Origin of the sequence: Humitalea rosea, from assembly GCF_003253705.1 — a bacterium.
Taxonomy (GTDB): domain Bacteria; phylum Pseudomonadota; class Alphaproteobacteria; order Acetobacterales; family Acetobacteraceae; genus Humitalea; species Humitalea rosea.
In genome coordinates, this window is the sequence record NZ_QKYU01000009.1 from 1 (window position 1) to 176,964 (window position 176,964).

Consider the following 176,964-nt stretch of genomic DNA (forward strand, 5'->3'; position numbering starts at 1 on the left):
ACGAAGACGGGCTATGCCTGGGCGATCGCGCGCGATGACCGGAGCTGGGGCGGCAGCGACCCGCCTGCGGTGGTGTTCCGCTACGCGCCGGGCCGCGGGAAGGAGCACGCGAAGAAACTGCTCGGCGACTATGCTGGGCTGCTGCAGTGCGATGGCTACGCCGGGTACAAGAGCCTGTCCTGCGGCGAAGCCAATGGACCGACACTGGCATTCTGCTGGGCGCATGTCCGACGCCAGTTCTACGATCTGGCCAAGAGCGGCGCGGCGCCGATTGCGACCGAGGCGTTGCGGCGGATCGCGGAACTCTATGCCATCGAGGCGCAGCTGCGCGGCAAATCGCCCGAGGTCCGCCGCGCGGCGCGTCAGGCCAAGAGCAAGCCGCTGGTCACGGCGTTGTTCACCTGGTTCGAGATGCAGCTTGCGCGCCTGCCGGGACGCGCGCCGACGGCGGAGAAGATCCGCTACGCGCTGAACCATCGCGAGGGCCTCGAGCGGTTCCTCGGCGACGGCCGGCTCGACATGGACACCAACGTGGTGGAGCGGGCCATCCGTCCGGTCTGCCTCAGCCGGAAGAACGCGCTGTTCGCCTCGGGCGATGACGGCGGCGAGCGCTGGGCCTGGATCGCCTCGCTGGTGGAGACGTGCAAGTTGAACGGCGTCGATTCGCAGCGCTACTTCACCGACGTGCTGACGCGCCTGGTGAATGGCTGGCTCGAGAGCCGCATCGACGAGCTCATGCCCTGGCACTGGGCGCCCGCGAAAAACAGCTGAGCGTCAAGCCGCAGCGACAAGGGCCCGGAACCACCGCTTACCAACCATGGACATTTACATCGGCTTTGATTCCGCGTGGACGGATAATCTGAAAGCTCCCGGAGCCATCTGCGCCGTCGGCATCGAGAACGGGCATCCCGCACGTTTCCATGCCCCGCAACTGGTATCCTTCGACCAGGCACTCACTTTCATCCAGAAAGTTCGCTCCGACAGCGGCGCCACGCTTGTCGCGCTGGACCAGCCGACGGTGGTTCCTAATTTGACCAGCATGCGGCCGGTAGAACGTGTGGCCGCTTCCCTCGTTAGCTGGCTTGGCGGGGGTGTACAGCCCTCCAATCGCGGAAGGGAGGGCATGTTCTGTAACGCTTCGCCAATCTGGCGTTTTCTGATGGCGCTGAGCGCTGAGGAGCGCCCTGAGCAGGCTCGGTTAGCACCCGACGGCCTCTATTTGATGGAGGTCTTTCCGGCTCTCGCGCTGGCGTCATTGGGCGACGGATTCTTCGGGCGGCTGAGTGCGCCCAAATACAATCCGGATCGCAGGAAGACCTTTCGCTTGGCCGACTGGGTCCGTGTGGCGGAAAGCGCTGCGCAACAGGCTCACCTGCTGGGTTGCGAGGAATTGGCGGAATGGTGCCGCGTTGCCGGAAAAACTGCCCGGCCGCAGAAGGTGCATCAGGATAAGTTGGACTCTGCGTTATGCGTGTTAATCGCACTCCATTGGCGGCTACGGCCTCGTGAAGCGTCTTTGCTCCTCGGCGACTTGGCTACCGGATACATGGTTCTGCCAGCGAGCCCGGAGGTGCGCGGATATCTGACCAAGCCGGCTCGAAAATTTTCGGTGGCGATAGACGGAGTAGTTCCGCCCTCGTGACCCCGCCCTCAATTCGCTGATCGATGCAATGTTGTCCGCAGCGTAAGCAGCTCAATCGCGGCGGCAGCCGTCATCGGATAGCGCCGCGCGCTCCAGCGTAAGGTGGCGGACCCGAAAGGATTCGAACCTTCGGCCTCTGCCTTCGGAGGGCAGCGCTCTATCCAGCTGAGCTACGGGTCCCGCGTCCTGTCCTCTAGCCCAGGCGCGCTCGCGACGAAAGCCCCATCACGCCGCGAAGTCCGGTGCCAGCAAGCCACCGGCCGCCCGGAACCGCACCCCGTAGAGCACGCCCAGCCGTTCCGCCGACAGCATATCCCCGGGCCGCCCCTCCGCTTCCAGCCGTCCCTCCCGCAGCAACGCCACACGATCGGCCACAAAACCCGCCTGATTGAGGTCGTGCAGCACCACCAGCACCATCGCCCCGCGCTCGCGGGCCAGCGCGCGCAGACACCGTAGCAAGGCTGCCGCATGGCCGGGGTCGAGGCTGGCCGTGGGCTCATCCAGAAATAGCGCGACCGGCGCCGGCGCGCCCTCGATCTGCGCCAGGGCCCGGGCCAGCTGGATGCGCTGCTGCTCGCCGCCGGACAGCGTATCGTAATGGCGGTGCCAAAGCGCCTCCGGCACCCCGGCCCGGGCCAATGCGGCGGCCACCAGCCCCGCCTGGCGCGCAGGCGCCCCCTGCGGCGTGCCGTGCCATGGCAGGCGGCCAAGCGCCACGATCTCAGCGGCCGTCATGGGAAAGGCGATGCGCGCCTGCTGGCTGACCACCGCCCGCCCTCGCGCCAGCGCCAAAGGCGTGCAGGCCCCAAGGCTCCGCCCGGCCCAGGTGACCGCCCCCGCATTGGGGGTCAGTTCGCCCGTCATCACCCGCAGCAGGGTTGATTTCCCGGCGCCATTGGGGCCGACCAGCGCCACCACCTCCCCCGGCCGCACGGCCAGGGAGACGGCATCCAGCAACTGCCGCCCGCCGCGCCGCAAGGTGATGTCATGGGCCGCGATCATGCGATGTGCCGCCGCAGCATCCACAGGAAGAAGGGCGCGCCGAGCAGCGCGGTGACGATGCCGATCGGCACCTCGGCCGGGGCCGCCAGGCTGCGGGCCGCCAGATCCGCCGCCACCAGCAGCGCGCCGCCCAGGCTCGCCGCCACCGGCAGCACCAGCCGGTGATCGGACCCGCCAACCGCCAGCCGCACCAGATGGGGCACCACCAGCCCGATGAAGCCGATCAACCCGGTGAAGGCCACCCCCGCCGAAACCGCGATCGCCGCCAGCGCCACCGCCACCCGTTTGACCCGCTCGACGCGGATGCCGAGGTGGAAGGCCTCGGCCTCGCCCAGCACCAGCGCATTCAGCGGGCGTGCCAATGCCAGCAACCCCAGCACCGGCAGCCCGACCAGCACCAGCGCCACCGGCACCTGCGCCCAGCGCGCCCCGGCCAGGCTGCCGAAGGTCCAGAAGGTGATGTCGCGCACCTGGCGGTCATCCGCCATGAAGATCAGCAGCCCCGTCAGCGCGGCACAAAGCGCATTCACCGCCACGCCCGCCAGCAGCAGCGTGCCCACAGCCGTCGCCCCACCCCGCCGCGCCAGCCGCGCGATCGCCAGCGTCGCGCCGAGCCCGCCGATGAAGGCCGCGACCGGCAGCAGCCAGAGCCCCATCATCCCGGCCGCGGCCCCCACCAGCGGCCCCGCCAGGACGATCGCGCCCACCGCCGCCAAGGCGGCGCCGGCGGAAACGCCGATCAACCCAGGATCGGCCAAGGGATTGCGAAACAACCCCTGCATGGCCGTGCCGGCCGCCGCCAGCCCAGCCCCGACCAGCGCGCCGAGGACCACGCGAGGCCCGCGAATGACGCCGAGCACCACGGCATCACGGCGAAACTCGGCCGGCAGAGGGGCCAGGCCCAGAGCATCCGCCAGAACCGCCCAGAACCCGGCCGGCGAGACCCGCGCCGGACCCAGCAGCAGCGCCATCAGCATCACCCAGGCCAGCACCAACAGGGCCAGCACCGGCAGCCATCGTTTCAAGCGCGAAGCCACGGCCGCTCCGGCAGGGTGGGAAGCGCCAGCCCCGGGTGCAGCATCGCCGCGAGATCGCGCCGCGCATGGGCCGCGCGTGGCCCGAAGCCGAGCGCGTAGGACCCATCCACCACCACCAGCCGCCCCGCCATGCCGGCCGGCGTCACCGCCAAGGCCGGCGCCCGCAAGACCTCGGCGACGCCCCCGGCTTCCTCGACCACATGGGCCATCATCACGATCACCTCCGGCGCCGCGGCAATGGCCGCCTCGGCCGAGAGCGGCCGGTAGCCGCTGAAGCCCGCGGCGATGTTCCGCGCCCCGGCCGCCATCAGCATCGCATCCGCATGCGTCGCGCGTCCCGCCACCAGCGGCGCCCCCCGCGCGACCGAGAGCACGAACAGGGCGGCAACGGGCGGCACTTCAGCCATGCCATCCAGCGCCGCCCAATCCGCGGCCACGGCCTCCGCCAGCGGCGTTCCATTGACCCCGAGCCCAGCGGCGACGGCGTGGATCTTGCGGGACAGGGCTGCGCCCCCGGCGCCGTCGGGGATCATCGCCAGCGGCAGCCCGGCCTCGCGCAGCACCTGGATCACGCCGGGGGGGCCCGCCTCATCGGAGACCAGCAGCAGGTTGGGCGACAGGGCGATGAGGCCTTCGGGCGGCAGCGCCCGCAGATACCCGATACGGGGCAGGACCGCCGCCGCCGCTGGGAAGCCGCTGGTGGTATCCACCGCCACAACGCCCGGCCCGGCACCCAGTGCGAAGGTGATCTCGGTAACGGCGCTGCCGATCGCGACAATCCGCCGCCCCTCGGCACGCAGGCCGGCCGCGTGCAGCAGCAGCGGCGCGGCCAGCAGGCTGCGGCGGGCGATCGTCATGCCGGCAACAGCGCGTGCTCGCCCGCCACCGCATCGACGATCGCGCGCCAGCCGGTCAACTCCGCCTGGCCCGGCTTCCGCGCGCCGAAGAACTGCCCGATCACCGATCCGGCCGTGTCCAGCAGCTCGATGCTGGTCACCGGCCCGTCATCGGTCGGCTTCACCACGCGCCAGGCTTCGGCGATGCCGGTTTCGCGCAGATGCAGGTTGAACGCCGGGTCCAGCACATTGAACCAACCACCGGGCGAGGGCCGCAGCCGCTGCACCGGACCGGTATGGATCTGGATCGCGCTGCGATTGCCGACGAAGATCATCACCGGCAGCCCAACCCCGGCCGCGGCCCGCAAGGCGGCGCTGGCGGCATCCGGCGCGAGCCGAAGCGCCAGATCATCCCCCCCGAGCGCCAGCGCCTGGCGCCGCGTCGCCTTATGGCGCCGCAGGAGCGTTACGAAATCATGGGTGTCGCGCAGGGCGCGCCAGTCGTCCCGCAGGGCCGTGGCATCGACCAGCCCTTCTTCCGCCGGCGGTATCAGGCTCGGCACCGTTTCGGGGGGGGCCGCGATGACGGGCATGGCGAATTCGGCGACCAGCGCCGCCCAGGCGTCGCGGTCGGTGGCCTCGACCGCGAAGATCTTGTGCACCGCCTCGCCGTCGCGATCGAAGATCTGGATGGAGGGCCGCTCCCCGCCCAGCGCGAAGCCGTAGGCCCAGCGGCCGGGGAAGAGCCGCAGGTCGATATCCGGCCCCAGCACCAGGATGTGCCCCGGTCCGGAGCTGACATCGATGAACCGGCCATGACGCTCATGCACCGCGTGATCGTTGCGGGTCAGCGCCATGATCTGCCCGACGCGCGGCATGGCCCCGATCAGCGCCGCCCAGTCCGGCCGCAGCGAGATCGCGCCGGGGTCGAGGGCGACCAGCGCCGCCTCGGTGGTGCCGAGCCGGGCTGCGGCATCGCGGATGCGCAGCTTGGGCTCGGCATTTCTCAGTTCGGCATGGCGTTCGTTGAGGGTCATGGCAGGCTCCTTGGCGGTCAGCGCAGACGGAAATGGACGGGGACTTCGACCCAGGCCTCGATGCGGCGGTTGTCCTGGGCGGCCGGCTCGAAGGCCCAGCGCCGCACGGCGGCCAGGGCGGCGGCATCCAGCAGCGCATGGCCGGAGGAACGCCAGACCAGGGTCTCCCTGGTATCGCCGTCGGGGGCGACCAGGGCGCGGATGATGACGACGCCGATCTGGTTCAGCTCGACGGAGCGCTGCGGATACTGCGGCGGCGCCGGCGGGCGACGGAAGCGGGGGTTGGTGTTGACCGGCGCCGATGCGGGCGCCGCGGGGGCGGCCTCCGCGGCGGGAGGTGCTGCCGGGGCCGTCGCCATGGTGGCGACCCGCGCGGGTGCTGCATGGGCAGGGCGCGGAGCAGGCGCCGCTGCCCGCCGGGGCGCGGGCGCTGCCTCGGCCTGTGCCAGCTCGGCGGGCGGCGGCGGGGGCGGCATCGGCAAGGGTTCGGCGGGCGGCGGCGCGGCCTCGGCCATGAGGGGCGCCGGCATCGGCTCGGCCTGCATCGGCTCGGCCGGCAGCGGCGGCGGCGCGATGGCCATCGGCGGCGCCGGGGCCGGGTCGGGCTGGCTCGCCACCGGGGGGGGCGGTGGCGCCAGCGGTGCGATCGGCGCCAGCGGCAATGGCGCCGCCTCGGCCTGCATCGGGACAGGCATAGGCGGCGGCGCGGGGGGCGCGATGCCGGGCGGAGCGGCGGGGACCGCCATCGACGGCGAGGGCGGCACCGCCAGGGCAAGCGGCGCCGGAGGCGGCGGCTCCGGGTTTGAGAGGGGCCGTTCGGCCGGCGCGGGGGCCGCCGGAAGCTCCGGGATCGCGGGCATGGGCGGCGCCGGAACCTCTTTCGGCCACGGATCGGCAAGGCCCGCCGGCACCGCCAGCGCCATGGGATCGGGCGCTGCCGGTGCGGGCACGAACTCCACCGCCATTTCCCGCATCGCGCCCGGGTCACGATCCTGTTGACCCCATGGCAAGGCGACGGCAACCAGCACGCCGACGTGCAGCACCGCCGAAAGCACCGGGGCCGCCCGGAATCGCCGTGCCTGACCCTGGCGGCGCGATGGCACCGCCTGGGGATCGGACATCAGCGAAAAGGCGGCCGTGGCACTCACCAGCGATAGGTCACATTGACCGCCGCATAGCGGCCGGGCTGCGCGTAAAGGTCGCGCTGCTGGCTGTTCGCGGCGAGGCCGATCACATCCTGCGAATTGAAGTATTTCGCGTCGGTGACGTTGAACAGCCCGGCATTGACCGTCAGGTTCGGCCCGTAATCATAGGACACGGCAAGGTCCAGCACCGTGTAGCTCGGCGCATGGAAGGCGGTGTCGCTGCTGGTGCGGTTGTTCCGCAGCGAGTGGGTGACGTTCGCTTCGGCGCGGACGCCGCTTTCATGCTGCCAGGCGACGCCGCCGACAAAGCGCCAGGGATCGACGCTGTCGATCGGCAGCTTGGTGTCATTGTCCTCGCCATGGGCATAGGCGGTGCTGGCGCGCAGCGACCACTGCGGGGTCATGCGGTATTCGCCCCGCGCCTCGGCGCCATAGATCGTGACCGAGGAGAGGTTGCGGTACTGGTATTGCGTCAGCCCGCCGGCGTTGCCGACCACCGCCGTCTCGATGAAGTCGGAATAGTGGTTGTAGAAGCCGGCGACCTGGAAGTTGCTTCCGCCCGCGGTGCGTCCGCGCAGGCCGATCTCGACGCCGTCGCTGGTTTCGGGCTGCAAATCGCCCGAGGGCAGGATCTCATAGCCAAAGACGCGATTGGTGAAGCCGAAGTTCACATTGTCATAGGCGGGCGCACGAAAGCCGTGGGCGTATTGGCCGTAGAGCGAGAACACCTCATCCAGCCGCAGCACCGCGCCGAGCTTGGGCGAGAGCGCCAGCTCGTCCATGTTCTGCACCTGCTGCGCGGCGGCGGATTGCGCCGAACGGCTGAAGGCCGCGTCCACATCGGGGCGGAGATTGTAGTAGTCCAGCCGCAGGCCCGGGGTGATGGTCAGGCGCCCGGCCGTCATCTCATCCTGCAGGTAAAGCCCGCCCTGCACCGTCGCCGTATCCGGGAAATTCTTGTTCGGATAGGTTTCGCCGGAGATGGTCCGGGTGGTGACCCCGGTGTCGAGGTTGGTCTCGGTGCGGTCGCGGGGGCGGGTGCTGGTGGTGCGCTCGACGGTGACGCCATAGGTCAGCCGGTGCTCGAAGCCGCCGCCCGTGAGGCGGTTGCCGAATTGCACCTCGCCGCCGACGATCTCCTGCTCGAACTCGAAGTCCGAGACACGCAGCCGCGTCGGAACCAGCGGCCCGGTGGTGTTGGTGCTGCGCGTCTGCACGGTGTTTTCGGTGCGGTCGAGGCGGGTGTACCAGGCGCGTGCCTCCAGCCGGTCGAAGATGCCGATCGGAGATTCGCGCGTGTAATCGACGGTGAAGCGCCCGCGCTGGGTGCGGTCATCGCCCTGGCTGTCGAGCACCGCAGCGCCACGGGTCGCGGTGCGTTCGCTGCGGATGTCGGTGTCGGTATCGCGCTGGAAGAACTCGCCGGTCAGGCGCAGCGCATCGGCCTCACGGCCATGGATGACGATGCGGCCCAGCACGTTGTTGACGGTGTAATCCTGCGGATTGGCGCTGAGGTTGCCATTGGGCCGCACCTCATGCCCGTCCCGCCGGGTATAGAGCAGCATCGCGTCGATGTTGTCGGCACGCATGGCGCCGGTGAGCGTCTCGGTGAAGCTGTTGTCGGCGCCATTGTAGCCGAAGCGCGTGCTGAAATAGGTGTTGCTGTCGCGCCCGGCCAGATAGTCGGCCGGATCCTTCAGGATATAGGCGACCACCCCGCCGATGGCATCCGAGCCATACAGGGCCGAGGCCGGGCCGCGCACGATCTCGATCCGCCGCACCGATTCCAGATCGACGAAGTCGCGCGTGTAGGTGCCGGCGCCTACGTTCGAACCTGGGAAATCCGGCAGGCGCACGCCATCGACCTGCACCCGCACACGATTGTCGCCGATGCCGCGGATGGTGAAGTTGGTGCCGCCGGCACGGGCCGGCTGGTTGCCGAAGGAAACCCCCGGCTCATAGCGGATCGCATCCTGCGGCCGCACGGCGTTCTGGCGGTCGAGTTGGTCGGCGGTGATGACGCTGACCGTCGCCGGCACGGCATCGATCGATTGCTCGCCGCGCGTCGCGGTCACCGCGACCGGGGCCAGGACGGTCGCATCCGGGGCGGTTTGTGCCCCGGCCAATGGTGCAGATAGCACCAGACAGGTCGTGGCGAGCAGCAGTCGCCGCAGGGAAGGCGCGTAGGCCATGCCGGTTCTCTTCTCGATCGGAAGGGGCCTGGCTGGCGACGTGCTGGCTTGGCGAAAGGGGTGGGGATTACTTGGTCAGGATCAGCTTGTTGCTGCTGGTCAGGCGGAGACGGTAATCCTCGTCACGATGGCGGATAACGATCTCTCGTTGCTCGCCAAACAGGTCGGAGCTTCGGACCACCCGCAATGGGGCACCGGCGGTGCTGCTCGCCTGAGATGAGTCGTTACGCGTCGATTCGGCCTCGGTCGGCACGTGCATCCCCTGATCCTGCCGGTCATCGGATACACGGCATGACACTCAGTTGCAAGTGACTCGCAATAGCGTTTTCGGCATGGCCGTTTCCGGGCGTCAGGCCGGCTTGCGGCGGAGCATCCCCCTCAGGCGCCCGGGCAGCCCCGGCACGGCATAGAGCGTGGCAAGAAGCGTCAGGGCGAACAGGAACGCGCTGATCGGGCGGGTGAAGAAGGGCGAGATATCCCCCCCCGACAGCACCAGCCCACGCAGCAGGTTCTTGTCCAGCAGCTCGCCCAGCACGACGCCCAGCACCAGCGGCGCCATGGGGAACTTCAGCTCCCGCAGGATAAAGCCGACCAGCCCCGCGCCCAGCATCACATAGACGTCGAACAGCCGGGAGGTGATCGCATAGGCCCCGATGGTGCACAGCACGAAGACGATTGGCATCAGCCGCGACCGCGGGATCAGCAGCACCCAGAGCAGCGGCCGCACGAGGATCAACCCGTAGATCAGCTTCACCATATCGGCGATGATCAGCATGGCGACGATCTGATAGATGAACTCGGGCGTGCTGATCGCGAGCATCGGCCCCGGGTTCAGCCCATGGATCATCATCGCGGCCATCAGCACGGCGGCCGGCGCCGATCCCGGCACGCCCAGGGTCAGCACGGGGATGATGGCGCCGGGCACACAGGCGCTTTCGCCGGTCTCGGCGGCCATCAGCCCCTCGACGCTGCCCTTGCCGAACAAATGGCGCTCCTTGCTCGTCCGCTTGGCGGCGGCATAGGAGGTCCAGGCGGCGATATCCTCGCCGAGGCCGGGCATGGCGCCAATAAAGGTGCCGAGCCCGCCGGAGCGAAGAATGGTGCGCCAGTATTTCGTCACATCGCTGATGCGCGGGATGACGCTGTCGATCTTGGAGGAGACCGCCTGCACCGTCGCGCCGCGCATCGCGCCCATCACCTCGGACACGCCGAACACGCCGACGAGCACCGGCAGCAGCCCCAGCCCGCCCGCCAGATCGGAATTGCCGAAGGCGAAGCGGGCATAGGCGTGGTTGCTCTCCTGCCCGACGGTCGCGACGAAAAGCCCGATGAACCCGGCCAGATAGCCCTTCAGCGAATCGCCGCCCGAAAGCGAACCGGCGATGATGATCCCGAACAGCGCCACCCAGAACATCTCATAGGAGCCGAAGGACAGCGCGAAATCGCCGAGCGTGGGCGCGAAGATCGCGAGCATCAGCGTGCCGAACAGCGTCCCCAGCCAGGAGCCGAGCGTCGAGATGCCCATCGCCCGCCCGGCCTGCCCCTGCATCGCAAGCGGGTAGCCATCGAGCGTGCTGGCCGCGCTGGCCGGCGTGCCGGGGATGTTCAGCAGGATGGCGCTGCGCGAGCCGCCATAGATCGCGCCGACATAGACGCAGACCAGCACCAGCATCGCGACCTGCGGCCCCATGCTGAAGGTCAGCGTCGTGAGCAAGGCGACGCCCATGGTCGCGGTCAGCCCCGGCAGGGCACCGACCACGATGCCGAGCAAGGTCGCCCAAAGCGCATGGAAGATCGCGCCGCCGCCCAGCACATAGGAAAAGCCGCCGGCCAGCATGGTAAAGGGATCGTTCACGGCAGGCGCACCAGGAAAATCCGTTCAAAGACATAGGTGACGGCGCCGCCGGTGAGCAGGCCAAGCACCGCGGCCTCGGCCAATCGGCGGACCCGGCGCCCGGCGGAGGCGCGCCATTCGAAGCAGGCGGTGAAGGAAAACACAAAAAGCGCGGCGGCGAGCCAGAAGGGCAGGCGCCCGATCAGCCCGACCGCATAGATCAGCCCGAGCGCCGCAGTCAGCGCGACGCTGCCCACATCCGTGGCCGGTGCCCCCTTCGTCCCCGCCTGGCGCAGCGAGCGCAGCCCGAGCAGGCCCGCGAGGAGGACGATCATCGCGCCGTGGAACCCGGGCACGATGCCGGGGGCCGTCAGCCCTGTGCCCGATTGCACGACGAACCGGGGCATGCCCCAGGATTCGACGATGATCGCGATGCCCAGGGCCAGCAGCACAGCCGCCGTCGCCAGATCCGCTCGCGCCGAAACCGGCGCGTCATCGGCGCCGGAGCTCAAAGCCGGGCGATGCCCAGCGTGTCGGGGCTCACCCGTGCCTTGCCGCCATCGAAGTAGAGCCAGGCGGTCTGACGCACCATCTTCCAGGCCTCGTTGTAGGCGCGCTCACCGGAGAGCGGCGCGAAGAGCGCGGCGCGGCTGTCGGAGTAATCCTTCAGCCGCTGGCTGGTCGCGATCTTCTCGGCCCAGACCGAGTTCATCGTGTCGGTCACCATTTGCGGCACACCCTTGGGCGACCAGATGCCGAAGTAGTTCAGCGGCGCCGGCACATTCGGTATCCAGCGCAGGATCGAGGGGATCTCGCCGAAGCCGCGCAGGGTCACGGGCTGCTCGCTCTGCACCGCCAGCGGGACCAGACGGCGGGCGCGGATCATCTCGGCCGCCTCCACCAGCAGCACCGCGCTGACCTGGGTTTCACCCGCGACCGCGGCCACCGTGGCCGGCGCGCCGCCATCATAGGTGGCGTGGCGATAGCTGATGCCGCTCGCCTGACGGATCGCCTCCATCATATTGTGCCCGGCCGAGGAAATCCCCGCGGTGCCGACACTGACATTGTCTCCACGTGCCTTCAGCGCATCGAGGAACTGGCCGAAATCCTTGAACCCCGAGGCTTGGCTGGCCACCACGATGTTCACGTTCGCCACCGCGAAATACAGGTTCCAATCGGCCAGCGCGGTGTCGAGCAGGCCGAGAACCTTGTAGCAGCCCACATCGACGGCGGCGCCGGCGGCCCAGGTCAGACCATCCTTCGGGGCTTCCAGGGCATTCTTCGTGCCGATGGAGCCGGAGGCGCCGGGCTGGTTCACCACGACGAATCGCGCGCCGAGCGCGCCCTCCAGCTCGGCGGCAACCAGACGTGCCATCTGGTCGGTCGAGCCACCGGCGGCCCAGGGCACCACGATCGTGACCGGCCGATCCGGGCGCCAGACGGTACCTTGTGCGCGGACGAGCGGCGGGGCCGCGAGAGTGGCTGCCGTAGAGGCCAGGAGATGGCGACGAAGCATGCGGAAGTCTCCTTCGATCCGGTGGTAACCAACCGGTTCCTTGCATGAAAGGCCGGGGCTGGGCGGGCGTCAAGCGATGATGGCTAGCCGAATTCGGGACCGGCGGGGGCGATGATGTGCCGCGCCTCACCTGGCAGGGTCGCGCCCAGCACCATGCGGGTAAAGGGTCGTTCGATCCGCGCCCCTGCGTCAACCAACCAGTTGGCGACACCGGTGGCAGCGTCGTTGACGTCGATGATGGCGGGGCCCGGCAAGGTGGCGCGGAGATCGGCAATCAACCCACATGCGCCCTGCCCAATGACCGGCCCGATCTGGGCCGCACGCAGCCCGTCCCGCGCCAGGGCGAAGCCGCCCGGCGCCTGCCGCCCGCCCCCGCGCCCGGCGAGCCCACGCAGCAGCGCCTCCCGCGGCGCACCAAAGGCGCGGGCATCCTGGGCCAGCGCGGCCGGCCAATCGGCGATGGGGTGCGAGGCCCCGCCCCCTGGCAATTCGGGCGGCAGGCTCATCCGCGTGAACCCCCAGGCATCGCGAAAGCCGAGGCGGGCATAGACCGCGCGCCCCGCCGGCGTCGCATCGAGCGCGATGGACCGCCGGCCTGCCAGCGCCGCCAGCGCCCATTGCAGCAGGGCGGTGGCGAGCCCTCGCCGCCGCTGGTCGGGCCGCACCAGCACCATGGAGATCCAGGCGAGATCCGGGCCATGCGGCAGTATGGCGGCGGTGGCGGCCAGCGCCGCGCCGCCGTCATCGACCACCTGCACCGCGCCGAGGTCGAGGAAAACCCGCCAATCCGCCGCGACCTGGTTCCAGCCGATGGCGGCGCCGAGTGCTGCGGCGCGGGGCAGGTCGGCCTGGCTCATGGGTCTCATGCCCGCCATCGCAATCCGCCGGCCGTCCGCCGTCAACCGGTTGACGGCGCGGGCGCGGCGGCCTTGGCTGCGCGCCATGCGGGTTGCGGTCTTCGGTTGTGGCGCCTTCGGTCGGGTGCATCTGGCGGCACTCGCGGCCCTGGGTGCGGAAGCCTGCGGCGTTGAGCCGGACCCCGCCATGCACCCGCCCGGGCTGCGCATCCTGTCCCCCGAGGCCGCGCTGCATTGGTGCGACGCCGCCATCGTGGTGACGCCGGTGCAGAGCCATGTGGACGTGTCATCCGCGGTTCTCGCCGCCGGTCGGGCCCTGTTCCTGGAAAAGCCCGCGACGGAGACGGCCGCCGAGGCGCAGGCGCTGGTCGATCTGGCCGAGGCGCGCGGCGCCATCGCCCAGGTCGGGCTGTATTTCCGCTTCCACCCCAAGGCCCGCGCCCTGGCCGCCCTGGTGCGCGACGGCAGCCTCGGGCGCGTGCATTACGCGGCCGCCCGCTTCTCCGGGTTGAAGCGCGCGCGGGCGGATTCCGGGGCGCTGCTCAATGACGCCGTGCATTTCGCCGATCTGCTGCCCTGGCTGCTGGGCGAGGCCCCCCGCGCCGTCTTCGCCGCCATGGCCGATCCCCTGGGCCGGGGGCGCGAGGATCTGGCGGTGCTGCATCTGCGGTTTCCCTCCGGCGCCATCGGGCTGATCGAGGCCGGCTGCGTGTTGCCCGGCCATTGGCCCGATGCCGTCGTGCCCGGCGCCGAAACCCGCAAGGAGATCATCCTGGCCGGCAACGAGGGCATGGCCGAGGTTGATTTCGCCGCCGAGAGCTTCCGGCTGCGCCGTGGCCGCCACCGCCCGGATGCCGCCGGCGCCTGGTGGCCCGACCATGCGCCCGCCGAGGATCCTGGTGCGGCCGCCGCGACGCCGCATGAGGTGGTGACGGCGGAAGTCTCGACCTTCCTCGACGCCGTGCGCCAGGGCCGGGCCCTCGGCCCAGGGCTGCGGGAGGGCGCCTTGGCCCCGGCGCTGCTGCTGGACGCCGCCCGGCGCTCAGCGCAGGAAGGCCGTATGGTGGAGATTGGATGATGCGTTTTTCGCTCTGCAACGAGGTGGTGCGGGAGCTTGATTTCCCGGCCCAATGCGCCCTGGCCAAGCGCCTCGGCTATGACGGGCTGGAAATCGCGCCCTTCACGCTGGACGCCGAGGCAGCGCATCTCCTGCCCGCCACACGCCGTGCCGAACTGCGCCGGATCGCCGATGCCGAGGGCGTGGCCTTGACCGGGCTGCATTGGCTGCTGGTCGCCCCCGCCGGCATGTCCATCACCAATGGTGATGCCCGCACGCTGGATGTCATGGCCCGGCTGGTCGGCCTCGCGGCCGATCTGGGCGCGGGGTATCTCGTCCATGGCTCGCCGTTCCAGCGCGTCGTGACCTCCCCCGAGAATGCGGCCCGCGCCGAGGCCGCCATGGCCCATGCCGGGCGCTGCGCCGCCGCCGCCGGCGTCACCTACGTGCTGGAACCGCTGGCCCCCCCCGACAACTCCTGGTGCCACACGGTGGCCGAGGCGGTCGCGATCATGGACCGCATCGGCAACCCCGCGCTGCGGACCATGATCGATGTGAGTGCCGCCGGAAACGCCGAAACCGAAGACGTGCCAGCACTGATCGCGCGCTGGCTGCCGACGGGGCGGATCGCGCATATCCATCTGAACGACCGCAATCGCCGCGGCCCAGGCCAGGGCGGCGACCGCTTCGCGCCGATCCTCGCGGCCCTGCGGGCGGTTGGCTATGATGGCATCTGCGGCGTGGAACCTTTTGACTACATCCCCGATGGTCCCGGCTGCGCCGCCCGTGCCATCGGCTATCTGCGCGGCATCGAGGAGGCCCTGGACCATGGCTGACGCCCCACGTTTTCGCCTGGCCGAGACCGAATGCCGCGAATGGCCGTTCCGGCTCCGCATGCCCTTCCGCTTTGGCGTCATCACCGTCACCCATGGGCGCCAGGCCGTGATCCGCGCCCGCATCGTGACCGAGGACGGCCGCGAGGCCTGGGGTGTCGCCGCCGAAACCCTGGCGGCGAAGTGGTTCGACAAGGATGCGGCCCTCTCCGACGCGCAGAACGAGGACCAGCTGCGCCGCGCCCTGGAACTCGCCTGCGCCGAGACGCGGGCGGCGGCGCTGGACACCGCCTTTGGCCATTTCGCCAATGGCTATGCGCCGCAGATCCGCATGGGCGGCGAGGAGCGGCTGAACCCGCTGGTCGCCTCCTACGGGCGTGCGTTGCTCGACCGCGCGATGCTGGATGCGCTGCTGAAGCTGCATGGCCTGTCGTTCTGGGACGGGATGCGGATGAACATCGGCGGCTTGGCGCCGCATGGCTGCGCACCGGATCTCGCGGACTTCGACTTCCGCGGCATGCTGGCGGGGCTGAAGCCGCTGACGCGGGTGCAGGCGCGGCATACCGTCGGGCTGGTGGACCCCATCACCGCCGACGACCAGACCCTCCGCGTCGAGGACGGCCTGCCGGAAACGCTGGAGGAGGTCGCCAATACCTACGGCCACCGCTGGTGGAAGCTGAAGGTCGGCGGCGACATCAAGGCCGATGTCGATCGCCTGTCCCGCATCGCCGGGGTGCTGGACCTGCGGCCCGGCTACCGGGCCAGCCTGGACGGCAACGAGCAATACGAGGATGCCGATGGCGTTGTCGCCCTCTGGCGCGCGATCGAGGCCGAGCCGCGCCTCGCCGGGCTGCGGCAGGCCATCGCCTACATCGAGCAGCCGGTGAAGCGCGCCCAGGCCCTGGCCACCAGCATGGACGCCCTGGCCAAGCACCGCCCCGTCATCATCGATGAAAGCGACGGGCCGCTCGATGCCTTCGTCACCGCGCGCGGCCTCGGCTATTCGGGCGTGTCGTCCAAGGCCTGCAAGGGCATCTGGCGCAGCCTGATCAATCTTGCCCGTTGCCGCGCCTGGAATGATGAGGAAGGGGCGGCGCGCTACTTCATGAGTGCCGAGGATCTGACCACCCTCGCCGGCGTCTGCGTGCAGCAGGATCTGGCGCTGATCTCATTGCTCGGCCTGAGCCATGTCGAGCGCAACGGGCATCATTTCGTCGACGGGTTTTCCGGGCGGCCCAAGGCCGAGGCGGTGCGCTTCATGGAGGCGCACCAAGGGCTTTACGCGGATACCCCGCACGGCCCGCGCCTTGCGATCCGCGACGGAGCGCTCGATCTGCGCTCGCTGGATTGTCCCGGCCTCGGCGCGACGGAGGAGCCGGACTATACCGCGATGGAGGCGATGCCCCGCGCCGCCTGGCCGCCGTCAGACTAGCCAGGCATTGAGGTTGGCCGCGACGAAGGCGTCATCGGTCAGATCCGGATAGCGCGCGCTGACCGCCGTCAGCAGATCCGCCTGCCCCGGCGAGAGCGTCTCATCCGGGTCCAGGCACCAGATGCCCTCCAACAACCCCTGTCGGCGCAGGATCTCGTGGCAACCCGCGATGCAGCCGGCGAAGTCGTTGGCGACGTCGAAGACAGCGGCATTCATCTCCGTCACCTGCGGGTCCAGCGCCAGCAGCGCCGCATCGACCGGCCCCTGGCGGCAACGCGCCTGCAGGGCGACGGCGCGTTCGGTCCAGACGCTCCAATGCCCAAGCAGCCCGCCGACGATATGCGCCGGCCGCCCCCCCAGCACGAAGGGCGTCAGCAGGTCGCCGACGATGTGGTCGTCATTGCCGGTATAGAGCGCGATCCGGTCCAGCGCCCCCGCCTCGGTCACGCCGCGCACCACATCCAGCGTGGCATAGCGGTTGAAGGGCGCGATCTTGATCGCGGCGACATTCTCGATCGCGGCAAACCGTTTCCAGAAGCTCGCACTGAGCCTGACCCCGCCCACGGCAGGCTGGAGGTAGAAGCCGAACAGCGGCATTTCGGCCGCGACGGCCTCGCAATGCGCGATCATCTCCTCCTCGCCCGCGCCACGGAAGGCGGCAAGCGAGAGCAGAACGGCGTGGTAGCCGAGGCCGCGGGCGATGCGCGCCTCCTTCACCGCCTGCTCGGTGCGGCCCACGGCACCGGCGATCAGCAGCGCGTCGCGGCCATCGGCCACCTCGGCCGCCGCGCGCAAAACCGGCTCGAACAGCCCGACGTCACGGATCGCGAATTGCGTGGTGTGGACGCCGACCGCGATGCCGCCGGCACCCGCCGCAAGGTAGTAGCGCGACAGCGCCCTTTGCCGCACCGGGTCCATGGTCCGATCCGCCCGCAGCGCCAGCGGCTGCGCGGGGATGGCGCAGCCCGCGAAGAGCCGGGTGCGGAGCACCTCCGGCCAATCCCTCCAGAGCAGACCCATCAGAACCTCCCGTCACGGACTTCGAACTTCGTCGCCTTGTCCAGGCTGCGCCCGCCGCGCTGCACCCAATCCGCGACCCAATCGACCAGCACGCCGAGCGGCACCCGGGGATAGCCGAAGCGCGCGAAGGCGCGGCTGGCATCGGCGAGCAAGGCCGTAGGTGCCTCCTCCCCCTCAAAGATCGGTTCGCGGCCGAAGCGGGCGCCGAATTGCGTGGCCAATGCGCGGATGCTGAGCGTCTCGGGGCCGGTGACATTCAGGATCGGGCATTCGGCCGAGGCGTCGCACAGCGCGCGCAAGGTCCAGGCATTGGCATCACCCTGCCAGATCACATTGGCATGGCCCATCGCCAGCGGGATCGGCGTGCCATCCAGCACCTTCCGCGCCACGTCATGCAGCACGCCATAGCGCAGGTCGATCGCGTAATTCAGCCGGATCCCGGCGACCTTTGTCCCCGCATGGGCGCCGGCATGCTGGAACACCCGCTCCCGGCCCAGGCAGGAGGCCGCGTAATCCCCGATCGGCGAGGGCAGGGTCTCCTCCGTCGCGCCGCCCGAGCCGACCGGCACCAGCGGCATGACATTACCGGTCGAGAAGAACACGATCCGCGACCCTGCGTAGCGCTCCGCGACCATCGCCGGCAGCAGCACATTCATCGCCCAGGTCAGTGGGGTATTGCCGCTGCTGCCGAATTTGCGCGCGGCCATGAAGATCACATTCGGCGCATCGGGCAGCGCGGCCAGTGCCGCGCGATCGGTGAGGTCGGCCGAAAGACACTCTATCCCCCAGCCTTGCATCCGCTCCCGCAAGCCAGGTTCCGACCAGCGCGCGACGGCGATGACGCGACGCCCGGGATCGGCCCGGCGTGCCAGGCGGCACAGCGTCGGCCCCATCTTGCCCGCGGCGCCGAGCACCAGAAGATCGCCTGGAACCGTTGCGAACTCGGCCACGAGCGCCGGATCGGGGACGGACATCGCCTCCTCCAGCGCGGCCTCATCCGCGAACCCCTTGGCATAGGACATGCGTCACCTCCGGCGCGGAGGCTACCGCGCCGGGGATTTGGGTCAAACCGCTCCCGGGGCGGCGGGGGGCCATCGACGGCGCAGCATCCTCGGCTAACCTGCCCCGACAGACAGGAGGACCCCCGATGATCCATGTTCTCGCCACCATCACCGCCAAGCCGGGCCAGCGCGCGGCGATCCTCGACCTCTTCCGCGCCAATGTGCCCGCCGTGCTGGCGGAGGAGGGCTGCATCGAATATGGCCCGGCCATCGACGCGGGCGGCATGGGCACCCCCCTTGGCCCCGACACCTTCGTCGTCATCGAAAAATGGGCGAGCCTTGAGGCGCTGAAGGCGCATGCGGCAGCGCCGCACATGGTCGCCTATGGCGCCAAGAGCCGGGAGATGATCGCCAGCCGCCTGATCAATGTGCTGACGTCGGCGCTCTGACCACGGCCGGGTGCGGGGGCGCGAGCCGTGGCCCCGCACCGAACAGCTTCTGCCGGAGCGTCCCCTCGGCATAGCTCGTCTTGTACAACCCGCGCGATTGCAGTTCCGGCACCAGCAGGTCGACGACATCCTCAAGGCATTCGGGGATGACGGTCCGCGACAGGTTGAAGCCATCGACCCCGGCCTCGTTGACCCAGCCTGCCAGCACATCCGCCACCTCCGCCGGCGTGCCCAGGATCGGTGGCTGGCGGCTTCCGAGCAGGAACTGCGCCTCCAGTTTTCGGCGCGTCAGCGCCCCGCCGGCGATCTGCCGCTGGGTCGCGACATTGGACTGGATGGCGTTGCCGGTGCCCTCGATCGGCTCGTCCGGCGCATAGCGGGCGAGGTCGATCCCCATGCTCGCCGAGGCATGGGCCAGCGCGCCCTCGATGCTGGCATGGCGGCGGTAGTCCTCGAAGCGGTCGCGCGCCTCGGCGGTGGTGCGGCCGAGGATCACGGTGGCGCCCAGGAACACCTTCAGCGCGCGCGGTGCGGCGCGGGCGCGCAGATCGGCGATCTGGGCGGCCACCAGCGGCTTTGGCCCGCCGTTCAGGAACACGCATTCCGCATGCCGCCCGGCAAAATCCCGCCCCCGGTCGGAGGCACCGGCCTGGTACAGCACCGGCGTCCGCTGCGGTGAGGGCTCGACCAGATGCGGCGCATTCAGCCGGTAGCGGGGCCCGTCGCGCCGGATCGCATGGACCTTGTCCGGGTCCGCATAGACGCCTGCGGAGCGGTCCGCGCGCACGGCGCCCTCCTCCCAGCTCTCTTCCCAAAGCGCATAGGCGACCTCCAGAAACTCCTCGGCGCGGTCGTAGCGGTTGTCGTGCGCATCCTGCGCCGCCAGCCCCATGGCCCGCGCCGCGCTGTCGAGGTAGCCGGTGACGATGTTCCAGCCGATGCGCCCGCGCGTCAGATGGTCGAGCGTGGAAAAGCGCCGGGCCAACGGGTATGGCGCCTCATAGGCCAGGTTGCAGGTGATCCCGAAGCCGAGGTGCCGCGTCACCGCCGCCATGCCGGAGACCAGCAGCATCGGGTCCAGCAGCGGCACCTGCACGGCATTGCGGATCGCCGCATCCGGGGTGCCGCCATACACGTCATAGACGCCCAGCACATCGGCCAGGAACAGGCCGTCGAACAAGCCAGCCTCCAACCGCCGCGCCAGGGCCAGCCAATGGTCCAGGCTGGCATAGTCGGTCGAACGGTCACGGGGATGCGTCCACAGCCCCTGCTGGATATGGCCGACGCAGGCCATGTCGAAGGCGTTCAGCAGCATGGGCGGGCAGACCTTTTCGAGAGCGCCCGGCGATCATGCGCCGGGAAGGACGAAGCGCCAGCCTCGCCGGATCATTTGTCGGGATGTGGCGGCGTGCGCACGTCGAAGGTTCGCGCCCCCTCCTTCGGCCCCATCGGCGCGAGCCAGGGGGAAGCGGCGAGCGAGGCCTCGGCATCGGCAAGCCCGGAGGCCCAGCGCGCGACCATGGTGTTGCGGCTGAACTCGAAATCCTTGGCATAGCCCTGCGCATCCACCGGGCGATAGATGAGCTGGACGATATCCATCGTCGTCACGCAGCCGAACGCATACAGGAACTTCGCCTCCGGCGTTTCCTTCAGGGCCTCGGGCAGTTGGTCCCATAGCGCCACGATATTGTGGCGCAGGTTCTGGGCGTCGCGCGAGAGGGTGCTCGCCGCCCGGGTGCGGCTGGAATAGCGGATGTCCTTCTCCCGCTCCTGCACATCGATCAGGGTCGTCGGCAGCGGGCCCTGTGCCGAGAAGACATCGACCTGGAAGGTGAGGCGCGACCGGCGCGGCACCGTTTCCAGCACGTATTGCAGCGGCGTGTTGGAAACGAGCCCGCCGTCCCAATAGAATTCGCCGTCGATCTCAACCGCGGGAAAGCCCGGCGGCAGGGCCCCGCTCGCCATCACATGCTCGGGGCGGATCCTGGTCCTGGCATTGTCGAAATAGGCGAAGTTGCCGGTGCGGACGTTCACGGCGCCGACGCTGAAGCGCATTTCGCCTGAGTTGATGCGGTCGAAATCGACCAGCGCCTCCAGCGTGCCCTTCAAGGCGGTCGTCTCGTAGAAGCTGACCGGGCTCTGCCCGAACAACCAGGCCGAGGTGGGCCGCGGCGCGAAAAACCCCGGCTGGCCCAGCAGCAGCGCCGTCGCGGCACCCAGCCGCCGGCTGTCGCCCCACCCCGCATCCAGCGCCGTCTGCCAGACGGTCGCCAGAGGGGCCGGCAGGCAGGCGGGGGTGGCGGTCACGCCCTCCCAGAAATCGCGCAGCCGCGCCACGCGGTGCTCAGGCGCGTTGCCGGCGATGATCGCGGCATTGATCGCGCCGATCGAGATGCCCGCGACCCAGTCCGGCAGATATTCGGACCCGGCCAACGCCTCATAGACACCCGCCTGGTAGCTGCCGAGCGCGCCGCCGCCTTGCAGGACGACGGCGACCTTCTTGTCATAACTGGCGGGGCGCGGCGGGATATTGGGCATGAGCGCAATCTCCGGGAAAAGCGGGTCAGGGCCAGATGTCGCGTCAGCCGCAGCCGGATTCCACCCCATCCGCGCCTTTCGCCGCGATGCGGCGAAAATACGCGGCAAGGGGCAGCCGATAGGCAGCGAAACCGGCCGCCCGCATGGATCGGACACTCCCAGAAGCGAGGAGATGCGGGCTGGCGGCGATGGAGGGGCTGCCGGCCCTGGGCGCCCTTCTCGTGCAGCCCAGGGCGGCTTGTTCGGCGTGCCGTTTCGGTGACGGCCTTCGCCGTCAGCCGAGCGCCGCCTCGACCGCCGCCGCGACCGCGAAGAGCCGCGCGTCGCCACCATGCTCGCCCATCAGCATGAACCCGACCGGCGCCTCGCCGGCGCGGTGGCAGGGCAGCGAGATCGCGCAGCGGTCGAGGAAATTGCCGACCGAGGTATTGCGCAGCAGCAGCATGTTGATGCGGTTGTAGTCCGCTTCCGGCCCGACCTCGGCGATGCTGGGCGGGATGATCGGGCAGGTCGGCATCACCACCGCATCGAAGGGCGCGGTGCGTGGCGCGATCGCCGCGATCAGTTTTTGGCGCGCGCCGACCAAGGTGATGTAATCCGCGGCGGACATGCGCTCGCCCCGCAGGATGCGGGCCAGGATGCGTGGGTCGTAGAGCGCGCCCTTGGCCGCGACGATCTCCCGGTGCAGCGCCCAGGCCTCGCTGGCGGCAAAGCCGCCGGTGGCGTTGACGGCGGGGATCTCGGCCAGCTCCGGCAGGTCGAGCGGCACCACCATCGCCCCCGCCGCCACAAGCCGGGCCAGCGTGGCATCGAAACCCGCGGCGACGGTCGCGTCCATCCCGTCCGTCAGATAGGTGCCGCGCGGCACGCCGAAGCGTAGCCCGGCGAGCGGCAGAGGCAGCGGGGCGATGGGGTATTCCTCGCCCGCCATCGCGGCGTGGATCACGGCGCAGCAAGCGACGGAGCGCGCCAGCGGGCCGATGGAATCCAGGCTCTGGGACAGTGGGAAAGCCCCCGCGAGCGGCACCGCGGAGGCAGTCGGCTTGTAGCCGACAATGCCGCAGAGCGCCGCCGGCACCCGGCACGATCCGCCGGTATCCGAGCCCAGCCCGGCAAAGCCCATCCCATCGGCGACCGCGACCGCGGCCCCGGAGGAGGAACCGCCCGGGCAGCGCCCGGTGGCACGGTCCCAAGGGGAGAGCGGCGTGCCGAAATGCGGGTTCACGCCGAGCCCGCTGAAGGCGAATTCCACCATGTTGGTCCGCCCGAGCACGACGAAGCCCAGCCGCTCCAGCCGCGCGACCGCGGGGGCGGTGACCAGCGCCGGGGGCGCATCGGCCAGGGCGACGCTGCCCGCCGCCGTCACCCGCCCGGCCTGGTCGAACAGGTCCTTCACGCTGATCGGGATGCCCGCATAGGAGGAGGGCGCGCGGCCGGCGGCGCGCAGCCGGTCCATCGCATCGGCGCCGGCCCGGGCGGCCTCCGCCTGCACCGCGACGAAGGCGCGCGCCCCCTCGCCAGCGGGATCGGCGATGCGCGCCAGGGCGGTTTCAGTCAGTGCGCGGGCCGTGGTCTGACCAGCGAAAAGGGCCTCCGCGGCGGCGGCGATGGTCTGGGGCATAGGGTGGCTCCTGTTGTCACCATTCGCGTTTGACATGGCTGCGCGACACGGGCCACGCTGCGGGCAATAAAACATCCCTGGGAGGAAATGATGAAGAAATGATCATGCTGACGCGCTTTAGGGCCGTCCTCTTTGCCGCGACCGCGGCACTGTGTTTCAGCGCCGCCCCGGGCCAGGCCCAGGAATGGCGCGGCTGGAACATCCACGCCGCCGACTACCCCAATGGACGCGGCATGGACCGCTTTGGCGAGCTGGTGGCGCAGCGGACCAACAACCGCATCAACATGCTGCTGCTGCGCAATACCTCGGTCGGCAATTTCCTCGACCGCTGCGCGATCTCGCTGCCCTGCCACCGCGCCGGCGAGGTGCCCGTCGCCTTCGTGCTCGGCATCGCCGCGGTCATCGGTTTTCTCTACGAGGGCATCAACCCCGCGGTCGCCTTCCAGCAGATGACCTCGGGGATGAGCATCTTCTCGCTGCTCGCGATCCCCTTCTTCATCTTTGCCGGCGAGATCATGCTGCATGGCGGCATCGCGCGGCGGCTGATCGCTGTCGCCTCGGGCTGCGTCGGATGGATGCGGGGCGGCTTAGGGATGGTGAACGTCTCATCCTCCATGCTGTTCGGCGGCATCTCGGGCTCGGCGGTAGGCACCATCCTGATCCCGGCGATGAAGGCGAAGGGCTATGGCGTGGACTACGCCGTCAGCATGACGGTCACCGCCTCGCTGGCCGGCATCCTGATCCCGCCCAGCCACAACATGATCCTCTATTCGCTGGCCGCCGGTGGCGGCATCTCGGTCAGCGCGCTGTTCATCGCTGGCATCGTGCCCGGCATCATGATGTGCGCGGCACTTGCAGCGGCGGGCTATATCTTGGCCGTCCGGCGCGGATACCCGGCCGAGGCGTGGCAAGGGTTCGGATACCTGTTTCGCACAGCGCTGGATGCGCTGCCCGGACTGTTCACCGCCGTCATCATCCTGGGCGGCGTGCTTTCGGGCATCTTCACGGTGACGGAGAGTGCCGCCTTCGGCGCGATCTGGGCCGTTCTGGTCACCATCCTGATCTATCGCAACCTGTCCTGGGCCGATTTTGTCATCGCGCTGAAGGCCAGCGTGCGCACCACCGCGGTCGTTTTCCTGCTGGTCGGCACCGCAACCGCCTTCGCCTATCTGCTCGCCGTCTATCAGCTGGCCGATCTGCTGACGCGGGGGATGCTCTCGATCAGCGAAAATCCGGTGATCATCCTGCTGATGATCAACCTCTGCCTGCTGATCCTCGGCTGCGTGATGGATATGGCGGCGCTGATCCTGATCACCACGCCGATCTTCCTGCCGGTGGTCGTCGCCATCGGGATGGATCCGGTGCAGTTCGGCATGGTGATGATGATGAACCTCGGCCTCGGGCTCACCACGCCGCCGGTGGGGGCGGTGCTCTTCGTCGGCTGCGCGATCGGCAAGATCCCTATCGAGGCGGTGATGAAGACGATCTGGCCCTTCTACGGCGCGATCCTGGTCGCGCTGATGCTCACCACCTATTGGCCCGCGGTGTCGCTGACATTGCCGCGGCTCCTGCTCGGATACGGAGGCTGACCGCCATGACCACCCCACCCGCGAAGCCGGTGCTGCTCACCGGGGCATCGGGCAATCTCGGCCGGGCGCTGGCCCGGGAGCTTGGCGCCGCCGGCTGGACCCTGCGCCTGACCGACATCACCCCCTTCCCCGATGCGCTGCCGCCGGGGGCGAGCTTCGTGAAGGCCGATCTGAACGAGGGCCTGGCCCTGGTCCGCCAGGCCGAGGGCTGTGGCGCCATCCTGCATTTCGGCGGGGTCAGCGTGGAACGGCCCTTCGAGGAGGTGCTCGGCCCCAATCTGCGCGGGCTCTACCATGTCTATGAGGCGGCGCGGCGCGAGGGCGCGCGGGTGATCTTCGCCTCCTCCAACCACAGCATCGGCTTCCACGAACGCCCGCGGGGCAACGAGGCCAAGATCGACGTGGACTGCGCCTTCCGCCCGGATGGCTACTATGGCCTGTCCAAGGTCTATGGCGAACTCATGGGCCGCATGTACTGGGACAAGCATGGTGTCGAGAACGTGAATCTCCGCATCGGTTCCTGTTTCCCCAAGCCGATCGACGCCCGCATGCTGGCGACCTGGCTGTCCTATGCCGATCTGGTGCGGCTATGCGCAGCGGCGGTGACCGCGCCCCGCAGCGGCCATGCGGTGATCTGGGCGGCCTCGGCCAATCCCCGCACCTTCTGGGGCAAGGATCATCGCGAGCGGATCGGCTGGAAGCCGCTCGACAGTTCCGAGACTTTCGCCGGGGAGGTCGGCGGCATCCTCAGCGGCGATCCGGTGGTCGAGCGCTACCAGGGCGGCAGCTATCCGGCGATCGAATACTCCCGGACCGCGCCCTCCCCGCGCGACGCCTTCTCGCTCGAGTGAGCCTCTCCCTCATCGCCGGCGGCTGGACCGCCCGGCTGCTGCCCGAATACGGGGCCGCCTTCGCCGCGCTGACCTGCGACGGCCGGGATGTGCTGAAGCCGGTGCCGGAGGGGGCCGAGCCCCTCGCCGCCCGGGCCGGCGCCTTCTGGATGGCGCCCTGGACGAACCGGCTGGATGCCGGCCATCTCGGCACGCTGCACACCTATCCGCTGAACCGCGCGGATGAAGGGGTCGCCCTGCACGGCACGCTGCGCGACCTGCCGTGGCGGGTGGAGCACGCGACGCCCGACGGCGCCCGGCTGGTGGCCGAGGACCCGACGCTGCCGCTCGCTTGCCGGGCACGGCTGGATGTGGCGCTCAGCGAAGCCGGGCTCACGCTACGACTGGCGCTCACCAATCTCGGCGCCACCCGGCTGCCCTTCGGCATGGGCTGGCATCCCTGGTTCGTGCGGCCGCAGGGCACCACGCTCGGGTTCCAGGCGACGCATCGCTTCCAGCGCAACGACCGCGGCCTGCCGACCGGCAATGAGCCGGCGACCGGGATGGACGGCGGCGAGGACGAGTTGGAAGGCGAGGACACCCATTGGGCAGGCTGGGGCGGCCTGGCCCGGATGGATCTGGGGGGGCTGCGCCTGACCCTGGCGGCGACCGGGGCCTGGGCGCGGAACCTGCAGGTCTTCGCCGCGCCCTATCAGCGCACGCTCTGCGTGGAGCCGGTGAGCCATGTGCCGGATGTGGTGAACCGCCGGCAATTCGCGGCCCTCGGCGACATGTGCTGGCTGGCCCCTGGCGAGAGCATGGCGGGCAGCATCATCATCGGGCGCGGCTGACACCCATTCCCAAACCTTCGCGGGCACGCAATCCTGGCACGATGAAACAAGCTTTGGTTCTTGGTGCTGGCATCATGGGGCTTTCGGCCGCCTGGGGGCTGCGCCGCGATGGCTGGTCGGTCCGGGTGATCGATCAGGACCCCATCCCCAATCCCCGCGGCGCGAGCGTGGACCACCACCGGCTGATCCGGCACGCCTATGGCACCGACGCCGGCTACATGCGGATGGTCGATGACGCCTATCTGGCCTGGGACCGGCTGTGGGGCGACCTCGGCGAGGCGCTCTACGTCCCGACCGGGGTGCTGGTGCTGTCGCAGGATGGCGGGGCGCGGTTCCAGGACGGGCGGCGGACGCTGCTTGCCGATGGGCGCGCGGTCGAGGATCTGACCCCCGAGGCGGCGCTCGCCCGCTATCCCTTCCTGGATCTGACCGGCCTCGCCTGCGCCTATGCGCTGGCGCCGGGCGGCGTGCTGCTGGCCGACCGGATCGTGGCGGCGCTGCATCGCCATCTGCAAGCAGCCGGTGTGGTCTTCGAACAGGCGCTGGTGGCCGAGGTCGATCCCGCCCGGGCCACCTTGCGCCTCGCCGATGGCTCCGAGCGCGCTGCCGAGCTGCTGGTGGTGGCGGCCGGCCCCTGGGCGCCACGGCTGCTGCCGGGGCTTCGCGGCCGGGTCACCGCCTCGCGTCAGGTGCTCGCCTATCTGGAGCCACCGCCGGCCTTGCGTGCGGCCTGGGCGGCCGCGCCGATGCTGCTGGACCTGCAATCGGCCGAGGAAGCGGCGGCCGGTGGCTTCTACGCGGTGCCGCCGGTCGCGGGAACGCCGCTGAAGGTGGGCGATCACCGCTTCTCCCTGGCCGGCGATGCCGAGGACCCGCGCAGCGCCTCGGCGGCCGAGATCGAGGCGATCCTGGCCGAGGTCCGCCCCCGGCTGCGGGATTTTGCGGCGTATCAGGTCATCGGCGGCGCGGCCTGCTATTATGATGTCGAACCACGGGAACGCTTCCTGCTGGAACCGCTGGGGGAGGCGACCTGGGTGATGTCGGGATTTTCCGGACATGGCTTCAAATTCGGCCCCTTGCTGGGCCTCGCCCTGGCCCGGGCCATCGCCGCCCCGGGCGTCGCCGCGGCACTGCCGGGCTGGGCGGCAGGGCAGGCCGCCCCGGATGATGCATTGCGAGAGGCATGGACATGACCACGGCCGCTGATGACCTGATCCTGGGGCTGATCCGGATCGTGGACCTGCCCGGGCTGACCGCCGCCGCCGGGCAGCCGCTCGCGGCCGAGGACATCGAAGCCGTGGTGCGCGAGGCGGACCGCTTCGCCCGCGAGGCCATCGCCCCCGGCTGGCAGACCGCCGACCGCGCCGGCGCCCGGCTGGAAAACGGGCTGGTGCGGGCGCCGGAGCATTACCTGCCGCTCTATGGCCAATGGGTCGAGGGCGGCTGGCAGGGCCTCGCCGCCCCCGAGGCCCATGGCGGCCAGGGCCTGCCGCATGCGCTGTGGTCGGCGGTGCTGGAGCTGTGCAGCGCCGCCGACATGTCCTTCACCCTCTGCCCGCTGCTGACGGCGGGCGCGGTGGAGCTGCTGGCGCATCACGCGACGCCGGATCAGGCCGAGCGCTGGCTGCCCGAACTGGTGGCCGGGCGTTGGACCGGGACCATGTGCCTGACCGAACCGCAGGCGGGCAGCGACCTGTCCCGCCTTCGGGCCCGCGCCGAACCCGCGCCGGATGGCTCCTGGCGCCTGTTCGGCCAGAAGATCTTCATCAGCTGGGGCGAGCACGACCTCACCGAGAACACGCTGCACCTGGTGCTGGCGCGGCTGCCGGGGGCCGAGGCGGGCTCGCGCGGCATCAGCCTGTTCGCGGCGCCGAGGCTCCTGCCGGATGGGCGCCGCAACGCGGTCTCCTGCGGCGGGCTGGAACACAAGATGGGCATCCACGGCAGCCCCACCTGCATCATGCTGTTCGACGGCGCCGAGGCCGAGCTGATCGGCGCGCCGCATCGCGGGCTACAGGCGATGTTCGCCATGATGAACGCCGCGCGCCTCGCCGTCGGCGTGCAGGGCGTCGGCCAGGGGGCGCGGGCGCTGGCCATGGCCGAGACCTTCGCCGCCACCCGCGAGCAGGGCGGCAAGACCATCGACCAATACCCCGATGTCGCCCGGATGCTGGCCGAAATGCGCGCCACCACCCTCGCCGGCCGGCTGCTGGCGCTGGAGGCGGCGGCCTCGCTCGACCGCGCCCGCTTGCTGAAATCGCCGGAAGCCGAGGCGCGGCTGGCGCTGCTGACCCCCATCGTGAAAGCCTGGTGCACCGATCGCGGCGTGGAGGCCGCGAGCCTCGGCGTGCAGGTCCATGGCGGCATGGGCTTCTGCGAGGATGCCGGGGCGGCGCAAATCCTCCGCGACGCCCGGATCGCCCCGATCTATGAGGGCACCAACGGCATCCAGGCGCTGGATCTCGTGACCCGCAAGCTGCCGCGCGATGGGGGCGCCCTGCTGCGGACCCTGCTGGCCGAGGCCGTCCTGGTCGCCCCCGCCATCGGCCAGGCCGCGGCGACGGTGGAGCAGGCCATCCCCGCCATGCTCGGCGCGGGTGGCCCGGTCGGGGCCTCGCGCTTCCTCGATGCCTGCGGCTGGGTGCTGGGTGCGGCCATGGTCGCCCGTGCGGCGGCGGCCGATCCGGCCCATGCCGCGACCCGGGACATCTTCCTGCGCCGGCTGCTGCCGCGCGCCATCGCGGCGGCCGAGGAAGCCATGGCGGGGTGAGGCCCTTGCGCGACGGCGGCGGCACCGCACCTGAGAGGTGATGCTTCCTTTCGATCGCGCATGAACGCTCCCCTGGCCAGCCCCGCCCTGCACCCCGCGGGCCCGCATGTCGCCGTCATCGGCGCCGGCCCTGGCGGGCTGGCGGCAGCACTATTGTTGGCCGCCCGCGGCGTGAAGGTCTCGCTGTTCGAGAAGGACAGCGTGCCCGGCGGCCGCACCCGAACGCTGACCACCCCCGAGGGCTACCGCTTCGACCTCGGCCCCACCTTCTTTCTCTACCCCCGCATCCTGGCCGAGATCATGGCCGCCTGCGGCCGGCGGCTGGAGGATGAGGTCGAGCTGATCCGGCTGGACCCGCAATACCGCCTGGTCTTCGAGGGCGATGGCGCCGTGCTGGACGCGACGCCGGATATCGCGCGGATGGAGGCGGAGATCGCCCGCCTCTGCCCCGGCGATGCCGCCGGCTTCCGGCCGTTCCTGGAAAGCAACCGGGCCAAGCTGCGCGCCTTCACCCCGGTGCTGGAGCGCGGCTTCGGCAGCCATTCGGCGATCTTCGGCGCCGATATGGTGCGGGCGCTGAAACTGCTGCGGCCGCATCTGTCGGTGGACCAGGATCTGGCGCGGCATTTCCGCGACCCAAGGGTGCGGCTCGCCTTCTCCTTCCAGACCAAATACCTGGGGATGAGCCCGTTCCGCTGCCCCAGCCTGTTCACCATCCTCTCCTTCCTCGAATACGAGCACGGCGTCTTCCATCCGCGCGGTGGCTGCGGGGCGGTGTCGGAAGCGATGGCGCGGGTCGCGGGCGAGATGGGCGTGAACATCCGCTACGACACGCCGGTCGATCGCGTCGATGTGGTGGACGGGCGCACCACCGGCGTCACCGTCGCCGGGCGCCATATCGCGGCGGATGCGGTGGTGGTGAATGCCGATTTCGCGCATGCCATGCCCAAGCTGCTGCCGGGGACCACGCGCAAGCGCTGGACCGACAAGCGCATCGCGGCCGCGCGCTATTCCTGCAGCACCTTCATGCTCTATTTGGGCATCGAGGGCGTGTTCCCCGACCTCGCCCACCACACCATCCTGCTGGCCGAGGACTACAAGCGGAACATCGCCGAGGTGGATGGCGGCATCCTGCCCGAAATCCCCTCGGTCTATGTGCAGAACGCCTGCGTCACCGATCCCTCGATGGCCCCGCCCGGGCATTCCACCCTCTATGTGCTGGTGCCGGTGCCGAACCTGCGGCATGGCGCGGATTGGGCGGCCGAGGCCGCGCGGTATCGGGAGTTGGCGCTGGACCGGCTGTCGGTGCTCGGCCTGGGCGATATCCGCGCGCGCATCCGCAGCGAGAAGATGGTCACGCCGCAGGATTGGCAGGATGACTACGCGGTCGGCTATGGCGCCACCTTCAACCTGACGCATGATCTGATGCAGATGCTGTCCTTCCGCCCGCGCAATCGCTTCGCGGAGGTGGGCGGGGTCTACCTGGTCGGCGGCGGCACCCATCCGGGCAGCGGCCTGCCGGTGATCTACGAAGGCGCGCGCATCACCAGCAAGCTGGTGCTGGACGATCTGGGGGTCGCGGCGGGGCCGCTGGCCTCGGCGGTGATGACCGATCGCAGCATCCTGGCCGCGGGTTGAGGAGGACGACGGGCATGGGCGCGAATGTCGTCATCATCGGCGGCGGCCTCGCGGGGCTGGCCGCCGCGGTCGTGGCCCAGGCGCGGGGCCATCAGGTCACGCTGTTCGACAAGAACGACTGGCTGGGCGGCAAGGCCGCCGTCCTCACCCTGCCCAACCCGGCCGGCCCGGGCGAATTCCGCTTCGACATGGGGCCGACCATCCTGACGGTGCCGCGGGTGCTGCGGCGGATCGTCGCCGAGGCCGGGCGCCGTCAGGAGGAGGAAATCCCGCTGATCCGGCTGGACCCGCAGTGGCGCTGCTTTTTCGAGGACGGCAGCCGGATCGACCTGATGGAAGGCGCCGAGGCCGGCGCCGCCGCCATGGAAGCCTTTGCCCCAGGCAAGGGCGTGGGCAAGGGCTACGCGGCCTTCCAGCGCATCGCCGAGCATCTGCATGAGGTCTCGGAGAAATTCTTCTTCTGGAAGAGTGTCGAGGGTGTGTCCGACACCATCGACTGGAAGCAGAATTTCCAGCCCAACACGCTGAAGGACGTGCTGGCGCTGCGCATGGGGCAGACCGTGGCCAAGATCATCCGCCGCAACATGCCGGACGACCGTCTGGCGCAGATGCTGGATCACTACTGCCAATATGTCGGGTCGAACCCCTATATGGCGCCGGCCGTGCTGTGCTCGATCGGCGATATGCAGTCGTCGGAGGGCATCTGGTACCCGCAAGGCGGCACCCGCGCCGTGGCGGAAGGGCTGGAGCGGCTGGCGCGCGACCTCGGCGCCGATCTGCGCCCGGGGGTGGAGGTCACCGCGCTTGAGATCGAGCAGGGCGCGGTTCGCAGCGTCACCGCCGGGGGCGAGCGCTTCGCCTGCGACGCCGTCATCTCCAACATGGATGCGATCCGCACCTATACCGAGCTGGTCGGCGGCGCGGCGGCGAAGACCTACAGCCGGAAGAACCACGAGCCGGCTTGCAGCGGGGTGGTGCTCTACCTCGGGCTGAACCGGCGCTACGAGCATCTGGCGCATCATGGTTTCGTCTTCTCCGGCGATGCGGAGGCGGAGTTCGACGCGATCTACAAGCGCGGGGAGCCTGCCGCCGACCCCACCGCCTACCTCGCCGCCCCCTCCGGCACCGACCCCACGGTGGCGCCCGAGGGCGGCGAGGCGCTCTATGTCCTGGTCCACACCCCGTATCTGCGCCCGCACCATGACTGGAGCCGGATGTTCCCCGCCTATCGCCAGACCATCCTGGACAAGCTGAAGCGCTCCGCCGGGATGGAGGATATCGAGAGCCGCATCGTCACCGAGCGGCATCTGACGCCGATGGACATCCACACCCGCTACAAGGTGCTGGATGGTGCGATCTACGGGCTCGCCAGCCACGGCAGCTTCACGGGGGCCTTCAAGCCGGGCAACCGCTCGCGCGCGGTGAAAGGGCTGTATCTGGCCGGGGGCGCGGCGCATCCGGGGCCGGGGATGCCCATGGTGATGATGTCCGGCTGGATCGCCGCCGACAGCCTGGACCGCGACCTCGGCGGGCGCGGGATGGGTGAGGCCGCCGACCTCGCCGGGCGGCGGGCGCGGGACCTGCCGGTGGCCGGGTGAGCCATGCCCGCGCCGCCTGATCCGGTCGGGCTGCGGTCACCGGCCCATGTCGCCTTTTTCCACCGGGTCTTCGCCCATCGCGCCGCCTCCTCCATGCGCGGGCTGCGGATGGCGCTGTGGGGGCAGCCCGATGTGGCGGATGACCGGCCGGTGGTGATCTTCGCCAACCACCCGTCCTGGTGGGATGGGGTGATGTTCGTGCTGCTGGCGAAGGCGCTGTTTCCAGGGCGCCCGATGTTCGTGCCGATGGAGGCCGGCGCCTTCGCACGCTACGGCTTCATGAAGCGGATCGGCGCCTGGGGCGTCGGGCAGGAGTCGCCACGCGCGGCGCTCGGCTTCCTGCGGACGGCCAGGACCATCCTGCAAACCCCGGCCCATACGCTGTGGATCAACGCGCCCGGGCGGTTCGTCGATGTGCGAACCCGGCCGCAGCCGATGGTCGCGGGGCTGGTGCGGCTGCCGGAGCTTGCCGGGGATGCGGTGTTCCTCCCCCTCGCGCTGGAATACCCGTTCTGGGCCGAGCCGCGGGCGGAGATGCTCTTCGCCTTCGGGCCCGGCCTTGCGGGCCGCGATCTGGCGGTATTGGACCGCCCCGCCCGCGCCGCCGCGATGGCCGCCGCCCTGCACGCCACCATGGATCGCCTGGCGGAGGATGCGCTGTCTCGCGACCCGGCCCGTTTCACCACTTTGGCCCGGGGGCGGGAGGGGCTGGGCGGCCCCTATGACCTCTGGCGCCGGCTGAAGGCGCGGGTGCGCGGGGCACAATTCGACGCGCGGCACGATCCGGAGGCGGGATGACCGGCTGGCTGCCCCTGATGCTGGAACTGGCGATGATCCCCGCGATCATCGGCGCCATCAACCTCTTGCTGCTGCGCGCGCCGCGCGGCTACGCACCGCCTGGAACCTTGGTCTCCATCCTGATCCCGGCGCGGGATGAGGCCGCCAATATCGCCACCTGCCTCGCCGCCGCTTTGGCCAGCCGCGGGACCGCCATCGAGGTGCTGGTGATGGATGACGGCAGCACCGATGCCACCGCCGCCATCGTCGCGGCCATCGCCGCGACCGACCCTCGGGTGAGGCTGCTCGCCGCACCGCCGCTGCCGCCCGGCTGGACCGGCAAGGTCCATGCCTGCGCGCGGCTGGCCCGCGCCGCGCGCGGCACGCATCTGCTGTTCATCGACGCCGATGTGCGGCTGGCACCGGATGCCGCGGCCGCCATGGCGGGCCATGCGGTGCGGCGGGGCTTGGCGATGGTGACCGGGGTGCCGAGGCAGGAGATCCGCAGCCTCGGCGAGGCGCTGACCGTTCCGCTGATCTCCTTCCTGCTGGTCGGCTACCTGCCGGGCGGTGGGCGGGCCTTCACCCGCCATCCGGCCCTGGCCGCGGCCTGCGGGCAATTGGTGCTGGTGGACCGCACCGCCTATGTCGCCGCCGGCGGCCATACGGCCGTGCGCGGGGTGCTGCATGATGGGCTGGCCCTGGCCCGGCTGATGCGAACCGAGGGCCAATGGACCGAGGTCGTGCGCGGCGCGTCCCTCGCCACCTGCCGGATGTATCCCGGCTTCCGCGAGGCTTGGCTGGGCTTCCTCAAGAATGCCCGCGAAGGCATGGCCACGCCGATCGGCCTGCCGATCTGGACTACCGTCCTGGCAGGGGCGCATCTCTGGCCCTGGTTCCTGCTGCCGGCGCCGCAGGCCATGGCGGCGCTGGCCCTGGGCTTCGCGCTGCGCGCCGCCGTGACGCTCTGGGCGCGCGAGCCCTGGTGGACCGTGCCGCTGCATCCGCTGACCGTTGCCGTCGCGCTGGCCATCCAATGGACCGCATTGGTGCGCGGCGCTTTGGGCCTCTCGGCGGGATGGAAGGGACGGGCCTATCCTGCCGACCGAACCGCCTGACCGGAGCCTGCCATGACCAAGCCGAACCCCACCGCCTGCCTGCTGATCATCGGCAATGAGGTCCTGTCGGGCCGGACGCGGGATGCCAATCTGCAATTCCTGGCGACCCGCCTGGGTGAGATCGGCATTCCGCTGCGGGAGGTGCGCGTGATCCCCGACGTGCCGGCGGAGATCATCGAAGCGGTGAATGCGACGCGGAAGAAATACGACCACGTCTTCACCACCGGTGGCATCGGGCCCACGCATGACGACATCACCGGGGAATGCATCTCGGCCGCCTTCGGCGTGCCCTGGGAAGCGCATCCGCCGACCGTGGCGGTCATGGCCGAATATTACGCGGGGCGCGGCACCGAGTTCAACGCGGCGCGGATGCGGATGGCGACCCTGCCGCGTGGCGCGACCCCCATCGCCAATGCCGTCTCCATCGCGCCCGGCTACACGATCGAGAATGTGCATGTGATGGCCGGCGTGCCGCGCATCATGCAGGCGATGTTCGAGGCCCTGGCCCCGAGCCTGCAAGGCGGCAACCCGATCCTGTCCCACACCGTCCATGCGCGCGGCATCTTCGAGGGGCAGATCGCCGAAGGGCTGTCGGCGGTGCAGGCGCGGTTCCCGGCGCTCGACATCGGCTCCTACCCCTTCCAGCAGGTCGATGTGCCGGGCTCGGGCGGGGTGGCACTCGTCGCCAAGGGGACGGATGCGGCGGCCGTGGCGGCGGCGGCAGGTGAAATCTCGGCGCTGCTGCGCGAGCTTGGGGCCGCGCCGGTGGAGGGCGAGCCGACGTAACCAAACGCCGGGGTGACGCGCCGGTGAAATCGCATTTGTCCCGCTCGTAGACAGCAACCTCGCGGCCTCTCGCCAGTTTCGATGCTGTTGCCAACAGCTCAGACGAACGGGGTCATCATGAAAAGCGAAGTCCGGGAATTGCTGGTCGATCAGATGAAGGATGCTTACAGCGCCGAAAAGCAGGCGCTGCGCTGCATGCAGCGCGCCGTCCGCAAAGTGACGGCCCCCGCCCTGAAGGAGGGAATCCAGGCGCATGTCGAGCAGACGCAGACCCATATCGAACGGGTCGAGCAGGCGCTGGACATGCTGGGCGCCCGGCCGGGCCGGAAAGTGTGCGAGGCGATGCGCGGCCTGGTCGAGGAAGCGCAGCATGAGATGGAAGAACACGACAAGGGGCCGGTCATGGACCTGGTCATCGTCGCCGGCATGCAGCGCATCGAGCACTACGAGATCGCCGCCTATGGCGTCGATATCGCTCTGGCGAAGGCGCTCGGCGAGGACGCGCTGATGGCCCTCCTCCAGACCACCCTGGAGGAAGAGAAGCAGACCGACATGAAGCTCACCGAGGTCACGCAGCAGACGCTGATGGCCGATGCGATGGCCGATTAGCCTATTACTCTGTCAGCAAGGAATGCGGAGCGCGGCATGGGCCAAACCGGCCCATGCCGCGCTGCTTGGCCGCACGACTCGGTTTCCCCTGCCACCTCAAGGCCGCGCTTGCCCCACGGAAACTTTGCTCCCGCCTTCCCGTTTCGACTGCAACGGCCACCAGCGGCCGATCCACAGCAGAACGGGAGACACTGATGACGCGCAGCGACCTTCGCCGAGACCTCATTCTGGCCACCGCAACCGCAGGCCTTCTTGCCCTGCCCCTGATGGCGATGGCTCAGGCCCCCCCGCCCGCACAGCCCGCGCAGGCGGTTCCGACCCAGTCCGCGCCGCCGGAAAGCCCGGTTCCCGCCCGCCCGACGCCCGACGCTACCGGCATCACGCCGCAGGGCATCATGGGCACCACGCCGGCGCAGGCGCCGGTGACCGGCACCCATCCCGCCCCGCCGACCCCGGCCACCACCGGCCCCGTCGCGGCCAATGCGGCCGACGTGACGGGATTGCCCGCCGGCATCCGCGCCAGCCGTATCATCGGCAAGAACGTGCGCGGCGCCGAAGACCGTACCATCGGCGAGATCGATGACCTGATGGTGCCGCAGGGCGGGGGCCAGCCGGTTGCGATCCTCTCGGTCGGCGGCTTCCTGGGCATTGGCGCCCACCTCGTGGCGGTGCCGTACAACCAGCTGACCCGTACCGCCGGCCAGAACTATCTGACCCTGCCCAACGCCACGGTTGATTCGCTGAAGGCCCTGCCGGCCTTCACCTATCCCGAGAACAACGACTAACGCGCGAAGCCGGCGACCCCGCGGCGCAGGGCATCCGCCCTGCCGTCGCGGGTGACGCCCCAGAGCGCAGTGTCCACGGACAGGCGTTGCCCGCCATCACGCTGCACCGGCCGGATCAGGGCGGTGCCGCTCTGCCGGGTTTCGGCCCCGAACAGCACCAGCGGCAGCCGTACATGGATGCCCTTGTCGAACGAGCCCTCACCGAACTTGCTGAAGGGCACATCGGTCATCGTGGCGAAGCCGCCGATCTCGATCCCGCTGTCGAAGCGCCGGCCGAGTTCCAGCGTCCCGCCCCAGTCCCCGGCCAGATACCTGCCGGCGCGGGCGATCCCGTACAGGTTCCAGACAGGAAGATCGGCATAGACCGAGACATGCCCGGTCGCGACCTCATAATCCCGGAAGGCCAGGCGCTGGTCATAGTCGCGGGCCCGCACGTAATTCGCGTCCACCCCCACCGCCACGGCGCTCTCGGCCGGTCGCCACAGCACTTCGGTCGAGATCCCGCCGAACATCGGCTCCAGCAGGCCGACGGTCACGCGGGCGAATACATCCGGCGCCGCGGTCCAGATCCGTTCGGCATAGAGGGCGGGAATGCTCGTCTTCCCCTCCCGCGCATAACGGGCATAGTCGCTGCGGACATGGGGCAGCGCGCTGTCGCTCGGCAGCCCATCCGAGAGGTTGCCGAGCAGCGCCTGCTGCACGCTGCCCGCCACGGAAACCCCCGCCCCCAGATCGTAGCGCCCACCAACCGCCACGGCGCCCTGATACCGCAAGGTGCTGGTCGGGTCCCCGAGCACCAGCGCCAGCCGCGGTTCCACCCCCCAGTCGAAGCCGCCGCCTGGCGCCCGGCTGCCGGCGGGCCATTGGGTCGTGCCGGCAGGCAGCAGCCGCGTCGCCGCCCAGGCTTCCTCGGGTGAGGCCTGGTCCTGGGCGGCCGCCTCCAACACCGCGCGGGGGATGGTCATCTCCGCGACCTCCGCGCCCGCCTGCCACCAGGCGATGCGAAGCATGCCGATGTCGGGCGGCAGCACCCCATTCACCGCCCGCAGCACGCGGGCCGAGGTCTGCGCCAGCGTGCGGTGGGGGCCGCCGGAGACGGCGATCTGTGCCTCATTGCCCTCGATCCCGAAGGCCACGGGCGGCAGGCCGGCGGCCCGCAGGGCGGCGAAGACGCGCCCGGCCAGGGCTTCGTCAGCCTCGGCCACCACGGGCCGGGCCGGCATCGGCGGGGGCGGCGGCAGGCTCATGGCCGGGGGGGCGCCGGGGTCGATACGAAAACTCAGCCGGATCAGCAGATCGGTGCCATGCACCGCGAAGAGGCCGGCATCGACCGTTTCATTCGACCATTGCAGGCCGAAGTTGAACCGCGAGGCCGCCCTGCCGGTCAGCCCGGTGGTCCGGGCCGGGTAGCCGCCGCTCTCGTCCCGCAGCACGTCGGCGCTGTATTCGGCCTTGGCGCGCAGCCCCTCCAACGCGCCCCAGGGGGTCGGGACCGCGGGCAGCGAGACTTCGATGCCGCCGAAGGCGCCACTCTCCTCGCCGCGAAAGAAGCTGGTGGAGAGCGTGCCGCCCCGCCCCACATCCCGTGGCCGGTCCGCGAAACGCTCCGAGAAATATCGCGCCGGATTGTTCGTATCGGCCCCGGTCGCGAGCCGGCCCCAGCCGAGACCGAGCGTGGCATCCACCGGCCCCCATCGGCGGGAGGCCGCAATGTATTCCCCGGCGTAGATGCCGGTGCCGATCACATCCTGTAGCCCGATGGCGACCGCCGGGGTCCATTGACCCTCCTCGATCAGTCGCAGCTTCAGGTCGAAGGCCCGGTCGGTGGTCATGCCGCTGCCGGTGGTGGTGTTCAGCCTCTCGCTGAGGCGGAAGGTGGTTTCCAGGAACGGCAGGGCCTGGAAGGAGAGGAACCAGAAGCGCCGCTGGTGGCGAAGACTGGCGCCCGCCTCCAGCGTGCCGTCGGGGCGGAAGCGGGCGTTGCGGCTCTCGATGAGCCCGACGCCGCCGAAGTCGCTGCCTGTGGCAGGCACGTCCTGGCCCAGGGCGGGACCGCCGAGGATCGCCGCCAACAGCACCACAACAAAGGCAACCATCCCCATCCCGGCCAGGGTCGCGCGGCGCATCCGTTCTGACCAGAGGGCGGTGCATGAATGGATAATCTTGCCCATGCGTTGACCTTGCACCGCGACGCAACATACTAAGGTAGCCAAGGTCGCTGTAACCGACCGTCACCTTCCAAGTAGAGCCACGGGCGAAAATCCTGATGTCCCTGACGCATGATGCACGCGAAGCGGCCTTCCATGGCCGCCGGACCGATGGCTCCAAGGTGCGGCGGCCACTGTCGCCGCATCTGCAGGTCTATAAGCCGCAATGGACCAGTGGCCTGTCCATCCTGAACCGGATCGCCGGTATCGGCTGGACGGCGGGGTTGCTGTTGCTGGTGTGGTGGCTGGTGGCCGCGGCCGCCGGTGCTGCGGCCTTCGAGAAGGCGCAGTGGTTCCTGGGCTCCTTCATCGGGCTGCTGATGCTGTTCGGCCTGACCTTGGCGGCCTGGTTCCACACGCTGGCCGGCATCCGCCATCTGGTCTGGGACGCGGGCTTCGGCTTCGCCCTGCCCCGGGCCTATGCCTCGGGGATGGTGGTGGTGATCGGGACCGGTGTGTTGACGGTGCTGACCTGGGTCATCGCCCTGGTGATCTGGTAAGGGGCGCGCGACATGAACACCGAAACCGATAGCGCCCTTCGCCTTCAGTCCCCGCTCGGCCGCGTGCGCGGCATGGGCTCGGCCCGGGCCGGCACGCATCACTGGTGGATGCAGCGGGTCACCTCGATCGGGCTGCTGCCGCTGACGCTGTGGTTCGCGCTCTCCGCCGTGTCGCTGGCCGGCGCCAGCTATGCCGAGGCGCTGGCCTGGATCGGCTCACCCTTCAATGCGGTGCTGCTGATCGCAACCCTGTTGCTGAGCTTTCATCACACCAACGCGGGTTTGCAGGTGGTGATCGAGGACTATGTGCACGTCCCGGGCGCCCGCATCGCGGCGTTGCTGGCGGTGAAGGCGGTCTGCGGGCTGCTGGCGATCGCCTCGGTTCTGGCGGTGCTTCGCATCGCCGTCTGACGGGGAAGCCCACTGACGGGACTGGCCGGGGCGTATGGTCGCCCGGCAAAAAATTGGGGCTCAAATGCCCCCAGGTGACGGAAGAACGGGACGATGAACGCGATCAGCAAGCCGAGCATCGGGGCCTACCGCATTGTGGACCACACCTATGACGTGGTGGTGGTCGGTGCCGGCGGGGCGGGTCTGCGCGCCACATTCGGCATGGGTGCGGCGGGGCTCAAGACCGCCTGCATCACCAAGGTCTTCCCGACCCGGTCCCACACCGTCGCGGCCCAGGGTGGCGTCGGCGCGGCGCTGGGCAACATGGGCGAGGATGACTGGCGCTGGCACATGTACGACACCGTGAAGGGGTCGGACTGGCTGGGCGACCAGGATGCCATCGAATACATGTGCCGCGAGGCGATCCCCGCGATCATCGAGCTGGAACACTACGGCGTGCCGTTCAGCCGCACCGATGACGGCAAGATCTACCAGCGCCCCTTCGGCGGCCACATGCAGGACTACGGCAAGACCCCGGCGATGCGCGCCTGTGCGGCCGCCGACCGCACCGGCCACGCCATCCTGCACACGCTCTACCAGCAGTCGCTGAAGCATGGCGTCGAGTTCTTTGTCGAATACTTCGCCCTCGACCTCATCATGGATGAGGAAGGCGTCTGCCGCGGCGTCATGGCCTGGAACCTCGAAGACGGGACCATGCATCGCTTCCGCGCGCAGCAGGTGGTGCTGGCGACCGGTGGCTATGGCCGCGCCTATTTCTCCTGCACCTCCGCCCATACCTGCACGGGCGACGGTGGTGGGATGGTGCTGCGCGCCGGCCTGCCGATGCAGGACATGGAATTCGTGCAGTTCCACCCGACCGGCATCTATGGCGCCGGCTGCCTGGTGACCGAAGGGGCCCGCGGCGAAGGCGGCTACCTGACCAATTCCAATGGCGAACGCTTCATGGAGCGCTACGCGCCGACGGCCAAGGATCTGGCCTCGCGCGATGTCGTCTCCCGCGCCATGTCCGTGGAAATCCGCGAAGGCCGCGGCTGTGGTCCGAACAAGGACCACATCATGCTGCATCTGGAGCACCTCGGCGCCGATCTGCTGCATGAACGCCTGCCGGGCATTTCCGAAACCGCCAAGGTTTTTGCGGGCGTCGATGTGACGAAGGAGCCGATCCCGATGCTCCCGACCGTCCATTACAACATGGGCGGCGTGCCCACGAACATCCACACCGAGGTGCTGCGCCCGACCGCGACCGACCAGGATGCGATCGTGCCCGGGCTGATGGCGGTGGGTGAGGCCGCCTGCGTCTCCGTCCATGGCGCCAACCGCCTCGGCACCAATTCGCTGCTCGACCTCGTGGTGTTCGGCCGTGCCGCCGCCCTGCGGGCCGCCGAGATCATCAAGCCCGGCGCCTCGCAGGCGCCGCTGCCGGCGCGCGCCGGCGAAGCCTCGCTGGACCGGCTGGACAAGCGCCGCCACGCCAAGGGCAGCACCCGCACCGCCGAGGTGCGCCTGGCGATGCAGAAGACCATGCAGACCCATGCCGCGGTGTTCCGCACCTCTGAGTTGCTGAGCGAGGGTGTCGCCAAGATGCAGGGCGTCTATGACGCCGCCCGCGACCTGTATGTCTCGGACAAGTCGCTGATCTGGAACTCGGATCTGGTCGAGTCGCTGGAACTCGACAACCTCATGGGCAATGCCATGACCACCATGGTCGGCGCCGAGGCCCGCCACGAAAGCCGTGGCGCCCATGCGCATGAGGACTTCCCCAACCGCGACGACGTGACCTGGATGAAGCACACCCTCGCCTGGGCCGACGAGGAGGGTCACGTGAAGCTGGACTACCGCGACGTGAAGATGCGGACCCTGACCAACGAAGTGCAGGTGTTCCCCCCGAAGGCGCGCGTTTACTAACGCTAGACAAGGCTGAAACGATGGCGACCTTCACGCTTCCGAAGAACAGCAAGATCGGCGACGGCAAGACCTATGCCGCGCCCTCTGGCGCAACCAATGTCCGGTCTTTCAGCATCTACCGCTGGGACCCGGACAGCGAAGCCACGCCGCGGCGCGACACCTACAAGATCGACCTCGACAATTGCGGGCCGATGGTTCTGGACGCGCTGATCAAGATCAAGAACGAGATCGACGGTAGCCTCACCTTCCGCCGGTCTTGCCGGGAGGGCATCTGCGGCTCCTGCGCGATGAACATCGACGGCACCAATACCCTCGCCTGCCTCAAGCCGATCGAGGACGTGACCGGCGACGTGAAGATCAACCCGCTGCCGCATCTGCCGGTGGTGAAGGATCTGGTCCCCGACCTGTCGCAGCTTTACGCGCAGTATCGCAGCGTCGAGCCCTGGCTGAAGTCCGACACCCCCCCGCCGCCGGATGAGGAGCGCCGCCAGTCCAAGGAGGAGCGCGCCAAGCTCGACGGCATGTGGGAATGCATCCTGTGCTTCTGCTGCTCGACCGCCTGCCCCTCCTATTGGTGGAATGGCGACCGCTTCCTCGGGCCCGCCGTGCTGCTCGCGGCCTATCGCTGGATCGCCGACAGCCGTGACGAGCGGACCGGCGAGCGGCTGGATGCGCTGGAAGACCCCTTCCGCCTGTATCGCTGCCACACGATCATGAACTGCACCAACACCTGCCCCAAGGGTCTGAACCCCGCCAAGGCGATCGGGTCCATCAAGCAGATGATGGTGGAACGGCAGGGCTGACCGCCTGCTGGCCAGAGGGCATTCTCTGGCCAGCCTGCCTCCTTGGGGGCGCCAGACCGATCAGGGCGACGCGCGTCGCCGCCCGCGCCTGCCATCCCCATGGGCGGCCTGCGCCGGCCTCGGCCGCACCGCGGGGGCGTGCCGGTCCAGCACCGCCGCGATCTCGGCCACCGCGGCCGGGGGCAGGCTACGAAACCGCGCGGCCAGCCGGTTCGCGAGCCGGGTCGCCTCTGGGTCCAGCCCCGCGGTGTCGATCGCGACCTTCGGCTCGCTGACCCGCGCCAGCCGCACCATCTCCTCCGCCTCATCCCAGATCAGGCCGAAGGCCTCGTTCACCTGATGAATCAGGCCTGGCCCCGGGGTACCCCGGCGGCCGTGCTCCAGTGCCGAAAGATACGGCGCGGAGACTTGCAGCGCCTCCGCCAGATCCTTCAACCGCATGCCGCGCGCCTTCCGCAAGGCCCGCAGCCTCTCCCCGAAGGGCGTCACCGCCGCCGCCGCAGCAGCACATGCACCGCCCCGGCATTGGCCGCATGCGGATGTGCCAAGGCCAGGACCAGTGGCCGCAGATCATGCGCGTTCAGCCAGAAGGGCAGTTCCCGCTTCAGCACCCCGCCCGTCTCGGTCGAGCCCTTGCCGGTGACGATGGCCACGCACCGCAGCCCGTCCATCACCGCCGAGGCGAGAAAAGCGCGCACCGCGCCATGCGCCTGCTGCGCCGTGCGGCCATGCAGGTCCAGCGTGCGTTCCGCCCGGGTCTTGCCCCGGCGCAGGTCACGCCAGCGACGAGCGTCGATGCCGGGGGGTGGCGTGCCGACCGCGAACTCGGGGGCCGGGCGAGGGCGCGCCGCGGGGGCGGGCGCGGAAGCTGCGGGAGCGGGTACGACCACCACCGGTGGAGGGGCCGGCCGCGCCGGAAGCGCGCGCCCCGGCAGGGGTTCCACCCCGGACAGCTCCGCCCAGCCCGCCCAAAGGGCGGCTTCCTGGGCGGAAACGGTGCGGATGCGGCGGGACATGTTGCAGTGCAAATAGGCCCTGCCCCGCCGCCCCGCCACCCATTCAGTCGGCGCGGAGCCGCTTCGCCATGGCCGCGCCGGTCGCGATGGTGCCCAGACGCCCGCCGACATCGCCGGTCGCCTCGCCGGCCGCGACCGCGTCGCGCACCGCCGTCTCGATCGCCGCCGCCGCCTGGCCGAAGCGCGGCTGGCCCTTGCGGTCGCCATGCCAGCCCAGGAGCATCGCGGCGGAGAGCACCAGCGAGAACGGGTTCGCCTTGTCCTGCCCGGCGATATCCGGCGCCGAGCCATGCGCCGCCTGCGCCATCGCGTATTCGGACCCCGCGTTCAGCGAACCGCCAAGGCCGATGCTGCCCGAAAGCTCAGCCGCCAGATCCGACAGGATGTCGCCGAACATGTTGGTCGTGACCACCACGTCGAAGCTCTGCGGCGTGCGGACCAGCAGCGCCGCCATGGCGTCGATGATGCGCTCGTCGAAGGCGACATCCGGGTAGTCCGCCGCGACCTGCCGGCAGATGCCGAGGAACAGCCCGTCGGTCTGCTTCAACACATTCGCCTTATGCACCGCCGTCACATGCTTGCGGCTGCGGCGGGCCAGGCGAAACGCCTCATGCGCGATGCGCTCGCAGCCCTTGCGCGTGATCTTGCGGATCGAGATGCCGACATCCTCGGTCACCAGGATATCCGCATTGCCGATGAACATGGTCCGGTCGGCGTAGAAGCCCTCGGTGTTCTCGCGCACGATCGTCAGGTCGAACGCGCCGACCGGCGCCTTGACGCCCGGATAGGTCCGCGACGGGCGGATATTGGCGTAGAGGTCGAGCCCCTTGCGGAAGAAGGCGGAAGGATTGACCCCGCCCTTGGCCGCATCGCCGAATTCGAAGGTCGCCGTCGGGCCGAGGATCAGCCCATCGGCCGCCTTCACCCGGTCGAGCAGCTCGGGCACCACGGTCGTGCCGTGCTTGGCGAAGGAGGCGTGGCCGACCAGATCCTCCTCCAGGACCAGACCCAACTGGAACCGCTCGGAAGCGGCCTGGAGGATCGTGAGGGTCGCCTCCGAAATCTCGGGGCCAATCCCATCCCCCGGCAGAACGATCAGATGCATGGCGACGCCTCGTGCTGTGGATGCCCGGGGGCATACACCCGAATGCGCGCCGGGTCAGCGGGCGGCGGGGTCGTCTTCGACCAGAACCACATGCAGTCGGCGCGGGCCATGGGCACCCAATTCGAGGGTCTGCTCAATATCCGCGCTTCGACTCGGACCGGTCACGAACATGAGGTTGCGCGGCATGAAGCCGCCCGTCTCCGCATCCTGCCGCTCCGCCCGCAGCAGATCCCAGGCTTCCTCATAGGCGCCGACGATGCGCGAGGCGCGGAGCACCACGATCTCGCTCTCCGGCAGCAGGTTCAACGTGGTCGGGCGGGTGGGGTCGGAGGGGAAGAGCAGCGTGCCGGTCTCCGCCACCGCCGCCCAGCCGTGCTGGACCGAGACGGTGTCGCTGCCCTCACCCCGACGCGCCTCGAAGGTCAGCATGGGGCGATCGGACCAGGGCAGGGCCAGCAGGTCGGGGTGCGGCGCCATGACGAAACGCGGCGGCAGGTTCTGCCCTGCCAGCCAATCGGCAACGGCACCAGGCACGGCTTCGGGACCGTCCACCCGGGCCACGGTGCCGAATTCCTTCTCCACGTTGCGGATGAACAGGGCGATCTGATCCGGGCGCGGGATGCGGGAGCGGGCCGGGATCAGATGGCGCGGATGCGTCGCGAGGCGCCCCTCCAGCATCGCCGCCTGATCGGCCGGCAAGGGGCCCCGGCGCAGGCCGCGCCGGATCGCGCCCAGTATCGCGTCCTTGCTCATGCCCCGGCCATGGCGCGCTCGATCACCGCCAACGCCCGTTCGATCCGGGCGACATCCTCGGCCATGCGTTCCTCGGGGGTGGCGATATGCACGCCGGACATCAGCATCTTCAACGTGCTGGCCGGAACGAAGGACGGTGCGCCGTCATCGTCGCTGATGCTGCGGGTCATGGCCGCTTCCCTCTTTGCGTGGCGGCGTAGCGCGCCATGAAGGTGCCGCCCTCCGGCACCGGCAGGTCGCGGCCCTCGGTCCAGCCGCCGGCCATGGGCAGGCTGCGGAAGGCGCCCTTCTTCCGGCCCAGAAGGCCGAGCGCTGCGATCATCGCCCGCGTTGCCAGGCGATAGGCCGCGGGCCGCTTCGCGAACCACGACCAGACCTTGAGGCCACCCCGGACGGAGGCGGGAGACAGATGCCGCTCGAACTCCCGCTCCCGCCAATGCCGCATCATCTTCGGCAGCGGGATTTTTACGGGGCAGACGCTTTCGCATTTGCCGCAGAAGGTGCTGGCGTTCGGCAGGTGCCCTGCCTTCTCCACCCCGATCAGGGTCGGGGTCAGCACGCTGCCCATGGGGCCGGGGTAGACCCAGCCATAGGCATGGCCGCCGGTCGCGCCATAGACCGGGCAATGGTTCATGCAGGCGGCGCAGCGGATGCAGCGCAGCATCTCCTGGAAGTCGGTGCCCATCATGTTGGAGCGGCCGTTGTCGATCAGCACCACATGGTACTGCTCCGGCCCGTCCAGATCCGCCGCGCGCCGGGCCCCCGTGCTGAAGGTGGTATAGACCGAGAAATCCTGCCCGGTGGCGGAGCGCGCGAGCAGTCGCAGCAGGCTGGTCGCATCCTCCAGGGTGGGCACCACCTTCTCGATGCTCGCCAGCGCGATGTGGATGCGCGGCAGGGTCTGGGTCAGGTCACCATTGCCCTCATTGGTGACGATGACCGAGGAGCCGGTCTCGGCGATGAGGAAATTCGCCCCGGTGATCCCCACATCCGCCGCCAGGAATTTTTCGCGCAGCCGCGTCCGGGCCTCGGCCAGGATGTCGCGCCGGTCACCAAAGACGCGGTCGGCGGGCAGGTCGGTGTGGACCGCCCGGAAGGTCTTCTCCCAATCCTCCAGGTTCAGATGGAAGGCGGGCGCGATGATGTGGGAGGGGCCCTCGTCGCGGATCTGCAGGATGTATTCGCCAAGGTCGGTCTCGACCGGCGTGATGCCGTGTTTCGCCAGATGCTCGTTGATCCCGAGTTCCTCGGAGATCATCGACTTGCCCTTGGTCACGGTGCGTGCACCGACGCTGCGGCAGATCTCCAGCACCTTGGCCCGGGCCTCATCGGCGGTGCTGCACCAATGCACATGGCCGCCGGCGCGCTCGACGTTCGCGGCATAGGTCTCAAGATACCAGTCGAGGTTCGCCAGCGTGTGGTTCTTGATGTCCCGCCCGATGTCACGGAGCTGCTCGAACTCCGGCAGATTGGCCACGGCGCGGGCGCGGTTGCCGGTGAACATCGGCCGCGCGTGCTTCAGCGCCTTCTGCAGCCCTGCGTCGTTCAGCGCCCGATGCGCGTTCTTCTTGAAGGCCGGGGAGGTGATGTGCATGGGATCGACGTTCCTCTCCCCGGCACGATAGCCGGGGTGGCGTGCCTGGTCACGGGGGCGGCTATTGCCGCGGCACCGCGTCTCCCCGCCGGATCAACGCGCTGACGGGTGCCAGCACGATGCCGCGCTGCTCCAGCCCCGCTGCCCAGGAGGCGACCCGTTCCACCAGCACCGGCGCCGGGTCCGAGGCCAGCCCGAGAGCCGAGCCACGCTCCCGCGCAATCCGTTCCAGCTCACCCAGGCGGCGTTCGATCTCGCCCCCGGTCGCCAGATCATCCACGACGATATCGATCCCTCGGCCAAAGGCCCGCGACGGCGTGCCCGCCCCCGGTCGCGGATCGATATAGAGCAGCCCCCGTGCCTGCAGGCTCGCCTGCAACCCGCCGATCAACTCGGGGATGGCGGCGAAGCGTTCGCCGCGCATCGGCCCCAGCGCCCCGATGGCGCCAACCTGGCCCTGGATGCGGGAGAGCGCCCATTCCAGCCGGTCGGTGTTCTCGGCGGGCGCATTGCCGGTCAGCAGCGCGCGGTCGCCGGGATCGTTCAGCGGCCAGCCCGTGGGTTCCAGCGGCAAAGCGGTCAGGGTTTCCATGCCGCGTGCGCGGGCCCGCTCCAGCAACGGAGCCGGACGAGGCGCATAGGGCGAGAAGGCCAGCGCCGCCGCCCCCGGCAAACGCCGGATCGCATCGGCGGAGAGCCCGGCGTTCAGGCCGATATTGCCAATGACCAACCCGATGCGGGGCCGCTGGTCGGCACGGTCGAAGGCGCGGGCATAGGCGCGAATGGAGGTCCGCCCATCCTCGCCCACCTTGGGCAGCTGCCCGTGGCGGGTGGATTCGAGCAAAGCGGGCTCGGGCGGCGGAATCGGCCGCTCGGGGCTGGCGGCCGGCGTCGCGGGAACGGGCAGGGGCGGCGGGGCGGGTGCCTGCGGAACCGGAAGGGCTGGCTCGGCCGGCGGCACGATGACGGGCGCAGATGCCGGCAGGGGCGTGGGCTCGGCCGCAGGCTCAAGGGTCGCGGCCGGTGCTTCCGGCGGCGGGGCGGCGGTTGGTTCGGCCGGCCGCGGCGCGGCTGCGTCCGGCTCAGGCGGGGCGGGCGCCACCGCCGCCGTTGGCAGCGGGCCCTGCCGATGCAGCCCGACTCCGCCGGCGACCAGCCCGGCCAGCACCACTACCCAGAAGGTGCCGAGACCCCGCCAGCCGCGCAACAGGGTCAGCGATCCTTCAACGGGCGGCGCGGCGCTGCGGCTGGGCCGAGGCCCAGGCCCGCAGCAGCCCGGCCGCCTGCTGCAACTGGTGATCCGTCTCAGGCTTGGCCGGATCGAAGGCGGCAGCACCCTCGGCCGGCAGGCGCTGCACGCGCTCGACCACCCCCGCGGGCAGGTTCAGCGGCGGCAGCGGCGGCGCGGGCTGGGCCGCGGCGCCGTCGTTCTGGAGCGAGCGGCGCAGATCGGCTTCCCGATCCCGCTGCGGCGCCGGGCGCTCGGCATCCGGGCGCGTGGCCAGGACCTCGATATCCGGCTCGATCCCGGTCGCCTGGATGCTGCGGCCCGACGGCGTGTAGTAGCGCGCGGTGGTCAGGCGGATGGCGCCCTGGCCCGGCAGCGGCATCACGGTCTGCACACTGCCCTTGCCGAAGGACTTCACGCCCATCACCACGGCACGGCGGTGGTCCTGCAAGGCGCCCGCGACGATCTCGGACGCGCTGGCGCTGCCGGAATTGACCAGCACCACGATCGGCAGCCCCTGGGCGATGTCACCAGCCCGTGCGTTCCAGCGCTGGGCATCCTCCGGCCGGCGGGCGCGGGTGGAGACGATCTCGCCCTGCTCCAGGAAGTCGTCGGAGACCTGGACCGCCTGGTCCAGCAGCCCGCCCGGATTGTTCCGGAGATCGAGCACCAGCCCGCGCAGATTGCCGCCGGCCTGGCTGCGCAGCGCCGTCATGGCGCGGCGCAACGCGCTTTCGGTCTGCTCGTTGAAGGAAGCGAGGCGGATATAGGCGATGTCAGTGCCTTCGAGATGGTAGCGCACGACCTGCGGCCGGATGACATCACGGGTCAGGCTGAGCTCGATCGGCGCCGCCGTGCCCTCCCGCCGGATGGTCAGGCGCAGCGAGCTGCCGCGCTCACCGCGCATCTGCTCCACCGCTTCCTGCAAGGTCAGGCCCTGGACGGAGGCGCCGTTCAGATGGGTGATCAGATCCCCCGGCTTGACCCCGGCGCGCGCGGCGGGGGTGTCGTCGATCGGGCTGATGACCTTCACATAGCCGTTTTCCTGGGTCACCTCGATGCCGAGGCCGCCAAACTCGCCGCGGGTCTGCACCTGCATGTCGCGGAAGGAACGCGGGTTCATGTAGGAGGAATGCGGATCCAGCCCGGCCAGCATGCCGCTGATCGCGCTCTCGATCACGTCGCGGTCATTGACCGGCTCCACATACTCGGCGCGGACCCGCTCGAAGACGTCGCCGAACAAATTGAGCAGGCGATAGGTCTCGGCGCGGGACGCATCCTGCGCCCAGGCCGCGACCAGGGGCCCGATCACCAGACCGGCCGAGAAGGCGGCCACAAACCCGGCCCCGCGCAAGGCGCGCCCACGCTTGGGCGCCGGGGAAGCTTCGGTGCCCTGGCTGGTCACCGGCTTGGCCGTGTCCACATTCTGCTGCTCCGCCACGCCACGCTCCTTCAGCCACGCTTTCGGCGCGACCCGTTGTCCAACCTCAATATCATACCCCCCGTATCACAGGGGAGTGTCGCGGGCTGCAACGACCGGATCACGATACCGCCCGTTTACAATCCCACCGGTTGCCGAAGCCTTGCCGGCCGCAACCGGGCCGCGTCATCCGCCGCGGGCAAACCAGGTGGCCGGATCCACCGGCTCGCCATTCCGCCGCAGCTCCACATACAGCGTCGGGCCTGCGCCCTGCTCCGCCCGCCCCAGCACGCCGACCGGTTCCCCGGCCAACAGCCGCTTGCCCGGCTCGGCATCCAGCCGGTCGAGTCCCGCCAGGACGAAATGGTATCCGCGCCCGCAGTCAACAATCAACAACAGCCCATAAGACCGAAACGGCGCGGCGAAGGCCGTCCGCCCGGCACAGGGGCTGACCACGCGGGCTCCCGGGCTGGCCGCCAAGGTCAGCCCGCGCGACGCCCCGCCCGGCGCGGCATCGCCAAAGCCCCGCAGCAGCCGGCCCGCGACCGGCAAGGGGTGGCTCGAGGACCCGCGCGGCGCCGGCTCGCCACGGGCAATGGCGCTGGCGGCGGGGGCCGGCGGGGCCTCCGGCTGGCGTGCGGCGCGGCGGGCCTCGGCGCGCGCATGGGCACGGGCCTCCGCCGCCTCGCGCGCCGCCGCCTCGCGCTCGGCATGGGCGCGGCGATTGGCCTCGGCCTGGCGTGCCCGGGCTTCCGCCTGCTCCTGCTCCAGCCGGGCGATGGCCTCACGCAGGTCGGTGGCATGAGCCGCGGCCTCGGTCGCGCGGCGGGCGGCGGCTTCCTCGGCGGCCTCGGCCTCGGTGCGGTTGGCGCGCGCCTCGGCCAAAGCGGCATCGACGGTGGCGGCTGCGGCGCGCGCGGCCGTGCGCGCTTTGGCGAGGGCTTCCGCGGCGCCCAGCGCCTCCCGCGCCTCTCGCGCCGCGGCCGCATCGGCGGCGCGGGCGGCGGCGGCGGCGGCCTGGGCCTCCCGCGTCAGGGCGCGGAGGGCGATCAGCCCGCGCAGGGTCTCATCGGGGGCCGAGGGGGCCGCGAGCAACGATGCCTCCGGCAGCAGGGCCAGCCGTCGCAGCATCGGCAAGAGCGGGGTCAGCACCGCCTCCCGCGCACGGGCTTCCCTCACGGCGTCCTGGGCGGCGCGGGCGGCCTCCTCGGCCAGGGACTGGGCCGCCTGCTCCTCGCTCTCGGCGGCCTGGGCGGCTGCCGCCGCCGCGACGCGGGCCTCGGCCAGGCGCCGTTCGCGCGCAGCCGCGGCCTCCGCCTCGGCGGCCGCCTGGGCGGCCTCGCGCGCCCGTGCCGCCTCGGTGCGTTCGGCACCGCGCAGCCGCGCGGCGCTGGGCGCCTGGGCGGGCACAGGCCCCGCCGCAAGCAGCCCCACCATCAGCGCCAGAATGAAACCGAGCCCCCGCATCCCGTCTCCGATACCATGCCGGCGCCGCCCTGTCCGGGCTGGACAGGCGCCGTGGCCGGGAGAGGATGCGCGCAGCACACGAACAGGAGGACGCGATGCGGATCATCTGCATGGGCTCGGGCGGATTGGGCGGTTTCTACGGCGCCCTGCTGGCCTCGGCCGGCTGCGAGGTCGGCTTTGTCGCGCGGGGCACCCACCTCGGCGCCATGCGGGCGCAGGGGCTGACCATCGAGCGCGATGGCGGCCGGGAAAGCCTGCATTTGCCCAACCCCCGCGTGAGCGAGGACCCGGCCGACCTCGGTGCCGCAGATGTCGTGATCATGGGGGTGAAGCTCTGGGACACCCCCGGAGCCATCGAGGCCATCCGGCCGGTGATGCGGGAGGGCAGTTGCGTCCTCTCCTTGCAGAATGGCGTGACCAAGGATGATGCGCTGCGCGAGGCGTTTGGCGAGGACCACGTGCTCGGCGGTGTCGCCTATGTCGCGACCGCGATCTCACGGCCCGGGGTGATCGCGCAGACCGGGCCGATGCAGCGCCTGCTGCTCGGCGCCCGCACCGCCCCCGGCCAGCAGATGGCAGCGCGGCTGTGCGAGGCCGCGACCGCCGCCGGGATCGACGCATCGCTGCCGCCCGACATCACGGTGGCGATCTGGCAGAAATTCGTCTTCCTGGTCGGGATGTCGTCGATGACCGCGGCCTCCCGCAGCACGATCGGGCCGATCCGCCATACCCATGCGTCGCGCGCCTTCCTCGCGGAGCTTTTCGGCGAGACCGCGGCGGTGGGCCGGGCCCTCGGCGTCGCCTTGCCGGAACACGAGGCGGAGGCGGCGATGCAGCGGGCGGATGCGGTGTCGGCGGCGATGACGACCTCCATGCACCATGACCTGGAGGCCGGGCGGCGGCTGGAGCTGCCCTGGCTTGCCGGAACGGTGGCCGAGCTTGGCGCGAAGGCGGGCGTCCCCACGCCCTGCGCCCGCGCCATCGTCGCCGTGCTCGCACCGCATGTGGAGGGCCGCCGCGCCCCGGGCTGATCGCGAGATGCCTTGTGGCGCCGCCGTATTAATGGCGCAATGATTGGCAAGATTTACGCTGGACGCGCGTCTTTGGGGGCTTTTCGGCATGGCAGCACCGCACTTCCTGCTGCAGACCCCGGTGGGTGGGGCCGGGCCGATGCTGGTCGGCGGCCAGCCCGCGCAAATCCGCTTCGCCGAGCTGCAACGCGCGGCGGGTACACATGCCGCCCTTTTCGCCGAACCGGTGCCGACGCGCGATGCGGCGGGTGCCATCGTCTCCTTCGCCTGGTACGGGACGGGCACCGAGGTCGAGCCCCTGAGCAGCCTGCCGCAGCCCCGCCGGGCCGCGGCCGAGGCACTGCTGCGCGACGCGCTGGCAGCACTTGCGCCTCGCGCGCGGGGGGCGGGCGATGAGGCGGCGCTGCTGGCCGCGGCACTGACCCTGCCGGATGCGGCGTCGATTCTGGTGCTGGACGGGCGGCCGGTGCTGGCCGGGTGGGGCCTGCCGCCCACCAATGCCGCGGCCCCGGCGCTCGGCCCCTATATGCCCGGAACGGCGCCGGCGGCGACGCCCCCGGTGGCCCCACCCGCCGCGGCGCGCGTGATCCCGCCGGCACCCCCGCCACCGCCTGCCGGAGGCTTAGCCCCGGGCGGGCCGCGGCGCTGGTGGCTGCTGCCGGTGGCGCTGCTGATCGCCGCCCTCTTCCTGGGGCTGGGGTTCTGGCTGGGCTGGCGGGCGCTGTCCGACATCGTCGCGAACCGGCGCCTGACCGCGGAATTCGTGGACCGCGACCACATGCGCGCGGCGATCGAGCTGCAACGCCGCACCAATGAGACCCTGGCCGAGGAGGTCGAGCGCGCCCGTGCCGGCGCCGAGGGCAATGTCTGCCGCGCCACCCCCCTGACGCCACCCCCGCCCGGCCGCACCCTGATGCCGCAGGACCTGCCGGCGCAGCCGACCCCGGCGGCACCGGACGCGCCGGCCGATGCGCCCCTGGCGCCGCGCCCCTCCAATCTGTTGCAGCAGCTCGACCAGGCCGTGGTGCTGGTGGTCGGCCAGGGCGGGCAGGGGACCACGATCGGGACCGGTTTCTTCGTCGGGCCCGGGCAGATCATCACCAACAACCATGTGGTGGCCGAGGCGACCGGCGGGTTGGTGGTCACCAGCCGCCACCTCGGCCGCGCCTTCCCGGCGACGGTGGTGCGCACGACCTCGGCCGCCGAGCCGGGGCAGCCTGATTTCGCATTGCTGCGAGTGGAGGGCGCGCCCTCCCTCACACCCTTCACTTTGACCCGGCAGGCGCAGCGGCTGGATGAGGTGGTGGCCGCCGGCTTCCCCGCCGCCATCGTGCAGAACGACCAGCGGTTCCGCGCGGTGATGCAGGGCGACATGTCGCAGCTGCCGGATCTGGTGACGACGGATGGCCGGATCTCGGCAATCCAGACCCTGCAAAGCGGGCTGGTGGCGATGCCGCATACCGCCTCGATCAGCCCAGGCAATTCGGGCGGGCCGCTGGTCGATCGCTGTGGCCGCGTCGTCGGGGTGAACACCTTCAACTTCATCAATGCGCAAATGGCCGAGCGCGTGGCCTATGCGCAGAAGACCGAGGCGCTGCTGACCTTTCTGCGCGAGGCAGGGGTGACGCCGGCCTTAGCGGATGGCGCCTGTTCGCCACAGGCGGCGCCGGTGCCGGCCGAAGCGCCGCCGCCCGCCACACCGCCTGCAACACCAGGGCCCGCCACACCCGGGCCCGCGACGCCGGGGCCCGCGACGCCGGGCGCGCCGGCACCGACCCCAGCGCCTGGAACGCCCGCCCCGGCCCCGGCTCCGACGCCGGCTCCAGCCCCGACCCCGCCCGCCGCTACCCGGCCCGCTGCCCCCCGGGCGCCCTGAGCCATGGCGCGCAGCCTCGCCGCCACCACGCGCGACGCCGATCTGCGCCCGCTTTCGGCCGGCGGGCAGCCGGTCGCCGCGGCCTGGGGGCAGATCGCGGCGCATCTGGCGCGCCGCCTCTCGCCGGCCCATGCGGCGATCCTGGCCGAACCCAACCCCGACCCCGCCCGCGCCACCACCGATTGGTATGCCGAGGGCGACGGCGAGGCCCTGCCGCTCGACCAGATGGCCCCCGAGCGCGCCCCCGCCTTCGAGGCCCTGGCCGCCGCCATCCGCGCCGAGGCGGAACGCCTCTCCGGCGAACGCGACGAGGGGTTGCGGCTGCTTGGGGAGTTGATTGCCCTGGCGCTCGAAATCCCCGACCGCGGCTATATCCGCGTGCGTGGGGACGCGGTGTTCCTGGTCGGCTGGGGCCACCATCTGGCCGGGCGGGCAGAGGGCGCGGCCCTGGTCCGCAGCCTGCCCAATACCGCCACCCCCATGGCCATGCTGGCGATCGGCGCCACGGCCCGGCGGCCGATCTGGCCCTGGGCGCTGCTGGCCGCGGCGCTGGTCGTGCTGATGCTCGCGATCGGCGCCTTCCTGGCGTGGCGCGACCCATTCGGCTGGCTCGTCACCTCCGACGCGCAATGCGTCGTCGATCCGGCCGATCTGGCCCTGCTGCGGGACCTGGACGCGGCGCAGGCGGAGGAAGCGACCCTGCGCGACCGCCTGGCCAGCATCGCCGAGGAGCTGGGCCGGCGGCGCCTCGCCTGCCAGCCACCGCCACCGCCGCCGCGCCCGCCCCCACGGCCACGCCCGCCCGAACCGGCCCCGCCGCCCGCGCCGCCGCCGCAGCCGCCACCTCAGCCACCAGCGCCGGAGCCGCCACGCAATGACGATGCCGACCGCGCCCGCCGCGAGGGCGCGCAGGAGGGCCGTGTGCAGATCATCCTCGGCTGGGATACGCGCGACGATCTGGACCTGTCGGTGATCTGCCCCGATGGGCAGGTGATCTCCTACCAGCGCCGGCAGGGCTGCGGCGGGACCTTGGATGTGGACCGCAACGTCGGCGGCGACCGCAGCCGCACGCCGGTCGAGAACATCTTCTTCACCGACCCGCAGCCGGGCACCTACCAGATCCGGGTGCACCAGTTCGACAGCGTGGACCGGCCGACCACACCCTATCGCGTGACCATCCGCATCGCCGGCCAGCCGGATCGCACCATCGAGGGCGTCGCCCGCTCCGGCCCGCCCCGCGTGGTGGACCGTTTCACCCTTCCGGGGAGGTAGGCCGATGCTGCGCCTCACCGATTTTTCCCGTGACAAGCTGCGCTGGACCGGGCCGGAGGGGCTGTCCCCCTCCATCGCGGCGGCGCGACTGCGGCCGTTGCTCGCCGCCCTCGGCCCGCATCACGCGGCCCTCCTGGCCACCCCGGCCGAGGGCGCGGACAGCATCGCCTGGGACGCGCCGGGCCAGGCCTCCCGCGCCCTTGGCAGCCTGAACCGCGCCGACCGGGCGGTCTTCGCGGCCTCGCTGTCGCAGTTGCTGTCCGACATCAGGCGTGCGGCGGAAACCGCGCGGGCGGAGGGCGATGCGGATCGCGCGGCGCTGCTCGACTTGGCGCGGATGGTCCCGACCCAGGATGCGGTCTTCGCCGTGGATGGCGCGCCGGTTCTGACCGCCTGGGGCTTCTGTGCGGCCTCCGGGCCGGTGGTCTCGGCGCTGGCGCGCTTCGACGACGGCGGCATCGCGGCCCCGGTGGCGCGGGACCGCAGCGCGATGTGGGTCAGCCTCGCGGCGCTGGCGGCCCTTGCGGCGGCGGCGGTCTTCGCGACCCCGGTCATCTCCGCCTGGCTGGCCCCGCCGATGCCGGCCTGCACGGTCGATGCCGCCGGGCTCGCCACGTTGCTGGAGCTGGAGCAGGCGCGCGAACAGGGCCGCGCCCTGGCCGGGGAGCGCGATGCGCTACGCCGCGGCCTGGGCCAGCGGCAACAGGACTGCCCGCTGCCCCCCGCCCCGCCGGCACCACCGCCCGAGCCCGAGCCGCCGCCAGCCCCGCCGCCGCGCCCGGCACCGCCGCCACCGCCGCCGCCGCCCCGGGCCGACCTTCCGGCCGATCGCTGGAACCGCGGCGATGTGGCGGTGCTGGAGGGGTGCTGGAACCTCGCCAGCACCTACCGCACCCGGGACGTCCGTACCGGGCGGATCAACCAGGTGCGAAGCTGGCGCGTCTGCTTCGACCGGCGCGGCCAGGGCACCCAGACCCTGACCTTCGACAATGGCGCGGTCTGCGAGGGTCCGGCACGCGGCTCTTTCGAGGGGCGGACGCTGGTCGTCGATGATGTCAGTGACCTGCATTGCAACGACCAATCCTACATCTACCGCCGGATCAGCCGGTGCGAACGCGCCAATGACACCAGGGCCGAATGCGAAACGATCCAGCCGGGGCAGGACACCCGCTCCCGCGTGACATTCCAACGATGAAGCGCCGTTCCTTGCCGCGCCGCGGCTTCTGCGCCGATACTCTGACCACCCCCACGAGGCGCGAGCGACCACTGCCTCCATGACCTATGCGACACCGCTCCTCAGCCTGATACCGGCCTCCGGCATCCAGTTCCTGGATGTCGATTTCGATATCGAGGCGCTGCCCCGTATCGGCCGCGCCTTCTGGGACGAAAAGCCCCTGCATCTGCGTGACGCGGCCGGCGACCAGCAGGTGTTCCTGCGGGCGCTGGAGGAAGGCGACGAGGGCGAACTCTACGACCCGGTCGGGCAACAGCACCCGCCGGAGGAGGAGGTCTATCGCATCACCCGCAGCCAGGCGCTGGAGCCCTTCCTCGGGCGCTGGGTGCCGCTGCCTTACCTGCGCGTGGACAGCCAAGGAGCCGAGGGCGCGGTCGGCTTCGATTCCGGCCCCACCAACTGGGTGCGGGTGCGGATCGTCGAAATGACGGGGCTGCGCGGCGTCACGCATCGCGCGATCCTCGCCTTCGACACCAGCCTCGTGGAGCGGCAGGCGGGGCGCTACACCGGCCCAAGCCCGGATGATGCCTCGGGCAAGGGCGAGTTCCGCCTCGCGACCAAGATGGCCGACAACGCCGGCTTCCTGGCCGAGGGCTGGTTCGGGCAATGGGTGGAGGGGATGTTCCTCGACCTCAAGCGCGCGCAGCGGCGCGGGCGGGAGGTGAAGCCCGAGGAACTGCCCTATCGCATGGAACCCTGGGCACGGTTCCTGACGCTGCTGGACGTTTTGGTCGCGGCCCAGGCGGCGCCGCGCATCCGTCTGGTCGATGCCGGGATCGGCGGGCGAAAGACGCCGATGGTCGATGTCGATCTGGTGCTGGACATCGGCAATGCGCGCACCTGCGGCATTCTGGTGGAATCCTCGCCCGACGGCCCGCTGTCGCTGAATGATTCCTACCCGCTGGCGCTGCGCGACCTGACACGGCCGGAATTCGTCTGGCAAAAGCCCTTCGAAAGCCGGGTCGAGTTCTCTCGCGCGGTCTTCGGCGATGACGCGCTGTCGCGGCGCTCGGGGCGCGCGGGGGCCTTCACCTGGCCGTCGCCGCTGCGGGTCGGGCCGGAAGCGGTGCGGCTGGCCGGGCAGTCGATCGGCAATGAGGGCGCCACCGGGCTGTCCTCGCCCAAGCGGTATCTGTGGGACGAGCGCCCCTCCAGCCTGGGCTGGCGGTTCGCCGCGGCACGCGGGCCGGGGGCGGCGCCGGAACCGCCGGTGACGGGCGGCTTCATGATGGCGCTGACCGAGACCGGCGAGGTGGTTTCGCGCAGCCGCAATGCGGCGCCGGCGATCCGCGCGCGGTTCTCGCGCTCCTCGCTCTACACGCTGATGCTGGCGGAAATCCTGTTGCAGGCGATCGTGCAGATCAACGCGCCGGCGACGCGGGCGGCGCGGCGCAACGCCGATGTGCCGCGCCGGCTGCGCCGCGTGATCCTGACGCTGCCGACCGCCATGCCGGTCGCCGAGCAACGCATCGCCCGCCGTCGCGCCGAACATGCGGTGGAGCTGGTCTGGGATCTGATGGGCTGGTCCGCGGCATCGCCCGAGCGCGCCCCGGCCGCCCCGGTGCCGCCCCGCGTCTCCGCCAGGCTGGATGAGGCGACGGCGACGCAGCTTGTGTGGCTCTACGCCGAATCGGTCCATCGCCTCCAGGCCGATGCGCGGCAGTTGTTCGGGCTGATGGGGCGCGTGCGCGAAGGCTATGGCGCGAGCCCGTCCTTGCGGATCGCCAGCATCGACATCGGCGGTGGGACAACGGATCTTGCCGTCACCACCTTCGCCTTGGCGCAGGATCAGGAAATCCGCCCGACCCAGAACTTCCGAGAAGGCTTCAAGATCGCAGGCGACGATCTGCTGCAAACCGTGATCGAGCGCATGGTGCTGCCGCCGCTGGAACAGGCCTTGGGCGAGGCGGGGCTGCGCGAGCCGAAATCCTTCCTGCGCCGCGTGCTTGGCGGCGCCCGCGGCGGGCAGGCGGAATCCGAGCGGCAACTGACCCGGCAATTCGTCGCCCGTGTGCTGGAACCCTGCGCGCTGGCGCTGCTGTCGGAATACGAGATGCTGACAGCCGAAGCCTCCGGCCCCTTCGCGCGGCTGCCGCTGGCCGCCGGCCCCGGCCGCCCGCGCCACGACCGCGCCATCGCCTTTTTCGAACGCATCGCGACGGATGCGGGCGCCACCGGCTTCACCTTGGATACCGTCGAGGTTCCGGCCGAGGCGGGAGCCATGGATGGGCTGGTGCGCGGCACCCTGGGCCCGGTGCTGGCCGATCTGTGCGAGGCGGCGCATGCCTTCGACTGCGATGTGCTGCTGCTGTCCGGCCGGCCATCGCGGCTGCGCGCGGTGACGGATGTGGTGCTGGCGAAGCTGCCGGTGCCGGCACATCGCATCGTGCACATGCAGGGCTATGCGGCGGGGGGCTGGTATCCCTTCCGTGACTCGAACGGCCGCATCGAGGACCCCAAGACCACCGCGGCCGTCGGCGCGATGCTGGCGACGCTGGCGGAGGGCTCGCTGCCCGGCTTCCTGCTGCGTTCCTCGCGGCTGGGGATGAAATCCACCGCGCGCTTCATCGGGCGGCTGGAAACATCCGGCCAATTGCTGCATCGGAACGAGTATTTGCGCGACATCGACCTCGACGCGGTGGAGGATGGTGCGCCGCTGGAGGTGGAGATTCCCTTCGAGGCGCCCTCCATCCTCGGCTTCCGGCAACTACCGCTGGAGCGCTGGCCGGCGATGCCGCTCTATGCGCTGGAGTTCAGCAATCCCGACGAGGTGCGGAACCTCGCCTTGCCATTGAAGGTGCGGCTGGCGCGCGCGCCGATGGAGGGCGCCGAGGCCGAAGCCGCGCGCGAACAATTCAAACCCGTCAGCGTGCGCGATGCGGATGATCAGGAGCGGCATCCGACCACCGTGCGCATGCGGCTGCAAACCATGCGCGACGATGCCGGCTATTGGCGCGATACCGGGGCGCTGGGGGTGCCATGAACCCGCGGGATGAAGCCCTGGCCAAGGAAGCACGCGGCGTCGCCGCCGCATCGGGCCGCGCGCTGGACTGGTTCGCGGCGGCGGCGCGGCCGGGGCTGGATGCGGCGGCCCTCGCGCGCGAATTGCGCGGAACGCGGGTGCGTGCCGAAAAGCTCGCGGCGGCGGCGGCGCGGCCGATGTGCGTCGGCGTGTTCGGCCCGTCGCAGGCGGGAAAATCCTATCTGATCTCGGCGCTGGCGCGCGCGGGCCCGGCGCCGCTGATGACCGTCTTCGAAGGCCGTGCCGTCGACTTCGTGCGGGAGATCAATCCCGAAGGCGGGCGCGAGGCGACGGGCCTCGTCACCCGCTTCACCATGAAGCCGGTGCAGGCACCGCCGGGGATGCCGGTCGCGCTGCGGCTGCTGTCGCAGACCGACGTCATCAAGATCCTCGGCAATGCCTTCCTCTCCGACTTCGATCCGGCGGATGTGGAACCGCCGGGCGCGGGCGCGCTGGAAGCGGCACTGACCACGGCGCGCGGCAAGCTTCTGCCGCAGCCCTTCGATCGCATGTCCGAGGACGACGTCTTCGTCGATCTGCGCGAGTATTTCGAAACCCGCTTCGGCGGCCACAGCACCATCCAGGCGCTGAAATCCGCACGCTTCTGGGCGGCGGCGAGCGAGTTGGCGCCGCGCCTCGACCACACCGCGCGAGCAGACTTGCTGGGCGTGGTCTGGGGGCGGTTGGCGCCGCTGTCGGCGGCCTATGTCCGGCTCGCCTCGGCGCTGGCGCAGCTTGGCCATCCGGAGGATGCCTTCTGCCCGCTGACCGCTTTGTTGCCGCGCGAGGCCAGCATCATCGATGTGCTGACCCTCAACCGGCTCGGCGATCCCGCCGACCAGACCATCGCCGTGGCCACCCATAGCGGTGCCCGCGCGGATCTGCCGCGCGCGGTGCTGACGGCGCTGGTCGCCGAGGTCACGGTGCAACTGGAGCAGAAGCCCTGGGACTTCTTCGACGTCACCGATTTGCTCGACTTTCCGGGCGCGCGGTCGCGTGAACAGATCCGCGATCCCACGCGGCATCTCGCCGATCCCCAGAAACTTCCCGCGATCCTGCTGCGCGGCAAGGTCGCCTATCTGTTCGAGCGCTACTGCGCGGAGAATGAGCTGACCGGGATGCTCCTCTGCATCGGTCCCTCCAACCAGGAAGTCCGCACCCTGCCGCGCATGGTCGCGGAATGGATCGAGGGCACGCATGGCGACACGCCGGAGAAACGCGCGAGCCAGCCGACCGCGCTGTTCTTCGTCCTCACCAAGTTCGACGCCGAGTTCGAGAGCAAGAAGGGTGCTGCCGATACCGGAGGCACCCGCTGGACCGCGCGGCTGGCCGCGTCGCTGACGGATTTCTTCGGCAAGGAAAGCGCCTGGCCGCGCGAATGGCACCCGCGGAAACCCTTCGACAATCTGTTCTGGCTGCGGAACCCCAACGTCGAGAACAAGGCGATCCTCGATTACGACGCGGAGGGGCACGAGACCGGCGTCCGTCCGCAGGAAGCCGCGCGGGTGGCCCGGCTGCGGCAGGATTTCCTCGACAACCCCGAAGCCCAGAAGCATTTCGCCGACCCGGCCCTGGCCTGGGACGAGGCGATGCGCCTCAATGATGGTGGCATCAGCCATTTGGCCGCGCGGCTGCGCCCGGTCTGCGATCCGGCGCTGAAGCGCCGGCAGGTTTCGGCGCGGCTGGCCGATCTCGGCGAACGCCTGCGGGCGCGGCTGGTGCCGCATTGGCATTCCGCCGATCTCGCGCAGGAGCTGGCCAAGCGCCGCGCCGCCGGCCGTGCCGTTGCCATCGCCCTGGCCCGCGCCGTCGAACGCCAGCGCTTCGGCCATCTGCTGCGCGCCCTCTCGCCCGAGGCGGAGGAGATCGCCGCCACCCTCGCCCGCACCCGCTTCGCCGCCCCGGAGGCCGGGGCCATCCCGGTGGGGGCGCGCACCGCGGCCCGTGGCCTGCTGGCGGAACTGGACTTCGGCGACGAACCCTCGCCCGAGATCGAAAGCGACGGGCCGGGCGATGAGGCCGATGCCCTGGCCGGCACCGCGCTGAAGCTTTGGGCCGACCGGCTGCATGGCTTCGCCGACAGCCCGGCGGCGGGCGCGCTCTATGGGCTGACGCCGGAGACGGCCGAAACGCTGGTCGCCGAATTGCTGCGCTCGGCCCGGCGGCTGAAGCTGCAAGCCAGCCTCGCCGCCGAGCTGCGCGCGATCCTGGGCTTCCGGCGCCATGCCTCGGCGGCGGCGGCGGTCTGCGGGCTTTGCGCGGCGTTGCGGATCGGCGGCTTTGTCGCCGCCCTTGGCTTCGATGCCATGCCGCTCGGGGATCGCCCTCTGGTCGGACCGGCGCGGCGCCCGGTGTTCGCGCCGCGGGTGGCGGCCGAGGCCATCCCGGATCTGGGCGAGATCGCCGCGGATTACGATCGCCAGCAGAGCCTGGACTGGATCCAGGCCTTCCTGCGCTCCATCGACCTGAACCTGCAGGGCGATGGCGATGATCAGGTGGATGTGGCGCGCAACGCTGCCCTCGGCCGCATCCTGGCCGATCTGGACACCGCGCTGGGCGGGGTTCGCGCGGCATGATCCGCGTCGAGGCCGACCCCGCCAACCCCCAGGGCGGCTACGCCCGGATCACCATGCCCGGCATGTCGGGGCGGAGCGTCTCCGCCGTGGCGATCGGGCGCGAGGGCTATGGCAGCGACAGCCTGGGGCCGGATGGCTGGCAGGTCGCCTCGGCGCGGCTGGTACCGGATGCGGTGTCCGATTCCGGCGGCGATCTGGTGGTGATCCTCGGCCCCGGCATCATCGAACATCTGGAGGCCGGCCCGCTGCGCTTCGCCCTGCCCGAGCTGGGCCTGGCCGAGGTCGTGATGTGGCCGGACATCGCGCCCTTGCCGGCCGCGGCGCGGGGCGGCTTTGCCGGGGTGCCCCGGCCACCCCCCGCCCGGCCCCCAGCCCGGCCCACAGCACCGCCGCTGCGTGGCCCCGAGCCGCTGCCGGCCCCGGACTCCGACGCGACCGTTGTGCTGCGCCCGACCACGCCCGTGCCGCCCGAGGCGCCCAAGGCCCCATCGCGCGAAGCGGATTTCGACCCCTCCAAACCCGTGGCCCCCGGCCATGGCCGGGCCGTGATGCTCGTGCTCTTGCTCCTCATCGCCCTTGCCGGCGCCGGCGGTGCCGCCTGGTGGTATCGTGAGCCGTTGCTCGCGCTGTTCCGCCAGCCTGCGGAACCGCTCGCACCCACGCCGCCGCCGGTGGCTGTCGAGGCTCCCCCGGCGGCCGTCGACGATGGCATCGATCGCATGACCCCGGCCGAGATCGCCGCGCTGAACCTGCCACCCGCCCGCGTGCTGGCGATCGCCGCGGCCCGGCAGGCCGCCGGCCGCCACCAGGACACGCTGCTGTTGCTGGAGGTCGCCGCCAACGCCCCCTACGGGCCTGCGATGAGCGCGCTGGCACGGCTTTACGATCCCGCGACCTTCATTCCCGGTGGCGCGCTTTCGGTTCCGAACGCCGCCAAGGCCGCGCAATACTGGCGCGCGGCGGAGCTTGCGGGCGACCCCGCCGCGGCCCCGGCCCGGGCGGCGCTCCGCACCCGGCTGGAGGCCTCGGCGGCCGCCGGGGATGCGCTTGCCGCCATTGCTTTGCAGGATAATTGGCCATGATCCGGTTTCTCTGCCTGCTGCTGCTGCTGCCCGGCATCGCCCTGGCCCAGGGACGCGGCCTCCGCATTCCCGATGCGCCGCCGCCCGCCGGGCAGCGCAGCGCACTGATCATGGACGGCAAGCAGACCCTGACCCAGAAGGTGCTGGTCCGCCCCGGCGCCACCTTGCACAGCAGCCCCGATGCGCCGGATGGCCGCCCGGTCCCGGGCTTCACCCTGTTTCATGTCTACGCCCGGCAGAACGGCTGGATCGAGGTCGGGCCCGACGCCCAGGGCGCGACCCTCGGCTGGATGAAGGAGGATCGCACCGTCGCTTGGCGGCAGACCATGGTGTTGGCCTTCACCAATCCGGCCGGACGGGAGCGGACGATGTTCTTCGGCGGGCGGGACCCGCTGCGCCGCATTATCCTCTCGGCGAATATGCCGGCCGCCGCCGACGCCGCGCGTGCGGCGAACGACGGCCGGGTGGTGGCGCTGGAACCCGAAACCTTCGTGGACATCTCGCGCAATTTCTATCTGCTGCCCGTGCTCTCCGCCGATGAGGTGGAGAACGAGCGCGGCAACAGGATGCGCCTGCTGGAGGTCGCCTCCGCCCCCGCCGAGCGCCACGCCGCGCCGGCCGCCCCTGCGCGCGATCCCTTGGCGGATTTCCGCGGGGCGCTGGTCTTCGTCGTGGACACCACCCTGTCCATGCAACCCTATCTGGACCGCACCCGCGATGCGATCCGCAACGTGATGGCGCGGGTGGGCGAGACGCCGCTGCGCGACCGGTTCCGCTTCGGCCTCGTCGCCTTCCGCGACGCCACCGACAACAACCCGGCGCTGGAATACGTCACCCGCGTCTATGCGCGGCCGGATTTCGGCGCCCCCGTCGCGGCCGTGCTGCCGCAGATCGCCGCCGCCCGCGCCGCCTCCGAATCCAACGAGGGTTTCGACGAGGATTCCCTGGCCGGCATCAAGGCCGCCTTGGATGAGGTGGATTGGTCGAGCTTCGGTGGCCGCTTCCTCATCATGGTCACCGATGCCGGGGCGCGGGTGGCGCCCGATCCGCGCGGCGCCACCGGGCTCAGCATCTCCGGCATCCGCGACCTGTTGAAACAGGCCCAGATCGCGCCCTTCGTGCTGCATCTGCTGACGCCGGAGGGCCGCAACGACCATGCCCGGGCGCGGGCGCAATACAGCGAGCTGACGCGCTTCGATGGCGCCTCGGCCCCGCTCTACTACCCGATCCCGGGCGGTGAGGTCGCGGCCTTCGGCACCACCGTCGAGCAGATCACCGAGGCGCTGCTGCGTCAGGTCGCGGCGCTGACCGGGGCGCCGCTCGGCCAGTTGCGGGGTGAGGCCCCCGCCGCCGCGCCCAGCCAGGTGGCGCAGCAGGTCGAGGTCGTGGCGGCCGCGATGCGGCTGTCCTACCTCGGCCGCGCGCAGGAGACGCAGGCGCCGGATATCATCCGCTCCTTCACCACGGACCGCGACCTGAACAACCCCGACCGCGCCAATCTCGACGTGCGGGTGCTGCTGACGCGGGACCAGCTGTCCGACCTTCAGGCGGCGTTGCGGCTGGTGGTGGAGCAGGCCAATGCCGGCCGCCTCGCGCCGCAGACGGTCTTCGCCAACATTCGCAACGCGGCCCTGGCGGCAGCGCGCGATCCGCGCCGCATCGGCGGGCTGGAACGGCTGGGCGGGGCGTTTGGCGAGTACCTCGACGGGCTGCCCTATCGCAGCCAGGTCATGGAGCTGACCGAACAGGACTGGCTGGACCTGCAACCCGGCGGGCAGCGCGAATTGCTGAACGCGCTGGAGGCCAAGCTCCGCCTCTACGCCGAATACGCCCGCACGCCGGGGCTGTGGGTGCAACTCGGCAGCGGCACCCAGCCCGGGGCGGCGGTGTTTCCGGTGCCGCTCGACAGCCTGCCGTGACCGCCGCGCTGCGGCTGCGCGGGGTCGTGGCGCGGCGGCGATCGGGCAATGCGGTGTTCTCGCTGGACATCCCAGCCCTCACCTTGCCCGAGGGCGGGCTGGTGGCGGTGACCGGGGCCTCCGGCACCGGCAAATCCACGCTGCTGGACGTGGCCGCGCTCGCCGCCCGGCCCGAGACGGCCGCCGTGCTGGAAGTCGCCGGCACCGATGCCGCCATCCTCTGGCGCCGGGGCCGGCTTGAGGCGCTGGCCGCGTTGCGCGGCGCCAGCTTCGGCTATGTGTTGCAGACGGGGGGGCTGATCCCCTTCCTTTCGCTGCGCGACAACGCCCGTCTCGCCCAGGATTTTTCCGGCCGCCGGGATGAAGCACGGATCACCCGGCTCGCCGAGGCGCTGGAGATCGGGGAGCTCTTGGGCCGCTTGCCCGCAGCCCTTTCGGTCGGGCAGCGGCAACGAGCGGCGATCCTGCGGGCGCTGGCGCACCGCCCCTCGGTCGTCATCGCCGATGAGCCGACCGCCAGCGTGCACCCCGACATGGCCGAAACCATCCTGGCCCTGCTGGCGGAGCAGGCGCGGGAGGCCGGGGCGGCGGTGCTGCTCGCCACCCATGACGCCGCCGCCGCCGCGCGCCACGGCTTTGCCTTGGCACCACTGCTGCCGGTGCCGGGCGAGGCGGCCTCCGTCCTGGCCGAGCCGGTCCTGGCCTGATGCGCGCGTTGCGTCTGGCGCTGGCGGATCTGCGCCACGAACCGGCTTTCACCCTGTGCAGCGTGCTGGCACTGGCGGCGGTGATCGCGCCGCTGATCCTGCTGGCCGGGCTGCGCGCCGGGGTCATCGCCGGAATGGCCGAGGACATGGGCGCCAGCCCCCGCGCGCGGGAAATCGTCAACACCACCAACCTCACCCTGTCCCCCGACTGGTTCACCGCCCTCGCCGCCCGGCCGGAGGTCGGCTTCCTGATCCCCCGCACCCGGCTGCTGGCCGCGACGGGACGGCTCGAAGCCGGGGCCAGCCCTGGCCATGTCATCCCCGTCGAAGTGCTGCCGACCGCGCCCGGCGATCCCTTGCTGCGTGGGGTGCCCCCCCCTGGACCGGGGCAGGTGGTGATCTCCACCGGCGCCGCGCAGCGCCTCGGCGTGGGTCCGGGTGACGCCCTGCGGCTGCGCGTGATCCTCACCGGGGCCGAGGACATCTTCCGCGCCAGCCTGACCGTCGCCGCCATCGCCCCGCCCTCGGCCAGCGCGCGGGATGCGATTTTCGCGGAGCCCGCGCTCGGCCGCGGCATCCAGGATTTCATCGACCGCCGCGCCGCGGGCACCGAGGCCACCACCGCCGAAGGGTTTCGGCTCTACGCCCGGCGCTTGGAGGATGTGCCCGTGCTGGTCGCGCGGCTGCGGGCCGAGAACATCGAAACCGCCTCCCGCGCCGAGGATGTCGCGGCCCTGCTGGCGCTGGATCGCAACCTGACCGCCGGCGTCGCCGTCATCGCGGCGGTGGGGGGTGCGGGCTTTGTGCTGGGGCTGGCGGCGGCGCTCTGGGCCTCGGTCGAGCGCAAGCGGCGGACGCTTGCGCTGCTGCGGCTGATGGGGATGCGCCGCGCCGGTCTGGTGATGCTGCCGGTCTGGCAGGCGCTGGTCTTCGCCCTGCTCGGCACGCTGGTCGCGGCGGCGGTGGCGCAGGGGGCGGCGTCGATCGTCAACCGGCTGGCATTGCTCGGCGCCTCCGATGGGCGCGATCTGGCGCGGATCGGCATGCTGGAGGTCGGCGGCGCCGGCATCCTGTCCATGCTGGCGGCAATGGTGGCGGCGGTGGCGGCCGCGCGGCGGGCCGCGGCGATCGATCCGGCGGAGGGGTTGCGGGATGCTTAGGCTGGCTTTGCTGTGTCTGCTGGTCGGGATGGGCGCGGCCTCCGCCCAGCCGCGCTGGCCCGCCAGCGCCTTCAACCCCGCGCCGGCGAATGATGACCTGCTCCTGCCCATGCCGTGCGGCGGCAGCATGGCCTTCCGCAAGGTCGAAACCCCTACCGGCGACGGCGCGCTGGACGATCGCCCGGCGCTGCTCGGCAGTGCCGAGGCCGAGCTTGGCTATCTCGAAACCCTGCGCCGGGTGAATGTCGTCGGCCCCTTCGGCGGCGGCCCGCAGCCGCGGCATTTCTTCATGGGCAAGTATGAGGTATCGCGCGCCCAGCTCGATGCGCTGCGCCAGCCCGAGTGCCCCGCCACCAATACCCCCGAGGCCCGCCGCCCGGCTGTCGAGATCTCCTGGTTCGAGGCGATGGATGCGGCGCAGCGCTACTCCACCTTCCTGTTGCAGAACGCCCGCGCCAGCCTGCCGCGCCGTGGCCTGGCACCCGCCTTCGTGCGCCTGCCGACCGAGGCGGAGTGGGAATACGCGGCCCGTGGCGGTGCGGCGGTCAGCGAGGCGGATTTCCAGGGCCGCGTCTTCCCGATGCCGGAGGGCGGCCCCGAGGCCTATGCCTGGTTCCAAGGGCCGCGCAGCGCCGCCGGGCGTCTGTCGGCGATCGGGCTGAAACGGCCCAATCCGCTCGGGCTGCACGACATGCTGGGCAATGCGGCGGAATGGGTGCTGGACGCCTTCCGCCTGAACCGGGTCGGGCGCAGCCATGGGCTGGCGGGCGGGCAGGTCGCGCGCGGCGGCGATTACCGAACCACCACCGAGGCGCAGCTGCGCTCCTCCCTGCGGATCGAATACGCGCCCTTTGTCGCCGAGACCGGCGAGCCCACGCGGCTGGCCACCATCGGCGTGCGCTTCGTCCTGGCGGCGCCGACCCAGGGCAGCCTCGCCGACAGCACCAGTTTCCGCCAGGCGTTCGACGCCGAGACCCGCATTCGCATCCCCGTCGGCGACGATCCCGCGACGCTGTTGCAGGCACTGCGCCGCGACCAGACCGACCCCGCGATGCTGGCCGCCATCGACCGCGTCGGCGCCGCCTATGCCGCCGAAACGCGGGAGAGCACGGATCGCGCCCGCCTTGCCGCCCGCGCCCAGATCCAGGCGGCGGCGGTGCTGGCCCGCAGCGTCTATGTCGCCGACCAGCGCGCCGGGGCCCTGCAAACAATGGTGGAGAACCCCGGCGCCGTCGGCGCCACCCTGCAACAGGCCGCCGCCTGGCGGCCGATGCTGGCGGGTGTTCGGGCGGAGGTGGAGGGCGGCGTCCGCGCCTATGCCGCCATCGTTGCCCAGCTGGGCCGGGCCACCGACGTGCAGGTTGGGGCTGAGGCGGCGGTGGTGCAGCAGGATCTGCGCGCCCAGCGGGTGCCGGAGCTGATCGGACCCGTCGCCCTGGTGGCGCGCCATGCCGAGGCCGCCACGCGCAGCCTGCCGTCCCTGGCCGTGTTCCGCGCCGATATTTTGCGTGAGGCATCAGGGCGGTAGCCGCTGTTCGCAGCGGCCCACGCTCCCTATTCTCAAGCTGTGCGGGGCCTGTCCCGCCGGAGATCGCGTGTGACCCCTCAACTGGCCGTGCTGTGCCTGGGCCTGACACTCGCCGCCGCCCCGGCCTTGGCCGAGGGGTTCGAAGGCGCCTGGACCGGCACCGTGGATTGCCCCTCGCGCGATATCTTCGACCGCGGCTCCATCCCGGCACGGGCCAGCGTCGTCAATAACGTCCTGACCGTACGCATCGGCCCGGGCAGCGTCAGCGGGCGGATCATCAACCTCGGCTTCGGCCGGCTGCTGCGGCTGGACGGCACCTTGGACCGGGGGCGGGAGGCGAGTTTCGACGGGGTGCGGGTGACGCCCGAGCTGATCCATGCACGCGGGATGGTCGACGGCACGCCCTGCAACCTCAATCTCACACCAGCGGGGGCCACTGTCCCCAACGAGCCGACCCCCAGGCCGGCGCCCCCGCCGCAGCGGCAGGCCGCGCCCAGCCGGCCCGCGCAGCCCGAACCGACACCCCGCGGCAAGGTCACGGCGCCGCCACCGCCGGCTGCGGCCGCCGAGGGCAAAGGGCTCCAGGGCCGGCCGCGCGCGGGGGCGACCATCCTCATGCCTGATCCGGTCGAACCAACCCGCCCGACGCCCGGCGCCACCATCCGGCCCGATCCGGGCTCCTATGTCGCGCCCACGCCGCAGCCCCCGGTGTATCAGCCGCCCGTTGCGGCTTCGCCCGCGCGGCCGCCCGCATCGGTTGGTGGGGTCACGCCCGCCCCGCCGCTGCCGCCGACCACGGCCCCCCAGGTCGCCGATCGGCTCGCCTGCGCCCTGGCGGGGACCTGCAGCCAGACGCCGGCTCCACGCTGAAATCCCCTCAATTCGCCTTGTACCGGAGCCCTGCCGCATGGAATTCACTGCCCCCGCGCGCCGAAGCGGCTGGATCGACCGCCCGGATTGCCGGATCGCCTATGAGGTCGTGGGCGAAGGCCCGCCGCTCGTCTTCGCGCATGGGCTCGGCGGGTCGCTCATGTCGTGGTGGCAGCAGGTGGCGCATTTCGCGCCGCGTTTCACCTGCGTGACCTTTTCCCATCGCGGCTTCTTCCCCTCGACGGCGCCGGCCGAGGGGCCCGATCCCACCGCCTATGCCGGCGATCTGGCGGCGCTGGTCGATCACCTCGGCCTGCCCGACATCCGGCTGGTGTGCCAGTCGATGGGCGGCTGGACCGGCGTCGAATACGCCCTGCTGCGCCCGGGGCGGGTCAAGGCGCTGGTGCTGGCCGCCACCACCGGCACGCTGGACCCGCGCCAGATGCGGCAGCCGGAGCGCGGGCAGCTCGAAGCCTGGAAACACAGCAGCGCCGAGGCCCGCGCATCGCTGCTCGCGCGCAACATCCATCCCGCGACCGGCGGGGCGATGGCGGAGGCACAGCCGGCGCTGACGCTGCTCTATGGTCAGATCAACGCGCTAAGCGCGGGCCTGGACAAGGAAGTGGTGCGCGCCCGCATCCATGCCGCCCGCAAGCGCCCGCCCGCCGATCTGACGGCGGCGAACTGCCCGGTGCTGTTCATCCCCGGCGGCCGGGACGTGGTGGTGCCGCCCTTCGCCGCGGCCGGGGTGGCCGCCGATGTGCCCGGCGCGCGGGTCGTGCCGATCGCCGAGGCCGGGCATTCTGCCTATTTCGAACACGCCGCCGCGTTCAATGCGGTGGTGGAGGCCTTCCTCTACGAGGTCGGCTAAACCTTCCAGACGATCTTCTCCGGGGCCGGTTCGTTCGGGTCGCAGACCAGCCACTGGCCGTTCTGCATCGACACCCCGGTCATCGCCAGGATGAAGCCCCAGTGGGCGACCACCACGGTGTCCCGCCAGCTGGGCAGGGCCGCCATCTCGGCCCGGAACAGCGCGGCGCGGGCACGGACCTGGTGTTCCGGCTCCTCGACCAGCGGCCACCAGATCTCCTCGATGGTCGAAAGGTCATGCTCGGGAAAGGCGCCGGCGAGTTCGGTGCGGGGGGAGCCGATGTCGCAGGTGAAGGCGTAGCGCTCCCGCACCAAGGGATTGACCGTGACCGGCAGGCCAAGCCGGGCGGCCAGCGGCGCCGCGGTCTGCAAGGCGCGCGTGTAAGGGCTGCTGACGATATGCTTTACGCCGCGCGCCGCCAGAACCTCGGCCGCGGCATCCGCCTGGGAATGCCCCAGCGGGGTCAGCCTGGGGTCCTTGATGCCGGGATCGATGCGGGTCGCGCTGAAATGAAGGTTGAATTCGCTCTGTCCGTGCCGAAGGAGGATCATGGGGTCTGCGTCTCCATCGTTGTGCGGTTGCCAGGGCGTAGCGGTGGCGGCCGAAGACGGCAATGGTGGGCCTCGCGCCCACTTCGTCGGCCGCGCCCGTTGCGGCGAAGGGGCCGGGTGACTAAGTGCAGGGATGAAAAGGAGCACATGATGCAGGGCGGCTTTCCTATTGACCTGATCCTATTCGGCATGGTCGCCGCCTTCCTTGTGCTGCGCTTGCGGAGCGTGCTCGGGAAGCGGACGGGCTTTGAGCGCCCGACCACCGAGAAGCCGGCGGTGGCGCCCCCCGGCGCCCGCGCGCCGGATGCCGATCCTGCCCGCATCGCGCCCGCGCCCGGGCAACCGCGGGTGGTCCTGCCTGAGCCGCGTTCTCCGGTCGGCAAGGCCATTGGCCGCATCATCGAGGTGGACAACAGCTTCGAGCCCGCCGGATTCCTCAGCGGTGCCGAGGGCGCGTTCCGCATGATCGTCACGGGCTTCGCCGCCGGCGACCGCCGGACGCTGCGCGACCTCTTGGCCGATGACACCTATGCCGGCTTCGAAGGCGCGATCACGGCACGGGAAAAGGGCGGCGAGACGCAACGGACCGAAATTCGCGCCGTGCAGGAGATGTCGATCGAGGCCGCGGAGCTTCGCGGCACCATCGCGGATGTCTCGGTCCGGATCGTCTCGGATCAGGTGAACATGACAATCGGGCAAGATGGCCTGCCGGTCGCCGGGACCGATGCGGTCACCGAGATCACGGACATCTGGACCTTCCAGCGCGACCTGAGCAACGCCGATCCCACCTGGAAGCTGGTCGGCACACGGTCTGCCTGATTGGCTGCCTGATTGGCTGCCTGATCCGGACATACGTATCCGCATCACGGGACCGTGCGTTGGGTCACGGGTGTGACGGGCGCAAGACTGGTCCATGCTTGACCGATGGTCCCGCCCAGCTTTGGGATTGGCATTAGGCCTCCTCTCGGCACCAGGGGCCGAGGCGGATGAGCGTGCGGTGCCTTTGGCCTCGATGCCCGGTTGGGCCGAGGACGCGCCGGGCAAGGTGGTGGATGCGCTGCTCGCGTCCTGCCTCGCCTGGTCGCGATGGCCGGCCGAGCGCTCCCTCCTCCCCGATCCCTCCACGCGCGGCGCGAACCCCGAGCACTGGCGCCCGTTTTGCGAGGCCGCCCTGGCCCTTGATCGCGAGCAACCCCGCCCGCACCTGTCGCGGCGAGGCGCGCCCGATATCGCCTCGGCCCGCGCTCGTGACGCCGCCTTCCGCGCGTTGTTCGAGGCGCGTTTGGTCGCGATGCCGCTCGGTGCCGGGCTACTGACCGGATATTATGAACCGGTGCTGCGCGGCAGCCGGGTTCGCGACGACGAGCACCGCACCCCGCTGCTGGCGCGACCCCGCCCCGCAGACCCGGCCACCCCGGCCTCGGCGGTGCTGCCCCAACCGGGATCCTGGCCTGGGTTCCGCAGGGTCAGCATCACCGGACAGCCGCTGCCCGGCGCAACCGCGCGACACGAGGAGGGCGCGGAGCCCTGGCCGCAACCCGAACCGCTCATAGCCACCGCAGGCCATGGCCTGCCCGCGGTTACGCCGCTGACCGGCCCCTTGCTCCCCACGCGGGGAGAGATCGCGGCCGGGGCCCTGGCGGGGCGGGGATTGGAATTGGCCTATCTGGCCAACCCGGCGGATGCCTTCTTCCTGCATATCCAGGGATCGGGCCGGGTCGAGTTGCCGGATGGCAAGGTGCTGCGGCTCGGCTATGCCGCGCAGAACGGCCATCGCTACATCCCGATCGGGCGGGTGATGATCTCCCGCGGCCTGATCGCGCGCGAGGCGATGTCGATGCAGGCGATCCGCGATTGGTTGTCCACCGCGCCCGAAGCCGAGGCCGGGGCGATGATGGCCGAGAACCCCTCCTATATCTTCTTCCGCGAGCTGGAAGGGCTGCGGCCCGACCAGGGGCCCCCTGGCTCGCTGGGCGTGCCGCTGACACCGGGGCGGTCGCTGGCGGTGGACCGGACCCAGATTCCCCTTGGCGCCCCGGTCTTCATCGCCGGGCGCGATCCGGTGTCCGGCGAGGCGCTCAACCGTCTCACGCTGGCGCAGGACACCGGGGGCGCCATCCGGGGGCGTGCGCGGGGTGACCTGTTCTGGGGCTGGGGCGATGCCGCCGGGGCTGTCGCCGGCCGCGCGAGGGATGAAGCCAGGTTCTGGCTGCTCCTCCCCAACGAGGTGGCCGCGGCCCCGTGACGCGTGCCGGCGCTTGGGCATATGCTCCGCCCATGTCGCAACTCCAGCCTCGCGTCGCCCTCTTCGTCACCTGCCTTGTGGACCTGTACCGGCCCACGGTCGGCTTCGCGGCCATTCGGCTGCTGGAGGCCGCCGGCTGCACCGTGGAAGTGCCCGAGGCGCAGACCTGCTGCGGCCAGCCCGCCTATAATTCCGGGGACCGCGTCACGGCGAAGGAGGTCGCGCGGGGGGTGGTCGATGCCTTCCTGCCTTATGACTATGTCGTGGTCCCGTCCGGCTCCTGCGGCGGCATGATCTCGCATCACTATGCGAACCTGTTCGAGGACGACCCCGAATACCGCGGCAAGGCCGAGGCGCTCGGCGCGCGCACCTTCGAGCTGGTCGCCTTCCTCTCCGACGTGCGCGGGGCGGCTGCCCTGCCGGTCGAATACCAAGGCAGCGTGACCTATCACGACAGCTGCTCGGGCCTGCGCGAACTGGGCGTGAAGGCGCAGCCGCGCGCCATGCTGGCCCGGATCAAGGGTGTCGAGTTGCGAGAGATGGCCGAACCCGAGACCTGCTGCGGCTTCGGCGGCACCTTCTGCGTGAAGTATCCCGAAATCAGCACCCGCATGGTCTCGGACAAGACGCGCGATATCGCGGCGACCGGGGCCGGCACGCTGCTGGCCGGCGACCTCGGCTGCCTGCTGAACATGGCCGGGCGGCTCAAGCGCGAGAACAGCCCGGTGCAGGTGCGCCACGTCGCCGAGGTTCTGGCCGGCATGACCGGCGACCTGCCCGCCATTGGAGAGGCCAAATGAGCGCCGCCGCAGAACCCGCCTCCCTGCCCGTGCCGCCGGCGTTGGCCGGGCTGGACGGAGCCGGCTTCGCCCATGTGCGGCCCGAGACGATGCAGGCGCTTCTGGGCGCGGACCGGCCGGAGCTGGACACTTTCGCCGCCTCCTGGGATCGGCTGGAGACGGATGGGTTCATGGCGGATGGCGGCCGCTATCGCCGGCGCCGCCTCGCGAATTTCTCCGCCCGCAGCACCGGACATGTCCGCAACCCGCACCGGCCGCATTTCCAGGCCAGCGTCCACAACAGCCTGAATGGCGGGATCGACCGCTGGTTCGCCCCGGTCGAGGACGCGGTCGCGGCCAGCCCGGTGCTGCGGGCGCTGCTGGACCTGGGGCGACAAGCTGCGGATGCGGTGGTCGGCGCGCGGGACTGGTTCGTGGAGATGCACCAGTTCCGCATCGAGGCCGTCGCCGGCGCCCCTGGTTACCCGACCCCCGAGGGCGTGCACCAGGACGGGGTCGATCTGGTGATCATCGCCATGATCGCGCGCACCAATCTCGTGGGGGGCGAAACCCTGGTGGTCGGGTTGGATGGCGCCACCCTCGCGCAATTCACGCTGGATGGGATGCTGGACACGGCCGTGCTGGACGACCGGCGCCTGCGCCACGGCGTCACCCCGGTGGCACCGGCCGACCCGGCCCTGCCGTCCTGCCGGGACGTGCTGGTGCTGACCTGGAAGCGGGTCTGATCAGACCGGCGGACGCGCGCCGAAAATCGCGCTGCCGACCCTGACATGGGTCGCGCCATGCGCAATCGCGGTCTCGAAGTCACCGCTCATGCCCATGGAGATCATCGGCAAGCCCTGCTTGCTGGCCAGTTCGGCCAGCCAGGCGAAATGCGGCGCGGGATCGGCCTCGGCGGGCGGGATGCACATGAGGCCGGAAATGGCGAGCCCGTGATCCTCCCGGCAGGCGCGCAGGAAGGCCTCGGCCTCGGCACGGGGAATGCCGGCCTTCTGGGGCTCATCCCCGGTGTTCACCTGCACCAGGAGCCGAGGGCTGCGCCCGCTACGGGTGATGGCGGTGGCGATGGCCGCGGCGAGTTTCGGCCGGTCCAGGCTCTCGATCACATCCGCCAGGGCCACGGCCTCGGCCGCCTTGTTGGTCTGCAAGCCGCCGATCAGATGCAGTTGCAGGGCCGGATGCGCCGCGCGCAGCGCCGGGAACTTGCCGGCGGCCTCTTGCACACGGTTCTCGCCGAACACCGTCTGGCCTGCGGCCAGAGCCGCGATCACAGCCTCGGCCGGGTGGGTCTTGGACACGGCGACAAGGGTTACCGCCGCCGGGTCGCGGCCGGCGCGGTGGCAGGCCGCGGCAATGCGCTCGCGTATGCGGGCCAGGGATTCGGCAATCGGCATGGGCGGGGGCATCCGGGTTGAGGCGAGGCGCGACCCTATGGGGGGCGGCGCTGCGGCTCAAGCCGCGGCGGGTGCGAGGCGCCGCCTGGCCACGGCTTTGGGTGGTCGGGGATGCGCGGCGTTTGCCGGATGCGCGCAAGGCGGTGCCGGGCCTGGCGCCGGGCCGGCAGCGCGGGGTGGGCGGCGTCCTGGCGCGTGACCAGGCGGCGGGGGTGCTGCCCGGGCTCGCCCGGGATTGCCGTGCGGCCGGGGTGGCGCTGCTGGTTGCGGGGGATGGGCGTGCCGCACTCCGCCTTCGGGCCGGTCTGCATATGCCGGACCGGCGGGCGACCACCGGCCTGCTGCCGTTCCTGGCGGCGCGGCGGGCGGGGGCGCCATGGGCGCGGCTGACCATGGCAGTGCATGGACGCACCAGTGTGGCCCGTTTGCAGCGGCTGGGCGCCGATGCCGGGATCGTCTCACCCGCGTTCCCGACCGCGAGCCACCCTGGCGCGCCTGCACTCGGCCCCCACCGCTGGGCCGGGCTGGCGGCGCGGGTGCCTTGCGCCATGGCGCTGGGTGGGATCAGCCCGTCCACAGCCGGCCGATTGCCGTCACGTTGCGCGGGGCTGATGGCGATCAGCGCGTTTGTTGCGTGACACGGGGCTGTGGCTGATTCGCCACAGTGTCTCACGGAAGTCGCGGCCGAGGGCTTAGTCCCATTGCTCGCCTGTAAGTCGGTGGGCCATTAAGGCGTCAGGTCCGGTCACCCCCGTTGTGGGGGTTGTGCACCCTGGGGGGCAGGCGGACCGAAACTTGCCGGGGGAACCTGGCGCCTGAGGAGGATTAGGGTATGCGCAAGCTTCTGCTCGGCACCACTGCGGTGGCCGCTGCGGCCCTGTTCGGTGCGTCGCACGCGTCCGCACAGACGGCCCCGACCGTTCGTATCGGTGGCTTCTTCGAGTTCACCGGCGGCTACATCGACGACGACGCCGACAGGAACGCCGTCACCATCCCCGCCGTCGGCACCAACGCCGCCCGCACTGTCAGCCGCGACAAGGTCGACTTCCGCTCTGACGCGGAAATCCACATCCTCGTGTCCGGTAAGGCCGCCAACGGCCTCACCTACGGCGCTGCGATCGAACTGCAGGTCGACAACGTCACGAACTCGGGCGGCGCCGGCAATGGCGGCGTCGTCGATACCGACGAAATGTGGATGTACATCAGCAGCCCGACCTTGGGCCAGCTGCAGCTCGGCGACCAGGACAACGCCGCCGACCAGCTGAAGGTGTCGACCCCCGGCATCCAGAACCTCGACCAGAGCGGCGGCTGGGATGAGTTCACCCCTCCGAGCGGCGATGGCTCGCGTTACCTCGTGACCGGCATCAACGACGGCGTCGACTCGACCAAGATCATCTACCTCTCCCCGCAGTTCTTCGGCTTCGACTTCGGCATCAGCTATGCCGCGAACCAGAGCGAAGGCGAGAACTTCCTCACCCCGACCGGCGGCATCCAGCGTGATGGCCTCGGCCTGACCAACGAAATCTCCGGCGCCGTGCGTTATCGCGGGACCTTCGGTGGCGTTGGCGTGGCCACTGCCTTCAGCGCGATGCGTGCCGATGCCCAAGAGTCGAACGGCGTGCTCTTCGGCGGCGTTCCCGTCGGTCTCGAGGACGTGACCCAGTACCAGGCCGGCCTGAACCTGTCCGCCTATGGCCTGACGGTCGGTGGCTACTACAGCTGGGGCAAGTTCAGCGGCGCCACCCGTGGCGTGCTGCGCGAAGGCCTGGACAACTCCACCAACTGGGGCGCTGGCGCCACCTACCGGATGGGTGCCTTCGAAGTCGGCGCGTTCTTCGCCGAAGCCAGCCGCGACAACGGTACTGCCGTCGTTGCCGGCGCGCAGTTGAAAGACCGCGAGCAGCAGCTGATCTCGGTCGGCGCCGTCTACACGCTGGCTCCGGGCCTCGAAATGTTCGCCAACTACACGAACATCGACAACAAGAACATCGCCAACAACGCGACCAACCCGACCAACTATGCGTCGCAGCGTAACCGTACGATCGACGTGTTCATCGTCGGCACGCGCCTCAGCTTCTGAACCCAACGGGTTCAGACGCAGGATCGGGGGGTGGCAGGGCAACCTGCCACCCTTCGCCTTTTCCGGGGCCCACAATCAGAGTAAAGAGACGTCTGCCGGGTTTGGCCGGCGGTGACACGGGGTAGACACGCATGGTCCGATGGAGAGGCAATCTGCTGGCCGGGGTAGCCCTGAGCCTGCTTGCCGCATGCGGTTCACTGGCCGAAAATATGCGTACTCCCCGACAGGATGAGTACAACGACGACAGCCGCCGCTCGCGCGTGCGCGGGCGTCTGGGTGGCGAAGACGGGATCCTGCTGTTCGGGACCGACCGCAGCAGCCAGCGCGGCACCGCCGACCAGGGCAGCGGCATCGGCGTGAACGCCTACCTCTGGCGCGCGACGCTGGACACGCTCTCCTTCATGCCTTTGGCCTCGGCCGATCCCTTTGGTGGCGTCGTCATCACGGATTGGTATTCGCCGCCCTCAACCAATGGCGAGCGCTTCCGGGCCACCGCCTATATCCTGGGGCGTCAGCTGCGCTCCGATGGCGTGCGGGTGGTGGTGTTCCGGCAGGAAATGCGGAATGGCGCCTGGGTCGACGTCGAAGTCGCCGCCAGCACGGGTTCCGAACTGGAAGACAAGGTGCTGGCGCGGGCTCGCGAATTGCGAAGCCAGAACGCATCGAACTGAGCGGCCTTCCCTTGTGCTGTTCCGCGCCGTAATCCTCGCGGCACATCACAAGCCCTTGGTCTCATGAACGACGCTCCTGCCCCGGTCCGCTATGATTTCGCTGCTGCCGAACCCCGGTGGCAGGCTGCCTGGAACGAGGGCGGCTGCTTTGCCGTCCCCGATGTCCCGCCACCTGGGGCGTTGAAATACTACGTTCTTGAAATGTTCCCATACCCCAGCGGCAAGATCCACATGGGTCACGTTCGCAACTACACGCTGGGGGATGTGGTCGCGCGGTATAAGCGCGCGCGTGGGCATCTGGTTCTGCATCCCATGGGCTGGGACGCATTTGGCCTGCCCGCCGAGAATGCCGCACGCGAGCGTGGCACCCACCCAGCCGCCTGGACCTACGCCAACATCGCGGCGATGCGGGCCGAGCTGAAGCGCATGGGCCTCTCGCTCGACTGGTCACGCGAATTCGCCACCTGCGATCCTGAGTATTATGGCCAGCAGCAGGCGCTGTTCCTGGATTTCCTGAAGGCCGGCCTGGTCGGCCGCCGTGAATCCTGGGTCAACTGGGACCCGGTCGATAACACGGTCCTGGCCAATGAGCAGGTGATCGACGGCCGTGGCTGGCGGTCCGGCGCGCCGGTCGAGAAGAAGAAGCTGTCGCAGTGGTTCTTCGCGATCACCAAATTCGCGCCGGATCTGCTGGCCGCTCTTGATGATCTGCCGCGCTGGCCGGACCGCGTGAAAACGATGCAGGCCAATTGGATCGGCCGCAGCGAAGGTGCGCGTGTGCGCTTCCCCATGGCCGAGCCGATGGAGGGCATCGCCGAGGTCGAGGTTTTCACCACCCGCCCCGACACCCTGTTCGGCATGTCCTTCATGGCGGTCGCGGCAGAGCACCCCCTGGCGACCGCGGCCGCGGCGCGCGACCCCGCGGCGGCGACCTTCATCGCCGAATGCCGTGCCATGGGCACCAGCGAGGTCGCAATCGAACAGGCGGAGAAGCGTGGCTTCGATACCGGTTTCCGGGTCGCCCACCCCTTCATTCCCGGCGCGACCTACCCGGTCTGGATCGCGAATTTCGTGCTCATGGAATACGGCACGGGGGCGATCTTCGGCTGCCCGGCCCATGACCAGCGCGACCTGGAGTTCGCCCGCAAGTACAAGCTGTCTGTGACACCCGTCGTCGTCCCGGCGAGCGATGCGGATATGACGGTCGGCGACACCGCCTTCACCGATGATGGCGTGCTCGCCAATTCGGGCTTCCTCGACGGGCTGGATGTGCCTGCCGCCAAGCGTGCGGCCATCGAAGCGCTGGAGGCCCAGGGCATCGGCCAGGGTGTCGTGAACTGGCGCCTGCGCGATTGGGGGGTATCGCGCCAGCGCTACTGGGGCTGCCCAATCCCCATCGTCCATTGCGAGGCCTGCGGCGTGGTGCCGGTCCCGGCGTCGGACCTGCCGGTGCGCCTGCCGGAGGATGTGGACTTCTCCCGCCCCGGCAATCCCCTGGACCACCATCCGACCTGGAAGCACATCGCCTGCCCCAGTTGCGGCAAGCCTGCGCGGCGCGAGACGGATACCTTCGACACCTTCGTCGACAGCTCCTGGTATTTTGCCCGCTTCTGCTCACCCCATGCCGAGACGCCGGTGACGCGCGCCGCGGTCGATGCCTGGCTGCCGGTGGACCAGTATATCGGCGGCATCGAGCATGCGATCCTGCACCTGCTGTATTCGCGCTTCTTCACCCGGGCGATGCGCGAGACCGGACATGTGTCGGTCACCGAGCCATTCGCCGGGCTGTTCACGCAAGGGATGGTCACCCACGCCTCCTTCAAGGGCGCGGATGGGCGCTGGCTCTACCCGACGGAAGTCGAGCAGGTCGGGCAGGGCACCACCATCCACCGCGAAACCGGCGAGGCCGTGACGGTCGGCCGGGTCGAGGCGATGAGCAAATCCCGCCGCAACACCGTCGATCCCGGTGCGATCATCGACCGCTATGGCGCGGATACGGCGCGGTGGTTCATCCTGTCGGACAACCCGCCCGAACGGGACATGGAGTGGACCGAGGGGGGCGTTGCCGGCGCCTTCCGCTTCACCCAGCGCATCTTCCGCCTGGTCGTCGCGGCGAGCGAAACCGCGGCGAATGACCTGCCCGACCGCTCCTTGCGCCAGATGACGCACCGGACGATCGCCGCGGTGACCGAGGCGCTGGACAGCTTCGCCTTCAATGTCGCCGTCGCCCGCATCCACGAACTGGCCAACGCCATCGGCGAAAGCCCCGTCTTCGGCCCGGCGCGGCAGGAAGCCTTGGAGATGCTGGCGCAGCTTTCGGCCCCGATGATGCCGCATCTCGCCGAGGAGTGCTGGGCGTTGCTGCATCCGGGCGAGACGGGGCTTGTGGCCAACAGGACCTGGCCCGAGGCCGATCCGGCGCTGCTGGCCGTCGATACCGTGACCATGGCCATCCAGGTCATGGGCAAGCTGCGCTCGACCATCGAGATACCCATCGGTCTGGCCGAGGCCGAGATCTTCGCCCTGGCCGAGGCCGAGGAGAACGTGCAGCGTGCCCTTGGCGGCAAGCCGATCAGGAAGCGCATCCATGTCCCCGGACGCATCGTCAATTTCGTTGCCTGAGACCCGCCGGCGCCTGCTGGGAGGAGTTGGCCTTCTGGCGCTGGGCGGCTGCGGCTTCCGCCCGCTTTACGCGCCGGATGGGGGTGGCGCCGGTGTGGCCGACAGCCGCATGGCGGCCGAGCTTGCGGCCGTGCGGGTGGGGCTCATCCCCGAACGGAACGGACAGTTGCTGCGGCGGGCGCTACAGCAGCGGTTGGACCCGCAGGGTGCCGGTCTTCCTGGTCGCTACGACCTGCGAGCAAGCTTCCGGCTGGCGGCCGACCCCGAAGGATTCCATCGCGACGGAACGGCTTCACGAATCCGCTACACCGCGACGGCGACATGGGTGTTGCTGACCCTCGGCACTCCGCCGGAGGAGGTCGCCTCGGGCACCGCGCGGGCGGCGGAAGCCTGGAATATCCTGGACAACCAGTTTTTCGCGTCCGACCAGTCGCGCGGAGCGGCGGAGCGCCGCCTTACCGAGCTGCTGGCCGAAGATATCGTTCTGCGGCTCGCCCTGCGCTTCCGCGCCCCCACGGTCGGCTGACACCAGGATGGCGCGGCTCGACGCGCGGCGGATCCCGGGCGTGCTTGCGGATCCCTCTGCCTGGCGCGTCATTCTGCTTTACGGCGAAGACCAGGGGCTGGTGCAGGAGCGCACGGCGGCGCTGATCGATGCGGTGGTGGGCGCCCCCGATCCCTTCCGCTTCGCTGAACTGCCCCGAGAGGCCGCGGTGCGGCCCGGCGCGCTGGTCGCCGAGGTCACCGCGGGGTCGCTGACCGGCGGGCGCCGCGTGGTGCGGGTGCGGGATGCGACCGACGCCATGGCGACCCCGCTCAAGGCCGCATTGGACGCGAATGGCGAGGCATTGGTCATCGTCGAAGCCGGCGAGCTGAAACGGCGCGGCAAGCTGCTGGAGCTCGTGGAAGGGGCTCCAGGCGCCTGTGCCATCCCCTGCGCGCCCGAGCGGGGCGAGGCGCTGGTGGCGACCTTGAGGGGATTATTCGCAGCCGAAGGGGTCGAGGTCGATCCCACAGCCCTCGAATGGCTGGCCGCGCGCATGGGAGAGGACCGTTTGCAGGTCCGGCGCGAGGTGGAACGGCTCTCGCTCTACGCCGGACGCGGCGGGCGGCTGGACGAGGCGGCGCTGCTGGCCTCGGCGGGGGGCGAGGGAACCGGCCCCGAACTCGATGACGCGCTGAGTGCCGCCATGCTCGGCGATATTCCCGGCACAGATCGGGCGACGCGCGCCGCCTTTGCCGATGGCGCGACGCCGGTGGGCGTGCTGCGGGCCGTGTTGCGGCATCTGGTGCGGCTGCGGGAGGCTGCGGTGGCGATGGAGCATGGGGCCTCGGTCTCCGACGCCATGTCGGGGTTGCGGCCTGCGGTGTTCGGGCGCGCTCAGGGACCGTTCGGACAGGCGCTGAGGCGGTGGTCGCCGGCTATGTTGGCGGCAGCGGCGCAGGCCGCCCTGGAGGCGGAGGAGCGCGCCAAGAGCGGCGGCACCGGGCGGCCGGTGCCGGACGCGGCGCTGGCGCGCCAGCTATTGCTGGTACTGGCCGCGCGGGCGGCTACGCGTCGGGGTTGAGCAGCCTCAACAAGCCGTCGAGCTGATCCAGAGTGCCGAAATGCAGCGTTAGCCGACCGCCCCGCCCGGATCGGCGCAGCTCCACCTTCATCCCCAGGCGTGCCATCAGGTCGCGGGCCACGGCTTCGGCATCCGGATCAAAAGGGCGCTCGGTGCCGCTCCGCGGCGCCTGCGTGGCCAAAGCCTCCGCCTGGCGAACGTTCAGGCCGCGCGAAACGACCAATGCTGCCAATCGCGCGGGTTCGGGGGCCGTCAGCAAGGCGCGCGCATGGCCAGCCGAAAGGCGGCCATCCCGCAGCATCTCGCGGACAGGATCGGGCAAGGCGAGCAGGCGCATGGTGTTCGCGACATGGCTGCGCGATTTGCCGACGGATTGCCCCAAGGCATCCTGTGTGAGGCCGAACTCGCGGATGAGGCGCTGGTAGCCTTCGGCTTCCTCAAGCGCGTTGAGGTCCTGCCGCTGGAGATTTTCCACCAGGGCCGCGGCCATGGCACCACGATCATCCAGATCCCGGACGACGACCGGAACCTCATGCAGCTGCGCGAGCTGGGAGGCGCGCCAGCGACGCTCACCACCGATGATCTGATAGGTGCCCGCGGCGCCGGGCTTGGGCCGGACCAGGATCGGCTGCAACACGCCATGGGCGCGGATCGAGGCGGCGAGGTCGCTCAGCTCTGGCTGTGAAATCGGGCCGCGCGGCTGGAAGGGGCCTGGCTCCAAAGCACCGACCGGCAGGCTACGCGGGGTAGATCCGGCATCGCCACCCGCCTCACCCAGCAATGCCGAGAGGCCCATGCCGAGGCGGGACGGTTTGCGGCCGCTCATGCCCGCGCTCGCGCGGCGCGACGTTCGCGGCGGAGGAATTCGGCCGCAAGCTCGACATAGGCCTGCGCCCCGGCAGAGCGGATATCGTAGAGCAGTACAGGAAGACCGTGCGACGGCGCCTCGGTGATGCGGATGTTGCGCGGGATCATCGTGTCGAAGACCGCCTCCTTGAAATGGCTCCGTACATCGGCGGCAACGGCCTCGGACAGGTTGTTGCGGCGGTCGAACATCGTCAGGACGATGCCCTCCAGCGCAAGAGACGGGTTGAGGTTGCGCCGGATGCGTTCGATCGTTCGGGTCAGCTGCGACACGCCTTCGAGGGCGAAGAACTCGGTCTGCAATGGCACCAGCACGCTGTCGGCCGCGACCAGCGCATTGACCGTCAGCAGGCCGAGCGAGGGCGGGCAGTCGATCAGGATATAGTCGTAGGCACGCAAGGCCTCGGCCGCGGCGTCGAGGCAGGACGCGAGCCGATGTTCGCGCTGCGGCAAATCCACGAGGTCGATCTCGGCCCCGGCCAGATCCGCATCGGCGGGCAGCACCGAGAGCCCGGGGATTCGCGTGGGCCGAAGCAGATCGGGCAGGGCACGCGAGCCGAGCAGCGCCGCATATGTGCCGGCCCCGCGCTCACTGCGCGGCAGGCCAAGGCTGGTTGAGGCATTGCCCTGCGGATCGAGGTCGATGAGCAGCACGCGCTTGCGCGACGCCAAGGCGGTCGAAAGGTTGACGGCGGTCGTGGTCTTGCCGACGCCACCTTTCTGGTTGGCAACGACGATGCGACGCGGCTGTGTCTTGTCAGGGGCCGGCACGGCGGATCCCGGAAATTCGGAGGATGGTGGAGGCGCCGTTGGTACGGCTCGGAAACTCTTCGGCTGTCATGTGCCAGCCGGCACGGGCGGCGGTCAACTCATCCTGCACGCTGCGGCCCTTGGGAAACAGCGCGACGCCCTCCGGCGCAAGCAATCGCGCCGCATGTGCCAAGAGCTCGGGAAGGGGTGCGAGGGCGCGGGCGGTGACCACGGCGAGCGGCGGCAGCACAACATCCTCGATGCGGGCCACATGGATGCGGACGTGATCCAGACCGAGCTCTCCTGCCGCCGTTGCGAGAAAGGCAGCTTTTCGCCGGTCGACCTCGACCAGATGCCAAGGCCGTGTCGTCAGGATGGCGAGGACGAGGCCCGGGAAGCCCGCACCTGATCCAAGATCGGCGGCCGGACCGTCCCCAGCAGGCAACAGAGGCAGAAGCTGCGCCGAATCCTCGATGTGCCGTTGGCGCAGATCGGCAACATCGGCACGGCTGACGAGATTGATCCGGGGATTCCAGCGCTCAACGAGGCGCTGCAACTGGTCCAGCTGGTCGTTCTGTTTCACGTGGAACACAGCGGATCACGCCGCAGATGCACGGCGAGCGCCGCGACAGCCGCAGGGGTGATCCCGGGTATGCGCCCTGCCGAGCCCAGGGTCGGCGGACCAGCAGCCGCAAGCCGTTGCTGCATTTCACGCGAAAGCCCGGGGATGACGCTGAAATCAATGCCCCGCGGGACAGCCACCCCTTCCTCCCGCCGCAGCAGCGCTAGTTCTTCGGCCTGACGGCCAAGATAGGGGGCGTAAAGCGCCTCGGCCTCCAGTTGATGATGGATAAGGGCAGGGAGCGCGGTAACCGCCGATGCGAGCCCGGCCATGGCAGCCCAGGTAAAGCCTGGCAGGCCGATCACGGTCAAAAGGCTCCGCGGCCGTCCGTCCTGGTTGACCGGAATGCCGGCGGACTGAATGGCGGCAGGGGTCGCGGTTGTGGCTCGGACGTGGCTCAGGGCCTCCGTCACCAGGGTGCTGAAGGCCGTGTGGCGCCTGGCACGCTCTGGCCCAACGCAGCCCCAGGCGATCCCAATATCCGTCAGGCGCAAACCGGCGTTGTCGGCCCGCAGGGCGAGGCGATGCTCGGCGCGGGCCGTCAGCATCCGGTAGGGCTCGGAGATGCCTTGCAAGGTCAGATCATCGGCCAGTACGCCGATATAGGCATCCGTGCGAGCAAGAACCCGATCAGCCACGCCACCGCCGGCGAGCCGCGCAGCGTTGATCCCGGCCATGATCCCCTGGGCCGCCGCTTCCTCATACCCCGTGGTGCCGTTGACCTGACCTGCCAGGAACAACCCCGGCAGCCGCTTCGTCTCGAAGCTTGGGAACAGCGCACGCGGGTCGATATGGTCGTATTCGACGGCATAGCCCGGCCTCAGGATCTTGGCGCGAGACAGGCCGGGGATGCCGGCAATCATCGCGGCCTGGATATCGACCGGCAGGCTGGTGGAGATCCCATTGGGATAGACCGTGTCATCGTCCAGCCCCTCGGGTTCGAGGAAGACCTGGTGGCGGTCCCGGTCGGCGAAGCGGACGACCTTATCCTCGATCGAGGGGCAATAACGCGGCCCCGCCCCCTGAATGCGGCCCGAATGGACGGGGCCCCTGTGCAGGTTGGCCCTGATCATCGCGTGGATTTCAGGCGTGGTCTCGGTGATCCCGCAAGAGAGTTGCGGGCCGGTGATGGCATCCGTCAGCCAGGACATGGGCTCAGGCTCGGCATCGCCAGGCTGCAGTTCGATGGCAGCCCAATCGATGGTGCGACCGTCGAGCCGCGGCGGCGTGCCTGTCTTCAACCGCCCCATAGGCAGGCCGAGGTCCCGCAGCGCATCCGCCAGCCCGATCGTAGGGGCCTCGCCGATCCGACCCGCCGGGGTGCTGGTCGCGCCGACGTGGATCATGCCCCGCAAGAAAGTACCGGTTGTGATGATGGCAGCGGCGCATGCGAAGCGTCGGCCGTCGCTGCACCGGATAGCGGCAAGCCGCCCTTCGCTATTAACGTCCAATGCCTCGGCGGTTGCTTCGAGGATCGTAAGTCCGGATGTCTCGGACAGCAGGCGTTGAATGGCAGCGCGATACAGTTTGCGGTCGGCCTGCGCCCGCGGGCCGCGCACAGCCGGGCCTTTGCTGCGGTTCAGCAGGCGGAAGTGGATACCGGCCGCGTCGGCCGCCCGCGCCATCAGCCCATCCAGAGCATCGATCTCGCGCACGAGATGGCCCTTCCCGATCCCACCGATGGCCGGGTTGCAGGACATCTCGCCCACGGTCGCGTGCCGATGCGTCAGCAACAGCGTGCTGGCGCCGCAGCGCGCGGCGGCCGCCGCGGCCTCGGTCCCGGCGTGGCCGCCGCCAATGACGATGACATCGTAGTTCATAGGCGGCGTATACCGCCCCTACTTGCCGATACAGAAGTCCCTGAAAATGCTGTCCAGCACCGCGTCCACACCCGAGTGCCCGGTCAAGCGCCCGATCGCGCGCCGCGCGCCGCGCAACGCCTCGGCCGAAAGCTCGGGAAGGGGCGCCACGACGGCTTCTCGAAGCCAGTCGCGTGCCTCGATCAGGGCCGCACGATGCCTCGGGCGAGAAATCGTCGCCGCATCGGTGATGCCTGCGATGCGCTGGACGGTCTCCGTCAAGGCCGCTTCCAACGTCTCGATGCCCGCACCGGTCAGGGTGGAGACCCCGAGGCAGTGGGGCCTTTGCTCCTGTGATCCGGCCAGATCGATCTTGTTGTGGACATGCAGCACCGAAACATCGGCGGGCGGTTGCATCGCAGGATCCTCGGCGATCCCTTGCGCCGTCATCATCAGAATCAGATCGGCATGCGCCGCCCGCTGCCTTGCGCGGCGCATGCCCTCCGCCTCGATCATATCGGCCGCCTCCCGCAGCCCCGCGGTATCCGAAAGGGTCACCGGCACCCCGGCAAGGTCGAGCCGAACATCGATGACGTCGCGCGTGGTTCCAGGCTGATCGGTGACGATTGCCGCATCCGAGCGCGCCAGGCGATTGAGCAGCGAGGATTTCCCCACATTCGGCGCCCCGAGGATGACGATGCGAACGCCTTCCCGCAGCCGGGTTGCCCGCTCTCCCTGTCGCAAATGCTCGGCGATCTCAACGGCCAGGGCGGAGGCACCATCAACGACCGACGCCGACAGATCACCCGGCACATCGCCCTCATCGGCAAATTCGATGGCCGCTTCCTGATGCGCCAATAGCTTCATCAACCGTCGGTCCCAAGCGGCGAGCACCGCGCCCAGGCCACCTTCCGCCTGGCGCAGCGCGGCCTTGCGCTGGGCTTCGGTCTCGGCGGCAATCAGGTCGGCGATACCTTCGGCGGCCGTCAGATCCAGCCGGCCATTGAGGAAGGCGCGGCGTGAAAACTCCCCCGGCTCGGCCGGCCGACAGCCCGCGCTGACGAGGGCATCGCAAACGGCTGCGACCACCGCCGGCCCGCCGTGTATCTGTAGCTCGGCGGCATCTTCGCCGGTGAATGAAGCGGGCCCCGGAAACCACAGCAGCAAGGCTCGGTCCAGCATTTCCCCTGTCCGCGGATGGCGCAGCCTGCGCAGTGCCGCCATCCGCGGATCTGGCATGGCCCCGGCAATTTGCCGCAAGGCGAGGTCGCAGCGGGGGCCGGAGACACGGATGATGGCAATGGCGCCCCGCCCCGCGCCGCTGGCAAGGGCGAAAATACCTGAATGGCCCTGTTCCACGTGAAACGCTCGCGGTCAGGCTTTTGGCGGCAACACGTCGTTTTCGGTCAGCATCAGCCGCGCAACCCGACCGCCGCCCAGGATATGGGTCTGGATGATCTCCTCCACATCCTCCGTCGTGGCGGGGCGGTACCAGACGCCCTCCGGGTAGATCACCATGGCCGGGCCAAATTCGCAGCGCTCCATGCACCCCGCCGAATTCACGCGCGACTGTGGAACCTGAAGCTCCTTCATCCGCGCCTTCATGTAGTCGCGCAGCCCCTCGCTGCCCTTGGCCGCACAGGAACCGCGGCGATGACCATCGGGCCGGCGATTGCAGCAGACAAAGATGTGACAGCTATAGAAGATCGAAGGATCGGAGGGCGTCACCGGCTTGCTCACCTTGTGGTTTTCGTCACCCTTCTAGGCGCTTCCGGGTCCGCCGCACCATGCTTGACGCTAGCAAGGAAAAGGGCACCCATGAGGGTAGGGCAAAGGTGCAATGCGACAGACAAGTCTGCATACCCCGGTCGGGGAGGTCACGATTTTTGCCGAGGACGATGCCCTTGTTGCCCTCGATTGGGGCAGGGGCGGGCTCCCCGGCGGGAGTGAGGGTGAGACCCCGCTACTGGTAGAAGCAAGGCGGCAACTGCACGCCTTCTTCGATGGGGAGTTGCTTGCCTTTGATCTCCCGCTCCGCCCGAGCGGGAGCGCCTTCCAACTGCGGGTCTGGGCGGCGCTTTGTGCCATCCCCTGCGGCGAAACCCGCAGCTATGGGCAGCTTGCCCAGGAGCTTACCTCAGCCGCGCGCGCCATTGGCCAGGCCAATGCGCGGAACCCCCTGCCGATCCTCATTCCGTGCCACCGCGTGATCGGTGCGTCCGGGGCCCTGGGCGGGTTTTCGGGCGGTGAGGGGCCGGAGACCAAGCGGTGGTTGCTTCTCCATGAAATGCGAACCCGTCGAGGGCTTGACCCTCGGCCTGGCCAGGAACTGATCCCATGACGCATGCCATCCGGATTCACGAATATGGTGGACCCGAAACCCTGCGGTGGGACGAGGTGCCGACCCCAGCACCCCGTGCCGGAGAGGCGCTGATCACGCACAAGGCGGTCGGCCTCAACTACATCGACGTCTATTTCCGCACCGGGCTCTATAAGCTCCCCTCGCTGCCGGCCACCATCGGGATGGAAGCCTCCGGAATCGTCGAGGCCATCGGCGAGGACGTGACCGAGGTCGCGGTCGGCGACCGGGTCGCTTATGCGACTGGCCCCATCGGCTCCTATGCCGAACGGCGCATCATGAAGGCCGATCGGCTTGTCCGGCTGCCAGATTCGCTCTCCTTCGAGCAGGGTGCGGCCATGATGCTGCAGGGCATGACGGCGCAATACCTGATCCGCCGCACCTTCGAGGCCGAAGCGGGGCAGACCATCCTGATCCACGCCGCGGCCGGTGGCGTCGGGCTTATCCTGTCGCAATGGGCCAAGCACCTGGGCTGCACCGTCATCGGCACTGTCTCGACCGAAGCCAAGGCCGAGCTTGCACGCCAGCATGGCGTCGACCACGCGCTGCTGGCAACGGATGACCTTGTGGCACGGGTCAAGGACATCACCGGCGGCGCCATGCTGCCGGTCGTCTATGACAGCGTCGGCCGGGACACCTGGACCAATTCCCTGGATTGCCTGGCGCCCTTCGGCACAATGGTCTCCTACGGCAATGCCTCGGGTCCGGTGCCGCCCTTCGACATCGGCATCCTGGCGGCCAAGGGCTCGCTTTACGTCACGCGCCCCACGCTTGCGACCTACACCGCCAAGCGCGCGGATCTGCTGGCCTCGGCCCAGGATCTATTCGACGTGGTAAGCTCCGGCGCCGTGAAGATCCGGGTCAACCAGTCCTGGCCGTTGAAGGACGCGGCCGAAGCCCATCGGGCGCTCGAAGCCCGTGAGACGACCGGCAGTTCCGTCCTGCTTCCCTGAAGCTTCAGCCCTCGCTGCGGATCACCGCCATCAGTTCCGCCACATGCTCTGGCGGGGTCTGGGGCACAATGCCATGCCCGAGGTTGAAGATCGCGGGCCGGCCCTTCACCGCGGCGAGGATCCGGCGTGCGCCATCCCCCAGCGCACGGCCGCCGGCGACGAGCGCCAGCGGATCCAGATTGCCCTGGATGGCAATTTCGGGTGCGACCGCCCGCGCGGCCCAGGTCGGGTCCATGGTCGTATCCATCCCCACCCCCTGGATGCCCGTGCGCACCGCATAGCCGGGCATGGCGGCCCCTGTGAGCCGCGGGAAGCCTATGACCGGCACATCGGGGCATAGGGCCTTCATACGGGCCACAATGCGCTGTGTCGGCGCCACCACCCAGGCCTCGAACCCATCGGGGGGCAGCAGCCCCGCCCAGCTGTCGAACAGCATCAGCACCTCCGCGCCCGCGGCCACCTGGGCCTGCAAATAGACGACGGTTGCCTCTTCGAGCACGGCGATAAGCTTCGCGAACAGCGCCGGATCTCGATGCGCCATAAGCCGCGCCGCCGGGAAATCGCCGCCGCCTCGCCCATTCACCATGTAGCAAGCGACCGTGAAGGGGCTGCCCGCGAAGCCGATCAGCGCCGTCTCTGGGAAATCCCGATCCATGGCGGCACGCAACCGCGCCACGGTTTCCATGATCGGCGCCGCCCGCGCGGCGACAACGCCCGGATCCAGGGCCGCGATCGCGGCCGCATCGGTCACAGGCTCCAGCAGCGGCCCTTCCCCTTCGGCAAAGCGCAGCGGCTGCCCCATGGCCCAGGGGATCATCAGGATATCGCTGAACAGGATCGCCGCATCGAAGCCATACCGCCGCAACGGCTGCAGCGTGACCTCCGCCGCCAGCGCCGGATTGGTGCAGAGGGTGATGAAATCCCCGGCCTTGGCGCGGACCTCCCGGTACTCGGGCAGGTAGCGCCCGGCCTGGCGCATCAGCCAGACGGGCGGTGGCCAGATGGCTTCGCCGGACAGGGATCGGAGCAGGCGTTTCGCGTTTCGCATGGCCTCTCATCCCTGAATTGAAGATAAGAAGAAAGATGGTAGGGGTTGGTTGGGCCTGTGGATAAGGGGGAGGCAATCGCTCCCGAATTCATCCACAGGCTTCCGCACAGCCACCATTGAGCGATTGGGTGAGGAAGCACATGGACAAAGCGCCCCGTCGCCACATCGATCCCCCAAGGGGGTGCAGCATTGTCCCCGGTGCCGGAGCCCTTGGGAGTTATCCCCGTTATCGACCCACCCCCCGGGGGCAGCGAAAACTTGTCCCCATTCTTCCCTTCTATCCCCGTGATTCCCGATGCCCGACCATATGACCAACCTGCACCTTGTCTCCGACAGCACGGGTGAGACGCTGAATTCGATGGCGCGCGCCGTCCTGGCCCGTTTCGACGAGCCCCAGGTCGTGCAGCATCGCTGGTCGCTCGTCCGCTCCCGCCTGCAACTCGACCGCGTGCTGGAAGGCATTCAGGCCGAGCCTGGCCCGGTGTGGTTCACCTTGGTGGACCGCAGCCTGCGCCTGGCGCTGGAGGAGGTGTGCATGCGGCTCGGCATTCGCTGCGTTTCGGTGCTCGACGACACCTTGGACATCATGCAGCAGGAGATCGGGGAACGGGCGCAGGCCCGGCGTGGCGCCCAGCATGTGATGGACGCCGACTACTTCCGGCGCATCGACGCCATGCATTACGTGCTGGCGCATGATGACGGCCAAGGTGCCGCCGGCATCCATGATGCGGATGTGCTGCTGGTGGGCGTGTCGCGCAGCAGCAAGACGCCGACCTGCTTCTACCTCGCCAATCGCGGCATCAAGGCCGCCAATATCCCCCTGGTTCCAGGCGCGCCCTTGCCCGAGGAACTCGACACCGCCTCCTGCCCCATCGTCGGCCTGACCATCGATGCCGAGGCATTGATCGAAATCCGGCGCCATCGCCTGCGCCTGATCGGGACCGGTGGCGTGCGGACGGATGCGAATGACTACGTCGATCCCGATGCGGTGAAGGCCGAAATCCTGGCGGCGCGCCGGTTATGCGTCTCCCGCGGCTGGCCGGTGATCGACGTCACCCGGCGCTCCATCGAGGAAACCGCGGCAACCGTGCTCCAACTGATGGATGCCTGGCACCAGCGCCGGCGTGACGGCTCCAAACGCCCGGTGGCGCTGCCACCGCGCACATGATCCAGGCGTCCGATCCGCGGCTGGTGCTGGCTTCCGCCTCCAGTAGCCGCGCCGCGCTTCTGCGCGCGGCCGGCCTCGTCTTCACGGCCGAGGCGGCGCATGTGGATGAAACGGCGCTGAAGGCCGCGGCCCAGGCTGAGGGCATTCCGGCCGCCGACACCGCCGTGATGCTGGCCGATGCCAAGGCCCAGCGCCTCTCTCGACGCTATCCGGAGGCGCTGGTCATCGGTGGCGACCAGATGCTGGTCTGCGAGGATCACTGGTTCGACAAACCCGCCGACATGGCCGCCGCCCGTGCCCAGCTCGAGGCGCTTCGTGGCCGCACCCATGCCTTGCCGACCGCTTTGGTCTGCTGGCGGGAGGGGCAGCGCATCTGGCACCATGTCGCGACGCCAAAGCTCACCATGCGCGGCTTCTCCGATGCGCTGCTGGAGGCCTATCTGGAGATCGAAGGCGAGGCGGTACTGCATTCCGTCGGCGGCTATCGCATCGAGGGGCCAGGTTTGCAGCTGTTTGAACGGATCGAGGGCGCGCAGGACGCCATCCTGGGCCTCCCGATGCTGCCGCTACTCGGTTTCTTGCGTCAGCACGGGGTCCTGGCTGGCTGAGAGGGCCGAACAGTCCGGCTGTTCGTCCTTCAGCATCACCCCGGTCGCATTCAGCCGCCGCGCCGCGGCCAAAAGCCAAAAAATTTTCGCCGCCGCCGCGAGCGGTGGCAGCCCCGCAGCGCGGATATTGCTGATGCAATTGCGATCCGCATCCGTTCGCCCCGGCCTCGGCGCCCAGGTCAAATAGGCACCGAGGCTGTCGGTCACGGACAGTCCAGGCCTCTCGCCGATCAGCACCACGGTCGCCGCGGCCCGCATCGCTGCCCCGATCTCATCCCCAATCGCGACCCGGGCCTGCTCCGCGATCACGACGGGCCCGACGGCAAACCCCGCCTTGGCGAGAGACGGCAGGCACGCGGCGATGACGGCCATCGCCTGTGTCTGCACCCCGCGCGCGCACAGCCCGTCAGCGACCACGAAGACAACGCATCCCGCCGCCTCGGGCAGAGTCGCACGGCCCTCCGGCCGCAGCCGGCGGCCGAGATCCGGACGCAGCAAATAAGCCCGCCGGTCCGGCACCTCGCTGGCCACGCGGCACGCCGTTAGCCCGATCGCACCCGCTTTCTCCAGCAAGGCCGGCACGTCCAGCGCCGACCAGACGGCATCCCGGGCCGCCGCATGATCGGCCTGAAAGGCCAGATGCGCGGCCGTGGGCACGCCCGTGCCAACGCGTCCCAATGCGACACGCGCCTGCGTCAGCCCGCGCAGGTCACGCCAAAGGCGAAGATCGCCCGCCATCACGCGGCACCCGGCAGCGCCCGCAGCAATGACGCAGGCATTCGTCCGGCGCCGCTGGCGGCCGCGAGCCCCTGCCTATCCAGCCAAGCCTCGAATTCCGGCGCGGGGCGCTTGCCCAGCAAGGCGCGGGCGTAAAGCCCGTCATGGAAAGACGTGGATTGATAGGCAAGCATCACATCATCCGCGCCGGCGACGCCCATCACATAAGTCACACCCGCCGTGCCCAGCAATGTCAGCAGCGCATCCATATCATCCTGATCCGCCTCGGCGTGGTTCGTATAACACACATCGACACCCATCGGCAGGCCGAGCAGTTTTCCACAGAAATGATCTTCCAGGCCGGCACGAATGATCTGCTTTCCATCGAACAAATATTCAGGTCCGATGAATCCAACGACGGTATTGACCAAAAGTGGCGAAAATTTTCGGGCTACCGCATAGGATCGTACTTCGATTGTCTGCTGGTCCACACCATGATGGGCGTTGGCGGAAAGCGCGCTGCCCTGCCCGGTCTCGAAATACATCAGGTTCTGGCCGATGGTGCCGCGCCCCAGGGCCAGCCCGGCCTCATGTGCCTCGGCCAGCAAGCCGAGGCTGACGCCGAAGCTGCGGTTCGTCGCCTCGGTGCCGCCGATCGATTGGAACACCAGATCGACCGGCGCACCGCGCTCCATCGCCAGCATCGTCGTCGTGACATGGGACAGCACGCAGGTCTGGGTCGGGATATCCAGACGATCGCGGACGCCGTCCAGCAGTTCAAGCAGCCGGCAGAGGTTGTCCACATTGTCTGTGGCGGGATTCACCCCGATGACCGCATCCCCGGCGCCGAGCAAAAGCCCGTCGAGGATCTGCGCCGCCACCCCGCGCGGCGCATCCACCGGATCATTCGGCTGCAGGCGGATCGAGAGGGTGCCCGGCAGGCCGATGGTGTTGCGGAAACGGGTGATCACCGAGACCTTCGCTGCGACGGAGATCAGATCCTGCAAGCGCATGATCTTGGAGACGGCGGCGACCATCTCCGGCGTAAGCCCCGGCGCCAGCGCCGCGAGCACGAAGGCGTCCGTGGTCTCGGCCAGCAGCCAGTCGCGGAATCCGCCCACGGTCAGCGCGGCGACGGGGGCGAAGGCACGCGCGTCGTGGCCATCGATGATCAGGCGGGTAACGTCGTCGTCCTCATAAGGCACCACGGCGTCGTTCAGAAAATGCCGCAACGGCAGGTCGGCCAATGCATGTTGTGCCGCGACGCGTTCCGAGGCGCTGCCCGCCGCCACCCCGGCCAGGGCATCCCCGCTGCGGAAGGGCGTGGCGCAGGCCATCAACCGGCGCAGATCCGGAAAGACATGGCGTGTGCCATTGATGCTATGCGCGAAACCCATGGCTGCCCCTCTGATCCGCCGGCATCCTGCCCCCGCTCCCCGCGGCTTCCAAGCATGGACAGCCGGTCTGCCGCCGCTAAGGTCGGCGTCGGGTCCAAGGAAGGAAATACGAATGGCTGGTAAGGACTGGCCAGCGGCGCTTTTCGCGCTGCTGCAAGCGCATCGCGTGCGCCAGGTGGCGGTGGTCCCCGATGCGGGTCACGCGGCCCTGATCCGTTTGGTCGAAGCCTCGAACGAGATGCGCCTGGTGCCGCTCACGACCGAGGAGGAAGGCATCGCGCTGCTGGGCGGCGCCTGGCTCGGCGGGCAGCGCGGCGTGCTGCTGATGCAGTCCTCCGGCGTCGGCAACTGCATCAACATGCTGTCGCTGGCGGCAAGCTGCCGTATTCCGCTGCCGATGCTCATCACGATGCGGGGCGAGTTCGGCGAGTTCAACCCATGGCAGGTGCCGATGGGACAGGCGACGCCGACGGTGCTGGAGGCCATGGGCTGCGCCGTGCGCCGCGCCGATGCGCCCGAGGATGTGGCGCCCGTCGCCGATGCGATGCTCGGCCTCGCCTACAACACCTTCCGCGCCACCGCCTGCCTGATCGGGCAGCGCGTGCTTGGCGCCAAGACCTTCGGGATTGCGCCCCAATGATCGAGGTTTCAGAAGCCGGCCTGCTGCGCCGGCGTAGCGTGGTGCCGGCCCTGCTGGCCGAACGCGGCGACATGCTGGTCGTGGCCGGGCTCGGCGCGCCCGCCTGGGATGTGACGGCGGCGGGGGATCATGATCTGACCTTCCCGCTCTGGGGCGCCATGGGCGGGGCGGCGGTGATCGGCCTCGGCATGGCCATCGCGCGGCCCGATCGTCGTGTTCTGGTGCTGACCGGCGATGGCGAGATGCTGATGGGCGTGGGGTCGCTCGCGACCATCGCGGTGCAGGCGCCGCCGAACCTGTCGATCGTGGTGCTCGACAATGAGCGCTATGGCGAAACCGGCGGCCAGCGCACGCATACCGGCATGGGCGTCGATCTGGTCGGGATGGCCATCGCCGCGGGTATTCCGCAGACGATGCGCATCAACCTGCCGGGGGAGGTCGAGGCGCTGCGCCAGGCGATCCATACCAGCACCGGTCCGCTCTTCGCCGTGGTGAAGATCGATCCCGAAAGCCTGCCCCTCGCCCTGCCCCCGCGCGACGGCGCGGTTCTCTCCGCACGCTTTCGTGGCGCCCTGCTGGGCCCCGCGGCCCATCTGGAGTAGCCCCATGCCCCATGTCCTGATGCTGCGCGCCATCCATCCGGATGCGATCGCGGCGCTGAAAGCGGGCGGCTGCACGGTCGAGCTGCTGGAAAACCCCGACGCGGCGAGCCTCGCCGAAGCCTTGCCGCGGGCCGAGGCGTTGACCGTGCGCCTCACCGCGATCACCGATGCCGTGATGGCCGCCGCGCCCAATCTGCGGATCGTCGCCCGCCACGGTGTGGGCTACGACAGCGTGGACATCGCGGCGGCCACAGCGCGCGGCATTCCCGTCACCATCACGCCTGACGCGAATGCGCAGAGCGTCGCCGAGCACGCGATGATGATGCTGCTCGCCTGCGCGCGCCGCACCTGGACTTACGACGCGCGGCTGCGCCAGTTCGGCTGGGGGGTGGTGCCGGAGGCACCAACCTTCGACCTCGCCGGCCGCACCATCCTGGTGATCGGTTTCGGGCGTATCGGCGGGCGCGTCGCACGGCTCTGCGCCGCCTTTGGCATGCGTGTGCTCGTCCACGATCCCTACGTCGCGCAGAACACCGTCAAAGGCGCGGGGTTCGAGCCGGTGAAGGAGCTGCACGCGGGCCTGGCGATCGCGGATATGGTCACGCTCCACGTCCCCTCCTCGCCCGCCACGCGGCGGATGGTGAATGCCGGATTCCTGGCCGGGATGAAGCCGGGTGCCGCCTTCGTGAACACCGCTCGCGGGACGCTGGTGGATGAGGCCGCCCTGGCCTCGGCTCTCAGCGCCGGCCATGTCGGCTGCGCCGGCCTGGACGTGTTCGAGGAGGAGCCGATCACCAGGCCGATCGCGCTTCTCGGCCTGCCGAACGTGGTCATCAGCCCGCATTCGGCCGCCAGCACGGCGCAGGGGATGCAGCGCATGGCGATGTCCTGCGCCGATAGCATTTTGGCATGCTTCGACGGCAGGCTCGATCCGGATGTCTGCGTGAACCCCGAAGTTCTGGGGCGTGGGAACGCCTAGGCGCCCTTCCACACCGGGGGACGGCGCGTCAGGAAAGCATCGACACCTTCAGCAAAGTCGGCGCTGGTGAAGCACATCGTCACCAGATCGTCGCCCTCGACCTGAAGGGCCGCGGCACGCAGGCGGCGCAGCGCTTCCTTGGTCGCGCGCAGCGTCAGCGGCGCGTGGCCGGCGATGGTTTTCGCCAGCGCAAGGGCACGTTCGGCGAGCGCCTCGGGCGTCTCCAGCACCTCGTTCAGCAGGCCCGCCGCCAAGGCTTCGGGCGCTTCCATCAGACGCGCGGTGAAGACGAGGTCGGTCAGCCGTGCTGGGCCGATCAGCGCCGAGAACCGCGCATAATTCGCCATCGAGAGGCAATTGCCGAGCGTGCGGGCGATCGGCAGCCCGATCCGCGCATTGGCCGCGCCCAGCCGCAGGTCGCAGACGCCTGCGATGGCCGCGCCACCCCCCGTGCAGGCGCCGGCGACGGCCGCGATCACCGGCTTCGGGCAACGCTCGATGGCGGTCAGGACCTTGTCGATACGGGCCTCGTAGTCGAGCGCATCCTGCGGCGTCTTGAAGGCGCGGAACTGGTTGATGTCGGTGCCGGCGGCAAAGGCCTTGCCGCCCGCGCCCGTGATCACCCAGACCTTGATCGCCGGGTCTTCCGTCACGCGCGCGGCCATTGCCGCCAGCCCCTCATACATCGGGAAGGTCATCGCATTGCGCGCCTGCGGACGGTTCAGCGTGCTGATCGCGATGCCGTCCTCGATCTGTTCCAGAAGTTCGTTGTCCACGGCGTTTTCCTTCCCTTGAAGCGGGTCTAGGCTGCACCCTGAACGATTTTGGGAAAAGCCATGCGGATCGTGGAAGTGAAACAAGGCGTTGCGCCCATCCGCAGCGACATCGCCAACGCCTATATCGACTTCTCGGCGATGACGGCGAGCATCGTTGCCGTGACGGTCGAGGGTGACGCCGGCCGCGCCACCGGCTTCGGCTTCAACAGCAATGGCCGCTATGCCCAGCCCGGCCTGCTGGCGGAGCGTTTCGTGCCCCGCCTGCTCTCGGCGGACCCCGCGGCGCTGACCCTGCCGGATGGGACGCTGAACCCGGCCGGCGGCTGGGCCGCGATGATGAAGAACGAGAAGCCCGGCGGGCATGGCGAGCGCAGCGTCGCCGTCGGCGTGCTGGACATGGCGCTGTGGGATGCGGCGGCGAAGCTGGAGGGCAAGCCGCTCTGGCGCCTGCTGGCCGACCGCTACCGCGGCGGCACGGCGGATGAGGCCGCCTGGGTCTATGCCGCCGGCGGCTATTACTACCCCGGCAAGGGCATCGATGGGCTGCTGGAGGAGATGAAGCGCTACCTCGGCCTCGGCTATTCGACCGTGAAGATGAAGATCGGCGGCTCCCCGGGCGTGCCGCTGAAGGATGCGCTGCCCGAGGATCTGCGCCGGATCGAGGCGGTGCTGGACCTGCTGGATGGCGACGGTTCGCGCCTGGCCGTGGATGTGAACGGGCGCTTCGGCCTGCATGCGGCGCTGGCCTATGCCGCGGCCCTGGAGCCCTTTGGCCTGCGCTGGTACGAGGAACCGCTCGACCCGGTGGATTACGCGACGCATGCGACGCTCGCGGAGCACTACGCGCCGCCGATCGCGACCGGCGAGAATCTGTTCAGCATGGTCGATTGCCGCAATCTGATCCGCCACGGCGGGCTGCGGCCGGACCGGGACATCCTGCAATTCGATCCCGCCCTGTCCTATGGGCTGGTCGAATACCTGCGGACCTTGGCGATGCTGGAGGCCCATGGCTGGTCCCCCCGCCGCTGCGTGCCGCATGGCGGGCACCAGTTCGCACTGAACATCGCGGTCGGGTTGGGGCTGGGCGGGAACGAATCCTACCCCGAGGTCTTCGCCCCCTTCGGCGGCTTCGCGGATGACGTGCCGGTGGTGGATGGGCGGGTGCGCATGCCCGACGCCCCAGGCATCGGCTTCGAGGCGAAATCCGCGCTCTACGCGGTCTTCAAGGATCTGGCTGGCTAAGCCAGGCCCGCCCCGCCGCATCGGCCCCGGAGGGCAAGGCAGCCCCCGGTGCCGCGATCCAGGCCAGCAGATCCTGCGCCACCGTGTCGCGGATGCTGTCGCGCAGCAGCAGGTGATACCCCTCCTCGTACCGCGCGACGGTGAGCCGGGTGCCACGCAGTGCCCGCCGCACCGGGATCTGCGGCACGATCTGGTCCTTCGCGCCGACCAGCACGAGGGTCGGCGTCTGGCAGCAGGCCGGCAGGCTGGCGACGGCGGCGTCCATCAGGTTGGTGACGCCCCACAGCACTTCCACCCGCGTCGTGTGCAGCACCAGCGGATCGCGGCCCATACGGCGCAGGGCGGCGTCATTGTCGCTGGCGCGGTAGCCCGGGGCGCTGTTCTGGAACCCCAGGATCGGCAGGGTATGGGCCGCAAACCACAGCAGGCCGGAAAGCGCCGGCCCCATCGCCTCCCGGTTCCATAGCGCCGGGGCCAGCAGCACCACCCGGTCCGCGAGCCCCTCCCCAGCCAGGAGGGCGACGGCGCCGCCCATGCTCTCACCCATCAGCACGAGCGGCAGCCCCGGATGCCGCGTCCGCAGCAGCGCGATGGCGCTGCGGGCATCGTCGACCAGCGTATCCACGCCTGCCCAGAGCCCCCGATCCGGGGCAGCACCGAAGCCGCGCTGGTCGTAGGCGTAGAGCGCGATCCCCGCCTCGGCGAGCAGCGGCCCGGCATCCTCCAGGAACAGGCCTGAGTGGTCGTTCAAGCCATGCAACGCGAGCACCACGGCGCGGGGTTGGCCCTCCGCCGGCCAGGCGTGCATGGGCAGGCGCGCGCCATCGGGGGCCAGGACGGCATCGGTTGCGAGATGCGCGCTGCCGGTCGCGGGGCCCGCCGGCCATTCCCGCGGCGCGCAGGCAGACAAGGCCAAGCCCAGGCACAGCATCAGCGATGTCAGCCTCGTTCTAGTCCCTGGCATTCCGACCTTCCGCCATGAGCAGGCATTCTATGCCGCGGCGCAGAAGAATCGTCGTCGAACTGCGGCCCATCCGGCGCCATATGGGTGGAGGGCGGCATCACGCCAATGCGGCGCTCGGCGTTCCCGTGCCGCGATGCCTGTCCTGCCGCGGGCCGATCCCCTATGTTCCGGCCATTCTCGAAAGGACCGCCCCGGATGCGTGACCCGAACATGACCGGCTATGCCCCGCAGCCCATCGCGGGGATCACGCCGTCGGACCAGATCGCCGTGACCTCCCGCGTCGTCACCTGCGATGGCGGCGGCGGCGCGCTCGGCCATCCGGCTGTGGCGCTGCGGATCGAGGCACATTCGGTGACCTGCCCCTATTGCTCCCGCACCTTCGTCCTGGCCGAGGGCGCTGGCGACGACACCGGACACTGAGATGAGCGAAGCCCTGAGCATCCTCGAACCGGTCACCGGGCCGGTGGACCGGCACCTGATCCTGGTCGATGGCTCGGGCTACATCTTCCGTGCCTTCCATGCGCTGCCGCCGATGACCAACCCGGCCGGCGTGCCGGTGAATGCCGTCTTCGGCTTCTGCAACATGCTGGGGCAATTCCTCCAGAAGCATGCGGCCAGCCATATCGCGGTGGTCTTCGACACCGCGCGCGTGACCTTTCGCAATGCCATCTACGATCTGTACAAGGCCAACCGCACGGATCCGCCGCCGGAGCTGGTCCCGCAGTTCTCCCTGATCCGGGATGCGACCGATGCCTTCGGCGTCGCGCGGGTGGAACTGGACGGGTTCGAGGCGGATGACCTCATTGCCACCTACGCCCGGCTGTTCGTCGAGGATGGCGGGCGGGTCACCATCGTCTCCTCCGACAAGGATCTGATGCAGTTGGTGCGCGATGGCGTGCAGATGCTCGACCCGATCAAGCAGAAGCCGATCGGCGCCGCCGAGGTGATGGAGAAGTTCGGCGTGGCACCCGACAAGGTCGCCGAGGTCCAGGCCCTGGCCGGCGACCCGACCGACAATGTCCCCGGCGTCCCAGGCATCGGCGTCAAGACCGCGGCCCAGCTGCTGACCGAGTTCGGCGGGCTGGAGGCGCTGCTGGCCGGCGCTCATACCATCAAGCAGCCGAAGCGCCGCGAAGTGCTGATGACCCATGCCGAGGCGGCGCGGATTTCCCTTCGCCTGGTCACGCTGGACGCCCATGTGCCCCCGCCTGCCGGCATCGAGACCCTGTTGGCCCGCCCGCCGGAACCGGCGCGGCTCTCCGGCTTCCTGCGCCACCATGGCTTCCGCACCACCCTGCACCGGTTCGGTCTGGAGGACGGCGGTACCCCCCGCGCGGCTGCGCCGGTGCTCGGAGAGGTGTCGCCCGATGCACTGGGGTTCGGCCCTTACCTGACCATCACCACCGCCGAGGCGCTGCGTGAGGTGGTGGAGGAGGCCACCATCGCCGGCATCATCGGGCTGGACACCGAGACGGACAGCCTGGATGCGCTGGCGGCTAATCTCGTCGGCATCTCGCTGGCGACGGCGCCGGGGCGCGCCTGCTACCTGCCGCTGCGGCATACCGGGCTCGATCCGCTCTCGCCCAAGCCCGACCAGATGGACCCGGCCGAGGCGATCGAGATCCTGCGGCCGCTGTTCCGCGATCCCTCCGTCCTGAAGATCCTGCACAACGCCAAATACGATCTGACGGTCCTGGGGCGGGCCGAAAATGGCGCCGTCGAGGTCACGCCGATCGGCGACACGATGATGGTGTCCTACAGCCTCGACGCGGGACGGCACGGGCATGGGATGGACGAGCTGTCGATCCGGCACCTGACGCATCGGCCGATTCCCTATGACGAGGCGACCGGCACCGGCCGCGCCCGCATCCCCTTCAGCGCCGTGGCGCTGGACAAAGCGACCGCCTATGCGGCCGAGGATGCGGATGTGACCCTGCGGCTGTGGCATGTGCTGACCCCGCGGCTGCGGCCGGAGGCGGCGCTTGCGACCTACGAGCTGATCGAGCGCCGCATGGTCGGCGTGCTGAAAGCCATGGAAGCTGCCGGCATCAAGGTCGATGGCGTCGAACTCTCGCGCATCGGCAATGATTTCGGCGTGGCGATGGCCGGGCTGGAGACGGAGATCCACGTCCTGGCCGGCCGCCCCTTCAACCTCGGCAGCCCCAAGCAGCTCGGCGAGATCCTGTTCGACGAGCAGGGCCTGCGCGGCGGCAAGCGCACCAAGACCGGCGCCTGGAGCACCGATGCCGCCGCCTTGGAGGAGCTGGCCGCCCAGGGCCATGCGCTGCCCGTCAAGATCCTGGAATGGCGGCAGTATGCAAAGCTGAAGTCGACCTATGTCGATGCGCTGGCGGCGCAGATCGCGGGCGACGGCCGGGTCCATACCGATTTCTCGATGGCGATCACCTCGACCGGGCGGCTGTCCTCGACCGAGCCGAACCTGCAGAACATCCCGATCCGCACCGAGGCGGGCGCGCGCATCCGCCGCGCCTTCGTCGCCGCCCCTGGCCATATGCTGGTGGCCGCGGATTATTCGCAGATTGAGCTGCGCCTGCTCGCGCATCTGGCGGATGTGCCGACCTTGCGCGAGGCCTTTGCCAATGACGAGGACATCCACAGCCGCACCGCCGCCGACATCTTCGGCGGGCCGGTGGACAAGGAGGCGCGGCGGCGGGCCAAGACCATCAACTTCGGCATCATCTATGGCATGGGCGCCTTCGGGCTCGGCGCGCGGCTGGGGATCTCGGCCGGCGAGGCGCGGGGCATCATCGATGCCTATTTCGCGCGCTACCCCGGCATCCGCGACGAGATGGACCGGCTGAAGAAGGAAGCCAAGGAGCACGGTTTCGTCCGCACCCCCTTCGGCCGGCGAATCTGGATCGAAGGCATCGACAGCAAGATCCAGGGTATCCGCGGCAATGCGGAACGCGCCGCGATCAATGCGCCGTTCCAGGGCGGGGCGGCGGAAATCATCAAACGCGCCATGGTCCGCATCCCGCGTGCCTTGGCCGAGGCCGGGCTCTCGGCCCGCATGCTGTTGCAGGTGCATGACGAACTGCTGTTCGAGGCCCCGATCGAGGAGGCTGCGGCCACCGCCGAATTGGCGCGCCGGGTGATGGAGGGGGTCGCGACCCTGCGGGTGCCCTTGAAGGTCGAGGTCGGTACCGGCGCCAACTGGGCCGAGGCCCATTAGGCCGGCGGCAGCAATGCCGCCACGGCTTCCAGCCTGCCGTCCCGTACCCCCATCGCCCGCAGGCCCGCGAGCGTGTTCAGCAGATAGGCGCGGTTGGCGCCGCTGATCCCTGTCGCCGCCGCGATCGCCGCCGCCGCCTGGTGCGGCGTCAGACCGGGGCAGAAGACCGGCGCCGCCCGGTCGGCGACATAGAGCACCGCCTCCTCCATCCCCCCGCCATCCAGCAGCCTGACGCGGCCGGTGATCCGGCGGTATTCCCCGGCGACCAACTCCCGTGCGTCGAGGTTGGCCAGCACCTCCTCCCGCGCCGCCGCCGCCACCCGGAAAGCCATGCCACGGCAACTTCCGCCCGGCCGCAGGCCCAGGACCAGCCCGGGCAGATGGGCGGTGCCGCGATGATGGTGCGACCAGATACAGAAGGAGCGGTGCCAGCCATGCAGCCGTGCCGGATGGGCCGAGAGATGCGGAAAATCGGGCCGCCAGATCAGCGAGCCGTAACCGAAGACGAGGAGGGGGGCCGGGAGGGTCATCTGCCGCTGCGGCCATGCCATCGCAGCGAGCGGCGGTCTATAGGATCTGCCTCATGGACCGATCCTTCTCCCCACGTCGTTTCTGGCCGGCCTTGCTGCTGCTGCCGCTGCTCCTCGCGGGGGGGCATATGCTGCTATGGCGCTGGATGGGCGGGCAGATTGAAAGCTCCTTCGCCGCCTGGGCCGACGCCAGGCGCGCGCAGGGTTGGGTGGTCGCACATGGCACGCCGATCCGGGGCGGGTGGCCCTTTGCCGCCACGCTGCGCCTGCCGGCCATACGGGTGCAGGGCGGTGCTGCGACGGTGCCGGGCGGGGTCATCTGGTCGGCGGAGGCGATGACCCTGCGCGTCGTGCTGCCGCGCCTCGGCGACCTGGAGGTCGAGGCCGAGGGCGTGCAGCGCCTGACGCTTGGTGAGGCCGCCTTTCCCTTCACAGCCGACCGGATGGTGGCGACGCTGGCGCTGGAGCCGGGAGTGCCGCCGCATGAGGGCCGCTTCTCGGCCGACCGGCTGCGGGTGGGCTTGCCCAGCGGCACGCTTGACGTTCGCAGCGTGACGGGACGCATGGACACCAAGGCCAGTGCGACCGAGGCCGAACCGGCGCTGACCCTGGCGTTCGATGCACGGGACATGGGGCTGCCCATGGCGGGGCCGCTCGGATCCGCCGTGGAGTATCTCCGGGCCGAATTTGCGGTGACTGGCCCGGTCCCCGGTGGCCGCGTCCCTGCCCAGCGGGCCGAGGTTTGGCGCGACGCTGGCGGCACGCTGGAACTTCGCGAGCTCGCGCTGCGATGGGGCCCGATGGATGTCGAGGCGGCGGCGACCATGGCGCTCGACGAAGGCTTGCAGCCCATGGGCGCCGGCACCTTGCAGGTGATGGGGGCCGGCGAGGCGCTTTCGGCTCTGGCCGCCGCCGGCGCGATCGGCAGCCGCGCCGCGGTCACCGCCCAGGCGGCGGTCGCATTCCTCGCCCGGTCCGGGGCGGATGGCGCCAGTCGGGTCGAGCTGCCTTTGACGATCGAGAACCGCACCCTGGCCGTCGCGCGCATCCCGCTGTCGCGCTTGCCGGTGGTGGTCTGGCCGTCCGCGACGCCGTAACGGGGCGGACGGCCGAGGCCGTCAGCGCAGGGGAATGGCCGGTGGCTGGCCGATCGGGGAGGGATTCACGGGCGGCCGGCCGGTGGGAAACTGGGTGGCTGACGGTGGGGTGTAGCTGGGCTGGGCATAGGCCGGCTGGGCATAGCTTGGCTGAGTGGCGCGCGTAGCCTCCAGCCGCCGCCGATCCTCATCCAGCGAACGGCGGAGCGCCTCAAGCGAACGTTCACGCTCGGCCAGCGAACGCTCCATGCTGTCGATATTCCGCGGCGTGGCGGCCGCGCGGGTCTCGCTGGCCGGTGCGGGGCGCGGCGCGGCGTAGGTCTCGGCCGCAGGGCGGACGCGGCGCCGCGTCGAACGTCGCGCGGGGGCTGGCGCGGGCGGCGGCGGAGCCCAGTCCAGCATGGGAATGGGGGCCCGTCCCTGCGGGGCGTAGCCCGACCCATAGCCCGGGGCGGAGGGCAGCGGCGTCACCGTTGCCTGCTGCTCCTGCGCCTGCCGCAGCCGCCAGAACTGGCCCCAGGAACCGTCCTGGAGGTCGAAGCTGGGATTCGAATCATTCGGCCAGGATTGCGCGCTTGCAGGAAGCGGCGCCAGCAGCGGCAGGAGGACAAACAGGCCGAGGCGTCGCATGAGCAGGCAACTCCGTTCAACATTTGGACGCATGATGGCTGGCGCGGTCCCTGCGTTCAAGCGCGGCCGGACGAACTCCGTTTTACCTGACTGCAAGCCAGATCAGGATAACAGCGCCTAGCGCGATACGATACCAACCAAAAGGCGTGTATCCGATACGTCCGATGACGGCCAGCACTGCCCGTACTGTGACCAATGCCACCAAAAATGCGACCACAAAGCCGACGCCGATCTGCCCGATCCCCGAGAGGTCCAGCTCCGCCCTTGCCTTCCACAGCGAGAGCACGGTTGCCGCCAGCATCGTCGGGATCGCGAGCAGGAAGGAGAATTCCGCCGCGGTGCGGCGCTCCACCCCCAGCAGCAGGGCGGTGATGATGGTCGCTCCGCTGCGCGAGGTGCCGGGGATCATCGCCAGCGCCTGGCCGAACCCGATGATGACCGCGGCCAGCGGCCCGATCTCGGGCACCGAGGTGATGGTGGCCACCCGCTGCCGGCGCTCGATCACAATGATGACAATGCCGCCGACGATGAGGGCGATCGCCACGACCAAGGGGCTGAACAGCAGCCGCGTGATGGTCGAATGCAGCGCCACCCCGATCACTGCCGCCGGCAGGAAGGCGAGGATGATGTTGGTCGCGTAGTGCCGCTCCCGTGTCCCTGGCCGCCACATGCCGAGCAGCACATCGACCAGCAGGTGCCGGTACAGCCACATCACGGCCAGGATGGCGCCAAGCTGGATCGCGATTTCGAAGGCCTTGCCCGGGGGGCCGGTGAAGCCGATCGCCTCCCCCAGCACGATGAGGTGCCCCGTCGAGGAGATCGGCAGGAATTCGGTGAGACCTTCGACAAGCCCAAGCACGAGGGCGGAAAACAGGTCGAACATATTCATCAGGCGCGGCTCCGTTGGCGGATGCGCGGTCCAAGCACGGTTTCGCCCCCGCGACCACGGGCCATTGCGAGACCCTACCTTTGTTTCACGTGGAGCAGCAGCATCCCCCCACCCGCGATCAGCGCCGCGCCGCCCAGGGCCAGTGGTCCGGGAAAGCGACCGAAGACCGCCGCATCCATCGCCAGTGCGAACAGTAGCCGGGAATAGTTCCAAGGGGCGAGCGCGGATACCTCCGCCCGGCGCACCGCCGCCGCCAGCGCCGCGAGGCCGCCTGTCTGGAAGGCGGTGAACAGAACAAGCAGTCCCGCGACCTCCCAACCGAAGGGTCGCCAGAGCCAGAGAAGCATCGGCCCCAGCACCACGACGCCCATGATCGCAGCCTGCACCACCCCATCGGTGGCATTGGCGGCGCCACGAAGCTGCCGGCTCTGCACCTGGTACCAAGCGTAGCTGAGCGCCGCGGCGATGGGGATCAGCGCCTCGCGCCGGAAGACCTCGCTGCCTGGGCGGATGATCAGCAACATGCCCACGAAACCGCAGGCGATGGCGAGCCAGCGGCGCGGGGCGATCTTTTCCTTCAGCACCAGCGCGCCCAGCACGACGGTGATCAGCGGCGCGGTGAAGCCGAGGGCGGCTGCCTCCGTCACCGGCAGCAGCGCATAGGCGAAGACCGCCAGCAAGGTCGAGCCGATGAGCACCGCCGCCGCCGCCCGCTGCGCCCAGGCCATTGGGGGCGAGATCGCGCGCAGGAACACGCCCGTCGGGTCCGGACGGGTCAGCCCGACCCCCACCCCGGCGCCGAGCACCAGGGCGCAACGCAGAGCCGTGATCTGGACCGGATCCAGGCTGGCCGACAGCAGCTTCGCCAGAGCGTAGCCGCCGGCATAGAGCAGGTTGCAGAGAAGGGTGAAGCCGATCGCGGTCAGAGGCACGCCCGCACCCGGCCACGCGCCGAGGGGCGGGTCAACGGGTCGGCTCAGACTTTGTCGAGCGCCCGGTGCGGCGGCGCCGGCCAGTCCACGGTTATGGCATCGTCAGGGCGGATTTCGCCGCCGTTCAGCACGATGGCCATGATCCCCGCCTTGCGGACCAGCCGCCCCTTGGCGTCGCGGTCCAGTACCGCGGCCATCAGCCCTGCTTGAAATGCGTCGAGTTGGTAGCAGGGGTTACGTAACCCGGTGACCTCGACCACCGCCTCCGCCCCCAGATGCAGCCTGGCCCCGCGCGGCAGCCCCAGCAGGTCCAGCCCGCGTGTGGTGACATTCTCGCCCATAACCCCCGGCGTCACGGCGAAGCCGCGTGCCGCCAGCTCGTCCAGCAATTCCCCGTGGATCAGATGCAGTTGGCGCAGATTCGGCTGCGTCGGGTCGGCCGCGACGCGGGAGCGGTGGCGCACGGTGGCGCCGGCATGGGCATCGCCTTCCACCCCCAGCCCGGCCAGCAGCCGGATGCTGTGCCGCACGGGCTTGCTGAAGGTGTGGGGCCCGTTGCGGGCCACCGCAACCACGCGGCCTGGGGCCGCGCCCTGGGAGAAGAGCGGAAGGCCGCTCACCCCTCGGTATGCGCCCGGGTGCCCTGGATCATCGCGAGGAACTCCCGCCGGGTCGACTGATCGTCGCGAAAGGCGCCGAGCATGCGCGACGTCACCATCGATACCCCGGTCTTGTGGACGCCGCGGGTGGTCATGCACTGGTGGGCGGCCTCGATCACCACGGCGACGCCCTTGGGCTGCAGCACCTCGCTGATGGTATTGGCGATCTGCGCGGTCAGCTTTTCCTGGATCTGCAAGCGCTTGCCGAAGGCATCGACCACGCGCGCCAGCTTGCTGATGCCGACCACCCGGCCCGCCGGAAGGTAGCCGATGTGCACGCGCCCGATGATCGGCGCCATATGGTGTTCGCAGACGCTTTCCAGCCGGATGTCGCGCAGCACGACCATCTCATCGTAGCCCTCGACCTCCTCGAAGGACCGGGCCAGCAGGTCGCGCGGATCCTCGTCATAGCCGCAGAACCATTCGCGATACGCGCGTGCGACGCGTTTGGGTGTGTCGAGCAGCCCCTCGCGCAGCGGATCGTCGCCGGCCCAGAGCAGCAGCGTGCGGATCGCAGCCTCCGCCTCGGCCTGGGTCGGGCGTGGCAGGCTGGTGTCGGCCAGAGCGATAGGGGCCGGCGGCGTCTGAATGTTCACGCGATCTGTCCTTGAACGCTGTCTCGGCGGTGGGCGCCGGATCGCCGGGCGGGCGATCTCATCGAAACGTGAGATGGGCATGGCCCGCAACCCCGCAACCCAAATGGGAGTCGGCAGGCCGGGCCGCGATATCACATGACTGGCTTCGCATGGCGCGGCCGGCCAGCAACAGGTTGAATCCGCAAGGGTGGGTCCTGCCCAGGTCGCGGCGCCCGGCGCGCACCGACCGATGCGATGCCCATGGGTGTTTTCCCGGCCCCTGCTAGACTGGTGCGGCCCTGGCCATTCCGCCCGGGGGAGGAGACAGGGTGTGCCAGACGGCTTGCGTGGCATGCGACAGGACCCGGCGCGGGGCGTGACGCCCGGCCCGACCGGTGGTCGGCTGCGCGGGCGCATGTCGCCACTGCTCAAGCGCATCCTGCTGCTGAATGCGCTGCCACCGGCGCTGCTGGCCGCCGCCTTGCTCTACCTCGACCAATATCAGAACGGTTTGCTGGCGGCCGAGGTGAGCGCCCTGCGGACCCAGGCCCGGATCTATGCCGGTGCGATCGGGGAGGCCGCGGTACGGCTGGAGGATGATCGAGCGGTGCTGGTGCCCGATATCGCGCGGCCGCTGCTGCGGCGGCTGGTCGAGCCCTCGCCGGCGACGCAGGCGCGGCTGTTCGACAACACCGGCCTGGTCGTCGCCGACAGCCGGGTGCGCGAGGGCCCAGGCGGCGCCGTCGTCACCGAACCGCTGCCGCCGCCGCCGCCGCGTGGCGCGCTGGCGGGCTCCGTGGTCGGGCTGTACGAGCGGCTGCTTTCGGCCTTTCCCATCGCGGTCAGCGGCGGGGGTGGCGTGGTGGTCGATCTGGCGCCGGACGCGCCCTCCTTCGACTGGCAGCCCGATCTTGGTCCTGACCGGCGCGAGGAGCTTCGCCTGGCGCTGGAAGGCGGGGTCGAGCCCTATGTTCGCCGCACCGCCGAGGGCCGGCTGCTGATCTCGGTTGCCGAGCCGGCACGGCGGGCCAACCAGGGCGTCGGCATCGTGCTGCTGACGCGAGAGGCCCGGGATGTGGACCAGCGGCTGCTGGAGATCCGCATTTCGGTGCTGGGGCTCTTCGCGATTTCGTTGGCGCTGACGGTGGCGCTTTCGGTCTTCCTCGCCCGCACCCTTGCCGCGCCGATCCTGGAGCTGGCCCGGGCGGCGAGCCGGATGCGGGCCGGCGAGGGCCGCACCGGCAGCGTGCCATCCGCCCTTCTGGCCCGCGGCGACGAGATCGGCATTCTCGCGCGCGACCTCCAGGCGGCGGCGAGCGCGCTTTGGGCGCGGGTGGACAGCAATGAGCGCTTCGCCGCCGATGTGGCGCATGAGCTGAAGAACCCGCTGACCAGCGTCCGCAGCGCGATCGAGACCCTGCGCCGGATCGAGAAGCCCGAGCAGCGGCTGCGTCTGCTCGCCATCATCGCCGACGACGCGGTGCGGATGGACCGGCTGATCAGCGACATTGCCGACAGCTCGCGCGTGGACGCGGAACTCTCGCGCACGGCGGTGGAGCCGGTGGACATCGCCCCGATCCTGGCGGCGTTGGCCGAGCTGCACGCCGCGACGATGCATGAGACCGACCCCGAGCTGAAGCTGGAAGCACCCGCGGAGGGGCTGGTGGTGCGCGGCGTCGAGGGGCGCGTGGTGCAGGTGTTCCGCAACATGCTCGGCAATGCGGTCAGCTTCTCCCATGCCGGCAGCACCGTCTGGCTGCGCGCGCGGCTGACGGGGGCGGTGGTGGAAGTCGCGGTCGAGGATGAGGGGCCAGGTATCCCCGAGGCCAACCTCGAAAGCATTTTCGACCGCTTCTATTCCGAACGGCCGCGCGGGGAGCGGTTCGGTCAGCATTCCGGCCTTGGCCTCTCGATCAGCCGCCAGATCGTCGAAGGGCTGGGCGGGCGCATCGTGGCCGAGAACCGGCGGGATGAGGCGGGGCGGGTGTTGGGCGCGCGGTTTGTCGTGCGGCTGCCGAAGGCGTAGCCGCGCGCAAGATTATGCTGCGGCTGCCGAAGGCGTAGCCGCGCGCAAGATTATGCTGCGGCTGCCGAAGGCGTAGCCGCGCGCAAGGTTGTGCTGCGGCTGCCTACGGCAGCTTTGTGGTCCGCGCCGCGCGAACGATGCCCTTGGGGCGCGCCGCCTTCTCGGCGATCCCGGAAATACCCTCGCGCCGCGCCAGCTCGCCCCAGACCTGTTCCGGTGCGATCCCCGCATCCACCCAGAGCACCAGCAGGTGATAGAGCAGATCCGCACTCTCCAGCACGGCGGCGTGGTGGTTGCCGAGGGTCGCCTCGATCACCAGTTCGACCGCTTCCTCGCCGAGTTTCTGGGCGACCTTGGCGGTGCCGCGCGCGAGCAGACGGGCGGAATGCGAGGCCACCACATCGCCGCTGGCCTGCCGGGCGAGGACAGTGCGGTGCAGCCGCTCCAGCACCGCCGAATCCGAGGCCCCGGCGATTCCTTCATGCAACGGCGTCAGCACCGCGCGTTCGGCCCGCCGGGCCGATTTCGGGGCGACAAGCTTCTTCGGTGCCGGCAAGGACGCGGGCATGGGCAGCGTCGTGACCTTGCCCGTCTTCTTTTTGCTGATCTTGGCCGGCTTGGCGTCCTTGGCCATTCGTCAGTTCACCTCGAGAGAAATCGGGGGCGCGGGGCCCCGGAAGGGTGGCGGGGCGTGGCGGACCGGCAGGCCGGCGGCGGCCAGCGCCGCCTTGGCTTCCCCGATCCGCATCTCGCCATAATGGAAGACACTTGCGGCCAGCAGGCCGGTGGCCCCCGCAAGGGCACCCGCCACGAAATGCTCCGTGGTGCCCACGCCGCCGCTGGCGACGAGCGGCAGGCGCACGGCGGCGCGCAGGGCGCGCAGCAATTCAAGGTCAAAGCCCTGCCGCGTGCCGTCACGATCCATGCTGGTCACCAGCAGTTCGCCGGCACCCGCCGCCTCCATGCGGGCGGCCCAGGCGACCACGTCGATGCCGGTCGGCCGGCGACCGCCATGGGTGAAGATCTCCCACCCCGCGCCGCTGCGGCGCGCATCGATCGCGACAGTGATGGCCTGGCTGCCGAAGGCCTCGGCGCAGCGCGTGACGAGCGAAGGGTCGGCGACGGCGGCGGAGTTGATGCTTGCCTTGTCGGCGCCCGCGAGCAGCAACCGCCGCACATCCTCGACGCTGCGCACACCACCGCCGACGGTGAGCGGGATGAAGACCTCCGCCGCGGTGCGGGCGATGACGTCGAACATCGTGTCGCGGTTCTCATGCGTCGCGCCGATGTCGAGGAAGGTGATCTCATCCGCGCCTTCGGCATCATAGGCGCGGGCCTGTTCCACCGGGTCGCCCGCATCGCGCAGTTCGACGAAGTTCACGCCCTTCACGACGCGGCCATCCTTCACATCGAGACAGGGAATGACACGCAGGGCGAGCACGGATGAATATTCCTTTTGTTGATTGGCGCCGCACATCAGGGCACCCGGTTGGGCGCGATGCGTCCAATTGGCATGGCGGTCAAGTGTCGCTTGTGTGTCGGAGCCGGGTCAAACCCGCCTCGCCGGATCAGGTTAAACCCGCTCAGGCAGCCGCAGCCAGAGCGCTCGCGGCTGTCACACGACCGTCATACAAAGCGCGCCCGATGATCGCGCCGGCGATCGGTGCGGGGGCCGCGCGCAGCGCGCGGATATCCTCGGCCCCCGATACGCCCCCGCTTGCGATCACCGGCACCGGCACCGCCGACGCGAGGGCCGCCGTCGCGGAGACATTCACGCCGCCGAGCATCCCGTCGCGGGCGATATCCGTGAAAATAATTGCTGCGGCACCGCTGTCGGCGAAGGCGCGGGCGAGGTCCAGCGCCGTCATGTCCGAGGTTTCGGCCCAGCCCTCGGTCGCGACCATCCCATCCCGTGCATCGATGCCGAGCGCCACGCGCCCTGGATGGGCGCGGCAGGCGGCGCGGACGAAGGCGGGGTTGGTCACGGCGGCCGAGCCGATGATGACGCGGGCGACGCCGGCCTCGAGCCAGGCTTCCAGGGTCGCCATGTCGCGCACGCCGCCGCCGAGCTGCACCTGGGCCGGCGTCGCGGCCAGGATGGCGCGCACGGCCGCCGCATTGGCCGGGCGGCCGGCGAAGGCGCCGTCCAGATCCACCACATGCAGCCAGGCGAAGCCGGCGGCGGAGAAGGCCGCGGCCTGGGCCGCCGGGTCCTCGGCATAGACTGTCGCCTGCGCCATATCGCCGCGCTTCAGCCGCACCACCTGGCCGGATTTGAGGTCGATGGCGGGGTAGAGGTCGAAGCTCATGCGCGATCCCGGCCGACCAGCTGGCCGGTGGCACGGCCACGGCCCGGGTCGAGCAGCTTGTGGAAATAATGTCCCGCCACCGTCTGCCCGTTCACGCGGGCGTAGGCGGGGTGCGTGCCCCAGCGCTGGTAGCCCAGGCCCTCGAACAGCGCGATCGCGGTCGCCTGCGTCTCGCGCACGTCCAGGTTCAGCACCCTATGGCCGAGCGCGGCGGCGCGTTCCTCGACCCGCAGCACCAGAAGCCGCGCCAGGCCATGGCCGCGCGCATAAGGGGCGATGAAGGCGTGCGCGAGGGTGGCGGCCCAGGCCTGGGCCTCATTGTGCCGCGGTGTGCGCACCAGCAGCGCCGAGCCGACGGCGATGCCATCCAGCCGCGCCAGGAACAGCTCCCGCTCCGGCACCAGCAGCAGGCCACGGAAGTGACGGGTCAGCGCGTCCCGCCCTTGTGGGTTCAGCCAGCCGAACCCGCCGCCCTCGGCGATCGCGGCATCGGTCGCCTCGGCCAGATCGGCCAGATCCTCATCCGACAGCGCCTCGGCGCGCTCCACTGAAAGACTATGGGCCACGGCGTCGGTCATGGCTTCCATTCCAGGAAATTCGCGAGCAGGCGCAGCCCGACCGGGCCAGATTTCTCCACGTGGAACTGGGTCGCGACGATGTTGCCGCGGCCGATCACGGCGACGACAGGGCCGCCATAGTCGGCGGTCGCGATGACATCCTCAGGATCGGCGCCGGTCCAGGCATAGGAATGGACGAAATAGACATTCGCGCCCGGGCGGACCCCGTCCAGGAAGGGATGGGTGCCGGGGGTGAAGTCCAGCCCGTTCCAGCCCATCTGCGGCAATGGCAGCGGCGCGCCATCGGGCGCGCGCGGGTCCATCGGCGCCATGTCCCCCGGCAGCCAGCCGAGGCCCGGCGTCGTGCCATGCTCCAGTCCACGGTCGCACAGGAGCTGCATGCCGACGCAGATGCCGAGGAACGGCTTGCGCTCGTCCCGCACGTTGCGCTCCAGGGCGGCGAGCATGCCCGGCAGGGCGTCCAGCCCACGCCGGCAGGCGGCGAAGGCGCCCTGGCCCGGCAGCACGATGCGATCGGCGACGTCCAGATCAGGCGCGTGGCTGGTCACGCGAATGGTGGCGGCGATGCCGCGCTCATCGGCCGCCACTTCCAGCGCCCGCAGCACGCTGGCGAGGTTGCCCGAACCGGGATCGATGATGGCGATCCGCATGGGGGTGCCGCTCATGGTCAGGCCACCGCGCGGGCGAGGTCTGGGCGTTGCGTCAGCAGGCGGAACATGGCGGATTCTTCATCCGCCCCTTCCACCACCGCGATGGCCGGGCGGCCGTGGCGGGCGAGGCTCCAGCGCCGGATATCCTGTGCCGACAGCCCGGTCAGCAGATGCAGCCCGGCCGTGACCCAGCCGGCCAGCGGGCCCAGGGGCAGCAGCAGCACGGCGACCGTCGCGATCAGGAACAGGAGCGCCGCCAGCCAGCAGCGGTGCCAGAGCAGCCAGAGCAGCGGCAGCAGCAGCGCCAGAAGCGGCACCGATTCCGGCACCAGCGCCAGCCCACCGTGTGGCACCACGGAGGGGCGACGGCGACGACGGGACAGCAGCCAGCGCGCGGTGGGCGCGGGGACGGTCCCCAGCTCGGACGCGGCCAAAACGGGCGCGGCCAAAACGGGCGCGGCCAAAACGGGCGCGGCCAAAACGGGTGCGGGCAGGGCATGGACGGTCCAGAAGCGCATCAGCCCTCCAGCACGCCCTTGGTCGAGGGAATGGACTGCGCCGCGCGCGGATCGGCTTCCACGGCCTGACGCAGGGCACGCGCGACGGCCTTGAAGCAGGCCTCGGCGATGTGGTGCGCGTTGGTACCGGCCATCTGCGTGACATGCAGCGTGGCGCCGGCGTTGAACGCCAAGGCGCGAAAGAATTCCTCGAACAGCTCGGTGTCCATCTCGCCGACCTTGTCGCGGGTGAAACGCGGATCGAAGGCAAGGAAGGCCCGGCCGGAGAGGTCGATCGCGGCGGACACACAGGCTTCGTCCATCGGCACCACGGCGTGGCCGTAACGGCGGATACCGCGCTTGTCACCGACGGCGCGGCGGATCGCCTGGCCGAGCACGATGCCCACATCCTCCACCGTATGGTGGAAGTCGATATGCAGGTCGCCGGTGGCGGCAATCGCCATGTCGCAGAGCGAATGCCGCGAAAAAGCCGTCAGCATGTGGTCGAAGAACCCGATACCGGTGGCGACCTCCGCCCGCCCGGACCCGTCCAGGTCAAGGGTGAGGCGGATATCGGTCTCGCTGGTCGTGCGGGCGATCTCGGCGCGGCGGGGTGATGCGTCGGTCATGAGGGGGGTTTAGTCCGGTGCCGAGGGAAGGGCAAAGCCGTGCTATGCGTTTGACCAGGGGTGACATGCGAGGCTGCCCTGCGTTAGCCCGAGGCATGAACATGCGCCATGTTTTCCCCACTCTGGTATCGCTGCTTGGCCTGCTCGCGGTCTCCGCCTGCGCGCCGACGTACCGTGCCGACACCTATGCGACGCGGGCAGTCCAGCAGGCCAATCCCGCCGATCGCGGCGTCATCATCGGCGTGCGGCCGGTGCGGATCTCGGCCGATGGCAGCACCGGCGGGGCCACCGGTGCTGCGGCCGGCGGGCTGGTCGGTTCCCAGACGCCCGGCGGTGGGCTGGGCTCGGCCTTCGGCGCGCTGGGCGGGGCGGTGTTTGGTGGCCTGGTCGGCACCGCCGTCGAACGCGCGGCGGGCGATATGGAGGCCATCGAATACATCATCCGCAAGCCGGACCAGAAGCTGGTCGCGGTGACCCAGCGGGATGAGACACCCTTGCCGGTCGGCACGCATGTCCTGGTCATCGCCGGGTCGCAGGCGCGGGTGGTGATCGACTATACCGAGCAGGACACGCCCCCGGCCGCGGCAGAGCCCGTCCCCGTCCCCGCCCCCGCCCCGGCCCAGGCGACAAGCGGCGAGCCGGCCTTGGGCATTGCTCCGACCCCGTCCGTGACCGCAGCACCGCTGGCGAGCGAGACCTCCGCTCCGCCGCAGGCGGCTGCCCCATCGGCCAGCCTGCCGGACATCCGCGGCTATGCCGCCGAGCCGCCGCTGCCCGCCGCACCGCCCCAGGTGACCCCGCCGCCTCAGCCGTAGATCAGGCCCGCGTCCCTCTCCCGCCCACGGGCCGGCGCGGCGGGCAGGCCGGTCACGACGCGGGCCAGGGCCTCCGCGGTGCGGATGCCGTCGATCGCGGCCGACATGATGCCGCCGGCATAGCCCGCGCCCTCACCGGCCGGAAACAGCCCCCGGGTATTCACCGACTGGCCGTCGTCGCCCCGGGTGATCCGCAGCGGGGAGGAGGTGCGGGTCTCCACCCCCGTCATCACCGCATCCCCCAGGGCAAAGCCGGGGATGTCCTTGTCGAAGGCCCGCAGCGCCTCGCGGATCGCCACCACCGCGAACTCCGGCAGGCATCGCGCCAGATCGGTGGGCGTGACGCCGGGGCGATAGGAGGGCAGCACCTCGCCGAGGTGGGTCGAGGGGCGTTCGGCCAGGAAATCCTCGACCCGTTGCGCCGGGGCCGCCCAGGTGCCGCCGCCGGCGGCGAAGGCCGCCTCCTCCCAATGCCGCTGGAAGGCGATGCCTGCCAGGGGGCCGCCAGGATAGTCCCGTTCCGGCTCCACGCCCACGACGATACCGGCGTTCGCATTCCGTTCGTTGCGCGAATACTGGCTCATGCCGTTGGTCACGAGGCGCCCCGGCTCGCTCGCCGCGGCGACCACGGTGCCGCCCGGGCACATGCAGAAGGAATAGACGGAGCGGCCATTGCTCGCGTGATGCACCAGGCGGTAGTCGGCCGCACCCAGGATCGGGTGCCCGGCCGCGGTGCCGAAGCGGGCGCGGTCGATCAGCGACTGCGGGTGCTCGATCCGCACCCCGATGGAGAAGGGCTTGGCGACCATCTCCACGCCCCGCGCGTGAAGCATGGCGAAGGTATCGCGGGCGCTATGGCCGATGGCGAGGACGACGTGATCCGCGGCGATGCGCTCCCCGGTGTGCAGCACCACGGCCTGGACGGCGCCATCCACGATCTCGATGTCATCGACGCGACAGCCGAAGCGGTACTCGCCGCCCAGGGCCTCGATCTTGGCGCGCATGGATTCGACCATCTGCACCAGGCGGAAGGTGCCGATATGGGGCTTGGAGACGAAGAGGATCTCCTCCGGTGCGCCCGCCTGCACGAATTCGGTCAGCACCTTCCGGCCGTGGTGCAGCGGGTCCTTCACCTGCGACCAGAGCTTGCCGTCGGAGAAGGTGCCGGCCCCCCCCTCGCCGAACTGGACGTTGGATTCCGGGTTCAGCACCCCCTGCCGCCAGAGCCCCCAGGTGTCCTTGGTCCGTTCCCGCACCGCCTTGCCGCGATCCAGGATCAAGGGCCGGAAGCCGGATTCGGCCAGGATCAGCGCCGCGAACAGCCCGCAAGGCCCGGTGCCGATCACGATCGGCCGGTGCCTCAGGCCCGGCGGCGCGGCGGCAACGGGGCGGTAGCTGGTGTCCGGCGTGGGGCGCAGGCCGGGATGGGCGGCCGGGTCCGCGACCTCGACATCCACTGTGTAGGTCAACACCACCCGGCCGCGCGCACGGGCGTCATAGCCGCGGCGGGCGATGTGGAAGGCGAGCGGCGGGGCACCCAGCCGTGCGGCGATGGCCTCGGCCAGGGCTTCGGGAGGATGGTCCAACGGCAGGCGAAGGTCGGTGAGGCGCAGCATGACGCCCATGCATAGCGGAAAGCCCCCCCTGCTTGCCACGGGGCCTGTCGCCGCCCATTTCGCGGGACATGCAATATTCCCAACCCCCCGCCGCCACCAACCCGCTGGGCTGGCACGGCACCACCATCCTCTGCGTCCGCAAGGGCGGGCGCGTCACCATGGCCGGCGATGGCCAGGTCAGCATCGGCCAGACGGTCGTCAAGAATAACGCCCGAAAGGTCCGCCGCATCGCCCAGGGGCGGGTGCTGGCGGGCTTTGCCGGCGCCACCGCCGATGCCTTCACCCTGCTGGAGCGGCTGGAGGCCAAGCTCGAACGCTTCCCCGACCAGTTGGAACGTGCGGCCGTCGAACTGGCCAAGGACTGGCGTACTGATCGTTACCTGCGCCGGCTGGAGGCGCTGCTCGCCGTCGCCGACAACAAGCGCAGCCTGCTGATCACCGGCCAGGGCGATGTGCTGGAACCGGAGGATGCCGTGATCGGCATCGGTTCGGGCGGCAATTACGCGCTGGCCGCTGCCCGCGCGCTGCTGCCGGTCGAAGGCATGGACGCGATCATGATCGCCGAACGGGCGATGAAGATCGCGGCCGATATCTGCGTCTACACCAACGGGCGCTTCATCATCGAAACGCTGGAGGACGCTGCGTGATGAGCGAAACCGTGAACCTGTCCCCCCGCGAAATCGTCTCGGAACTGGATCGTTACATCGTCGGCCAGGGCGACGCCAAGCGCGCCGTCGCCATCGCGCTGCGCAACCGCTGGCGGCGCCAGCAGCTTCCCGCCGGGCTGCGCGAGGAGGTGGTGCCGAAGAACATCCTGATGATCGGCCCGACCGGCTGCGGCAAGACCGAGATCGCCCGCCGCCTTGCCCGCCTGGCCAATGCGCCCTTCCTGAAGGTCGAGGCGACCAAGTTCACCGAGGTCGGCTACGTCGGCCGCGACGTGGACAGCATCGTGCGCGACCTGGTCGAGATCTCGCTGACCCAGGTGCGCGAGGCGGCCCGGCGTGAGGTCGAGGCCAAGGCCGAGCTGGCGGCCGAGGAGCGGGTGCTGACCGCCCTGATCGGGGAGGGGGCCTCCGGCGAAACCCGGATGAAGTTCCGCCGCATGCTGCGCGAAGGCAGCCTGGGATCGCGCGAGATCGAGATCGAGGTCTCCGAGCCCCAGGGCACCCCCATCGGCATGATGGACATGCCGGGGATGCCGCCGCAGCAGATGGCCGGCATGCAGGAGATGTTCGGCAAGATGTTCGGCGGCCGTTCCCGCAAGCGGAAGATCACCGTCGCCGAGGCGCGCGACGTGCTGATGCGCGACGAGGCCGACCGGATGCTCGACCAGGACAAGCTCACGCGCGAGGCGGTGGCGAATGCCGAGGCCAATGGCATCGTCTTCCTCGACGAGATCGACAAGGTCTGCGCCCGCACCACCGAAGGCGGCGTGCGCGGCGGCGATGTCAGCCGTGAGGGCGTGCAGCGCGACCTGCTGCCGCTGATCGAGGGCACCACCGTCTCCACCAAATACGGGCCGGTGAAGACGGATCATGTGCTGTTCATCGCCTCGGGCGCCTTCCACCTCGCCAAGCCCTCCGACCTGTTGCCGGAGTTGCAGGGGCGGCTGCCGATCCGGGTCGAGTTGGCTGCCCTGACGCGCGATGACCTGCGCCGCATCCTGACCGAGCCGGAAAGCAGCCTGATCACCCAATACGTCGCGCTGCTGAGGACCGAGGGCGTGACGCTGGACTTCGCCGATGACGCGGTGGAGGCGGTCGCGGACCTCGCGGCCGACATCAATGCGCGGGTGGAGAACATTGGCGCGCGGCGCCTGGCCACGGTGCTGGAGCGGCTGTTGGAGGAAATCTCCTTCACCGCCTCCGACCGGAACGGCGAGTCGGTGCGGGTGGATGCGGCGCTGGTGCGGGACAAGGTCGCGCCGCTGGCGGCGACCACGGATCTGTCGCGCTTCATCCTGTGATCGTGAGCGGCGGGCCGCTTGACCCGCCGCCGATCCAAAGCCGAGGCTGCGCGCATCCTGGGAGAAACACCGCCATGCGCGCAGCCCCCCTCGCCCTGATCCTGTTCGCTGCGCCCGCCCTGGCGCAGGACCGCCCGCCGGCGATGCAGCCGACGCGGGATGTGGCCGTCACCTACCGCACCAATGGCGGCGAGACCGTCAGCATGGCCTGGCAGGCCAATGCGAACCGCATGCGGATGGACATGCCGGCGCAGTCGGCCGCGATGATCGTCGATATGGGCGCGCGGACGGCGATCATGGTCATGGAGCCGCAGCGGATGGCCATGCGCATGGCCTTCGATCCCTCCAACCTGCCCTTCAATCCTGCCGCCCCCGATCCCTCCATGCGCTTTGTCCGGGACGGCACCGCCACGGTGGCGGGCCTGACCTGCACCAACTGGCGCATGGAGGGCGGGCCCCATGGCACCGGCAATGGCTGCATCACCGCCGATGGGGTGATGCTGCGCGGCAGTGGCCAATCCGGGGGCAATGCCGGCTCGATCGAGGCGACCGAAGTCCGCTACGGGGCCCAGGACCCCGCCCGGTTCCAGGTGCCGGCTGGGTACCAGACCATGGACATGGGCAATCTGGGCGCCGGGGCGATGCCACCAGGGCTTGCCGGGCGCGGCCCGCGCGGCAAGTGACCCCCTTCCCCCGGGCGCCTCGGCGGGCCACATCCAGCAGGTGAAACGACGCACCCTCCTCCTCCTCGCCGCCCCCGCCCTGCTGCCACAGCCTGCTTCGGCGCAAGCCCCGGTGCTGGCGCGGATCGAGGCCTATCTGAACCGGCTGACCACGCTGGAGGCACGGTTCCTCCAGATCACCGAGGGCGGCGGCACCGCCATGGGCACGGCGCTGATCTGGCGACCGGGGCGGATGCGCTTCGATTACGATCCGCCGGAACCGACGCTGCTGGTGGCCGCCAGTGGCCAGATGCTGCTGTTGGACCGCCAGCTGCGGCAGCCGACCATCGTGCCCGTGGGCTCCACCCCGCTTTCGGTGCTGTTGCGCGACCCCATACGCCTGTCGGGCGAGATCGAGGTGACGGGCGTCGAGGAGTCCGGTGGCTTCCTCCGCGCCACCATCCAGCGCCGCGGCAACCCGGGCGAAGGCCGTATCACGCTGGTCTTCGCGGCGGCGCCGATGGAGCTGCGGCAGTGGCTCGTGGTGGACAATCAGGCGCGGGAGACGCGCGTGACACTGTCCGAAATCCGCACCGGCGGGCGTTTCGATCCCGCGCTGTTCGAGATCAACGATCCGCGCTTCCTGGAACGCGAAATCGCACGCTGATGTGGGCGATCCTCACCAACAACTGCTGGGGCGGCGGGCTCTATCAGGAGCAAAAAGCTTCCCTACAACACCCCGACCATCGGCCTCTGGTTCCACGCCGATGATGATATTCGGTTTCTTGCGGATTTCCGCCACCTCCTGGCTGGGCCGCCGCGGTTCACCCCCACGTCGCGGCTGGGCTATAGCGGCTACCCGATCGGCGTGATCGGCGACGATATCGAGATCCAGTTCCTGCACTCTCCGAACGAGGAGGATGCCAGGCGGAAGTGGACCGAACGGAGCCGGCGACTGCCGGAGAATGACGCCCAGCTTTACGTCGAGATCCGCGACCGCGATGGGTTCGAGGCACGGCACCTGCGCGCCTTCGCCGCTTTGCCCTTCAAGAACAAGGTGGCCTTCCTCAAGCGTGGGCGTTTCGACGTTGTGGCCTGTCCTTGGGCGGTGGAGATCGATTGCCCGGGCGGCTTCGTTCCGGACGGGGTCAGCCTCTGGGAGCAGACCAAGGCGCTCCCGCATTTCGATCCCGAGGCTTGGATACGCCCAACGCAGGGCTGTTCATCCAATTGACGCCTTGATCATGCCATCTGTCGGCGCAATCCTTGCATTGACCTTTGCTGGACCACAGGAGCGCGAGACCGGAATGCGGCCGCTGATCGGCATTTCCTGCTGCATTAAAGCCTTTGGCATCTTCGCCATGCCAAACCACGCCGTCTCGGATCATTACGTCAGGGTAGTGATGGGGCCGGTCGGCGGGTTGCCGATCCTGCTGCCCGCAGGGGGCGAGCCCTTCGTCGAGGCCATCCTGCCACGCCTCGATGGGCTGCTGCTGACCGGCAGCCGCACCAACGTCTGTCCCCAATATTATGACGGCCCCGCCCATGCTCCCGGCACGCCCGAGGATGCGGTGCGCGATTCCACCACCTTGCCGCTGATCCGCGCCTGCATCGGCGCGGGGGTGCCGCTTCTCGCCATCTGCCGTGGCATGCAGGAACTGAACGTGGCGCTCGGCGGCAGCCTGGATCAGCGGATCCAGGACCTTCCTGGCCGAATGGATCATTCCACCCCCTCCGACCAGCCGATCCCGCTGGTGCGGACCGGCAAGGCGCATGCGGTGCGGGTCGATGGCGGCGGTGTGCTGGAAAGCCTGTGGGGAGAGGCGCCGCGGGCACTGCCCGTGAACAGCCTGCACAACCAGGGTGTCGCCCGCCTGGCCCCGCGCCTGATCGCCGAGGCCTGGGCGCCGGATGGGACGGTCGAGGGCGTGCGCGTTGCCGATGCCCCGGGCTTCGCGCTCGGCGTGCAATGGCACCCGGAATACGACTACGACCGCGACGCCCATTCGCTGAAGATTTTTCAAGCATTCGGCGCGGCCTGTGCGGCTTTTGCCAATCGGCGCGCGGCGTTGTCGATGGCTGCGGAATAGGCAGGAAGGCGATTCGTTTTGCGCGCAACGCGCATTCGCGCTAGAGTCAAGGTGTCGATGGCCCCCACCATCGGCGGTCGAGCCCCGGCCTCCCCTGCCGGCTCGCCCGACCCGTTTCCGAACGGAAGCGGCGCCCGGCCACCCCCCTGGTCGGGCGCTTTTTCGTGGGGTTCCAATCTTCTGGCTGCCGTCTTGCGCGGCGCATAACCCTGAGTATGGTCCTGGCACTTCCCTGGAAAAGGATTGCCGCCATGGCCGACTATGTGATCCCCGCCCCTCCGCAGGCCTCGGTTCCCGTGAAGGGCGGCGGCGCCTTTCCCGTGCGGCGCATCTTCTGCGTTGGCCGCAACTACGCCGAACATGCCCGCGAAATGGGCCATGACCCGGACCGCGAGGCCCCGTTCTATTTCTGCAAGCCGGCCGATGCCCTGCTGACCGGCGGCGCCGACATGCCCTACCCGCCCGGGACCAAGGACATGCACCACGAGATGGAGCTGGTCGTGGCGATCGGCACCGGCGGCGCGAACATCACCGAAGCCGATGCGATGAAGCACATCTGGGGCTACTGCGTCGGCCTCGACATGACCCGCCGCGACGTCCAGGGCGAAGCCAAGAAGCTCGGCCGCCCCTGGGACATGGGCAAGGGGTTCGACTTCTCCGCCCCGATGGGTGAGATGGTTCCGGCCGGCAATTTCGACCCCTCCAAGGGCAAGATCGAGCTGAAGGTGAACGGCAAGGTTCGCCAGACCAGCGACCTGTCCAAGCTGATCTGGAACATCCCCGAGGTCATCGCCAACCTCTCCGCGCTGGTGACCCTGGCACCGGGCGACCTGATCATGACCGGTACGCCCGAGGGCGTGGCCGCTGTGGTCAAGGGCGACCTGCTCGAAGGCATGGTCGAGGGCGTTGGCTCGGTCGTGACCAAGATCGTCTGATGTCGTTTCGCGTCGCCACATGGAATATCAACTCCGTGCGGCTGCGCGCACCCCTGCTGGCGGATGTCGTGGCGCAGTTGGCGCCCGACGTCCTCTGCCTGCAGGAGACCAAGACACCTGACGAATTCTTCCCCCATGACGCGGCGGAGGCCCTGGGCTTCTCCCACCGCGTCGTGCGCGGGATGAAGGGCTACAACGGCGTCGCCATCCTCTCCCGGCTGCCGATCACCCTGCGGCCAGGCGAGCCCGATTGGTGCGAGCGCGGCGATTGCCGGCATATCGGCGTCGATGTGCAGCACCCTTCGGGGCCGATTGAGGTGCATGACTTTTACATCCCCGCCGGTGGTGACGAGCCGGATCGGGAGATCAACCCGAAATTCGGCCACAAGCTGGACTTCCTGGCCGAGGTCACGCGCTGGCAGGCCGGCCGCGGCCCCGCCCGGCGGGCGGTGCTGGTCGGCGACCTGAACATCGCGCCGTTGGAACAGGACGTCTGGAGCCATAAGGCGCTGCTGAAGGTGGTCTCCCACACCCCGGTCGAGGTCGCCGCGCTGAATGCCTGGCAGGCCGCCGGCGCCTGGGTGGATGCGCCCCGGCACTTCGTGCCGGCCAGCGAGAAGCTGTATTCCTGGTGGTCCTACCGCGCCCGCGACTGGGCCGCGGCCGACCGCGGCCGCCGGTTGGACCACGTCTGGGTCAGCGAGGATTTGTCCCCCAAGCTGGCCGGCTACGAGATCCTGAAGTCGGCCCGCGGCTGGACCCAGGCGTCGGACCATGTTCCGGTGCTGGTGGAGCTGGCGCTGTAGCTCAGCGTTCCCCGCCCAGCCGCTGATCCGCCCCCATCCGCCGCTCCAGCGCCCGGACGGCGAAGGAAATGGCCAGGATCAGCACGAGATATTCCAGGATCAGCACCGAATACAGCTCCAGCGGGCGGAACACCGTCACCACCAGCTCATTCGCCTTGCGGGTCAGGTCGGGGAAACCGATCACGCTGGCCAGCGAGGACATCTTCACCACGTAGATGAACTGGTTGGCGATCGGTGGCAGCACCCGGCGGATCGCCTGCGGCAGCACGATGAAGCGCATGATGTGCCAGCGCGACAGGCCGAGCGCCTGCGCCGCCTCCCGCTGGCCCAGCTCCACCGACTGGATGCCGGCGCGCAGGATCTCCGCCTCGAAGGCGGAATCGCACAGGGCAATGGCCAGCACGGCGGCGGTGAACACCGACAGCCGCAGGTCCAGCACCACCGGCAGGCCGTAATAGGCCCAAAGCAGCATCACCAGGATCGGCACCGCCCGGAACACCTCGACCCAGCCGCGGTTCAGCCAGCGCAGCGGCCGGGCGCGCGAAAACCCGGCCATGGAGATCAGGAAGCCAAGCACCAGCGACAGCCCCATCGCCGCCAGGGACAGCGGGATGGTCGCGGTGAAGCCGGAGAGCAGGAAGCCGAGGTTGGTCGCCCCCCGCGCATCCGTCGGGTCCACGACATACCAGGCCCAGCCGCCGCCGCCGCCATTCCCCGCTCCGCAGCCAGCCAGAAGCAGCAGCATCACGGCCAGCGCGTATCGTTTCATGCCTTACCCTTTTCCAAACGCCCGGCGATCGCATCTACTTCGCACCTGCACCACGAAAGATAAGACCCGATGAACCGACGCGACCTCTCCGCCGCCGCCTTGCTGGCTGCCCCTTTCGCCTTGGGGGCCACGCAAGTCCAGGCCCAGGGCGCCGCTCGCGGCCGGCTGGAGGCGATCCAGGCTTCAGGGCGCATCCGCTTCGGCACCACCGGGGACTTCAACCCGATGTCCTTCCGCGATCCCGCCAGCCGCGCCTATCGCGGCCATCAGATCGATGCGGCGGAACAGCTTGCCAAGGACATGAACCTGCGCGCCGAGTTCGTCGCGACCGACTGGCGCACGCTGATCAATGGGTTGCAGGCCGACCAGTATGACGCGGTCTTCACCGGCACCTCGATGAGTGTCGCCCGTGCCATGGCGGCGTCCTTCAGCATGCCCTGGGGCCGCAACGCCTTCGTGCCGCTGGTCCGCCGCCAGGATGCGGCGAAGTTCCCGAGCTGGGAGACGCTGAACGTCCCGGGCGTGACCATCGGCACCAATCTCGGCACCACCATGGAACAATTCGTGCAGCAGGCGCTGCCGAACGCCACCCTGCGCCGCGTCGAGAGCCCGGCCCGCGATTGGCAGGAGCTGATCTCCGGCCGTGTCGATGCGACCATGAGCAGCCTGATCGAGGCCGCCTTCCTGACGCGCGAATATCCGCAGCTCGTCTCGCTGTTCACCGCCGAGCCGCGCAACCCGATCCCCATGGCCTTCATGACGGTGAACGACCCGATCTTCGTGAACTTCCTGAACGCCTGGATCGTGATCCGCCAGGCCAGCGGTTTCTTCGCCGAGATCGGCCGGAAGTGGGGCGTGGAGGCGTGAACCAGAGCAGCTTCCGTTCGCTTGCGCTCGCTCCCAGCACTCTGGCTTGGCGCGTTTTCTGACACATCAGGTGAGTTCGCCTGATACCCGAACGGGATAGGAGGCCGGCAATCTGCGTGCTCCACGCACAGCTCTCTTCAGTCCTGCGGTAGCCTCGGCTCGGGGTCCTTGGAGGCGGTGCCACCCCGGCGAATCCCACGCCCCGTCGCCAGGGCCGCCTGCAGCCGCGCGGGCGTCCAGCGCGGCGCAACCATGGCGATGAAATCCGTCACGTAGCCGGGCAGGAAGGAGTCGCGCCGCAGGGTCAGGAAGGCAGTGGAGACGGGGAAGAGGTCGCCGCTGTCGATGACGCGCAGGTCGGTATCGCGAGCGGAGTCCACGGCCAAGCGTTGAATCACGGCGACCCCGACGCCGGCGCCGACATAGGCCTTGATGATGGCGGCCTCGGTCGCGCGCAGAACGATCCGGGGCATCAGGCCCTGGCGCCTGAACGCCGAGAGCACGGCTTGGCCCGAGCTGAAGCCTTCATCATAGGCGATCAACGAGTGACGGGCGATGGCCTCCAGCGTCAGAGGGCGGGCGCGCAGCAGTGCGTGGCCGGGAGGCACGATCAGGCAGCGTTCGATATCGTAGCTGCGGAGTGCCACCGTGGCCGGGGGCAAGGGGCCCAACAGGGTGGAGAGGCCCAGCTCGGCGGCGCCCTGCTCCACCCAGGCCACGATCTGGGCAGGCGTGCCTTGAGCGATGGTCAGGCTGACCCCGGGATAGAGGCGGGCGAAGCGCTGCACGACGGGCAGCAGGGCATAGCGGGCGTGGATGTGGGTGGTGGCGACGCGCAGCGTGCCGCTGGCCGAGCCGCCCCGGCGCCCGGCCAGCGTCGAGAGGTCGGCGGCGGCGCTCACCGCCCGTCGCGCGAGGGAGAGCGCCTCCCGTCCCGTGTCGGTCAGGCCGACAAGGCGGTTGCCGCGGCGTTGGAAGAGCTCGCTGCCGACGGCGGTCTCGACGGCGCGGATCATCTTGCTGACGGCAGGCTGGGTGGTCTGCAGCAACTCGGCCGCGCGGGAGACACGCAGACCGGCATCCACCACGGAGCAGAAGCAGGCCAGTTGCTGGAGCGTCATCGGCCGCCTCCTTCGCCAAGTCTTGTTTGCCCGATGGCAATGGATATGTCCTGAACAGGCATTTCACGCAATGAGTGGCGCTCCGTATAGTCCGGCCTTCCTCAAGGGAGGCAAAGATGACGATCACCCTCAAGCCGCTTTCCTATGCCCTGGGTGCGGAGGTAGGCGGCGTGGACATTGCGGCCGGTGTCGGCGGCAATATGGCAGCCGAGATCCGCAGCGCCTTCCTGGAGCACGGCATTCTGCTGTTCCGCGACCAGAAGGTGACCCGCGAGCAGCACATCGCCTTCAGCGCGTTGTTCGGTGAGCTGGACAAGCACCCGACCCTGCCGCGCGATCGGCACCCGGACTATCCGGAGCTGCTCATGATCACGAACGAGCCCAAGGCGAACGGGCAGCCGAACGACGCCAAGTACACGGGGCAGACCTGGCATTCGGATATGTCCTACACGTCGGTGCCCGCCATGGGGTCGCTGCTGCGGAGCGTGAAGGTGCCGTCCGTCGGCGGCGACACGATGTTCGCGAACATGACGATGGCCTACGATGCCCTCTCGCCCGGGATGCAGCGGATGCTTGAGGGGATGCACGGCATCCACGCCACCGCGCGCAAGGTCGCCGACCCCAACTCCGACCGGGCGGCGGAGGGGCGCAAGCTGAATCCACCCATCGCCCAGCCCGTGGTGCGCGTGCACCCGGAGACGGGGCGCAAGGCGCTCTACATCGGTGAAAAGGTGACGTGCTTTGCCGACATGACCGAGGCAGAGAGCAGGCCGATTATCGATTACTTGGTCCGCCACGCCTCGAAGCCGCATTTCACGTATCGGCATGTCTGGCGCGACAATGACATCCTGATGTGGGACAATCGATGTACTATGCACCTGGCGCTGGGTGACTATCCGGACGGAGAACTTCGGCATCTGGAGCGCACCACGGTCCTCGGTACGCCGTCGGGTTACTATTTGACCTAGGTATCCACAAAGAAATACGTTGGGGAGCGAGGAAGCAACAATGAATATCACCCGCAGAGCACTGCCCGCGCTTGGGCTTCTGGCCGCCGGCGCGCGAGGGGCGACGGCACAGGGCATCTTCCCCGACCGGGTCGTGCGGATGATCGTGCCCTTCCCGGCGGGCGGGGCGACGGACGCCGTGGCGCGCGCGGTTGGGCGGGAATTTCAGACGAGTTGGGGACAGCCGGTGGTGCCGGAAAACCGCCCCGGCGCGAATGGCACCATCGCGGGGCAGTTGATCGCCAGATCCCCGGCCGATGGGTACACGCTGGGGCTCGTCGCGATCGGGCACGCGATCAACCCGTTCATGTACGCCAACATCCCCTACGACACGGACCGGGACTTCACCCCGATCGGCCTGCTCGCGACCTATCCGCTCGCGGTGCTGGTCCCCGGGGCCTCACCGATCCGCGACATCGAGGGGCTGATCCATCTGGCGAAGACGCGAGCCACGCCGCTGACCTACGCCTCGGGCGGGAACGGATCGTCGCAACATCTCGCGACGGCGCTCTTCGCGAACATGGCGGGGATCAACCTGGTGCAGGTGCCTTACCGGGGGGGCGCGCCGGCGCTCATGGACACGGTGGCGGGCAACGTGGACCTGATCGTCACGCTGCCGCCGGTACCGATGATCCAGTCGGGGATGATGCGGGCGCTGGCGGTTACCTCGCGCCAGCGCCTGTCCTGGCTGCCCGACGTGCCGACGCTGGCCGAGGCGGGCCTGCCCAGGTACGAATCAGTGGCGTGGTACGGGCTGGTCGGGCCTGCCGGGATGCCGCCAGATTTGCTGCGCCAGATCAGCGAGGCCACGGTCCGGGCCGTGGCGTCCCAGACCCTGCGGAACGCCTTGGCGCCCCAGGGCGGCGAGCCCGCCAGCAGCACGCCGGAGGAATTCGTCGCCTTCCTCCAGGCCGAGCGCCGACGCTACGAAGTGATCATGGCCGCGGGGAGCATCACGCCGGACTGATGGGATCTTGGGCGGGAGAGTCAAATGACCGCTTGAGGAAGGCCTGGATCGGCGCGGCAGAGAGTGATTGAAGCCTGAGATGCCGGCCCGGGAGACGCGAGGCCGGGTGGTCGCGTTTCGCTGAAGGAAGAAGCGCTATCCGTCCGATCTGACGGACGGGGAACGAGCAAAGAGTGCGTCGCTGCTGCCGAAGCCGTCGCGGCGCGGTCGCGAGCCCCCGGTCGACCGGCGCGAGGTGCTCAACCCGATCCACCAAACGCCGGGACGAAACACCTCACCTCCGGGGGCGCGCGTCCTCGGCCAGCAGCACCACCGATTGCGCCGACAGCGCCAGCCGCTCCGCCACCGGACCGGTGCGGGCGGGATCGGCGCTGTCGGCGATGATGTGCCAACCGCGTGACGGGGGCAGCATGGCACTGATCGCGGGGTCCGCCCCCTGGATTGCCAGCAGCACGCGATCCTCGCCCGAGCAGAGCGCGACCAGCAGGCTCCGGTGATGCGGATCCTGCCAGTCGGCCGCGGTCATCGCGACGCCATCAAGGCGCAGCCAGGCGACGTCGGGGGGTGAGCCCTTCCCCGTCAGCCAGGTCGCGCCATGCAGGGTCGGGTGGGTGCGCCGGGCGGCGATCAGCCGGGCGGTGAAGTCGACCAGCCCTTGGTCCATCCCCTGCCAGTCGAACCAGGAGATCACATTGTCCTGGGCGTAGGCGTTGTTGTTGCCCCCCTGGCCGCGCCCGGCCTCATCGCCCATGGAGAGCATCGGCGTACCGCGCGCGGCCAGCAGCAGCATCAGTATCGCCCGCACGTCGCACGCGCGCCGGGCGAGGATGGCGGGATCGTCGGCGGGCCCCTCGGCGCCATTGTTCCAGGAATGATTGGCGTCAGTGCCGTCGCGGTTCTGCTCGCCATTCGCCTCATTGTGCTTGCCCTCATAGGCGACGAGGTCGGCCAGCGAGAAGCCGTCATGCGCGGTCACGAAATTCAGGCTGTCGGTCGGCGCACGATGGGCGCCGGCGAAGATGTCCGCACTGCCGGCCAGACGCGTCGCGAGCCCGGCCAGGGTCGCGTTCTCCCGCCGCCAGAACCGCCTGAGATCGTCGCGGAAGCGGTCGTTCCATTCTGGCTGGCCGGGTGCGAAGCCGCCCAGATGGTAGCCGTGCCGGCCAGTGTCCCAGGGCTCCATGATCAACAAGCGGGTGGAGAGCAGCGGGTCCTGCCTCAGTGCCGTCAGCAGCGGTGCCTCGGGCGAGAATTCCAGCGCATCGCGGCCGAGGGTGACGGCCAGGTCGAAGCGGAACCCCTCCACCCCTGTCCGCCGCACCCAGGACCGCAGCGCATCCATCACCAGCCGCACCACCGCCGGCCGGTCGCAGCGCAGCGTGTTGCCGCAGCCGGTGTCGTTCACCAGCACGCCATCCCGCATGCGGTAGTACTCGCCCTCATCAAGCCCGCGCAGTGACAGGGTGGGGCCGAGGGCATCGCCCTCCCCGGTGTGGTTGAACACGACGTCGAGGATGGTGCCGATGCCGGCCGCGCGCAGGGCTGCCACCGCGTCGCGGATCTCATCCAGCCCCCCGGGGGCCAGGCGCGGATCGGGGGCCAGGAAGGCGATCGGGTTGTAGCCCCAGTAATTGGTCAGACCGAGCGGCGGCAGATGCCGCTCCTCGATCCAGGCGGCGCAGGGCAGCAGCTCGACATGGGTGACGCCGAGCCGGCGCAGATGCGCGATGGCCGCGGGATGGGCGAGGCCGGCGAAGGTGCCGCGGATCGCCTCGGGGATCGCCGGGTTGGCGATGGTGAAGCCGCGGACGTGCAGCTCCATCACCACGCGGGGGCCGGTCATCAGGGGCGGCAGCGGGGTGCGTGCGGCGGAGGCTTCGACGATCGCCTTGGGCACATGCGGGGCGCTGTCCTCGCGGCCTCCGGGCATCATGCTGGCGTGCAGGCGCGGGACGCGGTCCAACCGGGTTGCGTAGGGGTCGATCAGCAACCGTTCAGGCGCGCGATTCGTCCGCAGCCCGTAGCGCGCCCCAGGCTCCAGCCCGACCGGACCGTGCCATACCCCGCCAGTGCGGTGCGGCAGGCGGATGCGGGTAAGTTCGGCGTCGGCGGCATCGAACAGGCAGACCCAGACCGCCCCGGCCGCTGGGGCATGGACGGCAAAGATGCCGTCCGCCCGAACGCCCAGACGCATCACGCCGCGATGTCGCGATACAGGGACGCATATGCGGCGGCGGGCCGGGCCCAGGAGACATCGCCGCGCATGGCGTTGTGTTGCAGCCGCTTCCAGACGGGGCGGTCATGGAACAGGCTGATGGTCCGCAGGATCGCGGCCTCCAGCATCGGCGCATTGGTGGGGGAGAATACGATGCCGGTGCCTTGGCCCTGTTCCAGGGCGGCGACATTCGCGTCGATCACGGTATCGGCCAGCCCACCCGTGCGCGCGACGACCGGGATTGCGCCATAGCGCAGCGCACAGAGCTGCGTCAGGCCACAGGGCTCGAAGCGCGAGGGCACCAGGATCGCATCGGCACCGCCCTGGATCAGATGCGCGATCGGCTCATCCAACGCGAAGACCGCGGCGATGCGCCCGGGGTGTGCGGCGGCGGCGGCGCGGAAGGCGGCCTCCAGCCCATGATCGCCGGAGCCGAGCAACGCCAGTTGCCCGCCGGCCACCAGCAGCGCCGGCAGCGCCTCTGGCAGCATGTCCAACCCCTTCTGCCAGGACAAGCGGCTGATCACGCCGAAGAGCGGGGCGCCGGGATCGGGGTCCAGCCCCATCCGCGCCTGCAGGGCGGCCTTGTTGCGGGCACGGCCGCGCGGATTGGCGGCGGCGAGATGCGGGTCGCGGGCCGGGTCCCAGATCGTGGTGTCGATGCCGTTGAGGATGCCGCGCAGATCGCGTGTCCGCGCGCGCAGCAGCCCGTCGAGACCCATCCCCGCCTCCGGCGTGCGGATCTCGGCGGCATAGGTGGGGGAGACGGTGGTGATCCGGTCCGCCAGTGCCAGCCCGGCCTTGAGGAAGCCGATCTGCCCCCAGTGTTCCACCCCATCCAGGCTGAAGGCGCGTTCCGGCAAGCCGAGCTGGCCGAGCAGCCCCCGGTCGAACTGGCCCTGGAAGGCGAGGTTATGAACGGTGAAGACGGTGGCGGGGCGCGGCGCCGCGCCGAAATGCAGCCGCGCGATCGCCATTCCCGATTGCCAGTCATGAGCATGCACGACTGCGGGCGAAAAGCCGGGAATGGCCCCCCGGGCGATGGCATCGGCAGCGGCGCCGAGTGCGCCGAACCGTAGCCCGTTATCGGCCCAATCCACGCCATCCGGCCCGGCATAGGGCCCGCCCGGCCGGTCATACAGATGCGGCGCATCCAGCACGAAGACATCCAGCCCCGCGATCCGCGTTGCCAGCACCCGCGCCGGGCCCCCGAACATCGCCCCGGCGTCCCAGGCAAGGCTGACGCCCGGCAGGCCCGCAAGCTGCGCCAGCACGCCGCGATAGCCGGGCAGCAGCGTCGTCACCGCCACATCATGCGCCGCCAGGGCATGCGGCAGCGCGCCGACGACATCCGCGAGGCCGCCGGTCTTCACCAGCGGGAAGACCTCGGGCGCGACGGCAAGGACCTGCATCATCCGGCCAGACGGTCCAGCATCGGCTGTGTCACCAGCACCACGCCACGATCGGTGCGGCGGAAGCGGCGGGCGTCCTCCACCGGGTCCTCGCCCACCACCAGCCCCGCGGGGATGCGCACGCCGGAATCGATGATCGCGTTGCTGATCCGCGCGTGCCGCCCGACATCGACGCCAGGCAGGATGAGGGAGGAGTTGACCGTCGCCCAGGAATGCACCCGGACATTGGTGAAGACCAGTGAACGCCAGAGTGCGGCGCCCGAGATGATGCAGCCGCCGGAGACCAGCGATGACACCGCCTCGCCGCGCCGCCCCGGCACGTCATGGACGAATTTGGCAGGGGGCGTCAGCTCGCTGTTGGTCCAGATCGGCCAGTCGCGGTCGAACAGGTCCAGTTCGGGAATGACATCGGTCAGCGCGATATTCGCCTCCCAATAGGCATCCAGGGTGCCGACGTCCCGCCAATAAGGGGCGGCCTCATTGCTGCTGCGGACGCAGGAGCGGGCGAAGGGATGCGCGACCGCGCGGCCCTCGGCGACCATCCGGGGGATGATGTCCTTCCCGAAATCGCGCGAGGATTTCGGATCGGCCGCGTCGCGTCGCAGCTCCTCCATCAGCACGCTGGTCTTGAAGGCGTAGATGCCCATGCTGCCGAGCGCCATGGTCGGATCGCCCGGCATCCCAGGCGGCGCCTTGGGCTTCTCCAGGAACTCCAGCACGCGGTCGGAGGCATCGACGGCCATGACGCCAAAGGCCGAAGCCTCGGCGATCGGCACCGCATGGCAGCCGATGGTGACGTCGGCGCCGCTGTCCACATGCTGTTGCAGCATGGATTCGTAATCCATCTTGTACACATGGTCCCCCGCCAGGATCACGATGTACTCGACGCCATAGGACTCAATAATGTCGGCGTTCTGATACACCGCATCGGCGGTGCCCATGTACCATTTGTCCTCGGCCACGCGCTGGCTGGCCGGCAGGATGTCGAAGGATTCGTTGCGTTCCGGCCGCAGGAAGGTCCAGCCCCGCTGCATGTGCCGGATCAGGCTATGCGCCTTGTACTGGGTCGCGACCCCGATGCGGCGGATGCCGCTGTTCAGGGCGTTGGACAGTGCGAAATCGATGATGCGCGATTTACCGCCGAAGAAGACCGCCGGCTTCGCGCGCCGGTCGGTCAGCTCCATCAAACGGCTTCCCCGCCCCCCTGCCAGCACATAGGCCATGGTGTGGCGGGACAGGGGTTGGTTCGGCGTCGTGGCTCGCACCATCTTGGTTAGCGCCCTCTCCGTGTATCCCGGAGGTTAGCCCCTCGTCAGACGGTGTCCCAGGTCCAAAATTTTACCAATCGCGGCGCCTCACCTATTGACCGGCACATTCCAGATATCTTTGGCGTATTCGGCGATCGCGCGGTCCGCGGAGAACCAGCCGACATTGGCGGTGTTCAGGATCGCCGACTTCGCCCACACCTCGGGCTGGCGCCAGACCTCGGCGACCTGCCGCTGGGTGTTCCAGTAGCTGTCGAAATCGGCGGTGACGAGGAAGTAATCGCCCCCTCGCATCGCCTGGGTGATTGGCCGGTAGCGATCACGGTCATCCGGCGAGAAGACGCCGCCCTCGATCTGCTCCAACACCTGGGAAAGCTTGGGGCTGGCCGCGATCACGGCACCGGCGTCGTAGCCATGCTGGCGGCGCTCGGCCACATCCTCGGTTGTCAGGCCGAAGATGAAGATGTTGTCAGCCCCGACGCGATCGAAGATCTCCACATTGGCGCCATCCATCGTGCCGATCGTCAGTGCGCCGTTCAACGCCAGCTTCATGTTGCCGGTGCCGGAGGCCTCCATCCCCGCCGTCGAGATCTGTTCGGAAAGATCCGCTGCAGGAATGATGCGTTCGGCGAGTGTGACGTTGTAGTTCGGCAGGAAAGCCACCTTGAGCCGCCCGCGCACCACGGGATCGTTGTTCACAAGCTTGGCCACGTCATTGGCCAGGCGGATGATCAGCTTTGCCTGATGGTAGGAGGCCGCGGCCTTGCCCGCGAAGATCTTTACCCGCGGCGACCAGTTCTGCATCGGATCGGCACGGATCGCGTCATACAGGGCGATGGTTTCCAGCACGTTCAGCAGCTGGCGCTTGTATTCGTGGATGCGCTTGATCTGCACGTCGAACAGCGCCGAAGGATCGACGCGCACGCCGATGCGATCCTGGATCACCCGCGCCAGAGAAACCTTGTTCGCCCGTTTCACGGCCATGAAGCGCGTCTGGAAGGACGCATCGCTGGCGAGGGGCCGCAGCTTCTCCAGCACATCCGGCCGGTCCAGTACCTCGGGCCCCACAGCTTCGACCAAGAGCGCCGTCAGCCGCGGATTGCACTGCTGCAACCAGCGCCGGAAGGTGATGCCATTGGTCTTGTTGACGATCTTGCCGGGGAACAGCATGTCGAAATCGCTGAACAGCGTCTTTCGCAGCAGGTTGGTATGCAGGGCCGAAACGCCATTGACGTGGTGCGAGCCGACCACGGCCAGATGGCCCATGCGGACCTTGCGACCATGGCTTTCCTCGATCAGCGAGATCGAGGTGAGCAGCCGCGTGTCATGCGGATGCGCCTTGTCCGCCTCATCGAGGTGGATCGCGTTGATCATGTAGATGATCTGCATCTGGCGCGGCAGCAGCCGCTCCATCAGCGGCACCGGCCAGGTCTCCAGCGCCTCCGGCAGCAAGGTGTGGTTGGTATAGGAGAAGGTGCGCCGGGTCAGGTCCCAGGCCTCCTCCCAGGGCACGCCGTTCAGATCCACCATGATCCGCATCAGTTCGGCGATCGAGATCGCCGGATGCGTGTCGTTCAACTGGATCGCCACGCGGTCGGGCAGGGAGCGGATGTCGCCGTCATAAACGCGCAGATGCCGCTTCACGAGATCCTGCAGCGAGGCGGAGGCGAAGAAGAACTCCTGCCGCAGCCGCAGTTCCTGGCCAGAGGGGGTTTCGTCGGAGGGGTAGAGCACCTTGCTCACCGCCTCCAGCCGCACGCGATCGGCCAGGGCGCCCACGTGGTCGCCGGCATTGAAGGATTCCAGCCGCAGGATTTCGGGGCTGCGCGCCGACCACAGGCGCAGCGTGTTCACCTGCGCCGCGCGCCAGCCGACAACCGGCGTATCATAGGCGACGGCATCGACCGTCTCGGCCGGCGTCCAAACGCGAGGGCCGAGGTCGTCGGCATTCTCCGCCGCCGCGACATGGCCGCCGAAGCCGATGGTATAGGCGATTTCCGGCCGCGCGAATTCCCAGGGGTTGCCGAAGGCCAGCCAGTCCTCGGGGTATTCCTGCTGCACGCCGCCCACGATGGCCTGGCGGAACAGCCCATGATCGTAGCGGATGCCATAGCCGAAGGCGGGAATGGCGAGGGTCGCCATGCTCTCCATGAAGCATGCCGCGAGGCGGCCGAGGCCGCCATTGCCCAGCGCCGCATCGGGCTCCTGGCCGCGGACGGCGTCATACTCGGCGCCAAGCGAGGTAAGGGCCTCGGTCACCGCCTCGGTCATTTCGAGGTTGCTGACGTTGTCGGCCAAGAGTCGGCCGATCAGGAATTCCAGCGAGAGATAATAGACCTGCTTGCGGTGCGCCGCGTAGGCGGCGCGCGTCTGCGGCAGCCAATTGTCGAGGATACGGTCGCGCACCGCGAGCGCGGTCGCGACGAACCAGTCGTGCGGATTGGCCGCGACAAGATTCTTGCCCACATTGTAGGTGAGCTTTTCCAGGATATCGGCGCGAAGCGTCGCCGCATCCACGCCACGACGCGCGGTCTGCGGCTCGGCCAGCGGTTCGGCCATGCTCTGCTCGGCGGTGGTCTGGGGACTCATACGGCGGTGGCCTTCACGGTTCTCTGCGGCGCCGCACCTTGGCAGCTACCGGGGGCGGAGTAAAAGCCCGGTCTATTCAACCGCCCTGACAATATCGGCATCGGCGATCATCCGCGCGAGGATGCGGCGCATCATCACGCCAGGCTTGTCGGAAGGCATATTCATCTCCCGCCCGGCCTGGTCCAGAGGCACATCCCAGTCTGTGGACTCCAGGATTTCGCGATCTTCGCCGGTGACGACACGATCGAAGTCGATAACCTTCTGGGCTGGCGCATCGGCCTCGGTATCATTGCGATAAACCCATTGGCAGATCATCGAATGTTGATCGTCGATCGGTGTGGCGGCAGTCACGATGCTGTGGACCAGACCGTTCGGATAGGTGATCCGCAGCTTCCGCAGGAAGGGCGCATACCAGCGCGCGTTCATCGAGCGCACGGTGGTGTCGCTGTCCATGTTCAGCAGCACCTTCTGCGCCTCCGGATTACGGACCGGCACCTCTGAACGGAAGGTGAAGCCGTCGGCGAATTCGTCGATCTCCACCTTGGCAGGCTCGGGATGGCCCTGATCGCCGAAGCTGGCGCGATGGACGAAGGCGAAATGCGCGTTGTCGAAGGAATTCTCCATCACGCGCAGGCCGGCGCAGGACCAGCTTTCGTAGAATTCGTCGATATGGCGGAAGCCTTCGGCCTCCTCCTCGAAATCGGGAATCGGATACAAGGGCTCGGCCAGCGCGACCCAGACATAGCCGTAGCGGATTTCGGCGCGATACCCGGGCACCGACATGTTGGTGCGGCCCTGGCGGTCCACCGGCCGCTGCGGCACGCGCACCACGGTGCCGTCCCGGTCGAATTCCCAACCATGGTAGCCGCAGGCGAGCACACCGTTGCTGTAGAACCCCTTGGATAGCTTGGCCGTGCGGTGACAGCAGCGGTCATCCAGGGCGGCGGCCCGGCCCTCGCCGTCCCGCCAGACGACGATATCGCGCCCGAGCAGGCGGAAGGCCCTGGGCCCGCCCTCAAGCAGGGAGACCGGGATCACCGGGTACCAGAACTGTGTCAGCAAGGGGGTCTGGGTCACACGCATGGCCAGGATGCTGCCGTGCTGGCGGCCCCGGCCGCAAGGCGATTTCGGCCATGACGGCAGGCAGTTGCCGCCTTCGCTGCCGTGATTTGCGGCGCTGGGCTGAAATTCCGGGCAGCGAGGCGCCACCGGCCCGATGCGCGTTGAGCGGCGGGCTGCTACATCCGGCGGGTTCCCGCGCGCTGGAGTGGCCCTGACGATGACCCTTGCCTCCCGCTATTGGGCCGACCTGCCCTGGCCTGCCTTCCGTGACCTGCCCGCCGAAACCGTGGCCATCATTCCGGTCGCCAGCATCGAGCAGCATGGGCCGCACCTGCCTGTTTCCGTGGACACCACGATCAACGAGGGCGTCATCGCCCGCACGCTGGAGTTCCTGGCGCCCGAGGTGCCGGTGCTGGTGTTGCCGACCCAGCGCGTGGGCCTCTCTGTCGAACATCTGGAGTTTCCCGGCACCCTTACCCTGACGCCCGAAACCTTGCTGGCGGTGGTCAGCGAGCTTGGCGACAGCGTCGCCCGCGCGGGCGTGCGCAAGGTGGTCTTCGTGAACAGCCATGGCGGCCAGCCGCAGATCCTCGATATCGCGGCGCGGCGGATGCGGATCCGGCATCAGATCTTCGCCGTGAACTGCCAATGGTCGCGCCTGGGCAAGCCCGCGGGCCTCGTCTCCGACATGGAGAGCAAATACGGCATCCATGCCGGACACGTCGAAACCGCGCTGATGCTGGCGCTGAAGCCTGAGCGCGTGGACATGTCCAAGGCGCGCAACTTCGCGAGCCGGGCCATGGGCTTTGCCAATGAGGCGCCGCTGTTGTCGCCCGAAGCCGGGGTGCCGTTCGGCTGGATGGCGCAGGACCTGCACCCGGCCGGGGCGGTGGGCGATGCGAGCCTGGCGACCGTCGAGACCGGGCAGAAGATCCTGGATTATGCCGGGCAGCGCATGGCGGAGCTCTGGACCCAGGTCTGGAAGTTCGACCGCGAGGCCTGGCTGAGCACGGCGCCCGATCCGCAGGCCTAGGGCCTCGCGCCCATGATGATGGCGCGGTCGGCTGCGGTCAGCTCCACGGGCTGCCCGTTGCGGATCAGCTCGGCAAATCCTTCGTTCGGCGTCATCAGCGTCAGGCAATAGAGCTTCTCCGCGCCGGTGTTCTCGACGCGGTGCTCGGTGCCGGGGCGCAGCACGAAGGAATCGCCCGGGCCGATGGCCATCCGCTGCCCTGCAGCTTCGGCGATGCCGGTGCCGGCCAGGACGAAGAAGCATTCCTCCGCTTCCGCATGGGTGTTGGGCGGTGTGGCCCCACCCGGTGCGAAGATCTCCACGACCAGCGTGAAGCTGACGCCATCGGCCAAGGGGTCGAAGATGCAGGCGAAGTAGTTGGTATCCTGGGGCGAGATGCGGAAGCCGCGCAGATCGGCGGCACGACGGGCGAGCACTGGTTTGGGCATCATGCGGCGTGGGCCTCGATGATCTTGCGGGTTGATAGTCTGGGAGGGATCATGCGGGATGCGTGTTCTCCTCATCTACTGCCATCCGCGCCCCGACAGCTATTGTGCGGCGCAGCGGGATGCGGTGATAGCTGGACTTCAGGCCGCGGGCCATGTGATCGAGCGGCGCGACCTCTATGCCGAGGGATTCCTGGCCACCATGACTTGCGAGGAACGCGGGCGATATCACGACGTTCCCGATAATCGTCAGGGGATCGAAGACCACACCGACTCGCTCCGTGCCGCCGAGGCGCTGGTGCTCGTCTATCCGACCTGGTGGTATGGCTTGCCGGCGATGCTCAAGGGGTGGTTCGACCGGGTCTGGGCGCCGGGTGTCGCCTTCGCGATGAGCGATGGCGCCATCGAGCCCTTGCTGTCCGATATCCGGCGGATCGCCGTGGTCACAAGCTATGGCTCGCCGCTCTGGTTGCTCTGGTATGTTGGTTGGGGCGACTACAAGTTGATGAAACGCGGCGTGCGGCGCCTATGCGCCAAGGGCTGCCGGCTGGACTGGCTCTATCTGCACGATATGGACCGGCGGCAGCGCCCGGCACTGACCCGGCACCTCGATAAGGTCCGGGCGCATTTCGCCCGCTGGTGATCAGCCAGAAAAGCCGGTGATGCCGTCCAGCTCCGCATAATCCGGGACCGCCGCCTCCAGGACCCGCCCGGCGCGGAGCACCACGCGATCATGCCAGGGACGGCTGAGCAGCTCCGTCGCCATACGCGCGCGGGTCAGCACGAGATCGGCGGTGGCCCCGACGCGCAGCACGCCGGAATCGAAGCCGCAGGCCTCGGCCGGGGTGCGGCAGACGGCGGCGGGCCAGGCACCGGTCGGGTGGTCGAGATGCAGGATGCGGGTGGACTCGCGCAGCACCTCCAGCATGTCCAGATCGCCATAGGCGTAGAAGGGATCGCGGGTATTGTCCGAGGCGAGAGAGACCGGCACCCCAGCCTGCGCTAGCTCATGCACCAGGGTCACGCCGCGCCAGCGTGGGGTGCGGCCCGCCACGCGGTCCTGCAAATACATGTTGCACATCGGCAGCACAACAATGGCGATCCCGGCATCGGCCACCGCCGCGATGGTCTCACGCGCGAAGGCCTCGGGCTGGATCGCGAGGGCGCAGCAATGCCCGCATTGGATGCGGCCCTTGAAGCCGCGACGGAGGGCGGTCCGGGCGATCTCGCCCAAGGCACGCGCGCCGCTCTCCCCGCTCTCATCCACATGCAGGTCAAGGTCGAGGCCACGGTCCTCGGCGAGGGCGAAGAACCGCTCCAGCATGGGCTGGAACCCGGCCGGCATTTTGGCGTGCACATCGCCGGCCAAGCGGACCACCATGCCGAGGATGCCGCCATGCCTCACGACCGTATCGGCGATCATCGTGCCGCCATCGCCAACAAACTGATCCAGAGGCGCAATGCTGCTGGCCTGCAACGCGATCCGTCCGGCCCATGCGTCGCGCAGCCGTGAGAACATGCCCCAGGTGACGGCGGCGTGGTCGGCATCGGTATCCAGATGTGTGCGGATCGCCACCGTGCCGTGAGCCAAGGCGCAGCGCAGCGCGAAATCGGCGCGGGCCGCCATATCCGCGGCGCCCCAATGGCCACCGCGATCGGCCATCACGGCCGTGAGTGCGCCCAGGAAGCTGCCATCGGCATTGCGCGCGCGCGGCCAGATGTGGCCTTTGTCGAGATGGGTATGGGCGTCCACGAAGCCAGGAAACAGGATGCCGCCGCGCAGATCCTGACCCTCGGGCGCAGTGCCCAGGGGGGCAAGGGCGGCGATCTTTCCGTCTTCGATCCGCAGGTCGAGCCGCAGGAAGCCATCCCGATCGGCCGGCGCCCGCAAGCCGTCCATCACCGCGCGATGCGCGCGGCCATTGCGTAGCCAAAAGCCCGTCATGGCCTGTCCCGTTTCACCGCGCTTTCGTGCCACGACCGCAGCAGCAGATGCGAGATCAGCGACAGCACCAGGAAGATCGCGATGCCGGTCAGCGACACGAGCACCAGCGCGGCGAACATGCGCGGGATCTTCAACTGATACCCTGCCTCCAGAATCCGATAGGCGAGCCCGGAGGCCCGGCCCCCCGTGCCTGCCACGAATTCGGCGACGATCGCGCCGATCAGCGAGAGCCCGCCCGCGATCCGCACCCCCGCCAGGAAATACGGCATGGCGGAGGGCAGCCGCAGCCGCCACAGCACCTGCCAGCGGTTGGCGCGATAGAGCCGGAACAGATCCAGCAGATTGTGGTCGGCGGAATTCAACCCAAGCGTCGTGTTCGACAGGATCGGGAAGAAGGCCACGATCCAGGCGCAGATCAGCAGCACCAGCCGTACATCATCGACCCAGATGATGATCAACGGCGCGATGGCGATGATCGGCGTGACCTGCAGGATCACCGCATAGGGAAACAGCGACGCCTCGATGATCCGTGACTGCGCGAACAGGATCGCAATGAGAAGCCCCAGGACCGCCGCGGCGACCAAGGCCGCGAAGGTGATCTGCAAGGTGATGCCGAGGCTGACGGCAAGGCTCGACCAATCCTCCACCAGTGTCTGCGCGATCAGGATCGGGCCAGGCAGGATATAGGTCGGCACCTCTTGCACCCGCACCGCGATCTCCCAGGCGGCAAGCGCCAGAAAGCCGATCACGACCGGTGCGAGGAGACGCAGCCAGCCATCCCTGGTCAGCCCAAGGAAGCCGGGTCCGATCATGCCGCCATTGCCGCATGCAGCGCCGCCGAGATATTCCGCGCATGCCCCGCATACTCCACTGAGGTGCGGAACACCTCGCCGCGCGGATACGCCGCATCGACGGCGCGGTCGGCGGCGACGCGCCCGGGGCGTGGCGCCATCACGATGATGCGGCGGGAGAGGTAGACACTCTCGAACACCGAATGCGTGACGAAGACCACGGTGAATGTCCGGGCCTGCCACAGCGCCAGCAGATCATCGTTGAGCCGCTGCCGCGTGATCTCGTCCAGCGCCGCAAAGGGTTCGTCCATCAGCAGCAGCCGCGGCCGCGTCACCAATCCGCGCGCGATGGAGACGCGCATCTTCATCCCCCCCGATAGCGCGCGGGGGTAGGCTGTCTCGAAGCCCGCGAGCCCGACGCTGGCCAGCGCCTCCGCCGCCCGCGCATCGGCCTCGGACCGCGCGACGCCCAGCAGGTCGAGCGGCAGGCGCACATTCTTCAACGCACTCGCCCAGGGCATCAGGGTCGGCTCCTGAAACACGAACCCCAGCGCTTCCGGCCCCGCCCCGCCCGAGACGGTGACCTTGCCGCTGCTGGCCGGGATCAGGCCGGCGATGATCCGCAGCAGCGTCGATTTGCCGCAGCCAGACGGCCCGAGCAAAGCGACGAAATCGCCTTGCCCGATTGCCAGATCGACACCGCTGACCGCCAGGGTCCCGTTGGCGTAGCGCTTGGCCACGCCTTCAAGCAGGATCGCGGGGTCAGACCCCGACACGCTGGTTCACAAAATCCAGGCTATAGGCGCGCTTGATGTCGAGCCCGGGCGGATTGACGCCGGCGGTGACGAGCGTCTGGTAGAACCGCTCCCATCGCGCATCGCTCATCGCCCCGATGCCGAGGGTGAGCGCATCGCCGGAACGCACGATCCCTTTCTCGTTCATCACCCGCACGGCATAGGCGATCTTGGCATCGTCCATCTCCGGGTTGTCGTGCTTGATGGCCGCATTGGCCGCATCGACGTTGGTGCCGGCCATGTATTCGGTCCAGCCCTCGATGGTCGCGGTGACGAAGCGCTGCACCAGCTCGCGCTTCTCCTCGGTCATCTTCCGGCTTACATCGATGGTGGTCTGGTAATTCTCGTAGCCCGCATCGGCGATCAGATGCACGAGCGGCGTGACCCCCGCCTGGATCGCGGAGAATGGCTCGGACGACAGGAAGCCCTGCTGGATCGCGTCGCGATTGGCGAGGAAGGGTTGAATGTTGAAGGTATAGGGCCGGATCTGATCGTCGGTGTAGCCGAATTTGGCACGCAGGAACGGCCAGAAGGTGGGCAGGCTGGCCGCGCCGATCATGATCGGCTTGCCGCGCATCTGTTCGAAACTGTCGTTGCCGACGCCTGGATGCGACATCAGGATCTGCGGATCCTTCTGCATCATCGCGCCGATGGTGAGGAACGGCAGGTTTTCCCGCACGTAGGATATGGCCTGGAAGCCGTTGGACATGATCATGTCCACCCGCCCCGCCAGCAGCAGCTGCGCCGGGTTCTGCTGCGGCCCGCCCATGCGCAGGTCGCATTCGATCCCGTGGCGGCGGTAGATACCGTTGGCCACCGCCTGGTAGTAGCCGCCTTGCTCGGCCTGGGCCCGCCAGTTGGTCTGGAAGGACACGCGATCCAGCGTCTGGGCGGAAACCCGGGCGCCGGCGACCGGGACCAGGACGGAAGCAATGGTGCCAGATAGCAGGCTACGGCGCTCGAACCGGTATTTCGTGGGCATGATCGTGTTCCCCCAACGGCTGGGCCAATGGATGCCACAGGCGGATGGCTCTGCGCCAGCCTGGCCGGGGCCTTGCGCATGACTGCATCTGATCCGGGCCGGCCGGGGTGCAAGGCCTCCGGATCGCTGCTGCCGCTGGCTTGGGCAGGGCTGCCGCGTCCCTGGGCAAACGTGGTGCGGCACGGTCGGACCCTCGCCAGCAGGCGCTTGCTTCGCCCCCGTCCGCGTGATCCTTGGCGCTGATGTCCCACCTCATCCTCGCCTCCCTGACACGCCGTTATGGCGCCGCGACGGCGGTCGATGCGCTGTCGCTTGAAGTCGGACGCGGGGAGTGCATCGCCCTGCTCGGGCCCTCCGGCTGCGGCAAGACCACGACCTTGCGCATGGTGGCGGGATTTGTCGTTCCGGATGCCGGAACCATCACCCTGGATGGCCGGCGTATCGAACGGGAGCCGGCACACCGGCGGGCCATCGGCATGGTGTTCCAGGCCTATGCGCTGTTCCCCCACATGACTGTCGCCGGCAATGTCGGCTTCGGGCTGGAGATGCGGCATATCGGCCGGGCCGAACGCGATGTCCGGGTCGGGCGCGCGCTCGAGATGGTCGGGCTGGTGGCGCTGGCCGAGCGCTGGCCGTCGCAGCTTTCGGGGGGGCAGCAGCAGCGCGTGGCCCTCGCCCGCGCCCTGGTGACCGAACCCGACCTGCTGTTGCTGGACGAGCCGCTGTCGAACCTCGACGCCTCGCTGCGCGGAGAGATGCGGTCGGAGATCGACCGGCTGCGGCGCCGGCTCGGCATCACCACCCTGTTCGTGACGCATGACCAGGAGGAAGCCCTGGCGCTGGCCGACCGGATCGCGGTGATGCAGGCCGGGCGCCTGGTGGAATGCAGCGATCCGCGCAGCCTGTCCGAAGCGCCGCAGCATGTTTTCACCGCCGGCTTCCTGGGCTCGCGCAGCGTCATCGCCGGGCGGGCCGATGCGGGGCGGTTCCAGGCCGAGGGCATCAACCTGCCCGCCCCCCCTGGCGCCACCCATCTCGTGCTGCGCGCGGCGCGGCTGCGGCTCCTGCCCGCCGGAGCCGCCTCCGACGCCGCCCTGACGATCGAGGCGGTGGTGGCCGAGGCCGCATGGCTCGGCGACACCATCGCCTATGAGGTCACCGCCGGCGCGCACCGCCTGCGCGTGATCCGCCCTTCGACCGAAGCCGCCTTCGCGCCCGGCCAGCCGGTGCGGGTCGCCGCCGAAGCCGATGCCATCGCCTGGATCCACGACACCACGACAGGAGCCGCCGCATGACCGCCCTCATCTCTCGCCGCGCCGCGATCGGCGCCGCCCTCGCCGCCCCCGTCATCTGGGGCCAGGATGCCGTCGCCCAGATCCGCCGCGGCGATGAGCTGACGGTTGGCGTCTGGGGCGGGATGCAGGAGCGCATCCTGCGCGAATTCGTCGCGACCCCGCTGGAACAGCAGCATGGGGTGAAGATCAACTTCGTCCTTGGCGGCACCACGGATCGCCGGGCACGGGCCTATGCCGAGCGCGGCCGGCCATCCTTCGACATCGTCTACCTGAACATCTTCGAGAGTCGGCAGGCGGTGAAGGATGGCGTGACCCAGGATGTCACCGGCAATGTCCCGAATGCCGCATATCTGTACCCGGTGGCCAAGCTCGGTGGCTATGGCGTGGCCTTCAACCCGGTCACCATCGTCTATGACAAGCGCAAGGTCGCGCCCATGACCTCCTGGCGCGACTTCTGGCGCGACGACCTCAAGGGCAAGATCATCTGGCCGACCTACCCCGGCGCCCAGGGCACCTCAGCGCTGCTGATGGCAGCCAAGATCTGGGGCGGCAGCGAGACCAACATCGACCCCGCCTTCACCCATATCGCGGCGCTGAAGCCCTTCGCCGCGATCCAGGCGAGCCAGGACCAGCTCTATGCCATGTTCGACCAGGAGGTGGGCGCGGCTTCCATCGAGTTCGGCTCCTTCACCCGCGTCTATGCCGAGACCCGCAACCCGAACATCATCATCGCCGACCCCACCGAGGGCCAGGCGGTCGCGACCAACGTCGCCTGCATCACCACCGGCACGACCAAGCAGGCGCTGGCCGATGCCTGGGTGAACCTGCACCTCTCGCCGGCCTGCCAGCGCGCCTATGCCGAGCGCATCTATTACTCGCCGACGGTGAACAATGTGGAGCTGCCGCCGGAATTGGCCGCCAAGCTGGTGATGGGGCCGGCCGCCGTGGACAAGCTGGTGGACTTTGACTGGGACCTCGTGATCCGCAACCAGGCGCGCTGGTCCAACCGTTTCACGCGTGAGATCGCCGGCTGATGTTTCGCCGGGGCGGCGGGCCGCTCGGCGCGCTGCCCTATGCGCTGTGGCTGTTGGCGGCCTTCGCCGCCCCGCTCGGCGCCGTGCTGCTGATGAGCCTGCAGGACAGCGTGGAGCCGTTTGCGCCGCTGTCCCTGGTCCCCGCCTTCACCCAATATGGGGAGCTGCTGGGCGACGCCTTCTACTGGCGCACCTTCCTCCACACGCTGGCCCTGGGGGCGGTCGTGACCCTGGCCTCGGCGGTGCTGGCCTATCCGGTGGCACTGTGGCTGACGCGGCTGCCGGCCAGATGGCGGCCGTTGGGGTTTGCCTGCGTGCTGGTGCCGCTGCTGACCAATGTCGTGGTGCGGTCGCTGGGGATCATCCTGCTGCTGTCGCCGACCGGGGTGCTGGCGCAGGGCATCATGGCCTTCGGCCTGCCGCGGCCGAGCCTGCTGTTCGGCTGGTTCGCGGTCGGGCTGTCGCTGGTGCAGGTGTTCATGCCCTTCCTGGTGCTGGCGCTTTACGATGTGCTGGACGGCCAGGATGCGCGGCTGGCGGAGGCCGCTGGCGGCCTCGGTGCCGGCCCCGCCATGACGTTCTGGCGCGTGACCCTGCCGCTGTCGCTGCAAGGGCTGCGGGCGGGGCTGACGGTCGTCTTCCTGCTGGCCTCCACCGCCTATGTCTCGGCGACCTTGGTCGGGGGGCGAAAAGTCTATGTCTCGGCGATGGTGGTCTATCGCGAGGGGCTGGAAAACCTGAACTACCCGCTGGCCTCGGCGCTGGCGGTGCTGATGATGGCGGCCTCGATCCTTGTCACCCTGCTGCTGTCGCGGCTGATCGGCCGGTTCACCCCATGGCTCAGCCAGACGCGCGCGCGGGCGCCGATCGTGGTGCCGCGCGCCGTGGTCGCGGTGATGGAGGCGATCGGCCCCTGGACCGGTCGCCTGCTGCTGGCCCTCGGCCTGTTCCTGTTGCTGTTTCCGCTGGTGCTGGTGGCGGTCGCCTCGGTGAACGACACGCCGCAGGCGACGATGGCGCAGTTCCGCGGCTTCACCTGGAAATGGTACGGGCTGATCTGGGAGAACGAGCGCTACCTCGGCGATGCCTGGACCAGTGCCAAGCTGGCGGCGGCGGCGGTGGCGGTGTCGCTGGTGATCTCGCTGCCGGCCGCCTTCGCCCTGGTGCGCGGCACCTTCCGCGGGCGGCATGGGCTGGGTGCGGCGTTGATGCTGCCGCTGGCGCTGCCGGGAATCGCGATCGGGCTCGGCATGCTCAAGCTGCTGCAATGGTTCACCGTCATCCCGCCGTTCCTGGGGATGCTGGCGGTGCATGTGGTGCTGGTCGCGCCCTTCACCTTGGCGATGCTGCGCGCTTCGGTCGCCGCGCTGGACCGGGCGCAGGAGGAAGCGGCGGGCGGGCTTGGCGCGCCGCCGGTGCGGGTGTTTTCGCGCATCGTGCTCCCCCAATTGGCGCCGGGCGTATTCGTGGCGGGGCTGTTGGGGTTCCTCATCTCCTTCGGTGAGGTGACGGTGACGGCCTTCCTGACCACCGCGCGGCTGCAGACGCTGCCGGTCCGGATCTATGCCGAGGCGGCGTTCAGCCTGGAGAACACCGTCAATGCGATCAGCACGCTGACCATCCTGCTGACCGTGGTACTGCTGCTGGTGGTGAACCGGTTCGTGGCGCTGGACCGGGTGTGGAAGCGGTAGGGCGTCGCTACTTCGCCGCCTCCCGCGCCACCACCGCCAGTGCGGCCGCCGAAATCCCGACCTGGCTGAACACCTGGGTCAGATCGCGGATGAACCCCCAGGTCTCGTAGGGCGAGGGGTCCTGCGGCACCACCACCAGCGACCCCGGCGGCACCGGCGGCCCCCCCTGCTGCCAGGAGCCGAGCCCGGCCGGCACGCTCTGCCCGTTCGGCAGCACCACGAAGGCGCGGGAGTTGTCGGCGAAGCGCTGCGGCCCCCCCGCCCCCTGCACGTAATCCGAGGCGCGCCAGCCGGTGGTGAATTGCAGGCTGCCGGCATTCAGCACGGCCCCCACCACCGTCACCTCATTCGGCCGCTTCGGCAAAGCGATCAGGTCGCCCGGCTCCAGCAGCACGTCCAGATCGGGCCGCGCGGCCAGCACAACCGGATTGGCCTCGACCACCATGCGCCCGGCCGCGCGCGCCTCGCGCAGCGCCGAGGCCAGCTCCCGCCCCGCCGTGATGGCGCTGCCGAGATCGACGCCGCCCGCGCGGCTGCCCGCGACCGCCTGGCCGGCGGCGACCTGGATCAGGCTCTGTTCCAGTTGCTGCGCGGTGCGGGCAAAACCGTCCTGCTGCCGCACCCGCACGCTCTCCCGCGTGAACACGGTGCCATAGGCATAGGCCTGCGGCGTCAGCCCCCCGGCCCGCAGCAGCAGTTCCGACAGGCGCTCGCCACGGCGGATGTCGTAGACGCCGGGCCGCACCACCTCGCCCAGCAGGGTCACCGGCCCGATGTCGCGGTCGCCGAAGCCGCGCGGCACCCGCACCGCATCGCGCGGCGACAGGCGGATCGCCGCGAAGTTGCGGCTGCGCAGGTCCAGCAAGGTGCGTTGCAGCGGGATCGCGCCCGCCTGTTCCAGCGGCTCGCGCGCGTGCTCGATCGCCGCGAGATCGGCGGTGTCGGTGACGCCCCCGCCCGCGGCGATCACCATGTCGAGCCCGGTGTCATCCAGCACCGGATACAGGCCCGGCAGCCGCACCTCCCCGGTCAGCAGCACCGCCGTATCCAGCAGGAAGGGCAACAGGGTCGGGTATTCGAGGAAGATGCGCGGGCAGGGCGGCTCGCCGATATCCGGGAAGCCCGCGCCTCGGGCATGGGCGAAGCGCTGCGGGCTCGATCGCGCCGCGATGGCCAGGGCCATGAGCGCCGGGCAGGTGGTGGCCGAGGCGGCCACGGGGGCCTCGCCCCGCAGCGCATGCTGCACCGGCGGGCTCGCGAGCCACAGCACATCCGGCTGCGCCAGGATGATGATCTCATCCTCCTCCCGCAGGGGCAGGTCCGCGTGCCGTTGCAGCACGCGGCCGAGGTCGAAGGGGATGAAGCGCCGCGCCCGCGTCCCCGCATCCACGCGCCAGACCACGCCGAGACGCACATAGGGGTCCGCCCGCACCAGGCGCGAATCTGCCAGCAGCGCCTGCAGGCTGGCACCGCGCCCCGCCGCCCGTGTGACCGGCACCGCGACATGCCCGGCCAGGCGCATCGCCCCCGCGGGGACATCGGCCATTGGCTGCACCAGCACCGCATCGCCGCGGCGGACGAGGGTGCCGAGGCCGATCTCGCTGAACGCGCGCCGTCCGCCGCTATCGGTGCCCTGCAACAGGAAGCGGTTGCCGGCGGGGCGCAACGGCTCCCCCGCCAGCCGCAACGCCTCGGCCAGCGGCACCGATCGTGCCCCCGCCGGCAACTCGAAGATTCCCGGCCGCGTCACCTCGCCGCCGATGGCGATGACGCCGCCGAGGGCGGGGACGATCACCCGGTCGCCCTCACGCAGCGACAGGTCGGGGCTGCCTCCCTCCCCGACCAGCAGGGGGTAGAGATCGATGAGCCGTGGCCCGCGCGGTCCCTCGACGCGGATCGCGCGCAGCGACCCGGTCTTGCGCACGCCGTTGGCGGCTCCCAGCGCGTCCAGCACGGTGGCCAGGGCAGGCAGCGGCTGCACGCCGGGGCGGACCACCTCGCCCGCCGTCAACACCCCCATCTGGCGGAGCTGGCCGATGGAGACGAAAGCCTCCGACCCGCCCAGCTCGCGTTGGACCCGCGCCTCGATCTCGGCGCGCAGGTCCCGCAGCGTCCGCCCGGCGGCGGGAAAGGGGGCCAGGTCGGGCAGCAGCAGGGTGCCGTCCCGGGTGACGCGCAGGCTATGGGCGGCGCGGGTGCGGCCGCGGATGGCGACCTGCACCTCATCGTCGCGGCCGAGGATGTAGTCATCCGGCAAGGCGCCCGAGGCCGGCCCCTGGGGCAGCATGCCGCGGAAGATGTCGTAGCCGAACTGCCGCAGGCCGCCGTCGAGCCGGGCGGCGAAATAGGCTTCGCTGCCGGAGAGCGGTTCGGTCGGCGGCGGCGGTGGGGCGAGGGGCTGCGCCACAGGCACGACCGGCAGCGGCAGGGCCACGGGTGCGGCGAGGGAAGGCGGCGGCGGCGGTGAGACGGCCCGGCCCCCGGCCGCATCCAGGATGCGTTGCAGAATCTCCTGCTGTGACTGCGGCGAGAGGTTGGGCAGCGTCACCCCGCCCGGCAGCATCGCCGGCAGTTGCGGCGCCGAGAGATATCCCGCGCCCGACGGCAGGGGCGCCGGTGCCGGCTGCGCCACCGCAGCCATGCTCCAAGCCGCCGCCCCCAGAACGAACCCCCAAAGCGCTGCCCGCATCGGCTCGAATCCCCAGCCCCACCGCAACCTACACGCGATCACGGAAAAGTGTGCATGATCGGAGGTTATGTTCTACAAACGGGCAGAATGCTTCCCCCTGGTGAGCTGAGCGCGGGAGTCGCGCCCCCGATCATGGCGCACCCCAGCGGGGCAACGCGGGGGCGGCCGCGATCCTGGCTGCTTGCCGACGCCGCGTGGCGGCTCGGCCCCCGGGCGGTGGTGCTTTACGCGTGGCACCGCGCAACCGCCGGTTCGCTCCGCGACGAGGCTCCGGCCGAGCGCCCCTTCTTCATCCAAGCCGCCCCGGCGGCGCCGCGCGACTGGCACGGCCCCTTCGATGCAGGCGCCCCGGCGATGGGGATGGATCTGTTCGCGCCGGGCGATGTGCGGCCGGTGTGGGAGGCCAGTCGCCTCGGCGCGCTGCAGCACCTCGCCGCCGAGGAGGCCGAGGCGCTGCTCGCCGGCTGGGTCGCCGCCAATCCGCCGTTCCGCGGCCCGAACTGGGCCTGCGGGCAGGAGGCCGCGCTGCGCGTGCTGCATATCGCCTTGGCGCTGCAGGGGCCGCCCGGCCCGGGGCTGCGGCGGCTGATCGGCCAGCATGCGAGGCGGATCGAGGCGACGCCCGCCTATGCGCTGGCGCAGGACAACAACCACCCGGTGAGCGAGGCCGCCGGGCTTTTCGCCTGCGACCTGCTGCTGGGCCGTCGGCCGCGGGGCGGCGGGCGGTTGGCGCGGCTGCTGGCGCGGCTGGTCTCGGTGGATGGCACCTTCGCGCCGGTTTCGCCGCAGTATCAGCGGCTGTTGCTGGATGTGCTCTGGGCGGTGGAAACGCTGCGCCGCCGCCATGGCGCGGTGCCCTTCCCCGCGCCTTTTGCCGCCCGCGCGGCGGCAGCCACGCGCTGGCTGGCGCGGCTGACCTGTCCCGCGACCGGTGCCCTGCCCCGCATCGGCCATTGCGACGGCTCCGCCTTCGCCGATCGCGCCGGGGCGGGGCCGGAGGATGCGCGCGCCAGCGTCTCCCGCGCCTGGGAGATGTTCGTGGGTGGCCCGATGCCCGACCCCGGCGCCTGGTCTGCCGCCGGGCTGCGTGGTTGGGCCAGCCAGGGCGCGCGTGCGGTGCTGCGCAGCGGCCCGATCCGCTTCCGCCCCGCCCATGCCGATCTGCTGCACCTGGATTTGTGGGACGGGCCGCATGCCCTGCTGCGGGATGGCGGTACCGGCGCCTACAACCCCGCCCCAGCCGACCGCTGGTGGCTGGGGTATTTCCCCGGCACCTCGGCACATAACACCATCGCCTTCGACGGGCGGGACCAGATGCCCCGTGCCGGACGCTTCCTCTTCGCCGCCTGGCCGCGGACCGAGACCCTGCCCGATGGTGCCGCCATCATCGATCACACGGGCTGCCGCCACGAACGCCGCATCGCCGTGGCCGGCCGCGATTGGCGGGTGGAGGACCGGCTTGCCGGCCCGTTCCAGGAGGCAGTGCTGCGCTGGCGCCTGGGCGGCAAATGGGAGGCGATGGCGGATGGTGCCGCCGGGCCCCATGGCCGGCTGCGCCTCACGGCCGATACGCCCTGCACCATCGCCATCGAAGCCGGCCACGAAAGCCCCGCCTACGGCATCGTGCGCCCCGCGCTGGTGCTGACCCTGCGCGCCCGCGTGCCGGTCGCGCGGATCGTCACCGAGATCGCGCTCCCTGGGGCGGCGGGCTGATGCCGCTCGACCAGCTTCTGCGTGGAGTCTGGCGCATGCGGCTGTGGCTGCTGGCGCTGATCCTCATCGGCTATACCGGGGCGGCGAGCCTGGTGCTGGCCTGGCCGCGCAGCTACGTCGCCTCGGCCGTCGTGGCGCCGGCCGAGAGCACCGGCCTCGCGGTGTCCACCCTCATCGCCACGCTGTCGCTGTCCCAAGGCGGGGCCGGGCTGTTCGACACGCGGCCGACCGGCAATTTCGCGATCTACCTCTCCGCGCTGCGCAGCCCGGAAGCCGCGGCGATGCTGGCGGCGGAGACGACCATCCTCGCCGACATCACCCGGCGCCGTGGCGATGGGTTCGCGGGGCGGGTCCGCGATGCCCTCGGCCTGCGCATGCAGGCCGACCGGGATGATGTGCAAACCTATCTCGAACGGCGCCTCGCGGTGACGCAGTCGCTGGTGGCCACCACCTGGAACCTCGACCTGCAATACCCGGACCGCGATGTGGCGCTGGACCTGCTGGTCCGGCTGCACGACTTCGCCGAGGCGCATGTCCGTGCCGGGCTGGCCGGGCTCGTGGAGCGCAGGCTTTCGGTGCTGGAGGCGCGGGCGGCGACCGAGCGCGACGTGTTCCAGCGGGTGCCGCTCTATGAACTGGTCGCGCAACACCAGCGGGCCTTGGCGGTGCTGCGTTCGGATGAGACGGTGGCGGCGCGGATGGTGTCCGCCCCAGTGGTGGAGATCCGCCCCTCCATCCCCAACCGCTCGCTGCTGCTGCTGCTGCTGGCGGTGGCGCTGCCCATGGCGGTGCTGGTGGGGGCGGCCTGCCTGGTGCTGCTCCGCACCCCGCCCGCACCCCAGCCGCTGCCCAGCCGGTGAGGCCGGGGCGCCTCGCCGGATGGACCCCGGGGCTTGCCCTGGCGGCACTGCCGGTGGCGGCGATGCATTTCGGGGGCGCGCTGAAATCGGCCCCGCCGCTGGCATCGATGCCCTTCGACCTGACCCTGGTGGCTGGCGCGGTGGCCATCCCGGCCCTGGCGCTGCTGGCGGCGGGGCGGCGGTGGCGGCTGTCCCGCACACTCGCGCTGCCGCTGGCCGGGGCTGCGGGGCTCTGGCTATGGTTCACCCTTGCCGGACTCTGGAGCGCCTCGCGCCCCATGCTCGCGATCAAGCTGCCGGAGATGGTGGTGCTTGGCCCCGCCATGTTGCTGGCGGGCCTGGTGATCGCCGCGGATATGCGCGCGCTTCGGTTGTTTTCGGCGGCGACGCTGGGGATTGGGGTGCTGGTCGGCGCCGCGGTGGCCTGGGGGCTGGCGACGGGGGCAGTGGTGCTTGGCGGGGCCGTGGATGCGCGGCCGGATGCGACGCGGGTGCAGTACCAGATCGCCGGCCTGGCCATCGCCTCGGCGGCGGCCCTGGCGGCGGTGGGCGCCGTGCGGCGGCGGGGGATGTGGCGGCTGGTCTGGCTCGGGCTGGCGCTGCTGCTGGCGGTCGCGGCGCTGCTGCCGGGGGGGCGGGCCGGGCTGGCCGGGCTGGCACTGGCCGCCACACTGGCGCCGGCCGTGTGGTTCTGGGGCCGCGACCAGCCGCGGGCGGCGCTGGGCTGGGTCGTGCTGGCCATCGGGGGCGGGGCGGCCGGGCTTGCGCTGCTGTTCCTGAACCCGACCACAGCGACCGGCTTCCGCACGCTGGAACGGTTCACCTCGGGCGGGCTGGATGCCTCGGCCCGGCCCTGGCTCTGGACTGAGGCGATGCGGGTGGCGGGGGCGGCGTCCCCGATCGGGGTCGGCACCGCCTCCTTCCCGATCGCGGCGGGGTTCGGCGAGTGGCGCGGTCGCTACCCGCACAATCACCTGCTTGAGGCGATGGTGGAGGGCGGCTGGCCGGGGCTGATCCTCTGGCTGTCCTGCTTCGGCGGCGCCGTGCTGGTGGCGGCGCTGCGGCTGCGGCGGGTGGCGCCGTTGCGGGCGGCGCAGGTGGCGGCATTGGCCCTGCCGGTCGCGGTATCGGCCCTGGTTTCAACGGACATGGGCAACCGCATGGTCTGGCTGGCGGCGGGGTTGTTGCTCGGGCTCGGGGTGGACTCCGATGCGGATGCCTGAGGCGGGTCCCTACGCCCTTTGGAGCAAGCGGGCGCTGGATATCGCGGTGGCGGGTGTGCTGCTGGTGCTGTTGGCGCCCCTCGCGGCCACGGTGGCGCTGTCTGTGCTGGCGGTGCTGGGCCGGCCGGTCCTGTTCCGGCAGACCAGGGCCGGCCGGGATGGGGTCGGGTTCACCATCCTGAAATTCCGCTCCATGGCGATGGGGCCGGGGGCGGATGCGGCGCGCCTCGGCGGGTTCGGGACATGGCTGCGCGCTTCCGCGCTCGATGAGCTACCGCAGCTCGTGAATGTCCTGCGTGGCGAGATGAGCCTGGTCGGGCCACGGCCGCTGCCGCCCGACTACATGCCGCACTACAGCCCGCGTCAGGCGCTGCGGCTGCGGGTGCGGCCCGGCCTCGCCGGCCCGGCACAGGCGCTGGGCCGCAATGCCGTGCCCTGGGCGGCGCGGCTGGAGGCCGATGCCTGCTATGCCGAAACCCCCCCACGGCTGCGGGCCGACGTCCTGGCCTTCGCCGGCACGCTGGCCGTGCTGTTGGGGGGCAAAGGCGTAACCGCGCCCGGCCATGCCACCATGCCGCGTTTCGATGCCGGGGCGAAGGACTGACGCGGCCGCTGCCCCAACCAGGGCGGGAAGCGCCGGCGCAGGGCCTGGAAGAAAATTTACTTCTGGTTGCATAACGTGCTTGATCTCTACCTCACGATAAGTTGATGTATGTGGCGCGACCCCGCGTGTCGCGACCGGGAGGCGCCACTCACATGAGCCTGAACCTGCTGCCCGACCCGGAGTTTGGTCCTCCGCGGGGCACCGATTCCGCCGTCATCCGCTTTCCCGGCAAGGCCGTGCCAAGGCTGCACCTCTCCCCACCGCATCTGGCCGGGGGCGAGATGGAGGCGCTGCGCGAAACGCTGGATTCCGGCTGGGTCGCGCCGGCCGGTCCGATGCTGCCGGCCTTCGAGGCCGCGGTCAGCCGCGCCACCGGCTTCTCCCATGTCGCGGCCGTCGCCTCCGGCACCGCGGCGCTGCACCTCGGCTATCGCGTGCTCGATCTGGCGCCGGGGGATGAGGTCTGGACCAGCACCCTCACCTTCGTCGCCACCATCGCGCCGGCGGTGCAGATGGGCGCGACTCCTCGCTTCCTGGATGTCGATCCGGGCTCCTGGACCATGGACCCGAATGTGCTGCGCACGGCGTTGCAGGCGGCAGCGGCGCGCGGGCGGCTGCCGCGGATGGTGGTGCCGGTCGATCTTTACGGCCAATGCGCGGACCTGGAGCCGATCGTTGCCGCCTGTGATCGGTGGGGCGTGCCGGTGATGTCCGACAGCGCCGAGGCGCTGGGTGCCCTGCATCGCGGCCGCCAGGCGGGGGCGGGGGCGCGGCTCGCGGTCTTCTCCTTCAATGGCAACAAGATCATCACCGCCGGGGGCGGCGGGGTGCTGTGCTCGGAGGATGAGCACCTGGTGGCCCGCGCCCGCTTCCTCGGCAGCCAGGCCAAGGAGACTGCGGCGCATTACCAGCATGAGACGACGGGCTATTCCTACGGCCTCTCCTCCGTCCTGGCCGCGGTCGGCCTCGCCCAACTCAGCGCGCTGGACTCGCGGGTATCGGCACGGCGGGCGATCTTCCAGCGCTACGTCACCGGCCTGCACGACCTGCCGGGGCTGACCTTCATGCCCGAGCCCGCCTGGGGCCGCTCCACGCGCTGGCTGTCGGTGATCATGATCGATCCACATGGCTTCGGCGCCGAGCGCGAGGCGGTGCGCCGGGCGCTTGAGCTGATCGGCATCGAGAGCCGCCCGGTCTGGAAGCCGCTGCACCTGCAACCCGCCTTCCGTGGTGCCTCGCTGTTCGGCAATGCCGGCGTGGCGACCTCGCTGTTCGAGCGGGGCCTGTGCCTGCCCTCCGGCAGCGGCATGGAGCCGGCGCAGCAGGCGCGGGTGATCGAGGCCATTCGTGGCTGCTGGCGTGGCTGACCTTGCGCATCCTGTACCTGCACCAGCATTTCTCGCAGCCGAGCGGGGCAACGGCCACGCGTGCGCATGCCATGGCCACCGCCCTGGCGGCGGCGGGGCATAAGGTCACCATCGCCTGTGGCGCCTATGAGGGCGCGGTCACGGGACTCACCGGCCGCTATCGGCGCGGGCGGCGCAGTGGCCGGGTCGGGCCGGTCGAGGTGGTGGAATTCGCCATCCATTGCGGCAACGCCCAGGGGTTCGCGGCACGCATGCTCGCCTTCCTGCGGTTTGCCCTGGCGGCGGCGCGGCTCGCCGTCCGGCCGACGAAGGGCGCCTGGGATGTCATCATCGCGTCCTCCACCCCGCTGACGGTCGCCTTGCCCGCGCTCTGGGCGAAACGCCGCCGTGGCACCCCCTTCGTCTTCGAGATCCGCGATCCCTGGCCGGAACTGCCCCGTGCGATCTCCGCCTGGTCGCGCGGCACGCACACCGGGGCCAGCGTTCCCGGCCCGGTGCTGGCGGCGATGGAGCCGCTGGCCAATGCCGCCTGTCGCCGCGCCGCCGCGGTGATCGCGCTGAGCGATGGCATGGCCGAGACCGCGCGGGCGCGCGGGGCAGCCCGCGTCCATGTGGTGCCGAATGGCTGCGACCTCGACCTGTTCGGGCCGCATATCATCCCCTGGCGGCCGGCCGAGGCGGCTTCATGCGAGATCCTGGCCGTCTATGCCGGGGCGCATGGCCGCGCGAACGGGCTGGAATTGCTGTTGAATGCTGCCTCGATCCTGCAAACCTGGGGGGATCGGCGGGTCCGCATCGTGCTGGTCGGCACCGGGGGCGAGAAGGCGGGGTTGATGGCACGGGCGGTGGGGCTGCGGAACGTCACCTTCCTGGAGCCGATGCCGAAGACCCGGCTGGCCGGGCTGCTGGCGGGCAGCCAGATCGGGTTGCAATGCCTGGCGCCGGTGCCGGAATTCGCCGAATGGACCTCGCCCAACAAGCTCATGGACTACATGGCCGCCGGGCTGCCCGTGGTCGCGAACATGGAGGGGCGCGCGGCGCGGATCCTGGCTGTTGGCCCCTGCGGCATCGCAACGCCGCCCAACAACCACGCCGCCTTTGCCGCCGCCTTGCTGGCCCTGGCCGATGACCCTGCCCGCCGCCGCGCCCTGGGCGAGGCCGGGCGCCAGCAGGCGGTGCGGCAGTGGGGGCGGCTGAAGCTCGCGCAAGACTTCGTCGCCGCGGTCGAGGCCGCCGCCGCATGAGTGGAGGAGTTACAAGCCTGCCGCTGCTGCATCTGGTCGTCGCCGCCCGGCCCAACCTGCCGAAGATCGCCGCCCTGTGGCACGCGCTGGCCGAGACCCCCGCCTTCTGCCGCCCGCGGCTGCTGCACACCGGGCAGCATCATGACGCCGCGATGTTCGGCCAGCATCTGGCCGACCTCGGCCTGCCGGCGCCGCATATCGCCCTCGGCGTCGCGGCCGGCGGGGGGCATGCGGCGCTGACCGGGCATACGATGATCGCCGCCGAGGCGGCCTGGCGGGCCGAACGCCCCGATCTTGTGGTCGTGGCAGGGGATGTGGACGGCACGCTGGCCGCAGCACTCGCGGCCCGCAAGCTCGGTCTGCGCGTGGCGCACCTGGAGGCCGGGCTGCGATCCCATGACCGGCTGATGCCGGAGGAGATCAATCGCCGCGCCGTGGATGCGATCTCGGATCTGCTTTGGGCGCCCGACCTCGACACCGCGGCCCGGCTGCTGCGGGAGGGCCACCCGCCGGACGCCGTCCGCGCCGTCGGCAATGCGATGGTGGACAGCCTGTTCCGCGCCTTGCCTGCGGCGCGCCAGCGGCCGCTCCCGGCGGGGCTGCGGCCGGGGGGCTATGGCATCGTCACCCTGCACCGCCCCTCCAACGTCGATGATCCGGCCGTGCTGGAGACGTTGGTGGCGGCGCTGGGGGAGGTCGCCAAGAGCCTGCCGCTTGCCTGGCCGGTGCATCCGCGCACTGCCGCGCGGCTCGGTGGGCGTGCCCTGCCCGAGGGGCTGCTGGCCCTTCCGCCGCAGGCCTACCTCGATTTCATCGGGCTGCTGGCCCATGCCCGGCTGGCCGCGACCGATAGCGGGGGCGTGCAGGAGGAGGCGGCTGCCCTCGGCCTGCCTTGCCTGACCTTGCGGGATTCGACCGAGCGCCCCGTCACTCTGGGCGGGAACCGTCTGGTGACGCCCTCCGAATTGCCGGCGGCCGCGGCGGCGGTGTTGGCGCGCCCGATGGTGCCGCCCCTGCCCATTCCGCTCTGGGACGGGCAGGCCGGCGCGCGGATGGTGGCGCATCTGCGGGAGGTTCTGGCCTGATCCCGCTCGTGGTGATGCTCTCCGCCGAGCATCCGCCGGATGACGCCAGGGTGGTCCGCAAGGAAGGCGCCGCGCTGGCCGCGGCCGGCTGGCGCGTCACGCATATCGCGCCGTCGGCGGGCGCGGTGCCGGCGATGGTCGCCGGGGTGGCGCTGCGTCCCTACCCGCCGGGGCGTGGGCGCCTCGCACGGCTGCCGGGGTTGTTGCGGCGGGCGATGCGGTCGGGGGCGGCGGTGCTGCATGCCTCCGAACCCGATGCCTGGTTCGTCGCTTTGCTGGCCGCGCGGTTTTCGGGGGCGCGGGTCGTGCTGGATGTGCATGAGCACTACCCCTCCCGCCTGGACGGGCGGGTGCCGGGCTGGGCAAGGCCATGGGCGCGGGGCGCGATCCGGCTCGCCTGCCGCATCGCCGCCTGGGGGGCGGATGCGGTGGTCGTCGCCAAGGATGGGCTGGCGGAGGATTTCGGCGACCCCGCGCGCATCGTCGCGGTGCGCAACTACGCCGCCGTGCCGGCCATCGCCCCCCGCAGCCACGGTCCCGGGCCGCTGCGGCTGCTGCATCTGGGCGCGCTCGGCGCGTCGCGTGGGGCGCTGCTGCTGCCCGAGATTCTGGCGCGATCGCCGGCCGGTGCGACGCTGACCCTGCTCGGGCGCTTCACCGATGGCAGCGAGGCCGCCTTCTTCGCCCGCGCCAGGGCCCTCGGGGTCGAGGATCGCATCACCTTGACCGGCTGGATGCCGGCCGAGGCCGCGTTGGCCGAGGCGGCGCGGCATGACATCGGCCTCGTGCTGTTCCAGCCGGGCGTCGAGAACCACCGCCTGGCGCTGCCGCATAAGCTGTTCGACTGCATGGCGGCCGGCGTGCCGGTGATCGCCCCGGGTTTCGCCACCGAGGTCGCGACGGTGGTGCGTGGTGCGCGATGCGGTCTGCTGGTGGATGTCGCGGATGCGGCGGCGGTGGCGGCGGCAATCCTCGCCCTGGACGATCCGGCGCGGCGCGCGGCGCTGGGGGCGGCCGGGCGGGCCGCGGCCGCGGGCGAATATGGCTGGGCGGGAGAGGCGCGGAAGCTGGTCGGCCTCTATCGGCGGCTAGGGGCTGGCCGCATGATCGCCTCATCGAGGGATGATGGAGCCCGCCCATGTCCCGCAAGGCCACCAACCTCGCCCTGATTACCGCGGCGCAGGTGTTGACGCTGTCGCTGTGGTTCTCGGGCACCGCCGCGGGGCCGGGGATGGCGCGGGAGAGTGCGCTGGTGACGGCCAACTTCCAGGCGCTGCTCACCAGCGCGGTGCAGGCCGGCTTCGTCGCCGGCACGCTGATCAGCGCGGCGCTGGCCCTGGCGGACCGCTTCGACCCCCGCCGGGTGTTTGCCGCCGCCGCGATCGGGGGCGCGGTGGCCAATGGCGCGATCCTGCTGCAGCCGCTCGGGGCGGAGGCCGCCGTTGTGGCGCGCTTCGCGACCGGCATGGCGCTGGCGGGGGTGTATCCGGTAGGGATGAAGCTGGCGGTGGGCTGGGCCGATCGGAACGACACGGGCGTCATCGTCGGGCTACTGGTCGGTGGCCTCACCCTCGGCTCGGCGTTTCCGCATCTGGTCAACGCCTTCGGCGGGCTCGAGTGGCGGCTGACGCTGGGCAGCGCCTCGGCGGGCGCCCTGGCCGGGGCCGCGCTGATGGCACGGGTGCGGCTTGGCCCCCGGCACGCGCCGGCGCCACCCTTCGAGCCGGCGGCGGCATTGCGGCTCTGGCGCAATCGCGGCACCCGGCTGGCCACCCTCGGCTACCTCGGCCACATGTGGGAGCTCTACGCCATGTGGACCTGGGTCGGGCTCTACCTCTCCGCGAGCTTTGCCGTATGGCGGGGCGGTGCCGGCGGGGATGCGTCGGAGGCTGCCTTGGCGACCTTCGCCGTGATCGCTGCGGGCGCGGCGGGATGCATTGGCGCGGGCTTCCTGGCCGACCGCATCGGCCGGGTTCGCGTGACGGTGGGGGCGATGGCGGTCTCGGGCGCGTGCTGCCTTCTCGCCGGGCCGCTGTTCGGGGTGCATCCGGCTTTGACCACGGCGCTCTGCCTGGTCTGGGGCGTCGCGGTGGTGGCTGATTCCGCGCAGTTCTCAGCCAGCATCACCGAACTTGCGGAGCCTGGGCTGACCGGCACGATGCTCACGGTGCAGACCAGCCTCGGCTTCGCGCTCACCCTCATCACCATTCATCTGATGCCGCCGCTGGTCGCATGGGCGGGGTGGAGTGGCGCCTTCGCTATGCTCGCGGTGGGGCCTGCGCTCGGCTGCGTCGCGATGCTTCGGCTGGGCCGCAGCCGCGATGCGGCACGGCTGGCGGGTGGGCGCGGCTAACGCGTCAGCCGGTAGATCCGGACGGCATTGTCGTGGAACATCGCGCGTTGCTGTTCGAGCGGCAGCCCGGCGGCCACCTGCCGGAAGCCGGAAAAAATCGTCTCGAAGCTGCCGCAGAGGCCATCGACCGGGAAGTTCGAAGCAAAAAGGCAGCGCTGCCAGCCGAAGATCTCGATGCAGTCCTCGATGACCGGGCGCTGGTCCTCCACCGTCCAAGGCCGGCCAGGCAGGCCGATGCCGGAGATCTTCACGCTGGCCTGTGGTGCCTCGGCCAGCCGCCGCATCGCCGCGCGCCAGCCGGCGAGCCCGGCAGGGCTGCGATCCGCCGGCAGCCCGGCATGGTTCAGCACCAGCGGGGTCGCGGGGTTGGCGGCGATCAGATCCACCGCCTCGTCCAAATGCCACCATGGTGTCTGCAATTCGAAGTGCAGCCCGTGCTCGGCAAGCCGCGCATAGCCCGCGCGCCAGCGCGGATCGCCCATCGAGCCCGGCGCGCCGCGCTGCACGAGGTGTGGCGCGGCGGCGCTGCGCGGCTTGTGGCGAATGCCGCGCACCAGCGGGATGCGTTCCAGTGCCGCGAGCACGCTGCCGCCATCATCCCGGTCCACCCAGGCCTGGGCGACATGGGCGGCGGGGCGGCTGGTGGCCTCGGCCAGCGCCTGCATCCAGTGGCTTTCGCCCAAGGGGTCGGCGGGGTCCCATTCGCCCTCCATCGTCACGGTGGCGACGATGTTGTGCGGCCCGACCAGCGCATCGTAATCGGCGGGCAGGAAGTTGCGGCCCCGAAGCGCGCTATAGTCGCCATAGCGGAACGGGATCATCGGCAGGTCGCGCAGCCAGGGATGCGGGTTGTGCGCGAGGTCCCAGAAATGATGATGCGCGTCGATGATCGGAAAGTCGTCAGGCATGGGCCGGTCTCCGCCGTACTGCCTGCCAGGCGGTGAACAGCCACAACCCGATGACCACCGCGGCCAGAATGCCGGCGATGGGGCGGGCGACCAGCGTCAGGGGATCGCCCTCGCCCTTCATCATGGTCTGCACGAAGTTGAACTCGACCATCTTGCCAAGCACCAGGCCGAGGACGGCGGGTGCGACCGGGATGTCGTTCTCCTCCATGAACCAGCCGAGCGCGCCCATCGCCAGCATCAGCCCGACATCGAACAGCGCATTGTTGATCGCGTAGCTGCCGATGATGCAGGCCACCAGGATAAAGGCGGCGATGGTGCCGCGCGGCACCGAGAGGATGTGGCGCGAGGCCCGGATCACCATCCAGCCGAGCGGCACCATCAACAGGTTCGCCAGGATGAAGACGATGAAGACAGCGTAGATCAGGTCCGGTGTCTTGATGAAGATCGACGGCCCCGGCTCCATCCCTTTCAGCACAAGAACGCCGATCACGATGGCGGTGATGGAATCACCGGGGATGCCGAAGACGATGGTGGGCACCCAGGCCCCGCCAAGGGCGGCGTTGTTGGAGGCTGAGGCCTCGGCCAGCCCTTCGACATGGCCGGTGCCGAATTTTTCAGGCTGCTTCGAGAGCTTCCGGCTGAGCGCGTAGGAGACCCAGGCCGCGATATCCGCGCCCGCGCCAGGCAATGCGCCGATCAGGGTGCCGACGATGTTGCCGCGCAGGATCTGCCGCTTGTACCTCCAGACGTCGCGCCCGAGGCCACGGAACATGCCGTCGTATTTCGGCACTTTTGGTCGCGTCTCGGCATGGGAGGTCACCAGCCGCACCAATTCGGGGATCGCGAAGAATCCGATCAGAGCAGGCACGAAATCAACGCCCCCCATCAGCTCCGTCGAGCCGAAGGCGAAGCGGGTAATGCCGGTCGCGATGTCGATGCCCACGGCAGAAAGGAACAAGCCAAGCAGCAGCGCCAGCAGCCCCCGCAGCGGCGAGCCGACGGCAAGGAAGGCGGCGCAGGTCAACCCCAACAGGCTGAGCCAGAAATACTCGGGCGAGGAGAACTTCGTCGCGAACAGCGCCAGAGTCGGCGCCGCGACGATCAGCACGATGGTACCGAACACGCCGCCGATGGAGGAGGCCGCCATGCACATGCCGAGCGCGCGCCAGGGCTCGCCCTTCAAGGTCATCTTGTAGGCCTCGTCGCAATAGGCGGCCGAGCCGGGCGTGCCGGGGATGCGGACCAGGGCGCTCGGAATATCGCCGGCAAAGATCGCCATGGCGCTGAGCGAGACAATAGCCGCGATCGCCGGCACGGGATCCATGAAGAAGGTGAAGGGCACCAACAGCGCCGTGCCCATCACCGCCGTCAGCCCCGGCATGGCGCCGATGATGATGCCGAGGCAGCTCGCGAGCGCGATGACCAGCAGCGTGCCGGGCGAGAAGACATGCTCGAAGGCAAGCAATACGGCGTCCATTACAGCAGCCCCTCAAACAGCCCAGGAGGCAGCGGCACGCGCAGCAGCTTGCCGAACAGCAGTTGGAAGCCGATCGCGCCGAGCACCGCGATCAACGCCGCACGCGGCGCCGGGATGCTCAGCCGCCACTGAATGACAAACAACAGCACCACGGCGAAGGGGAGGAAGCCGATGGTTTCCCCGAACGCCCCGAAGATCGCGATGGCACCAGCGAGGATGGCGGCATTGGCCACCGCCCAGCCGTCAGTGAACCACCCCGGCAGGCGCAGCGCGGGCACGCCGCGCTGGCGCAAGCCGGTGAGCATCAGCCCCGCACCGGCCGCAATGGTCAGCACACCGATCAGCGCCGGGTAGAAGCCCGCGCCGAATTCCTGCCCTCGTACCCCGGGCAGGCGCAGCGATGCGACCAGGAGCGCGGTGCCGAGCGTGGCACTCAGCCCGCCCAGCGCCAGGTCGTTCAGGCGCATGGGTCAGCCACGTGCCAGACCGAGGTCACGCAGCAACTCGCCCGAACGGACGGCTGCCTGCGTGGCATAGGTGCCGAAGGCCTCGGGCCCGTCCCACACCGGCACGATGCTGCGTGCCACCATCTGCGACCGGACCTCCGGCAGGGCATGGGCGCGGGCGCCGAGTTCCACGAGCTTGTCGTGAATGGGCTTCGGCAAGCCACGGGGCGCCACCAGCGAGAACCAGTTCTCATAGACCCAGTCGATGCCGGAGTCCTTCAGCGTCGGCACGTTCGGGAAGGCGGACATGCGTTCGTTCGCCATCACGGCGAGGACGCGGACCTGCCCGGCCTCGACCAGGGCCTTGGCCTCGATCGGCGATCCGGTGAAGACGGTGATGCCGCTCGCGACGAGATCCTGCAGCGCCGGCGCGCCGCCCTGGCTTGGGATCCAGCGGATGCGGTCGGCCTCCATGCCGAGCGACTTGGTCATGCCCGCCGCGGCAAGGTGCCAGGAGCCCCCGGTCGAGACGCCTGAACCGGTGAACTGGCCCTTCCGCCCCTCCCGCAGCGCCGCGACGAAGGCCTTGATGTCGGCCCATGGCGCATCCGCCTTGACGGTGACGCCGGCCGGGATGCTGGCGATGTGAGAGATCAGGTCGAAGCTGCCAGGCCCGATGTCGGACTGGCCGAGCGCCTTGAAGTTCACGAATTCCGAGGTGCCGGCGCCGATGGTGTAGCCATCGGGCGTGGCATTCGCGATCGCCGCATGGCCGACCACGCCATTGCCGCCGGTGCGGTTCACCACATTGATCGGCTGGCCGAGCGTCTGCTCCAGCCCCTGCGCGAAGATACGCGCGACGGTGTCGGTGCCGCCGCCGGCGGCCCAGGGCACCACCAGCGTCACCGGCCGGGTCGGCCAGGCGGTCGCCTGGGCGGTCGTCTGGGCGCGAGCCGTGGCGGGGAGGGCGGCCATGCCGGCCAGCGCGGCCAGGAGCGACGAGAGATCATGTGGGGGTCCTCCGATTTGGTTTCTTGTTGGTGCGGGGGCCGGGCTTGGCGTCCGGTGTCGTCGCCCGCTCTATGGCGGGCTGCCGACGGGGTGGTGTCAGGCCGCGCATGCGGCGCGAAAAGCCTCGGCGGATTGCACGGCGGCCGGGCGCGTGCGGCGCATGTCGGCACTCATGCGGGCGGCCAGCAGCAGCGCATTGCGCGCCGCGCCTGTCCCGGCGATGCCGCGGCCGGCGATGTCATAGGCCGTGCCATGCGCCGGCGTGCAGATCGGGAAGGGAAAGCCGCCGAGCAACGTTACGCCCTGGTCGAAGCCGATCAGCTTCATCGCGATCTGGCCCTGGTCATGGTACATCGTGAGCACCGCATCGAAATCGCCGCGCTTCGCACGGACGAAGACGGTGTCGGCTGGGAATGGCCCGTCGCAGCCGATGCCCTGCTGCTGCGCCTCGATGACGGCGGGGCCGATGGTGTCGATTTCCTCGCGTCCGAAATTGCCGCCGTCACCCGCATGCGGATTCAGCCCGGCAACGGCGATGCGGGGCCGGGCAATGCCGGATGCGCGCAGCGCCGCATCGGTCAGCCGCAGATTGTCGAGGATGGCCGCACGGGTGATCAGCGGGGCGACGCCGGACAGCGGCACATGCGAGGTGACGCGGGCATTCCACAGCCCTTCCAGCACGTTGAATTCGCGGGCCGGCCCGTGGAAATCGATGAAGTTGGCGGTGAAGACGATCTCGTCGTCATAGCCCGGCACATGCATCCGCATCGCCGCCTTGTTGAAGGGCGTGAAGCAGACGGCATCGGCGCGGCCGGCGACGGCCAGCGCCAGCGCGTGGCGGTAGTTCTCCGCGGCGCAGCGGCCGCCGGCTTCGGACACACGGCCGATCTCGATGCCGGCCGGATCGCAATGGGCGAGATCGACGAAGACCGGCGTGCTGAGGTCTTCGGGGATCGGATCCGTGGCGCTGATGCGGTGCAGCGCAGGCTCGACCTTGGCGACCTTGGCGCCAGCCTCCAGCAGGCGGAGGTCACCGATGACGATCAGATCAGCGGCCTCGCGCACAGCGGGATCGACCAGCAGTGCTGCGGTGAGTTCGGGGCTGATGCCGGCGGGATCGCCCATGGCCAGGGCGATGACGGGCTTGGTGCCGGGATTGCTCGGCATGGCTTCTCTCCGCTGGGAGGGCCATTTTTGCGGCCTCCCTTATAAAAGACTGTGGACTGTATGCAGAATTGACGCAACCGGGCAAAGCCCTGACAAGGGTCGATCGCTTTACCTCAGGAGCCGCCATGTCCAGCGACCATCTGGTCGCCCCCGCTGACGCCACGAACCTGCCGATCGCGCGGCTGACGCTGCATGAGCAGATCGTGACCCGGCTGCGGGACATGGTGACGGATGGCAGCCTGCCGTCCGGCCAGCGCATCAATGAGGTGGCGGTGGGCGAGCAACTCGGCGTCTCCCGCACGCCGTTGCGCGAGGCGCTGAAAACCCTCGCTGGCGAGGGGCTGATAGAACTGGTGCCCGGGCGCGGCACCGTGGTCCGCAAATTCACCCTGCAAGGCGTCGCCGATGCGCTGGAGGTGCTGAAGGCGCTGGAGCAGCTTGCCGCCCATCGCGCCTGCGCCAAGGCCACTGATGCCGAGATCGAGATGGTGTTGAACCTGCACCGGCGCATGATGGACTGCTATGCGGCGCGCGACCGGCTGTCCTATTTCAAACTGAACCAGGCGATCCACAGCGCCATCCTGGAAATCGCCGGCAATCCGACTTTGGCGCGCATGCATCAGATGCTGCAGGCGCAGATGAAGCGCATCCGCTTCATCGGCAATGAGCGGGCCGAAAAATGGGCCGGCGCCGTGGCCGAGCACGAGGCGATGGCGGCTGCCCTGGCCGCCCGTGATGGCGCCGCGCTGGCGGTGCTGCTGGGCCAGCACCTGGACAACACGCTGGAACGGGTGCGAGACGCGCTATAGCCGACAGGCTTCGGGGGGAACGAAAGAATGAGCGGGACAACAGCAGGGCCGCGCTACAGCGGTGTGTTTCCGGTGGTGCCGACGATCTTCGATGCGGCGGGCGCGCTCGACCTCGAAGGCCAGATGCGCTGCGTCGATTTCATGCTCGATGCCGGCTCGCATGGCTTGTGCATCCTCGCGAATTTTTCCGAACAGTTCCTCCTCTCCGATGCGGAGCGCGAGCTGCTCACCGCGCGCATCCTGTCCCATGTCGCCGGGCGGGCGCCGGTGATCGTCACCACCACCCACACCAGCCCGCTGGTCTGCGCCGAACGCAGCCGCCAGGCGCAGGAGCTGGGTGCGGCCATGGTGATGGTGATGCCGCCCTATCACGGCGCGACCATCCGCTTTGGCGAGGCGGGGATTCTCGGTTTCTTCCAGACGCTGTCGGATGCGATCGACATTCCGATCATGATCCAGGATGCGCCGGTCAGCGGCACGCAGCTTTCGGCACCGCTGCTGGCGAAGCTCGCGACCAGCTGCGAACAGGTGCGCTATTTCAAGATCGAAACGCCCTTCGCCGCGGCCAAGCTGCGCGAGTTGATCGCCCTCGGCGGCGCGGCGATCGAGGGGCCCTGGGATGGCGAGGAAGCGATCACCCTCATCGCCGATCTTGAGGCCGGGGCGACCGGGGCGATGACCGGCGGCGGGTATCCGGACGGCATCCGCCAGATCATCGACCCCTGGGTCGCTGGGGACAAGGAGGCCGCGCGCGCCGCCTACCAGCGCTGGCTGCCGCTGATCAACCATGAGAACCGGCAATGCGGCTTGCTGGCGGCCAAGGCGCTGATGGAGGCCGGGGGCGTCATCCGGTGCGGCGATGGCCGGGCGCCGCTGCCGCCGTTGAACCCGGCGGCGCGGGAACAGCTGCTCAGCATGGCCAAATCGCTGGACACGCTGGTCCTGCGCTGGGGCTGATCAGCGCGCCGTCGCCGCCAGCAGGCCGCCGCCGGCGACCAGCACGGCGGCGAGGCCCACGCGCGCATCCAGCACGCCCTCGCCCGCGATCACCAGCAACAGTGTCGAGGCGACGGGTGCTGCATAGGCCAGCGTCCCCAGCAGGCGCGGATCGCCGCGCTTCATCCCCACATCCCACAGGAAGAACGCGGCCCCGACCGGCCCGGCGCCGAGCAGCCCCACCGCCAGCCATTGCCGCGCCCCAGGCACCACCCAGCTCTCGAACGCCAGATGCGCCAGACCGGCCATCGCCGCGGCGCCGAGGCAGAAGCCTGCCACCGCCTCGGTCGGCACCGCCGCCATCCGGCGGGAGGTGACGGAATACGTCGCCCAAACCACGGCCGCGGCCACGGCGCAGAGCAGGCCGGCACCGCTGCCGGCCGGCATCGCCGCACCGCCGCCGATCAACAGGGCGCAGCCGAGGAAGCCAAGCGCCGTCCCCGCCAGCCGGCGCGGTCCCAGCCGCATCCCGAGCACGGGTGCCGCGAGCAGCACGATCAGCAGCGGCCATAAATAGTTCAGCAGGTTGGCTGTCACCGGCGGCGTCCAGGCGATCGCTGCGAAATACAGCGCGTGATAGCCGGCAAGGCCGCCCACCCCATGCGCCCAGGCGAGCGGCGGCTGCCGCAACCGCGCCAACTTGCCGCGCGCCGCGACGATGGCGAGCCCCAGGCTCCCGCCCACCGCGAAGGCCAGCGCCGTGACCTGGAGCGGCGGCAAGGGCACCGCCCAGCGCCCGAGCAGCGCCAGAAACGCCCAGAGCGCGATCGCCCCGACGCCGGTCAGCGTGGCTGGGCTCACACCCCGGTCGTCAGCATCTGGCGGAACAGAGGCACGGCCGCGCCGAGTTCGGCCAGCACGACTTCCTCGCGCGGGGTATGCGCGGTGGCGGTGGTGCCCGGCCCCAGGATCACGCAGGGCGCCAGCGCCGAAAGCTCGGAGGCGTCGGTGCCGAAGGGCACGGTGGTCGCATCGTGGCCGGTCGCCTTCACCGCCGCCTGGATCAGCGGATGTGCGGCCGGCAGGTCCGGCGGCGTGCCCTCGCGCGCCTCGGTCAGCGTGACGCCCGTCCGTGCGGCCGCGGCCCTTACCGCCTCGACGATCGCGGTGGGATCGATGCCACGGCTGTAGCGGAACTTGATCCGCGCGGTGGCGAGCGGGACGGTGACGTTCACCGCCGCGCCGTGGTTCTCGATGACGATGTTGAAGTCCGAGAACACCGGATCGTAGCCCGCGTCATGCCAGGCGGGATCGTCGCGCAGCATCTCATGGATGGGCTTCATCTCGGCGAGAAAGGGGATCAAGGCCCAGTTCGCATTCCGCCCGACGCCCATCGATGAATGCGCCTGCACCCCCTCGGCCACCGCCACGAAATTGATCGAGGAGCGATGCCCGCGGATCGGTATGAGCCCCGTCGGCTCGACGACGATGATGCCCGCGAGCTTCGCCTCCCGCGCCAGCACCGAGCGCGTGACGATGGCCCGCGCCCCTTCCTTGGTGGTTTCCTCATCGGTGGTCAGCAGCAGCGTCACCGGGACGTCGGCGGGCAGGCCGCGCGCGGCGATGATGGCCGCGGCGACGGGGCCCTTCATGTCCACCGAGCCCAGCCCATGCAGCACGCCATCGGCGATCCGGCCGGACCAGGGGTCGTCGGTCCAGCCCGTGTCCGGCACCGTGTCCATATGGCCCGAGAGCGCGAGCCCGCCCGGACCGCCACGATGCGCGACCAGGACGCGTTTTTGAACGCCGCGGGCGTCTGTGTAATCCAGCCGTTCGATGGCGAAGCCGGCAAGCTCGGCCTCCAGCCGGTCGGCGACCGGGATGTTGGAGAGGCTGCTGCGGCTGTCGATCCGGACGAGTTCGGCCGCAAGCCCGGCCACGGCATCGGTATCTGTCATGCGCTTCCTATCCCTTGCCGGGCGCGGCGCGGCAAGCGAGGGTCGCGCCCATGAGTGATCCTGCCTATCTCGACCCCCGCTCGGGGCGCACCTATCCGCTCGATACGCCGCGCTGGCGTGGCGATGATGGCGCCCCCCTCACCCTCACCGATCTGCCGGGCCTCTCGCCCGCCGATATCGTCACCAGCGACCGGTCGCTGTGGCGCTACCGCGCGGCGCTGCCGATGAAGGGCGTCGCGCCGATCACGCTCGGCGAGGGTTGCACGCCGCTGCTGGAACGCCGCATCGGTGCCGATACCGCGCTGGTCAAATGCGAATGGTTCATGCCGAGCGGCTCGTTCAAGGACCGCGGCGCCTCGGTGATGCTGTCGCAGCTGCGGGCGCAGGGGATCACCTCGGTGCTGGAGGATTCCTCCGGCAATGGCGGTGCGGCGATCGCGACCTATGCGGCGGCCGGTGGCATGGCCTCGACCATTTTCGTCCCCGCCAGCACCAGCCCGGCCAAGACCGTGCAGGCGCGGGCGGCGGGCGCCAGCATCACGCTGGTTCCCGGATCGCGCCAGGATTGTGCCGATGCGGCTTTGGCCGAGGCCGAGCGCATCTTCTACGCCAGCCACAACTGGCAGGCCTTTTTCCTCCAGGGCACCAAGACCCTGGCCTATGAGCTTTGGGAAGATCTGGGGTTTCAGGCGCCGGATGCGGTGATCGTGCCCTGCGGTGCCGGCTCCAACGTCCTCGGGTGCTACATCGGCTTTTCGGAGTTGCTGCGGGCCGGCCAGATCAAGCGGCTGCCCCGCATTTTTGCCGCCCAGCCCGCGGCCTGCGGGCCGCTGGCTCGCGCCCATCTCGGCCTGCCGCCGGTGGCAGCGATGCCCACCATCGCCGAGGGCACCGCCATCGCCCAGCCGATCCGCGTGCCGGACGTGCTGGAGGCCCTGCGCGTCAGCCAGGGCGGCGCCGTGCTGCTGGAGGAGGCGGAGATCATCGCCGCCACCCGCGACCTCGCGCACCAGGGGCTTTACGTTGAGCCGACCTCGGCCCAGGTCGCCGCCGCCTTTACTCGCCTGCGCGCCAGCGGTGAGATCACCGCAGCCGAGCGCACGGTGCTGGTCCTGACCGGCTCGGGGTTGAAATCCACCCAGCGCCACGCAGAAATCCTGGGAGTGGCGCTGTGACGCTCGATGATCTGACGACCCCCTGCCTGGTGCTCGATCTGGGGCTCCTGCGGAAGAACCTCGCCATGATGGAGGCCGCCGTCGCGCGCCATCCTGGCGTCGTGCTGCGTCCGCACCTCAAGACGGCCAAATCCATCGAGGTCGCGGCGCTGGCGGCCCCAGGCCATGGCCCGATCACCGTCTCCACCCTCGCCGAGGCGGAAGCCTTCTGGGGCGCGGGCTACCGCGACCAGATCTATGCCGTGGGCATCACCCCCCAAAAACTCGACCGGCTGGCGGCGCTGCCAGGGGTGAAGGCGATCACCGACGACCTCGCCACCGCCCAGGCCATCGCCGCCCATCCGGGCGCGATCCAGGCGCTGGTGGAGGTCGATGTGGGCGAGCATCGCGGCGGCTTGAGGCCGGATGACGAAGGGCTGCTGGCGATTGCCGCCGCCCTGGGGCCGAAGCTTGCCGGCGTCATCACCCATGCCGGCCATTCCTACGCCGGCCGCACCAACGCCGAGATGGCCGATATTGCCGAGACCGAGCGCGCGGGCATCACCCGTGCCGCCGAGCGGCTGCGCGCGGCGGGGCACAGCGTCGGGATCGTCTCGATGGGCTCCTCGCCCACCGCGCTTTATGCGCGTTCGCTGGAGGGCGTCACCGAGGTCCGGGCCGGCGTCTATATGTTCGGCGATCTGTTCCAGGCGCAGATCGGCACCCATGCCGAGGCCGATATCGCGATGACCGTGCTGACCAGCGTCATCGGCCGCCGGGCCGGCACGCTGCTGCTGGATGCCGGGGCCATGGCGCTGTCCAAGGACCGCAGCACCGCCGCCCCCGGCATCCGCGACGATGGCTTCGGGCTGGTGCTGGATCTGGACGGGCAGCCCTCCTTCGGCCGGGTCGTGGTCGAGCGGGCCTATCAGGAACATGGCGTCGCCACCGGCGCGCCGGACCTGCCCGTCGGCGCCCGGGTGCGGGTGCAGCCCAACCACACCTGCATGACCGCGGGGGCGCATGAGCGCTACTTCGTGGTCGATGGCGGCCGGGAGGTGATCGGCACCTGGGCGCGCGTGAATGGATGGTAGCATCAGATACCAAAACAGTGTGAGCGGGCAGAAACCGAGGCTGGGGGATCGGTGTTTCCCCGGCATGATCACGCAACTCAACCCGCCCCTGCCGCTCACCACGACGCGTGGTCCCGGCCTCGCCCATTTCATCATCGACTATGGGCCGGAGCAGCACCTTCTTTGGGTGGTGTTCCTCGATGCCAATGGCGAATGCTGGACTGTCCCCAACCCGGAGGTCCGCATCCCCCCCAATTGGTCGATGCGGCGTCGCTTCAACACGGAACGGCTCGTCGCCTCAGACCCGACGACGCCGCCGGAGCCGACCCCGCCAGAGGCTCCGCCGCCCGAGGCCCCGCCGCCTGGGCCTGATCTGCCCGAACAGTCACCGCCGCCGGTGGAGTTGCCGCCGCTGACCCCGCCGATGCCCTCTCCACCGCCGCTGCGGATGGGGCGGCAGAACAGCTTTGTGGACCTGAGCCAGCTGAACGGCGCAGGGCGCGCCAGCCCGGCGCAGGCGAGCGTCTGATGACGCGGCGATCTGGTGCGGGCGGCGGGACTTGAACCCGCATGCCCCGAGGGGCGAGAGTTTTTAAGACTCTTCCGTCTACCGATTTCGGCACGCCCGCGCCGTCCGGACTCCTACAGCCACCCTGGGCTTAGCGACAGCCACGGCGGGCGTGAACGCGGCGCATCGGCGACAGCGCGTTGTATTGGCGACGCACTCGCCGCATGAGTTCGCCATGGACCCTTATATTCTCATCCTCGTTGCGACCGGGCTGCTGATCTTGTTGATCGCCTGGCTGCCGATGGTGCTGCACAAGCTGCCCCTGTCGCTGCCGATCGTGTGTGTCGGCCTGGGCGCCTTCGCCTTCTGGCTCGCCGATGGCGACTATCCGCTGCCGCAGAACCACCCGGAGGTGACCGAGCGTCTGACCGAGCTGGTGGTGATCGTGGCCCTGACCGGGGCGGGGTTGAAGCTCGACCGCCCCCTCGGCTGGCGGGCCTGGGGCGCGACCTGGCGGCTGCTCGGCATTGCGATGCCGCTCTCGATCCTGGGCATCGCAATGGTGGGGGGATGGCTGCTCGGCCTCGGCGCGGCCTCGGCGCTGCTGCTCGGCGCGGCCCTGGCGCCCACCGACCCGGTGTTGGCGGCCGATGTCCAGGTCGGCCCGCCCCGGGGCGGCGAGGAGGATGAGGTCCGGTTCTCCTTGACCGCCGAGGCCGGGCTGAACGATGGGCTCGCCTTCCCCTTCGTGAACCTCGCGATCCTGCTGGCAGCCTCAGAGGGCGCGCAAACCGTCGGCGAGTGGTTCGCGGTGGATGTGGTCTGGAAGCTCGGCGTCGGCATCGCGCTGGGCTGGCTGGTCGGACGGGTGCTGGCCTGGGCGACGTTCCATCTGCCGCATTCGGCCCGGCTCGCACGGACCGGCGATGGCTTCGTGGCGCTTGGGATCACCTTCCTTGCCTATGGCGTGACCGAACTCGCGCATGGCTATGGCTTCCTCGCGGTCTTCGTCGCGGCGCTGGCGGTTCGGGATGGGGAACGCGAGAACGATTTCCACGACCGGATGCACGGCTTCGCCGAGCAGATCGAGCGCCTGTTGATGATGGTCGTGCTGGTGCTGTTCGGCGGCGCCCTGGCGGGGGGGCTGCTTGCCCCGCTCAGCTGGGGGGGGCTGGTCGCAGCGCTGGTCTTCGTCTTCGTGGTGCGGCCGGCGGCCGGGGTGGTGGCCCTGGTCGGGAGCGACGTTGGGCCGTGGCGCGAACGCGCCGTCATCGCCTTCTTCGGGATACGGGGGCTCGGCAGTATCTACTACCTCGCCTATGCGCTGAACCTTGTGCCTCTGGCCGAGGCGGATCTGCTCTGGGCGGTGCTGGGACTGACGGTGCTGCTCTCCATCGTGCTGCATGGGATGACGGTGACGTCGGTGATGCGGGCGCTGGATGGCCGCCGGCGCGCCCGCTGACCCTGTTTATCCGGGCTCCGGGCTGAGGTGCATGGCGCCCATCTGCAAGCTGTCGAGCCGGGCGCGGCTGACGGCCGTGGCGGCGATCTTCTCCTGCAGCCGCACCCGGTCCCGGTCGGGGGCATCGAAGCGGTCGGACCAGACGATGAATCCGCGCGGGTCCGACGCCTCGATCATCACCCGTATCAGCCCCGCCTCATGGCGCGTGGTACCCTGGAGCACGGCACCGACACCCAGTTCGGCCGCCAGCCTGGCGGGGGAGTAGGCACGGTCCTTGTACTGAAGCGCCAGGCTGCGGGAGATCAGGCGCAGGCCCGGGGCACGCGCGAAGGCGAACATCAGCTCATCGGTCAGCCCATCGGCGAAGGCGGCATCGCCCGCCTCACCGGACAGCGCCCGGAAGGGCATGATCGCCAGCGCGGCGCCCAGCCCGTTGCGGAAAAGTGCCGCGCCGCCGGGCCGAGGGGCTTCGGGGCTCTGCGCCAGGAATTGGGGGACGTAGCCGCCCGTCGGCAGCGCGATGCGGATCGCATCGGTGCGGCCCTCATCGTCGTAATGCGCCTTGAGCTTGCCCCGCAGCCGTCGCGCTTCGACGCGCACCGTGGAGTCGATACGGGGGTCGTAGGGCGGCTCGCGCCCATAGACCGCATTGCCGATGACGGATTCCTTGAGCGTCGCGCCCCGCCCCTCCAGCACTTCGCCCACGATGAACCGCAGCAGCACCAACAGCCGCTCCGATCCCGCGAAGATCCTGCTGCGCTGCAGCCGGTCAAGCTCGGCGCGAACGACGGCGGGCGTTGGAACGGGCAACTCGGGCACGGCGTGCATCTCAGGCCTTTCCACAATCGCACGGAGAACGAAGCAAGATCGGCGGCCGCGCGTCAATTCAAGGAGCAGGATTTGGCAGCAGGATGCGCCAAGGCGCCGGCAGCATCGCTTGGGCCTCGATGCTCGACCAGCGGCCGCCAGACCGGCTAAGCCGGACGGAAGGAGACCGCATGACCGATCCGATCTTCCACCTGCTGCCGGGCTTCCCCGCCTCGATGTCGCCCAGCAGCCACGCGGCCGAGGCCGATGGGTTCGTCTTTCTGACAGGTCAGTTCGGGCGCGACCTGGACCGCCCGGATGATCCGCTGCCGGATGGCATCGCGGCGCAGACCGACCGCGCGCTGTCCAATATGGCCCGGGTGCTGGGGGGGCTGGGCCTCGGGCTTTGGAACGTCCTCAGCGTCCGCGTGTTCCTGACCCGGTTCCGGCAGGATTATGACGAGATGAACCTGGTCTATGCGCGCCACTTCACGGATGGCGCGCGGCCGGTGCGCACCTGCGTCGGCGTCACCGATCTTGTCCGTGGCGCGCTGATCGAGATCGACTGCGTCGCCAAGCGCGGCTGACGCACGGCGATCCTCCGTTCCAACGCGTCAAGATCGTCAACGAACCGCGGCGCGCCGCAAGACCGCGCGGCGGCGATGATCCACTCAGATGGGATATGCCATTGGCTGGGACGCTGACCGAACGGGCGCAGGCCAATCGCGCCCCCCTTGGTCAGGGCGTGCCGCCCCGCGCGGACAGGCGTGCGACCAGCACAAAGGCACCGGCCAACCCCAGATGCTCGAAGAACGCATTGGCGGTCATGAAGCGCTCATGCCCCGGCGGCAGCTCCCAGTACCGGTTCGCGATGAAGGTCGCCGCCAAAGTGAAGCCGGCCAGTGCCAGCGCGCCCAGCCAGCGCAGCCGCCCGGTGAGGATCATCGCGGAGGCGCCGAGTTCGAGCGCGATCGTCGCCGCCGCCACCACCGCGGGCAGGGGCAGGCCGAATTGCGCGGCCTCTCCGACCGCACCCTGAAAATCCAACAGCTTGTTCAACCCGCCCTGGAGATAGGCGGCACACAGGCCGAGCAACGCGAGCCATCCCAGCCAGGGCGAACGCCCGAGGGCCTGCATCTCAGACCGCCCAGCAGGCGCAGCCGAGCCCACCCCAGAAAGTGGCCAGATCCGAGACCGGCATCTCCGCCCCCCAGGCCCGGGCGTGGTCATGCCCATGCACGCCACAATCGGTGGCGCAGCCGCAGGAGGTGCGGCTCGCTGTGGTGACCGCATCGGCGGCGAAGGGCCGCCGTCCGGCCTCGGCGCGACGCTGGTAGCCGCCGAAGGTCTTTACGGGTGACCAGTCCGGGAGCACCGGCGGGGGCGGTGGCGCCAGGCCCGCGAAATCGCCCGCCCCGAACACCGGCTTGCCGCCGAGCACGGTCAGCACCGCCTCCAGGTCCTGGATGCCATCCTCCGGGACGGAGAAGTAATCGGCCGAGAGCACCGCCAGATCGGCAAGCTGGCCAAGCTTGATCTGGCCCTTCTTGCCATCCTCGGTCGAGAACCAGGTATTCGCCTCGGTCCAGAGGCGCAGGGCTTCCTCCCGGTCCAGCCGGTTCTCCGGCGGATACATGCGAAGCCCGCCGAGGGTGCGGCCGCTGACCAGCCAGGCGAGGCTGACCCAGGGGTTGTAGGAGGCGACGCGCGTCGCATCGGTGCCCGCGCCCACCGGCACGCCGGCCGCCAGCATGCGGCGGATCGGGGGGGTATGGGCCGCCGCTTCCAGCCCGTAGCGGGCGACGAAGGAATCCCCCTGGTAGGTCATGCGGTGCTGCACCGCGATGCCGCCGCCGAGGGCGGCGATGCGGTCGATGTTGCGCGCGCTGATGGTCTCGGCATGGTCGATGAACCAATGCAGCCCGCCGATCGGCTGGTCGCGGTTCACCGTCTCGAACACATCCAGGGCCCGGGTGATGGTCTCGTCATAGGTGGCGTGCAAGCGCCAGGGCCAGCGGTTCTCCACCAGCTTGCGCACCACGGCTTCGAGCTGGCCTTCCATGCCTGGGGCCAGATCCGGCCGGGGCTCGCGGAAATCCTCGAAATCGGCGGCGGAGAAGACCAGCATCTCGCCGGCGCCATTGTGGCGCAGGCTGTCATCGCCCTGGCCGGGGCTGACCATGCGGCCCCAGCGGGAGAAATCCTCCAGCTCCTCGCCGGCCTTCTGGGTGAAGAGGTTGTAGGCGATGCGCAGGGTCAGCTCGCCATCGGCATGCAGCTTGCCGATGATCTCGTAATCCTCGGGGTAATTCTGGAAGCCGCCGCCGGCATCGATGACGCTGGTGACGCCGAGGCGGTTCATCTCCCGCATGAAATGCCGGGTGGAGTTCAGCTGCTGCTCCGGCGGCAGCTTTGGCCCGCGTGCCAGCGTCGCATACAGGATCAATGCATTCGGTCGGGCCAGCAGCAGCCCGGTGGGCTCCCCGCTGGCATCGCGCTGGATTTCGCCGCCCGGCGGGTTCGGCGTGTCGCGCGTGTAGCCCACGGCCCGCATCGCGGCGCGGTTCAGCAGCGCGCGGTCATACAGATGCAGGATGAAGACGGGTGTGTCGGGCGCCGCCGCGTTCAGCTCCTCGATCGTCGGCAGGCGTTTCTCGGCGAATTGCTGGTCGGTGAAGCCGCCGACGACGCGCACCCATTGCGGCGGCGGCGTCACCTGGGCCTGGCGGCGCAGCATCGCCATCGCATCGGCCAGGGAGCGGACCCCATCCCAGCGCAGTTCGAGATTGTAGTTCAACCCGCCGCGGATGATGTGCATGTGGCTGTCGATCAGCCCCGGGATCGCACGCCGGCCGCCGAGGTCGATGATCTGCGTCGCCGGCCCGGCGGTCGGCAGGATGTCCCGCGCCTCGCCCACGGCGATGAAGCGCCCACCGCCGACAGCCACGGCCTCCGGGTTGGGATTGGCACGGTCAAGCGTGGTGAAACGCCCGTTGGTCAGGATCAGATCGGGGTGGGTCTGCGCCATTGCGGGGCTCCGGGCGATCGTGGACAGGCCCAGAGCCATAGCACCAGCCATAGCACCGGCGCCGGCCTGACGGCGCGTGGTCGGGGGCATGCCGGGATACTCCGGGACAGGGTCACGGCGCCGTCTGCGCCGCCGCGGAGTACTAGGTGGTGTGGACTCTAGGGATTCCCGAAAGGTGCGGAGCGTGATTCAAGGCTGCCTTTGGGGAGGCGGCCTTGGGCGTGTTGGACAGATTGGTGCTGAGCGATGCGGCGTGGGATCGGATGGCGCCGCTGATCATCGGCCGGCCGGATCAGAAGGGCTCGACGGGGCGCGACAATCGCATGTTTGTCGAAGGCGTGCTGTGGATCGTGCG

The 176,964-nt window shown here is 69.9% G+C and carries 166 protein-coding genes, 2 tRNA genes and 1 pseudogene; 91 read left to right on the forward strand and 78 right to left on the reverse strand.

The window, feature by feature from the left end; all coding sequences use genetic code 11:
• On the forward strand, positions 1–771 hold a 771-nt coding region (gene tnpC / locus C8P66_RS08990; protein WP_111397921.1), incomplete at its 5' end, for an IS66 family transposase.
• Between the two features lie 46 nt (positions 772–817).
• On the forward strand, positions 818–1,642 hold the full coding sequence (locus C8P66_RS08995) for a DUF429 domain-containing protein (RefSeq protein ID WP_111397922.1): 825 nt from the start codon (positions 818–820) through the stop codon (positions 1,640–1,642).
• A gap of 103 nt (positions 1,643–1,745) precedes the next feature.
• On the opposite strand, the gene C8P66_RS09000 is transcribed toward C8P66_RS08995, so the two are convergent.
• The 12 genes from C8P66_RS09000 to C8P66_RS23815 form a co-directional block, all read right to left on the reverse strand.
• A tRNA-Arg gene (locus tag C8P66_RS09000) sits at positions 1,746–1,822 on the reverse strand.
• Between the two features lie 45 nt (positions 1,823–1,867).
• Positions 1,868–2,644, reverse strand: coding sequence for a heme ABC transporter ATP-binding protein (locus C8P66_RS09005; protein WP_111397923.1), 777 nt, complete (start codon positions 2,642–2,644; stop codon positions 1,868–1,870).
• Complete coding sequence (locus C8P66_RS09010; RefSeq protein ID WP_245903352.1) at positions 2,641–3,669, reverse strand: FecCD family ABC transporter permease; 1,029 nt, start codon at positions 3,667–3,669, stop codon at positions 2,641–2,643. The genes C8P66_RS09005 and C8P66_RS09010 overlap by 4 nt, the downstream gene beginning before the upstream one ends.
• Positions 3,666–4,538, reverse strand: coding sequence for a heme/hemin ABC transporter substrate-binding protein (locus C8P66_RS09015; RefSeq protein ID WP_111397924.1), 873 nt, complete (start codon positions 4,536–4,538; stop codon positions 3,666–3,668). Before C8P66_RS09015 ends, C8P66_RS09010 begins: the two co-directional genes overlap by 4 nt.
• On the reverse strand, positions 4,535–5,554 hold the full coding sequence (locus tag C8P66_RS09020; RefSeq protein ID WP_111397925.1) for a hemin-degrading factor: 1,020 nt from the start codon (positions 5,552–5,554) through the stop codon (positions 4,535–4,537). Before C8P66_RS09020 ends, C8P66_RS09015 begins: the two co-directional genes overlap by 4 nt.
• A gap of 17 nt (positions 5,555–5,571) precedes the next feature.
• Entirely contained in the window at positions 5,572–6,675 is a 1,104-nt protein-coding gene (locus C8P66_RS09025; RefSeq protein WP_158537173.1) for an energy transducer TonB, read from the reverse strand.
• A 23-nt stretch (positions 6,676–6,698) separates the two neighbouring features.
• Positions 6,699–8,891 carry a TonB-dependent hemoglobin/transferrin/lactoferrin family receptor gene (locus C8P66_RS09030; protein ID WP_111397927.1) on the reverse strand — a complete coding sequence of 731 codons (2,193 nt, stop codon included), beginning with the start codon at positions 8,889–8,891 and terminating at the stop codon, positions 6,699–6,701.
• A 67-nt stretch (positions 8,892–8,958) separates the two neighbouring features.
• Entirely contained in the window at positions 8,959–9,150 is a 192-nt protein-coding gene (gene hemP / locus C8P66_RS09035) for a hemin uptake protein HemP (protein ID WP_111397928.1), read from the reverse strand.
• A gap of 90 nt (positions 9,151–9,240) precedes the next feature.
• The gene (locus C8P66_RS09040) at positions 9,241–10,746 is read right to left on the reverse strand and encodes a tripartite tricarboxylate transporter permease (RefSeq protein WP_245903355.1); all 1,506 of its coding nucleotides are present in this window, start codon (positions 10,744–10,746) and stop codon (positions 9,241–9,243) included.
• Entirely contained in the window at positions 10,743–11,237 is a 495-nt protein-coding gene (locus C8P66_RS09045) for a tripartite tricarboxylate transporter TctB family protein (protein ID WP_158537174.1), read from the reverse strand. The genes C8P66_RS09040 and C8P66_RS09045 overlap by 4 nt, the downstream gene beginning before the upstream one ends.
• Positions 11,234–12,241: a tripartite tricarboxylate transporter substrate binding protein gene (locus C8P66_RS09050; RefSeq protein ID WP_111397931.1), complete on the reverse strand. Its 1,008-nt coding sequence runs from the start codon at positions 12,239–12,241 to the stop codon at positions 11,234–11,236. Before C8P66_RS09050 ends, C8P66_RS09045 begins: the two co-directional genes overlap by 4 nt.
• A gap of 83 nt (positions 12,242–12,324) precedes the next feature.
• Complete coding sequence (locus tag C8P66_RS23815) at positions 12,325–13,098, reverse strand: GNAT family N-acetyltransferase (protein WP_158537175.1); 774 nt, start codon at positions 13,096–13,098, stop codon at positions 12,325–12,327.
• Positions 13,099–13,183: 85 nt separating this feature from the next.
• Here C8P66_RS23815 and C8P66_RS09055 point away from each other — a divergent pair, with 85 nt between their 5' ends.
• From C8P66_RS09055 to C8P66_RS09065, 3 genes are read left to right on the forward strand one after another with little or no spacing between them, the layout of a single operon-like run.
• Entirely contained in the window at positions 13,184–14,176 is a 993-nt protein-coding gene (locus tag C8P66_RS09055) for a Gfo/Idh/MocA family protein (protein WP_158537176.1), read from the forward strand.
• A complete protein-coding gene (locus C8P66_RS09060; RefSeq protein ID WP_245903357.1) occupies positions 14,173–14,991 on the forward strand; it encodes a sugar phosphate isomerase/epimerase family protein in 819 nt (272 codons plus the stop codon). The genes C8P66_RS09055 and C8P66_RS09060 overlap by 4 nt, the downstream gene beginning before the upstream one ends.
• Positions 14,984–16,420, forward strand: a complete 1,437-nt coding sequence (locus tag C8P66_RS09065) for an enolase-like domain-containing protein (protein ID WP_111397933.1) — start codon at positions 14,984–14,986, stop codon at positions 16,418–16,420. Before C8P66_RS09060 ends, C8P66_RS09065 begins: the two co-directional genes overlap by 8 nt.
• Here the strand turns inward: C8P66_RS09065 and C8P66_RS09070 are convergent.
• On the reverse strand, positions 16,412–17,440 hold the full coding sequence (locus C8P66_RS09070; RefSeq protein WP_111397934.1) for a dihydrodipicolinate synthase family protein: 1,029 nt from the start codon (positions 17,438–17,440) through the stop codon (positions 16,412–16,414). The genes C8P66_RS09065 and C8P66_RS09070 overlap by 9 nt on opposite strands.
• The gene (locus C8P66_RS09075; protein WP_111397935.1) at positions 17,440–18,462 is read right to left on the reverse strand and encodes an NAD-dependent epimerase/dehydratase family protein; all 1,023 of its coding nucleotides are present in this window, start codon (positions 18,460–18,462) and stop codon (positions 17,440–17,442) included. Before C8P66_RS09075 ends, C8P66_RS09070 begins: the two co-directional genes overlap by 1 nt.
• Before the next feature lie 125 nt (positions 18,463–18,587).
• On the opposite strand from C8P66_RS09075, the gene C8P66_RS09080 reads away from it, so the two are divergent.
• On the forward strand, positions 18,588–18,890 hold the full coding sequence (locus C8P66_RS09080) for a putative quinol monooxygenase (RefSeq protein WP_111397936.1): 303 nt from the start codon (positions 18,588–18,590) through the stop codon (positions 18,888–18,890).
• Here the strand turns inward: C8P66_RS09080 and C8P66_RS09085 are convergent.
• The 3 genes from C8P66_RS09085 to C8P66_RS09095 form a co-directional block, all read right to left on the reverse strand.
• The gene (locus C8P66_RS09085) at positions 18,865–20,205 is read right to left on the reverse strand and encodes an LLM class flavin-dependent oxidoreductase (protein WP_111397937.1); all 1,341 of its coding nucleotides are present in this window, start codon (positions 20,203–20,205) and stop codon (positions 18,865–18,867) included. The two genes, C8P66_RS09080 and C8P66_RS09085, sit on opposite strands and share 26 nt — an antisense overlap.
• 71 nt (positions 20,206–20,276) lie before the next feature.
• Positions 20,277–21,428: a patatin-like phospholipase family protein gene (locus tag C8P66_RS09090; protein ID WP_245903359.1), complete on the reverse strand. Its 1,152-nt coding sequence runs from the start codon at positions 21,426–21,428 to the stop codon at positions 20,277–20,279.
• Positions 21,429–21,702: 274 nt separating this feature from the next.
• Entirely contained in the window at positions 21,703–23,049 is a 1,347-nt protein-coding gene (locus C8P66_RS09095) for an amidase (protein ID WP_111397938.1), read from the reverse strand.
• Between the two features lie 98 nt (positions 23,050–23,147).
• Between C8P66_RS09095 and C8P66_RS09100 the strand changes: the two genes are divergently transcribed.
• The 12 genes from C8P66_RS09100 to C8P66_RS09155 all read left to right on the forward strand — a co-directional run bounded on the left by C8P66_RS09100 (position 23,148) and on the right by C8P66_RS09155 (position 36,400).
• A complete protein-coding gene (locus tag C8P66_RS09100; protein ID WP_245903361.1) occupies positions 23,148–24,638 on the forward strand; it encodes a TRAP transporter large permease in 1,491 nt (496 codons plus the stop codon).
• A gap of 5 nt (positions 24,639–24,643) precedes the next feature.
• Positions 24,644–25,489 (forward strand): NAD-dependent epimerase/dehydratase family protein, encoded by an 846-nt coding sequence (locus C8P66_RS09105; RefSeq protein WP_111397939.1) that lies wholly within the window; start codon positions 24,644–24,646, stop codon positions 25,487–25,489.
• A complete protein-coding gene (locus C8P66_RS09110; protein WP_111397940.1) occupies positions 25,486–26,319 on the forward strand; it encodes an aldose epimerase family protein in 834 nt (277 codons plus the stop codon). The genes C8P66_RS09105 and C8P66_RS09110 overlap by 4 nt, the downstream gene beginning before the upstream one ends.
• A gap of 41 nt (positions 26,320–26,360) precedes the next feature.
• Entirely contained in the window at positions 26,361–27,512 is a 1,152-nt protein-coding gene (locus C8P66_RS09115; RefSeq protein ID WP_111397941.1) for an FAD-dependent oxidoreductase, read from the forward strand.
• Entirely contained in the window at positions 27,509–29,089 is a 1,581-nt protein-coding gene (locus C8P66_RS09120; protein WP_158537177.1) for an acyl-CoA dehydrogenase family protein, read from the forward strand. The genes C8P66_RS09115 and C8P66_RS09120 overlap by 4 nt, the downstream gene beginning before the upstream one ends.
• A 60-nt stretch (positions 29,090–29,149) precedes the next feature.
• Positions 29,150–30,727, forward strand: a complete 1,578-nt coding sequence (crtI, locus tag C8P66_RS09125; RefSeq protein ID WP_111397943.1) for a phytoene desaturase family protein — start codon at positions 29,150–29,152, stop codon at positions 30,725–30,727.
• A 14-nt stretch (positions 30,728–30,741) separates the two neighbouring features.
• The gene (locus C8P66_RS09130; RefSeq protein ID WP_111397944.1) at positions 30,742–32,325 is read left to right on the forward strand and encodes a phytoene desaturase family protein; all 1,584 of its coding nucleotides are present in this window, start codon (positions 30,742–30,744) and stop codon (positions 32,323–32,325) included.
• A gap of 3 nt (positions 32,326–32,328) precedes the next feature.
• Positions 32,329–33,123 (forward strand): lysophospholipid acyltransferase family protein, encoded by a 795-nt coding sequence (locus C8P66_RS09135; protein ID WP_111397945.1) that lies wholly within the window; start codon positions 32,329–32,331, stop codon positions 33,121–33,123.
• Positions 33,120–34,220 carry a glycosyltransferase gene (locus tag C8P66_RS09140; RefSeq protein WP_111397946.1) on the forward strand — a complete coding sequence of 367 codons (1,101 nt, stop codon included), beginning with the start codon at positions 33,120–33,122 and terminating at the stop codon, positions 34,218–34,220. Before C8P66_RS09135 ends, C8P66_RS09140 begins: the two co-directional genes overlap by 4 nt.
• A 12-nt stretch (positions 34,221–34,232) precedes the next feature.
• Positions 34,233–35,006 (forward strand): competence/damage-inducible protein A, encoded by a 774-nt coding sequence (locus C8P66_RS09145; RefSeq protein WP_111397947.1) that lies wholly within the window; start codon positions 34,233–34,235, stop codon positions 35,004–35,006.
• Positions 35,007–35,123: 117 nt separating this feature from the next.
• Positions 35,124–35,615 carry a DUF892 family protein gene (locus C8P66_RS09150; RefSeq protein ID WP_158537178.1) on the forward strand — a complete coding sequence of 164 codons (492 nt, stop codon included), beginning with the start codon at positions 35,124–35,126 and terminating at the stop codon, positions 35,613–35,615.
• 194 nt (positions 35,616–35,809) lie between these two features.
• A complete protein-coding gene (locus C8P66_RS09155; RefSeq protein WP_211314087.1) occupies positions 35,810–36,400 on the forward strand; it encodes a PRC-barrel domain-containing protein in 591 nt (196 codons plus the stop codon).
• On the opposite strand, the gene C8P66_RS09160 is transcribed toward C8P66_RS09155, so the two are convergent.
• The gene (locus tag C8P66_RS09160) at positions 36,397–38,526 is read right to left on the reverse strand and encodes a YjbH domain-containing protein (RefSeq protein WP_245903362.1); all 2,130 of its coding nucleotides are present in this window, start codon (positions 38,524–38,526) and stop codon (positions 36,397–36,399) included. The two genes, C8P66_RS09155 and C8P66_RS09160, sit on opposite strands and share 4 nt — an antisense overlap.
• A 140-nt stretch (positions 38,527–38,666) precedes the next feature.
• Between C8P66_RS09160 and sdhC the strand changes: the two genes are divergently transcribed.
• The 4 genes from sdhC to C8P66_RS09180 all read left to right on the forward strand — a co-directional run bounded on the left by sdhC (position 38,667) and on the right by C8P66_RS09180 (position 42,226).
• Positions 38,667–39,107: a succinate dehydrogenase, cytochrome b556 subunit gene (gene sdhC / locus C8P66_RS09165; protein ID WP_111397950.1), complete on the forward strand. Its 441-nt coding sequence runs from the start codon at positions 38,667–38,669 to the stop codon at positions 39,105–39,107.
• A gap of 12 nt (positions 39,108–39,119) precedes the next feature.
• A complete protein-coding gene (gene sdhD / locus C8P66_RS09170) occupies positions 39,120–39,518 on the forward strand; it encodes a succinate dehydrogenase, hydrophobic membrane anchor protein (RefSeq protein ID WP_111397951.1) in 399 nt (132 codons plus the stop codon).
• Positions 39,519–39,611: 93 nt separating this feature from the next.
• Complete coding sequence (sdhA, locus tag C8P66_RS09175) at positions 39,612–41,423, forward strand: succinate dehydrogenase flavoprotein subunit (protein ID WP_111397952.1); 1,812 nt, start codon at positions 39,612–39,614, stop codon at positions 41,421–41,423.
• A 20-nt stretch (positions 41,424–41,443) separates the two neighbouring features.
• A complete protein-coding gene (locus tag C8P66_RS09180) occupies positions 41,444–42,226 on the forward strand; it encodes a succinate dehydrogenase iron-sulfur subunit (protein ID WP_111397953.1) in 783 nt (260 codons plus the stop codon).
• 60 nt (positions 42,227–42,286) lie between these two features.
• Here the strand turns inward: C8P66_RS09180 and C8P66_RS09185 are convergent, their stop codons facing one another.
• The 9 genes from C8P66_RS09185 to C8P66_RS09220 form a co-directional block, all read right to left on the reverse strand.
• Entirely contained in the window at positions 42,287–42,715 is a 429-nt protein-coding gene (locus C8P66_RS09185) for a helix-turn-helix domain-containing protein (protein WP_111397954.1), read from the reverse strand.
• Positions 42,712–43,242, reverse strand: coding sequence for a Smr/MutS family protein (locus C8P66_RS09190; RefSeq protein WP_111397955.1), 531 nt, complete (start codon positions 43,240–43,242; stop codon positions 42,712–42,714). The genes C8P66_RS09185 and C8P66_RS09190 overlap by 4 nt, the downstream gene beginning before the upstream one ends.
• 43 nt (positions 43,243–43,285) lie before the next feature.
• On the reverse strand, positions 43,286–44,347 hold the full coding sequence (locus C8P66_RS09195; protein WP_111397956.1) for an isocitrate/isopropylmalate dehydrogenase family protein: 1,062 nt from the start codon (positions 44,345–44,347) through the stop codon (positions 43,286–43,288).
• Between the two features lie 54 nt (positions 44,348–44,401).
• A complete protein-coding gene (locus tag C8P66_RS09200) occupies positions 44,402–45,100 on the reverse strand; it encodes a LutC/YkgG family protein (RefSeq protein WP_111397957.1) in 699 nt (232 codons plus the stop codon).
• The gene (locus C8P66_RS23820; RefSeq protein WP_158537179.1) at positions 45,097–45,270 is read right to left on the reverse strand and encodes a hypothetical protein; all 174 of its coding nucleotides are present in this window, start codon (positions 45,268–45,270) and stop codon (positions 45,097–45,099) included. The genes C8P66_RS09200 and C8P66_RS23820 overlap by 4 nt, the downstream gene beginning before the upstream one ends.
• On the reverse strand, positions 45,267–46,694 hold the full coding sequence (locus C8P66_RS09205; protein WP_111397958.1) for a lactate utilization protein B: 1,428 nt from the start codon (positions 46,692–46,694) through the stop codon (positions 45,267–45,269). The genes C8P66_RS23820 and C8P66_RS09205 overlap by 4 nt, the downstream gene beginning before the upstream one ends.
• A gap of 61 nt (positions 46,695–46,755) precedes the next feature.
• Positions 46,756–47,901 carry a divergent polysaccharide deacetylase family protein gene (locus C8P66_RS09210; protein WP_158537180.1) on the reverse strand — a complete coding sequence of 382 codons (1,146 nt, stop codon included), beginning with the start codon at positions 47,899–47,901 and terminating at the stop codon, positions 46,756–46,758.
• A 16-nt stretch (positions 47,902–47,917) separates the two neighbouring features.
• Complete coding sequence (locus C8P66_RS09215; RefSeq protein ID WP_456303640.1) at positions 47,918–49,363, reverse strand: S41 family peptidase; 1,446 nt, start codon at positions 49,361–49,363, stop codon at positions 47,918–47,920.
• 165 nt (positions 49,364–49,528) lie between these two features.
• A complete protein-coding gene (locus tag C8P66_RS09220; RefSeq protein WP_111397960.1) occupies positions 49,529–50,809 on the reverse strand; it encodes a murein hydrolase activator EnvC family protein in 1,281 nt (426 codons plus the stop codon).
• Positions 50,810–50,904: 95 nt separating this feature from the next.
• Here C8P66_RS09220 and C8P66_RS09225 point away from each other — a divergent pair, with 95 nt between their 5' ends.
• The 13 genes from C8P66_RS09225 to C8P66_RS09285 all read left to right on the forward strand — a co-directional run bounded on the left by C8P66_RS09225 (position 50,905) and on the right by C8P66_RS09285 (position 69,957).
• Entirely contained in the window at positions 50,905–51,840 is a 936-nt protein-coding gene (locus C8P66_RS09225; protein WP_111397961.1) for a ketopantoate reductase family protein, read from the forward strand.
• An 88-nt stretch (positions 51,841–51,928) separates the two neighbouring features.
• Positions 51,929–53,716 (forward strand): S1 family peptidase, encoded by a 1,788-nt coding sequence (locus tag C8P66_RS09230; RefSeq protein ID WP_111397962.1) that lies wholly within the window; start codon positions 51,929–51,931, stop codon positions 53,714–53,716.
• Positions 53,717–53,719: 3 nt separating this feature from the next.
• A complete protein-coding gene (locus tag C8P66_RS23825) occupies positions 53,720–54,988 on the forward strand; it encodes a hypothetical protein (protein WP_111397963.1) in 1,269 nt (422 codons plus the stop codon).
• A 4-nt stretch (positions 54,989–54,992) separates the two neighbouring features.
• A complete protein-coding gene (locus C8P66_RS23515; protein ID WP_146422782.1) occupies positions 54,993–56,183 on the forward strand; it encodes a hypothetical protein in 1,191 nt (396 codons plus the stop codon).
• Between the two features lie 79 nt (positions 56,184–56,262).
• Positions 56,263–59,205: a virulence factor SrfB gene (locus tag C8P66_RS09245; protein ID WP_111397965.1), complete on the forward strand. Its 2,943-nt coding sequence runs from the start codon at positions 56,263–56,265 to the stop codon at positions 59,203–59,205.
• The gene (locus C8P66_RS09250; RefSeq protein WP_111397966.1) at positions 59,202–61,820 is read left to right on the forward strand and encodes a virulence factor SrfC family protein; all 2,619 of its coding nucleotides are present in this window, start codon (positions 59,202–59,204) and stop codon (positions 61,818–61,820) included. The genes C8P66_RS09245 and C8P66_RS09250 overlap by 4 nt, the downstream gene beginning before the upstream one ends.
• Complete coding sequence (locus tag C8P66_RS09255; RefSeq protein WP_111397967.1) at positions 61,817–62,902, forward strand: hypothetical protein; 1,086 nt, start codon at positions 61,817–61,819, stop codon at positions 62,900–62,902. The genes C8P66_RS09250 and C8P66_RS09255 overlap by 4 nt, the downstream gene beginning before the upstream one ends.
• Positions 62,899–64,821 (forward strand): vWA domain-containing protein, encoded by a 1,923-nt coding sequence (locus C8P66_RS09260; protein WP_111397968.1) that lies wholly within the window; start codon positions 62,899–62,901, stop codon positions 64,819–64,821. Before C8P66_RS09255 ends, C8P66_RS09260 begins: the two co-directional genes overlap by 4 nt.
• Positions 64,818–65,528 (forward strand): ABC transporter ATP-binding protein, encoded by a 711-nt coding sequence (locus C8P66_RS09265; RefSeq protein ID WP_211314088.1) that lies wholly within the window; start codon positions 64,818–64,820, stop codon positions 65,526–65,528. Before C8P66_RS09260 ends, C8P66_RS09265 begins: the two co-directional genes overlap by 4 nt.
• Positions 65,528–66,688 (forward strand): FtsX-like permease family protein, encoded by a 1,161-nt coding sequence (locus C8P66_RS09270; RefSeq protein WP_111397969.1) that lies wholly within the window; start codon positions 65,528–65,530, stop codon positions 66,686–66,688. The genes C8P66_RS09265 and C8P66_RS09270 overlap by 1 nt, the downstream gene beginning before the upstream one ends.
• Positions 66,681–68,216, forward strand: coding sequence for a formylglycine-generating enzyme family protein (locus C8P66_RS09275; protein WP_111397970.1), 1,536 nt, complete (start codon positions 66,681–66,683; stop codon positions 68,214–68,216). Before C8P66_RS09270 ends, C8P66_RS09275 begins: the two co-directional genes overlap by 8 nt.
• A gap of 69 nt (positions 68,217–68,285) precedes the next feature.
• Positions 68,286–69,086 carry a hypothetical protein gene (locus C8P66_RS09280; protein ID WP_146422786.1) on the forward strand — a complete coding sequence of 267 codons (801 nt, stop codon included), beginning with the start codon at positions 68,286–68,288 and terminating at the stop codon, positions 69,084–69,086.
• Positions 69,087–69,123: 37 nt separating this feature from the next.
• Positions 69,124–69,957, forward strand: a complete 834-nt coding sequence (locus C8P66_RS09285; RefSeq protein WP_111397972.1) for an alpha/beta fold hydrolase — start codon at positions 69,124–69,126, stop codon at positions 69,955–69,957.
• On the opposite strand, the gene C8P66_RS09290 is transcribed toward C8P66_RS09285, so the two are convergent.
• Complete coding sequence (locus C8P66_RS09290) at positions 69,954–70,508, reverse strand: histidine phosphatase family protein (protein ID WP_111397973.1); 555 nt, start codon at positions 70,506–70,508, stop codon at positions 69,954–69,956. The two genes, C8P66_RS09285 and C8P66_RS09290, sit on opposite strands and share 4 nt — an antisense overlap.
• A gap of 147 nt (positions 70,509–70,655) precedes the next feature.
• Here C8P66_RS09290 and C8P66_RS09295 point away from each other — a divergent pair, with 147 nt between their 5' ends.
• From C8P66_RS09295 to C8P66_RS09310, 4 genes are all read left to right on the forward strand, one after another.
• Positions 70,656–71,327: a Tim44/TimA family putative adaptor protein gene (locus tag C8P66_RS09295; RefSeq protein WP_245903364.1), complete on the forward strand. Its 672-nt coding sequence runs from the start codon at positions 70,656–70,658 to the stop codon at positions 71,325–71,327.
• Positions 71,328–71,454: 127 nt separating this feature from the next.
• Positions 71,455–72,753, forward strand: coding sequence for a murein transglycosylase A (gene mltA / locus C8P66_RS09300; RefSeq protein ID WP_245903366.1), 1,299 nt, complete (start codon positions 71,455–71,457; stop codon positions 72,751–72,753).
• Between the two features lie 32 nt (positions 72,754–72,785).
• A complete protein-coding gene (locus C8P66_RS09305; RefSeq protein WP_111397975.1) occupies positions 72,786–73,553 on the forward strand; it encodes a (Fe-S)-binding protein in 768 nt (255 codons plus the stop codon).
• Positions 73,550–74,278 (forward strand): 2OG-Fe dioxygenase family protein, encoded by a 729-nt coding sequence (locus C8P66_RS09310; protein WP_211314089.1) that lies wholly within the window; start codon positions 73,550–73,552, stop codon positions 74,276–74,278. The genes C8P66_RS09305 and C8P66_RS09310 overlap by 4 nt, the downstream gene beginning before the upstream one ends.
• Here C8P66_RS09310 and C8P66_RS09315 read toward each other — a convergent pair whose 3' ends face one another.
• Positions 74,279–74,947, reverse strand: a complete 669-nt coding sequence (locus tag C8P66_RS09315; RefSeq protein WP_245903368.1) for a YggS family pyridoxal phosphate-dependent enzyme — start codon at positions 74,945–74,947, stop codon at positions 74,279–74,281.
• A gap of 17 nt (positions 74,948–74,964) precedes the next feature.
• Between C8P66_RS09315 and C8P66_RS09320 the strand changes: the two genes are divergently transcribed.
• From C8P66_RS09320 to holA, 6 genes are all read left to right on the forward strand, one after another.
• Positions 74,965–75,585, forward strand: coding sequence for a thiamine phosphate synthase (locus tag C8P66_RS09320; RefSeq protein WP_158537181.1), 621 nt, complete (start codon positions 74,965–74,967; stop codon positions 75,583–75,585).
• A gap of 194 nt (positions 75,586–75,779) precedes the next feature.
• The gene (locus tag C8P66_RS09325; RefSeq protein WP_111397978.1) at positions 75,780–77,027 is read left to right on the forward strand and encodes a porin; all 1,248 of its coding nucleotides are present in this window, start codon (positions 75,780–75,782) and stop codon (positions 77,025–77,027) included.
• A gap of 209 nt (positions 77,028–77,236) precedes the next feature.
• Positions 77,237–77,698: a DUF3576 domain-containing protein gene (locus tag C8P66_RS09330; protein ID WP_245903370.1), complete on the forward strand. Its 462-nt coding sequence runs from the start codon at positions 77,237–77,239 to the stop codon at positions 77,696–77,698.
• 63 nt (positions 77,699–77,761) lie between these two features.
• On the forward strand, positions 77,762–80,320 hold the full coding sequence (leuS, locus tag C8P66_RS09335; RefSeq protein WP_111397980.1) for a leucine--tRNA ligase: 2,559 nt from the start codon (positions 77,762–77,764) through the stop codon (positions 80,318–80,320).
• Positions 80,313–80,846: an LPS assembly lipoprotein LptE gene (gene lptE / locus C8P66_RS09340; protein WP_158537182.1), complete on the forward strand. Its 534-nt coding sequence runs from the start codon at positions 80,313–80,315 to the stop codon at positions 80,844–80,846. Before leuS ends, lptE begins: the two co-directional genes overlap by 8 nt.
• 7 nt (positions 80,847–80,853) lie before the next feature.
• Positions 80,854–81,888 carry a DNA polymerase III subunit delta gene (gene holA / locus C8P66_RS09345; protein ID WP_111397982.1) on the forward strand — a complete coding sequence of 345 codons (1,035 nt, stop codon included), beginning with the start codon at positions 80,854–80,856 and terminating at the stop codon, positions 81,886–81,888.
• On the opposite strand, the gene C8P66_RS09350 is transcribed toward holA, so the two are convergent.
• From C8P66_RS09350 to C8P66_RS09375, 6 genes are read right to left on the reverse strand one after another with little or no spacing between them, the layout of a single operon-like run.
• Complete coding sequence (locus C8P66_RS09350; RefSeq protein ID WP_111397983.1) at positions 81,872–82,714, reverse strand: ParB/RepB/Spo0J family partition protein; 843 nt, start codon at positions 82,712–82,714, stop codon at positions 81,872–81,874. The two genes, holA and C8P66_RS09350, sit on opposite strands and share 17 nt — an antisense overlap.
• Positions 82,711–83,523, reverse strand: coding sequence for a ParA family protein (locus C8P66_RS09355; RefSeq protein WP_111397984.1), 813 nt, complete (start codon positions 83,521–83,523; stop codon positions 82,711–82,713). Before C8P66_RS09355 ends, C8P66_RS09350 begins: the two co-directional genes overlap by 4 nt.
• Positions 83,510–84,085, reverse strand: a complete 576-nt coding sequence (gene rsmG, locus C8P66_RS09360) for a 16S rRNA (guanine(527)-N(7))-methyltransferase RsmG (protein WP_245903372.1) — start codon at positions 84,083–84,085, stop codon at positions 83,510–83,512. The genes C8P66_RS09355 and rsmG overlap by 14 nt, the downstream gene beginning before the upstream one ends.
• Positions 84,082–85,944 carry a tRNA uridine-5-carboxymethylaminomethyl(34) synthesis enzyme MnmG gene (gene mnmG, locus C8P66_RS09365; RefSeq protein WP_111397986.1) on the reverse strand — a complete coding sequence of 621 codons (1,863 nt, stop codon included), beginning with the start codon at positions 85,942–85,944 and terminating at the stop codon, positions 84,082–84,084. Before mnmG ends, rsmG begins: the two co-directional genes overlap by 4 nt.
• 18 nt (positions 85,945–85,962) lie before the next feature.
• Complete coding sequence (mnmE, locus tag C8P66_RS09370) at positions 85,963–87,282, reverse strand: tRNA uridine-5-carboxymethylaminomethyl(34) synthesis GTPase MnmE (RefSeq protein WP_111397987.1); 1,320 nt, start codon at positions 87,280–87,282, stop codon at positions 85,963–85,965.
• 15 nt (positions 87,283–87,297) lie between these two features.
• A complete protein-coding gene (locus tag C8P66_RS09375; RefSeq protein WP_245903373.1) occupies positions 87,298–87,663 on the reverse strand; it encodes a (2Fe-2S) ferredoxin domain-containing protein in 366 nt (121 codons plus the stop codon).
• A 100-nt stretch (positions 87,664–87,763) separates the two neighbouring features.
• Here C8P66_RS09375 and C8P66_RS09380 point away from each other — a divergent pair, with 100 nt between their 5' ends.
• Both C8P66_RS09380 and C8P66_RS09385 read left to right on the forward strand, forming a co-directional pair.
• Positions 87,764–88,264, forward strand: coding sequence for a methylated-DNA--[protein]-cysteine S-methyltransferase (locus C8P66_RS09380; protein WP_111397988.1), 501 nt, complete (start codon positions 87,764–87,766; stop codon positions 88,262–88,264).
• Positions 88,261–89,235, forward strand: coding sequence for a quinone oxidoreductase family protein (locus tag C8P66_RS09385; RefSeq protein ID WP_111397989.1), 975 nt, complete (start codon positions 88,261–88,263; stop codon positions 89,233–89,235). The genes C8P66_RS09380 and C8P66_RS09385 overlap by 4 nt, the downstream gene beginning before the upstream one ends.
• Before the next feature lie 4 nt (positions 89,236–89,239).
• Here the strand turns inward: C8P66_RS09385 and hemE are convergent, their stop codons facing one another.
• Entirely contained in the window at positions 89,240–90,283 is a 1,044-nt protein-coding gene (gene hemE / locus C8P66_RS09390) for a uroporphyrinogen decarboxylase (protein ID WP_111397990.1), read from the reverse strand.
• Between the two features lie 295 nt (positions 90,284–90,578).
• Here hemE and C8P66_RS09395 point away from each other — a divergent pair, with 295 nt between their 5' ends.
• Both C8P66_RS09395 and C8P66_RS09400 read left to right on the forward strand, forming a co-directional pair.
• Positions 90,579–91,451: a pyruvate, water dikinase regulatory protein gene (locus tag C8P66_RS09395; RefSeq protein ID WP_111397991.1), complete on the forward strand. Its 873-nt coding sequence runs from the start codon at positions 90,579–90,581 to the stop codon at positions 91,449–91,451.
• A complete protein-coding gene (locus C8P66_RS09400; RefSeq protein ID WP_111397992.1) occupies positions 91,448–92,059 on the forward strand; it encodes a Maf family protein in 612 nt (203 codons plus the stop codon). The genes C8P66_RS09395 and C8P66_RS09400 overlap by 4 nt, the downstream gene beginning before the upstream one ends.
• On the opposite strand, the gene eutC is transcribed toward C8P66_RS09400, so the two are convergent.
• Together eutC and C8P66_RS09410 are read right to left on the reverse strand one after the other, a co-directional pair.
• Positions 92,018–92,797: an ethanolamine ammonia-lyase subunit EutC gene (eutC, locus tag C8P66_RS09405; protein ID WP_111397993.1), complete on the reverse strand. Its 780-nt coding sequence runs from the start codon at positions 92,795–92,797 to the stop codon at positions 92,018–92,020. The two genes, C8P66_RS09400 and eutC, sit on opposite strands and share 42 nt — an antisense overlap.
• Positions 92,797–94,173, reverse strand: a complete 1,377-nt coding sequence (locus tag C8P66_RS09410; protein WP_111397994.1) for an ethanolamine ammonia-lyase subunit EutB — start codon at positions 94,171–94,173, stop codon at positions 92,797–92,799. Before C8P66_RS09410 ends, eutC begins: the two co-directional genes overlap by 1 nt.
• Positions 94,174–94,285: 112 nt before the next feature.
• Here C8P66_RS09410 and C8P66_RS09415 point away from each other — a divergent pair, with 112 nt between their 5' ends.
• From C8P66_RS09415 to C8P66_RS09425, 3 genes are read left to right on the forward strand one after another with little or no spacing between them, the layout of a single operon-like run.
• Positions 94,286–94,813: a thiamine pyrophosphate-binding protein gene (locus tag C8P66_RS09415; protein WP_111397995.1), complete on the forward strand. Its 528-nt coding sequence runs from the start codon at positions 94,286–94,288 to the stop codon at positions 94,811–94,813.
• A complete protein-coding gene (locus C8P66_RS09420; protein WP_111397996.1) occupies positions 94,810–95,415 on the forward strand; it encodes a thiamine pyrophosphate-dependent enzyme in 606 nt (201 codons plus the stop codon). Before C8P66_RS09415 ends, C8P66_RS09420 begins: the two co-directional genes overlap by 4 nt.
• Before the next feature lie 4 nt (positions 95,416–95,419).
• Positions 95,420–96,394, forward strand: coding sequence for a hydroxyacid dehydrogenase (locus tag C8P66_RS09425; RefSeq protein WP_111397997.1), 975 nt, complete (start codon positions 95,420–95,422; stop codon positions 96,392–96,394).
• Here C8P66_RS09425 and C8P66_RS09430 read toward each other — a convergent pair.
• Positions 96,391–97,170 (reverse strand): enoyl-CoA hydratase, encoded by a 780-nt coding sequence (locus tag C8P66_RS09430; RefSeq protein ID WP_111397998.1) that lies wholly within the window; start codon positions 97,168–97,170, stop codon positions 96,391–96,393. The genes C8P66_RS09425 and C8P66_RS09430 overlap by 4 nt on opposite strands.
• A 60-nt stretch (positions 97,171–97,230) precedes the next feature.
• Between C8P66_RS09430 and C8P66_RS09435 the strand changes: the two genes are divergently transcribed.
• Positions 97,231–98,412, forward strand: coding sequence for an enolase C-terminal domain-like protein (locus C8P66_RS09435; protein WP_111397999.1), 1,182 nt, complete (start codon positions 97,231–97,233; stop codon positions 98,410–98,412).
• Here the strand turns inward: C8P66_RS09435 and C8P66_RS09440 are convergent.
• Positions 98,393–99,328, reverse strand: a complete 936-nt coding sequence (locus tag C8P66_RS09440) for an alpha/beta fold hydrolase (protein WP_245903375.1) — start codon at positions 99,326–99,328, stop codon at positions 98,393–98,395. The genes C8P66_RS09435 and C8P66_RS09440 overlap by 20 nt on opposite strands.
• A 243-nt stretch (positions 99,329–99,571) precedes the next feature.
• Between C8P66_RS09440 and C8P66_RS09445 the strand changes: the two genes are divergently transcribed.
• Positions 99,572–99,796 carry a zinc-finger domain-containing protein gene (locus tag C8P66_RS09445; protein ID WP_111398001.1) on the forward strand — a complete coding sequence of 75 codons (225 nt, stop codon included), beginning with the start codon at positions 99,572–99,574 and terminating at the stop codon, positions 99,794–99,796.
• Position 99,797: 1 nt separating this feature from the next.
• Complete coding sequence (gene polA, locus C8P66_RS09450; RefSeq protein ID WP_111398002.1) at positions 99,798–102,569, forward strand: DNA polymerase I; 2,772 nt, start codon at positions 99,798–99,800, stop codon at positions 102,567–102,569.
• Here the strand turns inward: polA and C8P66_RS09455 are convergent.
• Positions 102,566–103,099, reverse strand: coding sequence for a gamma-glutamylcyclotransferase (locus tag C8P66_RS09455; protein ID WP_111398069.1), 534 nt, complete (start codon positions 103,097–103,099; stop codon positions 102,566–102,568). The two genes, polA and C8P66_RS09455, sit on opposite strands and share 4 nt — an antisense overlap.
• Positions 103,100–103,152: 53 nt before the next feature.
• On the opposite strand from C8P66_RS09455, the gene C8P66_RS09460 reads away from it, so the two are divergent.
• Entirely contained in the window at positions 103,153–104,196 is a 1,044-nt protein-coding gene (locus C8P66_RS09460; RefSeq protein WP_158537183.1) for a DUF2125 domain-containing protein, read from the forward strand.
• A gap of 21 nt (positions 104,197–104,217) precedes the next feature.
• Here C8P66_RS09460 and C8P66_RS09465 read toward each other — a convergent pair whose 3' ends face one another.
• From C8P66_RS09465 to folE, 5 genes are all read right to left on the reverse strand, one after another.
• A complete protein-coding gene (locus C8P66_RS09465) occupies positions 104,218–104,826 on the reverse strand; it encodes a hypothetical protein (RefSeq protein ID WP_111398004.1) in 609 nt (202 codons plus the stop codon).
• Between the two features lie 82 nt (positions 104,827–104,908).
• Complete coding sequence (locus C8P66_RS09470; protein ID WP_111398005.1) at positions 104,909–105,715, reverse strand: undecaprenyl-diphosphate phosphatase; 807 nt, start codon at positions 105,713–105,715, stop codon at positions 104,909–104,911.
• Positions 105,716–105,789: 74 nt separating this feature from the next.
• The gene (locus tag C8P66_RS09475) at positions 105,790–106,647 is read right to left on the reverse strand and encodes a DMT family transporter (RefSeq protein WP_158537184.1); all 858 of its coding nucleotides are present in this window, start codon (positions 106,645–106,647) and stop codon (positions 105,790–105,792) included.
• A 44-nt stretch (positions 106,648–106,691) separates the two neighbouring features.
• Complete coding sequence (locus C8P66_RS09480; protein ID WP_111398007.1) at positions 106,692–107,267, reverse strand: MOSC domain-containing protein; 576 nt, start codon at positions 107,265–107,267, stop codon at positions 106,692–106,694.
• Complete coding sequence (gene folE / locus C8P66_RS09485; protein ID WP_111398008.1) at positions 107,264–107,902, reverse strand: GTP cyclohydrolase I FolE; 639 nt, start codon at positions 107,900–107,902, stop codon at positions 107,264–107,266. Before folE ends, C8P66_RS09480 begins: the two co-directional genes overlap by 4 nt.
• 331 nt (positions 107,903–108,233) lie before the next feature.
• Between folE and C8P66_RS09490 the strand changes: the two genes are divergently transcribed.
• Entirely contained in the window at positions 108,234–109,907 is a 1,674-nt protein-coding gene (locus C8P66_RS09490) for a stimulus-sensing domain-containing protein (RefSeq protein WP_111398070.1), read from the forward strand.
• Positions 109,908–110,010: 103 nt separating this feature from the next.
• Here C8P66_RS09490 and C8P66_RS09495 read toward each other — a convergent pair whose 3' ends face one another.
• The 7 genes from C8P66_RS09495 to hisB form a co-directional block, all read right to left on the reverse strand.
• Entirely contained in the window at positions 110,011–110,541 is a 531-nt protein-coding gene (locus C8P66_RS09495; RefSeq protein ID WP_111398009.1) for a phosphoribosyl-ATP diphosphatase, read from the reverse strand.
• Between the two features lie 3 nt (positions 110,542–110,544).
• Entirely contained in the window at positions 110,545–111,348 is an 804-nt protein-coding gene (gene hisF / locus C8P66_RS09500; protein WP_111398071.1) for an imidazole glycerol phosphate synthase subunit HisF, read from the reverse strand.
• Between the two features lie 142 nt (positions 111,349–111,490).
• Positions 111,491–112,216, reverse strand: a complete 726-nt coding sequence (hisA, locus tag C8P66_RS09505; RefSeq protein ID WP_111398010.1) for a 1-(5-phosphoribosyl)-5-[(5-phosphoribosylamino)methylideneamino]imidazole-4-carboxamide isomerase — start codon at positions 112,214–112,216, stop codon at positions 111,491–111,493.
• Positions 112,213–112,794, reverse strand: coding sequence for a GNAT family N-acetyltransferase (locus tag C8P66_RS09510; RefSeq protein ID WP_245903377.1), 582 nt, complete (start codon positions 112,792–112,794; stop codon positions 112,213–112,215). Before C8P66_RS09510 ends, hisA begins: the two co-directional genes overlap by 4 nt.
• Complete coding sequence (gene hisH / locus C8P66_RS09515) at positions 112,791–113,444, reverse strand: imidazole glycerol phosphate synthase subunit HisH (RefSeq protein WP_111398072.1); 654 nt, start codon at positions 113,442–113,444, stop codon at positions 112,791–112,793. The genes C8P66_RS09510 and hisH overlap by 4 nt, the downstream gene beginning before the upstream one ends.
• Before the next feature lie 17 nt (positions 113,445–113,461).
• On the reverse strand, positions 113,462–113,962 hold the full coding sequence (locus C8P66_RS09520) for a DUF2628 domain-containing protein (RefSeq protein ID WP_211314091.1): 501 nt from the start codon (positions 113,960–113,962) through the stop codon (positions 113,462–113,464).
• Positions 113,962–114,570 (reverse strand): imidazoleglycerol-phosphate dehydratase HisB, encoded by a 609-nt coding sequence (hisB, locus tag C8P66_RS09525; protein WP_111398012.1) that lies wholly within the window; start codon positions 114,568–114,570, stop codon positions 113,962–113,964. Before hisB ends, C8P66_RS09520 begins: the two co-directional genes overlap by 1 nt.
• Before the next feature lie 101 nt (positions 114,571–114,671).
• Here hisB and C8P66_RS24695 point away from each other — a divergent pair, with 101 nt between their 5' ends.
• Positions 114,672–115,385, forward strand: coding sequence for an outer membrane lipoprotein (locus C8P66_RS24695; protein ID WP_111398074.1), 714 nt, complete (start codon positions 114,672–114,674; stop codon positions 115,383–115,385).
• Here C8P66_RS24695 and C8P66_RS09535 read toward each other — a convergent pair.
• Complete coding sequence (locus C8P66_RS09535; protein ID WP_111398075.1) at positions 115,376–117,001, reverse strand: NAD(P)/FAD-dependent oxidoreductase; 1,626 nt, start codon at positions 116,999–117,001, stop codon at positions 115,376–115,378. The two genes, C8P66_RS24695 and C8P66_RS09535, sit on opposite strands and share 10 nt — an antisense overlap.
• A gap of 68 nt (positions 117,002–117,069) precedes the next feature.
• Here C8P66_RS09535 and hslV point away from each other — a divergent pair, with 68 nt between their 5' ends.
• The 8 genes from hslV (at position 117,070) to C8P66_RS09570 (ending at position 123,463) form a co-directional block, all read left to right on the forward strand.
• Positions 117,070–117,648, forward strand: coding sequence for an ATP-dependent protease subunit HslV (gene hslV, locus C8P66_RS09540; protein WP_111398013.1), 579 nt, complete (start codon positions 117,070–117,072; stop codon positions 117,646–117,648).
• Positions 117,648–118,970: an ATP-dependent protease ATPase subunit HslU gene (gene hslU, locus C8P66_RS09545; protein ID WP_111398014.1), complete on the forward strand. Its 1,323-nt coding sequence runs from the start codon at positions 117,648–117,650 to the stop codon at positions 118,968–118,970. The genes hslV and hslU overlap by 1 nt, the downstream gene beginning before the upstream one ends.
• A gap of 74 nt (positions 118,971–119,044) precedes the next feature.
• The gene (locus C8P66_RS24345; RefSeq protein ID WP_245903379.1) at positions 119,045–119,653 is read left to right on the forward strand and encodes a hypothetical protein; all 609 of its coding nucleotides are present in this window, start codon (positions 119,045–119,047) and stop codon (positions 119,651–119,653) included.
• A gap of 40 nt (positions 119,654–119,693) precedes the next feature.
• Positions 119,694–120,299, forward strand: a complete 606-nt coding sequence (locus C8P66_RS09550; protein ID WP_245903381.1) for a LolA family protein — start codon at positions 119,694–119,696, stop codon at positions 120,297–120,299.
• A 42-nt stretch (positions 120,300–120,341) separates the two neighbouring features.
• Positions 120,342–120,866 (forward strand): DUF1919 domain-containing protein, encoded by a 525-nt coding sequence (locus tag C8P66_RS09555; RefSeq protein ID WP_111398016.1) that lies wholly within the window; start codon positions 120,342–120,344, stop codon positions 120,864–120,866.
• Between the two features lie 73 nt (positions 120,867–120,939).
• Complete coding sequence (locus tag C8P66_RS09560) at positions 120,940–121,722, forward strand: gamma-glutamyl-gamma-aminobutyrate hydrolase family protein (protein ID WP_111398017.1); 783 nt, start codon at positions 120,940–120,942, stop codon at positions 121,720–121,722.
• Between the two features lie 251 nt (positions 121,723–121,973).
• On the forward strand, positions 121,974–122,657 hold the full coding sequence (locus C8P66_RS09565) for a fumarylacetoacetate hydrolase family protein (RefSeq protein ID WP_111398018.1): 684 nt from the start codon (positions 121,974–121,976) through the stop codon (positions 122,655–122,657).
• Positions 122,657–123,463 carry an exodeoxyribonuclease III gene (locus C8P66_RS09570; protein ID WP_111398019.1) on the forward strand — a complete coding sequence of 269 codons (807 nt, stop codon included), beginning with the start codon at positions 122,657–122,659 and terminating at the stop codon, positions 123,461–123,463. Before C8P66_RS09565 ends, C8P66_RS09570 begins: the two co-directional genes overlap by 1 nt.
• A 1-nt stretch (position 123,464) precedes the next feature.
• On the opposite strand, the gene C8P66_RS09575 is transcribed toward C8P66_RS09570, so the two are convergent.
• Positions 123,465–124,232: an amino acid ABC transporter permease gene (locus C8P66_RS09575; protein WP_111398020.1), complete on the reverse strand. Its 768-nt coding sequence runs from the start codon at positions 124,230–124,232 to the stop codon at positions 123,465–123,467.
• A 69-nt stretch (positions 124,233–124,301) separates the two neighbouring features.
• Here C8P66_RS09575 and C8P66_RS09580 point away from each other — a divergent pair, with 69 nt between their 5' ends.
• A complete protein-coding gene (locus tag C8P66_RS09580) occupies positions 124,302–125,099 on the forward strand; it encodes a transporter substrate-binding domain-containing protein (RefSeq protein ID WP_111398021.1) in 798 nt (265 codons plus the stop codon).
• Positions 125,100–125,236: 137 nt separating this feature from the next.
• Here C8P66_RS09580 and C8P66_RS09585 read toward each other — a convergent pair whose 3' ends face one another.
• On the reverse strand, positions 125,237–126,220 hold the full coding sequence (locus C8P66_RS09585) for a LysR substrate-binding domain-containing protein (protein ID WP_111398022.1): 984 nt from the start codon (positions 126,218–126,220) through the stop codon (positions 125,237–125,239).
• A gap of 116 nt (positions 126,221–126,336) precedes the next feature.
• Here C8P66_RS09585 and C8P66_RS09590 point away from each other — a divergent pair, with 116 nt between their 5' ends.
• Together C8P66_RS09590 and C8P66_RS09595 are read left to right on the forward strand one after the other, a co-directional pair.
• Entirely contained in the window at positions 126,337–127,188 is an 852-nt protein-coding gene (locus tag C8P66_RS09590) for a TauD/TfdA dioxygenase family protein (RefSeq protein ID WP_111398023.1), read from the forward strand.
• 40 nt (positions 127,189–127,228) lie between these two features.
• The gene (locus C8P66_RS09595; RefSeq protein WP_111398024.1) at positions 127,229–128,194 is read left to right on the forward strand and encodes a tripartite tricarboxylate transporter substrate binding protein; all 966 of its coding nucleotides are present in this window, start codon (positions 127,229–127,231) and stop codon (positions 128,192–128,194) included.
• A gap of 274 nt (positions 128,195–128,468) precedes the next feature.
• Here C8P66_RS09595 and glgX read toward each other — a convergent pair whose 3' ends face one another.
• The 5 genes from glgX to C8P66_RS09620 all read right to left on the reverse strand — a co-directional run bounded on the left by glgX (position 128,469) and on the right by C8P66_RS09620 (position 136,884).
• Positions 128,469–130,388: a glycogen debranching protein GlgX gene (glgX, locus tag C8P66_RS09600; RefSeq protein ID WP_111398025.1), complete on the reverse strand. Its 1,920-nt coding sequence runs from the start codon at positions 130,386–130,388 to the stop codon at positions 128,469–128,471.
• A complete protein-coding gene (glgA, locus tag C8P66_RS09605) occupies positions 130,388–131,821 on the reverse strand; it encodes a glycogen synthase GlgA (protein ID WP_211314100.1) in 1,434 nt (477 codons plus the stop codon). Before glgA ends, glgX begins: the two co-directional genes overlap by 1 nt.
• A complete protein-coding gene (gene glgC, locus C8P66_RS09610) occupies positions 131,821–133,089 on the reverse strand; it encodes a glucose-1-phosphate adenylyltransferase (RefSeq protein ID WP_111398027.1) in 1,269 nt (422 codons plus the stop codon). Before glgC ends, glgA begins: the two co-directional genes overlap by 1 nt.
• 87 nt (positions 133,090–133,176) lie before the next feature.
• Positions 133,177–135,675, reverse strand: a complete 2,499-nt coding sequence (locus tag C8P66_RS09615; protein ID WP_245903383.1) for a glycogen/starch/alpha-glucan phosphorylase — start codon at positions 135,673–135,675, stop codon at positions 133,177–133,179.
• 72 nt (positions 135,676–135,747) lie between these two features.
• A complete protein-coding gene (locus C8P66_RS09620) occupies positions 135,748–136,884 on the reverse strand; it encodes an aromatic ring-hydroxylating dioxygenase subunit alpha (RefSeq protein ID WP_211314092.1) in 1,137 nt (378 codons plus the stop codon).
• Positions 136,885–136,954: 70 nt separating this feature from the next.
• Between C8P66_RS09620 and C8P66_RS09625 the strand changes: the two genes are divergently transcribed.
• On the forward strand, positions 136,955–137,770 hold the full coding sequence (locus C8P66_RS09625; protein ID WP_211314093.1) for a creatininase family protein: 816 nt from the start codon (positions 136,955–136,957) through the stop codon (positions 137,768–137,770).
• Here C8P66_RS09625 and C8P66_RS09630 read toward each other — a convergent pair.
• Complete coding sequence (locus C8P66_RS09630) at positions 137,767–138,201, reverse strand: cupin domain-containing protein (protein ID WP_111398030.1); 435 nt, start codon at positions 138,199–138,201, stop codon at positions 137,767–137,769. The genes C8P66_RS09625 and C8P66_RS09630 overlap by 4 nt on opposite strands.
• A gap of 55 nt (positions 138,202–138,256) precedes the next feature.
• Here C8P66_RS09630 and C8P66_RS09635 point away from each other — a divergent pair, with 55 nt between their 5' ends.
• On the forward strand, positions 138,257–138,838 hold the full coding sequence (locus C8P66_RS09635; protein ID WP_111398031.1) for an NAD(P)H-dependent oxidoreductase: 582 nt from the start codon (positions 138,257–138,259) through the stop codon (positions 138,836–138,838).
• Here C8P66_RS09635 and C8P66_RS09640 read toward each other — a convergent pair whose 3' ends face one another.
• From C8P66_RS09640 to C8P66_RS09655, 4 genes are read right to left on the reverse strand one after another with little or no spacing between them, the layout of a single operon-like run.
• Positions 138,839–140,140 carry a cytosine deaminase gene (locus tag C8P66_RS09640; RefSeq protein WP_111398032.1) on the reverse strand — a complete coding sequence of 434 codons (1,302 nt, stop codon included), beginning with the start codon at positions 140,138–140,140 and terminating at the stop codon, positions 138,839–138,841.
• Positions 140,137–140,952 (reverse strand): ABC transporter permease, encoded by an 816-nt coding sequence (locus tag C8P66_RS09645; protein ID WP_111398033.1) that lies wholly within the window; start codon positions 140,950–140,952, stop codon positions 140,137–140,139. Before C8P66_RS09645 ends, C8P66_RS09640 begins: the two co-directional genes overlap by 4 nt.
• A complete protein-coding gene (locus C8P66_RS09650; RefSeq protein WP_111398034.1) occupies positions 140,949–141,707 on the reverse strand; it encodes an ABC transporter ATP-binding protein in 759 nt (252 codons plus the stop codon). The genes C8P66_RS09645 and C8P66_RS09650 overlap by 4 nt, the downstream gene beginning before the upstream one ends.
• On the reverse strand, positions 141,694–142,707 hold the full coding sequence (locus tag C8P66_RS09655; protein ID WP_111398035.1) for an ABC transporter substrate-binding protein: 1,014 nt from the start codon (positions 142,705–142,707) through the stop codon (positions 141,694–141,696). Before C8P66_RS09655 ends, C8P66_RS09650 begins: the two co-directional genes overlap by 14 nt.
• Positions 142,708–142,949: 242 nt before the next feature.
• Between C8P66_RS09655 and C8P66_RS09660 the strand changes: the two genes are divergently transcribed.
• Genes C8P66_RS09660 through C8P66_RS09670 form a run of 3 tightly spaced genes read left to right on the forward strand, consistent with a single transcriptional unit; the run spans position 142,950 to position 146,727 of the window.
• Complete coding sequence (locus tag C8P66_RS09660; protein WP_111398036.1) at positions 142,950–144,002, forward strand: ABC transporter ATP-binding protein; 1,053 nt, start codon at positions 142,950–142,952, stop codon at positions 144,000–144,002.
• Complete coding sequence (locus C8P66_RS09665) at positions 143,999–145,036, forward strand: extracellular solute-binding protein (RefSeq protein ID WP_111398037.1); 1,038 nt, start codon at positions 143,999–144,001, stop codon at positions 145,034–145,036. Before C8P66_RS09660 ends, C8P66_RS09665 begins: the two co-directional genes overlap by 4 nt.
• A complete protein-coding gene (locus C8P66_RS09670) occupies positions 145,036–146,727 on the forward strand; it encodes an ABC transporter permease subunit (RefSeq protein WP_111398038.1) in 1,692 nt (563 codons plus the stop codon). The genes C8P66_RS09665 and C8P66_RS09670 overlap by 1 nt, the downstream gene beginning before the upstream one ends.
• Positions 146,728–146,734: 7 nt before the next feature.
• Here the strand turns inward: C8P66_RS09670 and C8P66_RS09675 are convergent, their stop codons facing one another.
• Positions 146,735–149,416 (reverse strand): SLBB domain-containing protein, encoded by a 2,682-nt coding sequence (locus C8P66_RS09675; RefSeq protein WP_245903385.1) that lies wholly within the window; start codon positions 149,414–149,416, stop codon positions 146,735–146,737.
• A 216-nt stretch (positions 149,417–149,632) separates the two neighbouring features.
• On the opposite strand from C8P66_RS09675, the gene C8P66_RS09680 reads away from it, so the two are divergent.
• The 9 genes from C8P66_RS09680 to C8P66_RS09720 all read left to right on the forward strand — a co-directional run bounded on the left by C8P66_RS09680 (position 149,633) and on the right by C8P66_RS09720 (position 159,865).
• Entirely contained in the window at positions 149,633–151,129 is a 1,497-nt protein-coding gene (locus C8P66_RS09680) for a heparinase II/III family protein (RefSeq protein WP_245903387.1), read from the forward strand.
• Entirely contained in the window at positions 151,129–151,989 is an 861-nt protein-coding gene (locus C8P66_RS09685) for a hypothetical protein (RefSeq protein ID WP_111398040.1), read from the forward strand. Before C8P66_RS09680 ends, C8P66_RS09685 begins: the two co-directional genes overlap by 1 nt.
• Complete coding sequence (locus C8P66_RS09690) at positions 151,986–153,212, forward strand: O-antigen ligase family protein (RefSeq protein ID WP_146422788.1); 1,227 nt, start codon at positions 151,986–151,988, stop codon at positions 153,210–153,212. The genes C8P66_RS09685 and C8P66_RS09690 overlap by 4 nt, the downstream gene beginning before the upstream one ends.
• Entirely contained in the window at positions 153,205–153,816 is a 612-nt protein-coding gene (locus C8P66_RS09695; RefSeq protein ID WP_111398078.1) for a sugar transferase, read from the forward strand. Before C8P66_RS09690 ends, C8P66_RS09695 begins: the two co-directional genes overlap by 8 nt.
• A 152-nt stretch (positions 153,817–153,968) precedes the next feature.
• On the forward strand, positions 153,969–155,183 hold the full coding sequence (locus C8P66_RS09700) for a DegT/DnrJ/EryC1/StrS family aminotransferase (RefSeq protein ID WP_211314094.1): 1,215 nt from the start codon (positions 153,969–153,971) through the stop codon (positions 155,181–155,183).
• Positions 155,184–155,185: 2 nt separating this feature from the next.
• Positions 155,186–156,427 (forward strand): glycosyltransferase family 4 protein, encoded by a 1,242-nt coding sequence (locus tag C8P66_RS09705; protein ID WP_111398042.1) that lies wholly within the window; start codon positions 155,186–155,188, stop codon positions 156,425–156,427.
• Positions 156,424–157,512, forward strand: a complete 1,089-nt coding sequence (gene wecB / locus C8P66_RS09710; RefSeq protein WP_211314095.1) for a non-hydrolyzing UDP-N-acetylglucosamine 2-epimerase — start codon at positions 156,424–156,426, stop codon at positions 157,510–157,512. Before C8P66_RS09705 ends, wecB begins: the two co-directional genes overlap by 4 nt.
• A 14-nt stretch (positions 157,513–157,526) precedes the next feature.
• Entirely contained in the window at positions 157,527–158,681 is a 1,155-nt protein-coding gene (locus C8P66_RS09715) for a glycosyltransferase (RefSeq protein WP_245903398.1), read from the forward strand.
• Positions 158,651–159,865, forward strand: coding sequence for an MFS transporter (locus tag C8P66_RS09720; RefSeq protein WP_111398044.1), 1,215 nt, complete (start codon positions 158,651–158,653; stop codon positions 159,863–159,865). Before C8P66_RS09715 ends, C8P66_RS09720 begins: the two co-directional genes overlap by 31 nt.
• On the opposite strand, the gene C8P66_RS09725 is transcribed toward C8P66_RS09720, so the two are convergent.
• The 5 genes from C8P66_RS09725 to C8P66_RS09745 form a co-directional block, all read right to left on the reverse strand.
• Positions 159,862–160,773, reverse strand: a complete 912-nt coding sequence (locus C8P66_RS09725; RefSeq protein ID WP_111398045.1) for an amidohydrolase family protein — start codon at positions 160,771–160,773, stop codon at positions 159,862–159,864. The two genes, C8P66_RS09720 and C8P66_RS09725, sit on opposite strands and share 4 nt — an antisense overlap.
• Entirely contained in the window at positions 160,766–162,250 is a 1,485-nt protein-coding gene (locus C8P66_RS09730) for a tripartite tricarboxylate transporter permease (protein WP_111398046.1), read from the reverse strand. Before C8P66_RS09730 ends, C8P66_RS09725 begins: the two co-directional genes overlap by 8 nt.
• Complete coding sequence (locus C8P66_RS09735) at positions 162,250–162,717, reverse strand: tripartite tricarboxylate transporter TctB family protein (RefSeq protein WP_111398047.1); 468 nt, start codon at positions 162,715–162,717, stop codon at positions 162,250–162,252. The genes C8P66_RS09730 and C8P66_RS09735 overlap by 1 nt, the downstream gene beginning before the upstream one ends.
• Before the next feature lie 3 nt (positions 162,718–162,720).
• Positions 162,721–163,671, reverse strand: coding sequence for a Bug family tripartite tricarboxylate transporter substrate binding protein (locus C8P66_RS09740; protein ID WP_111398048.1), 951 nt, complete (start codon positions 163,669–163,671; stop codon positions 162,721–162,723).
• A gap of 132 nt (positions 163,672–163,803) precedes the next feature.
• Positions 163,804–164,874 (reverse strand): 4-hydroxythreonine-4-phosphate dehydrogenase PdxA, encoded by a 1,071-nt coding sequence (locus C8P66_RS09745; RefSeq protein ID WP_245903389.1) that lies wholly within the window; start codon positions 164,872–164,874, stop codon positions 163,804–163,806.
• A 125-nt stretch (positions 164,875–164,999) separates the two neighbouring features.
• Between C8P66_RS09745 and C8P66_RS09750 the strand changes: the two genes are divergently transcribed.
• Entirely contained in the window at positions 165,000–165,683 is a 684-nt protein-coding gene (locus C8P66_RS09750; RefSeq protein ID WP_111398049.1) for a GntR family transcriptional regulator, read from the forward strand.
• Positions 165,684–165,710: 27 nt separating this feature from the next.
• A complete protein-coding gene (locus C8P66_RS09755; RefSeq protein ID WP_111398050.1) occupies positions 165,711–166,640 on the forward strand; it encodes a dihydrodipicolinate synthase family protein in 930 nt (309 codons plus the stop codon).
• Here C8P66_RS09755 and yddG read toward each other — a convergent pair whose 3' ends face one another.
• Positions 166,641–167,480, reverse strand: coding sequence for an aromatic amino acid exporter YddG (gene yddG / locus C8P66_RS09760; RefSeq protein WP_111398051.1), 840 nt, complete (start codon positions 167,478–167,480; stop codon positions 166,641–166,643).
• Complete coding sequence (locus C8P66_RS09765) at positions 167,477–168,577, reverse strand: M20 family metallopeptidase (RefSeq protein WP_111398052.1); 1,101 nt, start codon at positions 168,575–168,577, stop codon at positions 167,477–167,479. The genes yddG and C8P66_RS09765 overlap by 4 nt, the downstream gene beginning before the upstream one ends.
• A 50-nt stretch (positions 168,578–168,627) precedes the next feature.
• Between C8P66_RS09765 and C8P66_RS09770 the strand changes: the two genes are divergently transcribed.
• The 3 genes from C8P66_RS09770 (at position 168,628) to C8P66_RS24105 (ending at position 171,333) form a co-directional block, all read left to right on the forward strand.
• Positions 168,628–169,752 carry a pyridoxal-phosphate dependent enzyme gene (locus C8P66_RS09770; protein WP_111398053.1) on the forward strand — a complete coding sequence of 375 codons (1,125 nt, stop codon included), beginning with the start codon at positions 168,628–168,630 and terminating at the stop codon, positions 169,750–169,752.
• Positions 169,749–170,825, forward strand: coding sequence for an alanine racemase (locus tag C8P66_RS09775; RefSeq protein ID WP_211314096.1), 1,077 nt, complete (start codon positions 169,749–169,751; stop codon positions 170,823–170,825). Before C8P66_RS09770 ends, C8P66_RS09775 begins: the two co-directional genes overlap by 4 nt.
• 64 nt (positions 170,826–170,889) lie before the next feature.
• Complete coding sequence (locus C8P66_RS24105) at positions 170,890–171,333, forward strand: hypothetical protein (RefSeq protein WP_211314097.1); 444 nt, start codon at positions 170,890–170,892, stop codon at positions 171,331–171,333.
• Between the two features lie 13 nt (positions 171,334–171,346).
• Here C8P66_RS24105 and C8P66_RS09785 read toward each other — a convergent pair.
• A tRNA-Leu gene (locus C8P66_RS09785) sits at positions 171,347–171,433 on the reverse strand.
• Positions 171,434–171,547: 114 nt separating this feature from the next.
• Between C8P66_RS09785 and C8P66_RS09790 the strand changes: the two genes are divergently transcribed.
• On the forward strand, positions 171,548–172,774 hold the full coding sequence (locus C8P66_RS09790) for a cation:proton antiporter (protein ID WP_111398055.1): 1,227 nt from the start codon (positions 171,548–171,550) through the stop codon (positions 172,772–172,774).
• Positions 172,775–172,780: 6 nt separating this feature from the next.
• Here C8P66_RS09790 and C8P66_RS09795 read toward each other — a convergent pair whose 3' ends face one another.
• Positions 172,781–173,602, reverse strand: coding sequence for a hypothetical protein (locus C8P66_RS09795; RefSeq protein WP_111398056.1), 822 nt, complete (start codon positions 173,600–173,602; stop codon positions 172,781–172,783).
• Positions 173,603–173,772: 170 nt separating this feature from the next.
• On the opposite strand from C8P66_RS09795, the gene C8P66_RS09800 reads away from it, so the two are divergent.
• Positions 173,773–174,168, forward strand: coding sequence for a RidA family protein (locus C8P66_RS09800; protein ID WP_111398082.1), 396 nt, complete (start codon positions 173,773–173,775; stop codon positions 174,166–174,168).
• A gap of 151 nt (positions 174,169–174,319) precedes the next feature.
• Here the strand turns inward: C8P66_RS09800 and C8P66_RS09805 are convergent, their stop codons facing one another.
• Together C8P66_RS09805 and C8P66_RS09810 are read right to left on the reverse strand one after the other, a co-directional pair.
• A complete protein-coding gene (locus tag C8P66_RS09805) occupies positions 174,320–174,718 on the reverse strand; it encodes a DoxX family protein (protein ID WP_111398057.1) in 399 nt (132 codons plus the stop codon).
• A 1-nt stretch (position 174,719) separates the two neighbouring features.
• Entirely contained in the window at positions 174,720–176,609 is a 1,890-nt protein-coding gene (locus tag C8P66_RS09810) for an amidohydrolase (RefSeq protein WP_211314098.1), read from the reverse strand.
• Between the two features lie 215 nt (positions 176,610–176,824).
• Between C8P66_RS09810 and C8P66_RS09815 the strand changes: the two are divergent.
• Positions 176,825–176,964 (forward strand): annotated as a pseudogene (locus C8P66_RS09815) (IS5/IS1182 family transposase); the annotation flags it as partial.

Bases quoted from the DNA above. Each gene is read 5' to 3' on its own strand.
- C8P66_RS08995 (WP_111397922.1), top strand. From the start codon at position 818: ATGGACATTTACATCGGCTTTGATTCCGCGTGGACGGATAATCTGAAA.
- C8P66_RS09005 (WP_111397923.1), bottom strand. From the start codon at position 2,644: ATGATCGCGGCCCATGACATCACCTTGCGGCGCGGCGGGCGGCAGTTG.
- C8P66_RS09015 (WP_111397924.1), bottom strand. From the start codon at position 4,538: ATGACGATCGCCCGCCGCAGCCTGCTGGCCGCGCCGCTGCTGCTGCAC.
- C8P66_RS09020 (WP_111397925.1), bottom strand. From the start codon at position 5,554: ATGACCCTCAACGAACGCCATGCCGAACTGAGAAATGCCGAGCCCAAG.
- C8P66_RS09025 (WP_158537173.1), bottom strand. From the start codon at position 6,675: ATGTCCGATCCCCAGGCGGTGCCATCGCGCCGCCAGGGTCAGGCACGG.
- C8P66_RS09030 (WP_111397927.1), bottom strand. From the start codon at position 8,891: ATGGCCTACGCGCCTTCCCTGCGGCGACTGCTGCTCGCCACGACCTGT.
- hemP (WP_111397928.1), bottom strand. From the start codon at position 9,150: ATGCACGTGCCGACCGAGGCCGAATCGACGCGTAACGACTCATCTCAG.
- C8P66_RS09050 (WP_111397931.1), bottom strand. From the start codon at position 12,241: ATGCTTCGTCGCCATCTCCTGGCCTCTACGGCAGCCACTCTCGCGGCC.
- C8P66_RS23815 (WP_158537175.1), bottom strand. From the start codon at position 13,098: ATGAGCCAGGCCGACCTGCCCCGCGCCGCAGCACTCGGCGCCGCCATC.
- C8P66_RS09055 (WP_158537176.1), top strand. From the start codon at position 13,184: ATGCGGGTTGCGGTCTTCGGTTGTGGCGCCTTCGGTCGGGTGCATCTG.
- C8P66_RS09060 (WP_245903357.1), top strand. From the start codon at position 14,173: ATGATGCGTTTTTCGCTCTGCAACGAGGTGGTGCGGGAGCTTGATTTC.
- C8P66_RS09065 (WP_111397933.1), top strand. From the start codon at position 14,984: ATGGCTGACGCCCCACGTTTTCGCCTGGCCGAGACCGAATGCCGCGAA.
- C8P66_RS09070 (WP_111397934.1), bottom strand. From the start codon at position 17,440: ATGGGTCTGCTCTGGAGGGATTGGCCGGAGGTGCTCCGCACCCGGCTC.
- C8P66_RS09075 (WP_111397935.1), bottom strand. From the start codon at position 18,462: ATGTCCTATGCCAAGGGGTTCGCGGATGAGGCCGCGCTGGAGGAGGCG.
- C8P66_RS09080 (WP_111397936.1), top strand. From the start codon at position 18,588: ATGATCCATGTTCTCGCCACCATCACCGCCAAGCCGGGCCAGCGCGCG.
- C8P66_RS09085 (WP_111397937.1), bottom strand. From the start codon at position 20,205: ATGCTGCTGAACGCCTTCGACATGGCCTGCGTCGGCCATATCCAGCAG.
- C8P66_RS09090 (WP_245903359.1), bottom strand. From the start codon at position 21,428: ATGCCCAATATCCCGCCGCGCCCCGCCAGTTATGACAAGAAGGTCGCC.
- C8P66_RS09095 (WP_111397938.1), bottom strand. From the start codon at position 23,049: ATGCCCCAGACCATCGCCGCCGCCGCGGAGGCCCTTTTCGCTGGTCAG.
- C8P66_RS09100 (WP_245903361.1), top strand. From the start codon at position 23,148: ATGATCATGCTGACGCGCTTTAGGGCCGTCCTCTTTGCCGCGACCGCG.
- C8P66_RS09105 (WP_111397939.1), top strand. From the start codon at position 24,644: ATGACCACCCCACCCGCGAAGCCGGTGCTGCTCACCGGGGCATCGGGC.
- C8P66_RS09115 (WP_111397941.1), top strand. From the start codon at position 26,361: ATGAAACAAGCTTTGGTTCTTGGTGCTGGCATCATGGGGCTTTCGGCC.
- C8P66_RS09120 (WP_158537177.1), top strand. From the start codon at position 27,509: ATGACCACGGCCGCTGATGACCTGATCCTGGGGCTGATCCGGATCGTG.
- crtI (WP_111397943.1), top strand. From the start codon at position 29,150: ATGAACGCTCCCCTGGCCAGCCCCGCCCTGCACCCCGCGGGCCCGCAT.
- C8P66_RS09130 (WP_111397944.1), top strand. From the start codon at position 30,742: ATGGGCGCGAATGTCGTCATCATCGGCGGCGGCCTCGCGGGGCTGGCC.
- C8P66_RS09135 (WP_111397945.1), top strand. From the start codon at position 32,329: ATGCCCGCGCCGCCTGATCCGGTCGGGCTGCGGTCACCGGCCCATGTC.
- C8P66_RS09140 (WP_111397946.1), top strand. From the start codon at position 33,120: ATGACCGGCTGGCTGCCCCTGATGCTGGAACTGGCGATGATCCCCGCG.
- C8P66_RS09145 (WP_111397947.1), top strand. From the start codon at position 34,233: ATGACCAAGCCGAACCCCACCGCCTGCCTGCTGATCATCGGCAATGAG.
- C8P66_RS09150 (WP_158537178.1), top strand. From the start codon at position 35,124: ATGAAAAGCGAAGTCCGGGAATTGCTGGTCGATCAGATGAAGGATGCT.
- C8P66_RS09155 (WP_211314087.1), top strand. From the start codon at position 35,810: ATGACGCGCAGCGACCTTCGCCGAGACCTCATTCTGGCCACCGCAACC.
- C8P66_RS09160 (WP_245903362.1), bottom strand. From the start codon at position 38,526: ATGCGCCGCGCGACCCTGGCCGGGATGGGGATGGTTGCCTTTGTTGTG.
- sdhC (WP_111397950.1), top strand. From the start codon at position 38,667: ATGTCCCTGACGCATGATGCACGCGAAGCGGCCTTCCATGGCCGCCGG.
- sdhD (WP_111397951.1), top strand. From the start codon at position 39,120: ATGAACACCGAAACCGATAGCGCCCTTCGCCTTCAGTCCCCGCTCGGC.
- sdhA (WP_111397952.1), top strand. From the start codon at position 39,612: ATGAACGCGATCAGCAAGCCGAGCATCGGGGCCTACCGCATTGTGGAC.
- C8P66_RS09180 (WP_111397953.1), top strand. From the start codon at position 41,444: ATGGCGACCTTCACGCTTCCGAAGAACAGCAAGATCGGCGACGGCAAG.
- C8P66_RS09190 (WP_111397955.1), bottom strand. From the start codon at position 43,242: ATGTCCCGCCGCATCCGCACCGTTTCCGCCCAGGAAGCCGCCCTTTGG.
- C8P66_RS09195 (WP_111397956.1), bottom strand. From the start codon at position 44,347: ATGCATCTGATCGTTCTGCCGGGGGATGGGATTGGCCCCGAGATTTCG.
- C8P66_RS09200 (WP_111397957.1), bottom strand. From the start codon at position 45,100: ATGAGCAAGGACGCGATACTGGGCGCGATCCGGCGCGGCCTGCGCCGG.
- C8P66_RS23820 (WP_158537179.1), bottom strand. From the start codon at position 45,270: ATGACCCGCAGCATCAGCGACGATGACGGCGCACCGTCCTTCGTTCCG.
- C8P66_RS09205 (WP_111397958.1), bottom strand. From the start codon at position 46,694: ATGCACATCACCTCCCCGGCCTTCAAGAAGAACGCGCATCGGGCGCTG.
- C8P66_RS09220 (WP_111397960.1), bottom strand. From the start codon at position 50,809: ATGCGGGGGCTCGGTTTCATTCTGGCGCTGATGGTGGGGCTGCTTGCG.
- C8P66_RS09225 (WP_111397961.1), top strand. From the start codon at position 50,905: ATGCGGATCATCTGCATGGGCTCGGGCGGATTGGGCGGTTTCTACGGC.
- C8P66_RS09230 (WP_111397962.1), top strand. From the start codon at position 51,929: ATGGCAGCACCGCACTTCCTGCTGCAGACCCCGGTGGGTGGGGCCGGG.
- C8P66_RS23825 (WP_111397963.1), top strand. From the start codon at position 53,720: ATGGCGCGCAGCCTCGCCGCCACCACGCGCGACGCCGATCTGCGCCCG.
- C8P66_RS23515 (WP_146422782.1), top strand. From the start codon at position 54,993: ATGCTGCGCCTCACCGATTTTTCCCGTGACAAGCTGCGCTGGACCGGG.
- C8P66_RS09245 (WP_111397965.1), top strand. From the start codon at position 56,263: ATGACCTATGCGACACCGCTCCTCAGCCTGATACCGGCCTCCGGCATC.
- C8P66_RS09250 (WP_111397966.1), top strand. From the start codon at position 59,202: ATGAACCCGCGGGATGAAGCCCTGGCCAAGGAAGCACGCGGCGTCGCC.
- C8P66_RS09255 (WP_111397967.1), top strand. From the start codon at position 61,817: ATGATCCGCGTCGAGGCCGACCCCGCCAACCCCCAGGGCGGCTACGCC.
- C8P66_RS09260 (WP_111397968.1), top strand. From the start codon at position 62,899: ATGATCCGGTTTCTCTGCCTGCTGCTGCTGCTGCCCGGCATCGCCCTG.
- C8P66_RS09270 (WP_111397969.1), top strand. From the start codon at position 65,528: ATGCGCGCGTTGCGTCTGGCGCTGGCGGATCTGCGCCACGAACCGGCT.
- C8P66_RS09275 (WP_111397970.1), top strand. From the start codon at position 66,681: ATGCTTAGGCTGGCTTTGCTGTGTCTGCTGGTCGGGATGGGCGCGGCC.
- C8P66_RS09285 (WP_111397972.1), top strand. From the start codon at position 69,124: ATGGAATTCACTGCCCCCGCGCGCCGAAGCGGCTGGATCGACCGCCCG.
- C8P66_RS09290 (WP_111397973.1), bottom strand. From the start codon at position 70,508: ATGATCCTCCTTCGGCACGGACAGAGCGAATTCAACCTTCATTTCAGC.
- C8P66_RS09295 (WP_245903364.1), top strand. From the start codon at position 70,656: ATGATGCAGGGCGGCTTTCCTATTGACCTGATCCTATTCGGCATGGTC.
- C8P66_RS09305 (WP_111397975.1), top strand. From the start codon at position 72,786: ATGTCGCAACTCCAGCCTCGCGTCGCCCTCTTCGTCACCTGCCTTGTG.
- C8P66_RS09310 (WP_211314089.1), top strand. From the start codon at position 73,550: ATGAGCGCCGCCGCAGAACCCGCCTCCCTGCCCGTGCCGCCGGCGTTG.
- C8P66_RS09315 (WP_245903368.1), bottom strand. From the start codon at position 74,947: ATGCCGATTGCCGAATCCCTGGCCCGCATACGCGAGCGCATTGCCGCG.
- C8P66_RS09325 (WP_111397978.1), top strand. From the start codon at position 75,780: ATGCGCAAGCTTCTGCTCGGCACCACTGCGGTGGCCGCTGCGGCCCTG.
- C8P66_RS09330 (WP_245903370.1), top strand. From the start codon at position 77,237: ATGCGTACTCCCCGACAGGATGAGTACAACGACGACAGCCGCCGCTCG.
- leuS (WP_111397980.1), top strand. From the start codon at position 77,762: ATGAACGACGCTCCTGCCCCGGTCCGCTATGATTTCGCTGCTGCCGAA.
- holA (WP_111397982.1), top strand. From the start codon at position 80,854: ATGGCGCGGCTCGACGCGCGGCGGATCCCGGGCGTGCTTGCGGATCCC.
- C8P66_RS09350 (WP_111397983.1), bottom strand. From the start codon at position 82,714: ATGAGCGGCCGCAAACCGTCCCGCCTCGGCATGGGCCTCTCGGCATTG.
- mnmG (WP_111397986.1), bottom strand. From the start codon at position 85,944: ATGAACTACGATGTCATCGTCATTGGCGGCGGCCACGCCGGGACCGAG.
- C8P66_RS09380 (WP_111397988.1), top strand. From the start codon at position 87,764: ATGCGACAGACAAGTCTGCATACCCCGGTCGGGGAGGTCACGATTTTT.
- C8P66_RS09385 (WP_111397989.1), top strand. From the start codon at position 88,261: ATGACGCATGCCATCCGGATTCACGAATATGGTGGACCCGAAACCCTG.
- hemE (WP_111397990.1), bottom strand. From the start codon at position 90,283: ATGCGAAACGCGAAACGCCTGCTCCGATCCCTGTCCGGCGAAGCCATC.
- C8P66_RS09395 (WP_111397991.1), top strand. From the start codon at position 90,579: ATGCCCGACCATATGACCAACCTGCACCTTGTCTCCGACAGCACGGGT.
- C8P66_RS09400 (WP_111397992.1), top strand. From the start codon at position 91,448: ATGATCCAGGCGTCCGATCCGCGGCTGGTGCTGGCTTCCGCCTCCAGT.
- eutC (WP_111397993.1), bottom strand. From the start codon at position 92,797: ATGGCGGGCGATCTTCGCCTTTGGCGTGACCTGCGCGGGCTGACGCAG.
- C8P66_RS09410 (WP_111397994.1), bottom strand. From the start codon at position 94,173: ATGGGTTTCGCGCATAGCATCAATGGCACACGCCATGTCTTTCCGGAT.
- C8P66_RS09415 (WP_111397995.1), top strand. From the start codon at position 94,286: ATGGCTGGTAAGGACTGGCCAGCGGCGCTTTTCGCGCTGCTGCAAGCG.
- C8P66_RS09420 (WP_111397996.1), top strand. From the start codon at position 94,810: ATGATCGAGGTTTCAGAAGCCGGCCTGCTGCGCCGGCGTAGCGTGGTG.
- C8P66_RS09425 (WP_111397997.1), top strand. From the start codon at position 95,420: ATGCCCCATGTCCTGATGCTGCGCGCCATCCATCCGGATGCGATCGCG.
- C8P66_RS09435 (WP_111397999.1), top strand. From the start codon at position 97,231: ATGCGGATCGTGGAAGTGAAACAAGGCGTTGCGCCCATCCGCAGCGAC.
- C8P66_RS09445 (WP_111398001.1), top strand. From the start codon at position 99,572: ATGCGTGACCCGAACATGACCGGCTATGCCCCGCAGCCCATCGCGGGG.
- polA (WP_111398002.1), top strand. From the start codon at position 99,798: ATGAGCGAAGCCCTGAGCATCCTCGAACCGGTCACCGGGCCGGTGGAC.
- C8P66_RS09455 (WP_111398069.1), bottom strand. From the start codon at position 103,099: ATGACCCTCCCGGCCCCCCTCCTCGTCTTCGGTTACGGCTCGCTGATC.
- C8P66_RS09460 (WP_158537183.1), top strand. From the start codon at position 103,153: ATGGACCGATCCTTCTCCCCACGTCGTTTCTGGCCGGCCTTGCTGCTG.
- C8P66_RS09465 (WP_111398004.1), bottom strand. From the start codon at position 104,826: ATGCGACGCCTCGGCCTGTTTGTCCTCCTGCCGCTGCTGGCGCCGCTT.
- C8P66_RS09470 (WP_111398005.1), bottom strand. From the start codon at position 105,715: ATGAATATGTTCGACCTGTTTTCCGCCCTCGTGCTTGGGCTTGTCGAA.
- C8P66_RS09490 (WP_111398070.1), top strand. From the start codon at position 108,234: ATGCGACAGGACCCGGCGCGGGGCGTGACGCCCGGCCCGACCGGTGGT.
- C8P66_RS09495 (WP_111398009.1), bottom strand. From the start codon at position 110,541: ATGGCCAAGGACGCCAAGCCGGCCAAGATCAGCAAAAAGAAGACGGGC.
- hisA (WP_111398010.1), bottom strand. From the start codon at position 112,216: ATGAGCTTCGACCTCTACCCCGCCATCGACCTCAAATCCGGCCAGGTG.
- C8P66_RS09510 (WP_245903377.1), bottom strand. From the start codon at position 112,794: ATGACCGACGCCGTGGCCCATAGTCTTTCAGTGGAGCGCGCCGAGGCG.
- hisH (WP_111398072.1), bottom strand. From the start codon at position 113,444: ATGCGGATCGCCATCATCGATCCCGGTTCGGGCAACCTCGCCAGCGTG.
- C8P66_RS09520 (WP_211314091.1), bottom strand. From the start codon at position 113,962: ATGCGCTTCTGGACCGTCCATGCCCTGCCCGCACCCGTTTTGGCCGCG.
- hisB (WP_111398012.1), bottom strand. From the start codon at position 114,570: ATGACCGACGCATCACCCCGCCGCGCCGAGATCGCCCGCACGACCAGC.
- C8P66_RS24695 (WP_111398074.1), top strand. From the start codon at position 114,672: ATGCGCCATGTTTTCCCCACTCTGGTATCGCTGCTTGGCCTGCTCGCG.
- C8P66_RS09535 (WP_111398075.1), bottom strand. From the start codon at position 117,001: ATGCTGCGCCTCACCGACCTTCGCCTGCCGTTGGACCATCCTCCCGAA.
- hslV (WP_111398013.1), top strand. From the start codon at position 117,070: ATGCAATATTCCCAACCCCCCGCCGCCACCAACCCGCTGGGCTGGCAC.
- hslU (WP_111398014.1), top strand. From the start codon at position 117,648: ATGAGCGAAACCGTGAACCTGTCCCCCCGCGAAATCGTCTCGGAACTG.
- C8P66_RS24345 (WP_245903379.1), top strand. From the start codon at position 119,045: ATGCGCGCAGCCCCCCTCGCCCTGATCCTGTTCGCTGCGCCCGCCCTG.
- C8P66_RS09560 (WP_111398017.1), top strand. From the start codon at position 120,940: ATGCGGCCGCTGATCGGCATTTCCTGCTGCATTAAAGCCTTTGGCATC.
- C8P66_RS09565 (WP_111398018.1), top strand. From the start codon at position 121,974: ATGGCCGACTATGTGATCCCCGCCCCTCCGCAGGCCTCGGTTCCCGTG.
- C8P66_RS09570 (WP_111398019.1), top strand. From the start codon at position 122,657: ATGTCGTTTCGCGTCGCCACATGGAATATCAACTCCGTGCGGCTGCGC.
- C8P66_RS09575 (WP_111398020.1), bottom strand. From the start codon at position 124,232: ATGAAACGATACGCGCTGGCCGTGATGCTGCTGCTTCTGGCTGGCTGC.
- C8P66_RS09580 (WP_111398021.1), top strand. From the start codon at position 124,302: ATGAACCGACGCGACCTCTCCGCCGCCGCCTTGCTGGCTGCCCCTTTC.
- C8P66_RS09585 (WP_111398022.1), bottom strand. From the start codon at position 126,220: ATGACGCTCCAGCAACTGGCCTGCTTCTGCTCCGTGGTGGATGCCGGT.
- C8P66_RS09590 (WP_111398023.1), top strand. From the start codon at position 126,337: ATGACGATCACCCTCAAGCCGCTTTCCTATGCCCTGGGTGCGGAGGTA.
- C8P66_RS09595 (WP_111398024.1), top strand. From the start codon at position 127,229: ATGAATATCACCCGCAGAGCACTGCCCGCGCTTGGGCTTCTGGCCGCC.
- glgX (WP_111398025.1), bottom strand. From the start codon at position 130,388: ATGCGTCTGGGCGTTCGGGCGGACGGCATCTTTGCCGTCCATGCCCCA.
- glgA (WP_211314100.1), bottom strand. From the start codon at position 131,821: ATGCAGGTCCTTGCCGTCGCGCCCGAGGTCTTCCCGCTGGTGAAGACC.
- glgC (WP_111398027.1), bottom strand. From the start codon at position 133,089: ATGGTGCGAGCCACGACGCCGAACCAACCCCTGTCCCGCCACACCATG.
- C8P66_RS09615 (WP_245903383.1), bottom strand. From the start codon at position 135,675: ATGAGTCCCCAGACCACCGCCGAGCAGAGCATGGCCGAACCGCTGGCC.
- C8P66_RS09625 (WP_211314093.1), top strand. From the start codon at position 136,955: ATGACCCTTGCCTCCCGCTATTGGGCCGACCTGCCCTGGCCTGCCTTC.
- C8P66_RS09630 (WP_111398030.1), bottom strand. From the start codon at position 138,201: ATGATGCCCAAACCAGTGCTCGCCCGTCGTGCCGCCGATCTGCGCGGC.
- C8P66_RS09635 (WP_111398031.1), top strand. From the start codon at position 138,257: ATGCGTGTTCTCCTCATCTACTGCCATCCGCGCCCCGACAGCTATTGT.
- C8P66_RS09640 (WP_111398032.1), bottom strand. From the start codon at position 140,140: ATGACGGGCTTTTGGCTACGCAATGGCCGCGCGCATCGCGCGGTGATG.
- C8P66_RS09645 (WP_111398033.1), bottom strand. From the start codon at position 140,952: ATGATCGGACCCGGCTTCCTTGGGCTGACCAGGGATGGCTGGCTGCGT.
- C8P66_RS09655 (WP_111398035.1), bottom strand. From the start codon at position 142,707: ATGCCCACGAAATACCGGTTCGAGCGCCGTAGCCTGCTATCTGGCACC.
- C8P66_RS09660 (WP_111398036.1), top strand. From the start codon at position 142,950: ATGTCCCACCTCATCCTCGCCTCCCTGACACGCCGTTATGGCGCCGCG.
- C8P66_RS09665 (WP_111398037.1), top strand. From the start codon at position 143,999: ATGACCGCCCTCATCTCTCGCCGCGCCGCGATCGGCGCCGCCCTCGCC.
- C8P66_RS09670 (WP_111398038.1), top strand. From the start codon at position 145,036: ATGTTTCGCCGGGGCGGCGGGCCGCTCGGCGCGCTGCCCTATGCGCTG.
- C8P66_RS09675 (WP_245903385.1), bottom strand. From the start codon at position 149,416: ATGCGGGCAGCGCTTTGGGGGTTCGTTCTGGGGGCGGCGGCTTGGAGC.
- C8P66_RS09685 (WP_111398040.1), top strand. From the start codon at position 151,129: ATGCCGCTCGACCAGCTTCTGCGTGGAGTCTGGCGCATGCGGCTGTGG.
- C8P66_RS09695 (WP_111398078.1), top strand. From the start codon at position 153,205: ATGCCTGAGGCGGGTCCCTACGCCCTTTGGAGCAAGCGGGCGCTGGAT.
- C8P66_RS09700 (WP_211314094.1), top strand. From the start codon at position 153,969: ATGAGCCTGAACCTGCTGCCCGACCCGGAGTTTGGTCCTCCGCGGGGC.
- wecB (WP_211314095.1), top strand. From the start codon at position 156,424: ATGAGTGGAGGAGTTACAAGCCTGCCGCTGCTGCATCTGGTCGTCGCC.
- C8P66_RS09715 (WP_245903398.1), top strand. From the start codon at position 157,527: ATGCTCTCCGCCGAGCATCCGCCGGATGACGCCAGGGTGGTCCGCAAG.
- C8P66_RS09720 (WP_111398044.1), top strand. From the start codon at position 158,651: ATGTCCCGCAAGGCCACCAACCTCGCCCTGATTACCGCGGCGCAGGTG.
- C8P66_RS09725 (WP_111398045.1), bottom strand. From the start codon at position 160,773: ATGCCTGACGACTTTCCGATCATCGACGCGCATCATCATTTCTGGGAC.
- C8P66_RS09730 (WP_111398046.1), bottom strand. From the start codon at position 162,250: ATGGACGCCGTATTGCTTGCCTTCGAGCATGTCTTCTCGCCCGGCACG.
- C8P66_RS09735 (WP_111398047.1), bottom strand. From the start codon at position 162,717: ATGCGCCTGAACGACCTGGCGCTGGGCGGGCTGAGTGCCACGCTCGGC.
- C8P66_RS09740 (WP_111398048.1), bottom strand. From the start codon at position 163,671: ATGGCCGCCCTCCCCGCCACGGCTCGCGCCCAGACGACCGCCCAGGCG.
- C8P66_RS09745 (WP_245903389.1), bottom strand. From the start codon at position 164,874: ATGCCGAGCAATCCCGGCACCAAGCCCGTCATCGCCCTGGCCATGGGC.
- C8P66_RS09750 (WP_111398049.1), top strand. From the start codon at position 165,000: ATGTCCAGCGACCATCTGGTCGCCCCCGCTGACGCCACGAACCTGCCG.
- C8P66_RS09755 (WP_111398050.1), top strand. From the start codon at position 165,711: ATGAGCGGGACAACAGCAGGGCCGCGCTACAGCGGTGTGTTTCCGGTG.
- C8P66_RS09765 (WP_111398052.1), bottom strand. From the start codon at position 168,577: ATGACAGATACCGATGCCGTGGCCGGGCTTGCGGCCGAACTCGTCCGG.
- C8P66_RS09770 (WP_111398053.1), top strand. From the start codon at position 168,628: ATGAGTGATCCTGCCTATCTCGACCCCCGCTCGGGGCGCACCTATCCG.
- C8P66_RS24105 (WP_211314097.1), top strand. From the start codon at position 170,890: ATGATCACGCAACTCAACCCGCCCCTGCCGCTCACCACGACGCGTGGT.
- C8P66_RS09790 (WP_111398055.1), top strand. From the start codon at position 171,548: ATGGACCCTTATATTCTCATCCTCGTTGCGACCGGGCTGCTGATCTTG.
- C8P66_RS09795 (WP_111398056.1), bottom strand. From the start codon at position 173,602: ATGCACGCCGTGCCCGAGTTGCCCGTTCCAACGCCCGCCGTCGTTCGC.
- C8P66_RS09800 (WP_111398082.1), top strand. From the start codon at position 173,773: ATGACCGATCCGATCTTCCACCTGCTGCCGGGCTTCCCCGCCTCGATG.
- C8P66_RS09805 (WP_111398057.1), bottom strand. From the start codon at position 174,718: ATGCAGGCCCTCGGGCGTTCGCCCTGGCTGGGATGGCTCGCGTTGCTC.
- C8P66_RS09810 (WP_211314098.1), bottom strand. From the start codon at position 176,609: ATGGCGCAGACCCACCCCGATCTGATCCTGACCAACGGGCGTTTCACC.